The following is a 230,686-nucleotide window of genomic DNA, read 5'->3' as shown; positions in this document are numbered from 1 at the left end:
CGCTGCAACGGATTCAGTTGGCCAGGGAGACAGCGGCGGAGAACCTCGCCGAAACACGCAGGCTCATCGCGGAATTGGCACCGGCGGCGCTGGACGGCCAGTCGCTGGCGCAGGCACTGGAGCGAATCTGCCTGCGCGCCAACACCGCAACGCTCGCCACGCAACTGGTGGTCGAGGGCACGCCGGAGCGACTTCCGATGCCGGTGGAGGCGGCGCTGGTACGCATCGCGCAGGGCGCGGTCGCGAATGTGGTGCAGCACGCCGCGGCCGCCCGCATGCGGCTGACGCTGACCTACGCCGACGCCGAGGTCCTGCTCGACGTAGTGGACGACGGGATCGGTATCGCACCCGACGTGCTCGCCCACCCACCGTCCGGCTCATTCGGTCTGGCCGCCATGCGGTCGCGCGTCGAGCAGCAGGGCGGCACCATGGCGGTGGAGTCGGAGCCGGGCCACACCGCGGTCACCGTCGCCTTCCCACTCGAACCCGCCGCACCCGAACCGGATCCGGCCCGACCGGGGGAGCACGCATGATCCGCCTGCTGCTGGCCGACGACCACGCCATTGTCCGCGCGGGCCTGCGCGCACTGCTCGACGGCGGCGACGACATCACTGTTGTCGGCGACGTGCCCACGGGCGAGGCAGCCGTCGCGTTCTGCGCGACCACCCCGGTGGATCTGGTGTTGATGGACCTCAGCTTCGGCCCCGGCCGCTCCGGCGCGGACGCCACCGCCGAGCTGCGCGCGCTCCCGCAGCCACCGAATGTCTTGGTGGTCACCAACTACGACACCGATGCCGACATCCTCGGCGCCATCGAGGCCGGCGCCTGCGGCTACATCCTGAAGGACACCCCGCCTGCGGAACTGCTCGCCGCCGTCCGCGCGGCCGCTGCGGGGGAGAGCGTGCTGTCGCCCGCGGTCGCCTCGAAACTCATGACCCGGGTACGCCGCGCCGATACCACCCTGAGCACCCGCGAAATCGAGGTGCTCCGTTTGGTCGCCGACGGCCGCTCCAACCGCGAGATCGCCAAGCAACTGTTCCTCAGCGAGACCACCGTCAAGTCCCATCTGGTGCACATCTACGCGAAACTCGGTGTCCGCTCCCGCACCTCGGCCGTCGCCCGCGCCCGCGAGCAAGGCGCGATCTGAGATGTGCCTCCGGTGCTGTGCGCGGTGCGTAGGACTGCGCCGTCGCTATCGCCACAACGCCACCTCCCGCGCTCGCGACATGCGCCCGCCGGTGCGCCACCCAGCCCCTCGCCTGCCCCTAGGGTGAGGCAATGGCTTCCCTCTCGGATCCTCAGGTGCGCGAGTTCCTCTCCGCTGGCACGCGGACAGGCAAGGTGGCGTTCGTCGGCACCGACGGCCGCCCGATGGTGACGCCCGTCTGGTTCGTGCTCGACGGCGACGAGCTGGTGTTCAACACCGGCAAGGACACCGCCAAGGGCAAGGCGTTCGCGCGCGACGGGCGCATCGCGGTGATCGTCGATGTCGAGGCGGCGCCGTACCCCTCGGTGCAGTTGCAGGGCACCGTGACCCTGTCCGAGGATCCCGAAGAGCTGCTGCGCACCGCCACCGAGATCGGCGGCCGCTACATGGGCGCCGACCGGGCCGAGGAGTTCGGCAAGCGCAACGGCGTGCCCGGCGAACTCGTCGTCCGCTTGCGGCCGACCAAGGTGATCGCGCACTTCGACACGACGGCCTGACCCGACCCGCGCTGCATACACTCACCCGCATGACCGTGCATTTCATCGGGGCCGGGCCGGGTGCGGCCGATCTGCTGACCCTGCGCGCGGTCGCCCTGCTCCGAGACTCGCCGGTGTGCCTGTACGCGGGCACCTACCTCGACCCCGGGGTGCTCGGGCACTGCGCCCCCGACGCCGAACTGATCGATACCCAGCATCTGGACCTCGACCAGATCACCGAACATCTGGTGCGCGCCACCGAATCCGGCAAGGACGTGGCCCGGCTGTGTTCGGGTGATCCGTCGCTCTACTCCGCGCTCACCGAACAGACCCGCAGACTGGACGCGCACGGCGTCGCATGGGATGTCACCCCCGGCGTGCCCGCCTACGCCGCCGCGGCCGCGCTGCTCGGCACCGAACTCACTGTCCCCGAGGTGGTGCAGTCGGTTGTCCTGACCCGCACCCAGGCCCGCTCGACCGCGATGCCGGACACCGAGGCGCTGGCGAATTTCGCGGCGACCGGCGCCACCCTCGTGCTGCACCTGGCGATCACCCGCGTCCGCACGTTGGCCGCTGAGCTCGTCGCCGACTACGGCACGGACTGCCCGGTCGCCGTCGTGTACCGCGCCAGCCAGCCCGACCAGCGGATCCTGCGCGGTACCCTCACCGACATCGCCGATCAGGTCGAGGCCGCCGGGCTGCGCCAGGCCGCGATCATCCTGGTCGGCCGGGCGCTGGCAGACCCGGTGTCGTGTGCGCAATCCCACCTCTACGACCCGGCCCGCGTGCGTCATCGGTGACCCGCCGCATCTCCGGCGCAGCGCGTCGCGCAGGATGTGAGGTCTGCAACATGAGGACCGCAAAGTGTCGACACCTCAACTGCCTGTGCTGATGTCCATCGGCTATCGAGGTTGGTTGGTTCGGTGCCGCCGACGACGGTAGATTGGTTCGGTGATCTGTAGCGAGGTTCCCGGCATCGCCGGTCGGCGGGTAGTGGGCGCGGTCGCGCCTATGTAACAAGGTCACCCTGGCGGACAGATAGTGCCAATGAGCTTTTTTGCCTGATTGATTATGAGAATTGAACCCCGAGACGCGGGCGCCACGCTGGGATAGGTGAGCGTCCTGTCCGGGTGTCGTCGGGGAGCGCTTGCGTGGTGTTCCGGAAGCGAGGTTACGGTTGGACCGGCTGGATTTCGGCGGAAACGGCGAAGCTGGTGGCGAACGGGCGCACGCTGGTTCGGACTACTTCCCGCTGTCTCCTGCACAGCTGGGCATCTGGTACGCGCAGCATGTCGACCCGCAGGTGCCGGTCAACATCGCGCAGTACGTGGATCTGCACGGTGTGCTGGATGTCGAGATCCTGAAACAGGCGAGCATCGACACCTCGAACGAGCTGGGATCGGGCTTCCTGCGGATTGTCGAACGCGACGGCGAGCCGTTGCAGTTCATCGATCACAGCATCGCCGACTACGACGACGTCACCTATGTAGACCTGCGTGACGAGGCCGATCCGGCCGCGGCCGCGATGGCGTGGATGCGGGCCGAGTACAGCCGCCCGATCGACCTGACCACCGACCGGCTGATCACGATCGCGGCGCTGCAACTGGCCGACGACCACTGGTACTGGTACTCGCGGGCGCACCACATCGCGCTCGACGGCTTCGGCGCCATGACCAACCTGAACCGGATCGCCGAGCTCTACACCGCCGCCGTCAACGGCACCGAGCCCGCCGCGTCCAAGGCCACCGATCTGCGCACGCTCTATGAGCAGGAGATCGCCTACCGCGAGAGCAAGCGCTTCGGCACCGACAGGGAGTACTGGGCCGAGCGGGTCGCCGGGCTGGAGGAAGGCACCAGCCTGACCGGCCGGTCCGCCCCGCCCGCCGCGATCAACGGCATCGCGAGCGCCGCCCTGTCCGACGACCAGAACGCGCTGCTCGACGCGGCTGTGCGGCGCCATGATTCGTCGCCGGCCGGGCTGCTGCTCGCCGCGTTCGCCGGTTACCTGGCGCAGTGGAACGGCGTCGAGGACGTCATCCTGAGCCTGCCGGTGACCGCGCGTACCACCGCGGCGATGCGCCGCTCCGGCGGTGTCTCGTCGAACATTGTGCCGCTGCGGCTGCACGTCGGGCACGGCACGACCGTCGGCGAACTGCTCCAGCAGGTGACGGTGGCGGTGTCGGGTGCGCTGCGGCACCAGCGCTACCGGCACGAGGACATCCGCCGCGACGCGGCCGGTGACGGCGTGGTGACCACCGAGTTCTTCGGTCCGTGGGTCAACATCATGCTGTTCCACGACGAGCTGGTGATGGGCCCGATGGTCGGCCAGCTGCATGTGCTGTCCACCGGCAGCATCGAGGACCTCGGCGTCAACTTCTACCAGTCGGTCGCGGGCACCCGCTCGCACATCGACTTCGAGACCAACCCGAACCTCTACACCGAAGACGAAGCACGGCGGCATCATTCGCGCTTCCTCGAGTTCTTCGACCGGTTCCTCGCGGCCGACCAGGACGCCGCGATCTGGGCGCTTGACCTCACCACAGCGGCCGAGCGGGAGCGTTCGCTGCTGGAGTGGAACGACTCGGCCGAGGACGTGCCGGTCACCACGCTGTCCGCGCTGCTCGATGCGCAGATGCCGGTGGCGCCGGACAACATCGCTCTGGATTTCGAGGGCGCGACGCTGACGTACGCGGAGTTCGACGCGCGGGTCAACCGGCTGGCCCGGTACCTGATCGCCGACGGGGTCGGCCCGGAATCGCTGGTCGCCCTCGGTATGCGGCGGTCGTTGGAGCTGGTCGTCGGCATGCACGCGGTGCTGAAGGCCGGTGGCGCGTATGTGCCGATCGATCCGGATCATCCGGCCGATCGCACCGCCTACATCCTCGACAGCGCGGCACCGGTCTGTGTGCTGACGTTGTCCGCGGACGAGCTGGAGCTGCCGGAGTCGGTGCGGCAGGTGCGGATCGACACCCTGGACGTGTCGGGGTACTCGGCCGATCCGGTGACCGACGCGGATCGGCTCGCGCCGCTGCGTCCGGACAACACCGCCTACGTCATCTACACCTCGGGTTCGACCGGTCGCCCCAAGGGCGTTGCGGTGACCCATCACGCGATCGTCAATCAGCAGCTGTGGATGCTCGACGAGTACCGGCTGACCGCCGAGGACGTGTACCTGCAGAAGACCGCGACCACGTTCGACGTGTCGCTGTGGGGTTATTTCCTGCCGTTACTGGTCGGGGCGAAGCTGGTCATCGCCGCGCCCGACGGCCATCGCGACCCGCTCTACGTCGCGGACATGATCGAGCGGCACGGGGTCACCGTGACCGACTTCGTGCCGTCGATGCTGACGGTGTTCGTCGCGCACGCGACCCCGGCGCAATGTGCCACGCTGCGAGCGGTTTTCGTGATCGGCGAGGCGCTGCCGCCGGAGACCGCCGCCGGTTTCCGAGCGATTACCTCGGCCGGGCTGCACAACCTGTACGGCCCGACCGAGGCCGCGGTCTCGGTGACCTACTGGGAGGCGACCGCCGCCGACACGGTGACCGTGCCGATCGGCATCCCGGAGTGGAATGTCTCGGTCTACGTGCTGGATTCGCGGCTGCGCCCGGCCGCCATCGGCGCACCGGGTGAGCTGTACCTGGGTGGCCGTCAGCTGGCCCGTGGGTATCGTGGCCGCCCGGATCTGAGCGCGGACCGCTTCGTCGCGAACCCGTTGTCGGCCAACGGCGAACGCATGTACCGCACCGGTGACCTGGTGCGCTGGAACGACGCGGGCACGCTGGAGTACATCGGCCGTACCGACTTCCAGGTGAAGTTCCGTGGTCAGCGGATCGAGCTCGGGGAGATCGAGACCGATCTGCTGGCGCATCCGGCGGTCAGCCAGGCTGTGGTGCTGGTGATGGATACCGCCACCGGTCAGCAGTTGGTGGCGTATGTGGTTCCCGCGCCGGGGCATTCGGTCGATCCGACGGAGCTGACCAGGTTCGCGGCCGAGAAGCTGCCGAGCTACATGGTGCCCGCCTCGATCATGGTGCTGGACGCCTTCCCGCTCAACACCTCGGGCAAGCTGGACCGTAAAGCGCTGCCGGAGCCGGTGTTCAGCGTGGACGAGACCAGTTTCCGTGCCCCGCGTACCCAGGCCGAGCAGATCGTGGCGGGCATCTTCGCCGACGTGCTGAGCCAGGACCGCATCGGCATCGATGACAACTTCTTCGACCTCGGCGGTAACTCGCTGGTCGCGACCCAGGTGGTCTCGCGGATCGGGGCGGCGTTCGGTACCCAGATCGGGGTGCGGGCGCTGTTCGAGTCGCCGACCGTGGCCGGGATCGCCGCCCGCGCCGAGAACGCCTCTGCCACCGAGGGTGCGCGGCCGCCGCTGGTGGCCCAGCAGCTGCCCGAGCGGGTGCCGCTGTCGCTGTCCCAGCAGCGGATGTGGTTCATCAACCAGTTCGACTCGACGGTGCCCGCCTACAACCTCCCGTTCGTGGTGCGGTTGCGCGGCCAGGTCGATCTGGACGCGTTGCAGGCCGCGCTGACCGACGTGGTCGCGCGCCAGCAATCGCTGCGCACGATCTTCCCCGAGTCCGGTGACGGCGGCTACCAGCAGGTGCTGCCGATGGATCAGGTGGATCTGGGCATCACGGTCGAGCCGATCGCCGAGGCCGAGCTCCAAGGTGTGCTCACCGCGTTCGCGTCCACCGGATTCGACGTCTCCCGCGAGCTGCCCATCCGGGTCCGGGTCTACGCGGTGACCGGCGGCAACGGCAACGGTGCCGCCGATTACGCGGTCGCGTTCGTGGTGCATCACATTGCCGCGGACGGCTTCTCGTTCGGGCCGCTGGCCCGCGATGTGGCCGCGGCCTACCTCGCGCGCGCCGCGGGGCAGGCGCCGAGCTGGGCGCCGCTGCCGGTGCAGTACCAGGACTTCAGCGTCTGGCAGCGCGAGCTGCTCGGCGCCGAGTCCGACCCCGGTTCGATGGCGGCCCGCGAAATCGCCTACTGGCGCAGGGCATTGGCCGGGCTGCCCGATCAGCTCGACCTGCCCACCGACCGCCCCCGCCCGCCGGTGCAGAGCTTCAGCGGTGGCCGGGTCGGCTTCGACATCGACGCCGAACTGCACCAGCGGCTTTCGGGCTTGGCCCGCGCACAGGGCGTCAGCCTGTTCATGGTCATGCACGCCTGCTTGGCCGTGCTGCTGGCCCGCCTGTCCGGCACCGACGACATCGCCATCGGCACCCCGGTCGCCGGGCGTGGCGAGCAGGCCCTCGACGACCTGATCGGCATGTTCGTCAACACGCTGGTGCTGCGCTCGGAGGTCGACGGCAGCGAGCCGTTCACCGAGTTCCTCGCCCGCACCAGGGAAACCGACCTCGCCGCGTTCGCCTTCGCCGACGTGCCGTTCGAGCGCCTGGTCGAGGTGCTCAACCCGACCCGCTCCCAAGCCAGGCATCCGCTGTTCCAGGTGATGCTGTCGTTCCAGGAAATGTCGCACGCGACACTGGAACTGCCCGGCCTCTCGGTCACCGCCGACGAACTCGACGTCGACATCGCCAAGTTCGACCTGCAGTGGACCGTCACCGAAGAACGCGGCGCCCACGGCGAACCCGCGGGCATGGCGACCGTGGTCTCCTTCGCCACCGACCTGTTCGACGCCGCCACCGTTGCCGAGTTCGGCCGCCGCTACCTGCGCGTGCTCGAAGCAGCCGTCAGCACACCACACACCGCGGTCCGCGACATCGACATCCTCGACGACGCCGAACGCACCACCGTGCTCACCGGCTGGAACCAGACCGCACACCAACTGCCCGCGGCGACCGTGCTCGACCTGTTCCAGGAACAGGTCCGGTTACGGCCGGACGACATCGCGGTGCTGTTCGACGGCGGCACCCGCAGCGCGGGCGAGTTCGGCCCGCAGGTACAGCTGACGTATGCCGAGTTCTCGGCTCGGGTGAATCGCCTGGCGCGCAAGCTGATCGCCGAGGGCGTCGGCCCGGAAACCCTGGTGGCCGTCGGTATCCGCCGCTCGGTGGACATGCTGATCGCCATCTACGCCACCATGACCGCCGGCGGCGGCTACGTGCCGATCGACCCCGATCACCCGGCCGAGCGCACCGACTACGTGCTGGCCAGCTCCACGCCGGTGTGCGTGCTGACCACCCTGTCCGATGACGTCAAGTCGGCCGACTGCCCGGTACTCGCCCTCGACACCCTGGACTTGAGCGAGTTCGGCGACGAGCCGGTCACCGACGCCGAGCGTCGCGGCCCGCTGCGCCCCGCGAACACCGCCTACGTGCTCTACACCTCCGGCTCCACCGGCAGGCCCAAGGGTGTGGCGGTCAGCCACGCCAGCGTGCTCAACCAGATCGCCTGGATCACCGGCGAATACCGCATCGGCCCCGCCGATGTGATCCTGCAGAAGACACCGGTCACCTTCGACGTGTCGGTGTGGGAACTGTTCGGCACGTTGGCCGTCGGCGCCCGCATGCTCATCGCCGCGCCGGACGGGCACCGCGATCCGATGTACCTGTCGGAGATCATCGGCCGCCACCACGTCACCATGACCTCGTTCGTGCCGTCGATGCTCTCGGTGTTCGCCGGTGCCGCGTCGACCGCCGAATGTGCCTCGCTGCGCGCGGTTCTGGTCGCCGGTGAGGCGCTGCCGCCCGCCACCGTCACCGCGTTCCGGCAGTTCTCCACCGCCGCGATGCACAACCTGTACGGCCCGACCGAGTTCACCGTGCACGCCACCGCCTGGCACCTCAACGAGGTGGCCCCCAGCTCGGTGCCGATCGGCCGCCCGGTGTGGAACGCGCAGGCCTACGTGCTCGACGCGGGCCTGGCTCCGGTCCCGGTCGGTGTGCCGGGCGAGCTGTACCTGGGCGGCGTGCAGACCGCCCGCGGCTACCACGGCCGCCCCGACCTGAGCGCGGAACGCTTCGTCGCCGACCCGTTCGGCGCGCCGGGCGCCCGGCTCTACCGCACCGGTGACCTGGTGCGCTGGGTCGAGCCGCGCGACCCCGAGGTCGGCGCCGCGGGCGTACTGGAGTACATCGGCCGCACCGACTTCCAGGTGAAGTTCCGCGGCCAGCGCATCGAGCTCGGCGAGATCGAGGCCGCACTGCTCGACCACCCGGCCGTCACCCAGGCGGTCGTGCTCGTCATGGACACCGTCGCGGGCGACCAGCTCGTCGCGTATGTGGTCACTCCGGCGGGCCCGGTCGACATCGACAACATCAAGAACGCGCTGCATCGCACGCTGCCCGCCTACATGGTGCCGTCGGCGATCGTGGTGCTCGAGGCGTTCCCGCTCAACCCGTCCGGCAAGCTGGACCGCAAGGCGCTGCCCGCGCCGGTGTTCGAGGTGCGCGAATTCCGGGCGCCGACAACGCCGATCGAGGAGATCGTCGCGCAGATCTTCGGTGAGGTGCTCGGCATCAACCGGGTCGGCGTGGACGACGACTTCTTCGAGCTCGGCGGCAACTCGCTGATCGCGACGCAGGTCGCCTCGCGGCTCGGCATCGCGCTGGACACCCGTGTTCCGGTGCGCATGCTGTTCGAGGCGTCCACCGTGGCCGCGCTCGCGGCCAGGGTGGAGTCGCACGCCGGTGACGGCGCGCGCAAGGCGCTGGTGGCCCGCAACCGCCCGGAGGAGGTGCCGCTCTCGCTCGCCCAGCAGCGGATGTGGTTCCTCAACCGGTTCGATACCGCCTCGGCGGTCAACAACATCCCGGTCGCCATCCGGCTCTCCGGCGACCTCGACGTGGCCGCGCTGCAGGTCGCGGTCATCGACGTGATCGACAGGCACGAGTCGCTGCGCACCGTGTTCCCGGAGACCAAGACCGGGCCGGTGCAGGTGGTGCTGGACGCGGCACAGATCGTGCCCGACCTGACGCCGGTGCCGGTGACCGAGCACAACCTGATCGACCACCTGGTCCAGCTCGCCTCGATGGCGTTCGATGTGACCAACGAAGTGCCCTTGCACGCAAGGCTTTTCGAGATCAGCGAGACCGAGTACGTGCTCGGCATGGTGGTGCACCACATCTCCGCCGACGGCTGGTCGATGGGCCCGCTGGCCCGCGACGTGATGGTGGCCTACGCCGCGCGCACCTCGTGGGAGGCGCCGGCCTGGTCGGCGCTGCCCGTCCAGTACGCGGACTACGCGCTGTGGCAGCGCGAGGTCCTCGGCTCCGAGGACGACCCGAGTTCGCTGATCTCCAACCAGATTCGGTACTGGACCCGCGAACTCGCCGATCTGCCCGACGAATTGGTGCTGCCCTCGGATCGGCCGCGGCCCGCCACGGCGTCCTATCGCGGCGGCACCTACCCGTTCGTCATCTCCGGTGAAACCCAGCGCGCGCTGGTCGATCTGGGCCGCAGGCACAACGCCTCGTTGTTCATGGTGATGCACAGCGCGCTGGCCGTGCTGCTGGCCCGCGCCAGCGGCACCGCCGACATCGCCATCGGCACCCCGGTGGCCGGGCGCGGTGAGGCCGCGCTGGACGACCTGATCGGCATGTTCGTCAACACGCTCGTGCTGCGCACCGAGGTCGACGGCGCGGCCAGCTTCGCGGACCTGCTCGCGCAGGCCAGGGAGAAGGATCTGCACGCCTTCGCGCACGCGGACGTGCCGTTCGAGCGGCTGGTCGAGGTGCTCAACCCGGCCCGCTCGCAGGCGCGGCATCCGCTGTTCCAGGTGATGCTGACCTTCCAGAACACCAGGCAGGCCAGCCTGGAACTGCCCGGCCTCTCGGTCAACGGCATCGACTACGACGCGCGCCTCGCCAAGTTCGACCTGCAGCTGACCTTGCAGGAGACCCAGGACGAGCTGGGCGACGCGGCAGGCATGTCGGCCGAATTCTCCTACGCCGAAGACCTTTTCGACCAGGACACGGTGGCCGCGTTCGCGCGGCGCCTGGATCGCGTGCTCGCCGCGGTCACCGCCGACCCGACGGTGCCGATCGGCGACATCGATCTGCTCGCGCCCGCGGAGCAGGCGCGGGTGCTGGTCGACTGGAACGACACCGCGCACCAGGTGCCCGCCGAGACGCTGGTCTCGCTGTTCGACGCGCAGGCCGCGGCGACGCCGGACGCGGTGGCGCTGGTCTTCGACGAGGAACGGCTCACCTACCGGGAACTGCAGGTGCGGGCCAACCGCATCGCCAGGCAGCTGATCAAGGCCGGTGTCGGCCCGGAATCGCTTGTCGCACTGTCGATCCGCCGCTCCAACGAGCTGGTCATCGCGATGTACGCGGTGCTGCAGACCGGTGCGGCGTACGTGCCGCTGGACCCGGATCAGCCCGCCGACCGGATCAACCACATCGTGGACACCGCGCGCCCGCGGATGATCCTGTACCGGTCCGCCGACGGGTTCGGCATCGACCTGCAGCGCGAGGTCTCGGTCATCGCGATCGAGGGCATCGAGGGCGTGCCCGGCATGGCCGCCTCCAGCGGTGCGCCGATCACCGATGCCGAACGCACCCAGCCGCTTCGGCCGGACAACACCGCCTACGTCATCTTCACCTCGGGCTCGACCGGCCGCCCGAAGGGTGTGGCGGTCAGTCATGCCGCGATCGTCAACCGGCTGCTGTGGATGCAGCACGAGTACCCGATCGGGCCCGCCGACGCCGTGCTGCAGAAGACGCCCGCCACCTTCGACGTGTCGGTGTGGGAGTTCTTCTGGCCCTTGCAGACCGGCGCCCGCCTGGTCGTCGCGAAGCCGGACGGCCATCGCGACCCGGTGTACCTGGCGCAGCTCATCGCCGAGCAGGGCATCACCACGGCGCACTTCGTGCCGTCGATGCTTTCGGTGTTCGTGTCCACCCTCGGCACCGAGTCCGGCGACGCGGACGGCTACCCGTCCTCGCGGCTGCGGCAGGTGTTCGCCTCCGGTGAGGCGCTGCCCGCGCAGACCGCGCAGCGGCTGCGCGAGCTGACCGGCGCCAGGCTGCACAACCTGTACGGCCCGACCGAGGCCGCCGTCGACGTCACCTATCACGAAGCGACGGACGCGGATACGGTCTCGGTGCCGATCGGCAGGCCGGTGTGGAACACCCGCGTCTTCGTGCTCGACGCCAGGTTGCACCCCGTCGCACCGGGTGTCGCGGGTGAGCTCTATCTCGCGGGCGATCAGCTCGCCGTCGGCTATCTCGGCCGGGCGGACCTGACCTCGGATCGCTTCGTGGCCAACCCGTACGGTGCCCCGGGCGCGCGGATGTACCGGACCGGTGACCTCGTCACCTGGACCGCCGACGGCGAACTGGAGTACCTGGGCCGCACCGACTTCCAGGTGAAGCTGCGCGGTCTGCGGATCGAGCTCGGCGAGATCGAGGCCGCGCTGCTCGCGCAGCCCGGGGTCGCCCAGTCGGTCGTCGTGGTGCGGACCGACCCGCACGCGGGCGATCAGCTGGTGGGTTACGTTGTCGCCGAATCGGATTCGGTGATCGACCCGGACGCGGTCAAGGCCGCGCTCGCCGAATCGCTGCCCGGCTACATGATTCCGGCCGCGCTGGTCGTGCTCGACGCCTTCCCGGTCAACGCCAGCGGCAAGCTCGATCGCAAGGCGCTGCCCGCTCCGGTGTTCGAGGCCAAGCGGTTCCGCGCGCCCGCCACCCCGATCGAGGAGATCGTCGCCGAGGTCTTCGCCGAGCTGCTCGGGCTGCCGCGCGTCGGCGTGGACGACGACTTCTTCGAGCTCGGCGGCAACTCGCTGGTCGCCACCCAGGTGGTGGCGCGGCTGAGCGCTGCGCTGGACACCGAGGTCGGCGTGCGCGCGCTGTTCGAGGCGCCGACGGTGGCCGCGCTGGCCGCCCGGGTCGAGTCGCGGGCCGGAACCGGTGCGCGCCAGGCGCTCACGGCACAGGTGCGCCCTGAGCACCCGCCGCTCTCGCTCGCGCAGCAGCGGATGTGGTTCCTCAACCGCTTCGACGCCGACTCCGCCGCCAACAACATTCCGGCCGCGGTGCGGTTGGAAGGTGCGCTGGATCTGGACGCGCTGCGCGGCGCGGTCGCCGACGTGGTCGCGCGGCACGAATCGCTGCGCACCGTCTACCCGTCGCAGGACGGCCTGGCCTACCAGCGGGTGCTGCCCGCCACCAGGGCGATCCCCGATCTGGAGGTCTTCCCGGTCGCCGAGGGTCAATTGCTCGGCGCCATGTACGAATTCGTCGAGCGCGGCTTCGACGTGACGGCCGAGCCGCCGGTGCGGCTGCGCGCCTACCAGCTCGGCGACCAGGACTATGTCCTGGTGGTCGTGGTGCACCACATCGCGGCGGACGGCTTCTCGATGCGCCCGCTGGTCCGCGATCTGATGACCGCCTACGTGGCGCGCACCTCGGCGTCCGAGCCGGGCTGGCCGCCGCTCGCGGTCCAGTACGTGGACTTCGCGCTGTGGCAGCGCCAGACCCTGGGCTCCGAGGACGATCCGACCTCGCTGATCTCCGAGCAGCTCGACTACTGGCGCACCGCGCTCGCCGGCCTGCCCGACGAGCTGCGCCTGGCCGGGCGTCCCAGGCCCGCCGTCGCGTCGTATCAGGCTGGGACACACCGCTTCCGGGTGCCCGGCGAGCTGATCGACGAGCTGAACCGGGTCGCGCACGCGCACGGCACCACGCTGTTCATGGTGGTGCACAGCGCCTTCGCGGCCCTGCTCGCCCGGCTCAGCGGCTCCGACGACATCGCCATCGGCATTCCGGTGGCGGGCCGTGGCGAGCAGGCCCTCGACGACCTGGTCGGCATGTTCGTCAACACCCTGGTGCTGCGGGCACAGGTCGACACCGACGCGTCGTTCGCCGACCTGCTGGCGCAGGTGCGAGAGCGCGACCTGCAGGCCTTCGCGCACGCCGATGTGCCGTTCGAGCGGCTGGTCGAGGTGCTCAACCCGGCCCGGTCACAGGCGCGGCATCCGCTGTTCCAGGTGATGCTGTCGTTCCAGAACCTGGGCCGCGCGTCGCTCGAGCTCCCCGGCCTGACGGTGTCCGAGCTCGGCATCGACCAGCCGACCGCGAAGTTCGACCTGCAACTCACGCTGAGCGAGGTGCAGGGCACCGAAGCGGCGATGGACGCCGAACTGCTCTACGCCACCGACCTTTTCGATGTGGCCTTCGCGAACACCTTCGCCGAGCGCTTCCTGCGCGTGCTCGGCGGGGTCGCCGCCGCGCCCACGGCGGCGGTCGGCGATATCGAGCTGCTCGACCCGGCCGAGCGCGCGCTGGTCGTCGAGCAGTGGAACGACACCGAATTCCCGGTGGACGCGGCACTGACCTCGCCGGTCGGCGACGCCGCCGCGACCCTGGTCTCGCTGTTCGAAGCGCAGGCCGCGCGCACGCCCGACGCACACGCGGTGACCTTCGAGGGGACAAGTCTGTCCTACGCCGAGTTCGCCGCGCGGGTGCATCGCCTGGCGCGCTGGCTCAAGCAGAACGGCGTCGGCCCGGAATCGTATGTGGCGCTCGGCATGCGTCGCTCGATCGATCTCGTGGTCGGCATGTACGCGGTGAACGCCGCGGGCGGTGCCTACGTGCCGCTCGACCCGGATCACCCGGCCGAGCGCACCGACTACATCCTGGAGACCGCGCGCCCGGTGTGCGTGCTGACCTCCGGCACTGATCTGGAGTCGACGGGCTCGCGCCAGGTGCGCATCGATCAGCTCGACCTGTCCGAGTTCTCCGACGCGCCGCTGACCGACGCGGACCGGCACAAGCCGCTGCGCCCGGCCAACACCGCCTACGTGATCTTCACCTCCGGCTCGACCGGCCGCCCGAAGGGTGTCGCGGTCTCGCACGCGGCCATCGTCAACCGGCTGGTCTGGATGCACGCCGAGTACGGCCTCGCGGCCTACGACGTGGTGCTGCAGAAGACGCCTGCGACGTTCGACGTGTCGGTGTGGGAGTTCTTCTGGCCCTTGCAGGTCGGCGCGCGCCTGGTGGTCGCGAAGCCGGACGGCCACCGCGACCCCGCCTACCTGGCGCGCCTGATCATCGAGGAGCGCGTCACCACGGTGCACTTCGTGCCGTCGATGCTCTCGGTGTTCGTCGCCGAGGAGCGGGCGGCCGAATGCGGCACTCTGCGTAACGTTTTCGCCTCCGGTGAGGCGCTGCCCGCGGTCACCGCGCAGCGGTTGCGCGCGCTGACCGGCGCCAGGCTGCACAACCTGTACGGCCCGACCGAGGCCGCCGTCGACGTCACCTTCCACGAGGTGACCGAGGCCGACACCAGCTCGGTGCCGATCGGCGCCCCGGTGTTCAACACCCAGGTGTACGTGCTGGATTCGCGGCTGCGGCCGGTCCCGGTCGGCGTGCCCGGCGAGCTGTATCTGGCCGGTGCGCAGCTGGCACACGGCTACGTGGCCCGCCCGGACCTGACCACCGAGCGGTTCGTCGCGAACCCGTTCGGCGAGGCCGAGCGCATGTACCGCACCGGTGACCTGGTCTCCTGGACCCCCGACGGCGAGCTGGAGTACCTGGGCCGCACCGACTTCCAGGTGAAGCTGCGTGGTCTGCGGATCGAGCTCGGCGAGATCGAGAACGCGCTCACCGCATTGGAATCGGTGTCGCAGGCGGTGGTGCTGGTGCGCACCGACGAGCGGACCGGTGATCAGCTCGTCGCCTACGTGGTCGGTAACCCGGACCGCGCGTTGGACGTCGAGTCGGTCAAGGCCGCGCTCGGCGGGCAGCTGCCCGCGTACATGGTGCCCTCGGCCTACGTGGAGCTCGACGAGTTCCCGCTGAACCCCTCCGGCAAGCTGGACCGCAAGGCGCTGCCGGAACCGACGTTCGCGGCCAAGACCTTCCGCGCGCCCAGCACACCGGTGCAGGAGATCGTCGCCGACACCTTCGCCGCCGTGCTCGGTGTCGAGCGGGTCGGCCTGGACGACGACTTCTTCGAGCTGGGCGGCAACTCGCTGGTGGCCACCCAGGTGGCCGCGCGACTCGGCGAGGCGCTGGATACCCAGGTTCCGGTGCGCGTGCTGTTCGAGGCGTCCAGTGTCGCCGCGCTCGCCGCCAGGGTGGAGACGGCTGCGGGACAGGGCGGCCGGGCGCCGCTGGTGCCGCAGGAGCGCACCGATCTGGTGCCGCTCTCGCTCGCCCAGCAGCGGATGTGGTTCCTCAACCGGTTCGACAACCGCACCGCGGTCAACAACATCCCGGTCGCCATCCGGCTCACCGGCGACCTCGATGTCGCGGCGCTCAATGCCGCGCTCGGGGACGTGCTGGCCCGCCACGAGGCGCTGCGCACCGTCTACCCCGAGGTGGAAGGCACCGGCTACCAGCGCATCCTGCCCGTCTCGGAGGTGCCCGTCGCGGTCACCGCCGAGCCGGTCACCGCGGCCGAGCTGCCCGCGCGCATCGTCGAGCTGGCGAGCTACCACTTCGACGTCACCCGCGAGATCGCCTTCCGCGCAAGCCTGCTCCGCCTCGACGAGCGCGATCACGTGGTGGTGCTGGTGATGCACCACATCAGCGCCGACGGCTTCTCGCTGCGGCCGCTGCTGCGTGACGTGGTCGTCGCCTACAGCGAGCGCAGCCGGGGCGAGACCCCCGCCTGGGCGCCGCTCGAGGTGCAGTACGCCGACTACGCGCTGTGGCAGCGCGACGTGCTCGGCGTCGAGCACGATCCGGAGTCGGTGGCGGCCGAGCAGATCGCCTACTGGGTCGAGCAACTGCGCGATCTGCCCGATCAGATCGAGCTGCCCGCCGACCGCCCGCGCCCGGAGATCGCCTCCAATGCCGGTGGCACGCACGGCTTCTCCGTCGATGCCGAACTGCATGCCGCACTGGCCGAGCTGGCCCGCCGCCGCGGCGTCACGTTGTTCATGGTCGTGCACGCCGCGCTGGCCGCGTGGGCGGCCAGGCTGTCCAACAGCACCGATATCGCCATCGGCACCCCGATCGCCGGACGTGGCGAGCGGGCGCTCGACGACCTGGTCGGCATGTTCGTCAACACGCTGGTGCTGCGCAGTGAAGTGGACCCGGCCGCGCGGTTCAGCGACCTGCTCGAGCAGGTGCGCCGGACCGATCTGGCCGCCTTCGGCAACGCCGACGTGCCGTTCGAGCGACTGGTCGATGTGATCAGCCCGGCCCGCTCACAGGCGCATCACCCGCTGTTCCAGGTGGCGCTGACCTTCGAGGCGGCCTCGGCCGCCGAGATGGGCACCGTGCAGTTGCCCGGCCTCGACCTCGACGTCGTCGAGTTCGACCAGGGCACCGCCAAGTTCGATGTGCAGCTGACCGTCGGCGAGACCGCGGACGGCGCGCTGGCCATGTCCTGGAACTACGCCACCGAACTGTTCGACCCGGAGACGGTGGCCTCGTTCGCCGACCGCCTGGTGCGCGTGCTGCAGACCGTCGCCGAGGATCCCGAGATCGCCGTCGGCGATATCGATCTGCTCGGCGAGGCCGAACGCCTCGATGTCTCGCAGCGCTGGGTGTCGTCCGGGATGGACGGCGGCGCAGGCCTTTTCGAGCATTCCGAGACCACACTGGTTACCGTGTTCGATGCGGCGGTCGCCGCGCACCCGAACCGCATCGCGGCCCGCTTCGGCGTCGAGACGCTGACCTACGCCGAGTTGGACCGGCGCGCGAATGTGCTGGCGCGCAGGCTGATCGCGGACGGCGCCGGGCCGGAGTCGCTGGTCGCGGTGATCCTGCCGCGCTCGCTGGACCTGGTGGTCGCGCTGGTCGCGGTGGTGAAGACGGGCGCGGGCTACGTGCCGGTCGACCCGACCTACCCGGCCGAGCGCATCGCCTACGTGCTCGCCGATTCCCAGCCGACCAGCGTCATCCTGGACTCGACGGTCCAGGTGACGGTGCCGGTGGAACTGCCGAGCGTGGTGCTGGACGGCTTCGCCGTGGAGACCGGCAATATCGAGGACGCCGACGATGCGCCGATCACCGACGCCGACCGGAACGCGGCGCTCTCGCCCGACCACGTCGCGTACGTGATCTACACCTCCGGCTCGACCGGCCGGCCGAAGGGTGTCGCGGTCGCGCACCGGAATGTGGTGCGGCTGTTCGCGAATACCGATCGGGACTTCGGTTTCGGCCCTGACGACGTGTGGACGCTGTTCCACTCCTACGCCTTCGACTTCTCGGTGTGGGAGCTGTGGGGCCCGCTGCTGTTCGGCGGCACCCTCGTGGTGGTCGACTACTACACCTCGCGCTCGCCCGAGCAGTTCCTGGAACTGCTGCGCGCCGAACGGGTCACGGTGCTCAACCAGACCCCGTCCGCGTTCTACCAACTGGCCGAAGCCGATCGCAACGCCGCGCCGGACGCCGCGCCGCTCGCCCTGCGCTACGTGGTGTTCGGCGGTGAGGCCCTCGAGCTCCGCAGGCTCGCCGATTGGGTTGCCCGCCATGGCGATTCGGCGCCGCTGCTGGTCAACATGTACGGCATCACCGAGACCACGGTGCACGTGTCCTACCGCGCGCTGGACGCCGAGACCATCGCGGCCGCCTCCGGCAGCGTGGTCGGCCGGGCCATCGCAGGTCTGCGGGTGTACGTGCTCGACAACCGGCTGCGGCCGGTCCCGGTCGGCGTCGCGGGCGAAATGTACGTCGCGGGACCGCAATTGGCGCGTGGCTACCTCGGCCGTCCCGATCTGTCGGCCACCCGGTTCGTCGCCAACCCGCTCGGCGGCTCGGACGCGGCGGGCTCGCGCCTGTACCGCTCCGGCGACCTCGCGCGCTGGAACCGCTTCGGCGAGCTCGAATACCTCGGCCGCGCCGACGATCAGGTGAAGGTGCGCGGCTTCCGCATCGAGCTCGGCGAGATCGAGTCCGCGATCCTGGCCCAGCCCGGCATCGCCCAGGCGGCGGTCATCGTGCGCGAGGACCAGCCTGGTGATCAGCGCATCGTGGCCTACGTGGTGGCCGAGCCCGATGTGGTCCCGGTGCTCGACCAGGTCCGCGACGGCGCCGCCGAGCGGCTGCCGTCGTACATGGTGCCCTCCGCGCTGGTTCGGCTCGAGTGGATTCCGTTGACCGTCAACGGAAAGCTCGATCGGCGCGCGCTGCCCGCGCCCGCCGTGCAGGCCCGTGCGTTCCGCGCGCCCGTCACCCCGGTGCAGGAAACCGTGGCCGCGGTGTTCGCCGAGGTGCTCGACCTGCCGCGGGTCGGCGTCGACGACGACTTCTTCGAGCTCGGCGGCAACTCGCTCAACGCAACCAGGGTCGTCTCCCGCATCGGCGCCGCGCTCGGCACCACGGTCGCGGTGCGCGCGCTGTTCGAGGCACCCACCGTGGCGGCGCTGGCCGCCAGGGTCGAGTCGCACGCCGACGGTGCCGCCCGTGCTCGCCTCGTCGCCCGGCCTCGGCAGGCCGACGCGCTGGTGCCGCTGTCGTTCGCGCAGCAGCGCATGTGGTTCCTGAACAAGTACGACACCTCCTCGGCGGCCTACAACCTGCCGATCGCCATCCGGCTGACCGGGGCCCTCGACGTGGCCGCGCTGCGGCTCGCGGTGGCCGATGTGGTGCGCAGGCACGAATCGCTGCGCACCCGCTACCCGGAGCACGGTGGCACCCCCGTCCAGGTGATCGTGCCCGCCGAGAACATCGCGCTCGACCTGCATCCGGTGCAGGTGGATCCGGCCGATCTGACCGCCGTGGTGACCGACTTCGTCACCACCGGATTCGATGTGGCCGAACAGGTTCCGCTGCGCACCCGGCTCTACCGCGCGAGCGAGGACGAGCACGTGCTCGTCGTCGTGGTGCACCACATCGCGGCCGACGGCTTCTCCATGGGGCCGCTGACCCGCGACGTGATGCTCGCCTACTCGGCCCGCACCCAGGACAGCGCGCCCGGGTGGGCGCCGCTGGCCGTGCAGTACGCCGACTTCGCGGTCTGGCAGCGTGAGGTGCTCGGCACCGAGGACGATCCGGACTCGCTGATGGCGCGCCAGGTGGCGCACTGGCAGCGCGTGCTCGACGGTGTCCCGGACGAGCTGACCCTGCCCACGGACCGGCCGCGCCCGGCGATCGCCTCGCTGCGCGGCGCGACGCTGCACCGCGAGCTGCCCGCCGAACTGATCGCGGCGCTGGAAGACATTGCGCGCCAGCGCGGTGCGTCGCTGTTCATGGTGCTGCACGGCGCGCTCACCGTGCTGCTGTCGCGGCTGTCCGGCGCGGACGACATCGCGGTCGGCACACCGATCGCGGGCCGCGGCGAGCAGGCGCTCGACGACCTGGTCGGCATGTTCGTCAACACCCTGGTGCTGCGCACCGGAATCGATGCCGGTGAATCGTTCACCGAGCTGGTCGATCGGGTGCGGCGCACCGACCTCGACGCCTACGGCAATGCCGACGTGCCCTTCGAACGCCTGGTAGAGCTGCTCGCACCGGAACGCTCGCAGGCACGCAACCCGCTGTTCCAGGTGATGCTGGCCTTCCAGAACCTGGACCGCACCACCCTCGAACTGCCCGGCCTCTCGGTGTCGGCGCTCGATCTCGAAGAGAACGTGGCGCGCTTCGACCTGCAGTTCACCCTTTCGGAGCAGGGCGAACCCGGCACCGCCGGGATGGCGTTGGCGCTCACCTACGCCACCGACCTGTTCGACGAGTCGACCGCGGCCGAGATCGCGCAGCGCTGGCAGCGGGTGCTCGAGGCGATCGCCGCGAACCCGGCCGTCGCGGTCGGTCAGATCGACGTGCTCGACGCCGTCGAGCGGGCCGACCTGACCGCGCGCACCGGCGCGCAGGCCACGCCGCCGCGCACGCTGCCGCAGCTGCTTGCCGAGGCCGCCGCCATCGACCCGGCGGCCCCCGCCGTCGTGTTCCAGGGCAGGACCACGTCCTACGCCGAGCTCGACGAACGCTCGAACCGGTTGGCCCGCTTGCTGATCGAGCGTGGCCTCGGCACCGAGGATCTGGTCGCGGTCGCGGTGCCGCGCTCGGACGACTCCTACTTCGCCGAATGGGCGGTCGCCAAGTCCGGTGCGGCGTTCGTGCCGATCGACCCGACCTATCCGGCCGACCGCATCGCGCACATGGTCACCGATTCGGGCTCCCCGGTCGGCCTGACCGTCACCTCGGTGCGGGCCGACCTGCCGGACTCGGTCGAATGGCTGGTGCTCGACGAGCTCGACCTGTCCGGCTTCGACGCGGCCCCGATCACCGATGCCGATCGGGTGCGGCCGGTCAGCCCGGTGCACCCCGCCTACGTCATCTACACCTCCGGTTCCACCGGTGTGCCCAAGGGCGTCGTGGTCACCCACGCCGGTCTCGCCAACTTCCGGGACGAGCAGAACGCTCGTTACGACGTCGACTCATCCACGCGCGCACTGCATTTCGCGTCGCCGAGCTTCGACGCCTCGATCCTCGAGTTCCTGCTGGCGATCGGCCGCGGCGGCACCCTGGTGGTCTGCCCGCCCGGTGTGTACGGCGGCGAGGAACTGGCCGAGCTGATCCGCGCCGAGCGCGTCACGCACGCGTTCATCACGCCGTCGGTGCTCGCCTCGCTCGATCCGGCCGCCCTGGCCGACATGCGGGTGATCGTGGCCGGTGGTGAGGCGGTGCCCGCCGACCTGGTCACCAAGTGGGGTGGCGCGCCGGACGGTTCGGGCAGGCGCTTCCACAACGGCTACGGCCCCACCGAGACCACCATCATGACCAATATCAGCGACGCATTGACGCCGGGCGATCTGGTCACCATCGGTGGCCCGACCCGCGGCATGCAGTCGCTGATCCTGGACGCCCAGCTCCGGCCCGTTCCGGTGGGTGTCGCGGGTGAGCTCTATCTGTCGGGCATCCAGCTGGCCCGCGGTTACCACGCCCGGCCCGGCCTGACCGCCGACCGTTTCGTGGCGAACCCGGCGGTTCCCGGCGCGCGGATGTACCGCACCGGTGACGTGGTCCGCTGGACCCGCGGCGGCGAGGTCGAGTACGTCGGCCGGTCCGACTTCCAGGTCAAGGTGCGTGGTTTCCGCATCGAGCTCGGCGAGATCGACGCGGCACTGGCCGCGCACGAGAGCGTCGACTTCGCGGTCACCGTCGGCCACAAGGGCTCGGCCGGCGCCACCTCGCTGGTGTCGTATGTCGTTGCGGCGCCGGGCCGATCGATCGACGTCGCGACGCTGACCGCCTTCGTCGAGGAGCGGCTGCCCGCGTACATGGTGCCGTCCTCGATCATGGTGATCGATCGGGTACCGCTCACCCCGGTCGGCAAGCTGGACCGAAAGGCGCTGCCGGAGCCGGTGTTCGCGACCGAGGTCGTGTTCCGGGCGCCGCGCACGCCGGTCGAGCAGACCATCGCCGAGGTCTTCGCCGAGGTGCTCGGCGTGGAGCGGGTCGGCGTCGACGACTCGTTCTTCGCACTGGGCGGCGACAGCATCGTCTCCATCCAGCTGGTGTCGCGGGCCAAGGCGCGCGGGGTGGTCTTCAGCCCACGGCACGTCTTCGAGCAGCGCACCGTGGCCGGGTTGGCCGCGGTGGCCGAGACCGCCGACGCCGCAGCGGCTTCGGCCGTTGTGCTGGCCGAACTGCCCGGTGGCGGCGTCGGCCCGATGCCGCTGACCCCGGTGGTGCGGTTCATGGCGGAGCGGCGCGGTTCGTTCAACCGGTTCAACCAGACCCTCGCGCTGGAACTGCCGGTCGGCATCGACCGGGCAGGCATCGTCGCGACCGTCGGCGCGGTGATCGACCGGCACGACATGCTGCGGGCGAGCCTGCGGCAGGTCGAGGGGGAGTGGATCCTCGAAACCGCCGCCGCGGGCACCGTCGACGTGGACGCACTGGTCGACCACGTCACCTTCGACGCCGCCGCCGACGATGCCGAGCTGATCGAGATCGCCTCCGCCGCACTGGATTCCTCGCTGGATCGCCTCGATCCCGCTGCGGGCGTCGTCATTCGGTTCGTCTGGCTGGAGCCTTCCAGCGGCGAGCGCGCCGGACGACTGATCGTCGTCGGCCACCACCTGGTGGTCGACGGTGTCTCCTGGCGCATCCTGGTGCCGGACTTCGTCGCGGCCTGGGGCCAGCGCACCGCGGGCCAGCAGCCCGAGCTGGTCGCGCCTGCCACCTCGATGCGAGCCTGGGCGCACGCGCTCGAACGCGAGGCGCGCAGTGCCGAGCGGGTCGCCGAGCTCGACCACTGGCGCTCGGTGGTCGACGCGGCCGATCCGCTGCTGACCGAGCGTCCGATGGACCCGGCGATCGACACTTCGGGTGTCATCGAGAAGCTGCAGGTCGAGGTGTCCGCCGAGGTCACCAAGGCGCTGCTGACCAAGGTTCCCGCCCTGTTCCACGGCGGCGTGAACGACGGCCTGCTCACCGCGCTGGCTCTGGCGACCGCCAAGTGGCGGGCGCGCCGGGCCGGCACCCGCGGCGACGAGTCGCTGCTGATCCGCCTGGAGGGCCACGGCCGCGAAGAGGACATCGTGCCCGGCGCGGACCTCTCGCGCACGGTCGGCTGGTTCACCGCGATCTTCCCGGTCCGCTTCGAGCTGTCCGGCATCGACATCGATGCCGCGCTGGCCGGCGGACCCGCACTGGGTCAGGCGGTCAAGGCGGTCAAGGAGCAGCTGCTCGCGGTGCCGGACAAGGGTGTCGGTTACGGCCTGCTGCGCTACCTGAACCCGGAGACCGCCGCGGAACTGCCCGTCGAGCTGCCCGGCCAGGTGAGCTTCAACTACCTCGGCCGCGTCGCCGAGGGCGATGTGCCGGAGTCGCTGCGCGGCTTCGGCTGGATCCCGGCCGCCGAGCTCGGCGCGCTGGGCGGGGCCTACGACGCGGACATGCCCGCGATGGCGCCGCTGGACGTCAACGCGATCGTGGTCGGCGACAAGCTGACCGCGAACATCGGCTACCCGGCCACGCTGCTCGATGCCGCCGCCGTGCGCGAGTTCGGCGAACTCTGGACGACCGCGCTGGAAGCGGTTGCCCGGCACGCCAATTCGACCGGCGCGGGCGGGCACACGCCGTCGGACTTCGCGCTGGTGCGCAGCACGCAGGGCGATATCGACGGCTGGGAGCGGCGCTTCCCGAACCTCGCCGATATCTGGCCGCTGTCCGCGCTGCAAGCCGGTCTGCTGTTCCACGCCAGGCTCGCCGCCACCTCGGTGGACGTGTACACCGCGCAGGCGGTGCTCACCCTCACCGGGCGGGTGGACGCGGCCCGGTTGCGTTCGGCCGCACAGGCTTTGGTGGACCGCTACGAGAATCTGCGCACCGCGTTCGTCACCGATCGGGACGGCAGCCCGGTGCAGGTGGTTTTGGACAGCGTCCGGGTCGCCTGGTCCGAGCACGACCGGATCGAGCAGGGCGACGGCGACGACCTCATCGCCGCGGACCGGACGCAGCGCTTCGACCTGACCGAGCCGCCGCTGATCCGCTTCACGCTGATCCAGGTGGCGCGCGACCGCTGGCAGTTCGTGGTGGCCAACCACCACATCCTGCTCGACGGCTGGTCCATGCCGCTGCTCATGCAGGACCTGCTCGTGCTGTACGCGGCGCACGCGGACACCAGCGTGCTGCCCGCCGTGCGGTCCTACCGGCACTTCCTGGAATGGACCGCGCAGCAGGATCATTCGGCCTCGGTGGCCGCGTGGGCCGATGCGCTGCGCGGTGTCACCGAGCCGACGCTGCTGGCCCGCCCGGATGCCGGGCGCGAGATCACCTCGCTCTCCGGCGAGTACTTCTTCGAGCTCGACCAGGCCGCCACCGCGCGGCTCACCGCGCTGGCCGGCTCGCTCGGCGTCACGCCGAACACCGTGCTGCAGACCGCGTGGGGCATCCTCATCGGCCGGATGACTGGCCGGGACGACGTGCTGTTCGGCACCACGGTGTCCGGCAGGCCCGCGGACCTGTCCGGCGTGGAGTCGATGGTCGGCCTGTTCATCAACACCGTGCCGGTGCGGGTGCGCTTCGACCCGGCGGAGTCCGCCCAGCAGCTGCTGGCCCGTACCCAGGGCGAGCAGGCGGATCTGCTCGATCACCACTACGTCGGCCTCGCCGACATCCAGTCCGCCGCGGGCATCGGTGGTCTGTTCGACACGCTGGTGGTGTTCGAGTCCTACCCGGTGGACGCCGCCGGACTGCAGGAACAGGCGTCCGACATCGACGGTATGGCGGTGGTCGGCCTCGACGCGGCCGACGCCACGCACTACCCGTTGACCCTTATCGCACAGTTGGATTCGCGACTGCGGATCCGCGCGGGTTACCTGCGTGACCTGTTCGACGAGCAGACCGTGCGGCGCATCGCCGACCGGCTGATCCGCGTGCTGACCGCGATCACCGCCGAACCGACGGTGTCGGTGGGCGATATCGAGTTGCTCGACACCGCCGAGCGTGAGCTCGTGGTGTCCGGCTGGAACGACACCGCGCACGAGGTGGATTCGGCCGCGACGCTCGTCTCGAAGTTCTACGAGCAGGCCGCACGCACGCCCGAGGCGACCGCGCTGAGCTTCGAGGGGACACATCTGGCCCACCCGTCGCCCGACCACCACCCCTCATTGGGTCGCTACGCGACGCTGACATATGACGAGTTCGCCGGACGGGTGAACCAGCTGGCCCGCTGGCTGATCGCCCGCGGTGTCGGCGCGGAATCGTATGTGGCGCTGGGTATGCGGCGCTCGATCGATCTCGTCGTCGGCATGTACGCGGTCGCGGTGGCCGGTGGCGCCTACGTGCCGCTGGACCCGGATCACCCGGCCGAGCGCACGGAATACATTCTGGCCACGGCCGATCCGGTGTGTGTGCTGACCTCCGGCACCGATCTCGACATCGATACCGCGCAGGTGCGCATCGACCTGCTCGATCTGAGTGGGCTTTCCGAAGCGGCGATCACCGACGCGGATCGCCGGACACCGTTGCGCCCGTCGAACACCGCGTATGTGATCTTCACGTCCGGCTCCACCGGTCGACCCAAGGGCGTCGGTGTTTCGCACGCGGCGATCGTGAACCGCCTGGTGTGGATGCAGTCCGCGTACGGGCTGGACACCACCGACGCGGTGCTGCAGAAGACGCCTGCCACCTTCGACGTGTCGGTGTGGGAGTTCTTCTGGCCCTTGCAGATCGGTGCGCGCCTGGTCGTCGCGAAGCCGGACGGCCATCGCGATCCGGCGTACCTGGCCGAGGTGATCAGCACCGAGCGGATCACCGTCACCCACTTCGTGCCGTCGATGCTGGCCGTGTTCGTCGCCGATGCCGCTGCGGCGCAGTGTGATTCGCTGCGACTGGTGTTCGCCTCCGGTGAGGCGCTGCCGCCCAAGCCCGCGCACCGACTGCGTGAGCTGACCGGTGCGGCGCTGCACAACCTGTACGGGCCGACCGAGGCCGCGGTCGACGTCACCTTCCACGAGGTCGTCGATACCGATACCGACACGGTCCCGATCGGCGCGCCGGTCTACAACACCCAGGTGTACGTGTTGGATTCGCGACTGCGGCCGGTGCCGGTCGGTGTCGCGGGTGAGCTGTACCTCGCGGGCACTCAGCTGGCCCGCGGGTACGTCGCGCGGCCGGATCTCACCAGCGACCGCTTCGTGGCCAACCCCTACGGTGCCGCGGGCGAGCGCATGTACCGCACCGGTGACCTGGTCTCCTGGACACCGGACGGCGAGCTGGAGTACCTGGGCCGCACCGACTTCCAGGTGAAGCTGCGTGGTCTGCGGATCGAGCTCGGCGAGATCGAGACCGCGCTCACCGCGCTGGACGAGGTCGCCCAGTCGGTCGTGGTGGTCCGCGGTGACCAGCACACCGGCGACCAGCTCGTCGCCTACGTCATTGCCGCGCCGAACGTGCGGGTGGACACCGAGTTGCTGCGCGAGGACCTGGCGGAGCGGCTGCCCGCGTACATGGTGCCGTCGGTGGTGCTCGTGCTCGACGAGTTCCCGCTCAACGCCTCCGGCAAGCTCGACCGCAAGGCGCTGCCCGCGCCGGTGTTCGAGGCCGCGGTGTTCCGCGCGCCGACCACGCCGGTGGAGGAGATCGTCGCGGCCACTTTCGCCGAGGTGCTCGGCGTGGAACGGGTCGGCCTGGACGACGACTTCTTCGCCCTCGGCGGTAACTCGCTGTCCGCCACCCAGGTTGCCGCGCGGCTGTCCGCCGCGCTGGACACCGATCTCGGCGTCCGCGAGCTGTTCGAGGCGTCCACCGTGGTCGCGCTCGCGGCCCGCGCGGAGACCCACGCGGGCGCCGGGGCCAGGGCGGCCCTGGTGCCGCAGCAGCGGCCCGCGCTGGTGCCGCTGTCGCTGGCCCAGCAGCGCATGTGGTTCCTGAACCGCTTCGACCCGGACTCGGCCGTGGACAACATCCCGGCCGCGGTGCGGCTGTCCGGTCTGCTCGACCGGCAGGCACTGCAGATCGCCGTGGCCGACGTGCTGGCCAGGCACGAGTCGCTGCGCACCTTCTACCCGGAGGTGGACGGCACCGCGCATCAGCAGACCGTGCCCACCGGCAAGGTGATCCCCGACCTCGCGCCGTTCGAGGTCACCGAGGCCGAACTGCCGCAACGGCTCTCCGAGCTGGTGCTGACCGCCTTCGACGTCACCACCGAGGTGCCGTTCCGGGCCAGGCTGTTCGAGGTGAGCCCCACCGAGCATGTGCTGGCCCTGGTGGTGCACCACATCTCGGCCGACGGTTTCTCCATGGGCCCGCTGACCCGAGACGTGATGACCGCCTACGGTGCCCGCGTCGAAGGCGGCGAACCCGCCTGGCGGCCACTGGAAGTCCAGTACGCCGACTTCGCGCTGTGGCAGCGCGCCGTGCTCGGCGACGAGGACGATCCGGAATCGGTGATCGCCCAGCAGATCGCATACTGGTCGAACTCGCTGGCCGGGCTGCCCGATCAGCTCGACCTGCCCACCGATCGGCCGCGCCCCGCGGTCGCCTCCGGCCGCGGCGCGACGCACACCTTCGAGATCGACGCCGAAACCCACGGCAAGCTCACCGAACTCGCCCGCACCAGGGGCGCGACGCTGTTCATGGTCGCGCACACCGCGCTGGCCGTGCTGCTCGCCCGGCTGTCCGGCGAGCGCGACATCGCCATCGGCACCCCGGTCGCCGGCCGTGGCGAGCGGGCGCTCGACGACCTGATCGGCATGTTCGTCAACACCCTGGTGCTGCGGACGCCGATCGATAGCGCCGCGACGTTCACCGATCTGCTGCGCACGGTGCGCGCCACCGATATCGCCGCGTTCGGGCACGCGGACCTGCCGTTCGAGCGGCTGGTCGAGATCCTGAACCCGGCCCGCTCGCAGGCGCGGCACCCGTTGTTCCAGGTGCTGCTGTCGTTCCAGAACCTCGGTCAGAACAGCCTCGAGCTGCCGGGACTGACGGTCAGCGGGGTCGAGCTGCCGATCGATACGGCGAAGTTCGACCTGCAGTTGACGCTGTCGGAGAAGAACGCCACCCAGCCGATCAGCGTCGCGGAGCGACTCGATGAGGGGCGGCGGTCGGGTGACGGGCGGGCTAACGGCGTGGGTGCTGCCGCGGCCGGTATTAGTGCCGAATTCATCTACGCCACCGATCTTTTCGATCCGGAAACGATGGCCGAGCTCGGGCAGCGGTTCCACCGGCTGCTGAAAGCTCTTGCCGCCGAACCTGATCGGCCGATCGGCGATATCTCCCTGCTGGACGAGCAGGAGACCGAGCAGGCACTGCGCGGCTGGAACGCCACCGAGCGTGCTCTCGGCGCACCGACCACCCTGGTCGCCGAGTTCGCGGCACAGGCGCAGGCGACTCCGGACTCGGTCGCAGTCATCGACCCCGCAACGGGAGCCTCGCTGACGTACGCCGAGTTCGGCGCTCGAGTGCACCGATTGGCGCGCAAGCTGATCGAAGCCGGTGTCGGCCCGGAGACCCTGGTCGCCCTCGGTCTGCGCCGCTCGGTGGACCTGCTCGTCGCCGTGTACGCGGTGCAGGAGGCCGGCGGCGGCTATGTGCCGCTGGACCTCGACCAGCCCGCCGAACGGGTGAACTATGTGCTCGACTCGGCCGACCCGGTGTGTGTGCTGACCACCTCGCGCGACGCGTTCGACGCCGAGGGCCGCACCACCCACTCGATCGATGAGCTGGACCTGTCCGGTTACTCGGACGAGCCGGTCACCGACGCCGAACGGCTCGCGCCGCTGCGCCCGGAACACCCGGCGTACGTGATCTTCACCTCCGGCTCGACCGGTCGCCCGAAGGGCGTCGCGGTGCCGCACGCCGCCGTGGTGAACCAGATCCGCTGGATCACCGGCGAATACGGCATCGGCGCCGACGACGTGGTCTTGTTCAAGACGCCCGCGACCTTCGACGTGTCGGTGTGGGAGCTGTTCGGCCCGCTGACCACCGGCGGCCGCCTCGTGGTGGCCAGTGCGGACGGCCATCGCGATCCGCAGTACCTCGCGGACGTGATCGCCGCCGAGCGCGTCACCATGACCTCGTTCGTGCCGTCGATGCTGACCGTCTTCGCCGGAAACGTCGACGCGACCGGTGCCGGTGCCGCCCTCGCCTCGCTGCGGACGCTGTTCGTCGCCGGTGAGGCCTTCACCGCCGAGGCGGTCGAGGCCATCCGCAAGGTCAGCTCGGCCGAGCTGTACAACCTTTACGGCCCAACGGAATTCACCGTGCACGCCACGCACGGCCCGGTCGCCGACGAGGTGTCCGGCGCGGTGCCGATCGGCCTGCCGGTGTGGAACGCCCAGGCGTACGTGCTCGACGCGCGCCTGCAGCCGGTGCCGTCGGGTGTCGCGGGCGAGCTGTACCTCGCCGGTGCGCAGCTGGCGCGCGGCTACTTCGGCCGCACCGACTTGACCGCGGATCGCTTCGTGGCCAACCCGTTCGGCGCCGCGGGCGCGCGGATGTACCGCACCGGTGACCTCGTGAAATGGGTGCCTGCATCGCGCAGCGATTCGATGAGGGGCGGTGGCCGGGCGACGGGTGGGCATCACACGGGCGCCATCGAGTACATCGGCCGCACCGACTTCCAGGTGAAACTGCGCGGCCTGCGCATCGAGCTCGGTGAGATCGAAACCGCCCTGGCCGCACACGATTCGGTGGCCCAGTCCGTCGCGATGGTGCGCTCGGACGCGCACACCGGCGATCAGCTGGTCGGCTATGTGGTGCCGGTCGGCGACACGACCGTCGACGTCGACGACCTCAGGGCACACCTGTCCACCCGACTGCCGTCGTACATGGTGCCCGCCGCGATCGTGGTGCTCGACGCCATGCCGCTCAACCCGAACGGCAAGCTGGACCGGCGCGCACTGCCCGCACCGGCCTTCGAGGCACGGGAGTTCCGCGCACCGTCCACCCCGATCGAAGAGATCGTGGCCGACACCTTCGCCGAGGTGCTCGGTCTCACCAGCACCGACGGCGAACGCGCCGTCGGCCTCGACGACGACTTCTTCGACCTCGGCGGCAACTCGCTCATCGCCACCCAGGTGGTCGCCCGCCTCGGCGCGGCGCTGGACACCCGCGTCCCGGTGCGGATGCTGTTCGAGGCGCCGACCGTCGCCGCGCTGGCCGCGCGGATGGAGGCCCATCAGGGCACCGGCCGCCGCCGCGAACTCGTGGCAGGCAGGCGCCCGGCCCGCATCCCGTTGTCGCTCGCCCAGCAGCGGATGTGGTTCCTCAACCGGTTCGACAACCAGACCGCGGTGAACAACATCCCGCTCGCGGTCCGGCTCACCGGCTCGCTCGACACCGACGCGCTGCGCCGAGCCGTCGCCGACGTGGTCGACCGGCACGAGGTGCTGCGCACCGTCTACCCGGAAACCGCCGACGGCCAAGGTGTTCAGGTCGTGCTGCCCGCCGGGCAGGAGACCATCGAGCTGACCCCGATCGAGGTGTCGGAGACCGAGATCCAGGAGCGGGTCAGCGAATTGGTGCTGACCGGCTTCGACGTCACCACCGAGGTGCCGGTGCGGGCCAAGCTGTTCCGGGTCGCAGGCTCGATGGACGGCTCGCAGCCCGACACCCACGTGCTGGTCTTCGTAGTGCACCACATCTCCGGCGACGGCTGGTCGGTGCGCCCGCTGGCCCGCGACGTGATGATCGCCTACGCGGCGCGCTCGCGCGGCGAGGCACCCGCCTGGGCGCCGCTGCCGGTGCAGTACGCCGACTTCGCGCTGTGGCAGCGCGAAACCCTCGGCTCCGAAGACGATCCGGCCTCGCTGATCGCCCAGCAGGTCGCCTACTGGTCCGACAGCCTGGCCGGTCTGCCCGACCAGCTCGACCTGCCCGCGGACCGTTCGCGGCCCGCCGTGGCGTCCAATCGCGGTGGCGTGTACGAGTTCTCGCTCGACGCACAGCTGGTCCGTGAGCTGAACGCGCTCGCCAGGGCGCACGGCGCCAGCCTGTTCATGGTGGTGCACGCCGCGTTCGCCGCCCTGCTCGCCCGGTTGTCCGGCAGCGACGACATCGCCATCGGCACCGCGGTGGCCGGTCGCGGTGAGGCCGTGCTCGACGACGCCATCGGCATGTTCGTCAACACGCTCGTGCTGCGCAGCGCGGTCGACCCGGCGGACTCGTTCACGGACCTGGTCGCGCACACCAAGGACCGCGACCTGGCCGCCTTCGGCCACGCGGACCTGCCGTTCGAGCGGCTGGTCGAGATCCTCAATCCGGCCCGCTCGCAGGCGCGGCATCCGCTGTTCCAGGTGATGCTGTCGTTCCAGAACACCGGGGAGGCCTCGTTCGAGCTGCCCGGCCTGGAGGTCGCCGGGGTGCCGCTGGACGTGGTGACCGCCAAGTTCGATCTGCACCTGAGCCTGTCCGACCGGTTCGACGCCGAGGGCGCCGCCGACGGCATGACCGCCGAGTTCGCCTACGCGACCGACATGTTCGACGCGGGCACCATCGCGGGTGTCGCGGACCGGCTCGTCCGGCTGCTGACCGCGGTCGTCGCTGACCCGTCCGTGGCGATCGGCGATGTCGAGCTGCTGGACTCGGCCGAGCACGCTCAGGTGGTCGCGCGCTGGAACGACACCGCGCATGCGGTGGACGACACGGCGACGCTGGTATCGATGTTCGAGGCGCAGGTCGCCAGGACCCCCGATGCCGCGGCTTTGACGTTCGAGGGGACAACTCTGGCCCACCCGTCGCCCGACCACCACCCCTCATCGAGTGACTATGTCACGCTGACATATGCCGAGTTCGCGGCGCGGGTGAATCGCCTTGCCCGGCACCTGATCTCGCTGGGCGTCGGCCCCGATTCGATGGTGGCGCTCGGTATGCGCCGATCCATCGACCTGGTCGTCGGCATGTACGCGGTGAGTGTCGCGGGCGGCGCGTATGTGCCGCTGGATCCGGATCATCCGGCCGAGCGCACCCACTACGTGCTCGAGACCGCGCGGCCGGTGTGTGTCCTGACCACCGCGCGTGACGAGTTCGACGCCGGGCAGACCCCCGCCGTGCTGATCGATGGCCTGGAGCTGGCGGACTACTCCGACGCACCGGTGACCGATACGGATCGTCGTGCGCCGCTGCGCCCGTCGAACACCGCGTACGTCATCTTCACCTCCGGCTCCACCGGTCGGCCGAAGGGCGTGGCGGTCAGCCACGCGGCGATCGTCAACCGTCTGGTGTGGATGCAGGCCGAGTACGGCCTGGAAACCACCGATGTGGTGTTGCAGAAGACGCCTGCCACCTTCGACGTGTCGGTGTGGGAGTTCTTCTGGCCCTTGCAGGTCGGCGCCCGCCTGGTCGTGGCGAAGCCGGATGGCCACCGCGATCCCGGCTACCTGATCCAGGTGATCACCGACGAACAGGTCACCACCGCGCACTTCGTGCCGTCCATGCTCTCGGTGTTCGTCGCCGAGCAGCGGGCCGACGAATGCACCAGCCTGGTCAACGTTTTCGCCTCCGGTGAGGCGCTGCCCGCCGCCACCGCGCAGCGGATGCGGGAACTCACCGGTGCGCGCCTGCACAACCTGTACGGCCCGACCGAGGCCGCCGTCGACGTCACCTTCCACGAGGTGGACGAGGCCGACGCGGTGTCCGTGCCGATCGGCGCTCCGGTGTTCAACACCCAGGTGTACGTGCTGGATTCGCGGCTGCACCCGGTGCCGGTCGGCGTCGCGGGTGAGCTGTACCTCGCTGGCGTGCAACTGGCCCGCGGCTATGTCGCGCGCCCGGAGCTCACCGCGGATCGGTTCGTGGCCAACCCGTTCGGCGCGGACGGCGAGCGGATGTACCGCACCGGCGACCTCGTCACCTGGACACCGCGCGGCGAACTGGAGTACCTGGGCCGCACCGACTTCCAGGTGAAGCTGCGTGGTCTGCGGATCGAGCTCGGCGAGATCGAATCCGCGCTCACCGCACTGGATTCCATCGCGCAGGCCGTGGTGGTCGTGCGCTCGGACGATCGACTCGGCGATCAGCTGGTCGGCTACGTCGTGCCGACGGCAGGTCATGTGGTCGACATCGACGGTGTGCGCACCGAACTCGGCAGTGAGCTGCCCGCGTACATGGTGCCCTCGGCCTTCGTGGTGCTGGACGAGTTCCCGCTCAACGCCTCCGGCAAGCTGGACCGCAAGGCGCTGCCCGCGCCGGTGTTCGAGGCCAAGGTGTTCCGGGCGCCGTCCACCCCGATCGAGGAGATCGTCGCGGGCACCTTCGGCGACGTGCTCGGCGTCGCCAGGGTCGGCCTGGACGACGACTTCTTCGAGCTCGGCGGCAACTCGCTGCTGGCCACCCAGGTGACCGCGCGGCTCGGCGCCGCGCTGGATACCCAGCTGGCGGTCCGTGACCTGTTCGAGGCGTCCACGGTGTTCGCGCTGGCCACCCGGGTCGAGCGCAACGCGGGCTCCGGCAGGCACCGGCCCAAGCTGGAGACCGGGGAGCGTCCGGACCGGATCCCGCTCTCGCCCGCGCAGCAGCGCTACTGGTTCCTCAACCAGTTCGACACGGCCACTTCGGCGGTCGACAACATCCCGCTCGCGGTGCGGTTGTCGGGCACCCTCGATGTCGCCGCGCTGGAGCAGGCGATCGGCGACGTGTTCGCCCGCCACGAGGTGCTGCGCACCACATACCCGCGCTCCGCGGAGGGGCCGCACCAGGTGATCCGCCCGGCGGCCGAGTCCGCCGCCGCGCTCACCCCGGTCGACGTCACCGAGGACGAACTGCTCAACGCGGTGATCGCGTTCGCGATGACCACCTTCGACGTCACCGTAGAGGTACCCCTTGCGGTGGCGCTGTTCCGGATCGCGCCGGACGAGCACGTGCTCGCGTTCACCGTGCACCACGTGGCGGCGGACGGCTCGTCGATGGGCCCGCTGGCCCGCGACGTGATGGCCGCGTACGTGGCCCGCGCGCAAGGCGAAGTGCCGCAGTGGCTTCCGCTGCCGGTGCAGTACGCCGACTACGCGCTCTGGCAGCGTGCGGTGCTCGGTTCGGAGGACGATCCGGAATCCCTGGCCGCCCAGCAGGTCGGCTACTGGCAGACCGCGCTGGCCGGGCTGCCCGACCAGCTGGAGCTGCCCGCCGACCGGCCGCGCCCGCCCGCGCAGTCGTTCCACGGCAAGGCGATTCGCTTCGAGATCTCCCCGGAGCGGCACGCCCGCCTGCACGAGCTGGCGCGCGCCAACAACGCGTCGCTGTTCATGGTGGTGCACGCGGCGCTTGCCGTGCTGCTCTCGCGCCTGTCCGGCACCGACGACATCGCGGTCGGCACCCCGATCGCGGGCCGCGGTGAACGCGAACTCGACGACCTGATCGGCATGTTCGTCAACACCCTGGTGTTCCGCACCAGGGTGCAGCCGGGCGACCGGTTCGCCGATCTGCTCGCCGACGTCAAGGAGCGCGACCTCGAGGCGTTCGCCAACGCCGACGTGCCGTTCGAGCGGCTCGTCGAGGTGCTCAACCCGGTGCGCTCCACCGCGCGCAACCCGCTGTTCCAGGTGGGTCTGTCGTTCCAGAACCTGGCCGAGACCACCTTCGAACTGCCCGGCCTGTCGGTGAGCGCGGTCAACTTCGACTCGCAGCTGGCCAAGACCGACCTGCACGTCACGCTGTACGACCGGTACGCCGAGGACGGCACGCCCGCCGAGATCATCACCGAATTCGGTTACGCCATCGACCTGTTCGACGAGGACACGGTCCAGGGCTTCGCGGACCGCTTCGTGCGGGTGCTGGACGCGGTGGTCGCCGACGCCACCCTGCCGGTCGGCGAGATCGACCTGCTCGCGGCCGACGAGCACACCCGCATCCTGGGCACCTGGAACGACACCGCGCACGAGGTCGATCCGACCGCGACGCTGGTGTCGCTGCTGGACGCCTCGGTCGCGGCGGCACCGGATGCGGTCGCGCTCGTCGCGGACGATCCGACCGGTCAGCAGGCCCACCCGTCGCCCGACCACCACACCTCACGGATTCGCTACGCGAGCTTGTCTTACGCCGAGCTGGATAGCCGAGTGAATCGCCTGGCCCGCTACCTGATCCAGCGCGGCATCGGCCCGGAGGACCGGGTGGCGCTGGCCATCCGCCGGTCCACCGATCTGGTCGTCGCCATGTACGCGGTCGCGAAATCCGGTGCGGCGTATGTGCCCATCGATCCGGACCAGCCCGCCGAGCGGACCGACTACATCCTCGCTACCGCGGCACCGGTCTGCGTGCTGACCACCGGTCGCGACGGATTCCGTACCGCCGCAACCGAAGTCGTCCAGTTCGACGCGCTCGACCTGACCACGTTCGCGGCCGGTCCGGTGACCGGCGACGAGCGCCGCGGCACACTGACCCCGGCGAACACCGCGTACGTGATCTTCACGTCCGGCTCGACCGGCCAGCCCAAGGGCGTTGCGGTGCCGCACGCGGCGATCGTGAACCAGTTGCAGTGGGAGATCGCGACCTTCGGCCTCGGCGCGGACGACGCCATCCTGCTGAAGACCGCGGCGACGTTCGACCTGTCGGTGTGGGAGTTCTGGACCGCCGCCGCGTCCGGCGGCCGCCTGGTCATCTCGGCGCCCGACGGTCACCGTGATCCGGCGTACCTCAACGAGCTGATGCGCGGTACCGGCGTCACCACTCTGCATGTGGTGCCGTCGATGCTCGACTCGCTGCTCACCGAGGCCGCGGGCCGCCTGACGCCGTCGCTGCGCCGGGTGCTCGCCATCGGTGAGGCTTTGCCCGCGGCGACCGCACAGCGGTTCCGTCGCGACAACGCCGCCGAGCTTTTCAACCTGTACGGGCCTACCGAGGCCGCGGTGTCGATCACCAGCCACCTGGTCACCGACGCCGATCAGGTCTCGGTGTCGATCGGTGCCCCGGAGTGGAACAGCCGGGTGTACGTGCTCGACACCAGGCTGCGTCCGGTCCCGGCCGGCGTCTCCGGCGAGCTGTATCTGGCCGGTGCGCAGTTGGCGCGCGGCTACTTCGGCAAGCCCGAGCTGACCGCCGACCGGTTCGTCGCCGACCCGTTCGGCGCACCCGGCGAGCGGATGTACCGCACCGGCGACCTGGTGGCCTGGAACGCCTCCGGCGAGCTGGACTACCGCGGCCGCACCGACTTCCAGGTGAAGATCCGTGGCTTCCGCATCGAGCTCGGTGAGATCGAGGCCGCGCTGCTGCGCCAGCCCGCGATCACCGCGGCCGCCGTGCTGGCGCACACCGATCCGAACATCGGTGACCGGCTCGTCGCCTACGTCGTGCCGCGGACGGGTCAGCTCGACAAGCGCGGGTTGCAGTCCGCGCTCGCCGCGGAGCTGCCGTCGTACATGGTGCCGTCGGTGCTCATCGAGCTGCCCGCGCTGCCGTTGAACGCCAACGGCAAGCTGGACCGCAAGGCGTTGCCCGCGCCCACCTTCGAGAAGGCGGTGTTCCGCGCGCCGGTGACGCCGATCGAGCAGATCGTGGCGAACACCTTCGCCGACGTGCTGCGCATCTCGGATCGGGAGGGCGCGGAGTCCAAGCGGCTCGGCCTGGACGACGACTTCTTCGCCTGGGGCGGTAACTCGCTGCTGGCCACGCAGGTCGCCGCCCGCCTCGGTGAGGCGCTGAACACGCGGGTGCCGGTCCGGTTGCTGTTCGAGGCCTCGACCGTCGCCGCGCTGGCGGTCCGGGTGGAGCAGCATGCCGACGCAGGCGGCCGCAAGGCGCTGACGGCAGGCCCACGCCCGGAACACATTCCGCTCTCGCTCGCGCAGCAGCGCATGTGGTTCCTGAACCGGTTCGACACCCAGTCGGCGGCGTACAACGTGCCGATCGCGGTGCGGCTCACCGGCGCGCTCGATGTCGCCGCGCTGCGCGCCGCGATCGCGGACCTGGTGAGCAGGCACGAGATCCTGCGCACCATCTACCCGCAGACCGACGGCGGTCCGGTGCAGGTGATCCTGCCGCCCGCGCAGGCGGTGCCGCGCTTGGAAGTGCGCGTGGTCGCTCCCGCGCAGATCGAATCCGCCGTGGTGGCACTGACTTCGACGATGTTCGACGTCACCGCCGAGGTGCCGATGAAGGTCGCGCTGTTCCAGATCGCCGGAGAGTCGGCCGAAGCCACGGCCGAGTCGGCGGGTCGCTCCGCCGACTCCGCCCCGGAGGTCGAGTACGTCCTGGCGATGGTCGTGCACCACATCTCCGGTGACGGCTCCTCGGTCGGTCCGCTGACCCGCGACCTGATGATCGCCTACGCGGCGCGGTCGGCGGGCGAGGCCCCGAACTGGGCGCCGCTCGAGGTGCAGTACGCCGACTACAGCATCTGGCAGCGTGAGCTGCTCGGCAGCGAGGACGATCCGGAGTCGCTGGCGGCCAAGCAGGTCGCCTACTGGCGCCAGGCGTTGGCGGACCTGCCGGATCAGCTGGATCTGCCGTCGGATCGGCCGCGCCCCGCGGTGCAGTCCTTCGCCGGCGGCAAGGTCGAGCTGCACGTCGACGCCGCGACGCATCAGGCGCTGATCGAGCTGGCCAGGACCGAGGGCGCGACGCTGTTCATGGTCGTGCACACCGCGCTCGCGGTGCTGCTGGCCCGCCTGTCCGGCACCGACGACATCGCGATCGGCACGCCGATGGCGGGCCGTGGCGAGGCCGTGCTGGACGACCTGATCGGCATGTTCGTCAATACGCTGGTGTTCCGCACCAGGGTCGAGGCCGGGGAGCCGTTCACCGAACTGCTCGCCAGGCAACGCGAGATCGACATCCAGGCCTTCGCCAACGCCGATGTGCCGTTCGAGCGGCTGGTCGAGGTGCTCAACCCGGTCCGCTCCACCGCGCGGCATCCGCTGTTCCAGGTGGGTCTGTCGTTCCAGAACCTGGCGCAGGCCGGGCTGGAGCTGCCGGGCCTCACGGTGTCCGGGCTCGACATCGACACCGCGCTGTCCCAGTTCGATCTGCACCTGATCGCGACCGACCGGTACGGCGACTCGGGCGATCCCGAGGGCATCACCGGCTTCTTCACCTACGCCACCGACATGTTCGATCGGGATACGGTGCAGGGCTTCGTCGATCGATTCGCGCGTCTGCTCGGGGAGATCGTCGCCGCGCCGCGCACCGCGGTGGGCGACATCGAACTGCTCGACGCCGCGGAGCGCACCCAGCTGGTGAGCGGCCGCAATGCGACCGACTACGTGGTGGATTCGGCGGCGACGCTGGTGTCGCTGCTCGATGCCTCGGTGGCCGCAGGTCCGAAGGAAGTCGCGCTGGTCACCGCGGACGGTGCGTCGATCACCTACGCCGATCTCGATGCTCGGGTGAATCGTCTTGCGCGGCACCTGATCTCGATCGGTGTCGGTCCAGAGTCGCGGGTGGCGTTGGCATTCCGGCGCTCGGTCGATTTGATCGTGGCGATGTATGCGGTGGCGAAGTCCGGTGGTGCGTATGTGCCGGTGGATCCCGCGCAAGCGGCCGAGCGTACGAGCTACATCCTCGAGTCCGCGGCACCGGTGTGTGTGCTGACGAACGCGGCGGCTGAGTTCGATACCCCGGTCGCGCCTTTGGTGCGGATCGACGAGCTCGACCTCGAGGAGCTGGACTCTTCCCCGATCACCGACGCCGATCGGGTCGCGTCGTTGCGTGCGGCGAATACGGCGTATGTGATCTTTACGTCGGGTTCGACGGGTCGGCCCAAGGGTGTGGCGGTGTCGCATGCGGCTATTGCGAACCAGTTGCAGTGGAAGGTTACTGAGTTCGGGTTGGATGCGGCGGATGCGATTCTGCTGAAGACGGCTGCGACGTTCGATCTTTCGGTGTGGGAGTTCTGGTCGGCGGCGGTGTGTGGTGGTCGTTTGGTGATTGCCTCGCCTGATGGTCATCAGGATCCGGCGTATTTGAACGAGTTGATGGCTCGGGAGTGGGTCACCACGCTGCACGTCGTGCCGTCCATGCTCGACGCGCTCACCGCGGGTGATTTCCCGAACTCGCTGTGGCGGGTGCTGGCGATCGGTGAGGCGCTGCCGGGCGCGCTGGCGCAGCGGTTCGTGCGGGAGCACTCCCGGACCGAGCTGTTCAACCTCTACGGTCCGACCGAGGCCGCGGTGTCGATCACCAGCCATCGGGTGACCAGGGCGGACGAGACCTCGGTGTCCATCGGCCTGCCCGAGTGGAACAGCCAGGTCTACGTGCTGGATTCGCGACTGCAGCCGGTGCCGGACGGCGTCGCAGGCGAGCTGTACCTCGCCGGTGCGCAGCTGGCCCGTGGCTACTTCGGTCGGGCGGATCTGACGGCGGATCGGTTCGTGGCCAATCCGTTCCAGGCCGGTGCGCGGATGTATCGCACCGGCGACCTGGTGGCGTGGAATGCCTCCGGCGAGCTGGAGTATCGGGGTCGCACCGACTTCCAGGTGAAGATCCGTGGCTTCCGCATCGAGTTGGGCGAGATCGAGGCCGCGCTGCTCGCGCTGCCGGAGATCGCGCAGACCGCGGTGGTCGCCAAGTCCGATCCCAAGACCGGTGATCGCCTGGTCGCGTATGTTGTGCCGTCCGGCGGTGATGTCGATGTGGCGCAGGTGAAGTCGGCGCTCATCGATGGTTTGCCGTCGTACATGGTGCCGTCGGCGTTCGTGGTGCTGGATGCGTTGCCGCTCAATGTGAACGGCAAGTTGGATCGGAAGGCGTTGCCGGAGCCGGAGTTCGAGGCTCAGGTCTACCGCGCCCCATCCACCCCGACCGAGGAGATCGTGGCCTCGGTGTATGCCGAGGTGCTCGGTGTCGAGCGGGTCGGCGTCGATGACGACTTCTTCGGCCTCGGTGGTAACTCGCTGCTCGCCACCCAGGTCGCCGCTCGCATCGGTGCCGCGCTGGATGCTCGGGTGCCGGTGCGTGCGCTGTTCGAGGCGTCAACCGTGTCCGGTCTGGCCGTGAAGGTCGAACAGCATGCGGGTGCGGGTGGCCGTAAAGCCCTGGTCGCTGGGCAGCGTCCGGAGCAGATCCCGCTGTCGCTCGCGCAGCAGCGCATGTGGTTCCTGAACCAGTTCGACACCGCCTCCGCGGTCAACAACATCCCGGTCGCGGTGCGGCTCACCGGTGAGCTCGACGTCGCCGCGCTGCAAGCGGCCGTCGGGGACGTCATCGCCAGGCACGAGACGCTGCGCACGGTGTACCCGGAGCAGGGTCGCGCGGCCAACCAGGTGATCATGCCTGCCGAACAGTCGGTGCCGGATCTGACGCCGGAAAACGTTGCCGTCGAAGACATTCAGCAGCGGATCATCGACGTCATCACGGCCGGGTTCGACGTCACGGCGGAAATTCCGTTGCGGGCCAAGCTGTTCCGGATCCACGACGGTGCATACGTGCTGGTGTTCGTCGTGCACCACATCAGCGCCGACGGCTGGTCGATGGGCCCGCTGACCCGCGATGTGATGCTGGCCTACGCGGCCCGCTCGGCCGGCGTGCCGCCGGGCTGGGCGCCGCTGCCGGTGCAGTACGCCGACTTCAGCCTCTGGCAGCGCGATGTGCTCGGCTCGGAGACCGATCCGGAGAGCCTGATCTCGCAGCAGGCCGAGTACTGGCGCAGCACGCTGGCGGGGCTGCCCGACGAGCTCAACCTGCCCGCCGACCGGACCAGGCCGACGACCCAGTCGTTCGCCGGTGGCCGGGTGGTATTCCCGATCGACGGCGAGCTGCACCGACGGCTCACCGAGGTCGCCCGTGAGCAGAACGCGACGATGTTCATGCTGGTGCACGCCGCGCTCGCGCTGTTCCTTGCGCGGATGTCGGGCACCGACGACATCGCCATCGGTACGCCGGTGGCCGGTCGTGGCGAGGCCGAACTCGACGACGTGATCGGCATGTTCGTCAACACGCTGGTGCTGCGTTCACACGTGGAGGGCGACCTCACCTTCGGGCAGCTGCTCGCCAGGACGAAGGACGCGGACCTGCAGGCGTTCGCGCATGCCGACCTGCCGTTCGAGCGGCTGGTCGAGCTGCTCAACCCGGAGCGCTCGACCGCACGGCACCCGCTGTTCCAGGTGGCGCTGTCGTTCGAGAACCTGCCGGAGACCAGCTTCGAACTGCCCGGATTGCATGTGGGCGCCGTCGATTTCGACGTCGACACGGCGAAGTTCGATCTGTCGCTGACGATCCGGGAGGCGCCCGCCGCCGACAGCGCGGGCATGTACGCCGAGTTCTCCTTCGCCCGTGACCTGTTCGACGACGCGACCGTCGAGGTCTTCGCGCAGCGCTTCACCAGGCTGCTCGACGCGATCGCAGGCGACCGCGAGACGCCGGTCGGTGATCTGCCGCTGCTCGACGCGGCCGAGTACGACCTGCTGACGCACGTGCACGGCGAAGACGTGATGGCCACCGGGCTGCTGCCGGACCTGCTGCAGCGCGGCGCGCAGCTGAACCCGGACCAGATCGCGGTCCGCTACCAGGGTCGTTCGATCACCTACCGCGAGCTCGACGAGTACTCCTCGCGCCTGGCGCGGGTGCTGATCGATCGCGGTGTCGGTCCGGAACGCATTGTGGCGCTGTCGTTCCCGCGTTCCTACGAGATGGTCGCGGCGTTCTGGGCGGTGGCGAAGGCGGGCGGCGCGCACGTGCCGGTCGACCCGACCTACCCCGAAGACCGCATGCGGCACATGATCAACGACTCCGGCGCGGTGATCGGTATCACCGCGAGCGAGTACGTGGATCGACTGCCGCGCGACGTCGAATGGCTGCGGCTCGACGATGCCGCGCTGGACGAGCAGATCGAGGCGAAGTCGCCGGAGTCGGTGACCGACGCGGACCGGATCTCCTCGCTGGCGATGCGGCACCCCGTGTACGTGATCTACACGTCGGGTTCGACGGGTATGCCCAAGGGCGTCACCGTGACCCACGCGGGCATGGGCGGCCTGGTCGGTGTCGCCACCGACCTGTACCAGCTCGAGGCGCACCACCGCTTCCTGCACATCTGCTCGCCGAGCTTCGACCCGTCGGTGCTCGAATGGCTGTGTGCCGCTTACACCGGCGCCACCCTGGTGATCGTGCCGTCGACCATCATCGGCGGCCCGGATCTGGCGGAGCTGCTGCGCACCGAGCGGGTGACGCACACCATCATCACCCCCGCCGTGCTCGGCACGGTGGACCCGGCGGACCTGGACGCGCTCGAGGTGGTCTCCGTCGGTGGCGATGTCACCACGCCGGAGTTGCTGGCCAAGTGGTATCCGGGCCGGAAGTACTTCAACGCCTACGGCCCGACCGAGACGACGATCATCTCGTCCTACGCCAGCCTCACCCCGGGCAGGCACGTCACCATCGGTCTTCCGGTGCGTGGCATGTCCGCGCTGGTGCTCGACGCGCGCCTCAACCCGGTGCCGCCGGGTGTCGCCGGCGAGCTCTACCTCGCCGGTGGCGCGGTGGCGCGTGGCTACCACAACCGCCCCGACCTGACCGCGGAGCGGTTCGTCGCCAACCCGTGGAGCAACGAGGGCGCGCGGATGTACCGCACCGGTGACGTGGTGCGCTGGTTCGCCGAGCCGGGCGAGCGCGCGGGTAATGCCGCGGTGCCCGAGGTGCGCTGGGAGCTGGACTACGTCGGCCGCTCGGACTTCCAGGTGAAGATCCGCGGCTTCCGCATCGAGCTCGGCGAGATCGACACCGTGCTCGCCGCGCACGAGGACGTCGAGTTCTCGATCACGCTGGGCAAGCAGACCGCGGCGGGTGCCACGATTCTGGTGTCCTATGTGCTCGCGGTGCCCGGCCACGAGATCGACACGGCCCGGCTCAACGAGCACGCCGCGCGGAGTCTGCCGCCGCACATGGTGCCCTCGGCGATCATGGTGCTCGACGAGATCCCGCTGACCCCGGTCGGCAAGCTCGATCGCAAGGCGCTGCCCGAGCCGGTGCTCGCGCCGCGCGAGTTCCGGGCACCGGCCAGCGAGGTCGAGGCGATCATCGCCGAGGTGTTCGCCGAGGTGCTCGGGGTCGAGCAGATCGGCCTGGACGACTCGTTCTTCGCGCTCGGCGGCGACAGCATCCTGTCCATCCAGCTGGTGTCGCGGGCCAAGGCGCGCGGCGTGGTGTTCTCCCCGCGCGAGGTGTTCGAGCGGCGCAGCGTGGCCTCGCTCGCCGAAATCGCCACCCTCGGTGCGGGTTCGGAGCAGGTGAAGCTGGAGGAGCTGCCCGGCGGCGGCGTCGGCGAGATCCCGCTGACCCCGATCATGACGCAGATCCTCGCGAGTGGCTCGTCCTACGAACGCTTCTCGCAGACGATGGCGCTGCGACTGCCGGACGGCATCGACCGGACGACGCTCGTCGGGACCATCGCCGCGGTGTTCGACCACCACGACGTGCTGCGGACCCGGTTGCGCCGCACCGACGATCGGTGGGCGTTCGAGGCGCTGGCGCCCGGCGCGGTCGACGTGGATGCCATGGTGCATCGGGTCGATCTCGCCGCCGATGTCGACGACGCGGAGCTGAAGCGGGTCGGCAGTGCGGCGTTCGATGCCGCGCTCGGCCGGTTGGATCCGGCGAACGCGGTGATGGCGCAGTTCATCTGGTTCGCCTTCGAGGGCGAGCGGCGCGACGTGCTGCTCATCGTCGCCCACCACTTCGTGGTCGACGGGGTGTCCTGGCGCATCCTGATTCCGGACTTCGCGGTCGCGTGGTCGCAGCTGGCCGCAGGCCAGCAGGTCGCGCTGCCCGCCAACGGCACCTCGATGCGGCGCTGGGCGCACAGCCTGGTCGAGGCCGCGTCGTCGCCCGCGCGGGTCGCGGAACTGCCGTTCTGGCAGCAGGTTTCGACGACGCCGGATCCGCTGATCGGTGCGCGGCCGTTCGACCCTGCGGTCGATACGTTCGCCACGGTCGAACGGGTCGAGGTCACCCTGCCCGCCGAGGTCACCGACGCGGTGCTCACCGCGATCCCCGGCCTCTACCGCGGCGGCGTGAACGACGGACTGCTGTCCGCGCTGGCCATGGCGGTCGCGCGCTGGCGCGGCACGGGCTCGGCGGCCCTGGTAAAGCTCGAGGGCCACGGTCGTGAAGAGGAAGTCGTTCCCGGCGCGGATCTTTCGCGCACCGTCGGCTGGTTCACCACGGCCTACCCGGTCCGGCTCGACCTCGGCGACGCCGACCTGTCCGACGCCTTCGCCGGTGGCGCCGCGCTCGGCGAGATAGTGAAGTCGATCAAGGAGCAGCTGCTCGGGGTGCCGGACAAGGGCCTCGGCTACGGCCTGCTGCGCTACCTGAACCAGGCGACCGGTCAGCGGCTCGGTGCCGCGGGCCAGATCAGCTTCAACTATCTGGGCCGGATGTCGGCCGGGGAGATCCCGGAGCAGCTCGCCGAGATCGGCTGGGTGCCGGTGTCGGACCTGGGTCAGCTCGACGGCGACATGGATCTCGACATGCCCGCCAACGCGACGATCGACATCAACGCGATCGTCACCGACGGCGCGGACGGCCCGGAACTCGGTGCCGCGTTCGCCTTCCCGACCGGACTGCTGACCAGGGAACAGGTGCAGGAGTTCGCCGACCACTGGGTCGCCGCGCTCACCGCGCTGGCCACGCACGCGCGCAGGCCGGACGCGGGTGGCTTCACCCCGTCCGACATGTCGCTGGTGCGGGTCGGCCAGACCGATATCGAACTGTGGGAACGGAACTACCCGGCGCTGGCCGAGGTGTGGCCGCTCTCGCCGTTGCAGTCCGGTCTGCTGTTCCACGCGATGATGACCCAGGCGACAGTCGACGTGTACACCATGCAGGCCGTGGTCGACCTCGGCGGCGCGCTGGACGTCGAGCGGTTGCACGCGGCGGCGCAGGGCATCATCGACCGCTACCCGAACCTGCGCACCGCGTTCGTCACCGACTCCGACGGGCAGGCCGTGCAGGTGGTGCTGGATCGGATCGAAGCGCCGTGGCGCGAGGTGGATCTCACCGAACTGCCCGCCGAGCAGCGGACCGCGGAACTGCGCAGGCAGGTCGCGGCCGATCAGGCGACGCACTTCGACATGGCGGTGCCGCCGCTGCTGCGGTTCACCTTGTTCCGCAGCGCGGAGAGCCAGTGGCACTTGGCGATCACCACCCACCACATCCTGTTGGATGGCTGGTCGATGCCGCTGCTGATGCGGGATCTGCTGGTGCTCTACGCCGTTCGCGGTGACACGTCCGCGTTGCCGCGGGTGGCCTCGTACCGCAACTTCCTCGGCTGGCTGGCCGGGCGGGACCGCGAGGCCTCGCTGCGGGCGTGGGCGACCGCGCTCGACGGTGTCGCCGAGCCGACCCTGCTTGCGCCGCAACCGCGTTCGGTCGAGCAGTACGAGATCGGCAAGCAGATCACCGAGCTCGACGCCGACCGGACGCGCCGACTCACCAAGCACGCCGCCGAATTGGGCGTCACGGTGAACACACTGGTGCAGGCGGCCTGGGGCATCCTGCTCGGGCGGCTCACCGGCCGCGGCGACGTGGTGTTCGGCGCCACCGTCTCCGGGCGGCCCGCCGAACTGCCCGGCGTGGAGTCGATGGTCGGCCTGTTCATCAACACGCTGCCGGTGCGGCTGCGCATCGACGACCGCCAGACCATCGGCAAGCTGCTGGAGCGGTTGCAGCACGATCAAGCGGACCTGCTCGAGCACCACTACGTGGGGCTCACCGACATCCAGCGGGTGGCGGGCACCGGAGCGCTGTTCGACACGCTGCTGGTGTTCGAGTCGTATCCGATGGACAAGGAGGCCATCTCGGCCGCCAGCTCCATCGACGGCATGTCGGTGACCGGTGTCGGCGTCAACGACGCCACCCACTACCCGCTGACGCTGCTGGTGACCGCCGAGTCGACGATCGAACTGACGCTGAAGTACCTGGGCAGCCGGTTCACCGCGGACGAGGTGGAGATCATGTCCGCGCGGTTGGTCCGCGTGCTGGAGGCGCTGCTCGGCGATCCGGATGGGCTCGTCGGCGACATCGACATCCTCGATGCCGGGGAGCGGGCCCGCCTGCTCGCCGAATCCGGCATCACGGCAACGGCTACCACGCCGGAACCGGTGGGCCGGGTCGGCGCGCACACGGTCGCCAAGGTGCTCGCCGAGGTGGTCGAGGAGGATCCGGAGGCGCCCGCGCTGCTCGCCGACGGCGACGAAATCGCTTACCACGTCCTGGATCGACGCTCCTCGCAGTTGGCGCGGGTGCTCATCGATCGCGGTGCGGGGCCGGGCGACATCGTCGCGGTGGCGCTGCCGCGCTCGCTGGACGCGGTGATCGCGGCCTGGGCGGTGCAGAAGGCCGGTGCGGCGCTGCTGTTCGCCGGTGATCTGTCCGCCGACGAGATGTCGAGCGCCGGGGCCACCTTCGGCCTCACGCTGGACCCGGTGCCCGACAGCCCGATCCAGTGGCTGGTCCCGTCCGAGCCGCGGCTGCAGGCCGACCTGGTCGCGGCGCCGTCGCACCCGGTCTCCTACGCCGACCGGGTCCGCCCGCTCGGCGAGGACCACCCGGCCTTCGTCGTCCCGGCCGGGGACGGCGTGCTCGCGGTCACCCAGACCGAGGCGCTGGCGCAGGCCGAGCACGTCCGCGAGGAGTACGGCATCGACTACGAGTCGACCACGTACACCACGGCCCCCACCGGTCGTGCGGCCATGCTGGAGTTCCTGGCGTCGGCCACCGCGGGCGCCCTCTCGGTCCTGCCGACCGGCGACATCCCCGCCGACCTCGCCGACGGCGAGGTCAGCCACTGGTTCGTCACCCCGGGTGACGCGACCGACGCGGCGGACGCCGAGATCAAGATCGTCATCGCGGAGTAGCCACCGGCACAAGGCAATCCGCCGGTCCCGAGCCTCTGCTCAGGACCGGCGGATGCGGCCGGACCGAGTGGTCAGTGCGCGAGGTCCACCGCGTTGTCCTCGGCGAAGACCTTGCGGCAGACCGGGGCGCAGAAGGCGTAGTCGGTGCCGTTGTGGGTCAGGGTGATCCGGGCGGTGGCCAGTTCTACCGGCATGCCGCAGACGGGGTCGATGACGTGGCCTTCGGGGGCCTCGGCCGGGGTGGCGGTGGCTCGGTAGTCGTCGGTCATCAGTTTGGTGATGTCGGAGATGGTGGTCTTTCGGCCCAGAGTGCCGAGGCAGTGTTCGCGCAGGCCGATGATCTGGACCAGGCAGTGCGGGTCTCGGGTGAGGCGGGTGGGGTCGGGTTCGGTCTCGGCGATGGCGCGGGTGATGAGGGGGATGATGTGGTCGCCGAATTCGCCGGTGTTGCTCCATGCGCCGGGGACCGTGAGGCGCACCAGGTAGCGCGGTGCTTCGGCGATGCTCGGGCCGCCGGTAACCCAGGTGTCCGGTGTGCGTACTAGCACGTGGGTGAGTTCGCGGGCCTTGGCCAGCACCGAGTCCGGTGCCGCCGGTTCGGTGGTCAGGTCCCGCAGGATCCGTTCGGCGAGTTCGTGTTTCCGGTCCGCGGTCAGCTGTTCTTCGGCGACGAACAGTTCGATGGTCATCATGGAAGTGCTCTTTTCGCTGGGGCGAGGGTGAGGGTGACGATCAGGAGGAATGCCAGCAGGGCGCAGGCGGTGCGGGCGAAATGGAACGCCTCCCAGCGGGTGAGGATCTCGGCGTAGTCGGCAGGCGGTGCGCTCACCGCCCACACCTTGATGTGCTGGTTGATCGGTATGTTGCCGAGCCGGGTGATCACGAACGAGGAAACGGCCAGTGCCGCAGCGGATCCGGCGAGCAGGCGGTCGCGGCCGGTGGTCCGGAAGGCCAGCACCAGGCAGCTGAGGACGGTGAGGCCCATCAGCGACTGCATGACAAGGCCGTTCACCGACATCAGGGCGGTGTGGAAGGTGAAGCGGACATCGAGCGGGACCTCGCGGAAGGCGTAGAGGACGTTCACCGCGCCGTAGCCGAACGCGCCGGCCAGCAGGCCGCCGAAGCACAGAGCGGACGCCCGTGCCAGAGCGGGCTTGTGGACGATGGTCAACGGCCGTGCTCCGAGGTGGTTGCCAGCGCGAGGAGTTCGTCGACAGACCATTGGTCGTCGACGTGTACGCCGTATTTGGCCGCGAGGACGCGACCGTCCGGCGCGATGAGGAAGTCGGCGGGGAGGCCGAGGTTGCCACCCTCCGGCTTGGTCGGGGGAGCGGGCTGCTTCTTGCGGAGCGCGGCGAGAGCGGCGTGCGCGACGCCGCGCGCGATGGTGGGCCAGCCGCGCGGGTCGAGCAGCGCGCGCGGTGACGACTCGACGCCGAACTCGCGATACAGCTCGCGGGTGGGGTCGGCGATCAAATCGAGCGGGATGTCCTCGGTGTACTTACGTAATTCGGCTGCGCTGGAGTGGAATACGACCACCTCGCGGATGTTCGCCGCCGCGATCTCGGTGCGGCGCGCGACGATCGAGCGCAGGTGCAGATTGCAGACGGGGCAGCCGGCGAATCGGCGGAATTGCAGGTGGATCAGGCGATCAGGGGCGGGGACGGGCACGGGTGCGCCGGAGATGGTGGTCAGTACCCGATCGGAGACAGCAGTCGGCAGCGACATGAGAGATTCCTTTCGTAGGCGTACCTTGTACGCCTACGTCCAGTATGCGCGTAGCTTGTACGCTGTCAACCCATGCCACGTCCTCGTTCGCTGACGAAGTCCGATCTCGGCGTCGCGGCGCTCGCGGTCATCGACCGCGACGGGCTGTCCGCGCTCACCATGCGCGCCGTGGCCAAGGAACTGCGGATGGCCACCATGGCGCTGTACCGCTACGTCTCCGACCGGGAGGAGCTGGAAATCCTGGTCGTCGACGAGGTGCTCGCCGGGATCGACGTCTCGACCCCGGCCGAAGCGCACTGGCGCGACCGCCTGACCACCTTGCTCGAGCGGATGCGCGCGGCCATCTCCGCGCACCCCGCGACGGTGCCGCTGGTGCCACGGCATCGGAAGAACTCGACCGCAACCCTGCGCTGGATGGAGGCCATGCTTGCGGTGCTCGCCGAGGGCGGGTTCGCGGGGGCGGATCGAGTGATCGCGCAGCGCACGCTGGTCGCCTTTCTGCTCGGGTCCTTGGAGAACGAGCACTACGCGTCGATCAACGCCCCCGCGACCACGGCCATCGCGCAACTGTCGCCCGAGGAGTATCCGACGCTGACCGCGACCGCGGCGCAGGCCCGAAAGATGTCGGTGGACGACGAGTTTCGCGGCGGCCTCGCCATTGTGTTGCGCGGGTTGGCCGCCGGGCGTCCCGGCTAGATGAACGACGGTGCGTAGCGGTCCAGCCAGATCGTGAAGTCGAGCAGCTGCTCCAGGTCGAAGCGGTCGGGCTCGGTGAACTGGTCGGCGGGGCGGTCGACGGCCTTGGTGACGGCGTCGTGGTCGTAGAGCTGGAAGACCGGATGTTGCTGGGTGGCAAGGAGATCGCTCGCCTGGACGCGCACCGCCTCGGTGTATGCCACATCCTTGGTGATTGGATAGTGGCTCTTGACGCGCTCGACGACCGAGCGCGGCAGGATGTCGGCGCTGGCCGCGCGCAGCAGACTCTTCTCCCGTCCGTCGAAGGATTTCAGCGACCACGGCGTGTTGTAGACGTATTCGACCAACCGGTGATCGCAGTAGGGCACGCGGACTTCGAGGCCGACCGCCATGCTCATCCGGTCCTTGCGGTCGAGCAGGGTGCGCAGGAAGCGGGTGAGATGCAGGTGCGAGACCTGCCGCATCCGGAACTCCAGATCGCTTTCGTCGTTCAGCCGGGTGACCTCGGCGGTGGCGTCGGTGAAGCTGTCCGCGAGATAGGTGTCGAGATCGAGCGCCGCGGTCAGGTCGGGGTCGAGCAGTCTGGTGCGCTGTACGAAGGACTGTGGCAGCACAGACAGCCACGGGAACGTCGACATACCGTGCGAAGCGGCCTCGGCGAACCAGCGGTACCCGCCGAAGAGCTCGTCCGAGGATTCCCCGGACAGCGCGACGGTCGAGTGTTCGCGAATCGCCTTGAACAGCAGGTAGAGCGACATATCGCTGTCACCGAAGCCCGCGGGTACGTCGCGGGCGGTGACCACGGCGGCCCGGACCGCCGGATCGGACAGGGCGGCGCCGTCGAGCATGATGTCGCGATGCGCGGAGCCGACGTGCTCGGCGACGGCGCGGGCGAAGGGCGCGTCGAGGGTGGCCCGCCACTCGTCGGGCACGAAATCCTGCTGCTGGTTGTGGAACTCGACGCTGAAGCTGCGCAGCCGCTCGCCGGAGTCGCGCAGGTGCCGCGCGGCGCGGGCGGTGAGCGCGGAGGAGTCCAGTCCGCCGGACAGCAGGACGCACCGCGGGACGTCCGAAATCAGCTGGCGGGCAACGGTATCCTCCAGCAGTTCGCGGACGGTCTGCACGGTGGTCGCGCGATCGTCGCGGTGTTCCATGGTGCGTAGCGACCAGTAGGTGGTGCTGCGGATACCGTCGCGGCCGACGGTCAGCACCGAGCCCGGCGGCACCTGCCGCATTCCCGCCCAGAACGCCTGCTCCGGGCGGGCGATCGTGGTGAACAGCTCGCGCAGGCCGTCCAGCCCGATCCGCTTGTCTACCAACGGGTTCGCCAGGATCGCCTTGGGCTCGGAGCCGAACAGCAGGCCGTCGTCGGTGGGGTAGTAGTAGAAGGGCTTGATGCCCAGACGATCTCGCACCATCACCAGTTGCTCGGTGCGGGCGTCCCAGATAGCGAACGCGTACATGCCGTTCAGTCGCTCGGCGAAGGACGCACCCCATTCCAGATACGCCCGGAGCACGACCTCGGTGTCGGACTCGGTGGTGCACCGGTGGCCGCGGGCGCGCAGTTCGGACCGCAGTTCGCGGAAGTTGTAGGTCTCGCCCGAATAGACCATGGCGACAACGCCTTCCGGGGTGTCGATGGTCATCGGCTGGGTGCCGCCCGCCAAGTCGATGATGGCCAATCTGCGGTGGCCGAGGGCTGCGTGCGGCCCGATCCAGACGCCGCTGTCGTCGGGTCCGCGACACGCCATGGTGGCCGTCATCGCGTCGAGGGTGGTGGTGGTTGCTGTCGAGAAGTCTCGCTGAAAGGAGACCCATCCGGTGATTCCGCACATGCCACAAGGCTAGAGTGACTCTAAGAATAGAGCAACTGTAAGTTTGAGGTAGATATAGTAAGCTGCTGTCATGGGTGAACCGGGGTTGCGCGAGCGCAAGAAGCAGCGCACCAGAGTGGCCATTGCCGAAGCGGCGTACCGCCTGTTCGAGGCGAAGGGCTACGACGAGACCACGGTCACCGAAATCGCCGCTGCCGCGGATGTTTCGCCCGCCACGTTCTTCAACCACTTCCCGACCAAGGAGGCGGTGCTCTTCGCCGAGGGCGGCACCCTGCTCGACGTGGGACTCGCGACGATCGAGCACCGGGACGCCGACGCGAGCGTCGGCGAGGTGCTGGCCGCCGCCATGCGGGCGATCCTCGCGGAGATGGTGGGTGGACCGCGTGATCCGAGCGGTGAACTGGAGGCCGCGCGCCTGCGCCTGCTGATGTCGGTTCCCGCGCTGCGCGGGGCCACGCTGCAGCGCCTTTTCGAGGTCGAGGATCGGCTGGCTCGGGCACTGTGCGCGGCATTCCCCGGACAGCTGGATCCGGTACGGGCGGCGACGCTGGTTGGCGGGTTGTGCGGCGCGATGTTCGCAGGCGGTCGCGCCGCGCTGCGCGAGGGCCACGCGTTCCAATCCGCGATCGACGGTGCGATCGAGCAGACGCTCAGGGCTGCCACGGATCTGGCGCGCTGAAGGCGAGTCGCCGCACTGTGCGACGACTCGCCTCGGTGATTCAGCGGAACAGTGCCGCGACGTCGACGGTCTCGGCCATGGCGCGGTGGCCGGCATCGTTGAGGTGCATGCCGTCACCGCTGTCGTATGCCGGGAGGATGTAGTTCGGGCGTTCCGGGTCCTCTACCGCGCGAGCCACGTCGAACACGGAGTCGAAAACGTCGGTGCTGCGCAGCCATTCGTTGACCTGATGCCGGGTCGGCAGGGTCTGCTCGACCGGCATCCCCTCGTAGATGATGCCCGCGTAGGGACCGATGGTGGCGGCGTGCACGGTCAGACCGGCGTCGTGTGCGCGGCGCGCGATCTCGGTGAAGCCCGCGATCAGTTCTTCGGTGGTGGCGGGTGGTTCACCCGACATGCCGCCCAGGATGAGGTCGTTGATGCCGAAGTGGAGCAGCACGCTGGTGACGCCCGGGACGCTGAGGACGTCCCGGCTGAACCTGGCCGAGCCGGGCGCGCCGATTTCGTTGGTCAACAGCCGATTTCCGCCGATGCCCTGATTGACGACCCAGCCGCGGTCGAGTCGGTCGTTGAGGGCGTCCACCGAGCGGCGGTTCGCGCTCATGGTCGAGCCGACACCTTCGAACCACGAGTCGCCGAGCGCGACCGCGATGGGGGTGTTCGCCGGAGCGAGCACATCGACGCCGGTCACGTAGAAGCGCGCGGGAACCTCCTCTGCGGCACCGAGATCCGGTTGCGACGCGACGTTTCCGGCGGCCACGTAGGCGATTTCGCTCGGCTGATGCGAGCGGGTCGCGAGTCCGGTCTGCTCGGGCAGGTACAGGCTCAGCGCGAGATCGGTGCCCGCGGCGACGGTCAGCTCGACCGGGTCGCTGAGCGCCGCACCACCCGCGGGGATGGTGATGTGGTCCGCGCCGTCGAACCGCAGGGCGGTGTCGGTCTCGGTGATGATCTCGTTGCCGGTCTTGCGCAGCGCGACGCGGGCGGCGCCGATGACCAGCGGATCTCGACCGTAGAGGTTGGTCAGCCGGACGCGGAGTTGCTCGCCGCCACCGGCCAGGTGCAGCACCTGACGCACGGTCTGGTCGGCGAAGGTCCGTGATTCGCTGAGCTTGACCTGCTCGTACGGGCTGATGACCGCGGAACGGAAACCGGCGACCCAGGCGGTGGTGTCAGACATCGAATGCTCCAGTAGTTGTCACGAGGAATAATGCGTATGCATATTTCTAGTACAGAGTATTCCTCGTGTCAACTATCCGCGAAGCAATCAGTTCGGGGTAGGTTGGTGGCATGGATGCGGACCTGTTCGACGACCCCCGGCTGACCACCATGGGCCTGCTGTTCGAGGCGCACGAAGGGGTGGTCACCAAGTTGGCGCCGGTGTGGAAGACGCACGGCCTGTCGGGGCTGGATATGAATGCGCTGCTGCGCCTGAGTCGTTCGCCCGATCGGCGGCTGCGCATGACGGATCTGGCCGCCCAGACGGCGCTGTCCACCAGCGGCGTCACCCGGCTGGTCGATCGGCTGGCCCGGTCCGGGCTGGTCGAGCGGGCGCTCGACCCCGGCGACCGGCGCAGTGCGTATGCGGTGCTGACCGAATCCGGTGCGCAGCGGCTCGCGCAGGTGCTGCCGGACTATGTGGCCGCGGTCGAGCGCTGGTTCACCGGGCTGTTGACGCCCGCGCAACTCGACGGGCTGATCGGTGCGCTGCGCATTGTTCGCGATGCCACCAATCCCGAGGCGACACTGGGGGTCGAGTGACGTTCAGTCGGCGGTTTCGCCGAGGAGTCGTTCGAGGCCGTCCAGGATCAGGTTCAGTCCGAAGGTGAAATCGGCTGTACCCGAGTGTTTTCCGTCGATGACCAGCTGTGCCAACGCGTTCATGTACGGAAACTGATCCGCGGGTATCCGTGGCAGGAACTGTGCTGCGGCGGAGGCGTATTCGTCGGGTCGCAGCGGAAAGTTCACCTCCTGCAAGGTGAATCCGTAGATGTGACTGTCCAGCGCGTTCCAGGCGCGGTCGGCCTGCTGGTAGGAGAAGCCGGCCGAACGCAGGCAGCCGACGGTGGCGTCCACATAGCGCAGCATGGCCGGGCCGACATTGAGCCGCGAGCCGATCAGTCCGGTCGCCCACGGATGCCGCAGCAGTACCTCGTGCGCGCGCATGGCCCGCGCGCGCATGGCCGCTTTCCAGTCGCCGTCGACCTCGGGGGTGCCCATCTCGGCGACCACCAGATCGGCGACGCCGTCGAGCAGGTCGTCCTTGTTGGTCACGTGGTTGTACAGCGACATCGCCTCGACGCCGAGCGTCTGGGCGAGTTTGCGCATGGACAATGCCGCGAGGCCCTGCTCGTCGGCGAGTCGAACGGCGGTGTGCAGCACCTTCGCCCGGCTGAGCGGCGCACGCGAGGTGCCGTGGGTGGCGGTCTTGGGCATAGGCGCCTCTCTTGACGGACTTACGGTGTAAGCGTACCGTCCGTAGCGAGGGACTTACGCTGTAAGTAACCGTTTCACGCGAGGAAAATCCCATGTCCGAGGCGCAGAGCCCGCAGTCAACAGTCGATGCCCGCACGATGACGGCGATCGTCGCGCCGCGCTACGGAACCGGTGCGGTGCTCCGGACCGAGCTGGTGGATCGGCCGAACCCACGCGCTGACGAGGTCCTGGTCCGGGTGCGGGCCGCGTCGGTGAGCCAGGGCGACATCCATCTGCTCACCGGTACGCCCTATCTGCTGCGGCTCGGCTTCGGCCTGCGGCGGCCCAAGGATCCGATCATCGGCCACGACCTCGCCGGCGACGTGGTCGCGGTCGGGGCCGAGGTGACCGAATTCCGGCCCGGTGACACGGTATTCGGTGCGGCGGATGCGGGCGCCTTCGCGGAGTACGTGTGTGTCCCGGAGCAACGGCTCGCCCGGGTGCCCGATGGGCTTGCTATCGAAGCCGCTGCGGCGCTGCCCGATTCGGGTATGACGGCGCTGCAGGGGTTGCGCGATGCCGGTCGACTGCGAGCCGGACAGACGGTGCTCGTCAACGGGGCCTCGGGAGGGGTCGGCAGCTTCGCGATCCAGCTCGCCAAGGCGTTCGGCGCCGAGGTCACCGCCGTGTGTAGCACCCGGCATATCGGCGTGCTGCGCGCGCTGGGCGCCGACCACGTAATCGACTACACCACCGATGATTTCACGGTCGGTGAGCGGCGGTACGACGTACTGCTCGACCTCATCGGCAACCGATCCCTGCGGGACTGCCGCCGAGTACTGGCCCCGAAGGGAGTCTTCGTCTCCTCGGCGGGTGCACCCGGCGGAAACTGGGCGGGGCCGGTGCTGTGGATGGCAAAGGTGCTGCTGGCCAACCTGTTCGTGAGTCAGCGGATCGCACTGCTGCTGATGCGTCCGCGCCGCGCGGACCTCGAGTTCTTGGCGGAGTCGGCTGCCGACGGCACCCTCCGGCCGCTGATCGAGCAGAGCTTTCCCTTGGCGAAAGCGGCTGCGGCGGTGCAGCACGTGTGCGACGGGCACGCCCAGGGCAAGACGGTGATCGCCGTCTGAGCTAGCCGACCGAATCGGCGAGCCGGGCGCTGAGCTCGCGGATATGGGTGACCAGCTCCGGTGGCTCGTGCACGCGGAACGGGAATCCGAACGTGGCGACGTAGACGGCCAACTCGTCGAGCGAATTGGATCCGGTTCGAAGCAAGCAGGTTTCGGCATCCACCGCCTCGACTACGCCGACGGTGGGGGCGATCCGGTCGGCGGCGACCTCGACGGGCACGCCGAGGGTGATGCTCGCGGAGTAACGGTACGGCGCACTCGACACGCCTCGGGAGACATACCCGGACAGGTCGACGTCGGGTGCCGCGCGCGGGGCGAAGCGCGGCCCGGTCGGGGTGCGGGGACGCAGGCGGTCCGCGCGGTAGGTGCGCCAGTCGGCCCGGTCGACGTCCCAGCCGATGAGGTACCAGCGGCGGCCGGTGTGCGCCAGGCGATGTGGTTCGGTGGTACGCAACGAGGTGGTGCCGTCATGGCTTCGGTAGTCGAAGCGCAGGCGATGGCTGTCGCGGATGGCGCCCGCGATCGCCGTGAGCGTGTCCGGGTCGACGGTCGGCCCGCCGGCCGACACCGTGACGGTGACCGATTGCAGCAGGCTGACGCGGTGGCGCAGCCGGGACGGCAGCACCTGCTCGAGCTTGGTGAGCGCGCGCAACGAGCTGTCCTCGATGCCGGTGATGGTGCCGCCCGCGGCGGTGCGCAGACCGATGGCGACCGCCACCGCCTCGTCGTCGTCCAGGAGCAGCGGTGGCAGCTTCGCGCCCGCGCCGAGCCGGTACCCGGCGACGCCGGGGGTGGCGTCCACGGGGTAGCCGAGGTTGCGCAGCTTATCGATGTCGCGGCGCACCGTGCGCACGTCGACCTCGAGGCGTTCGGCCAGGTCGGTGCCGGTCCAGTCGCGGGGCGTCTGCAAGAGCGACAGCAGCCGGAGCAGTCGCGCGGAGGTTTCCAACATGTTTTTCAGTCTGCCGGAAAGCTAGGGCAGAAGCTGTCCTAGGTAGGTCATATCGTCTATTTCATGAGCAACGAGATCCACGAATTCCGCATCGACATTCCGCAGCAGCAGCTCGATGACCTGCGCACTCGGCTCGACGGCGCGCGCTGGCCCGCACCGCTGCCCGGCGACGGCTGGGACACCGGCGTGCCGACCACCTGGCTGCGCGAGCTGGTCGACTACTGGCGCACCGCATACGACTGGCGGGCAGCCGAGGCGCAGTTGAACTCCTACGCTCAGTTCACCACCGAGATCGACGGTCAGCGCATCCATTTCCTGCACGTTCGCTCGCCCGAAGCGGACGCGCTGCCGCTGCTGATGACGCACGGCTGGCCGGGCTCGGTGGTCGAGTTCCTCGACGTGATCGGGCCGCTGTCGGATCCGCGGGCGCACGGCGGCGATCCGAAAGACGCTTTCCACCTGGTGATTCCGTCGCTGCCGGGCTTCGGCTTCTCGGGACCGGTCACCGAGGCGGGCTGGACCGTCGAGAAGACCGCGCAGGCGTGGGCCGAGCTCATGCGCAGGCTCGGCTACGAGCGCTACGGCGTGCAGGGCGGTGACATCGGTGCCGCGGTGAGCCCCGAGGTCGGCCGGACCGCACCGGAGCACGTGGCGGGCGTGCATGTCAACGGCGGTCCCGGTCCGTTCCCGTCGCTGCCGCTGTCCGAGGCGGAGCTGGCGAGCCTGACCGCGGTGGAACAGGATCGGATCCGCCGGATCGAGGCCTTCATGCAGGAGGAGTACGGCTACATCGCCGTGCAGTCGACCCGCCCGCAGACGCTGGCGTACGGGCTGGTGGACTCGCCGGTCGGCCAGCTCGCCTGGATCATGGACAAGTTCCGTGAGTGGACGCATCCGCGAAATGTCGACCCGGACAAGGTCATTGATCGGGACCGGCTGCTGACCAACGCGATGCTGTACTGGCTCAACGGTACCGCCGGGTCGTCGGCGTACGTCGGTTACGCGCAGGAAGCACCCTGGGGCGCGACCAAGGTGAACTCGGGCGTGCCCACAGCCGCACTGGTTTTCGCGCACGATGTCGGCATCCGCCGGTACGCGGAGACCGAGAACACCATCACGCGCTGGAACGATGTCGACCGCGGCGGTCATTTCGCGGCCATGGAGGAGCCCGAGCTGCTCACCACCGATGTCCGCGAGTTCTTCCGCGAGCTGCGCTGAAATACGAAGTCGGTGGGCCTGTTCCGGCATGTCGTCGCCGGAGCGGGCCCACAATTGGGGCAGGACCGTCGGCGAGGTGCAGCCCATGGACAAACCCAGACCATTCACTCAGGAACACCGGGAAGACTTCTGGCGCCGCTGCGGGTGGTCGCCCGAGCTCCCGTCGGCCGAACGCGACGCGATCGAACGCGCGTGGGACGACGATGCGATCGACATGGCGGAGCTGTTCGGCTGGTGACCAGCGCTAACCCGCGGTGAGTTCCCCGGTCTGCCGCCACGAGTCGCGTTCGGCGGCAAAGGCCCGCGCCTGCACGGCACGGAAGCCGCTGATCGACTCGTGGTTGGCGGCGAGGAAGCGGCGGTAGTCGGCGAGACGGAACTCGCCGTCCTCGGCGGTCACCCGGACCTTGCCCGCGGCGAAATCGGCACGCAGGTCGAGTAATTCGTCGGCCTCGACCGGATACCAGCGGATTCGATCGAAATAGCGCAGCAGCCATGGTGTTTGCGCACCGGTCGGATGCCGGTCCGCGCCGGGGCGGCCGGGGAGCGGGCCCGCGTGGTGATTCCAGACCTGCGTGGTGCGACCGACGAATTGGTAGCCGCCGGGGCCCTCCATGCCGTAGATGCACAGGTAAGCACCGCCGATGCCGACCGCGTTCTGCGGGGTCCACGTGCGCGCGGGGTTGTATTTGGTGGTGACCAGCCGATGCCGTGGGTCGATCGGCGTGGCGACGGGGGCGCCGAGGTACACATCGCCGAGGCCCAGGACGAGGTACTCGGCGCCGAAGACGGTGTCGTAGACGTCGGCCACCGACGCCAATCCGTTCATGCGGCGGATGAACTCGATATTCCACGGACACCACGGGGCGTCGGCGCGGACACCGTGCATGTAGCGGGTGATGGCCTCGCGGGTGGCCGGGTCGTCCCAGGACAAGGGCAGGTGCACGGTGCGGCTCGGCACCACGAGCTGGTCGGCGGCGGGCAGGTGCCGTTCGGTTTCGGCCAGCAGGTCGAGCAGCGTCGGCACCGGCAGGATGTGCGGGTCCACGCGAATCTGCAGCGAGCGGATGCCCGGGGTCAGCTCGGTCACGCCGGGTACCCGCGCGGCGAGCAGGTGCTGATGCAGGGCGTGCACCCTGGCGCGCAGGCCGAGATCCAGTGTCATAGCGCCGTATTCGACGAGGACGGCGTCGTCACCCGCGCGGCGATAGGTCACGCCGGTCTCGTCGTCGACCTCGGTGCGGCGCAGTACTCCGTCGTCGCCGTCACCACCCGAGGACAGCACGGTCGGCCAGCAGGCGCGGCGCCCGACGCCGAGATCGCGCACCGACGCGGCGCGATCGCTGCGGATGGGCACGAAACGGACCGTGTCGCCGGGTGCGAGCTGACCGAGCTTCCACCGGTCGGCGGCCACCACGGTGACCGGGCAGACGAAACCGCCGAGGCTGGGGCCGTCCGGCCCGAGCAAAATGGGGGTGTCGCCGGTGAAGTCCAGTGCGCCGACCGAATACGGGGTGTCGTGGATGTTCGACGGGTGCAGTCCCGCTTCGCCGCCGTCGGTGCGGGCCCAGTCGGGTTTCGGGCCGACGAGCCGGACGCCGGTGCGGTCGGAGTTGAAGTGCACCGAGTAGTCGGTGCCGATGATGGTGTCGAAGTCGGCGCGGGTGAAGAATTCCGGTGCGCCGTGCGGGCCTTCGGTCACGGCCAGCTCCCAGCGCTTGGCGAGCACCGGCTGGTCGTCCATCGGGACGGCGGTCGCGAGCGGTGCGTGCGGTGGCCCGAGCGTCAACACCTCCCCGGCCCGCAGGGCGTTGCCCGCGCTGCCGCCGAACCGGCCGAGGGTGAACGTCGCAGTGCTGCCGAGATACTCGGGCAGCTCGATGCCGCCCGCGACCAACACGTAGCAGCGCATTCCCGGTCCGCGCACGGCACCGACCTCGAGTACGCCTCCTGCCGGAACCTGCGTGGTCCGCCACTGTTCGATCGGCACACCGTTCACCGTCACCTCGATCGGTGCGCCGGTGACGCATACCCAGGTGGCCGCCGAAAACCGCAGCACCGGACCGTCGAGGGTGCACTCCAGCCCGGCCGCGCCCTCGGCATTGCCGAGCACCCGATTACCGAGCCGGAACGACAGATCGTCCATCGGCCCCGACGGCGGGACGCCGACGTGCCAGTACCCGGTTCGTCCCGGCCAATCCTGCACGGTGGTCAGCATTCCGGGGCGGATGACCTCGACGGACGTCGGCACGGGTGCGGTGGCCGCCGCCGCGCACTCGGCACGGACCGGATGCACGGCGGCGCCGGATAGGTCGGTGACGGTCATTTCGACACCACCATCCGCACCGGGGTGGGGTCGAATCCGTTGCACGGATTGTTGATCTGCGGGCAGTTCGAGACGAGGACCAGCGTGTCGATCTCGGCCCGCAGCGTCACCTTCTTTCCGGGAGCGGACAATCCGTCGACGATGCCGAGGGTGCCGTCGGGTTCCACCGGGACGTTCATGAACCAGTTGATGTTGGACACCAGGTCGCGCTTACCCAGGCCCCATTGCAGCGCGGCGGTGAGGAAGTTCTCCACGCAGGCATGCTGATGGCGAGTGTGGTGACCGTAGCGGAGGGTGTTCGACTCCTGGGAGCAGGCGCCCGCGATGGTGTCGTGGTTGCCCACCTCGTCGGCGACCACCGTCATCAGGGCGGTGCCCGTGTCGGTCAGCAGCACACTGCCGGTGGTGAGGAAGATGTTGCGCTGCGCGGCGATGGTGGCCTGCGCGCTGTAGCGCTCGGTGTGGTCGGCCGCCGAGTACAGCAGGCAATCCACCGCCTGGTTGCCGTGCAGATCGATGATCTCCAGTTGCTCCCCTGCCTTGACGATCGCCGACCAGGGGGCGCGGGCCGGGACGGTCTCGTCGAGCACGATCTGCCTGGTCATTTCCCGACCTCCAGCGTGCGGGCGGCCGCCCAGGCCGTCTCGGTGTTCTGCACGGCCCGTTGATATTCCGGGTCGCTGTTGTGCGCGGCGGTGAGCTCGTCCGGTGCGGCCCACGCGACGACATCGAGATCCGTTGCGGCCCGGTCGTTCAGCGGATGCGCGGCATTGGCGACGAGCAGGATCACCGGTAGGTGCACAAGCAGGTCGACCGAGGCGCCCGGTGCGGCGCTGCCGGTGCCGGTCAGCGCGCCGTCGGCGGCCACCCGTACGCCACGGAAGAACGACACCGTCGGCCCGATATCGCGCGGCTGGAGACCATGTTTGGCGCCGGCCAGGCGCAGCAGCTGTCGTGCCTCGGCGGTCGGCCCGCACAGGGCGTCGTGCTTACCGGAGGTGTCGGCGAGCACGGTGGCCAGGATGCGGCCCTGGTCGGACAGCAGCGGATGGCCGTCGCCGAGGTAGGCCTGCCATGGCACCTTGACCGTGTCAGCGACATTCAGCCGTTCCCACGGCGCATCGGCCCGCACCAGCAGCAGATGCGCGCACGCGGCCCCGGCCGGATCGGACAGCCGGACCCGAGTACCGCGTCCCAGCACGATATTCGCGTATCCAGCTCGCGGAATGCGCTGGGCGAAAGTGATTCTCGTGGCCTCGACGCCGTCGGGCAGGTCGGGTGCCGTGGTGGCCGCCGCGGCGGCCAGCGAGCGCGCATGCGCTCGGGCGCCCGTGGTGGATGCGGTGTTCGTCATCGTCAGCTCCTTCGCAGGATCCGGGTCGAGCACTCGTGGCCTTTGCGGACTCGCCGGCGCTCGCACCGATTTCGGACTTCGCCGCCGCAAGCGCTCCGTTGCGCTACTCGGCGGGCAGCAAGTGCGCGGTGGTGGCCGGCACCACCACCGCGCCACCGTGTCAGGCGGATTCTGTTGCGGGTTCCGGGCTTTCGGCGGTGCCAGGCGTGCGTGCGACGAACCAGTGCACTACCACCCCGACGGCGACCACCAGCAGCACGAACAGCGGTGCGGCCCAGAGCATCCACCAGCCGCCGCCGTTGGGCGTGTACACCTCGGGCCGTGGCCAAGCCAGGTTCACCGCCATCGCGATACCCCACAGCACGGCCAGCGCGTTGATCGGAGTGCCGAAGCGGCCCAGGCTGAACAGTCCGGCCTCGCTCGCTTCGTCCGCGGGCATCCCTGTGCTCCGCCGCACCAGCAGCGGCACCGTGACCAGCAGATACGCCAGGTACAGCGTCACAATGCACACGCTGGCCAGGGTCGCGAAGATCGCGGCATTGCCGAGATTGAGCACCAGCAGCCCGATGCCGAGCACCCCGATGACCACCGCGGGCAGCACCGGGGTACCGAACCGTGGGTGCACCGTGGCGAGGCGCCGGGCGAACGGCAACTTCCCGTCCCTGGCCATCGAGAACATCAACCGCGAGCCAGCCGTCTGAATGGCCAAGGTACACACCGTGATCGCCACCGCGACACAGCCGAGCAGCACCGTGCCCGCCGGGCTGTCCAGCTTGGCGGTGAGCACGTAGGCCAGCCCCTCGGTGGCCAGCGCACCGTCGGACAGGCTCGGCGCGGCCATCAGCGCACCGAGCAGCAGAAGTCCGCCGCCGAGCGCGGAGACCGACAGCGCGGCCAGGATGGTGCGTGGCGCGACCCGGCGCGGATTCTTGGTCTCCTCGGAAAGCTCACCGGCGGAATCGAAGCCGACCATCACGTAGGCGGCCATCAGCCCGGACACCAGGAACGCCGCCCAGTACGCGCCGGGCACGGCCTGATCGGTCTGCCACACCACGCCGGGCCCGCGCTCGGTATGGGTGAAGAACAGCGCGATGATCGCGAGTACGCCGACGATCTCGACGGTGACGCCGATCGAGTTGATCCGCGACATCAGGTCGATGCCGAGCACGTTGATCGCTGTCGTGATCGTCAGCAGGATGCTGCCGAGCAGCACCGCGTTCGTCGCACCGGACGACGACGTGAGTGCCGTGTCCGCGCCGATGATCTGGAACCCGCTCCAGATCGACGGCAGCACGACTTGCAGCGCGATCGCCGCCGCAGCCGCGGTGACGATCTGCGCGATCACCATCATCCAGCCCGCGAACCAGCCGACGAGCTCGCCGCCCAGCCGACGCGACCACTGGTAGATACAGCCCGAAATCGGGTAGCGCGCAGCCAATTCGGCGAAATTCAGGGCGACGAGGAACTGTCCGGCGAACACGATCGGCCAGGTCCAGAAGAACGCGGCGCCGCCGAACGAATAGCCGAAGCCGAAGAACTGGAAGATGGTGGTGAGGATGGAGACGAACGAGAAGCCCGCGGCGAACGAGGCGTAGCGGCCGAGTTTGCGCCGCAGCACGGGCTGATAGCCGAATCGGGCGAGATCGGCGCCGTCGCGGCTGGTGTCGGGCGGAGGGGCGGGGGCGAACGTTGTGGCCATGAGGGTCCTTCGGCGAGCGGCCAATACCTATCAGATGACAGTTTTGCGGCGGCGATCGCGCTTTCGGTGACCCGCGTGTATCACTTGCGGTAACCCCGGTTACTTCTGCGTTGCCGAGATTTCTATCAAGTGACAGAAACCTCGCCGCGACCTACCGGGGAGCCGACCGTCGCGGATCGGTCCAGCGGATACCTGCCAGAATGGGCCTTGTGGCAAACCTCGGCCCCGGCCGTCCTCGTGTGGAGCAGCGACGCCGTCGCGGCCAGACGCCGCGCGCCGAGATCCTGGACGCTGCCGGGGAGCTGTTCACCACCAATGGCTACGCGAACACCTCCACCCGTGTGGTCGCCGACGCGGTCGGCATCCGTCAGGCATCGCTCTATCACCACTTCGCCGCCAAGGATGACATCCTCGATGCGCTGCTTGCCGAAACCATAGCTGCCCCACTGGAACTCGCCGAACGACTGGGGAGCGTGTCGGCGGCGGCGCCTGCCCGCCTTTACGCGCTGGCCTGGTTCGACGTCGGCCAGCTCTGCGCGGCACGCTGGAATCTCGGTGCGCTGTACCTGCTTCCGGAGCTGCGCACCGAGCGGTTCGCCACGTTCCGGCTGCGCCGAGACGAACTGCGCGGGCACTACGAGGCTTTGGCGGCCGAGGTGCTGGCCGAGGCCGGTGGGGCGGGTATCGCCGGCGCCGAGGCGCTGCCGTTCCGGCTGGTCGAGACGGTGATCAGCATCCGCTCCGACGAGGGTGCGGCGCCGGCCGCCGCGGCGCGGACCATCCCCGAGGCGGCGCTGCGGGTGCTCGGCTGGCCCGGTGATCTGGACGCGCTGCGTGACGAGGCGCGGCGGCTGCTCGAACAGCTCGACGCGGCCTGAGGTCTACTTCCCCGCGCTGCGTCCCCACTCGAGACCCCAGCGGTAAGCCTTGTCGACCTCCATCTTGCCCCACAGCGGGCGCCGCGCGGGCGGCCGGACGAACACGCCTTGCCGCTGAACAACGAACTCGCCGTTGACGTTCTCGATCAACGCGAGCACCATCTCCCGTGAATTGTCGGTGCACCCGCTCACCGACATCTCGATCGGCGGCGAACCGACCGGGTAGAGCGTGGCCGTCGCCTCGACACCGCGGAAATCATCGGTGCCCTCGTACAGCGAGGCGAACACCAGGATCCGGCGGAACTTCGCGGTGTGGTCCAGGTTGATGTCGAGGTTCTCGCCCGCCGCGACCGCGCCGGTCCGATCGTCCTTGTCGAGCTGGATGTAGGGCGCCTGGTGCAGCGAGCCGAAGCCGTCGAGCGGGCCGATGGAGCCCTTCGTCCCGTCGGTCAGCTCCCAGAAACAGCACAGGTCCAGGTCGAGGCCGGCCTTGCGCTTGCCGAAGCCACGCCGCGGGGCCGCGTTGCCGGACCAGTTCAGGTTGATCCGCATCACGCCGCCGGTCGCGCCTTGCTTGGTCAGCGAGATCGAGGGCGCGTCCTTGGTCAACGAGATCTTGCTGAGGTTGACGGGAGCCCCCGGGGCGGGTGGTTGCTGCGGATCGGGGTGCGACGAAAAGTTCGATGGTGCACCGGTATTCGGCGGCATACCGCCCTGCGGAGGTGCGCCGTAGGGGTTGGGCGGCGGCATGAACTGGGGTTGCGGCGGGGCGTACTGCGGTGTGGGCGCGGGCGGTGGTGGCGGCGCGGTGAACTGGTGCGGCGGCGCGGCGGGCGGTGGCGGCGGCGTGAACTGGTGCGGTGCGGCAGGCGGGGTGGCGGGGGCGGGGGCGTCGTCGACCGAGATCCCGAAATCGGTGGCCAGACCGGCCAATCCGGCGGCGTACCCCTGCCCGACCGCACGGAACTTCCACGCGCCCTGCCGCCGGTACAGCTCGCCGAGCACGAACGCGGTCTCGGTGGTCGCGCCGGTGCTGTCGAACCGTGCCACCTCCGCGCCGCCGGCCGGATCCACCAGACGGACGTAGAGGCCGTGGAATTGGCCGAAGGTGCCGCCGTCCGCCGAGGCCGCGATGACGATGGTGTCGATCTCCGGTTCGACCCGGCTCAGGTCGGCCGACAGCACATCGAGCACCGTCGGCCCCTGCTGCTTACCCTCGTGCCGGACCGCGCCGGAGGGATGCGCGGGCTGGTTGTAGAAGACGAAGTCGTTGTCGGTCCGCACCTTTCCGGCGACCAGCAGCAGCGCCGAGGCGTCGGCGTCGGGCACCCCTGGACCGCTCTGCCAGCCGAGCTCGATCCGGACGGCGGCCGTGGGCACCGGGACGTTCGAGCCCTTCGTCATCGACATACGTGCCAACGTATCCGAAACGGGCCGCGGGCGTTCCTGGTCAGCGGGTAGGCGGCGCGATCTGCCAGTGCTCCTGCAACGCGCCCGCGATCTCCGGAAGCACCGTCACCGGTATGCGCTTGCGCCGCAGCAACGCCCGGATCTCGTTCACCTGCTCGCGTTTGCGGAGGTCATAGGCGCCTGCCACCGGGCGCAGCACCGGCGGAATGGACAGCAGCACCAGCTCGCCGTGCTGCTCGTCGCCGCCGATCAGGTCGAGCGCCAGCGACCAGCGAGACCGCTCGTCGAGGGTGAAGCGCCCGGCGACCACGCGGTCCCAGTCGATGCTGGACTCGGTCCACGGGGTGCGCCGGTAGATCATCCGCTCGGTGAGTACGACGGCGTCCCTGGTGAACAGCGCCGCCACCACGGCGATGCCCGCGACGGCGCCGGCCAGTAAACCGGTGAACACGCGGTTCATCCCGAACAGGCCGATCACGGCCGTGCACAGTACGACGGTCACCAGGATCCCGAGGGAACTGTAGAGCGCCGCACGTTGCGTGGGCACCACACCAGCCCGCACCATCGTCATCTCACCTACCCACTTCCGGCGTGCTGCGGCACACGCTACCGCGCGTCGTGCCGCGGCACACCCGCAAGTCTCAGGCTTGCAAGGCGACCGCTGCCTCGGCGGTGTACACCAGGAAGGTCAGGCTCTGCTGGAAGTACAGCTGCACCGACTCGGTGTCGTGCGCGAGGTAGCCGATCGACAGGTCCTGGCCGATCCGCAGGTCGTAGTCGCCGCCGCGGGTGGTCAGCACGAACGCGCCGTCGATGGCGGGCGCCCAGATGATCTCGCCGTCCGGGATCAGCCGCTCGATGTGGGTGCGGATCGGGTGCCCGTGATCGGAGGTCTCGCTCACCGCCGTGAACAGGTCCGCGCTCAGCAGCACCGAGTACGGCCCGTCGACACCGGCCAGCCGCAACGCGGTGAGCGCCTGGGTGACCGACTCCGGCACCAGCCGGGGATCACTCGGCAGGGCGATCGCCTGATTGGTCGAACTCGCCCGGATACCGGTGATATTCGCGGCCGGATAGCCCTCGAAGATCGCCCGGTCCTCGGCGAACGCAATCTTCTTCGCGGCGTCCTTCACCGGATCCAGATCGGTGTCCATGGCGCCGCGTTCAACGTTGTCGAGCTCCTCGCGCGACAGCCGGAACGGCACCCGCAGCTCGACCAGCGGCGCGACCACCCGCTGCCTGGCCTGCACGCCCTCGTCGGGCGCGCTGATCGGGGTGGTGTGGCCGGTGCCGACCGCGGCGTAGTCGAGGCCGTGCGGTCCGGACAGGTCGACGACGCGGCGCCCGGCGATGTGCCGCTTGAAGGTGCGCGTCGCCTCTTCCTCGATCGCCGACCATGCCTCGGCGGTGATCGGCGCGAGTTCGCGATAGAGGTTGTTCATGCCTGCCTGCTCCTTTTCAACGTGCCGATACCGAGTGAGCCCGAGCCGATGTCGTTGGGCTGCACGTTTTCCGCCGTGTCGGCGGCTGCCGGTGGCGGGGGAAGCTCATCGAAGAAGTCGAGCGACGGTGCGAAGAACGACGTGCCGGTGACCGCGATGGAGAAATCGAGGATGCGGTCGTAGGCCGCCTCCTCGGTGCCGATGAACATCCGGGTGAGCATCAACTCGGTGACGCTCGGTGTCGCCGCGTAAGCGACGTAGTAGGTACCGAACTCGCCGTCCTTGACGCTGCCGAACGGCATGTTGGCGCGCAGTATCTCGCGCTCGGTGCCGTCGGCGTCCACGATGGTGTTCACCGCGACGTGCGAGTCGGCGGGCTTGTCGGCGTCGGACAGCTCGAAATCGTCGAGCTTGGTGCGCCCGATCACCTTCTCCTGCTCCTCGATCGACAGCGCCCGCCAGTCCGCCAGCGGATGCAGGTACTTCTGCACGATCACGTAACTGCCGTCCCGGAATTCGGGGTCCTCGTCGCCGACCAGCGCGGCCGCGTAGGCGGACTTGCCCTCCGGGTTCTCGGTGCCGTCGACGAAGCCGAGCAGGTCGCGCTGCTCGAAGTAGCGGAACCCGACGGTTTCGTCCACGATCGTGGCCGCGCCTGCCAGCCGGTCGCCGATGGTCATGGCCAGCTCGAAGCAGGCGTCCTGGTTCTCGGCCCGAATGTGGAACAGCAGATCGCCCGGCGTCGCCGGGGCGCGGTGGTGCTTGCCCACGTAACCGGGGAATTCGTGCAGTTCGGCGGGGCGTGGTCCGGCGAAGAGCCGGTCCCACGCCGCCGAGCCGATCGCGGCCACACAGGTCAGGCCCGCACCGGGGATCCGGAACCCGACCGAACGGCGCAAACCCTGCACGTCGGCCAGGGTATCGCGGACCACAGCCTCACCGCCCGCATCGATGGTGGCGACGAGGAAGATCGCAGCCGGGGTGAGCGGATCGAGGATCGGCTGCGGCTCGCTCATGATCATCAGCCTAGTGCCCGGCGGAGGACCGCCGTTCGGGTGGCACGGCCAACGGCGCGGCTACTTCGCGACGGTCATCAGGAACGCCACATCGTCCACGGCCATCACGCTGTGCCTGGCCTTGGGCACTACGAGCAGGTCGCCCGCCGAGCCCTTCCACTCGTTGCTGCCGCTGATCAGGGTCAGTGTGCCGCTGAGCACCAGGAGGGTGGCCTCGCCCGCGTTGTCGTGCTCGGCCAGGCTCTGGCCCGCGCTCAAGCCGACCACCGTCTGGCGCAGCGAATTCGCGTGACCACCGTAGATCGTTTGCGAACTACGCCCGCTGCTGGCGGTGCTCGCAATCTTGAGTTGTTGTCGAGCAACCGCAGTCAGCGATTTCTTGTCCATGGACCGCCTTTCGCAAATGACAACAGCCGGTGCGGGGGCTGATCGCACCGGCTCGGGGGTCCGGACGGACGAAGGCCGGCCCCGCTTATCCAGGAGTATGCCCGACCGGCTGCGGCCTCGGGACCTGTTTGCGCGGGCCGGGGGTTCTGTGATCGAACGGTGTTGTGCGGCCGCGACGGTCGATGCGGAGAGTTTGCCGACTAGTCGGATTCGCGGCGGGTGTAGCGGCGGATCCGGTAGCGCAGACCGGAGGTCGAGTCGTGCCACGGCGCGGTGTCGTCGGTGGTCCACTCGGGCCCGATGGCGGGGGCGTACGCGTCGCCGTCGACGGTGGTGTCCACCTCGGTGACGAGCAGGTCGGTCGCGAAATCCATAGCGACGCGGTAGATCTCGCCACCGCCGGCGATCCACACGGTGTCCGGTCCGCTCAGCGTGAGCGCCTCGGCCACCGATCCGGCTCGCTCGGCCCCCTCGGCCGCCCAGTCCGGCTGCCTGGTCACCACGATGTTGCGGCGGCCGGACAGCGGGCGGAATTTCGGCGGAAGCGAATCCCAGGTGCGCCTGCCCATCACCACGGGATGTCCCATGGTGACCGCTTTGAAATTCGCCATGTCCTCGGGCACGCGCCAGGGGATGGTGTTCTCGAAGCCGATCACGCCGTCGGGGGTTTGCGCCCAGATCAATCCGATGGTGCGGGTCACGCTGCGTCCGATGCGGTGTTCACTGTTCCTCCGTTACCCGAAGCTGCTTCCGTCGAGCCGGGCCGCTCACACCGCAACGGGTGCCTTGATGGCCGGATGATGCTGGTAGCCGACCACTTCCACGTCTTCGTAGGCGTAGTCGAACAGCGTCGGCGCGGGACGCAGGTGCAGGGCGGGGAACGGGAACGGCTCGCGGGTCAGCTGCTCGCCGACCTGGTCGAGGTGGTTGTCGTAGATGTGGCAGTCGCCGCCGGTCCAGATGAAATCGCCGAGCTCCAGCTCGGTCTGCTGCGCGACCATCTGAGTGAGCAGGGCGTAGCTGGCGATGTTGAACGGCACACCGAGGAACAGGTCGGCGCTGCGCTGATACAGCTGGCAGGACAGCCGACCCTCGGCCACATAGAACTGGAAGAACGCGTGGCACGGGGCCAGCGCCATCTTGTCCAGCTCGGAGACGTTCCAGGCGGAGACGAGCATGCGCCGGGAATCGGGGTTGGTGCGCAGGGTGTGCAGCACCTCGGAGATCTGGTCGATGTGCACGCCGTCCGGCGTCGGCCAGGACCGCCACTGCACGCCGTAGACCGGGCCGAGTTCGCCGTCGGCGTCGGCCCATTCGTCCCAGATGGAGACGCCGTGCTCCTGCAGCCATCGCACGTTGGATTCGCCGCGCAGGAACCAGAGCAACTCGTAGACGATCGACTTCAGATGCACCTTTTTGGTGGTGATCAGCGGGAAGCCCGCCGAGAGGTCGTAGCGCAGCTGATGGCCGAAAATGCTGCGCGTGCCGGTGCCGGTGCGGTCGGCTTTCTTCGTGCCGGACTCCAGCACCAGCCGGAGCAGATCCTCGTACTGGGTATCGGTCGCCACGGCTGCCAACTCTAGTCCGCGGGTCGCCTGGCAAGCTCGGCGCATGCGCAAGCTCTACGTGATCGGCATCGGCGCGGGCGATCCCGACCAGGTGACGGTGCAGGCCATCAAGGCCATGCGGCAGGTCGAGGTGTTCTTCGTCATCGGCAAGGGCGCGGAGAAACGCGAGCTGGTCGAGGTGCGGACCGCCATCCTGGCCGAGCACGTCGACCGGCCTTATCGGATCGTGGAGATCGCGGATCCGCCGCGGGACCGGGCACCGGCGGACTATCAGGGTGTTGTCGAGGACTGGCACGAGCGGCGCTCCGCCGTGTTGGGAGAGGCGTTCGCGCAGGTCGACGGGGTCGGCGGCATTCTGGTGTGGGGCGATCCGTCGCTGTACGACAGCACCCTGCGGATGATCGAGCGGGTGCTCGCGCGCGCCGCGGTGCCCTTCGATTACACGGTGATCCCGGGTGTCACCAGCGTGCAGGCCCTGGCCGCGCGGCATCGGATGGTGCTGCACGGCATCGGCGAGCCGGTGCACATCACCACCGGCAGGCGGCTGCGCGCGGAGGGGCTCGCCGATGCGGCGGTGGTGATGCTGGACGGCGACTGCTCGTTCACCGAGGTGCCCGGCGCGGACGTGCACATCTGGTGGGGTGCCTACCTCGGCCTGCCGGACGAAACCTTGATCGAAGGCCCGCTGCGCGAGGTGGAGCGGGAAATCGTGGACCGCCGCGCCGAGCTGCGGGCCGAGAAGGGCTGGATCATGGACATCTACCTGCTTCGTCGGACCTGACTGCCCTGCTCTTGTCGGTGCGGGCCGGTAGCCTTGGCGTGTGCCCGAACTACCTGAAGTGGAGGCGCTGGCGCAGTTTCTGCGGGAGCATGCGGTCGGCGCCGTGGTGGGGCGTGTGGATGTCGCGGCGTTGAGTGCCGTGAAGACCTTCGACCCGCCGGTGACCGCGCTGTCCGGCCGGGACGTGACCGGAGCGGGGCGCTGGGGCAAGTTTCTCGGGATGGACTGCGACGGGTTGTGGCTGATCACCCACCTGTCCCGCGGCGGTTGGCTGCGGTGGATCGACGAACCGAGCCAGACGCCGCCGAAGCCGGGCGGTAAGAGCCCGCTGGCGCTGCGGGTGCACTTCTTCACCCCCGAGGGCGCGACGCCCGCCATCGACCTCACCGAGGCGGGGACCAAGAAGCGACTCGCGGTCTACATCGTAGACAACCCGAAGCTGGTGCCCGGCATCGCGCGGCTCGGGCCCGACGCGCTCGAGGTGACCGAGGAACAGTTCACCGAGATCCTGCGCGGCACCTCGCAGCGGATCAAAACCGCGATCGTCGATCAGACCCTGCTGGCGGGCGTCGGCAACGCCTACTCCGACGAGATACTGCACACCGCACGGATCTCGCCGTTCGCCAACACCAAAACCCTTGCGGCGGACAAGGTCAGCGAGTTGTACGCGGCCATGCGCGCGGTGCTGACCGACGCCGTACAGCGCTCGGTCGGTCAGGCCGCCGCCCGCCTCAAGGGCGAGAAGCGCTCCGGCATGCAGGTACACGCGCGCACCGGCCTGCCGTGCCCGGTCTGCGGCGACACGGTGCGCGAGGTGTCCTACGCCGAGCGCTCGTTCCAGTACTGCCCGACCTGTCAGACCGGCGGCAAGATCCTCGCCGACCGGCGCATGTCGCGGCTGCTCAAGTAGCGACTCAGGTCAGCGTCGGTACCCGGACGCCCGCCCAGGCAAGGCGTTTGGCCTTGTCCGGGTCGTGCTCCAGGCGGGTGGGCGCGTCGATGATCAAGGTGGTGCGGCGGGCTTCGGTGTAGGGCGGCCACGAGGGCAGCGGCGCGCCGGAGCGGGCGAAGGTGAGCCAGTTGTCCTGGAATTGGTCGGTGACCGACTGCAGGCCACGGCGCCCGCCCGCCGCGGTGATGGCGCGCCCGAAGGGGGTGTCGCCGCCGCCGAAGACCGGGATCAGGTCGGCGGCGTGGGTGGCGCCGAGGCCCGCGAGTTGCAGTGAGCGCGGGGCGAAGTCGTAACGGTAGGCGTAGGTGGGGGCGTGTCGGCTGTGCCCGGCCATCACCGTGACCGAGGGGCGCCAGAAGACGAAGTCGCCGCCGGCGCGCACGGCGGCCTTGGCGTTCGGATAACCGGGATAGACGGCGGCGATGCGGGATTCGGCGGCCTCGTCGCCCAGTGCGGCGCGCAGCCGGTCCGGTGTGGTCGGCAGGGAATCCGCGAACTTCGCGAACAGGGTGCCTTCGTCCCGGTTGGTGCCGATGATCAGCGGGACGCGATGGGCGTTGCCGTCGGTGATCGCATCGATGGGCGCCTGCGGGAGAAAGACCCCGTCGACGGTCGGCGCGACGGGGAACAGGCCGCGGCGTTCGCGCAGCACCCGGTTGCTTGTCCGGTCGACGGCGCGCCGAATGTCGTTGGCACTGGCGGTGCGTAGCGCCTCGGCGGCCCGGTCCGGTGTCGCCCCCAGCGCTTCGACGCAGCGGCGGGCGAAGCGGCGGGCGTCGTCGGCGGTCATCGCCCAGTCGGCCGGCGGGCTCTGCGAGATCGCCTGGTGGAACAGGCCTTTCGCGGCAGGCGCGGCGAGCAGGCTGAGCACGGCGTGTGCGCCGGCGGATTCGCCGAAGATGGTCACGTTGCCGGGATCGCCGCCGAACGCGGCGATATTGGTGCGCACCCACTCCAGCGCGGCGACCTGATCGCGCAAGCCGAGGTTCGACTCGAAAGAATGCTCCGACGTGGCGAATTCGCCGAAATCGACGTAACCGAACGCGCCGAGCCGGTAGTTCAGCGAGACGAGCACGGCGTCGCCACGCACCGCGAGCCGCCCGCCGGAGTACAGACCGAGTGCCGAGGTGCCGGTGAGATAGCCGCCGCCGTGGATGAACACCAGCACCGGCCGCGGTCGCTCCGACGGCGTCGCGGGCACGGTGACATTCAGTGTCAGCGAGTCCTCGTTGGTCGGCTGGTATCGGCGCGGTCCGATCCGCGCGCCGGCCCGATGCTGCATCGCGGCGAACCCGAACTCGGTGCACTCGCGCACCCCGGTCCACGGCGTGACCGGCTGCGGTGCCCGAAATCGCAAGTCGCCCACCGGCGGGGCCGCGTAGGGGAGGGACCGCCAGCGCAGGACGCGGCGGCCACGACGACCGCGCACGACTCCGTCGGCGGTCTGGATATCTGTCGATGCCACCATTTGCTAATGGTACTTACGGCCGTCGTGTCTCCAACAGGCGTAGCCAGAACTCGCTCACCGCGGGGAAGGCGGGCACCGCGTGCCACAGGGTGGCCAGCGGCACCTTGCCGACCACCGCGATGGTGGCCGCGTGCAGCTGTTCGCCCATCTCGGGGCCGACGAAGGTAGCGCCGAGCAAGGTGTCGGTGCCGGTGTCGATGACCAGCTTGGCGCGGCCGGCGAAGTCGTTGCGCGCCAACGCCGATCCGGCCACCGAGATGTCGAGCTCCAGCGTCTCCACCGCATGGCCGGCCTTGCGGGCGGCCGCCTCGGTCAGTCCGACGGACGCGACCTCGGGCGCGGTGTACACCACCTGGGGGACCTGCCCGTGGTCGGCGCTCGCGGTGCACCGGGCATCATCCAGCGGCCTGCCCTCGGCGCGGGCCGCGATCACATCGCCGCACACCCTGGCCTGGTATTTGCCCATATGGGTCAGGGCGGCACGGTGGTTCAGATCGCCGACGCAGTAGAGCCAGTCACCGTCCGCCTCGCTTGCGGTCAGGTGATCGTCGACCTGCACATAGCCGTCCTTCAGCCCGACGGAGTCCAGGCCGAGGCCCTCGGTCGCCGGTGTGCGCCCGGCGGCCACGATGATCTCGTCGGCCTCGAGTTCGGTGTCGCCCGCCGCGCTGTGCAGCCGCACGGTGACCGGGCCGCCGTGGATGCGACCTTCGCCGGTGTCCTTCGCATCGGGCCGGTGCACGCTCGCCGGTTCGGTCTCCAGCAGGATGCGCACGCCGCGCTCGCGCAACGCCGCGATCACGCGCTCGCCGGCGAACGGTTCGGCCGACGCGAGCACCGTTGTGCCGCGCACGACCATGCTGACCTGCGCGCCGAGCGCGGCCAGCCAGGTCGCCGCCTCGCAGGCGACCACGCCGCCACCGATGATCACCACACGGTCGGGGACCTCATGCAGGTTGGTGGCATCGCGGGAGATCCACGGCAGCGCGTCGCGCAGGCCGGGCACGTCCGGGATGCTGGCCCTGGTGCCGGTGGCCAACACCACCGCGTGCCTGGCGCGCAGCACCTGCCCGTCGACCTCGACCTGCCGCACCCCGGCCAGTCGACCGGTGCCGCGGATGACCTCGATGCGGTGGTCCCGGGCCCAGTCGACCTGCGAGGTGTCGTCGAGGCCGCTGACGAAGGAGTCGCGCCGCCGCAGCACCGCCTCGACGTCGAGGCCGGACGCGGTGATGCCGTCCATGGCCTGCGCGGCCGCGAGCTGATGGCCGGGCCGCAGCAGGGCCTTGCTCGGAATACAGGCCCAGTAGGAACATTCGCCACCGACGAGTTCGCGTTCCACGATCGCGGCGGTGCGCTCGCTCCCGGCGATGGCGTAGGCGGCGGCGTTCTCGCCGGCCGGGCCACCACCGATCACGATGACGTCGTATTCGGCAGGTGTGCTCGGCATTGTTACTGCAGGTAACCCTCGACCTGGGCGGCAGAACTCTGTTCGGCGCCGTCGGGCGACTCGCCCTGGTCGATCCGCGCCCTGCGGTGCCGCAGCAGGTCCCACGCCTGATCCAGCATCACCTCGAGCTCGGCGAGCTGCCTGCGTTCGGCCTTGGGGTCCAACTCGCCCTTGGCGGCCTGCGCGCGCAGTTCGTGCTCCTGGTCGACCAGTGCCTTGATGCGGGCCAACACGTCCTGTTCGGTCATGCCGACCATGCTACGGCTGTGCCAGACACGCGGCGGCGATCGGCACGGCCCTGGCCAGGTCGGACCGGGACAGCGCGGTGTAGCCGAGGGTGATGCCGAACTGGTGCCGCTGTGCGCTCAGGTGATAACGGGACAGTGGATCGAGCGCGACACCGCGCGCCAGGGCCGCGGCCACGGCCCGCTGCTCCGCCTCGGCCGAGGCCAGCGGCACCACCACGTGCGAGCCCGCGTCGTCGCCGAGCACGTCGAGGCCGTGGCGACGCAGCTCGGTGACCATCAGCGCCCGGCGTGGCGGCAGTGCGCGGCGTAGTCGGCGCAAATGCCGAGCCAGGTCGCCGTGGGCGGCGAGCGCGACGAACACCTGCTGGCCCACCGGGCTCGGGCTGGTTCCGGTGCGATGCCGATGCGCGACAACGGCCTCGGCGATCCGCGGCGCGGCGACCAGCCAGCCGACGCCGAGACTGGGCGAGAGGATCTTGCTCGTGGTGCCGAGGTGCACCACCACGTCCGGCGCCATCGCCGCCAGCAACGGCAAAGGGGCGGTGTCGTAGCGCAGTTCGCCGTCGTAGTCGTCCTCGATGATCAGCAGCCCGTCGCGGCGGGCGTGCTCGACCAGCTCGACCCGGCGCGCGGCGGGCAGCCGGGCGCCGAGCGGAAACTGATGTGCCGGCGTGCAATACACGGCCTTGATGTGCGGCGGCAGCAGGTCGACCCGCAGCCCGTGCGCGTCCACCGGCACGGGCAGGACGCGGACCCCGGCCGCCGCGAAAGCGCCTGCGGCCCGGCTGTATCCGGGGTCCTCCATCGCGATGGCGTCGCCGGGCGAGAGCAGCGCGGCAGCGAGTTCGCCTACCGCGGAACTGGTTCCGGCCGTCGCGAGCACCGCCGTGTCGCTGCCCGCGCCGAGACCGCGGTGGCGCAGCAGGTGTTCGACGATCGTCGCGCGGAAATCCGGCTCGCCCGCGCGGTCCTTGCGGACCAGCGGGGAAAGATCGGCGGCGGCCCGCCAGGCGCGCCGCCAGGCCGGGCGGTCGATGGCGTCGGAGCACGGCGCGCCGGGTTGTAGATCCAGCAGCGCCGGATCGTCCCCTGTGCCGTCGGCGGGGAGCGCGCGCCGGGGTGCGGCGGGCGGCGCGGTGGTCAAGTAGGTGCCCGAACCGCGCTTGCCGCTGATCCATCCCTCGGCGTGCAGCTGGTCGAAGGCGGCGGCCACCACGGTGCGGCTCACGCCGAGCCGTTCGGCGAGCGACCGGGACGACGGCAACCGGTCGCCGCCGCGCAGCAGGCCATTGCTCGCCGCAGCCCGCAATCCGTCGGCGACCTGCACCGACAGCGGTTCCGGCAGCGCGCGGTCGAGGGGAAGGGGAAGTTCGTCGAGCACCGCACGCCTCTCGATTGGACTGCGCGAATTTCGTTGAATTGGCACTTTGATAATGCCACTTACCGCCCGATGCTGGTCATATGACCCGATCAGTCGACTCCCGAACCCCGCTCTCGCCGACGCCGCGCAGCACGCTCACCCGCTCGAAGGAACGAGCGCGCAGCGAACGCGCGGACCTGGACGCGGTCCTCGACGCCGGGCTGGTCTGCCACCTCGGCGTGCTGCTCGGCGCCGCGCCGGTGGTGCTCCCCACCATCTACGGACGCGACGGTGACACGCTGTATCTGCACGGTTCGACGGGTGCGGGCAATCTACGCGCTGCCCTCGCCGGCGACATCTCGGTCGCGGTCACCCTGGTCGACGGGATCGTCTACGCCCGTTCGGCGATGCACTTCTCGATGAACTTCCGCTCCGCGGTGGTGCACGGCCGCGCGGTGGAGCTCACCGACCCCGCCGAGCGACTGCACGCGCTCCAGGTGATCACCGAACACGCCGCGCCGGGCGCCTGGTCACGGGTGCGCTCGCCGAGCAAGAAGGAGCTGGCCGCCACCATGGTGCTCGCGCTGGATCTCACCGAAGCCTCGGTGAAGATCCGGGCCGGTGGTCCGAGCGACGACCCGGCCGACATCGAGAACGGCGGTGTCTGGGCGGGGGTACTGCCGGTTCGCCAGGTGTGGGGCGAGCCGGTCGATTCGGCCGATCTCGAGCCGGGCCTCCCGGTACCCGCCGACGTCCTCGACCGCACCGCACCGAGCCTCGTGCCGGTGCAGTGAGTACGGCGTCTGTCACCGTTCGGACGCCACGGAAATCGGCCCGCACTTTGTGCACCGGACGGGATCCGGTCTCGGCCCCGTGACCTGAAGATATTGTCCGGGGCCGGCTATTGTGCGGACCGGTTTGTCTGTGCAAACAATGTCCGGATGACCGCTGCCCCCGATTCCGCTGCGCTGGACGACTTGTCCGGCCGAGTACGCGATGTGCTGCCCGACGTCGCCCGGGATGTGCTCGCCGGGGTGCTCGGCGAGGTGCCCTCGTATCGGGAGTTGTCCGCCGAGATGATCGGGCGGGACCTGCCGCTCGCGGCCGAGGCGAATCTGCGGCTGTTCCTCCGCTCGCTGGCCGAACGGCGGGCACCGCGCACGGACGAACTGTCGGAGCTGATCGCTGTTGCGGTGCGCCGCGCCAGGGACGGGATCCCGCTCGACACCGTGCTTTCGGTGTATCACCATGGCGCGGTTGCCGCGTGGAACTCGGTGGCGGCCACGGCGACGACGCCGCAGCAGCGCGAACAACTACTGGCCGCGGTGCCCTATGTGCTCGGCTACCTCGGCGCCGTGACACCCGGGGTAGCGGGCGCCTATCTGCGGGAGCGTCAGGATCTGCATTGGGAGCAGCGTGAGGCCAAACGTGCTGTGGCGCAGGCCTTGGTGCACGGCACCCCCGCCGATCTGCTGGCCGAGCGGTTCGGGATATCGCTGGACGGCGGGTTCCAGGTGCTCGTGTTTCGGGTGGCCGAACCGGCGACGGGCGGGAACCGGCCGGTGCTGCGCATGGTGCAGAGTGAGATCGACGCGGTGTCCGATCGCGCGCTGAGCACCGTCGAGCGCGGCGGCGGTGTGCTGCTCGTGCCTGCGGCAGCGGGTGAAACAGCCACCGCGCTCGACACTTTCGTCGCCCGTGTCGCACAGGGCATCGGTGCGCGGGCGGTCGGCGGTCTCGCGCTCGCCGCAGGCGTCGACGGGATACCCGCCGCCGTCGAGGAGGCAGGCGAGATAGCCAGACTCGCGTTCCGACTCGGCCGTCCCGCCGCCGTGTACCGGATGGCCGATCTGGCATTGCAGTATCAACTCGCCCGACCTGGCCCGGCGCGGACCTGGCTGCTCACCCTGCTCGATCCACTGCGTGACCAGCCGCACTTGCTGGACGCACTGCGGGCGCTGCTCGCCAACGACTACAACCGGCAGCAGGCCGCGGCCGCGCTTGTCGTGCACCGCAATACGCTCAACTACCGCCTCAACCGGATCGCTACGGTCACCGGCTACGACCCCAATCGCCCCGATCACGCCCAACTGTTCGCCGCCGCGCTCACCGCGTGCGACCTCGCCGCGACGGAGTGAGGGTCGCTCACCAGCCGCGGGCGGGCAGCCCGAACGAGGACAGGGTCTGCCGCGCCAGATCGGCCAGCGCGGTAGCGGATTCGATGCGCGCCGGGTCGAGGCCGACCAGCGAGAGGACGTAGTCGTCGGCGCTGCGGCAGAGGTAGCCGGACAGGCGGGTCCTCGGCCAGTGTGCGGCCGTCAGGCCGGGGTGGATGGCGCGGGCGGCGACGCCGAGGCACTGGTGTGGTCCCAGCATGCGCAGACTGGTGGGGAGCGTGCCGATGTTGGAACACAAGATGTCTCGCTCGCCGGCACCTTTGGACAACGCGTACGCCCATGGGTCGGGGATCACCTGCAGTAGCTCCTCCGGCATGCCGCCGGGGCTGGTCATGCGGCGCTCGTAGGCGGCGCGAGATTTTTCGCGAATCGATGCCGGGGTATCGGTGCGGTCGACGGTGATGTCGGTCATCGCGAGGTCGTTGTCGACGCGTGGTTCGTCGCGGGTATCGACCGGGAGGCTCGCGGCGATCGTCTCTCGCGCGAACCCACTGGCCCACAGCATGTTCGCGACCACCGCGATGAACAGACTGTTAGCGGTGCCGCCCCGCGCGGTGGCGGCCAGCTCCCAGTCCGATACGGCGCACTGGAATATCGCGCCGGGTGTACGCGTGCCGGGCGGAATGCTGGTCTCGCTGTCCGGCGCACGACGCGGGCGTTCCGGAATTCCCTTGCGCAACGCCCGCGCCGTGCCGCGCAGCACGATCGACCACTGTCGGCGGGCATCGACCCAGTCCGATTCGGCGGCTGCGTACACGGTCAAGGCTGTGCCACCGAGGGCGTCGTCCACCGCGTGGACGAGCGCTCGCCCGTCGGCGAGTGCATGCGAACAAGTCAGGGAGACAAGGGAACCGCCGTCGTCCAAGGCGGCGGCGGACAATCGCCAGCCGGGTCCGTACTCCGGATCGAGCTCGGCGCCCTGCGCATCGGCCCACTCCAGCAGAGCGCTCCCGGCCAACGGTCGTTCGGTGAGTAGCAACGGATGCGCGCGCGTATTCGGCTGCCAGCCGCGGCGGGCGCCGGGCACGCGCGGCCGCATCACCCGCCGCCCCAACGGACCGGTGCGCAGCGCCGCGTGCACATCGCGCAGCAACTGGGGATCGATGCGGTCGGCGGTGCGCCACAAGCCTTGCAGCGCGATGGGAGTGCCGAGGCCGCGATGGGTGCGAAGGAAGATCTCGTCGACGACGCTCAACCGGCCCATCGGGCGCACCGCAACACCTCGCTCTCGAGTCGTGCCGGAAACCTACGCCTTCGCGCCGTGGCGCCCCGCACCGGCGGCGAAGCGCTTGGCCCCTTCGAGCGCGCCGTTGGTCAACGCGGTCATGCCGTGCCGGAACTCGTTGCGCAGCGCGGTCTGCTCGTCCATGCCGTCCTGCTCGAGCAGCGACATCCGGTCCGAGCGCAGGCAGGCCTGCGGCAGCGCGGCGAGCTCGGCGGCGAGTTGCTCTGCGGCGCTGCGGGACTCGCCGGTCGGGACCACCCGGTTCGCCAGGCCGATTCGCAGCGCCTCCGCCGCGTCGACGGGGCGGCCGGTGAGCACCATGTCCATGGCGGGCCCGGTGCCGATGATCCGCGGCAGGCGCAGGGTGCCGCCGTCGATCAGCGGCACGCCCCAGCGACGGCAGAACACGCCGAAGATGCTGTCCTGCTCGGCAACTCGCAGATCACACCACAGTGCGAGCTCGAGCCCGCCAGCAACGGCGTAACCGGAGACGGCGGCGATCACCGGTTTGGACAGCCGCATCCTGGTGGGTCCCATCGGTCCGTCGCCGTCCTCGGTGACCACGTTGGACCGTTCGGTGCCGAGTCCCTTGAGGTCGGCGCCCGCGCAGAACGTGCCGCCGTCGCCCCAGAGCACCGCCACCGCGGCGTCGGGATCGGCGTCGAACTCGCGGAACGCGGCGGCCAGCGCCGCGGCGGTCGGCCCGTCGACCGCGTTGCGTGCTTCGGGACGGTGCAGGATCACGGTGGTCACCGGACCCTTGCGTTCGATTCGTACAGTCACGCCGCCACCTCGTTGCTTCGTCCGGTCTGCTCGATCACGTCGACCATACGCCGTAAAACCCCCCTTGTGGCAAGAAATGAATCCATGGTTCACTTCTTGTGTGGCCTACCGCAGAACCCCCGCCGTGCAGGCCCGCCTGGACGCGCAGGCGGGGCTGATCGTGCAGGCCGCGACCAAGGTGCTGGCCGAGGCCGGCTACGCCGGGATGTCCATGGCCGCGGTCGCCGCGGAGGCGGGCGTCGCCACCGGCACCGTCTACAAGAGCTTCGCGGGCAAGGCTGAACTGGTCACCGCCGTCTTCCGCAAGGTGGTGGCCGGTGAGTTGGCCGCCGTGGTCGCGGCCAGCGCCACCGGCACGGCCGTGGAGCGGGTGAGCGCGGCGGTGGAGACGTTTGCCGGACGTGCGCTGAAGAATCCGAAGCTCGCCTACGTGCTGCTCGTCGAGCCCGTCGATACCGTGGTCGACACCGAGCGGCTGCACTTCCGCCGCGCCTTCGCCGAGGCCTTCGAATCGGCTGTCGCGCAAGGTGTCTCGCACGGTGAACTGCCCGCGCAGGATGCCAGGACCAGTGCGGCGGCGCTGGTCGGCGCCATCGGCGAGGTGCTGGTCGGCCCGCTCGCCGCCGCGCCACACGGGGAATCCGTTGTCCCCGAACTCATTACCTTCGCACTGCGCGCACTGGGAGTGCGCGCGACGCCGAGCGGTTCGCTCGCTCGGCAGGAATCAGGAGTGTCCGATGCAGACGCATGAAGTCTTCAACCAGGTGCCCGACATCGCGCCCTTCGATGTCTCACGGAATCCGGCGCTGCTCGAGGGCCTGCACCGCGAGGGCGCGGGCTGGGCCGAGGCCGAGGTACGCGAACTCGGCATGCTCGCGGGCGGCGTCGAGGCGCAGGAGTGGGGGCGACTGGCCAACGAGTACCCGCCGGTGCTGCACACGCACGACCGCTACGGCCACCGGGTCGACGAGGTGGAGTTCCACCCGCACTGGCACGACCTGATGAATGTCGCTGTGTCGCACGGCCTGCACGGCGCGCCGTGGCTGGATGAACGGCCCGGTGCGCACGTCGCTCGGGCGGCGAAGTTCTACACCTGGGGCGCCGCCGAAGCCGGGCACATGTGCCCGATCTCGATGACCTATGCCGTGGTGCCCGCGCTGCGACACAACAAGGAACTGTCGGCGAAATACGAACCGCTGCTCGGCTCCCGGGTCTACGACTTCGGCCTGCGGGAGCCGTCGGCCAAAGCCGGTCTCATCGCGGGCATGTCGATGACCGAGAAGCAGGGCGGCTCGGACGTGCGCGCCAACACCACCACGGCGACACCGCAACCCGACGGCTCCTATCGGATCGTCGGGCACAAGTGGTTCACCTCGGCCCCGATGTCGGACATGTTCCTCACGCTGGCCAAGGCGCCCGGTGGGCTGTCCTGTTTCCTGCTGACCAGGGTGCTGCCGGACGGCACGCGCAATCCCATTCGCATTCAACGGCTCAAGGACAAGCTCGGCAACAAGTCCAACGCGTCCTCGGAGATCGAGTACGAGAACGCCACCGGCTGGCTGGTCGGCGCGGAGGGCGCCGGGGTCAAGACCATCATCGAGATGGTGAACATGACCAGGCTGGACTGTGTGATCGGTTCGGCGACCGGCATGCGGACCGGGGCGGTATTCGCCGCGCACCACGCGAGGCATCGAGAAGCGTTCGGCGCCAAGCTGATCGATCAGCCCGCGATGCGGAATGTGCTGGCGGACTTGGTGATCGAGTCCGACGCGGCGACCACGGTGATGATGCGCCTCGCCGGCGCCACCGACCGGGCGACCAGCGACCCGGCCGAGGCCGCGCTGCGCCGGATCGCGTTGGCGGTCACCAAGTATTGGGTGTGCAAGCGGGCGCCCGCGCACGCCGCCGAGGCGCTGGAGTGCTTCGGCGGCAACGGCTATGCCGAGGAGTCCGGGATGCCGCGGCTCTACCGTGAGGCGCCGCTGATGTCCATCTGGGAAGGCTCCGGCAATGTCGCGGCACTGGATGCGTTGCGCGCCATGGGTCGTCAGCCGGAGACCGTCGAGGCATACTTCGCCGAGGTCTCGCTGGCGCGCGGTGCGAACCCGCGGCTCGACGATGCCATCAGCCGGGTCGGCAAGGAACTCGCCGATCTCAGCGACATCGAATATCGCGCCCGCCGCGTGGTCGAGCTGATGGCCCTCGTCTTGCAAGGCGCGCAGTTGGTGCGGCACGGACACCCGGCCGTCGCGGATGCCTTCTGTGCCAGTCGGCTCGGCGGCGATTGGGGCATTGCCTTCGGTACGCTGCCGACCGGTGTGGACACCGGGGCCATTCTGGAGCGCGCGTTGGTCTGAGCCGGTCCGGGCACCTCGGAACATCCGAAGAGATTGGGCAACAGCATTTCTGGCGCAACCAGGCGGGATGTTGTTGATCTTTAATCGGGGTACAGATTCGTACCGGGACTAGGGGGTGCGGTGAAACCTGTTCTCGCTGAGTGCTTTAGGTTTCGGCCTCGTATCTCGGGTTATCGGCTCGGGCAATTACCTGTCCCGGTATGGCGCCGCGGAATGGTGTTACACCGTCCAATATCAATAGCCGTCAAAGATATTCGCGCTTAACAATTGGCGGTCCTCGCTCGCCGATAGCCCGAAGATTCCCAGCCCAGCTATCCTTTTCCCCAGTCTCGTCTCCAGTCGAGTTGACCGCCGGTATGTGGTTCTACTTGGTCATGAAACCCACACATATACGGGCGGGACGAAATTCCGCCCTCGCGTTAATTGCTGTTGCGGCAATGATGTTCGCGCCCGGCCCGGCCGGTGGCGCGCCGCCGGTGAGTCCATCCGCGCCGGCGGGTTCCGATCTGTCCGCGGTCCCGAAAGAAGTAACGACCGATTCTGAAGGCGCCGTCCAGCAGGTGGTGCCCAAGGATCTCGTTCCGGCACCGTCGGGCACGCCCGCCGAAGCGCCCGCCGCCGCGCAGGCGCACGCGCCCGGTGTGCACAAGGCGCTCAGCGGAAATGGCGATACCGCTGGCGACCTGGTGGTCGAGTCCGTGTTCCAGGTTGGTGAGGGGTCCACGGTCCGGCTGCGTCAGGAGATCGACAAGGTACCGGTGTTCGGCGCATCGGCGGCGCAGTCGCTGACCGCCGACGGTGCCCTCATCTCGGTGACCGGCGCGCTGGCGAAGAAGTCGAAGGGCAAGTTCAGCACGACGACCCCGACCGCGCAGATCCAGGCCACCGCGCTGAAGAAGGTTGCCGAGCAGAGCAAGACGGCGCCGGACAAGCTGGCTGTGGACGACACGAAGGCCTTCTGGTACGACGCCAAGCTGGCCGCCAAGGGCGAGGCGCAGGGCACCGCGGTCCCGGCGTTCAAGGTCGAGATCAACGGCGCCAGCGACGACAAGAAGGGCGAGCCCGCCAAGTGGATCGTCTTCGTCGACGCCAACAGCACCAACAAGGTGCTCGACAGCTGGAGTGAGACCAAGCACCTCAACCGGGTGGTGTGCGACAACGCGAACCGGCGCATCGACCCCAACCGGGCAGGCTGCGGCACCGGAACGCTGCGTTCCACCAGGTCCGAGGGCCAGGCACCGGTCGGCATCAAGGATGTCGACGACATCTACACCTACCTGGGCAACACCGAGGCCTTCTACGCCAAGTACACCAAACTGGCGAACCTGACCAACCTGATCGGCTCCGACACCGGGGACGGCAAGGGTAAGGCGCTGCGCGCCACGGTCCGGCTCTGCACCACCACCGCGTGCCCGTACCAGAACGCCTTCTGGTCCGGCAGCTACATGGCCTACGGCTCGGGTCTCACCACCGAGGACATCACCGGCCATGAACTCACCCACGGCGTGACACAGCACACCAACGGTCTCGTCTACCGCAACGAGCCCGGTGCGATCAACGAGTCCATGTCCGACATCTTCGGCGAGCTCACCTTCCTGGTGAACACCAGCAACCCGTGCAACACCGCCGCCAACCGGTGGAAGCTCGGTGCCTGCAGCTCGATCGGCGTGATCCGCGACATGAAGAACCCGAACGCCTACCAGGATCCCGACACCTACCGTGGTCGCTACTGGTACACCGGCACCGGTGACAGTGGCGGTGTGCACATCAACAGCGGCGTCGGCAACAAGACCGCTCAGCTGATGGTCGACGGCGGCAGCCTCAACAGCGTCAACGTCACCGCGATCGGCCTGGAGAAGACCGCAGCGCTGTACTGGACCACCCAGACACTGCTCACGTCGAGCTCCAACTACGCGGCACTGTCCACCGCGCTGAAGAACGCGTGCAACACCAACGTTCGCAACGGAACTGCCGGCACCACGGCTGCTGATTGTGTCCAGGTGGCAAACGCCACCAAGGCCACCAAGCTGCCGCAGCAGCAGGCGCGTACCTAGGAACAACTCTCGGTAGAAAACCGACATCTCACCGGGCCCGGCAAGGGCTCGGTGAGATGTCTTTTTGTTTTGCCCGTGCCGGGCGGCGGATTTCCCTCGGTAGGGTGACTGTGATGGACAGGGCGTATGCCGAAACATCGTTGAGCGCGCTCGTACAGCGGGTGCGCGAGCACGCGGGCGGGCGCGGCGGCCGGTATCTGCTCGGCATCGTCGGGCCGCCGGGAGCGGGCAAGTCCACCCTTTCCGTCCGGCTGCGCAAGGCGTTGAACGCCGAGTCGCCGGTGGCGGAGATCGCGCCGATGGACGGCTACCACCTGACCGACGAGGTATTGCGGGCCGCGGGAAACCTTGCGCGGAAAGGTGAACCGGACACTTTCGATACCGCGGCATTCGTGGCGAATCTGCGCAGGCTCCGCGATGCGCCGCTCGGTGAGCCGGTGCCGTGGCCGGTCTTCGATCGCACGGTGGGCGATCCGATCCCGGCGGGCATCGTTTTCCAGCGGCAGACGATCGTGCTCACCGAGGGGAATTACCTGTTGCTCGACGATGTCGGGGACCGGGAATGGTCGGCGGTGCGCAAGCTGCTCGACGAATGCTGGTACCTCGACGCACCGCGGCCCCTACTGGAGCAGCGGTTGCTGCGCCGCCATATTCGCGGCGGCCGCACCGCCGCGGCCGCCGAAACCAAGGTGCACGACAGCGACCTGCGCAACGCCGACCTGATCGACACCACCAAGTTCCGCGCCGACCTGGTGCTGCGCCAACGCGGCGGACGGTACGAGGTCTGGCGCTGAGCGCCCGGCCTACTTCTTGGCGCGATACCAGCGGATGAGCGCGTCGGTGGACGAATCACCTTGCGGCTCGGGCTCTTCCGCGGACGTCAGCAACGGCGCCAACGCCAGCGCCTGCTGCTTGCCGAGCTCGACGCCCCACTGGTCGAAGCTGTCGACGCCCCAGATGGTGCCTTCGACGAACACCTGATGCTCGTAGAGGGCGATCAACTGGCCGACGACCGACGGGGTGAGCTGCGGCGCGAGGATGGTGGTGCTCGGCCGGTTGCCCGGCATCACCTTGTGCGGCACCACCTTCGGGTCGGTGCCCTCGGCGGCGATCTCCGCCGCGGTCTTGCCGAACGCGAGCACCTTGGTCTGCGCGAACAGGTTGCTCATCAGCAGATCGTGCATGCTGCCGGTGCCGTCGCGGGTGGGCAGATCGTCGGTGGGGCGGGCGAATCCGATGAAGTCCGCGGGGATCAGCCGCGTACCCTGGTGCAGCAGTTGATAAAACGCGTGCTGGCCGTTGGTTCCCGGCTCGCCCCAGAAGATTTCGCCGGTGGAGGTGCTGACCGGGCTGCCGTCGGCGCGCACCGACTTGCCGTTCGACTCCATCGTCAGCTGCTGCAGATAGGCCGGGAAGCGGGCCAGATCGTTCGAATAGGGCAGCACCGCACGGGATTCCGCGCCGAAGAAGTTCGAGTACCAGACACCGAGCAGGCCGAGCAGCACCGGCGCGTTCGCCTCCAGCGGCGCGTTCGCGAAATGCTCGTCCACCGCGTGCATGCCCGCCAGGAACTCCGCGAAACGCTCCTTACCGATGGTCGCCATCACCGCGAGACCGATCGCGGAATCCACCGAGTAGCGCCCGCCCACCCAGTCCCAGAAGCCGAACATGTTGGCGGTATCGATGCCGAACTCGGCCACCTTCTCGGCATTGGTCGAGACGGCGACGAAATGCTTGGCGACGGCGTCCTCGCCGAGCGCGTCGACCAGCCAGCGCCGGGCGGCGGTCGCGTTCGTCAGCGTCTCCAGCGTGGAGAAGGTTTTGGAGGCGACGATGAACAGGGTTGTCGCAGGGTCGAGTCCGTCGAGTTTCGCCACCAGATCGGCCGGATCCACATTGGAGACGAACCGGGCGCCGAGGCCAGCGTCGGCGTAGTGGCGCAGGGCCTGGCACACCATCACCGGCCCGAGATCGGAGCCGCCGATGCCGATGTTCACCACGGTGCTGATGCGCGCGCCGGTGGCGCCGCGCCAGTCGCCCGCGCGCAGCGCGTCGGTGAACTCGCCCATCCGCCGCAGCACCTCGTGCACCTGCGCGCCCGCGTCGGCGCCGTCCACGATCAGCGATGCCCCTTCGGGCAGGCGCAGCGCGACGTGCGCGACCGCGCGGTCCTCCGAGGTGTTGATGTGCTCGCCGCGGTACATCGCGTCCCTGCGCTCCGGCACCCCGGCCTCGCGCGCCAATTCGACGAGCAGGTGCAGGGTTTCCCGGTTGACGCGGTGCTTGCTGAAGTCGATGTGCAGGTCCGCCACGTCGATTGTCATGGCACGACCACGGGAAGGATCGTCGGCGAAGAGCTCCCTGAGGTGGCGCCCCCCGAGCCCGTCGAAGTGCTCGTGCAGTTTCCGCCAGGCCGCCGTCGCGGTGATGTCGCTGCTCACGTCCGCCGAGGTTACTCACCGCCCCACCGGCGCGCACGGCAAACACCCCGGGGAGACTCGGTGAGAACCGTCGCGGCTCGGCCTACGCTGGCCTCATGGTGTCCGAACGCGAAGTTCTCGAATCCGTCCCGACGCAGCTGTGGATCGGCGGGCCGGTGCCCGCCACCGGCGGCGGCACCTTCCCGGTGCACAATCCGGCAACGGGGGAGGTGCTGACCCAGGTCGCCGACGCCACCCCCGAGGACGCGGTGCGCGCGCTGGACGCGGCCGTCGCGGTGCAGGCCGAGTGGGCCGCGCGGCCCTCGCGCGAGCGCGGTGAGATCCTGCGCACGGTCTTCGAGCAGATCACCGCGCGCGCCGAGGAATTCGCGCTGCTGATGACCCTGGAGATGGGCAAGGCGCTGCCGGAGAGCCGCAACGAGGTGAAGTACGGCGCGGAGTTCTTCCGCTGGTTCAGCGAGGAAGCGGTCCGGGTGCACGGGCGCTACCTGCACGCGCCGTCGGGCACCGGCCGGATCATGGTGCACAAGCAGCCGGTGGGTCCGTGCCTGGCGATCACGCCGTGGAACTTCCCGCTGGCCATGGGCACCCGCAAGATCGGCCCCGCGCTGGCGGCGGGCTGCACGATGATCGTCAAACCCGCCTCCGCGACACCGCTGACCATGCTGCTGCTCGCCAAGCTGTGCAGCGAGGCCGGGCTGCCGGACGGGGTGCTCTCGGTGATCACGTCGAGCCGTTCCGGCGCCGTGACCCAGCCGCTGCTCGACGACCCCCGGCTGCGCAAGCTCACCTTCACCGGATCCACCGAGGTGGGCAAGAAGCTGGTGGAGAAGTCGGCGAACGGGCTGCTGCGCACGTCGATGGAGCTCGGCGGCAACGCGCCGTTCGTGGTGTTCGACGACGCCGATATCGACGCGGCCGTGCAGGGCGCCATGCTGGCCAAACTGCGCAACGGCGGCGAGGCGTGCACCGCGGCGAATCGCTTCCACGTGCAGAACGGTGTGCTGGAGGAGTTCACCAGCAAGTTCGTCGAGGCGATGGCCGAAGGCGTGACCCTCGGCCCCGGCACCGACCCGAACACCACCCTCGGCCCGCTGATCAACGAGGAGCAGCTCGACACGGTCAGCGAACTGGTCGAGGACGCGGTCGCGGTGGGCGCCAAGGTGCGGCTCGGCGGCAAGGCGCCCGGCGGTCCCGGCTGGTTCTACCCCGCCACCATTCTCAGCGAGGTGCCGCCGCAGGCCAGGATCCTGCGCGAGGAGGTCTTCGGGCCGGTCGCTCCGATCGTCGGTTTCGCCACCGAGGAGGAAGGCATCGCCGCGGCAAACGACACCGAGTTCGGCCTGGTCAGCTACGTCTACACCCGAGATCTGGACCGTGCGTTGCGCGTCGCCGAGGGCCTGGAATCCGGCATGGTCGGGGTGAATCGCGGCGTGATCTCCGATCCCGCAGCGCCTTTCGGCGGCGTCAAGGCGTCCGGCTTCGGCCGCGAGGGCGGCACCGAGGGCATCGAGGAATACCTCTCCACCAAGTACATCGCCCTCAGCTGAGCGGGGCCGCAGAGGAAACGACCGCCCCGGGGTGATGAACACCCGGGGCGGCCTGGGGAATGCGGTTGTCTAGCTTTTTGCCGCATGGGTCGATGGCCGCGTCGAGCGGCCTGAGGAAAAAGGGGTCAGTGACCGAGCCGGCCGCGGCCGAGGCGCAGCAGCAGCATCGCGAGGGTGTGGCCTTCCTGGCCGAGCTCGCTGAAGCGCTCCAGCACCTTCATTTCGCGGTTGTGCACGAGGCGGGGCCCGCCGGAGGCCATCCTGGTCCGGCCGATGATCCGGGAGATCTCCGTGCGACGTTTGATGGCCGCGAGGATCTCGGCATCGAGACGATCGATCTCCTTACGGAGCTTGTCGATCTCCGCGTCGCTCTGCGGCAGCGCCGAATCGGACCCGGTCGTCGTGGCGGGGGTACTCATCATTCATCTCCTCGTGTCAGAACATGGATCGGCGGGTGAGCCCGGCTCGTTACCGATCGGTTCTTTCACCGTGAAACAGACCTGGTAGGGCCTTCGAATTGGCTACCAAGGACGGTGCGCTCAGATACAGGTGCCGCGATGACGATATCCGGTCGGTAACCGAAACGGATGTATCGCGTGGGCACTCATCATGTCGCCAGTCTGCCACGGGTGGGTAGGTATGCAAAACGTTTGGTTTTGTGAATCTGCTGAGAAGGCGGGCACGGATTCGCCGCGGCGGCTGCCTGGGGAGTTCATCCGCCGTTCGCGTACGCGGTACCGATCCGTCACCGAGACGGCCCGGGGCTTCATCTCTGTCGGTGTCCGCCGGTAGCGTGGATGGGCGATGGACATCACGGTGGCTCCCAAGACGCAGGCCGGTCGCGCCCTGCAGCCGGATTCGACCCACAAACCGCAGTTCACCGGTGGAAACACCGAAGATGCGGTCAGGCATGGCGAGGAGGTAGGTGCGGTGCGGGAAACGCAGCGAGCCGCTGTCCCCGAGCCGCCGCCGTCGGCCAGCGAATTGGAGCAACGGCGTGTCGAGCGGGAGCGTCGGCGCGCCGAGGAGGCCGTGCACCTGCTCGACGGTCTCAATCCGCAGCAACGCGCCGCCGTTGTGCACAGTGGCGCGCCGCTGCTCATCGTGGCCGGCGCGGGTTCCGGCAAGACCGCCGTGCTCACCCGGCGCATCGCCTACCTGCTCGCCGCTCGCGGGGTGACCCCCGGCCAGGTGCTCGCGATCACCTTCACCAACAAGGCCGCCGCGGAGATGCGGGAGCGAGTAATAGGACTGGTCGGTCCGCGCGCGAACAACATGTGGGTTTCGACATTCCACTCCAGCTGTGTCCGAATTCTGCGGATGCAAGCCGCGCTGCTGCCCGGCTTGAATTCGAATTTCTCCATCTACGACGCCGATGATTCGCGGCGACTGCTCACCATGATCAGCCGCGACTTCGACATCGACACCAAGAAATACACCGCCCGGTTGCTGTCGACCGCGATCTCGAATCTGAAGAACGAGCTGATCGGGCCGCAGCAGGCGAGCGCGGACGCCGAGTCGGACGAGACCGAGCTTCCCGCCCTGGTGGCGCGTGTCTACACCGAGTATCAACGGCGGTTGCGCGCGGCGAACGCACTGGATTTCGACGATCTGATCGGCGAGACGGTGGCGCTGCTGCAGCACCACCCGCAGGTCGCCGAGTATTACCGGCGCCGGTTCCGGCACGTGCTGGTCGACGAGTACCAGGACACCAACCACGCCCAGTACATCCTGGTGCGTGAGCTGGTCGGGCATCACCGGGAAGACCGCAGCGAGGACCAGGCGCCGCCCAGCGAGCTGTGTGTGGTTGGCGACGCGGATCAGTCCATCTACGCCTTCCGCGGCGCGACCATCCGCAATATCGAGGAGTTCGAGCGTGACTTCCCGGACGCGGAAACCATTCTGCTGGAACAGAACTATCGCTCCACCCAGCACATCCTGTCCGCCGCCAACGCGGTGATCTCGCGCAACGAGAACCGGCGCGACAAGAAGCTGTGGACCGATTCCGGCGAGGGCGACCTGATCACCGGTTACGTCGCCGACAACGAGCACGACGAGGCCGCGTTCGTGGCGCGCGAGATCGACAAACTCGTCGATCAGGGCGAGGCCAACTACGGCGACGTCGCGGTGTTCTACCGCACCAACAACAACTCCCGCGCGCTGGAAGAGATCTTCATCCGGATGGGCCTGCCGTACAAGGTGGTCGGCGGCGTCCGGTTCTACGAGCGCAAAGAGGTCCGCGACATCGTCGCCTACCTGCGCGTGCTGGAGAACCCCGAAGACGCGGTGAGCGTCCGCCGGATCCTGAACACCCCGCGCCGTGGCATCGGCGATCGGGCCGAGGCCTGTGTGGCGGTGCACGCCGACCAGCGCGGGATCGGTTTCGCCGCGGCGCTGCGCGACGCGGCCGACGGCAAGGTCGCGCTGCTCAACACCCGGGCCCAGCGCGCGATCGCCGGCTTCCTCGAGCTGCTGGAGGAGATCAGGGCGGCGGGCGTACAGGAGAATCTCGACTTCCCCGACGTCGGCAATGTCGTCGACGCGGTGCTGGAACGCACCGGCTACCGGGCCGAACTGGAGGCGTCCGACGATCCGCAGGACGGCGCCCGGCTCGACAACCTCAACGAACTGGTCAGCGTCGCACGGGAGTTCAGCTCCGAGGCGCACAACAACGCGGAGGCGGCCCGGCAGGAGGGGCTGTTGCCGGAGGTGGCCGAGGGCGAACCGGATCCGGGGTCGCTCGCCGCCTTCCTGGAGCGGGTCTCGCTGGTCGCCGACACCGACCAGATCCCGGACGAGGGCACCGGCGTCGTCACGATGATGACGTTGCACACCGCCAAGGGGCTGGAGTTCCCGGTGGTGTTCGTGACCGGCTGGGAGGACGGTCAGTTCCCGCACATGCGGGCGCTCGGCGACCCCACCGAGCTGGCCGAGGAACGCAGGCTCGCCTACGTCGGTATCACGCGGGCCAGGAAGCGGTTGTATCTCACCCGTGCGGTGGTGCGTTCGGGGTGGGGCCAGCCCGTCTCCAATCCGGAATCCCGTTTCCTCCAGGAGATTCCGGACCATCTGATCGACTGGCGTCGATTGGAGCCGACCGGTTCCGCGGCGACCCGTGGTATCCGTCGCCGGGGTGACGACGATCGGATGGAGCGCGACTGGACCCGCGGCGACGGGTGGTCCGAGCAGCGTCCCGGTGTTCGGGGCGATCGTGGACCGCGTCGTCCCGCACCCGGTGGCGCGACCCGCAACAACACCAATCTCGTTCTCGCTGTTGGTGATCGGGTGAGCGATGACAAGTACGGGCTCGGCAAGGTGATCGCCGCGGAGGGCTTCGGGCCGCTGGCCACGGTCACCATCGACTTCGGCACCGCGGGCAAGATCCGGCTCATCCCGCAGTACAGCAGGACGCTGGTGAAACTGTGACAGCGACTGTGCCGCAGCGGTTCCTGTCCGGCCTTCGGTCCCGCCGCGTGCTTCGGTAAGGTTCGGCCATGGACACGGTCGCGCAGCACGTGCTCTGGTTGCTCCCGATGCTGTGGCTGGGCATGGTGCTGGCCATCTCGTTCCTCGAAGCACCGCTGAAGTTCCGTGCGCCAGGGATCACCCTCGCGCTCGGTCTCGGCATCGGGCGGCTGGTGTTCCGCGCCTTGAACATCGTCGAGGCGGTCCTGGCCGTCGCACTGGTACTGGCGACGCTGGTGGCCGCACCCGGCCCGAGTATCTGGGTATGGCTCGCCGTCGCCGTGGCCCTGCTCGCCGTGCAAACCCTCGCGGTGCGCCCCCCGCTGAGCCGGCGAACCGATCGAGTACTGGCCGGAGAGGAATTGCCGCGATCGCACGCCCACTTCTGGTACATCGGTCTGGAAGTGACCAAAGTTGTTGCGCTGCTGGGATTAGCGATCGCGGCAGCTCCGTAGCGGGCGGGCGGCGGGTCTGGTCGAGAGTCGCGCAGTCTGGTGGGGCTCAAGCCGTGTGGCCGGGGCTCGCGCCGTGTGGCTGGGGCTCGTGCCGTGTGGCCGGGGTGCCGTGTGGCTGGGGCTCGTGCCGTGTGGCCGGGGTGCCGTGTGGCTGGGGCTTGCGCCGTGTGGGCCGGGAGCGCGAGTGTGGGTGGGCTGGCGCCGCGTAGCTGGGCTGGCGCCCGTGTGGCTGGGCTGGCGCCCGTGTGGCTGGGCTGGCGCCCGTGTGGCTGGGCTGGCGCCCGTGTGGCTGGGCTGGCGCCCGTGTGGCTGGGCTCGCGCCGCCTGGCCCGGGAGTCGGACCGTGTGGCCGGAGTCGCGCTGTGTGGCCGGGAGTCGCGCCGTGTCGCTGGTGCTCGGGCCGTGGGGCTGGGGCTCGCGCCGTGTGGGCAGGGAGTCGCGCCGTGTGGCTGGGGCTCGCGCAGAACGGCGGTTTCGTAGCAGGCTTGGCGGCGGGCCGGCGGGGACTTGCTCACCGTCGTAGCCCTGTAGTTCTGCGGCGAGTGGTGGTCCGTTCAGCGCGGGAGCAGATCGGTCAGGGCTTCGTCCAGGGTTGGGTAGCGGAAGGTGAAGCCTTGTTGCCGTAGGACTTTCGAGGTGGCGTGGCGGCCGGTGAGGCCGAGGGCCGCGTCGCTGCGTAGGAGTACCGCGCCGATTTTCAGTAGTGCCGTCGGGGTGGGGGGTGCCGGTGGGCGGCGCAGGTGCCTGCGCAGCGCGGCCATCAACTCGCGGTTGCGGACCGGGAAGTCGGTGGCGGCCAACAGGATTCCGTCCGGCAGCGTGACCTGAGGGTCGAGGCCGAGGGTGGCGCGCACGATGGCCAGCCAGTCCTCGATGTGAATCCAGCTGAACCACTGGTCGCCCGATCCGACACGCCCACCGAGACCCGCCTTGGTCAATTGGCTCAGGCGCTTCAGCGCGGGAGCTTGCGGGTCGAGCACGATCGAGGTGCGCAGGATGGTCGAGTGGGCGGCGTTGGCGCCGTCGAACGCCCGCTCCCACGGCTCCGCCACACCCGTCATCTGTGGCAGGCCCACCGGCACCGGAGTCGTTTCCGTACAACGAGTTTCGCCCGCATCCGACCAGATCGCGGTGGTGCTGGCCTGCACCCAGTAGTCGATGGGCGCGTCGAGCGTGGCGGCCGCGTCGACCAGTGCGCGCGTGGAAGCCACTCGGCTGTTCCGCAATTCATCGATATTGCGAGCAGTCGGTCGGACGTCGACCAGCTTGCCAGCCAGATTGATGATCGCGGTAGGCCCTGGATTACGCAGTGCCGCAACCCAATCGCCCACGGTGTGGCCGTCCCACTCCACCTGATCGAATGGCAGCGCAGGATCTCGTCGCCGGGTGAGTACGGTTACCCGATGGCCACGGCAGGTGAGATCGGCAGCCACATGTTTGCCCAATGCGCCGGTGCCACCGGCGATTACCACCGTCAGCGCCGTCGCGGCGGGCTGCACCCCTGCCAGCCGCGCCAGTCGCGCGAAGGTGACTCTTGTATCGGATTCCAGCATCGGCCCCACGATCATCCGCGCGACCGGCGCCGATGGTCCGCTGAAGGTGAGTCGCTGGGTGAGCTCGGTGCCACTGTCACGCGGCGTCAGCGTCCACGTCAGCCGCATCCGCCCGGCCGGCTCCGGCTGTTCGATGCTCAGCTCCCGCCCCGGGACCAGTGTGCTGATGACGAACGGCGGAGCAGTCCGCCCGTGCAGTGCCCCGACAACCCGTCCCTGAGGCAGATAGTCACCGGTGGTGCCCACCGCAACCGGACCGTGCAGCCGAACCGAGGTGACCCCGGGATTCCACTCCGGCAACCGCGTCGGATCCGCCACCACCGCCCACACGAGTTCCGGTGAAACCGCAATGAACTGGGTGTACGTCGTTGTACGTGCCATACCCCGACGCTAGCCCTCAGTCGCCCCGATCAGTACGTGCGCATCATCACGCACCGTCAAAACCGGGGTCAACGGGAAACCTGGCGTCAGGCGTCCTGCCCTCAGCTCGTCTTCAGCCAAACCTTCGGTCAGAACCCGGAACCCTCAGTCCCGCTGAGGCCCCAAGCTGATTCCTCGTGTAGCCAACCACGGCACCGGGTCGACCTTGTCGGTCCCGTTCAACCACACCTCGAAGTGGCAATGCGGCCCGGTCGAGAACCCACGGTTACCGATGGTGGCGATCTGATCACCGGCCATCACCCGCTGCCCCTGCGACACGGTGGCGGTGTCGATGTGTCCGTAGATGGTTACGGTGCCGTCGTCGTGCAGCAACCGAACCCACATGCCGAACCCGGCGGCAGGCCCCGCTTCGATCACGGTGCCGTCGGCGACCGCGACGATCGGCGTGCCGATCGGCCCGGCGATGTCGATGCCGAGATGCTGTACGCCCCAACGGGCACCGAAGCCGGAGGTGAAGTTGCCTGCCGCGAACTTGGTGAACAGAGGACGCAGCTTCGCGGCTTCGGCCGCGGCCAGGTCTTCGGCGTACTTCTGGCCTTTTTGCAGAATGTCGTTGAAATCGCCGAGGTGCGTGGGCCCCGACACGTTGAGCAGTTGGGGCGACTCCGGCGAGGTGCTCGGGTCCGCCAAGCTGACGGACTGTGCGGCGATCTCGTGGATCTGCCCGCCTGCCTCGTAGTCGACGGACTGGGAGGGCTGGTCGGGCGAGGCGAGCGCGGCCTGTCCGGCGGCGACGACCGCACCGGCGGCGACCGCGGCGACCGCGGCGCGTCCCTTGAGTGCGGCGGGCGGCGCGGGCAGCCGGTGTGCGCCACCGCGCTTGGCGGCGCGTCGGCCGGGGATGACGGTGGGGGTGGCCGGGTTCTCCGGCTCGGCCTCGGGCGCCCAGGACTCTTCCGGAGCCCAGCTGCTGTCCTCGGGGGCCTGATAGGGCTCTTCGCCCCAGGCCTCGCCCGCGTTCCAGGCTTCACCGGCGTTCCAGGCGGCGCCGTCGCCCCAGGCTTCCTGCGGTGACCACGAATCCTGCTGCGACCACGAGTCGTTCGCGGTCCAGGAGTTCTCGCGGTATCCGTCGTCCTGCGTGCCTGCGGCGTGGAAGTTGTAGTCGCCCTGCGGTGCTGCGTTGTAGGGCGGTGCCGCGTTATAGGGCGTCGCGGGTGCGGCGTTGTAATCCGCCTGCGCCGCGGCGCTCCCGTAGGGCGCCCGCGACGTGGCGTGGTAGTCGTCCCGAGCCGGTGCCGCGTGGAACAAGGAGTTCCGCTGGCGGTCCACCGAGGGCCGGGCGTGGGAAGCCTGCGCCCCGAACGGTTCGTCATCGTTGCGATAACGATGTCCGTACTGAGCGCGATCTTCAGGTTTGAGGGTGGAGCGATGGTTCATCGGCGGTGCCACATCGTGGTGAGGCGGGAGATGTTCGCGAGGCCGAGGTGCCTGCTGATCAGCGGCGTCGACGAGTCGTTTGCGGAACGGCTCTCCATCTGCGGAGTGCTGTGCTGCATCAAGCTTGCCGTCCTCCTAGTCGTGACCGTGCTGTGACATCGACCGCAATGACGGTAACGAAACGATTGCAGGGTCCGCAAGCGCTGCGGCCCTTCTGTCCGAACATGTGAGATTGATCACGGTAACACCACGGAATATCTATCTGTGCATTGGGCACGCGAGTGAGCTCGCTCGACGACGTTTTGTAGTAGACCACGCCGTCGGCCCGGGTTCGGCGGTTCTACCTGGCGTGGTGTCAACTACCTACTCGCGAGTAGCGTTGGCCAGGGGTTTTCCCGCCGCGCTTATCGGCCCGTGACCTGCGCCACTTAGGATGAACGTGGCCGATTGGCCGTCCATGTGACTGATTAGAGTCCGACCCGACCCGCTTCCGACGTCGGGCCGCCAACAAAGACGTTGTCATCACAACGCAGACGAGACGGTGAGTACATGGATCTCTTCGAATATCAGGCGAAGGAGCTCTTCGTTAAGCACGGAGTGCCTTCGTCCGAGGGCCGCGTCACGGACACGGCCGAGGACGCCCGCGCCATCGCGGCTGAAATCGGCAAGCCGGTGATGGTCAAGGCTCAGGTGAAGGCCGGTGGCCGCGGCAAGGCGGGTGGCGTCAAGTACGCCGCCACCCCGGACGACGCGTTCACGCATGCGCAGAACATCCTCGGCCTGGATATCAAGGGCCACATCACCAAGAAGATCCTTGTCGCCGAAGCCAAGGACATCGCGGAGGAGTACTACATCTCCTTCCTGCTCGACCGGTCCAACCGCACCTACCTGGCCATGTGCTCGGTGGAAGGCGGTATGGAGATCGAAGAGGTCGCCGCGACCAAGCCGGAGCGCCTCGCCAAGGTCGCCGTCGACGCCGTCAAGGGTGTCGACCTCGCTTTCGCCCGCTCGATCGCCGAGCAGGGCCACCTGCCCGCCGAGGTGCTCGACGCCGCGGCCGTGACCATTCAGAAGCTGTGGGAGGTGTTCGTCAAGGAGGACGCCACCCTGGTGGAGGTCAACCCGCTGGTGCGCACCCCGCAGGACGAGATCCTCGCGCTGGACGGCAAGGTCACCCTGGACGAGAACGCCGAGTTCCGGCACGCGGATCACGAGGCCTTCGCCGACAAGGACGCGACCGATCCCTTGGAGCTCAAGGCCAAGGAGAACGACCTCAACTACGTCAAGCTCGACGGTGAGGTCGGCATCATCGGCAACGGCGCCGGTCTGGTCATGTCCACCCTCGACGTGGTCGCCTACGCGGGCGAGCACCACGGCGGCGTCAAGCCCGCCAACTTCCTCGACATCGGTGGCGGCGCCTCGGCCGAGGTAATGGCCGCCGGTCTGGATGTCATCCTGGGCGACTCCCAGGTCAAGAGCGTGTTCGTGAACGTCTTCGGTGGCATCACCGCCTGTGACGCGGTCGCCAACGGCATCGTCAAAGCGCTGGAGATCCTCGGCGCCGAGGCGAACAAGCCGCTGGTCGTCCGTCTCGACGGCAACAAGGTGGAGGAGGGTCGGCAGATCCTCGCCGACGCCGCGCACCCGCTGATCACGCTCGCGCAGACAATGGACGAAGGCGCCGACAAGGCCGCCGAACTGGCAGCGGCCAAGTAAGGAACCCGGAAATGTCTATCTTCCTCAACAAGGATTCGAAGGTCATCGTCCAGGGCATCACCGGCGGCGAGGGCACCAAGCACACCGCACTGATGCTGAAGGCGGGCACCCAGGTCGTAGGCGGTGTCAACGCGCGCAAGGCGGGCACCACCGTCGCGCACACCGACTCCGACGGCAACGCGGTCGAGCTGCCGGTGTACGGCACCGTCGCCGAGGCCATCAAGGAGACCGGCGCCGACGTCTCCATCGCGTTCGTGCCGCCGAAGTTCGCCAAGGACGCCATCATCGAGGCCATCGACGCGGAGATCCCGCTGCTCGTGGTCATCACCGAGGGCATCCCGGTGCAGGACACCGCTTTCGCGTGGGCCTACAACGTCGAGAAGGGCAACAAGACCCGGATCATCGGCCCGAACTGCCCCGGCATCATCACCCCCGGCGAGGCGCTGGTCGGCATCACCCCGGCCAACATCACCGGCAAGGGCCCGGTCGGCCTGGTCTCCAAGTCGGGCACCCTGACCTACCAGATGATGTACGAACTGCGTGACTTCGGCTTCTCCACCGCCATCGGCATCGGCGGCGACCCGGTCATCGGCACCACCCACATCGACGCCATCGAGGCGTTCGAGAAGGACCCCGAGACCAAGCTGATCGTGATGATCGGCGAGATCGGTGGCGACGCCGAGGAGCGGGCCGCGGCCTACATCAAGGCCAACGTCACCAAGCCGGTCGTCGGCTACGTCGCGGGCTTCACCGCCCCCGAGGGCAAGACCATGGGCCACGCGGGCGCCATCGTCTCCGGCTCCGCGGGCACCGCCCAGGCGAAGAAGGACGCGCTGGAGGCGGCGGGCGTCAAGGTCGGCAAGACGCCGTCCGAGACCGCCGCGCTGGCTCGCGAAATTCTGGAAAAGGCGAGCGTTACCGCCTGAACTAGAGTATGACCTAGGCCGCCTCTCCGAATCGGAGGGCGGCCTTCGTCATGCGCGGGGTATGCGGGAGACACGGGCATACCGGACGGTGCATGCTGGTCGGCGTGGATGTGCTGGTGTTGGGTCCAGTGCAGGTGTGGGCCGACGGTGTCGCGGTGACCGTCGATCGACCGCTGGAGCGGGCGGTGCTGGTGCGGTTGGCGTTGGCGAACCGTGTCCCGGTGCCGGATGGGCGACTGGCCGAGGATTTGTGGGGTGCCGAGGTCGAGCGGCCGGTGCAGCGGCTGCGGGTGGTCGTGTCGCGGCTGCGCGCCGCGCTCGGGCCGTCGGCGGAGGTCATCGAGCGCACGCCCGCGGGGTATCAGGCGACGGTCTGCGCGACGGACCTGCTCGCGGCCGAGGCGGCGGCGCAGCGGCTGCATTCCGCGCGGCGCACCGGCGATTACGCCGCCGTCGCGGCGGCGGCCGAGGCGGCACTCGGATTGTGGCGGGGGCCCGCGCTGGCCGATCTGCGCACGGTGCCGTTCGCGGCCGCCGAAGGGGAGCGGCTCGATGATTGGCGGCTTTCGCTGACCGTCGCGAAGTTGGAGGCGAACCTCGAACTCGGCGCGGCAGGCGAGGTGGTGACCGAGTTGACCGGTCTGGTCGGCCGGCATCCGCTGCACGAGCCGCTGCTGTGCCTGTTGGCGTTGGCCTTGTATCGGACGGGGCGGCAGGCCGACGCGCTGGACCGGCTGGCACGGCTGCGGCGGGCGTTGTCCGAGGAACTGGGTGTCGACCCTTCGCCGGATACGACCGCGCTGGAACTCCGCATTCTGGAACATGATCCGGCCTTGCGTGTGTCGGCGGCCGTGTCGAGCGGTGAGTTGTCCTCGGCTGGTCAAGTGGCTTCCGCGCCGGGCAGAACGGCCGCAGGCGCGGGCGAGTCCGCGACGGAACCACGACCGAGGCGCGGCACCGGGCCGGCGCCGATGACGAGCTTCGTCGGCCGCGGTCGTGAATTCGACACGCTCACAAAGCGTCTGGCAGCGCCCGGCCTGACGACGGTGGTCGGTGTCGCGGGCAGCGGAAAGACGCGCCTCGCCGCCGAACTCGCGCGCTCGATCGATCGGTCCGGCCGGCCGGTCGTCCTGGTCGAGTTGGCACCGCTGGACCGCGCCGAGGATGTGTTGCCTGCGGTGGCAGCGGCATTGGCGGAGGGCGGTCTGGCCGCCGACGGGTCGATCGATCCGAGTGCCCCACTGCCCGGCATCATCGACGCGCTTGCCAGGGTGCACGCGCTGCTTGTTCTCGACAATGCGGAGCACGTACTCGGATCGGTGACCGAATTAGCCAAGACAGCAACGGGTTTCAGCATCCTGGTGACCTCGCAGCGGCCGTTGGCGGTACCCGGGGAGTCGGTATATCCGCTTGGCCCGCTGGACCGCGGTGTCGCCGTGGCGCTGCTCATCGAGCGGGCCGGACTGCACGGGCTGGTGACGGCGGCGGAGCGGGACAGCCTGGTAGCCATCTGCGCGGCGGTGGACTGGCTGCCGCTCGGCATCGAACTGGCCGCCGGCCTCACCAGGACGCTGACGATTTCCCAACTGGCCCAACGGATCGACGATCGGGTCCGGCTGCTGGTCGGCGGCGCGGGCGGTCGGCACACCAGCCTGCGGGTGGCGCTGGACTGGAGCTACGAGCTGCTCGCCGACCGGGAGCGGAAGGTACTGCGCAGGCTCGGCGTCTTCGCGGGCGGCTGCACTCTGGAGGCCGCCGAGGCGGTGGTACCGGCCGGCGATCTCGAGCGAGGCGACATCGCACCGGCCATGGTGGATCTGGTGAATCGGAATCTCGTCACCGTCCAGACGGACGGTGCGGCAAGACGTTTCCTGCTGCTGGAGACCGTCCGTGACTACGCGCTGGCCCGGCTGACGGAGGCGGGGGAGATCGAGCGGCTGCGCGCCGAGCACCTGCGCTGGTGCCTGAACCTGGTGCGCACGATCGGCGCGCCGGACGGGTTCGCCGCCGCGGAGTCGGTCGCCGCGGTGTTCGCGGAGTGGCCGAACATCCTGGCCGCGCTGGAGCGCGCGCCGGTAACGCCGAGGGCCACAGATGGTTTGCGGCTCGCGGTGGAGATGCATGTGCCCTGGCTCACCAGAGCCTGGTTCCACGAGGCACGGCGCCACTACGCCGCGCTGACCGAGTCGGCCGAGGTCACTCCGCACGAACTGGCACAGGCCTTGAGCCACTATGGTTTTCATACCTTGATGACCGGCGACCTGGAGGCCGCAGCGGTACAGCTGGCCAAGGCGGGCGAGCTGGCCGCGCCACTCTACGATGCCGAACTCGCTCAAACCGTCCGTTACTACCAGGGCATCGTCGATATCGAACGGTGCAGGCTGCCCGAGGCCGTCGCCCGGCTGAGCGAGGGGGAGCGGCTCGCGGTGCGCGACACCCAGGGCGCTTCGTTCGCCGACGCGCTCGGCACCGCGCTGCTGTACTCGGGGCAACCCGCCGAGGCGCTCGCGGCCTACACCCGATCCAGCGAGGTCGACGCGGCTCACCAGGACGAGCACGGACTCTCCCGCGGCCTGAGCAACCGGGCCAAGGCGCTGCTCGGTCTCGGGCGACTGGACGAGGCGCTGGCCGCCGCGGCGGAGTCCGACCGCTACGCCCGCCGGCTGGACGACCGGCAGATCCTGCCGCTCAATGACCTGACCCGCGCCGCCGCCGCGCTGGCGACGGGCAATCTCGACGCGGCCGAGTCGTATTGCCGCGCCGCGCTCGGGCACGAGGCGGACGCGACCGGCCTGGCCCGCGTCGACCTGGCCGATGTGCTGCTCGCCAAGGGCGAATTCAGCGCGGTCAGAACGCTGCTCGACGAGGTCTTCGCGGCCGCGCCCGGTGGGGTGCCGTTGCTGGCCGCCCGCGCCGTCGCGGTCTCGCTGCTGTTCGCCGAGGGCGACGACGCGGGCGCGTGGTCGCTGCTCGCGGAGGTTCGGGGCGAATGCGCCGCGGCGGGCTTCGGCTGGCAGCGCTATACGGACCGGCTGTTCCCACCCGGCTGTACCGGTGCGACGCGGCGGAAACCGCGCTGAGATGGGCTGAGGGCGGTGCTAGCGGTCGGCAAACGGCCTGCGACCTGGCCGAACCGGGCTGATCAGGTCATCCGCCCGGTCTGTTGAGGGTGACCCGGACGGGCGAGTGCAGTAGCGTCAGGTGCAGATCCAGCAGTTGAAGACCACGTATGACTCGACCTAGGAGACGACGACATGTCATACCCGTCCGGGGGCTCCGGGTACAACACACCCGCGCCCTCCACCCCACCCAGCTCCGGTTCGACGGCGACCGGCGCCACTTCCGCCGCGACTGCGTCCGGTGCCGAGGCCAAGGGGCTGCCGTTCTTCCTGGTGGTCGGTGTCGCAGCGCTCGGCGTGCTGAACTTCCTGCTCGGTTTCCTGCCCTTCGTCGGCACCAAGGCGGTCGATTTCGGCGGCGCCCGGGTGGCGAACAGTGAGACCGCGAGCCTGTTCGAGGCGGGTGGCGCGGCCCTGCTCGGCCTGCTGCTGCTCGGCGGACTGCTCGCCGCGCTGTCGGTGCTGCCCAAGCAGAGCTGGACCGGTGCGGCCGCGGCGGCGTCCGTCACGGGCTTCCTCGCGCTGGCGCTGCACTCGTTCACCCTCTCCGATGGCATCGAGCTGAAGTGGGGCGCGTTCGCTCTGCTGGTGCTCGCCTTCGTGCAGGCCGCGCTCGCAGTCGGCGCGGTGCTGTTCGAGTCGGGCATCGTCAAGGCGCCCGCACCGCGGCCGGCCGGCCAGCCGGGCTTCAATCAGGGCGGCTACGGCCAGCAGCAACAGTCGTCGTTCTCCGCGTTCGGGCAGAATCAGCCCGGCTATGGCCAGGGTCAGCCGGGGCAGCCCTACGGCCAGCAGTCGCCCTACGGCCAGCAGCCCGGTTACGGTGCGGGGCAGCAGGCTTCGCCGTACGGCCAGAGCCAGCCGAGCCAGCCGACCTACGGTCAGCAGGGCCAGGCCTACGGCCAGCCAGGGTACGGTCAGCAGCCGCCGACCACGGCTTTCGGTGGGCCGCAGCAGGGTTCGCCGTACGGTTCGCCGAGCCAGGCGCAGCCGCGCCCGGACGAGAACGCCACCCAGCACTTCGGCTCCGCGCCGCAGCCTGCCCAGCAGTCGCCGTACGGTTCGTCGAACTACGCGCAGCCGGGCCAGCAGAGCGCGCAGCAGCAGCCGGGCCAGCCGTTCGGCGGCGAGCAGGGCGGCGACCCGTCCGCCGACGCCACCCAGGCGTTCCGCCCGTCCGACGACAACAAGTAGCAGCGGTTCCCCGGCGCGGGCCATCCGGCGCGCCTGACCCGCTCGTGCCGGGGGAGCTGCCACGCTGAATTGTCATGAGTGAGCGTCAGCGAGTGAATCAGGGATGCAGCGCGCCTGAGCGCACGATGGAGCCGAGCGGTCCCGGGGCGGCCTCGTGAGTTCGTCCAGAAACTCGCTGGTCCGCCGAGCCGGTGGGGCGCGCCAGGCGCCCGAGCCGCCCGAGCCCGACGAGGCCGGGTTTCTGTCGCTGACCCCGGAGCGCGCCAGGGTGCTCGTGCTGGTCGCCGGGCGTCCGACGGCCTACGCGCTGGCCGCCATCATCGTGCTCGTCCTGGCCACCTTGCTGACCTCGGGCAGCAACCTCGCCGGCACCTCGGGCGCGATCGCCGCGGGATGGCTCGGCGTGCACCAGGTTCCGCTGGTGATCGGCAAGACCTCGCTCGGCCTGCTGCCGCTGTTGCCGACCGCGCTGGTGCTCTGGCTGGCCGGGCGGGAATGTGCCCGCGCCGTCGAACCCGGGTGCACGCGTGCCGATCTCGGCTGGATAGTCGGCGCGGCACTGGGCGGACCGCTCTTGATCACCGCCATCTGTCTCGCGGTCGCCGAGGACGCGTCCGGTGTCGTGGCGCTGCAACCGCCGAACACTCTTGCCGCGTTCGCCTGGGTATTCGGGTTGTATCTGATCGCGGCGGCGAGTGGGATCGCCACCAGGAACCGGCATGAGCTGTTCGCCCTGCTTCGCCTGCCCGAATGGGCCATCTCGGGCTTGTACGGCGCGGGCCGGGCGATGCTGCGCCTGCTCGGCTGCGCGGCCGCGTTGGTCGTCCTCTCGTTTCTCGTGCACATTCCGCGAGTCGGCGACACCTATCAGGGAGCGGGAAACTTTGCCGGAGTGCTCGGACTGACCCTGCTCTCGCTGGCCTACCTGCCGAATCTGGTGGTGCAGACCGTCGGCGTGCTCGTCGGATCCAGCGCGCAGATCGGTGCGGCCTCGTTCGGCGTGTTTTCCATTGTCGGCGGGCCGATTCCGGCCGTGCCGTTGATGGCGGCCGTGCCGACCGGACCGGCCGCGGGCTGGTGGCCGGTGCTCCTGCTGATCCCGGCCGCGGTCGGCGTGCTCGGCGGACTCGACCTGGCCCGCAGTTCTACCGACCGGATCGACGCGCCCTGGGCGACTCTGTGCTCGGCGGCGCTGGCCACCCTCGGATTGCTCTTGCTGGGCGTCGTCGCAGGCGGTGAGCTCGGCACCTTCGGCCGGATCGGCCTCGATCCGCCCATCTTCGCCGTGGTCACCTTCGCCTGGCTGGCCATCCCCGGCTACCTCGGTCTGGCGTTCGCGCGCTGGTTCCTCGTCCCGGTCGGTACCGCACCCGACGGCTACGCCGACCCGTACGACGAGGACGACGACTACTACGCCGACGATAATTACGCCGACGACAATTACGCGGACGATTACTACACCGACGACGAGTACACCGACCACCACGACTACTTCGAAGACGACTACGCCGACTACGACGGCGCGGACCTGGAAGTCGAACTGGAGGGCGAACTCGTCGAGGAACAAACCTCGATCGATACCGTGCGCGCGCCCGGTGCGAATACCACACCGGACATCGTCGATGCCGAGGTGGTCGAGGCGGACCTGCCGGAAAGTGGCCGGGTCGAGGGTCGTTAGGCTCTACCGCGGCGGAGCTCTTCCGTCCGCCATCCGGATCGACTCGCAGGAGTAGAGCCCTGAGCTCACCCACCCCGCCGGCCTCGCCGGCCGCCGACCCCAGCCCGTCGCCGCACGCCGCGTGGGCGCCCGCCGCGGCCCCGGCGACCGTGGTCGTGCTCGCCTCGGGCACCGGTTCGCTGTTGCGCGCGCTGCTCGAGGCGGCCGCCGCCGCGGACTTTCCGGCGAAGATCGTCGCGGTCGGCGTCGACCGCGGGTGCGCGGCCACCGAGCACGCCGACGCCGCCGGTGTGCCGCACTTCAAGGTGGCACTGCAGGACTTTCCCGATCGCGCCGCCTGGGATGCCGCGCTGACCGACGCGGTCGCGAGTTACACACCCGACCTGGTGGTCTCCGCCGGGTTCATGAAGATCCTCGGCCCGGCCTTTCTCGATCGGTTCGGCGGCCGGATCATCAACACCCATCCCGCGCTGCTGCCCGCCTTCCCCGGCGCGCACGGGGTGCGTGACGCACTCGCCTACGGGGTGCGGGTCACCGGCTCGACCGTGCACCTGGTCGACGCGGGCGTCGACACCGGACCCATCCTCGCCCAGGAGGCGGTGCCGGTGCTGCCCGAGGACGACGAGGCGAGCTTGCACGAGCGCATCAAGGTTGTCGAAAGACGGTTGCTGGCGCAGGTCGTCGCCGCCGTCGCGACGCGGGGCATTGTTTCCGACGGACGAAAGGCAGTTATCCCGAATGAGCGAGTTCTCCGGTGAGTGAGCGTAAGGCGATCAAAAGGGCGCTGGTGAGCGTCTACGACAAGACGGGCCTCATCGAGCTGGCGACCGGTCTGCACGCCGCGGGCATCGAGCTGGTGTCCACCGGCTCGACCGCGGGCAAGATCGCCGACGCGGGCATCCCGGTGACCAAAGTCGAGGAGCTCACCGGCTTCCCGGAGACCCTCGACGGCCGGGTGAAGACGCTGCACCCCAGGGTGCACGCGGGCATCCTCGCCGACACCCGCAAGCCGGAGCACGTCGAGCAGCTGGTGGAGCTCGGCGTCGAGGCGTTCCAGCTGGTGGTGGTGAACCTGTACCCGTTCACCGAGACCGTGGCCGGCGGCGCGAGCCCGGACGAGTGCGTCGAGCAGATCGACATCGGCGGTCCGTCGATGGTGCGCGCCGCGGCGAAGAACCATCCCTCGGTGGCCGTGGTCGTCGATAGCGGTGACTACGATGAGGTGCTCGGCGCGGTGAAGTCCGGCGGTTTCACGCTGGCGGAGCGGACCACGTTGGCGGCCAAGGCATTTCAGCACACCGCGAGCTACGACGTCGCGGTCGCGAGCTGGCTGACGAACACGCTGGTGCCCGGGGTGAACGAGCGCGAGCAGGCGGCCGACGAGCTGTTCCCGGCCTGGCTCGGTGGCACCTGGGAGCGCGCCGCGGTGCTGCGCTACGGCGAGAACCCGCATCAGGCGGCGGCGCTGTACACCAACAACGACGGTGGCCTCGGCCTCGCGCAGGCCGAGCAGTTGCACGGCAAGGAGATGTCGTACAACAACTACACCGATGCCGACGCGGCCTGGCGGGCCGCCTACGACCACACCGTGCCGACGGTGGCGATCATCAAGCACGCCAACCCCTGTGGCATCGCGATCGGCGCCGACATCGCCGAGGCGCACCGCAAGGCGCACGCCTGCGATCCGGTGAGCGCGTTCGGCGGCGTGATCGCGGCCAACCGGACGGTCACCGTGGAGATGGCCGAGCAGGTCGCGGAGATCTTCACCGAGGTGATCGTGGCCCCGGCCTACGCCGACGGCGCGGTGGAAGTGTTGCAGCGCAAGAAGAATGTGCGCATCCTGATCGCCGAGCCGCCGCGGCGCGCGGGCGCCGAGCTGCGCCCGATCAGCGGCGGCGCACTGTTGCAGCAGCGCGACATCCTCGACGCCGCGGGCGACGATCCGGCCAACTGGACGCTGGCCGCGGGCGAGGCGGCCGATGCGCAGACCCTCGCCGACCTCGAATTCGCTTGGCGCGCTTGCCGTGCCGTGAAGTCCAACGCGATCCTGCTCGCGCACGACGGTGCCTCGGTCGGCGTCGGCATGGGCCAGGTCAACCGCGTCGACGCGGTGCAGCTTGCCGTGCAGCGCGCCGGTGATCGCGCCAAGGGCTCGGTCGCGGCCTCCGACGCGTTCTTCCCGTTCCCGGACGGCCCGCAGCAGTTGGTGCAGGCGGGTGTCCGCGCGATCGTGCAGCCGGGCGGCTCGGTCCGTGATCAGGAAACCATCGATCTGGCTCGGGAGGCTGGAGTGACGCTGTACCTGACCGGGTCTCGCCACTTCGCGCACTGAGCCGAGCGACCTCGAACGCCACGTCGGTGCGCCGACGTGGCGTTCGGCGTTTGCGGGCCGCACGCCCGATTCCCGCATACGACTACCGCACTGGTTGTCAGGGACTCGATTTCGGCGGCAGCGCCATGATGTGGACGCCGGTATGGCGGCGGGCGAGTGCCGAACCTCCCGAGGTTGTCCGCACGGTTTCGTACAGTGGCCGCATGTCGATTCGTGCGGTGGCTGCGGGTGTGGTCGTGATCGTTGCTGCCGTAGCGGTGTCGCTCGGTGGCCGGCCTCCGGCTGGGGCGGAGCCGGGGGCGCCGCAGACGTTGCCGACGCTGAAGGCGTGGGAGCCCGGCAGGGGAGCGTTCTCCCTCGGCGCGCAGACACGGGTGGTATATGCGCACGATGCTCTGCGCGACACCGCAACAGACTTCGCGGCTGGACTGCGATCGCTCACCGGCAATGCCATTGTCGCGCAGTCAGGTTCAACCGGCCGCGCCGGTGACATCGTGCTGAGCACAGGGCCCGTAGCGGGCGCACCGGAAACTCCTGAGGCATACCGTATTTCGATCGGCGAAACCCTCGAACTGCGCGGTGCCGGTCTCGCCGGCGCGTACTACGCCACCAGCTCGACCCTGCAACTACTGCGGCAGCGCAACGAGCTGCCCGGTGGCACCGTGACGGATTGGCCGCAATACCGCGAACGCAGCCTGATGCTGGACGTCGGCCGCGAGTTCATGCCGGTAGACCTGCTGCGCGCGCAGATCCGTCGTATGGGCTATCTCAGAATGAACCTGCTGCACCTGCACCTCTCGGACACCTTCGGCTTTCGCTTGGAAAGCGAGGTGCATCCGGAAATAACAGCGGCGCAGCACTATTCGAAGCAAGATGTCCGCGAGCTGATCGAGTACGCGGCGCGGCATCAGGTCGAGGTCGTGCCGGAGGTCGACTTCCCCGGCCACATGAACGGCATCCTGGCCGCGCACCCCGACTTGAAACTGCGCAGCGCGAACGGGCGGGTCTCCGACGCGGCCATCGACATAGCGAATCCGCGCGCCTACGACCTGATGCGCGACATCCTCGAGGAGTTCCTGCCGCTGTTCCCCGGCCGCTACTGGCATTTGGGTGCGGACGAGTTCCTGCTCGACGGCGCCCGGGTCGCGAGTTACGACGAATACCCGCAGCTCGGTGCGTATGCGCGCGCCACCTACGGTCCGCAGGCGCAGCCCGTGGACGCCTTCCTCGGCCTGATCAACTGGGGCGCGGATATCGTCCGCGCACACGGCAAGCGGCCGCGCGTATGGAACGACGGATTGCACACCGGCGCCGGCACCCTCGCCATCGGCTCCGACATCGTCGTGGACTACTGGAGCCGGGCGGGCATCCCGCAGCTGCCCCTGCCGTACTTCGGAAATGCCCGCAGCCCGGCTGATCTCATCGCCGCGGGCCACGAGATCAGGAACGCCGCGTTCACGCCGACCTACTACGTGACCGGCGGACCGACGGCGGTGGGCAACGTGCCGCCGCCCGTCGCCTACCAGTTATGGGATCCCACCTTGTTCGTGGACGGCACTCGGCTGACGCCGGAACAAAACGCCCGCAATCTCGGCTCGGGTCTGTTCGTCTGGTGCGACGACCCGACCGTGCAGACACCGGACCGGATCGCCGCGGCCGTCACGATGCCGCTTCGGGTGACGGCGCAGCAGACCTGGGGTCCCCCGCAAGCGATCAGCTATCCCGAATTCGCCGCATTGGCCGATGCCGTAGGCGAACCCGCGTCGTAGCGCACCCGCCGCCTATGCCGCGCTCAGGACTTGCCGGTTGCCCAAAGGTGCCTTCAGCGGCAGCTCGAGCGTGCCGAACACGGCGTTCATGGTGCACATCCGGCCGACCGCGTCGGCGCGGGTGCCGGAGCGCAGCTCGACGGTGACCGTCGAATCAGTCTCGCGCACAGTGGCGTCCACGCCGTAGCACTCCGGCGTGCCGGTCTGGAAGTTGACCGCGATCCGGTCGTCTGCCAGCCGCGTCCATGAGTCGAACGCGATCGGGCGCGCGTTCACGATGGTCGGGTCGGCCGTGAACGGGCGGCCGCTGTTGCCGCCGGTGTCCTGGGCGGGGGTGCTCGGCGCGGCACTGGTCGTCGTGGGTGTTTTCGGTTGTGGCGCAGCGTCGTTCGAACCGCCACACCCCGCTGCGGCGAGGCACCCGAGCACAACGGCAACAGCTGCGGCGGCGCGCCCGCCCGACATCCGAGTCATGCCGACAACACTAGTGGGCGCGCCGCCGCCATCTCACACAGAACATGACACGGCAATAGGACACACCCCACAGTGAACTTTCGGCGAACCGTGCGCGTAATCCCTACGTAACCCGCGCCGGAGCAGTATCTTCGGCCTAGATGCCCGCCTGTGTTTGCGGCGCGCGTCGATTGTCGGATGCTCTTCAGAATCTTCGAAAGGAAGTACCGTGGGCGACACACTGCGCGTAGGCGAAGAACTCGGACTGGGGCAGTCCCTGCAGGGTGGTGCTTACACCCTTACGCTGCAGGACGACGGCAACCTCGTGCTCGCCGAGCCGGGGGGAAATGTGGTGTGGTCCACCCTGACTCACAACCAGGGTGTCGAGCGCGCGACCCTGCAGGACGACGGCAACTTCGTGCTGTACAAGGGCGAGGGTGCGGCCTGGTCCACCGAGACCAATGGCAAGGACGCGGACCGGCTGGTCGTGCAGGCCGACCGCAATGTGGTGCTGTACGGCAAGGACGGCAGCGCGCTGTGGGCCTCCGACACCAAGACCGACAACCCGCTGCAGGCCCCGGAGCCGGAGCCGGTCGCCGAGGCCCCTGCCGCCGAAGAGGTTCCGCCGCCGCCCGCGGCCCCCGCGGCGCAGACCTACACGGTCGAGCCGGGTGACACCCTGTGGGCGATCGCCGAGCGCTTCTACGGTGACGGCAACCGCTACCAGGAGATCGCTGACGCCAGCGGCATCGACAACCCGGACGCGATCAACCCGGGCCAGGTGCTGACCATCCCGTAAATCATTGCGGCGCAAGGCAAAAGTGGGACCCCGAGCGATCGGGGTCCCACTTTTCGTGCGGCGGTGATCACCGACTGGTGAAGGGCAGAAGCGCCATTTCGCGGGCGTTCTTCACCGCGACGGCGACCTGCCGCTGCTGCTGTGGGGTGAGCCCGGTGACCCGGCGGCTGCGAATCTTGCCGCGATCGGAGATGAACGTCCGCAGCAGGTTGACGTCCTTGTAGTCGACCTTCTCGATGCCTGCGGCAATGAGCGGGTTCTTCTTCGGACGGCGGGCCTGTTCGGCGCGAACCTTCTTCGACGGTGCTCGCTTGACTGCCATATACGGATCCTTCGTACGAGAACGGTGGTTGTCTACCAGCTCGATTTGCGCACACCGGGCAACTCGCCCCGGTGGGCCATCTCGCGCACACGCACACGGGACAATCCGAACTTCCGGAGGTGACCGCGCGGTCGTCCGTCGGCGGCGTCCCGATTGCGCAATCGTACCGGACTGGCGTCCCGCGGCTGTCGTTGCAGCTCAGCGAGGGCTTCGGCCCGGTCGGTCGCCGATGTGGCCGGCTTGCGGATGAGCTCCTTCAGCTCGGCCCTGCGGGCGGCGTAGCGCGCGACGACGGCGGCGCGCTGCTCGTTGCGGGCGATCTTCGACTTCTTCGCCATCTCAGCGTTCCTTCGGAAAGATGGTGTGCGGCATCGTGTTCACCGCTCCTCACGGAAATCGACGTGCTTGCGCACGACGGGGTCGTATTTGCGCAGCACCATCCTGTCCGGATCGTTGCGGCGGTTCTTCCTGGTCACATACGTGTAGCCGGTGCCCGCGGTGGACTTCAGCTTGACGATCGGCCTTAGCTCGGTCGATTTGGACGCCATCGGTTTCTCCTCGTCAGATCTTGTCGCCGCGGGCTCGGATCCGGGCCACCACGGCCTCGATCCCGTCCCGGTCGATGGTCTTGATGCCCTTCGCCGAGACGGTCAGGGTGACGCGCCTGCCCTCGCTGGGCAGGAAGTAGGTCTTGCGCTGGATATTGGGGTTCCAGCGGCGGTTGGTCCGCCTGTGTGAGTGCGATACGGACTTGCCGAACCCGGGCTTGCGCCCGGTGACCTGGCAGTGGGCCGACATACGGGCTCCCTCCGGTAGATGACAATCATTTTCGACAACGGTCGATCGACAATGTACCGTTGCTCTGACGCAAATGAAAATCGTTATCGAAAGGGGTGCCGTCCGTGGTCCCATCGGAGACCGACCGGCGAATACCGGTCGTGGTGCTCGCGGGATTCGCCGGGCCCGCCGCGGCGGGCGCCGAGTACGCGGCGACCGTGCTGTGCCAGGAAGCGCCCGGCACCGTGGTCGTCCATCACGACCTGAAACAACTGAACGAGGGCATCGTGCACCGCACGGTGCGCAGCGCGACCTACGAGACCTCCGACGTGCTCGAACTCGCGCACGGCTGTGTCTCCTGCACCCTGCGGATCGACCTGCTGCCGCTGCTGCGCACCCTGGCCGCACGGGATTCGGTCGACCGCATCGTGCTGGCACTCGATCCGGCCTTCGAGGCCGAGGCGGTCTGCCACGCCATCGAACACGTTGTGGTGGAGGGCATTCTGGGCCGGGTCGACGGACCGGCCGGACGCGACGTGCGCATCGACGCGGTGCTGACCTTCCTGGACGCGGGCGCGTGGCTGGCCGACGCCACCGGTGAGGACACGCTCGCCGAGCGCGGCCTCGCCCGCGCCGACGACGAGCGGACGGTGGCGCAGCTGGCCGTCGGTCAGGTCGAGTTCGCCGACGCGGTCATCGCAGTGGGGCCTGCCGTGCCGGGTGCCGAGGTCGAGCGCGGCAAGCTCGGCGCGGTGCTGGCCAGGCTGGTCCCGGAGGCGCCGGTGGCCTGGGTGGACGATCCGCGGACGCTCACGGCGGCCAGGATCGAGGAGCTGCTGGCGCGCGTTCCCGCGCACTCGCGCCGCGGCCAAGTGTTCGACGCACACGCTCCGCTGCTGCGCGGACAGCCGCCGCTCACCAGCGATTACGGGGTGGCCCTTCTGGAATTCGCGGCCGCGAGGCCGTTCCACCCCGGCCGCCTGCACGAAGCGCTCGACGTGCTGTTCGACGGTGTGGTGACCGCTCGCGGCCGCATGTGGCTGGCCACCCAGCCCGACGAGGTGGCTTGGCTGGAGTCCGCGGGCGGCGGCCTGCGCGTCGGCAGTGCGGGTCGCTGGCTGGCGGCGATGTCGGAAGCCGAACTCGCGCAGGCGGATCCGGACCGGCGGGCGATGGCCGCGCTGCGCTGGGACGACCAGTTCGGCGACCGGGACATCTCGCTGGTGATCCTGGTGCACGACGCCGACCCCAACGAGATCCGCGAGGCACTGCACTGGGCGCTGGTGGAGGACGACGAGCTGCGCCTGGTCGAACGCGCGCCCGAACGAGTCGCGCTGTGGGAGGACCCGTTCGGCGCCTGGCACGCCGACCCGTGCGAGAGCGCGGAGGCGACGCTGCCGATCGAAGACGTGAAAAGCCCGAGAGGAGAGGCGAAATGAAATCAGGAATCCATCCGGACTACCACCCGGTGGTGTTCGAGGACGCGGGCACCGGCAAGCAGTTCCTCACCCGGTCGACCGCGACCAGCACGCGCACCGTGCAGTGGTCGGACGGCAACACCTATCCGCTGCTGATGGTCGATGTGACATCGGACTCCCACCCGTTCTGGACCGGCGCGCACCGCGTGCTGGACAGCCAGGGCCGGGTGGAGAAGTTCGAGCGCAAGTACGGCAAGCGCGCGCGGCGCGGGGAGGGCTGAGATGGCGGTCCCGAAGCGGAAGATGTCGCGGTCCAATACCCGCAGCAGGCGCGCGCAGTGGAAGGCGACGCCGCCGGATCTGGTGCCGGTGACCGTCGCAGGCGTGGTGCACAAGGTGCCGCGCCGACTGGTCGCGGCGGTGCGTAGGGGACTGATCGATCTCGATCGGTGCTGAACGCGGAACGACAGCGGGCCCCGCAGGAGATCCTGCGGGGCCCGCTGGGTACGGCTGAGCTCGCTCAGCCTTCCTTGTCGGCGAGATCCGCGAGGGTCGCGGCGAGCCGGAAGTACTTGTTGTTGGCCAGATCGGCGATCGTCTTGATCTTGAGCGCCTCCAGCAGCTGCTTGTCGTGCGCTTCGGTGAGACCGGCGAGGGCCGAAGGAGGAGCGGAGAGGATTTCGTTCAGCGACTTGTTCTCGTACGCCTTGTCGAGAGCCTTGTCGAGCACCACGTTGACGGCCATGCGAACTCCTTCGAACGAACCTGGATGTGCGGCGCTCGATGAGCGCCATGTGCCAGCCGACGATAACTCGGACGGTGCTGTCGTGGGTGACGAACGCGCCGGGCGGGGTCGAACGGCCGATCGGGCCGTCGCGCCGGGTTGATGGCCAACTTTCGTTAGGTACCCTGAACAAATGGCAATCCGGCAGCTACCGGCACGTTCGGGCCTACGTTGCAACCTCGTGGACGATCAGATTGCGACCCGATAGCTGCCAGGTGAAATACGTACTGTTGGTTGGTTTTTGAGCGGCGGAAAAGTCTCCCGGAAGTGATGCGCTCGTGTCCTGGCCCCGGTACCCTCGTGCACGAGGGCGGGTTCTCCCGGTTTCCGAGAGAACCCGCTCATCGCCAACATCCCGGCCGCGGAACCGTCGCTCCGCCACTGCGGAACAACAGCCCGCACGAGCCGACTCACCGCTTGGCCCGCGAATCCGACTCATCACTACTGGATGTGTGCTGCGTACCCCCGCCCTGCCCCGGCAAACCGGGCAGATCGGGCAATATCGACTCCAATCGCGCCAACTGCTCACCCACCACATTCGCGGGACCCTCGACCAACGACAGCGGCCACGGCCACCGCCTGCCGCACGAGCGTTCCACCTGCTCGGTCAACTCGGCGGTAGTCGCCTCCAATTCGCTGATCTCGGTGCGCAATTCACCGAGCTCGCCCTCCAGCTCGCTGATCCGGGCCAACGCGGCGGCCACACCGTCCACCAGCGTGCGATTACGGCCCTGCTCGTCGGTGCCCAACTGCGGCCAGCCCGACAACCCCGGCCCGCGCAACTGAATCTGGATATCGCGCAGCACTGCTTCTTGCTCCGGCGTCACGTCCGCCTCCTCGGCAAAATCCCACTGACCGAAATCGGTTGTCTCGGCCACGTTCACATCGCAGACCACGCCGCCGACCACCTGCTGGCGCAACGTCTGATGAATATTGCGCCGCGTCTCCACATTGCCGCCCGACCAGGCATCGGTCTGCCAAGCCCAGGTAGCGCTCCCCGAATCCAGCGCGCGGCTCACCGACCAATACCCGCCGTAGATACCGACATTCGCGCGACCGAGCACGGTCGCGGCGCCGTCGAGGTAGGCGTTGATCCGCTGCTGATCCTGCGGCGTCGCATCGAAATCGGCGGAGAAGTAAATGGGGCGATCCTGCCTGCCGCCGCAGCGCAGCACCTGCGCCAAGCCTGCCCGCGCATCGACGACACCGGCACCGTAGCCGTCCAGCATCCTGGCTGCGGTGGTCTCCCAGTTCGACGCGATCGACACACCATGGGCGCGCAGGTCATCCGCCTCGGCCGGGGTCAGCAATTTGCCTGGCAGGGTAGGGCCGCCGTCGGACAGATACCGGACCACGAAGTCGAAACCCGCCGCGCGGATCGCCGCACCCCCCGGCCGGCCCCCGGCGTAGTCGAGACCGAAACGCATATCTCTCACTGTAAATCGGGTCGACAGGGAATTCGGCGGCATTGCCGAACCCTGGCCACCCGAATCAACTCAGAACGCGGAACTCGGCGCGGGCGCCCGCACGGGAATCGAGGTACGCCGATCCGGCGCGATCAGGATCGCACTGATCGGGACGGCCAGTGACAGCATGCCGACCACGAACGCGGGAACGAAGAACCCGAACAGATCCTCACCGGGCGGCGTCGCGCTGGTCGTCGCGAGATCGACCTCCAGCCCGAGCAGATCGGTGTAGTGCATGCCGGTGATCCCGGCCGCGAACACCACCGCCGCGCCGATCAGCAGCGACAACGGCCGCCTCGGCTGGGTGAACCACAGGGTGGCCGCCGACACCGCGACCGCGATCGCCACCGCGCCTGCGAACAGCAGCGGAGCCAGCGTGGTCGATCCCTGAATGTGCATGGAGTCCAAGGCCAAGAAGTGCATCAGGCCGAAACCACCGCCCATGATCGCCGCGGCGCCGATCAGGCGCGCGACGTTCAGCGTCCGCCCCATGATGGCCAGCGCGGCCCACACCGCGAGCACCGAGATCGCCGCGCCCGCGGCGACACTCCACACGTCGTAGCGGACCAGGCTGCCCGGCACCGTGACACCGAGCATCGAGACGAACACCGGAAGCCAGACCCCGACCCCGCCGATCGAGATCGCCGCCGAGGCCTGCCACACCACCCGGAACTTCGAGGTCACCGAGCGCGTCGACTGCCGGATACAACTGAAGCCGACCAGCGCACCGACCACGGAAACCGCAACGGACAGACCGATGATCCAGTAACCCATACTGAAATAGGTCACGACGGCACCTCGCTCACAGCACCGCCTGTTCCTGTTCCCGCTCCTGCGCGGCGAGGCGTTGGATGGCGTACTCGGTCACCGCGGCCAGCGACTGGCGCACCTCGTTGGCGTTGCGGGCGTCGATGTCCACGATCGGCACACTCTCGCGCACCGCGAGCGCCTCACGCAGCTCGGCGATCGGGAAGCGGGGAGCGTTCGGAAAACGGTTGACCGCGACCAGGAACGGCAGCTGACGCGCCTCGAAGAAGTCGACCGCCGCGAAGCTGTCCTCCAGCCTGCGGGTATCGATCAGCACCACGGCGCCGATCGCACCGCGGATCAGGTCGTCCCACATGAACCAGAAGCGCCGCTGGCCCGGCGTGCCGAACAGATACAGCGCCAGGTTGCCCGGCAGGATGATCCGGCCGAAATCCATGGCCACCGTGGTGGTTTCCTTCTCCGGCGTCTCGGCGAGGTCGTCGATACCGTCGGAGAACCGGGTCACCATGGCCTCGGTGCGTAGCGGAACGATCTCGGACACCGCGCCGACAAATGTTGTCTTACCTACCCCGAAACCACCCGCCACCACGATCTTCGTGGACGCGGTCCGGTTGTCCCCGTCGGCCTGGCCGGGGTTGGTGTCGGGCCCGATTTTCTTATAGGGCACGGAGTCCACGCAAAGTCCTCTCCATCAAAGAACGGCGCTCGTCGAAACTCGCCTCGTCAGTCAGTGTCGAATGCAGACGCACAATGCCGTCTACCACGAGGTCACCGATCATCACCCGGATCATGCCGAGCGGACGATCCAAGTGAGCGGCGATCTCGGCGACGGAAAGCCGGTGTGTGCCGAGCCGAAGGATATCCGTGCGGACGTCACCGGTGGGCCAGTCGAGATGCGCAGTGTAGGACAGGGTCTCGATGACCGCTTCCAGCGGTAGGTCGACCGCGGGCTCGGTACGCCCGGAGGTCAGGGCATACGGTCGGACACGCGTGGTCGGTCGGGGTCCAGGTCCGTAGGGATTGGACATCTCCTGCTCAAACCGCGGTACGCGCGGTGGCGGTGACCACCGTGCCGACGCGGTCGACCAGCAGCGCCATCTCGTAGCCGATCCGCCCGATATCGTGCGACTTGTTGGCGAGCACGGCCAGATGCGAGCCGTTGCCCACGCTCATCACCAGCAGGTAGCCGCGCTGCATCTCGACGATCGACTGCATCACCTTGCCGCCGTCGAACAGCGACGCCGCGCCCATCGACAAGCTGGCCAGACCGGCGGTGACGGCCGCGAGCTGCTCGGCCCGATCCGAGGGCAGGTGCGGGCTGGTCGCCTGCAGCAGGCCATCGGCCGACACCAGCACCGCGTGGGACACGCCGGGTACGTCCCGGGTGAATCTGGCGACCAGCCAGTTCAGGTTCTCATCCGTGGTGCTGTTCGCGTTGGTCATGCAAGCCCTCCGTCGTCGTACTGCGCATTGGCCCGCCCACTGCGGACCCCACTGAGATGCCTGGTCAGGTTGTTCCGAATCTCCTCGGGATCACGGGCTCCCGATTCGTCTGCCTGGGCCAGACCGCCGGGGACGAGCTGCGCGCCCGGCGTTCGGATAGGAAGTCCACCGCTGGTGCGGCCGGTAGGTGTCGGGTGTGTCGCCTCTTCGGCCGCGGTCCAACCGACGTCGGCGGGCGAGGTCCAGGTGCTCTCGGCGGACTGCGACGTCGCGGGCTCGACCAGCCACTCCGACACCATGCGCTGGTAGATCGGGGTCGGCGAGGCGCCGGCCACCGGCTGCAACCGGGATGAGGTCACCGTCGCGGGCTCGGGGGTGCGCTCGGGTGCCGGGGTAGGCGTCGGCTCGGGTGCGGGTACCGCGGCCGGGCGACGCATGGGCAGGCCCGAGCGCGAGGTGGTGCGGGTCGGCTCCCGCTCGGCGTTCGGCCCCGTCGCCTGGTGCTGTTCGGGCCCGCGCTGCTGCGGCTCCCGTAACACTCGTTGCTGGGGCACCGTAAGTTCCGGCTCCGGCTCACGCTGGGACGACTCGCGCTGGGACGGCTCCCGCTGGGGCGACTCGGATTCCGGCTCGGCCCACAAACCGGCCGGCCGCTCCGGCTCGGCGTCGGCCGCCCGGATCGGTGCGCTCACGCCCACCGTCGGCGGACCGAAGGGAGAACGATCGTCGGTCGGGGTGTTGATCGACCACGGCTGCGTCGGCGGCTGCGCGTCGGAATCGGTGTCGGGGGTGTTGGTCCGCGTCGGCACCGAGACGGCGGGCTGGCCGGGCGGCTCGGCGACCCGGATGGCCGGCCTGCGCTGCGGCAGACCGGAGCTGCTCAGCTCGAAGCGCGGCGAGGTGTGCTGCGGCAGGCTCGGCACCGGCACCAGGGTGCGCGGCTGCGCGGGCAGGTCGTAGTCGCCGGTCAGCTCCAGCGGCTTGCCGGTCGGGTCGGTGGCATCCAGCGGCGGTGCGACCAGCGCGCCGGGCAGGTGCACGCTCGCGGTGACGCCGGGCTGCTGCGCCGTGGTGGAGGTCCGCCGCAGGCTCGCGGTGATGGTGTGCCGTTTCGCCAGCCTGCCCACCACGAAAAGACCCATCCGGCGGGCGGTTTCGACGGTGACCTCACCACCGGAGCTCAGCCGGTCGTTGATGGCGCGCAGATCCTCGGTCGACATGCCGAGGCCGCGGTCGATGATCTCGATCAGGTAGCCCCCGTCGACGGCGCGCGACACCGACAGCGTGACCGGTGTGGTCGGCGGGGAGTAGCGCAGCGCGTTGTCGATCAGTTCGGCGAGCAGGTGCTCGATGTCGATGGCGGGCTCGCCCGCCACGATGCCGTCGGGGACGGCGCCGATCTCGACGCGCTGATAGTCCTCGACCTGCGAGACCGCGCTCCACAGCATGTCGGAGAGCTGGACCGGGTGCAGCTGGCCACGGCGCAGGGCAGTACCGGCCAGCACGAGCAGGTTGTCGCCGTTGCGGCGCATCCGGGTGGCCAGGTGGTCGAGGCGGAACAGGCTCTGCAGTCGCTCGGTGTTGTCCTCGTCGTGCTCGAGATCCTCGATCAGCGCCAGCTGCTGCTCGACCAGCGATTGGCTGCGCCGCGACAGGGTTTCGAACATGCTGCCGATCTGCACCCGCAGGCGCGCCTGCTCGGCGGCCAGGTGCAGCGAGGCCTGGTGGATATCGTCGACCGCGCGGGCCAGCTGGCCGATCTCCTCGGTGGTGCGGATGTCGACCGGCGTGATCTTCGGCGTCGCGCCGCCGGTGCGCACCACCTCGATCTCCTTCGGCAGGTCGACGTGCGCGACCTGCAACGCGTCGTGGCGCAGGCGGCGAATCGGTACGACCAGCGAGCGGGCCACCGCCAGGGCGAGGGCGAGACCGGCGAGCAGGGTGGTGATCACGATCGCCACGTCGCGCAGCACCGCGCTGCGCAGCTCGATGGTCCGGTCGGCCAGCTTCGAGTCGATTGTGCCGAGCAGCGCCGTGGTGGCCTGGCGGTAGGCGTCGGAGCTGGTGCGCAACGAATCGGTGATCACCGGGTTGTTGCCGAGGCTGTTCGGGTTCTGGCTGAGCGCGCCGATGCGGGTCTGCACCGCGTCGGTCAGCACCTGCGCGTTGGTCGCGGACGACGGACTCATCTGCGGATAGGAGTACGTCAGCATCATCTCGGCGCCGAGCGTGGTCAGCATGCCCGCGAGGGCGGCCGGGTTACCGCCGCCCGCGGTCGCCGACATGATCTGCTCCTGGGTGAGCAGGCGGGAGGCGTTGGCGATCAAGCCCAGCTGCAGGAAGTAGCGCTGGATGACGATCTCCTCGATCGACGAGGACACCGAGATCGCCGTGATGATTCGGGTGCCGACCTCGTCGACCTGTGCGCCGATGGTCGCGGGGGAGGAGGTGCGCAGGCCGTTGCGCATGGTGCGCGCCACCGCGATGGCCGCGGGCAGTTCCTTGGTGGTGCCGTCGTCGGATTTCTTGGTTCGCAGCGCGGTTTCCAGATCGATGGCCGCCTGATCGAACTTGGCGGCGACCGAGTCGATCGGGTCCTCGGGCCTGGCGTTGACCGCGGCGATCGCGAGTTGTTCGGTGGCTTCGCCGAATTCGAGCATCGGGCGCAGGATGCGGGCCTGCTCGGTAGCCGCGTCGAGCTTCGAGATCACCCCGAGCTCGTCCTTGATGCGCAGTCCGGCGAAGGCGGAGGCGAGCAGCACCGGCAGCAGCAGGACGATGCCGACCTTGCGCGTGACCGACATGTTGGACAGGCTGAATTGCCAGGAACGCGGTGCAGCTTCCATTCCGCTTCCGTCGCCTCCACTCCGCGCATGGTCCCCGAATGGTGGCTGTCTAGGAGCAGTCTGGATCAACCCGCCGAGAACCAACTCAAGGTCTTCTTTTTACCGCACGGAACATACCGTGCTCTCTGGCCGTCGGCAATCCGTAGGGACTGGGTCTGCCGATGGCCGAATATGGCTACGCGGAACAGGTTTCGCGCTGTTTGAGTTAGTGAGTCTACATACTTCCTGGACGATTGATCTATTCGGCGTGCGAACGTTGATAGCTGACCGGCTGCTGGTGTCCGTGCCCCGGGCCGAGCCCGGCGCGGCGTGTCGAGCGTCCCCTCTCAGTCACCTCTCAGTCGATACGGTCAAACTGGTCGCATGCGCATTCTGGTAGTCGACGACGATCGCGCCGTTCGGGAGTCGCTGCGCCGGTCACTGACCTTCAACGGCTACTCCGTCGACCTGGCCGTGGACGGTGTCGACGCGCTCGACAAGGCGACGAGTCAGCGGCCGGACGCCCTGGTGCTGGACGTGATGATGCCCCGGATGGACGGTCTCGAGGTCTGCAGGCGCTTGCGCAGCACCGGTGACGATCTTCCGATTTTGGTTTTGACGGCACGGGATTCGGTGTCCGAGCGAGTTGCCGGACTCGATGCCGGGGCCGACGATTATTTGCCGAAACCGTTCGCGTTGGAAGAATTGCTCGCGCGTTTGCGCGCGCTGCTGCGCCGCACGACCGCCGATCCCGGCGAGGTTTCCGAGGCAATGACGTTCGCGGATTTGTCGCTGGATCCGGTGACCCGCGAGGTTTCCCGCGGCGAGCGCGGGATCAGTCTCACCCGCACCGAGTTCTCCCTGCTGGAAATGCTGATGGCGAATCCGCGCCGGGTGCTGACCCGCAGTCGCATCCTGGAGGAGGTCTGGGGTTACGACTTCCCGACCTCAGGCAACGCGCTCGAGGTCTACATCGGCTATTTGCGCCGCAAGACCGAGGCCGAGGGTGAGACGCGCCTGATCCACACCGTGCGCGGCGTCGGTTACGTGCTGCGGGAGACGCCCCCGTAGGGGGAAGGCCATGGCACGAACTGTTCCCAAGCGGCCGGTGGTCGCCGGGCTCGGACAGCGTCCGCCCGATCCGGCGGAGATGCGCCCGCCGATCCCGCTCACCCGCTCCGTCTCGCTGCGCTGGCGGGTGACGCTGCTCGCCGCCTCGGTGGTGGCGATCGCGGTCGCGGTGACCTCGATCGCGGCGTACGCGCTGGTCGCGCGCGCCCTGTACGCGAACGTGGACACCGAACTGCGCAGCAGGGCGAACGCGGTGACCGCCATCGACCCGTACGGCTTCAATCTGCAGAATCTGGCGCTGGCGACCGCGTTCTACCCCGACACCGGCATCGTGCTGATCTACCCCGACATCGGCCCCTACTCGGTACCGCAGGCGACCATTCCACCGGTCGGGCCGCCGGAGTGGGCGGTGTTCCACGGTCAGGTGAGTTCGTCGCTGCGCACCGCCGGTAGCCAGCGTGTCCTCGCGGTGCGCACGAACGAGGGCGCGACGCTGGTCATTTCGCAACGACTGGAGCCGACCCGCAACGTGCTCGATCGACTCGCGTGGCTGCTGTTCGTCGTCGGCGGCTGCGGCGTCGTGCTGGCCGCCGCGGCCGGAACCGCGGTCGGGCGCACCGGATTGCGGCCGATCGGACGACTGACCGCCGCGACCGAGCGGATCGCCCGCACCGACGACCTGACGCCCATCCCGGTGACCGGCGACGACGAACTCGCCAGGCTCACCGAGAGTTTCAACGCCATGCTGCGCGCGCTGGCCGAGTCACGGGACCGGCAGCGCAGGCTGGTGGCCGACGCGGGGCACGAATTGCGCACCCCGCTCACGTCGTTGCGCACCAACACCGAGCTGCTGATGGCGTCGAGTCGCCCCGGCGCCCCGCGCATTCCGGACGAGGACATGGCCGAGCTGCGTTCGGATGTGATGGCGCAGATCGAGGAGTTGTCGAACCTGGTCGGCGACCTGGTCGACCTGGCGCGCGAGGACGCCCCCGAAACCGTGTACGAGCGAGTCGATCTCGGCGAGGTGGCCGAGCGGGCGCTGGAACGGGCGCGGCGGCGGCGTGGCTCGGTCGAGTTCGTCTCGGCGTTGCGGCCCTGGTTCGTCTACGGCCACGAGGCTGGCCTGGAGCGCGCGATTCTCAATGTGCTCGACAATGCCGCGAAGTGGAGTCCGGCCGGCGCTCAGGTGTACGTCGAGATGCGCGAAACCGGGCGCGGACTGCTCGAGCTGACCGTCGACGACGCCGGGCCGGGTATCCCGCCCGGCGAACGTGAGCTGGTGTTCGAGCGCTTCTACCGGACCACCGCCTCGCGTTCCATGCCCGGCTCGGGGCTCGGCCTGGCGATCGTCAAGCAGGTCGTCACCAAACACGGCGGCACGATCAGCATCGAGACCTCCGGCCGGGGCGGCGCGCGAATCCGGATCGTCCTGCCCGGTGAAGCGGGACGGCCGGTGGACGCCTGAAACGCGTCGGTTGAATACGGGATCCACATAACAGGTGTTCCAGGGACTGGGATCCGGTGAATTCGACGGCGCGCGAAGCGTGCGCCGGAGCCGTATCGTATGGCGGGGGTAGCGGCCTTACTACCGCGCACAGTGGGTACACAGTCTCGGACAATTGAAAGCACGGTCTCAGTCCGCTCTCAGTAGTCGCCGTCAAGCTGGTCGGCAGACGCTGAGGAGAAACGAGGAGTCCATGACCGAGGATTCGAAGGACCGGCGGGACGAGCCGGCGCACACCGCACCGGATCAGCCCAACCCGACCGATCAGATCCCGGCCGCACCGGCAAGCCACGGCGGCGCGCCGTACGGGTCAGACGCCGGCTACTCGCCGCACGGGTCCGGGTACGGGCCGTATGAGGCCCCGCCGTCGCCGTACCAGGCGCAGCAGTCGATGGGCCAGTATCCGCCGCACCAGCACACCCAGCCGTTCCCCGGCCCGGAGTACGGCGGGCAGCCGTTCGATCAGCAGGCGGCCCAGGGCGCGCCGTTCGACCAGCAGGGTGCGCCGTTCGGGGCGCAGGCCCAGCCCGCCAAGCGTCCGTTCCGGACCGGCCTTGTGCTCGGCGCGGTCGCCCTGGCCTTGGTCAGCGGTGGCGTCGGCGGCGCGGTCGGCGCCCTGGCCACCCACTCCGACGACGGCCGCTCGACGATCACCAACGCGCTCGATCAGCCGAAGCCCAACGTCAACAACGTCTCCAATGCCCCGGCGGGCTCGACCCAGGCGGTCGCGCAGAAGGTGCTGCCCAGCGTGGTGATGATCAAGGTGGCCAGCAGCCGTGCCGAGGGCGAGGGCTCCGGCGTTGTGCTGTCCTCCGACGGCCTGATCCTGACCAACAACCACGTGGCGGCGGGCGGTGGCCCCGGCGCCAAGATGGAGGTGCTGTTCTCCGACGGCAGCTCCGCGCCCGCGACCATCGTCGGCGCCGATCCGGTCTCCGACCTCGCGGTCATCAAGGTGGCGGGCAAGACCGGACTGACCCCGATCGAGCTCGGCACCTCGGAGAATCTTCAGGTCGGCCAGTCGGTCGTGGCGATCGGCTCGCCGCTCGGCCTGGCGGGCACCGTGACCACCGGCATCGTCTCCGCGCTGAACCGCCCGGTGTCGACGCAGGGCGAGGGCCCGCAGAATCCGGCGGGCGTCAATCCGGTGATCGACGCCATCCAGACCGACGCCGCCATCAACCCCGGCAACTCCGGTGGTGCGCTGGTCGACGGCAACGGCAAGCTCATCGGCATCAACACCGCGATCGCCAGCCTCGGCGCGGGCGAGCCCGGCGTCGGCCAGCAGAGCGGTTCGATCGGACTCGGGTTCGCCATCCCGGTCGACCAGGCCCGCCGGGTGGCCGACGAGCTCATCAAGACCGGCCACGCCACCTACGCGCAGATCGGCGTCAAGATCCAGGCGCAGGATTCGATCAACGGGGCGCGCGTGCTGGAGTCGACCCCGGACGGTCCGGCCGCGAAGGCGGGGATCCCCGCAGGCGTGATCATCACCAAGCTCAACGATCGCAGCATCAACACCGGCGACGCGCTCGTCGCCGCGGTTCGCTCGCACCAACCAGGAGACAAGGTGAAAGTCACCTATACCGATGAACGAGGCAGCAACTCCAAGACCGTCGAGGTGACCCTCACCGGTGCGCCCGCGGACGGCGGTCGATGATGCGGGTGCTGCAGGGTGGCTGGACGCCGCTGCTCGACACGGCCGCAGAGGTTCTCAGCACAAGCGCTACGGTGAGCACCATGGAAATCGATGCTCCGGTGGCGGGGCGTGCTCTGGTGGTGGTCGTCGATGATCGAACGGCGCATGGAGGTGTTGACTCGCTCGGCCCGCTGGTCACCGAGCTGCTCACCGAGGCTGGCTTCCTCGTCGACGCGTCGGTGTCGGTGCAGGCCGACGAGGTCGAGATCCGCAACGCGCTGAACACCGCGGTGATCGGCGGTGTCGACCTGGTCATCTCGGTCGGTGGCACCGGCATGTCGCCGCGTGACGTCACGCCCGAGGCCACCTCGCAGGTGCTCGATCGCGAGTTGACCGGCATCAGCGAGGCGCTGCGCGCGTCCGGCCGGGTGGCCGGTTCGCTCGACGCGGGCCTCTCCCGCGGTGTGGCAGGCATCTCCGGCAGCACACTGGTGGTCAACCTGCCCGGTACTCGGGCCGCGGTGCGCGACGGAATGGCGACGCTCGGCCCGCTCGCCAGCAAGGTGATCGGCGAACTGTCCGGATTGGTCGAATAATTCCGGCCTCCGGTTCCTCCGACGACATCCCTCGCCCGGCCGCTCGCCGGGCGAGGGATGCGGCGCGTCTCGCCGAAATCTTCGGCGACACCCTCCCAGACACTACGAGCGACGAACGCGGCGACGACTCAGGCAACGAGTCCTCGTCCGATGATTGGCTGCGTGCGCAGAAGCCGCCGCACCACGGTTGATTGCCCAAATCTACGTAGTAGCTACGTATCGAGAAGTTGGCTCGCCGTAATTTACTTGTGATTATTTCACATTGCCGTTATTCGGCCGATATATGTACTGCTCTGTCCCGTATTCAGCGCTTGGCGCTTTAGTGACTTCGTCAGCACCGTCCGGTCGGTCCTGACTGTCTCCGTCACCAATAAATGCACGTCAAACGATATTCGCATGTTAACGAATGTGATCTACATCACATTGATCTTTACGAAAGCTTGCGTTGCAGCGCCGTTACCTAGCGTTTAATGTTCGCACGAGCCACCCACACTGGACTTCCTGGGCCCGGGTGCGGCACGTACGTGTCGATCCGGCGGAACCTGGCTCGGTTCCGGTCGCCAGCCGGAGCGTCGCGCCGAACTAAATTGTCGGTTACACACTGGCAACAAAGGCGCGACAAACTGAGCTGGGCCTGCGAGGACCACCTGTCCAACCTCGATGGTCGAGGTTGACTGTTTTAACCTGATGAGGGGAAGTATGAGCGAGAACCGCACCAACGGTCTGCGCCGCGGTGCCCGCGTAGCGGGCGTCGGCGCTGCCGCTGCCGTGGCCATGGGCCTGCTTTCGACCGGCGCCGCCAGCGCCGATGTTTTTGTGCCGTTGCCGGACGGCCAGAAGAGTGGCCCGGGTGTGACCATTACCCGGACCGGAGAGCATGCCGTCGTGTCGCCGTCGCTCGCGGCCAACGGCGCGGGCCGCGTTGTCTGGGTCTCCGGCAACGCGTCGGCGGATGTCACCGAAACCCCGGAAGGCAAGGTCGGCCCCTGGAACGGCGCGACCAACAACCCCGGCACCAACAACTCCTCGACGCACGGTACGTCGCAGCTGAACACCGGCTACATCATCGGATGTCAGGTCAGCATCGCCGATGACGCGATCAGCCTCGGCATGTCGGCCAGCGCCAATCTCACCAGCGGCGGCCTCGGTGGTTCGTTCGGCATCAACCTCGGCCCGGGCGACGTCAAGTTCGTGCAGATCGAACTGAAGGACATCACCAAGCCGGGTTCCTACTCCGTGGAGTACCAGGACGTCGAGATGGAGATCCAGGGCTGCGCGGGCTACGCCCAGGCCCGCTCCTACACCGTGGTCGAGATCATCGGTGACCACTACTCGAAGACCACCCTCTACGGGATGCCGTTCAGCATTGGCTGACGACTGTCGACTGTCGAAAACTCTTCTCGCTGAAACGAACTCAACCCCTGAGGGAATTACACATGATCAACCGTAAGAACGTGGCGCGGGCAGCCGGTGTCTGTGCCGCCGCAACCATCGCCCTGGGCCTGTTCTCCGCCGGTGCCGCGAACGCGGACACCTTCGTGGCGCTGCCCGGTGGCGAAATCACCAAGACCCTGTCCGACGGCACCGTGGTGACGGTCCGTCTGGTCAACGAGTCCGCCAACATCAACCCGTCCCTCGGCTCGACCCCGGTGCACCGCAACGCGTGGGTGTCCGGTTCGGCGCGGGTCGAGGTGTCCGGCGCGGGCGCCACCGGCGGCAAGATCCGTCCGGGCTACGTGGTCGGCTGCCAGGTCAACATCGACGGCGGCGGCGCTTCGGCCGGCGTCGAAGGCAGCGGCAAGTGGGACGGTAGCGACGGCGACATCGGCGTCAACGGTGGCGGCAACCTGAGCCTCGGCCCCGGCCAGGCGAAGGCCTTCTACCTGCTCGATCGTGAAGTGGCCGATGACTTCGGCAACGAGGATCACTCCAGCCAGATCACGTTCAAGGGCACCAACGGCTCGGTCACCTGGGCCGACTCCACCATCGGCCTGTCCGGCTGTGGCGGATACGCGCAGGCTCGCGCGTTCGTCAAGGTCAAGGTCGAGACCGACAACGTCATGTCGTACGTGACGCTGTGGGGCCAGCCCTTCAGCATCGGCTGACGCCGAACACCCAACTCGCACAAGCCAAGCGGGCCCGTCGCTACCGCGACGGGTCCGCTTGCTGTCGTGCGCACAGCTCTACTCGCTGCCTGAGAATTCGTTCCGCTAGGGGTCGACAACCATGATCAACCGTAAGAAACTGACGTCCCGCGTCGGGCTCGGGGTCGCCGCCACCGTCGCGTTGGGCCTGTTCTCCACCGGCGCGGCCAGCGCGGAGATCTTCATCCCGCTGCCCGGTGGCGAGACCACCAAGACGTTGGCCGACGGCACCGAGGTGCGGCTCGCGCTGGTGGACGAGTCGGTCGCGATCACGCCGACCATGGACGCCGTGCCGGGGCACCGCACCGCGCGGGTATCGGGGAAGGCGGAGGTCGAGTTGGCCGGAGTGCCCGGCGGCAAGGCCGGTTCCATCTTCCCCGGGTACACCGTCGGTTGCGAGGTGGACGTCGCGAGCGGTGGTGTCGCCGGTGATCTGGACTGGACCGGGGACGCCATCGATTCGGACGCCGGCGTGGCTACCGGTGCCAAGCTGGTGCTCGGCCGTGGGCAGGCGAAGTCGTTCTACGTGCTCGATCTGCAGCAGGACGAGTACTTCGGCAGCGTGGCGTACCCGACGCGTAATCAGTTCGAAGGCGACATCGGGGCGGTGAGCTGGGCCGACGAGGTCATCGATTTGTCCGGGTGCGACGGTTACGCGCAGGCGCGGGCGTTCGTCAGTCTCAGTGTGGAGACCGACTCCGTCGTCACCTGGATGACGTTGTGGGGTAAGCCGTTCATCCTCGGCTGACGTCGAATATCAACTCGCGCAAGATAAACGGGTCTGTCGCAGTGTGCCGGGCCCGTTTCTCATTACCGCGCAAGCAATTCAGGATTCGTGTTTACCGCCGGCGCTGCGTTGGCCTTCGGCGAGCAGATCACGGATCTGGATGAGCACCTCCGCGTCGCTGAGTTCGACCGCTTCCGGACTGAACTTTCGTTTCACGTGCATGGCGGGGAGCACGAGCACGAAGTACAGCACCGCGGCGATGATCGCGAAATTGATCGCAGCGGTGATGATCGGACCGACCTGGACGAAGGTCGCGGGTTTGTCGGCAACGAGCTGGAAACCGAGCCCCAGTTCGTCACTGCCGCCGAAGACGGCCAGGATCGGGTTGACGATGCCATTGGTGAACGCGGTGACGATCGCGACGAACGCGGTGCCGATGACCACCGCTACCGCCAGGTCGACCACGTTTCCGCGGAATAGAAAATCCTTGAAACCCTTGAGCATTGCCGATATCTCCTCTACGTGTGGAGCTGACAAAGTCGTGCTCGGCGGTCGACGCCTGTGGTATCGCCGATGCTAGTTGACCTTGATGGCAAATGTGTGGACAACTCAATGGAAGACAACGGTGAGCGCGGTATGCAGGGATGCGGCTGCGACCATGGTCGCGTGTTCGGAGTCCATCGCGACCAACACCACGCGTTCCTTCGCGGCCCGTCCGTCGCCGGGGCCGGACACCAGCACGACGGCGGCATCGGTCGCCAGGGTGCGGGCGGGACGCGAGCCTTGTTCCTCGCCGCCGACCACGTCGACCCGGTCACCGGCGCGCAGGATCTCGGCGACGGCGGTGTCGGCCAACCGGATCGGCACGATCCGTGCGTCACGCGCACCGGTCGCGACGCCGGCCAGGCGTGGGCCGACGACGCGGAGGTCGGTGAATATCTCGCCGCCGCGCATTGCTCCGGTCAGGGTGGCGCCGATCACGTCGGACGGGGTGCGTACGACTCCGGCGGGCAGGGCGGCGGCCTCGCGGGGAGCCGACTGAAGATCGTCGGCAGCGAGCACATGTCCCGGGGCGAGATCGCGTCCGGCGACCACGACAGAAGTCTGTTCCGCGCCGGGATCGCCGCGCAGGAACAAGGCAACCGCTAGAACGATCAGGACCGCGGCACCGAGCCGCCGGGCGAGCAAGCTGTCGGCCCAAGGCGGTCGACGCCAAACTCCGAAGCTGTGGCGACCGAGCTCGGCGGGTGATCGAGTCATGGCGGAAGCCTATGACCGTGCGCGCACCCGCCAGGCCGGGAAAGGGGCTAGCTGTGGATAACTATGTGGCTGGGGATAACTCGACGAATCAGCTGGCCACAGCCGTGCTGGTGGTCGCGCTGCTGCCGTTGGACGAGCTGGAAGCCGAACTCGTGGAACTCGACGAGCTAGAGTCCTTCGAGCCGTTGGAGCCGCTGTCGGACTTCGCGGGCTCGCTCGCGGTGGACGCGCCGCTGCGGCTGTCGGTGCGGTAGAAGCCGCTGCCCTTGAACACGATGCCGACGGAATTGAACAGCTTGCGCAGCTTTCCGGAGCACTCCGGGCACACGCTCAGCGCATCGTCGGAAAAGGACTGAACGATGTCGAAGCGGTTGTCACACTGGGTGCACGCATACGAGTAAGTTGGCACAGCATCCTCCGCAGGTTTCGTCATCTGGCACTCTACAGCCGACAGTGCCAACGTTGCCAATCTACCGTTCATTCCGCCGCGTGATCTTCGACAAGCCGGTGCAGCCCGCCACGCGGCGTCAGCGCCCAGCCCATTCGCACATCGTGTGGCTGCTCGGGCAGCCGGTCGACCAGCTCGTCGTCCCGAACCACCGCGACCAGTCGCGCCCGCGGTGCCGCCGCGGCCAGCGTCCGGTCGTAATAACCCGCCCCGCGGCCCAGCCGGACACCGCGCCGGTCCACCGCGAGGGCCGGTACCAGGACCAGGTCCGCACGGTCGATCGCGTCGGTCGGCAGCACCTCGCCGGTCGGCTCGAGCAGGCCGAATCTGGCGCGCCGCAGGCTGTCCAGGCCGGTGTACTCGGCCCAGTTCAACGGTCCCGGCGTGCCGGTGACCGGCACCAGCACCCTCGCACCGGCCGCCCGCAGTGTGTCGAGCATCTCGGTCGAGCCCGGTTCGCCGCGTACCGGCACGTACGCGCAGACCCATTCGCCCACGTCGAGCCGCTCCACGGCCGTGACCAGGGCCGCGACCTCCGCGGCGTGCTCCTCGGCGGGCATCGCCGCCCGTCGAGCAAGAATTTCGGTGCGCCATGCATGTTTTTCGCGCTCACCGGGCATCTCCATGTCGATCACCATAGGCTGGCCGGAATACCGGTCGGCTCGACGTCGAGTCAGGGGCTGTGACGATGGATAGGGTATGCGCATGACAGCAAAGGCCGGACAATCCGGCGATGCCACGCTGGCTTCGTGCTTCCGCACGGCCGTAGTGCCCGCCGCCGGGCTGGGAACGCGGTTCCTGCCCGCGACCAAAACGGTGCCGAAGGAACTCCTCCCGGTGGTCGACACCCCCGGCATCGAACTGGTCGCCGCCGAGGCCGCCGAGTCCGGCGCCGAGCGTTTGGTGATCGTCACCTCGCCGGGCAAAGACGGTGTGGTCGCGCACTTCGTGGAAGACCTGGTGCTGGAGAGCACCCTCGCCGAGCGCGGCAAATTCCAGCTCCTCGAAAAGGTGCGCAAGGCGCCCGGGCTACTCGACGTGACCTCGGTGGTGCAGGAGGAGCCGCTCGGCCTCGGCCACGCGGTCGCCCAGGCCGAGGCCGCCCTCGACGACGACGAAGACGCCATCGCCGTGCTGCTCCCCGACGATCTGGTGCTGCCTTCCGGTGTGCTCGACGTGATGTGCCGGGTGCGCCGCAAGCGTGGCGGCACCGTGCTCTGCGCCATCGACGTGCCCAAGGACGAGGTCAGCGCGTACGGCGTGTTCGATGTGGCGACCGTGCCGGACGCGGTGAATCCGAATGTGCTGCGCGTCAAGGGCATGGTGGAGAAGCCCGCGCTCGCCGACGCGCCGTCCACCTTCGCCGCCGCCGGTCGATACCTGTTGGACCGCGCCATCTTCGACGCGCTGCGCCGAATCGAGCCGGGCGCGGGCGGCGAATTGCAACTCACCGACGCCATCGCGCTGCTCATCGCCGAAGATCATCCGGTTCATGTCGTGGTGCACCGTGGGTCGCGCCACGATTTGGGCAACCCGGGCGGCTATCTTCGTGCTGCGGTCGATTTCGCTTTGGAACGTGACGAATACGGCCCTGCCCTTCGGGAGTGGCTGGAGCATCGGCTCGGTCCCGACTGGGATCCGCAGCTGACCACCTACGACTGAGGCGTGGGTTTCGTCGACAGTGGACCGTCGGGTACGAATGATGGTTCACCGTCACGTGCGCTAATTGGTTCGTGCCGAAGCGTTATCGCGCGGTGCGATCGTTGGTGTGCGAAGAGATCAGGAAGGGCTGGATGCGCTCGGTTGAGGATCAGCAGATCAAGGTGACCGCCGCGGCGGTCGCGCCTCGGCCGGTCCGGGTCGCGATTTCCGAGGCCCAGGGCCTGCTGTGTGCCGAGGACGTCGTCACCGAACGACCGCTGCCCGGATTCGATCAGGCGGCGATCGACGGCTACGCGGTGCGCAGCGTCGACGTGGCCGCCGCGGGCACCGACATTCGCAACGAGGACGACGAACTGGTCGATCTCACGCTGCCGGTGGTCGGCGAGGTGATCGCCGGATCGCGTCAGCCGATCCGGCTGCAGCCGCGCCAGACCGTCCGCGTCGACACCGGTGCGCCGCTGCCGACGCTCGCGGATGCCGTGCTGCCCTTGGACTTCACCGACGGCGGCCGCGCCAAGATCAAGATCTACGAACCGGTTCGCTCCGGCGACTACGTGCGGCGCATCGGCGACGATGTGCAGCCCGGCGACGTCGCGGTGCGCGCGGGCACCATCATCGGCGCGGCCCAGGTGGGACTACTAGCGGCCGTCGGACAGGACAAGGTGCTCGTGCATCCGCGGCCGCGGTTGTCGGTGATCTCGGTCGGCGGTGAACTCATCGACATCGATCGGACACCAGGCCCCGGCCAGGTCTACGACGTGAACTCCTACGCCCTCGCCGCCGCGGCCAGGGACGCGGGCGCGGACGTCAACCGGGTCGGCATCGTGAGCACGGATCCCCGGCGGTTGCGTGACGTGGTCGAGGGGCAGCTGGTGCGCTCCGAGGTCGTCGTCATCGCGGGCGCGGTGGGCGGCTGGGCCTCGGAACAGGTGCGCGAGGCGCTGGAAGGGCTCGGTGAGCTCGAAATAGCCCGCGTCGCCATGCATCCCGGTTCGGTGCAGGGCTTCGGCAGGCTCGGCCGCGACGAGGTGCCCACGTTCCTGCTGCCGTCCAACCCGGTCGGCGCGCTGGTCGTCTTCGAGGTGATGGTCCGCCCGCTGATCCGAATCGCCTTGGGGCGCAGGCATCCCATGCGGCGGATCATCATGGCCAGGACCATCACCCCGATCAGTTCGATGGCCGGTCGCAAGGGTTATCTACGCGCGCAACTCATGCGCGACGAGGCCACCGGCGACTACCTCGTGCAACCGCTCGGCGGCGGCGCGGGCGCCTCGTCACACCTGCTCGCCACGTTGGCCGAGGCGAACAGCTTGATCGTGATCGACCCCGACGACACCGAGATCCGCACCGGTGACGAAGTCAGGGTCGCTTTCCTCGCACAGCGCGGCTGAGGCGTGGAGGCGATGAATGTGTTCCGGGTCGCGCAGCATCCGGGCTGGCCCGCACGGCTCGGCCCGGTGCGCGTCGGGGCCGGACAGGTGACGCTGCGCCCGGTGCGGCTGCGCGACGCCGCCGCGTGGAGCCGAATCCGATTGCGGGACAGGGCTCATCTGGAGCCGTGGGAACCCACCGGTCGTGGTGCCTGGGAGGCGCGCAACCATGCGTCCAACTGGCCGTCGCTGTGGTCGAGCCTGAAGGCCGAAGCGCGGCGTGGCGCGATGATTCCGTTGGTGATCGAGGTGGACGGTGCGTTCAGCGGACAGTTGACCGTCGGCAATATCGTGCGCGGCGCACTGCGTTCCGGCTGGATCGGTTACTGGGTGGCCAAGGATCTCAGCGGCCAGGGCGTGGCGACCGCTGCGCTGGCGCTCGGCCTCGATCACTGCTTCGGGCCGGTCGGCCTGCATCGGGTCGAGGCGACGGTGCGGCCGGAAAACCTGGCCAGTCAAGCGGTCCTGCGCAATGTCGGTTTCCGGGAGGAAGGGCTGCTGCGCCGGTACCTCGATGTGGACGGTGCCTGGCGCGATCACCTGCTGGTCGGCATCACCGTGGAAGAGATCATGGGCACGGTCGTCGACCGGCTCGTCCGCGAGGGCCGGGCCGTTCTGCCCTGAGAATCGTGCAATACGGACACGCCCGGCGCATCCGACGCGCGGAAGAATTGGTGGCTTTGTGACAGGTGTGGCGTATGTGCACGGCGCGCCTGCCGGATCTCGACGCGTCACGGAATTAACCTACGGACGTCGGAGGTGCGTCCTGCACCCCCGGCACGGAGCCTGCGAGGCGACCGGCGACCACGCCGCAGCGACGGATGGAAACCGGGCGGACGCGGGGCGTGCTGCGCACCGCTCGCCGGCCGAACGGACCACACCAGGCCGGGACGGAGGTGCTGACGGCAATGCCGAATTCGATCCTGTGGATCGGCCTGGTAGTGCTCTGGGTCTTCGTCCTGTTCCCCATCCTCGCCGACCGGCACCCCAGGATTCGGCGGACCACCGACGCCGCACTCGCCACCCGGGTGCTCGTCCGCGGAGATTCCAAGCGGCGCACCAAGAGTGGACCCGCCGCAGGCCACAAAACCGACCCCAATTGGCGGCCACGCCGCGCACAGAGAAAGCATCCCCACAGCGATGATGCGGAGGACCGGATGACAACACCGGCCGACGAACCCGTCACCGAAGGTGACCTGCCCGCGATCACCGAAGCCGCGGTGCCCCACCCCGATCCCGACATCGCTGACGCCGAGCTGGACGACGCCGAGCTCGCCGACACCGAGCTGGACAACCCCGAACTCGCCGATGCCGAGCAGGACGACGCCGAACTCGCGCCGACCGAAGCCGCCGACACCGAAACGGTCACTGCCGACACCGAATCCGCCGACCTGGACGAACCGGCTGCGCCGCACGACGACCCGGTCGATGATGACGTAGTGGGCGAAGAGCGCACCGAACCCGCCGCGGCCCGGATACCCCCCGCGTGCTCCACCGCGCCCGCCCGCATCACCGACGACGACTACCGCACCGACGACGAAGCCGACGATTACGCCCGCCGCGACTACGAAACCGACTCCGACGACCTCGATTACGTGCCGACCAGGCGCGGCCGCGGCGGCTACGACCCCGAAGCCGACGCCATCGCCCGCGCCGCCCGCTACACCTTCCGCCAGCGCGCCGTCCTCGGCCTCGTCCTGGCCGGACTGCTATGCGGCGGACTCGCGGTCGCGGTGAGCCCACACTTCTGGTGGGGCTGCGGCCTGTCCTCCTTCGTCCTCATCGGCTACCTCACCTACCTGCGCAAGCAAGTCCGCATCGAAGAAGACATCCGCCGCCGCCGCGCCGCCCGCCTCAGCCGCGCCGAACAACTCGGCGAACACCGCGCAGGCCCCCGACACACCCAAGCCGCCCGCGCCGCCATGGACCGCGACACCGCCCGCGCCCTGCGCCGCCGCTCCGCCCTCCTCGAAACCGACGACGAAGACCCCATGTTCGACCACCTCGACCCCTTCGACCCCGCCACCGCCCGCGCCCTGCGCGACCGCACCGGCGGCGGCGACATGCGCCGCGCCGCTGGCGAATGACACCAGCGTGACTCCGCATCATCCCAGGTCAACCGCCCGATTCGGAGTCTCGCAACAACCTTTGCTAGAGTGACACAGCGCGGTTCCCCGGAGCCGCACGGGGCTATAGCGCAGTTGGTAGCGCGTCTCGTTCGCATCGAGAAGGTCAGGGGTTCGATTCCCCTTAGCTCCACTCCATTCGCTGGGTGAGCCCTGCACGCGGAATGCGCGTGCAGGGCTCATTTCGTCTGTTTTGTGGGGGCGCAGCCCCCACGCCCCGCCCGGCGGGGCTTCGCCCCCCGGACCCCCTGCTCAGGTTCGCGTCCCGAGACCGTTTGCCCCCGTACCCCATCCCCGGTCTGACCTAGGGGGGATAGGTGTCTCGGAACGCTTCGCGGACAGCATTGCGTCGGCTACGTCCCGGTCCTCGGTCCGGGAGACGACTTCGAACACACGCCCAGTCGTTCGATGGAACCAGTCGGCCTGATGCGACGGCCGCGAGGGCAACATTCGCGGCTCCGAAGATGTGGGCCGAGCCCGATCCGAAGGAACGAACCGGGCTCGTCGTCACTGCGCCCTAGCGATCGGCGGCGTCAGTCTGCGTGCATGCAGACCTCCTCTTCGGCATCCCACATGAACTCTGGGTTGGCTTCGCATTCTTCCTGTGTCTTGGCCTCGGCAGGATCACCCACTGGTGCAGCTATTCCATCTTTTTGAGCCTTCTTGTAGCAGTCCTTGAACGCTTTGTAGTCCGCCGACTCCGTGAGGCATGTTTCTACATCCTTCTGAAAATCGGCGGACGCCGTTGGAGCGGCAACCATCCAACCAGCCGCCGTCAAGGCGAGCGCAGCGAGAAGAGGGGTTACCCGAGCACGATCAAGACGCATAGCGGTTCCTAATCCGTAGAGGTGGACCAGCCGATTCGGTCCACCGTGCTTCCACGTATTCGGTCCTGCGACGGTTCCGGATGGGAGTGCCGAACCTCCGTCGACCGTTGCGACCGTCGCATCGCGAGCGTGCAGACGCATGATCGGATTCGCGAAGGTGTTGTTCCGCAGGGTCAGGGGTTCGATTCTTCTTAGCCCCACTCCACCGGCGACTGCTGGGGTCGTAACCTGTCGATGTTTCGGGCTGCCAGTTCCGCCGTCTTCGTCTGTCGTCGCACGCCGAGAAACCAGAACAGTGGTTCGGCGGGCGCGAGCTCGGATGCTCGGGGTCGTGTTCGATTACTACCTTCGTTGCGGCACAGCGCATAGACGTTCACAGCGCGGTGGCCGCCGGCCATGCGTCGGCGACCGTCTCCGCAGCCGTCACCGCGGTGTAGAGGTCGATGATCCGCCATCCCCCCGTTAGTTTCGCGATGCCGTAACCGACCGCCCAGCGCTCGATTTCGACCTCGTCTTCGCGTAACCGGCTCACCACGATCTCCAAGTTGACGCGCTTGCTGTTCAGCACCCGGACAACACGATCCAGGATCTTCGCGTGGTGGTACCCCCGATCGGCCAGATCCTTTTCATTGGCCAGCAGAAAGTCGCGTATGTCTGAATCGGTCTCTAGCCAGCGACTCCGGCCGGGTCCAGACCCACCACTATCCGCGGGCTCGGCTTCGCCGATGTACATCGGGACCGAATAGTATTTTCGGTAGAAGTATTCATCGCCGTCCGGATCGCCGGTCATGGCCGCCACGTACGCTGCGGCGTAGTTGGCGTAGAACGTCCCGATTTCTCGGCTGAGAGCAGCACTGTCGACCATGTCATCCTCCACTATGTCGCGCACGATCAGTTGTGCACTCGAGACAGATGGGGTTCAAGAAACAAGGGTGGGCGCCATGTTTGTTCATCGTGATATCGACGCTTGAACTGAGGTTTCCAGCCGCATCCGATAAGACACCTCGTTACTCGCAAGGGTGCTTCTATTTTCCGATTCTGGACGAGGATGCGACCGCTTGGCAAAGAAGAAGAGATGAGAATCACCTGCCACTTGACGCAGTACCCCAGCTCACGGCTCATGCGGATCGCGGCATCATCTCACTAATTTCCGACAGTCCCGGGGGCGCCTTCGGCGACTCGCGTTGCTGTGAACTAGGTCCAGGCGTCGTTCCAGAGTTTGACAGTCGCCGGTGCTGGATTGGTCAGTCAGTGCACTGTCCGCACTGCCCGATTGGGACCCACGCACGCGACTAGACACTGTATTCGACCGCGCCGAGCATTAGCTCGGTGTCGCAACGATCAGAGATCTTCCCGTCCACAATCCGGTTGGAGAATTACCGCACTTTAGGATTGGGTGAGGAGCGCATCGTGCTCAGCCTGTGACGGATTCCGCGTCTGCGGGTAACTGTGCTGTTCAGGCAGGGTTTTCTGGATGCGATTGGGCTGCTTGGCGCGCGAAAGTTCGAGTAGCCGGACATATGGTCCACCGATCGTGGCATTGCACGAACCGATTCCATTGGGGCTGGTATCGCAGAAGCGGTACCAGCCCCAATGTCGTTTCCGGGTTGGGGATGCGGAAAGTGGGTGCCAAGCGGTCAGGGCTCATTTCGTCTGTTTTGGGAGGCGCAGTCCCCATGCCCCAGCCGGCGGGGCTTCGCCCCCGGGCCCCTTCTCGAGTTCGCCTACCCGAGGCCCTTCGCCCCCCGTACCCCACCCCCGGTTCGCCTGTCCCGAGGTCACGTCCCTCGGACCTCTTCTCAGGTTGGCCCACCCGAGGCCGTCCGCCCCCCGGACCCTCGTGAGGGCCGACCGCGGGTCAGTGGCTCGGCAGGATGTCGGCGAGGAATTCGGCCGTATCGTGGCGGGCTTGCGGCAAGAGGGTGAAGTGGTTTGCCGCGGGGTAGAGCATCAGGCGGCTGTTTACGTTGCCCTGTTGAAGTTGTTGCTGGAGCAGGATTGTGGTCGGTATCGGCTGCACGTTGTCCGCGCCGCCTTGCAGGATGAGCAGGGGCCGGTGGTAGCCGGTGGTGGGTGCGGCCATGTAATCGCGTAGGGCGGCGGTGAGTGTCGGGTCGGACAGGGGTTTGGTGAACAGCTGGCCGAAGGGACGACCTGCGAGGGCTTCTTCCGCCGATTTCAGGCAGCCTTCGCCGGACTCCGCGATGGCGAGCACCTGTTTGCCTCGTTCGCTCAGGTAGTCGGTGACCGCTAGTTCCGGGCGCGCGTGGTCGAGTCCGGCCAGGACCATCAGTACCCTGACCTGCAGCCCCGCGGGAAGTGACACAGCCAGGTCCGGTCCGGTAAGCGCGGAGATCAACTGCTCGTAGTTGCTTGTCGGGGCGAAGGCGGCGGTGCCGCGCAGATCGAGTTCCGGCGCGTAGCTCGACGACAGTTGCGCTGCGTGCAGCACCGCGTGCCCGCCGATCGAATGTCCGGCCAGCGCATAGGAATCCGATATCTCAGAGTCGACGAGGCGGCCTGCTCGGACGATATCGAGCACCGCGTGCCCTTCGGCGGGTCCGGCCAGGTACTCGTAGTGACCCGAGGCGCCGAGTCCGATGTAGTCCGTGGCCGCCACCGCGTAGCCCTGGGCCAGATAGTCGGCCAGCTGCGGTGTTTCGTCGTGCGTATCCGCTATGCCACCCATGAGATTGGGTGCACAGCCTTGTGCCATCCCGCTCGTGCCGTGCGCCCAGGACACCACCCGCCACCCGCCCGGCGGGGGAGTCCCTTTGGGCAGGTAAACATTTCCGCCACTGATCTCCGGGGTGCCGTCCCGACCGGTGGTCCGGTAGACGAGCCGATACCCCTCGGCCGCCGCGGGTATCAGCTCCGCCGCGTCCAGCGACCGGGACGACACGATGGTCCCCGGTCCGGTCGACGACGCTGGTTCTGCCGCTGCCACTCCGGTGGCCGCTACCGACGATCCGGCGACGAACAGTGCCACCACCGTGCGCCGCATGGGGAACTTCCCGCGTCGATCGGTTGTCGTATTGCGCATGGAACACCTCTCACGTAATGAATTGGGAAAGAAGGAAATAGTGGCGGCTCGCTGGTCAGCGACCGGTCGCGTAGCCCTGCATCGCACGGGGATCGGCGGCCGCCGACAGCACGCCTGACTCGGGATCGCGAGCGACGGCACACATGCGACCCTCGGACCAGGGATCTCCAACCGTGATCCGGTGGCCGCGCTTGCGCAGCTCGGTCAGAACTCCGGCGTCGATCCGTGACTCCATGGTCACCGCACCCGGATTCATCGAACGTGGGTAGAACGAACCGGGGAAGCTGTCCTGGTGCCAGTTCGGCGCGTCGATCGCGCCCTGCAGATCCATGCCGCCACGGACGTTCTCGCGCAGGGCGACTTCCAGGAAGAAGTGCAGGCTCCACTGGTCCTGCTGGTCCCCGCCCGGGGTGCCGAACGCCAGGACGGGCTCGCCGTCGCGCAACGCAAGGGACGGGCTGAGTGTGGTCCGGGGGCGGCGGCCCGGCGCGAGGGAGTTCGGCAGGCCCGGTTCCAGCCACGCCATCTGTAACCGAGTGCCGAGCGGGAAACCCAATTCGGGCACCACGGGGTTCGACTGCAGCCATCCGCCGCTGGGAGTTGCGGAGATCATGTTGCCCCAGCGGTCCACGACGTCGAGGTGGCATGTGTCGCCTCGGGTGGCGCCCGTCGCGGCCACCGTGGGCTCGCCGACCCCCGCCGGAAGCTGTTCCGGCACAGTCGAAACCGCATGCGTGCTCACCCGCGGCGAGCGGCCGTCCGGGCTGCCGGGGCGCAACAGCCGGGATGCGTCCTGGCCGATCAGGGCACGGCGCGCCGCGTTGTACGAGGGTGACAGCAACGCCTCCGCTGTCATATCGGTGCCGTCGCCGTACCACGCCTCCCGGTCCGCCATCGCGAGCTTCGAACCTTCGATCAGCGTGTGGTAATAGTCGGCCGTACCGTGGTCTAGGTGTTGCGGCAGCATGGCGAGCTGCTGAAGGAATACCGCCCCCTGGCTCCAGAGGCCGGGTTTCGCGATCGTCCAGCCGTTCCAGGTGTAGGTGGTCGGATTCTCGTATGCCGCAGTGTAATTCGCCAAATCGTCACCGGTCAGGGTGCCGATGTGGCGTTCACCCGAGGTGTCCATCGTGGGCCGTGCCGCCGCGGCGGTGAGCGCTTCGGCGATGAATCCCTCTCGCCATACGCGTCGCGCGACATCGATCTGAGTCTCGCGGTCCGCGCTCGCGACCTCGGCTTCGGAGATCAGTCGCCGCCACGTCTGTGCCAGTACCGGATTCTTCAGCAATTGTCCTGGCGCAGGGGGCTTTCCGCCTGGTAGATACAGCGCAGCCGAGGTGGTCCACTCGGTTTCGAAGAGGTGCTGCATCCAGGACAAGGTGCTCTGGACATCCTCTAGCACCGGATGTCCGTGCTCGGCATACCAAATGGCGTGGGCCAGCACGTCGGACAGCCGCTTCGTGCCGTGGTCGCGGAGCAGCAGCATCCAGGCATCGAAGGCGCCGGGCACCGCCGCGGCCAGCGGGCCGGTGCCGGGTACCAGTTCCAGGCCGAGACCGGTGTAGTGCTCGATCGTCGCGCCCGCCGGTGCGGGCCCTTGACCGCACAGCACCTGCGGGGCCTTTCCCGCGGGCGCGAGAATAATCGGTACTTCCCCCGCAGGTCCGTTCAAGTGCGGCTCGACCACATGCAAGGCGAAGGCCGCGGATACGGCCGCGTCGAATGCGTTGCCGCCGTCCTCGAGTATCGCCATCGCGGCCGACGAGGCGAGCCAGTGCGTGGAGGAGACCATGCCGAAAGTGCCCTGCAGGGTGGGACGTGTAGTGAATCTGCCCATCGTTGTTCCTCGAGGAGTTGTTGGTATCGATTTGTCGGTGAAACCGACTGGCTCATAGGCGAATTGCCGCGACCGTTCCATCGGCCGGGTGCTCACAGTTGGGTCGTGGTGAGAATTTCGCGCGCGGCGCGTTGCCCGGACTCGATCGCGCCATCGACGTACCCGGCCCAGCGGGTCGCCGTCTCGGTGCCGGCCCAGTGCAGTGCACCGGTCGGGCGGCGCAACTCCGGCCCGAAGCGTGTCAAAGTCGATGGAGTCGCGAAAGCGCCGTAACAGCCGCGACTGTAAGTTTCGGTGGCCCAGTCCTGTTCGACGTAGTAGACCGGGTTGCGCGCTTTTGGACCGAAATATGCGGCAAGGTCGTCGAGAACCGCGTCGCGGCGTTCCTTCGGCGCCAGGCGAGATGCGGCTTGGGCGTGGGTGGCTTCGAAGAAGCCGACCAGGACTGCGGGTTCGGCGTCGGGGGGACCGGCATCGAAAACCGTGCCGAGCGCGCGGCGGTCGCTATTGGCCTGCCCGGACAGACCCTGTCCGCGCCAGAACGGCTCGTCGTAGACCGCGTTGACCTTGATCGTCCAGCCCATCGGTAGACGTTGGAGGAGTTGGGCGCGTTCGGCGGGTAGGTCTGGGGTGAATCGGACTGTGCCCACCAGCGGAGGCGGGATCGCGATGATCGCGTGGCGTGCCCGCCACTGCCGCCGCCCGGCCCGCACCCGAACCTCGTTGTCGCTCCACTCGACCTCGGTCACCGCGGCGCCGAGGACGACCCGATCGCCCAACTCCGCAGCCATGGCGATCGACAGTCGCTGCATACCGCCGACGACTCGGTCCTGCTGTGCACCGCCTGTCGTATTGATCAAGGAGTCGATGCCACCGCCCGAATGGATGTAGAACTGCGCCCACAGGGCCGACATCTCGTCCGGTTCGGCGCACCACACCGCCTGGGTGACCAGCTGGAAGAAGGCGCGTCCGGTGGGGGTGTGCGAGTGCTTGCGCAGCCACGTGCCGAAGGTCTGACCGTCGAGTTCTCGCGCGTCGGGCGCGGTCCACGGTGCGTGCAGCGGTACTCGGCGAGCCGAGCGATCGAGCCGCAGTTGTGTGAGGCCGATATCGGCAAGCACAAGCGGGTTCAGCCGGGGTATACGGCCGCGGAATCGACTGACGCGGCCGCCGAAGTCGCCGATATTCGCACCCTGATCGTAGGTCCGGAACGTGGAGAACCCGAGTTCGGTCAGCAACGCCGACACTCGGTCCTGGCCGGGACCGACCCACATGCCGCCCACTTCCACGTACGTGTCGCTGCCCGGTACCTCGACGTTGCGGGTTCGCCCGCCTACCCGCTCCCTGGCCTCCAGTACCAGGACATCGCGACCGGCTGCGGTGAGCGCGCGGGCTGCCGCGAGTCCGGCCGCGCCGGCGCCCACCACGATCACATCCACGAGATCCGACATTCACATACACCTAACATCTCAAATACACGGTGTATGTGAATGTAGTCTTGTTGCTGTGACTGTCAAGGGACGACGTGCGGAATACGCCGAAGCCACCCGTGCCGCCCTACTGGAGGCGGGCCGTCGGCTGTTCATCGAGCGGCGGTACTCGGAACTGTCCGCCGACGAGATCGCTCGGTCCGCCCGCCTGACGCGCGGGGCCGTGTACCACCACTTCGGCGGTAAGCAAGGGCTGTTCGAGGCCGTATTCGAGCAGGTCGAACAGGAGTTGACCGAGCAGTTGGCGAGCGTGCGTGGTGAGCCGGGCAGCCCCTGGGAAACCGCGGTCCGCGCGTTGGATGTGTTCCTCGACGAATGCACCGACGTGGCCTATCAACGCATCGTGCTGCAGGAAGGGCCGGTCGCGCTGGGCTGGGACCGGTGGCGCGAACTCGACGAGCGGTACATGGTCGGTCTGGTCCGCGATCTGGTCGATGAGCTCATCCGAGCCGGTGAATTTCGCCCCCGATCGCCCGAGCTCACGGTCCGCGCGATCTACGGGCTGCTCACCGAGCTCGCCTGGAGCCTCGCCGACACCGTCGACGACCAAGTGCGGCGCGACGCGGGCCAGATCGCGCTCGACATGATCAGCTCGCTACGCCGCGAAGCCGAATGATGCTGAACCTCAACCTGCTCCGCACCAGCAGCCATGCCCGCACAACCGGGGCGAGCGCCGTCGCTGGACCAGGGCCTCGCCGGTTGAGGGCGATAGCCTATGTCGCGCGTGGCGGATCGTTTCCGTGTTCCCGCCGAAGCTCTCCTCGATCAGGGAGCCTGGACGCCTGTGTTGCCGAGGTTGCGGACTACCGTGGCGACCGATCCCTTTGGCGTCCTTGAATACCTCGGGCTCGGTGGCACCGGTGGTGGCACGGCAGCGGTCTGCGGATCGTGCTCCGCGAGAACGCCGCCGTCGTCTGTGACCGCGACATGTCCACCTGGTGTCCAACCGGAGAGCTCCGAGTCGCGTTGGGTATTCATGAACGCACTGAAATTCTCTACTGGACTTGAGGATTCGACCTATCGCGGGTCGGGAGCGCCTGCACCCGCGATAGGTACGGGGTTCATTTGGCGCCGGACTCGATCCGGTGTTGCTCCACCACGTCGTCGTATTCTTCCCGGCGTTCTGCGGTCATGTCTTGCTCAGCGTCGATGCTGATGCTCCACGGGATCGGGCACGGGGGAGCGTGGTCCGGGTCTGGGCACAGCAACCGCTCGATCTGATCAACGACTGCACGTGCCTCGGCTTCGGACGCAATGACACCCACGCGGATTTCCCATAGCCGCTTCTCATCCGACATCTATCAGATCTCCTTGCAATGGCGCTTGTAGTGACCCTGCGGGACGTTCCGGTCAGCATCCTTCTTGGCATCGGCGACCGCTGCGGGCTTGGTCTTGCCGGACCCGTTGCCGGTGATGTAGCCCAGCGCCTCCCCTCCCGGCCCGATCAGTTGACACTTGACGGTAGCGGTGTGCCGCGCGATCGGATCCACTTGGCCGACCGTCGTCACGGTATCCGTCGGCGCCGGTGCAGCATTGGCCGGGCCGGCCATCGCCACGCCGATGGCCAGCGGTAGTGCGAGGGTGGCGATCAGTTTCCGCATACTCATAGGTGTTCCGTGTCCCTCCCCTGTGGGCTGAAGCATCGTGCTTCTGCCTTCAATTGAGTAGGACGTGCGCCAACATGATTCGGTTCCAACGAATTTCGGGCTAACGCGACCAGCTGCGGAGGAGGCCGACTTGGCGTCCCGGAGCGATCACGGTATCCAACTTCGCCGACGCGACTAACCAGTTGGCGCGCATACGCGCGAACCCCTGTTCGGAAAGGACCGTCTACCGAACACGGACGAGATCAACCAGTCGCGCTGTGACTTGCAACAGTTGGTGCGGCGTCAGTGGGTGCATCGAACACAGTGACCGGGGCGGGCAAGGTTTCGGTACTTCATCCCGTCCTCATGACGGGAAGGCGGCGGATTCGCGGAGGCGGTGTAGGCGTAGGGCGAGTTGGATTTCGAGGGCTCGGTCGGGGTGCTGCCAGCCTTCGCCGAGGAGGGCGGTGATGCGGTCGAGGCGTTGGGTGACCGTGTTGACGTGGATGTGTAGGAGTTTGGCGCTGTTGCTGAGGCTGCAGCTGGTGGCGAAGTAGGTTTCCAGGGTGTTGATCAGGGGGGTGCCGCGGCGTAGGTCGTAGTCGATGATCGGGCCCAGGGTGGTGTTCAGGAACGCCAGCACGTTGTCGCCGTTGTTGATGAGTAAGCCGATGAATCCGAGATCCGCTGCGCTGGCGGAGGAACCGTGTTTGCCGAGTGCGTTCATCAGCTGGATGCATTGGCGGGCCTCGCGGTAGGCGGCGGGCACCCGGTTCGGTAGGTCGACTGGTCCGGAGCCGGCGACGGTTGCTGAAAGGCCCAGTGCCGCACGGAGTTCCTTGGCGACGCAGTGTGCGACGGTGGAGGCGTCGCTGCCGGGGAGCAGTACGACGGTGTGTCTGCCGCGAGTCGCCGCTAAACCGTGGCGGGACATCACGTAGTGGGTTGTCCATGCCGCGGCGCGGTGGTGGCCGCCGTGTTCGGCGACGACGAGAATGTGCGGCCGGGTCAGGTCGATGCCGAGCAGTGTGGCTCGGCTGTGTAAGGCCTTGTCGTCGATGACGCGACCGTCGAGCAGGTCGTCGAGGAGTTCGCCGCGCACTCGGCCTTCGGCCTCGGCGATGCTGCGCTGGAACAGCAGCAGCAGTGCGGTGACGAGTGCGGCGCGCTCCAGGATGCGCTGATCGGCGGGCGACAGTTCGTCGGGATGATGCAGGACCAGCGTGCACAGCGGCCTACTGCCTGCGCCGCCCGGTGCCGCCCACAGTTGCTTCGCGACTACGGCTCTGCCGAGTTGTGCTGCGGTAGCGGCTATTTCGCCGATGGCCTGTTCGTCGCCGAGTTGCTCATGCGCGTCGGCGTCCGATAGTCCTATCTCGGTGAGTCTGCGCCCGTCGGCGTCGAGTACCAGCAGCGCGCCGCCGAGGATGTCGGCGGCCACGGTCGCGACGTCGGCTACGCCACCGCCCCGAACGACCAGATCGGTCATCCTGTCGTGTGCCTGCGCGGCGCGTTCGACGGTGTTGTAGTGCGCGTGCATGGCCGCGCTGGCTGCACTGAGTTCGGCTAGGGCGGTGCGTGTTTCGGTGAGCAGCCGCGCGGAATCCACGGCGATCGTCGCGTGCGCGGCGAGAGAGACCAGCAGTGCTATCTCTTCGGGAGCGTAGGGGCGGAAGTCGCGATGCGAGGCGAACAGGACACCGATGACCTGGTCGCCGAGCTTCATCGGCACTCCGAGGATGGCGACGAGACCCTCCTCCCGTACGGCGCTGTCGATCTCCGCGGTGTGGCGGAACCGTCGGTCGGCAAAGTAATCCGCGGTGCTGTAGGGCATTCCGGTCTGGGCGACCAGTCCGCCGAGACCGTCGCCCATCGCCAGCCGGGTGGATCGGAAGGCCTGTGAGCCGGACCCGTCGGTGACCCGCATGAAGGTGTCGCCACGCTGGGGATCGGGCAGTGTCAGATAGGCGACGTCGGCGTGCAGCAGCCGCCGCGCGCGGTGCACGATGGCTTGCAGGACCGCGTCCACATCGCGTAGTCCGGCGAGATCTCCGGCGGTGTCGAACAGTGCCGCCAATTCGGCCTCCCGGCGAGCGCGGCGCTCCAGCAGAGCGCGGACTCGCAAGGCGGCGCACTTGGCGCTGTCCAGGTCGGCCAGTTCAGCGGCGGAAGCACCGGCGGTGCGCGCTTCGAGCAGTGGGGCTTCGAATTCGACGGCAGGAGCTTCCCGCTCGAGCATTTCCAGGAAGATCTCGCAGGTCACGGCCGTCATTGTGTAGCGCCTCCGCTCGGGGCGACGGCGGCAGTGCTGGCCGCGATCCGGTCGCCGGTCGTTGGTCGCCGGTCGCCGAAGCCTGCCGGTCGGGGCTGTCGGTAGGTCGGGGCCGGCGCCCCGGTCGCCGTGGACCACCCATGGTGCCTCCACACCTCGAGATGTGCTGCCGAAAACGATATGTGCGGTCCGGCGGCCTGACGATGTGGGCGGCCGACATATTTGCCGCGGTGGATGTCCATGCCGCCCATACATCGAGCGGCGAACCGCTTCCCGTATCGGAGCTGTCCCCGCGCACGTGGGTAGTGACCGCCGCCATGATCGGCGGCGGAAAAGTGGGTGACGCGCACCTGTCGAAGCGGCCGACCGGCGAACACACTTTCTGACATCGCCGCTCGAAAAGGAACAACATGCCGCTGTTTCGCCGTCTCTCCGCCACCGCAACGGCCGTCGTTGCGCTCGCCGGATCCCTTGTCGCCGTTGGCTTTCATACGCGGGAGGCGGTGGACGCCCGACACCCCGCGGTGCGGTCCCTGGCATGCACGGCTCCGCTCGTGGTGGGTGCGCAGCGGCAGGACGCCGCCTGCCTCGCCGACTTGACCACGGCAGGTACCGTCGCTTCCGGCCACACGGTGGCTGCGGATTGGGCGGGGCTGCACCCTCCGGGTGCCCGCAATCCGACAGGTGTGCCGGGCATGCAGATCGACGGGTACTTCCCCGACAACTCCACCACGAACACCAACCACGGGTGGAATCACGACAGCCAGTTCGTGATTCGCCTGCCGGAACGCTGGAGCGGTGGCCTGGTGGTCGCGGGGACGCCGGGTAATCGCCGCCAGTACGCCAACGACTTCATCATCTCCGACTGGGTGCTGGCCCAGGGCTACGCCTACGCCGCGATCGACAAGGGCAACACCGGGCCGGAGTTCTATCGTGACGGCGACGCTCCCGGCGATGCGATGGTCGAATGGCACAACCGGGTCACTCAATTGACGGTCGCGGCGCAGGCCGTCGTCGCTCAGCGCTATGCCCGCCCGGCCAACCGCACACTACTGGCCGGAATCTCCAACGGCGGCTACCTCGTTCGCTGGCAGTTGGAGAATCGGCCGTGGCTCTACGACGGTGGGGTGGACTGGGAGGGGCCGACCTGGCAGGCGAATGGCCCGAACCCGCTGAGCTATTTGCCGACGGCCTCGCGCGGCTACCAGGATTACCGTGCGAATCCGGCCGCCATCGACGGTGTTGTCGCCGCGGGATTCCCCGCCGAGTCGGAGCCGCTGTGGGAGTACCACGACAGGTCGTATTGGGGGCCCATCCAACGGGGCTACCGTCAGGAAATCGATCCCGGCTATACCGGTGCCGAGGCCGACTACATCTTTGCCGACCGTCCGGCCGCCGTCCGGGACGCCATGGGCCGAGTTTCGCTCACGGGACGAATTCAACGCCCGCTCATCACGATTCACGGCACCCTCGACGCGTTGCTGCCGATCGGCGAGGAGTCGGACCGCTATGCCGAGCAGATCAGCGGTCAGGGCCGTGCTGCGCTGCATCGGTATTACCGGATCGAGGGCGGCAATCATGTCGATGGGTTGTACGACCAGCATCCCAATCTGGTGCGGCCCATGCTGCCGTGCTTCCGCAGCGCCTTCACCGCGCTCGAAACCTGGTCCGGCACAGGTGTAGTGCCGCCGCCGAACGCGACGATACCGCGTCCGACCGCCGACGATCCGGCTGAAACGTGCGAACTGAGCGGCTGAATCGATCGGGTACGTCGCGCCCGTACCCGCAGGCGGAAATTTCCCCAAAGATGAGGAAACGCAATGAGAATCAAAGAATTGGTGGCGGCTCTGTCCGTCACCGCCGGATTGGTGGTCGCCACCATGAGTTCGGTGACCGCCGCCGTCCCGAGCCCGACGCAGGAGGCCCTGCGCGGTTACAACATCAGCGCTAGTTACGTTTCGGGCGTCTCGTCCGGCGGGTATTTGGCGAATCAGCTACATGTCGCCTACTCCGATGTCTTCTCGGGCGCGGGAATATTCGCCGCAGGCCCGTACCGATGTGCGGGGGATTTCGACTACGCGGTCAGAGCCCAGACCGGTTGCATGCAGAACGGAACACGCAAGACACCCGCGCAATTGGCGGAGGAGACCAGAACCCTGGCGGCGTCCGGCAAGGTCGACGCCGTCGGCAACCTGGCCGGTGACGCGGTATACCTCTACCACGGCACGAACGACACGACCGTCCACCGAGCCGTGAACGACGATCTCGCGACCTACTATTCGGATTTCGGCGCGCGCGTCACCTACCGGAAGAACACTGCGGCCGGTCACGCCTGGGTCAGCCCGCTGGGGCCGGTGGCCTGTTCCAGCACAGCATCCCCGTTCATCAACGACTGCGGCGACGACCCGGTGGGTGAGCTGCTGGGCGCTCTGCTGGGGGCCGTGCACCGCCCGGCTGGCACGCTCAGCGGAAAGCTCATCCAATTCGATCAGAACGTGTTCGCGCCCGGCGGCAATGCGAATGCGATAAGTATGGACGCCAAGGGTTTTGCTTACGTCCCGCCGTCCTGCTCCCAAGACGCTTCGTGTCGTCTGATGGTCGCCCTGCACGGATGTAAACAGGGCTTCAGCTATCAGTCGTTCGGCGACACCTTCATGAAGAACGCCTATCTCAACGAGTACGCCGACACCAACAATATGATCGTTCTTTACCCCCAGGCGATTCCGCTCAGCACCGCGGGAACAACCAATCCGAACGGTTGCTGGAACTGGTGGGGATACGGTGGTGACGCGGCATACGCCTGGCGCGGCGGTAAACAGCTGGACGCCATACTGGCCATGGTCCGCAAGCTCTCGAGTGGATCGACCCCGACCACGCCGCCGACCACGCCGCCGACCACGCCGCCGACCACGCCGCCGACCACGACGACGCCGACTACGACGATTCCGCCGACCACCACCGCCCCCGCACCCGCCTGCGTGACCGATACCAATTACGCACACACCACCGCAGGCCGCGCTCATCAATCGAGTGGCTATGCCTATGCCAACGGCTCGAAGCAGAAGCTCGGCCTCTGGAATAGCTACAGCAAGAGCACGATCAAGGAGACCAGCCCGGCGTACTGGGAGCTGTGCTGACTCGGCGCGCTGAGGTCCGGCCCGTGCTCGCCTCGTCTCCGGATCCCGACGATCCCACGCGGCGGCTGTCGAAGCCTGCGACTGGGCGGGATTTAGTCTTGCGTCGTTAATATTAACCATGCAAGACTGAGGGCATGGACACCCCCTCTTGCCTCGCCCAGGCCGCTTTCCCTCTTATCTGGCTGCTGATAGCGGTCGCCGGCGCACTGGTCCGCACTCGGCACAGCCCCTCCCGCGAAGCCGCGCTGGAAATCTGGCAGCGGTGGTGGGCGGTGGCAGCACTCGGCTGCGGCAGCCTGTGGATGACCATCGCTTTCCTGACGGTTCCGGACGAGATGGCCACCGTGATCGGCTTCACTGCGAGCCCGTTCCAGTTCGAGATCGCATTCGCCAACCTCGGGCTCGCCGTCCTGGGGTTCCGCGCCGCCGCGCCATCGGCCACGGCACGCGAACGCATCACCATCGGCCTCGGCGCCGGAATGTTCTTGTGGGGCGCGCTGATCGGGCATCTCTACCAGTGGTTCGCCAATGGCGACCACGCTCCAGGCAACACCGGTGGGGTCCTGGTCTACGACCTGCTCTTGCCCGCCGTCATGATCTTCCTCGCCTACCGTTCGCAACGACTGTCCGGGACTGGGCGGCCGGAGACCGCGGCCGCGTTGCCCAACGGCATCGATGACTCATCCGTTAAGGCTGGGTTGTGAACATGACAATCAGGGAAACGCGCAGTGGCACAGTCGTTCCCGAGGATGGTTGGCCGCCGCATCGAATCGGTGCCTTTGTCGATGCGGTACTCGCCATCGCGGTAACACTGTTGGTCGTCGAGCTGGAGCGGCCGGGGCGCGAGGACACAGGCAGTGTCAACGCGCTGGCCGAATTCCTCTGGCACGAGCGGTCGTCGTTCGTGGCGCTGGTGTTGGCGTTCTTCCTGCTGTGGTCGGTGTGGCGGCGCCACCATGTGCTGATCTACCAGGTGGAACGTGTCGATCGGTACACGCTGGCCGCCCATGCGCCGATGCTGCTGTTCGCCGCGGTACTGCCGTTCGTCACCGCCGTATTCGGCAGTGCTTCCGGCAACCCGCTCGCCGTCTGCTTGTTCGCCGGGGTGGCTGCAATGCTGTTCGCGAGCGAGGCGGTGATCAAGGAGACCGCAGCTCGCCGGTCCGTGCTGGCGGCTCGGGTCACGCCCGCCGATCTGCGCTCGAACGCCAATGGATCGTACGCGGTAGCAACAGTTTTCGCGGCGACCGCCGCCCTGGCCTGGCTCACCTCTTACGTATGGCTGGTCTGGCTTTTCGCTCCACTCGGCGCGACCTTGGGTGGCCTTGTGATCTGCCGAGTCCGCACCGTTCCGGCGGGCGAAGTGAGGGACGCGATCGTTGCGAAGCCGCGCCGGCGCCGCATTCGGCCCAATGATTAATCTTAACCGGGTAAGACTCGGATATGCTCGACGTGTGGACGATGGACTCGGAGACTTGCTGCATCGCGTGGTGTTCCTGCTCGGCGAAGCGACACGGCGGCGGGTGGACAACTCCCGCGGGCTGAGTTACAGCCAGATCCGGCTGCTTGGGACGTTGGAAGACATCGAACCGGTGACCCAGCATCGCCTCGCACAGGCGCTGGCGGTCTCCGATCCGGCCATCAGCCGCGCATTGCGTCCGCTGGAAGAAGCCGGCCTCGTGCAGGTCGAGATCGACCCTGAGCACGCACGACGACGACTCGTCCGCACCACCGAAGCGGGCCGCAACGCTTTTCACGCCACCGGCAAACCGCTTGCCGACGAGCTACGCACCGCCCTGCTCGCAGCCGGCTTCCCCTACGAGCGGTATTTGCACGACACCACCGTGCTGGCCGAGCTCCTCGAGTCGGCCCGATAGCTGCCTGCCTCGGCGGCCAACGTCTGGCTCGGGGCCTCTCGATATTCCTGCGAGACAGCCTCGACCACACTGCCCGCCCGCGGGTCGGCGAGTGCACGGGCCACGTCGGCTTGCACGATGCCGCCGCCCAGCTGGCCGTTCTCCAGCACGGGCACTCGGCGCGTCTCCAGCACGGGCACTCGGCGCGCTGATTACCACGGCGTACCGTCGGCCGAGTGGATTATCACCCCGTCATAGATTCGTCTGAGCCGCTGACCAGCCGAGCCGAGCGGTTTATTGCGACGAACTGTGTTCGCTGCGAGGCTGTCTCGCTCGAACAGTATCGGGATCAATTGCTCGAAATGGGTATCTCCGCAACGCATATCGATCGTGCCGTTGATTTTCAGCGGCGATGGGGTGGGCTGGTTCTGCCGCCGTCACTGGAGTACGAGGGCGGGCCCAAAATGTTGTTGGCCGAGATACCGGTGGATGCGCTCGAGCGGGCTGGGTGGTTCGACGCGGGTGCGGAGCGGGTGTCGATGGCTTACGGGTTCATGATCGGTCCAACAGGGGAATTCGGCATCGACGGCACTCGGTGGGTACCACTGCACGCGAGCGTCGAAGGATGGATCGAATCGGTTGCGCTGGCTCACCATGCGTCCAACCGGGCCGCGCAGATCACCACGATCAAGGGTGACGCGATCGACGGGCTGGCGTTGCACGACTTCGAGCCCGTGACCGAGGTTCGCGGACTGGCCGACACCTGGTGGCGCGGACCGGATTCGCTGGTGGCGATCTATACCGGAGAGGCCGAATGCTTTGGCGCGCAGAAATTCCGAGTCGCCCGCGTCTACACCGGTCTCGACTGAGGCGATGACGGCGGCGACCAGTCCGCCGACTGAAATAGGCACGGACACTTGGCCGACTGCCTCGTTCCAGCTCGGCTGGCAGCTACTGGACCAGGTTCGCTGGAGGCGGCGTCGGGCTGGGGCCGCCGCCCTGGACGGTTTGTGTGGTGCAGCAGGAAAGGGTGATGGCGGGGCCGACACCGAGTAGGGCATCGAGGGTGCAGGCGTCGGTCGGGTGAGCCTGAGTTGCTATGGCGCCGTTGGGGTATGGCGGTTTGCGTGCCGACGGCCAGCCGAGGTCCTGCCAAGCGGTTTCGGCGTCGGCCGAGGTGGAGCGGGGGTGTCGCTCGGTATGCGGTGGCTGAGGGAGTAGTACTCGGGGCGGGCGAAGAAGGCGCTGCCGGTTCGCCACGGTGGAGGCAGGCGCCTCCACCGTGGCGGCATCGGCGTCATTCGCCGTCGGTCCACCAATCGTCGAACCACCATTCGCCGTCGGACCATTCGTCCTCCGGCCATTCGCCGTCGGACCATTCATCTTCCGGCGCACTGTCTTCCGGTGCTTCGTTGTCTTCCGCTTCGCCATCCGTCCCGGTATGCGGGTAGCTGGGTGCGGGCGGTCCGGACTCTTGGCAGGCGGGTGCTACCGGTCCGTTGCTTCCGGTCTCCAGGAAGCCGTCACTGATCCATTTGCCGTTGTCGAGTTTGTTCCACAGGTCGGTGCTGCCCCATTTGCCGTTGAGTCGGCCGCCGCGGGCGGTGCAGGCGATGTGCAGGACCTCACCATCGCGGACCCCGCCGACGACCGAATGCTGGGTGCCGGGACCGGAACGCAGGTTCACCTTGCGATTTCGATCGGGATGGGGGCGCACGACGCCCTTGGCCAGGGTGGGATCGGGCTTCGGTGGCTTGGGGTCGGTCGGTTTGGGCGGTGTCGTGGGCTTCGGCGGTGTCGTCGGTTTGGGGTCGGTCGGCTTCGGTGGCTTGGGATCGGTCGGCTTCGGTGGCGTTGTCGGTTTGGGGTCGGTCGGCTTCGGCGGAGTCGGCGGAGTCGAGTTGTCGCCCCCGCCGTAGTTGACCAGCCTGCCGCCGGCCCGCACCCGCTGACCTTCGTGCTCGGCGTAACCGCCGTAGGCATCGGGGCCTTCCCGGAACGTCCAGCCGCCGAGGGTGACTCCGTTGACGGGCACCGGTTGCGAACCCTTGTACAGCGACATGTGCACATGCGCGCCGCTGGCGAAGCCGCCGCACGGCAGCTGGGTGCCGGTGCGGCCGAGGTAGGTGCCTGCGGTGATCTCGGTGCCGTCGGCGGCGCCGATGATGTCGGTCATGTGGTAGTAGGAGGTGGTAAAGCCGTTGTTGTGAACGATTTTCACCTCGGCGCTGCCGTTGCGGACACACGTCTTGTAGATACGACCCGACGCCGGAGCGGTGACGCGACCGTCACCACCGTTGAAGTCCAGCGAGTTGTACGGTCGGCTGCTGCCGCTGATGCCGTGCGGGCCGCCGCCCATGTACCAGCTCTGACCCTGCTGCCACGGTAGCGAGAGCGAGGAGTTCGCCGAACGTGGTTGGGCGGTAGCGGCGGCGGTCAAGGTCGCCTTCTCGCCACCGCTCACCACCGATTCCGGTGCGGCACTGACCATGCTGCCGAATTCCGGGGTGCCTTCGAGGGCGACTTCCCAATCCCCATCTTCGTGTTTGGCCACATACAGCGTCGACTTCGGCGGGTCCTCGCTCTCGCTGTCCTGGGGGACGGTCGCGGCGCCGAAGACCCATTCGCCGTCGCTGCGCATGCGGTCGACGACGGGTGGCTTCTCGGTGGCGTCTTCCACCTGCTGTGTGACGAGAGTGTCGCTGATCGCGTCGTCCAGGCCGTCGGGACCATCGGTGGCCGGTTGCGCGCTGACCGGGCCGATGGTCATCGCCAAGCCGACGACGGTTGCGATGACGAGTGTGGTGACTGCACCGGGGAATATCCAACCTCTGCGGAGGCGTGGATCAATCGATCTCAATGTAAGGCAACTTTCTTCGTCGGTCGTGTCATCGATCGATAGGCCGAAAAACGGCCGTCTGGGAATATGGGGTCGCGTATTTTCGACACGCGAAATGAGATGTCTTAGCTCCGTATCGGAAAAAGGCGACGCGACCGCTGAGCCGCCGCGCGGCGCTCAGCAGTGCTCGGCAGGCGCTCGACCGTGTCGATAACGGATCGGTCTCACTTGCCTGCTCGCATTCCCACTTCCCAGCCGAAAGTGTAGGTTAATTGATCGGCGACAGGGGGAAGGGTTAGCCATTCTATAAATAGATTTAAGCCTGGATTTAATAAACACGCATCCGTATCTTTGATGGCTTATGCGCATAATTGATAATTGTGCGTTGATGCATATGCGGGCCGCGGGTTCGAACGCGTCGGCGTTCGTCAAGGGTCGGCCTGGCAGCTGAACCCGCGGCGGGCTCGACGCCCCCGGCCCCGGTGCTATCGGTCCTCGAACCCCTTGCCCTCTAACCCGCGCCGGCTCGAGTCGAAGGTCTCGCCCAAGCCCTCTGGGCTCCCGTTCGAGCTGTGACCCCGCTCGCTCAGTAACGGCGGAGGGCGAAAATCGATATCCACGTAGTTGCCTACGTATCGTTATGCACGCTCCCGTGCCAATCTCGCCGTGCGCAATGCGCGAGCACACCACCATCGTGGAAGGTTGCAGGAATGCCATTCAAACAATTCGGCAAGCTATCGGCCGTTGCCGTCGTCGCCGTCGCTGCGCTCATCGGAGCGAGTGCCCCCGCCTCTGCGTCGAATTATATCGTGGTGAATTTGCCGATGACATCCACCGGCGCCGACGGAATCGGCTGCGCGGGCGATGTATGGGCTACGGGTAATGTATATCCGGACGGCGATGTGCCGGGAACGGTCGACCTGCAATTGAAGGGTTGGCTGAAGGTATTCGGTGTTCCGGCACCGTGGTGTTCGGTCACCGCGTTCGTCGACTGGCGAAATCTCGATACCGGAGCCAGTGGCTCGGGATCGGTATTCCTCGGCCGCGGTAATGGCACGCCGTTCTTCTGGATGTCCCCGCAAATCGCCAACCTCCGCTTGGTGACGGGCCGCGGCCAGGTGGCGTTCACGATCAACACCAATTTCCCGCACACCCCCAGTGAAACAACCTTCGCCGTGTACTGAGTCACCGGTGGTCCACCGAGAACGGCGAATGCGCACGCTGCGCGGTCGCCGTTCTCGCGTCGGCCGGGTCGATCCGGCGACTCTCGACGGATCGCCGATGTCGTCGCGCGGCTCGGGGCGGACGGTCCGCGCAGCGGCACGCCGGCGAACGACCCGCCCGCCGCGCCGAACAAAATCCGCCGCCCGAACGGTCCTGCACCGATAGCCAACAGCGGGTGCGGGTCGACGACGGGCATTCGTCTTTTCCCGGCCCCACGCGTTAACTTGATCGGGTGATCAGGAATTCGGTACCCACAACGGCGGGAGCATGGCGGGCGGGTGACGGCACCGCGGTGTCGTTGCGTGAGGCGACAGTGGCGTGGGCGCTGGCCGCGCACGCGGAGCTGGCCGAGATCGCCACCGGGTACGGGCATTTCATCACCGTCGCGGAACTGGCCGAACGGGTGCAGGAGGTGTCCGGCGTGCACACCGGCGCGCCGACCCGCACCTGGATGGACGCGATTCTGCGCAAGATCGCCCGCCGCTGCCACGGTGCGGGGGAGCCGCCGCTCACCGCGCTCTGCGTGCGGCAGAACCACACGGTCGGCGACACCTACAAGTATGTGCTCGAGCTGGCCGGCCTGCCGATTCCCGACGATATGGAACTGCACGCCGCTTACGCGCGCTGGCAGTGCTATCAGTTCTACGGCGCCGCGATGCCCGCCGACATGGCAGTTCCGCCGCTCACCCCCAAGGTGGCGGGCCGGCGCGCGCCGAGCAGCGCCGCGCAGGTGGAGACCAAGCCGCAGCCGACCCGCGCGGCGGTGTGTGCACAGTGCTTCATCCAGCTTCCGGCCAACGGCACCTGCGAGTACTGCGGGTAATCGGCTCTCTCGGAACAACAAAAGGCCCGCGCTCGAGGTGTGCGCGGGCCTTTCGTTTCCTGGTTTCTCGTCGGGTGCGTCACCCTTCGTGATAGGGCAGTATCACGAAACGGCGCCGATGAATCCGCCGATGGCGGCACCGACCGCACAACCGATGATGGCACCGACCAGGAAGAACCAGATCCCGATCACGATGCCGACCAGGCAGCCGACGAAAGCGCCCGCGAGGATGGCGCCGCCGCCGCCGACCGTGTGTACGAAGGGCAGATCCTGCGAACTGACCGCGGCGGCCGTCGGGCCACCCACCGGGGTGAGGGTCAGTTCGGTTGCGCTGTTCAAAGCGGGCGTTACAGCCAGGGATCGGCCCGCCTCGGTGCGCAGCGTCGTCGGAATCGCGCCGACGACCGCGCCGTCGTCCGCGACGACCTGAACCGCGTCCGGCGTCAGCACGAACTTGCCGGACGCCAGGGTGACCAGGGCGTGCGAATGATCGGCCGCCAAGGTCGTCGTGTAGCCGACGGGGCCGTCCACGGCGTGGATAGTGACATCGGCCAATTGCGCTTCCCCGTGCGCCGTCGCCATGGTGATTCCGGTGGCCGCTATGGCGAGTATCGCGGTCGACACCAACTTCTCGATAAACATGGTCTTTCCAATCCGTGCGGGTTTCCTTTGACGTTCCCCCGACGAACGGCACCGGACGTAAAGATCATGATGCGCTGGCCGGTCCTGGCCTGTCTATGAGACATTTCCCCTGATCAAAGCATATTTCTGGTTTGGTTTTGACACCCATGAGCTTGGGGGTCGGGCGCAACGCCCGCGCACGGCACGGTCGCTATTCCCGCAGGGCTACTGATTCAGCGCGTCGGGCGCGGGGCAGGGATCGCCGGTGTAGGACAAGCCGAGCGCCCGGTGCACCAGAAAAGCGACGGCGGGGGAGTCGGGGAGGATGCCGTGGTGGAAAGTGTCGGTGGGGCACACGTCTTGGACCCAGAAATTCTCGACGGTCGCATTCCGGCCCGCGCGCAGGAAAGTCAGTTCCGGCGGGGTGACCACGCGATCCACGCGGCTCGCGATCGCCGTGTACCGCACGCCGGGTTCGGTGTCGCCCGCGGCATTGAGCGTGCGGATGAATTCGCTGCCCGTCAACTGTTGCGCCGCAGCGGTACCGAGCACCCTGGCGATCAGCGCGTCCGCGATACCGGCCGCGCTGCCCGAGGGAAGGAGATGGCCGAGCCCGTCGGCCGTGGTGCCGTGATGCGTGGCGGCGATGGTGACCAGGTGATCGACCTTGTTGCGCGCCGGGTCGGCGCGCGACGCACCGCCGTCGAACCGTAGGTACTGCCGGGTCAGCGGGCCACCCTGCGAATGCGCGACGACATCGACTTTCGCCGCACCGGTGGCCGCGCGCACCCGATCGATGAACCCGCCGAGTTCCTTGGCCGAAGCGCGAATATCCGCGGTGCCGAAAACGCCGGGCGCCGCCCCGCGAACACTGAACGGGGCGTGTCCGTAGTTGAGCGAAAACACGCACACACCACGGGCTTTCAACTGCGGCGCCAGGGTGTCCCAGGAGTTCTGATTTCCCCACGTGCCGTGCACGAGTACCACCGGCTCGGGGTGGGTTGCCTTCGGCACGCAGGCCCAATCGTTCGCCCCTGTCGGTGCGATGCTCCCGTCCTGGATGACATCGGCGAAAGCCGGAGTAGCCGCTACCATTCCCGCGATCGTGAGCGCCACGGTGAAACCGATTCCTCGGCAGTATCGACCTGAATCGCGCGTACGCATCGCGGGACTGCTCCTTTCGCCAGCACAATTGAGCTATGCGGCAAATCGACTGCCAATCCCGCCACCAGGTTCAGACGCCTCATGGAACCATTGCGGCGAATGAGTGGCAAACACGTTGGCGGAGTGGCGTGAAAACGTTTCGAACTCGACCCGCCGGATTTCGGCACATGCGCGCCCACGGCTGCATAGGCTCACGGCGTTTGTAGTTCGACCGCCTGGAGTTTTCGCGATGACGCAGCCCCCACCCACCGCACACCATCGGGCCGTGTCCGCCCCGCCCGGTTCGCCGATCGACACCGATGGGCCGCGGGTGTCGTTGCACGCGCCGGAGTTCGCGGCGGATCCACACGGCGCTTACCGGAAGATGCGTGCCGAGTACGGGTCTCTGGTGCCGGTGGAATTGGCGGCCGGGGTGCCTGCCACGCTGGTGATCGGCTATTACACCGCCGTGCGGATATTCAATGATCCCGACCATTTTCCGGCAGACCCGCGCACCTGGCAGCAGAGCGTGCCTGCCGATTGCCCGGTGCTGCCGATGATGCAGTGGCGGCCCAACGCACTACGCAGCGCGGGTGCCGAGCATGCCCGCTATCGGCAGACCAATACCGCGGGCCTCGACAAGGTCGATCAGTACCGCCTGCACGACACCGTGGCCGAAGTCGCGATACCGCTGATCAATGCGTTCTGCGCGGACGGATCGGCGGATCTGGTCCGCCAGTACGCTTTTCCGCTCGCCTTCGCGGTGCTGAACGCCATGCTCGGCTGTCCGGCCGAGATCGCGCAGCAGGCCGCGACCGGCATGGCGGCGATCTTCGAAGGCGTCGACGCCGAACAGGGCAACAAGATGCTCATCGGCGCGTTGCTGGAACTGACCAAGCTCAAACGGGCCGAGCCGGGCGACGACATCACCACGCGCATGCTGCAACACCCCACCGGGCTCAGCGACACCGAAATGGTGCACCAGTTGGCCACGCTCTACGGCGCGGGCATCGAGCCGCAACAGAACCTGATCGTCAACACCCTGCTGTTGATCCTGACCGACGAGCGCTTCGGCGGCAGTGTGCTCGGCGGCAGTCTGTCCACCCGCGACGCCCTCGACGAGGTGCTGTTCAACGACCCGCCGATGGCGAACTTCTGCATCAGCTTCCCGCGGCAGCCGATCCTCATCGACGGCGTCTGGTTGCCCGCGCACCAGCCGGTGGTGATCAGCATGGCCGCCTGCAACACCGACCCGGAGATCAGCGCGAACCAGTACGCGGGCAACCGTTCTCATCTCGCGTTCGGCACCGGGCCGCACGTCTGCCCCGCCAGCTCGCTGGCCTACCTGATCGCCCAGGACGCCATCGACCAGCTACTCGACGCCCTCCCCGAGATCCGGCTCGCGGTACCACCCGGCGACCTGACCTGGCGTCCTGGCCCGTTCCATCGAGCGCTGACCGCCCTCCCGGTCACCTTCCCGGAGTCCGCGCCGATACCGCAGCCGTAGCCTGGAATGCGCGCGGCGACACCCTGATTCGGGAACCAGGGTTTTCCTGGAGGTCATGCCCGGCCCGGCGCTGCCAAGCTTGGATCGTGAAATCCTTTGGAGTGCTGCTGTTCGCGGCACCACTGTTCTTCGCCGGATACGGCGTGATCCGGCTGTTCGGCCGGGCGGACGGCAGGTACGGCCCGGGTCTCGATTGGCAGGCCGCGCATATCGTCGGGCTGATCGGCATGGCGCTGTTCGTGCCCGCGGTGCTGGGTATGGGTCGGCTGCTTCCGTCGAATGCCTTGCGTAACAGCGCGATAGCCGTCACCCTGATCGGCTTGGCGACGACGATTGTGCAGTTCGTCGCGGACGTCGTGTTCGCGGCGCAGGCCGCGGACAAGGCCGAGATGTCCAGGCTGAGCAACGCGTTCTCGGACATCCCCGGAGTGCGTCCGGCGTTCTACCTCGTGGGTCCGCCGCTGTTCTTCCTCGGCCTGATCGTGCTGACCGTCCTGCTCGTTCGGGCCGGGCGACTGCGGTGGTGGAGTCCGGTGCTGATGGCGCTCAGCACCTCGGCGCCGATGATCACACTGGATCTGATTCCGCTGGCGGGCGTCGGCATGCTCGTGTCGGTGCTCCCGCTCGTCGGCACCGCGGACAAATTCGCCGCGTCACCGCCCAGGCTCCGCGCCGCCGGTTGAGCTAAAGCAGTGTCGCCTGGATCGTTCCTCCTGGTAGGAATGCAGCCATGTCGACCGAACTGAGCCTGTTTGCGGGAACGGACCTGGCAGCGCGCGTCGAGCGCGCCGATCGATCCTTGATGGCCGAGGGCGCCCGTGCCGCCGCGCGGCGCGACCCACAGGAAAACGTGCTGCTGCTGCCGATCGGCAGCGGGCTCGCGGTGTGGGCAGGCGCGGCCTCGCCCCTGGACAAGGTCGTCGGCGTCGGCATGGGGGACGACTTCGACGACAGCACGCTGGCGGCGGTGGAGCAGGCCTACGCCGAGCGCGACGCACCGGTCCAGTTCGAGGTGTCGACGCTGGCCGATCCCAGCGTCGTGGAGCGCCTGACCCGTCGCGGTTACCTGCTGACCGGCTTCGAGAACGTGCTCGGCCTGCGCCTCGAAGCGGATAGGCAAGCGAATATCGCTGCGGGGGTCGAAGTCTCGGCGGTCGGCACCGAAGACTTCGAGACCTGGCTCGATGTCATGATCGACGGCTTCGCCACTCCCGACACCCAGGGTGTCGCGTCGAACGAGGACTTCCCGCGCGAGATACTCGACGACGCCATGCGCGACATGGCCGCAGCCGAGGGCTTCACCGGTTCGCTCGCGCGCATCGATGGCGTGCCCGTCGGTGGCGGCAGTCTGCGCCTCGCCGAGGGCGTCGCCCAACTCTGCGGCGCGGCAACCCTGCCTGCCTTCCGCCGCCGCGGCGTGCAAGCCACGCTCCTGTCGACCCGCCTCGCCACCGCCGCCGCGGCGGGCTGCGACCTCGCCGTGGTCAGCACGCTGCCCGGCTCGAAGTCGCAGCAGAACGTCCAGCGGATCGGCTTCCAACTCCTCTACGCCCGAGCGATTCTCGTGCGCCCGGCGCCTACCGCGTAGTCGGTCGCCGACGCACATCCCCGGTCCGGCCGCATGTCAGCTGACCAGCACCGTGTGTATTCGATTGTACGGGTCCACCTTTCGGCGAAGCTCCGCGAGCCGCGGGTAGTTGTGCGCGTAGTACCGCCGCATCGGATCGCCGTCTTCGAGATAGTTGACGTAGCCGCCCGCGGAGAAGGGCGCGACGAGACGGTGCGCCTCGGCGATCCACCCGGCGGCTTTCTCGTGCGGGATCTGTTGGTAGTTGCCCCATTCCACCAGCGCGGCATGCTCGCGCCACGGGAACGCGGTCTCGTCGGGGCCGGTGTCGCGGACGGCGCCGTCGAGGGTGTTGATCTGGACCCATCCGGTGCCGCCCGCGCGGGAATGCGCGGTAATCGCCTCGATGATCGCGCCGATGGCATCCGCGGAGAGCGCGGTGAGAACATCGGAGCCGCAGGTGAACTGGGCGCGCGGCTGGGTGGCCGCGCCGCCGGCGAGGTGCAGTACCGCGTCCATGTGGCGCAGGCTCTTGTAGTCCACCGTCAGGGGTTTCGCGGTGGCAGCCATTACGCTGACCGTGGCCCGAAGGCCTGCATTGGCGGGGCATACCAGCTGTATCCAACAGTTCAATCCGCCGCGTCCGTCCGCGTCCACGCTGACGCAGGCCCACTCGGCGGGGTCGGCGGTGTTGAGCCAGGCCGACCACCCGGCGATCACCTGCGCCGCATGTGAACCGGGAAAGGTAAGGTGCACAATGTCTTTCGGTGTCGCCGGGCAGGTGCGATACGTCAGCGAGGTGACCACGCCGAGCGGGGCTCCGCCACCTCTGAGGGCCCAGAACAGGTCGGGCCGAGAGGTCGGCGACACCTCGGCCACGCGGCCGTTCGGTAGCACCATCGACGCCGCGACGAGCCGGTCGCAGGTCAGCCCGTAGCGGCGGGATTCGAACCCGATGCCGCCGCCGAGCGTGAGCCCGGCCGCGCCGACCGCCGGGCACATCCCGGTCGGAATGCTCTGCCCGAAACGGTCCAGCTCGCGGTACACCCCGTGCAGCGTCATACCAGGCGCGACAACGGCCTCGCCGTCGCGGAAACTCACCCCCGTCAGTCGGCGCAGATCGATGATCATCGCGCCCGTCGCCGCCGAGGCGCCCACATACGAGTGCCCGCCCGCGCGGGCGGCGAGCACGAGGTCGTGCTCGGCCGCGAAGGTGACCGCGGCCGCGACGTCGTCGACCGTGCCGACCTGCACGACGGCGGTCGGCTTCGCACCGTCGAACCGGGTGTTGAACAGCCGCTTGGCCGTCGCGTACTCCGCGTCGCTCGCCAGCAGGACCCGGCCGCTCACCCGCTTGTCGAGCTTGCTCCAATCCACGCCCGCCGCAGTGCGGCTGGACGTTAGCGGCATCGGTTCGGCGCGAGCGCGCGACGCACCGGGCAGACCTGCCGATGCCCAGCCGGCTATGCCGATGCCGAGTGCGCTCCGCAAAAAGGCGCTGCGCGAGAAGTTGGTGTCGATCCTTCTAGCCTATGGTCGTGACCACGGAAAACAGTGGCACGACACCTGGAGTCGACGCCTGGGCGGCCCTGCGAATCAACGTCACCGCTGCGCGGAACCGATCATCCGAGGCGACGGCGGGCCCGAGTACACGGACGACCGCCACGCGCTGGACGGCGATCGTTGCGGTAGCCGCTGGTTCACCGGACCGCGGAACAGGTAGGCCTGCACACTGTTCGGCTGGCCGCGAATGGGCCGGTTGTACTCCTCACGGGTGAGCAATTCGGCCGGAAGATACCTCCTTCGGAGGACGCCGGGGGGTCGACTGGGCGATGTGCGACACCGCTGCCCGGCAAGACAATTCCAGGAGTGTTCGGCATTCGAACCGGGGAGGTGTTCGTCACGACGAACGTACTGCGCAGTGGCACCTATATCGCCGCGACCGTGGACGAGCTGCGCAGGCACAGCGCGGCGGATCGGGCGGCCGGGATCGTCAGCCAGCGCGCGCTGTTCCCGCGGCGCGGGCGGATCGAGCTCGGTCAACGCGGCCTGGTGCTGACCGACTGGAGCGACACCGGCGACCTGGTCCTCTCGCGGGAGGCGATCATCTCGCTGCGCCGCCAATTCACCGTCCTCTACGGCAGATTGCTGGGCGGGCTGCTCGACGCGGGTAAGCCGCTGATCCTGCGGACGACCACGGTGGGGGAGATCTACATCCTGATCAACCGTCGGGAGATCTCCGAGTTCGCCGACAATCGTCGCTGGGCCGCCGCGATCACGGCGTGGCGGCAGTCGTGATAGGCAGGTGACCAGGCCCGATCGGCGTGCCAGCCGGTCTGGTGCCTGCTGTCATGGGTTAATGAGCGAATGGTCATTCGCTGGCTGATCGCGGCAATGGCGGCTGTGCTGGCCGTGCTGATGATGCTGTTCGTCTACGTGATCATCGCGGTGCGCATCCCCGCGCCTTTCGTGGTGCTGACGCATGTGGTGAGCGACTACGGCCTCTACCTGATCCCGCTCGGTCTGACCGGATTCGTGTTGTCGCTCCTCGCCTTCGGGCGCAAGGGCCGGGTCGGGGTGCGGCGAGTGGCGGCGGTGACCGGGCTGGTCTGCCTGCTCGGCACGGTCGCCTGCGGTTTTCCGTTGGCCGCGGCATGGGGGACGGCGGTGCGGCACGACGCGAAGCTGTCCTTCGACGACTACCTGTCCGGAGGCACGAACACCGGTGCGCCGGTCGAGGCGTTGAGCACCGTGTACAACACCGTCGACGGTCAGGACCTGAAGCTCGACGTGAAGCTGCCCGCCGGCACCTCGGATCGACCGCGTCCCGCCGTGGTCTGGGTGCATGGTGGCGGCTGGCGCAACGGCGATCGCGGCGAAGTGCCGCTGTGGCACACCTGGCTGAACGACAAGGGATACGCCGTCTTCGCCATCGAATACCGGATGACCCCGCCCGCGCGCTGGAACCAAGCGCCCGCGGATGTGAAATGCGCCGTGGGATGGGTCAAGTCACAGGCCGCGAAGTACGGCATCGATCCGGATCGGGTGATGATCGCGGGTGGCTCGGCGGGCGGCAATCTCGCGCTGATGGGTGCCTACGCCGACGACCGGGTGCCGCCGAGTTGCGCGGTCACCGACACGGCGGTCAAGGCGGTCGCGGCGTTCTACCCGGTGCCCGACCTCGCCGAAGCGTGGCGCGACACCGGCCTGCCCGCGCGGATGCGCTCCTTCCTCGTCGACTACACCGGCGGCACCCCGGAGGAGGTGCCCGAGCGGTACAAGGCGGCCTCCCCGGTCACCTATGTCCGGCCGAATGTGCCGCCGACCCTGCTCATGCACGGCAATCGGGATCACGTCGCGCCCTACCGCGGCTCGGCCGAACTGGCCGAACGGCTGCGCCGGGTCGGCGTCGAAAATCAGCTGCTCGCAGTGCCTTACGGCGAACACATCTACGACTTCACCTGGGCCGGGTGGGGCACCCAGCTCTCACGGCATGTCTTCGGCACGTTTCTCGCCGAGCACTTCCCGGCGCCCTGATCGAGCGGTGTGCGCGTTCTCGGTGCTGCGCCCGCCGGGATGGCGGTTGCGCCAGATCCAGAACACCGCACACGCGACCAGCGCCCATCCGGCGAGCACCAGGAACGGGAAAATATGTTGGTGCGCACCGAAATACACCGCGGTGTGCTGTGCGTTGACCGACGCGCCCGGCGGCAGCCAGCGGCCGATATGGCCGAGCAGCGAGGGGAGCAGCGGCCAGGACACCGCCCCACCGGAGGACGGGTTGCCGAGCAGCACCATCAGGCCCCAGGTCGGCAGGATCGCCCATCGTCCGACCAAGGTGTTGAACATGGTGAATACCATGCCGGAGGTGAACATGGTCAGCGACAGGATGCTCCACGACTCCAGAAACGGTAGGCGCAGTGCGCCGAGTATCCAATCCGCCACTGCCGCAATGGCGAAGCCGCCCACGGCCGCGGACAGCGCGGTGAAGGCGATCCGCTCGACCGGGTTCAGCGCCGACGCGTGCACGCTGAATTGGGTCGCGCCGACGAAGCCGATGATCACCGCGGCCAACGAGATGTAGAAGATCGCGAGCCCACGCGGATCGCCACGCTGCAACGGCACGACATCGACGACCTCCGCCGGAATTCCGACCGCGGGGCCAGCTTTCGCGGCGGCCTGGGTGAGCAGTTGAGCGACCGATTGTCCGGACGCGCTCGACACGTCGAGACGCACGCCGGGCGGCTGTGCGGTGACAATGGCGAACACCTGCTGCTCCTCGACCGCCGACCGCGCCGCCGCCGCGGCGCGGTAGTCGCGCACCGCCAGCGAACCGTCCAGCGAGCGTTGCATCTCCGTCAGGAACCGCTGGACCGACTCCTCCTGCTGCGGTCCGACCACGGCGATCGGAATCAGCCGCGGCGTCGGATTCGCCAGCGCATAGGTGTACGACCCGGCGAACAACCCCGCCGCGGCAGCCACCAGCAGCACCAGCACCGTGGCGGGCAGATACGGCGAAGCCCGCACCATCGCCCACCACTCGGCCCGCGTCCGCCGCCGCCCATGCTGACCATGCAGGTTAGCCATCCCCGCACCCTAAGTCCCGCCACCGCCACCACCTGCGAACCCACCCGGCCTGTCGCCCACCCACGCCCTCGCGGTGCGTTGCGGGTGCACCTGGTGGCAGGCTTCCCGTGCTGAGCCGGTTCGGGTGGCGGCGGTGGTTGCCAAAGTGCATAAGTGATTTAAATAAATCGGTGATATATTCGCGGCATGGCTGCACGCCGGGAACTGGATGCCGACGAACTGGCTCGGGTGATGGGAGCGTTCACGCGGGCCTCCATTCGGTTGCCGGGCGCGGAGAAGCACACCTTCACAACGCTTTCGGTGCTGCACACCTTGTTGCACCGAGGGCCGATGCGGATCACCGCGTTGAAGGTGACCGAGCAGATCACCCAACCCGCCATCACTCAGCTGGTCGGTCGGCTCGAACGGGACGGGTTGGTGGAGCGACGACCGGACCCCGGGGACGGTCGAGCGGTACTCGTGCGGATCACGGAGGCGGGGGCGCGGATCGTGCAGACCCGGCATCGGGAGCGGGTTCGGCGGATCACGGAGCTGGCCGAGGCGTTGACTCCTGCGGAGCATCGGGCAATCAGTGCGGCACTGCCCGCGCTGGAGCGGCTGGCCGTGCTGATGGACGTCGACTTGCCCGCCGCCGATTCGGTTGAAGTGGAAGGACATTCATGACATCGCAGTTTCCCCTGGAAGCGTCGCCCATCCATGTTTCCGACGACGTACTCGACGATCTCGCGACGCGGCTCCGGCTCACCAGGTGGCCCGACGACGTCGACAACGACGACTGGCACTACGGCGTCCGCCGTGCGTACCTGCAAGAGCTCGTCGAGTACTGGCGCGACGAATACGACTGGCGCAAAGCCGAATCCGCGATCAACGCCTACGCGCACTACCGGGTGACCATCGATGATGTCCCGATCCACTTCCTGCGTAAACCGGGCGTCGGGCCCGACCCGACCCCGCTGATCCTCACGCACGGCTGGCCATGGACGTTCTGGCACTGGGCCAAGGTGATCGACCCGCTCGCCGACCCCGCGGCCTTCGGTGGCGACCCGGCGGACGCGTTCGACGTCATCGTCCCCTCGCTGCCCGGGTTCGGCTTCTCCACGCCGCTGCCGAAGCACCCGGACATGAACTTCTGGAAGGTCGCCGACCTCTGGCACACCTTGATGACCGAGACCCTCGGGCACCGGAAGTACGCCGCGGCGGGGTGTGACGTCGGCGCGCTCGTCACCGGCGAACTCGGCCACCGATACGCCGCCGAACTGCACGGCATCCACATCGGCTCCGGCCAGAAGCTGACCCTGTTCAGCGGCGACCGCGCCTGGGATCTCAGTGGCGGGCAACCGATTCCGCCGGACCTGCCCGAGCAGGCCTACCGGCAGTTGCTCTCACTGGAGCGCCGGTTCGCCGTGCACCTAGCCGCGCACGTGCTCCAGCCGAGCACCCTCGCCTACGGTCTCACCGACTCACCCGTCGGCTTGCTCGCCTGGATTCTGCAGCGCTGGGTCACCTGGAGCGACAGCCACGGCGACGTGGAGACGGTCTTCAGCAAGGACGACCTGCTGACCCACACCATGATCTACTGGGTCAACAACGCCATCGGCACCTCGATCCGCTACTATGCCAACGCGAACCGCTACCCGTGGACGCCCGCACACGATCGCATCCCGGTGATCGAGGCGCCCACCGGCATCACCTTCGTCGGCCACGAAAACCCGCCGGGCGTCACCACTCCCGAGCAACGCGTGCAGAGCTGGCTCGCCAGCGATCGCGCCGAGTGGTACAACCACGTCAACCTGACCGCCCACGAGGCGGGCGGTCATTTCATTCCGTGGGAACTCCCCGACGCCTGGATCGACGACCTGCGCCGCACCTTCCGCACCCGACGGTGAACAACGAAGCGCCCGAACCTGTTTCAACCCGCTCGCGTGCCGTCCGTGGCTGCGCTGTCGCCGGATCGGCAAGGTCGGTTCCAGAGCGACGGGTGACCATACGGCAACCCTGTTGCGGCACAACAGTTCCGGCACGTCCGCTTCGGCGACCACTTCCTAGGGCGACCGCGGGCTCGGTGCGCCCGGGCGCGTACACGCCCGGGTTACCGAGGCCCAACGAGCGGTGACGACAATCATTTCGCGGTCGGACTACTGTTGGCCGTCCCGCTCGCCACATTGCGTCCTGACCGGCACGAAGGTGGCGGTGGCCGCGTCGTCACCACCCGCCAGGAAGCCGAACTAGTTGCCGCCGCGTCCGGACCTGGGCTGCTCATTCTTCCGCGGGGGTATCCGCTCGTACGTGCAGGCTCCTCCCGCATTCGGGGGGCAGCTCAGGCACCGGTAACCGGGAATGTCCCGGCCTGCGCAGGAGGCGGCGAGATACATCGATGCGCTTTGAACTCGATCAGTCGCTGGTGCTGCCGCCGATGCTTCGCCTACGCCGAGACCGATACCGGCGGCACAGACCGCGATCGCAGCGCTGACGGCAATACGTTTGAACATAGTTCTTCCCCTCCAAGGCGACAACTCCCTCGCCGCCGGCCGTGCTGTAGATCGTCGACAAATCCTGTTGTTGCCGACCATCTTTCGGTTGATACGACGCAAAGCATATGCATAGGGACTTTCAAGATCCTTAACGAGCTGCGGCGTGTCCGGTGGCGTGGGTGGTTCGAACCGGCTTCACCCCTGCTCCCGCACCATCCGCGGCTCCACCGTCGCCGGGAGCGGCAAGCGTCCGAGTTCGGGTGTCACCCCGAGCAACCGCAGTAACGGTGACGTCATCGCCGTGGTCACCAACGCCATCACCACCAGAATCGAATACAGCTGCACGCCGATGAGTCCCGTGGTCAGTCCGACGTTCAGGATGATGAGCTCGGTAAGCCCCCGGGTGTTCATCAGGCTCGCCAGCGCACCGGCCTCGCGCGGCTCGATACCGTTGGCGCGCGCGGCGAAATAGGTGCCTGCGAGCTTTCCGGCCAGCGCGGTCACCAGGATCGCGATCATCTCGGCGACGCCCGCACGGTCGAGCGAGCCGAGATCCACCTGGAGTCCCGCGATCACGAAGAAGGCGGGCAGGAACACCGAGCTCAGCAGTTGCGCACCGGTTTCCACCACCGGTCGGTGGGTGCGCGGGAAGATGACGCCGAACAGGAACGCGCCGAAGATCAGGTGCAGGCCGATCCATTCGGTGGCCGCGCCCGAGATCAGGGCACCGCAGACGGCGAGGAAGATCATCGTGTTGTCGTTGGTCGCCGCGGTGGATCGGGAGGCACGCACGAGCAGGGGCCGCACCAGCCACCACATGACCGGCACCAGCGGCACGAACAGCAGCAGCCGCCACTGGTCGCCCGCGCCAGGGCGGGCCAGTCCGATGACGAAGGCCAGCACGATCCACGCCAAGATGTCGTCGATGGCCGCGCTTGCCATGCTGAGCTGCCCGATCCTGGTGCCCATCAGGTCGCGCTCGATCAGGATGCGGGCCAGCACCGGGAACGCGGTGACGGCGAGCGCGCAACCGATGAACAGCGCGAAGGTCAGCCGATTGTCCTGGTGATAGCGCGAGAGGACCAGCAGCGCGACACCGCAGCCGAGCAGGAAAGGCACAAAGTAGGCGGACAGTGAAACCGTGGCCACGGCCCGGCGATTGCCGTTGAACGAGCCGCGGTCGATCTCCAGCCCGGCAAGGAACATGAAGATCATCACGCCGACATTCGCGAACGCGCTCAGATAGGAACGCACGTCCTGCGGAAAAACTATGCCGGATAAATGCGCCCCCAGAATTGTGGGCCCCGCGATAATTCCCGCCGCGATTTCTCCGATTACCGCGGGCTGACCCAGTCGCTCGGCCAGCTTGCCGAGTAACCGCGCCGCCACCGCGATAAGCACGAGATCCAGTAGCAGGAACACCATTTGGTTACTGGGCAACGTTCGCTCCGTTTCGACATGGGCACGCCGCAACCGCCCAGCTCCTCAGTCGGAACCGCGCCGAAAATCCTATGGATAGCGGTTTTCCGGCTGGGCTCCCGACTCCCCGGCTACCACGATAACGTGCCGCGGGGGCGTGCGAAGTTGTACGGAACTAGCCGGCCGGCGGCCCGGCGACCTCGAGTCCCGCGGCCTGCGCTGCCGTGCTCAGCACCGCCTCGACCATCGCGGGGGTGAGCCGGCCGGTGAATGTGTTCTGCTGGCTCACGTGATAGCAGCCGAACAGGTGTAGCGGTGCGCGGTCGGATTCGGCCGGGGCCAGCTGCACGTGCACACCGTGCCCGAACTTCGGTCGCGGACGCGGAATGACCCAGCCCGCCTCCGCCAGCACGGGCAGCAGTGCCTGCCAGCCGAACCCGCCGAGCACCACGACGGCGCGGACCGTCGGTGCCAGCAAAGCGAACTCGGTGGCCAGCCAGTGTTTGCAGCGGTCGCGCTCGGCGGGTGTCGGCTTGTTGTCCGGCGGTGCGCAGTGCACCGGTGAGGTCACTCGGACGCCGTGCAGGCGCAGGCCGTCGTCGCGATGGGTCGCCGTGGGCTGGTTGGCCAGCCCGACCGCGTGCATGGCGGCGTAGAGCACGTCGCCGCTGCGGTCGCCGGTGAACATGCGGCCGGTTCTGTTTCCGCCGTGCGCGGCCGGTGCCAGCCCGACGACGAACAGCCGGGCATCGTCGGGCCCGTAACCGGGAACCGGGCGGCCCCAATAGGTTTCGTGCTGGAACGCGGCCCGCTTCTCCCGCGCGACCTGTTCGCGCCAGGCCACCAGGCGCGGGCAGGCGAAGCAGTCGGCGACCGCGGCGTCCAGCTCGGCGATGGTGTGGCACACGGGAATCACTCTAGATCCGGGATCAGCGCGCCGGTCAGGTGGTCGATGGCCACGTGGGCGTGCAACCGGACACCGGTGACGAGGGTCTCGTCGTCGGCGTAGAAGTGCGGGCTGTGGTTCATGAACAGCCCGCGGCCGCCGGGCGCGGGCACCGGCATCCCGTTGTCGGCGAGCTCGGCGTCCTGCACGCCGAGCGTCACATACAGCCCGCCGTATTCGTTGACGAACTCCGAGACGTCGTCGTAGCCGAGAGTCGCCGGGGTCTGTACGACGCGGTCGACGCCCGCGACCCGGCAGAACGTCGGCAGCGCGGCGTCGATCCACTCCTTCCTGTTGTGTACCGCGGGCACGTCTTGCAGAAAGTCGACCGTCGCGGTGGTGTGGAAGGCCTGCGCGGTGTGCTCGGCGAGCGTGCCGAGCCGCCGCTGCACCTCGGCCATGTCGGCTTCCACGGCGCAGCGGATGGTGCCCCACAGGGTGACGGTGCGGCCGATGATGTTGAACCGCCCGACATCCTCGATGTGCCCGATCGACACGGTGATCGGCTCGAACGCGTTCACCTGCCGGTACAGCTGGCCGATTCCGGTGAGCACGGCGCCGACCGCGGGCATCGGATCGATGCCGAGCCACGGTGTCGAGCCGTGCACCTGCTGCCCCGTGATGATGATCCGCACCAGGCACGAGGCGCCGAACTGATTCCCGACGCGATACCCGAGGTAGCCCTTGGGAAATGGCGTGACGTGGAAACCGAAGGCCATTGTCGGCACCGGATCGGCGAACACGCCTTGCGCGAGCATCTCTCGGGCGCCGCCCTTTTCGTCGACCGGCGGACCCTCCTCCGCGGGCTGGAAGACGAACAGCACCGTGCCGGGCAGCCGATCGCGCACGCCGGCAAGCACACTCGCGGCACCGAGCAGCATCGCGGTGTGGCAATCGTGGCCGCAGGCGTGCGACACCGGGAACGGGCCGCCCGGGTATTCGTGGTCGACCACGTGTGCGGCGAAGTCCACGCCGCACTCGTCCGGCACCGGCAGCGCGTCGATGTCGGCGCGCAGCGCGATCACCTTGTCGCCGGGTTGCCCGCCGCGCAGTACCCCGACCACGCCGTACCCGGCGATGCCGGTGCGCACCTCGTCGAGGGGCAGCGAGCGCAGGTGGTCGGCGATGAGCGCGGCGGTGCCGACCTCCCGGTTGGACAGCTCGGGGTGTTGATGCAACCGCCTGCGCCAGGAGATCACCTGGTCGGCCAGCGCCGCGGCACGCTCGTCGAGTTCGTCGTGGATCGGGCCGGCGTTCATCAGGTCTCCGTTCGAGGTCGACGGTTGGCCAGTTGATCGGCAAGCGAAACGATCATGTCAACTATGCATGAGTGACTTTCCGGCAGTGTCGCTTTACCCGGCACAGGTCATTTGTCCAGTTCGGGGCGGTCGTGACCGTGGATAACAAGCCGGACATGTGATCGTGACCACGCGGTCTGTGTTGATAGCATGGCCTTTCTAGCCGACCGGATGCGGGCATCGCCCCCGGATTCATCTCGAAAGAGTCTTTCCATGCAGTTTGAAATCGTCGAGCGGGACGAAACGTGGGTTGCCGGGTTGCCGGTGCGCAGCCCTAAACGTGCGCTCGGAGAGCTGCGTGATCACGACCTCGAGGCCGCCTGGGCGACCGTGCTGCACCAGGAGCTCGGCGGCCCGCTCGCCAGCGCCTACACCGACTACACCGGTGAGCTCGGCACCTACAACACCCAGATCGTCGGCTACGAGTGCGCGTCCTTCGGCGATGTCACCCGCGGCCATCTGGTGGCCAGGCTGCCGCGCGGCACCTATGCGCGATTCTCCTCGGTCGGTAACTTTCCGCAGGTGATGACCGACCTCTGGACTCAGATCGCGTACGCCGAGGAACACAACCAGATCAAACGGACCTACACCGGTGACTTCGAGTGTTATCCGCATGCCTACAAGATCGAGCTGTATCTGGCGGTAGACGCCCGATGAGCGAGCGCAGCGAGCGAGTCAGGTGCCGGCGTGCCGCGCACATGACGGAGGCCAAGTCATGAGTTATGCGATCGCCGTGCGTGGCGAGGCCATTTACGGCGGCCTGGTGGTGCCGCGGGTGCGCCCGAGCTTCAAGGTCAGCAACAGCGACCTGATCGAGTTCCTGAAGGATCGCCTGCGCGACCGTAAGGGCGAGGATCGGCCGATGTACACCGTGTACGTGCCGGACCCGGCCGGAAATTACAACGCCGTCGTCTGCTTCGAGTACCGCGAACCCGAGTCGGTGCCGATCGGCGATGTCCTGGTGCGCGTGCCGAAGGGCGTTTACGCGCGCTTCGCGCCGAACGGGGATTACCACGATCCGGTGGAGGATGTGTGGGCTCAGGTCGATGACGCGACAGCATCGGCCGAGATCACCCGCGCCTATCGGGAAGAGATCGAGATCTGGCAGGGGCCGGACTCGGTCGAGCTGTTCATCTCCATCCTCGTCTAGCTTGCTACTGGTTAGCTGCACTAGAACCGACCAGTCACTCTGGTATCTTGCTCCACCCCGAGATGGGTTCTGACCAGGGGGAATTTACGGGGACGCGTCCAGTTTTCGGAAGATTAACCAGACGTCTGGTCAATTCTTGCCGGATGACGGATACTGCCCTAGGCAAACCCGTCCGGAAAGCAGGATTCGGGTGGAGATGTCGGCCCCGGTTCGACCACCGCGTGAGGATGCGGACCAACGGAGTAGGAACAGTATGGCTGTCGAGGCGAGCACCGCCGCCGCGCCGATCCGGGTTGCTGGCGGCTTCGGTTGGACGGTAGCAGGTCATTTTCCGCCGAGCCCGGATTCGGTTGGTCGCTATCGGGCCGATCCGATCTGGTGGGATAATCGGGGATGTCGGGCAATTGCCGATGAATTGCGCGGCTCGCCGATTCGAGTCGAACAGCCCGGCTGCCGTGCCTCGGATACCGACCCCGGAATGGTGGGGTGACGGATGTGTGCGGACCGCAGCCGAAAAGCGCGACTCCCTGGCGCACCGGCCACGATTTTCCCGGATTTCGTGGATACACTGGCGTCGCTTCGATTCTCGGACCTACTCGGAGTACCTGAGCATGAGACCATGGCGTTGGTGCTATGCCTGAGCGAATCGGCTGCTGCCCGGGGTCCTGACGGGCAGCTCCGGATGCGGCGGCGGCCGATGCCGGGCGTGGACACCCGTGGATAGCGTGATCGGAGACAAGGTGCCTCGGCGGACGCTCGACTCATTGGTGACTCAGGTCGCCTCCGAGCTGATGGGTGTCGACGCCACGACCATGGCCGAGGCGACCGAGCGGGTGCTGGCCCAGCTGGTCGAGTATTTCGATGTCGACTTCAGCTACGTGCGCCATACCGACCGTGAGCGTCGGGCTTCGGTACTGATCGCGGAGTGGCCGCACCGGCCGCAGGTGCCCGATCCGGATCCGCTGGAGGTGGTCTACTTCGAGGGCGCCGATCCGGTGTTCCGCGCGTTCGAGCACGGGACCGAACCGATGATCGCCCGCCCGACACCGGAGTTCGCCGACTATCAGGAGACGATGCGCCGGGCCTCCGGCATCCCCGTCGTCACCACGGCCGCGGTGCCGCTGCTCTCGCGCGGCGAGTCGACCGGCGTGCTCGGCTTCATCAAGACCGGCGACCGGGAGTGGAGCACCCGCGAACTCAACGTGCTCAAGGCGATCGCCGCGCTGTTCGCGCAGTTGCAGGCGCGGGTCGTCGCCGAGGAGCGCCTGCGCTACATCGCCCTGCACGACGACCTGACCGGACTGGCCAATCGCCGCGCGTTGCTCGAGCACATGGACGAGCGGCTGAAACCGGGCAGCCCGGGGCCGGTGGCGGCGTTCTTCCTCGACCTGGATCGGCTCAAGGCGCTCAACGACTTCCTCGGGCACACCGCGGGCGACAACTTCATCCGCACGCTTTCTTCGCGGCTGCGCGAGCACCTCGACCCGGACGACATGATCGCGCGGCTCGGCGGCGACGAGTTCGTCATCGTGCCCGCCAAGCCGATGGACGCGGTCGCGGCGGAGGAGGAAGGCACCCGGATCCAGCAGCTCATCGGCCGCCGGGTCACCGTCGGCGGGGAATCGGTCAGTCGCGCGGCGAGTATCGGGGTGGCCGTCGGCATCCCCGGCGAGACCACCGTCGCCGACGTGTTGCGCCGCGCCGACCATGCGCTGCTTTCGGCGAAATCGGGTGGTGGCAATGGTGTTGCCGTGTTCACCGATGCCATGCGGGCCCAGTTCGAGCTGCAGGACGACGTGGAGCTCAACCTGCGCGGCGCCGTGTCCGACGGCTCGCTGCTGCTGCACTATCAGCCCGAGGTGGATCTGCGGACCGGGCGCATCGTCGCACTGGAGGCGCTGGTTCGCTGGCTGCATCCGACCAGAGGTCTGCTGCCGCCCGCCGCGTTCGTCACGGTGGCCGAGGCGACCAACCTGGCCGGTGAGCTCGGGCGCTGGGTGATCAGATCGGCCTGCGCCCAGTTCGCCGAGTGGCGCAGGCGCGGCCTGGCGGCGAATGTCGTGATGCGCATCAATGTTTCGCCGGTGCAGCTGGTCAGCCTGGACTTCGTGGAGCGGATCGAGGACATCCTGCGGCTGTTCGGCATCGACGGCAGCTCGATCTGCCTGGAGATCACCGAGCACGTCGTGGTGCAGGATCTGGCGCGCACCCAGGTCACCCTGCGCGGACTCAAGCGGATGGGCGTGCAGATCGCCATCGACGATTTCGGCACCGGCTACAGCTCGCTGTCGCATCTGAAGGCGCTGCCGGTCGACGCGGTGAAGATCGACCGCGGCTTCGTGCAGCGCCTCGGCGCCAGCACCGACGATCTGGCGATCGTGAAATCCATTATCGGACTTGCCGGTTCGTTCGGCCTCGGCGTGGTCGGTGAAGGCGTCGAGACGGCGGTGGCCGCGCGCACCTTGGTCGGGCTCGGTTGCTATCGGGCACAAGGCTTTTTGATCGCCCGGCCGATGCCCGCCGACGAGGTGGAGGCGCATCTGGCGGTCGGCCGCATCCCCCTCGATCTCGACCTGCCGAGGGCGAGTCGCGGCACCGCGGGGATATGACCTACGAACGCTCGTCCGAACATCAACTGTCCGAACATGATTGGCTACTGATCGAAACGTTGGGCCGCACTCGGGACGGACAGTGCGAGGTGCCGACGCTGGTGTCCGACGGGACCAAAGTGAAGGACTGGGCCCGCTTGCTGCGGGTCCGCCGGGAACTGCATGCCGCCGCGCCGCAACGCATCGTCGAGGTGGTGCAACGCTGCGTCGAGACCGCCGAGCCTGTGACCCATTGTGAAACAGGGCTTGTCGTGCTCGGCGAGCCCATCGTGTGCGCGTTCGATGAGGTGCACGGCGTGCAGGTGTGGGCCGGGACCGACGCGCAACAGCCGCCGCCGCGGTTGCGGGTCGCCGCATGGGACTGGGCGGCCGACACCGAATTGGCGCACCACGGACCGGGTTTGGAGGAGCTGGTCTTCGCCAGAGCGCCCGAGGACGTCCGGGTGATCCGCACGCCGCCCGAGGCGTTCGGCCGGATGGTGCGCTTCGACGGCCGGATCGACTATTTCGAGATGGTCGGCACGCTCGACGGCAGGCACCAGAGCGAGGTCGACATGCTCGGCGACGACGGTGTGGTGCGCAGTTTCCAGATGGTGACCAGGGCCGATCCGGTGGCCCGGCGGATCAGGGCGGTGATGCACGAGTTCGCCGACGCCGCGCCCGCCCAGCCCCATGTCGACATGACCATGCTGCGCGCGGTGTCGCAGCGGACCGACGACGGCGTCGGCTTCGTCGGGCTGAGCTCCTGCCTCATCTACGAGTGGACCAGGACCCCGGCTCCGCCGCTGGACCGCTGGGCGGTCGAACGCCCGACGGTGCACCCCGACGACCTCGTCGGCTTCCGCGCCGCCTGCGCCGAGCTGGCCGGCGAACCCGGCGCACCGCAGGTCAAGCACCTGCTACTCCGTGTGCGATTCACCGACACCGAGTGGATTCCGGTGCGCGCCGAGCTCTCACCCGTGCTGCCCGCCGCGAGCGGCCACGGACTGATCAGGGTGTGGCCGGAGTAGCCGTGGCAAGCCGGTTCGCCGGGTCTTCCACGGCTGTTCACGCCGCGTTGGGCGCATCGGTCCCGAGGATCACCCGATGGGCTGCACCATCGGCGAGGTGCGCATAGTTCAGCTTGCGAACTTCTACGGCCCGCGGTCGGGTGGGTTGCGCACTGCCTTGCATCACCTCGGCGAGGGCTACGTGACGGCGGGCCACGAGGTGGTGCTCATCGTGCCTGGCGCCCGCCGCTCCGAAGAGCTGCTGCCGACCGGCGTGCTGCGAATAACCCTGCCCGCCTTGGCCATTCCGTGGACCGGCGGTTACCGCGCGGCCGATCCGCGGCGGGTGGCCGACGTGCTCACCGGTCTGCGCCCGGACGTGCTGGAGGTGTCGGACCGGCTGACCCTGCGCGGCTTCGGTCGCTGGGCCCGCAGGCGCGATGTGACCGGGGTGATGATCTCGCACGAACGACTGGACCGGCTGCTCGGCCAGTTCATGCCGCGCCGGGCCGCGCGCCGCTGCGCCGACGTGGCCAACGGCCGCACCGCCGCCGACTATGACATCGTGGTCTGCACCACCGAGTTCGCCCGCGAAGAGTTCCTGCGGATCGACGCGCCGAATGTCGAGCTGGTGCCGCTCGGGGTGGATCTCGAGCTGTTCAGCCCGCGCAGGCGCGATGGCAGACTGCGCGCCGATCTCGGGGTGCCCGGTCATCCGCTACTCGTGCACTGCGGCAGGTTGTCGGTGGAGAAACGGGTGGAGCGCAGCATCGAGGCCGTCGCGGCCTTGCGCGCGGCAGGCACCGAGGTCCGGCTGGTCGTCGCGGGTGACGGGCCGCGCCGCGAGGCACTGGAGCGCAGGGCGCGCGCACTGCCCGCACTGGCCGGGGGACTGCCTGCCGTGCACTTCACCGGCTTCATCTCCGAACGCGCGATGGTGGCGAAACTGCTTGCCACCGCCGATGTTTCGCTGGCCCCCGGCCCGCACGAGACGTTCGGCCTCGCCGCACTGGAGGCGCTGGCGGCGGGCACGCCGGTGGTGGCGAGCCGGTCCTCGGCGCTCAAGGACATCGTGACCGCCGAGTGCGGCGCGGTCGCCGACGACCGCGGCTCGGCGTTCGCGCAGGCGGTCACCGACGTGCTCGCGCTGCCGACGGTGGGTCGCAGGCGCGCGGCCCGCAGCCGGGCCGAGCAGTACACCTGGCCGAGGGCGGTGGCCGGAATGCTCGCCGTACTGGGCCGCTGAGCCGCGCTCGATTACCCTGCGGTGAGCCGATTCGAGAAATCGAGATGAGGATGCGCAGTGCGAGGTAATGGGCGACCGGGCCGCAGGACAGTGCGGGGTGCGAAGGTGCTGATCACGGGCGCCGCCAGCGGGATAGGCCGGGCCACCGCGCAGGCTGCCGCCGCGGCAGGCGCCGAGCTGGTGCTCACCGACATCGACGCCGCCGGGCTCGACGATACGGTGACGGGCATCCGGGGCGACGGTGGCGTCGTGCTCGCCGCGCAGGCCTTCGACATCACCGACTTCGACGCCGTCACCGCCTTCGCCGAGCGGGTGCACGGCGCGCACGGCAGCCTCGACATCGTGATGAACGTCGCGGGCACCTCGGCCTGGGGCACCGTGGAGAACCTGGAGCACAAGCACTGGCGGCGCATGGTCGACGTCAACCTGATGGGCCCGATCCACGTGATCGAGAACTTCGTGCCGCCGATGGTGCGTGCGGGCAAGGGCGGCTCGCTGGTGAACGTCTCGTCGGCGGCCGGCCTGCTCGCGCTGCCCTGGCACGCGGCCTACAGCGCGAGCAAGTACGGCATCCGCGGCGTCTCGGAGGTGCTGCGGTTCGACCTCGACCAGCACAACATCTCGGTGCACCTGGTGGTGCCCGGCGCGGTGGACACGCCGCTGGTGCACAGCGTCGAGCTGGTCGGCGTCGACCGGGAGTCACCGAAGATCCGCAGGCTCACCGAGTCGTTCACCAAGCACGCGGTGTCGCCCGAGCATGTGGCGGCCTCGATCCTGCGCGGTATCGCGCGTAACCGGTTCCTGATCTACACGTCCTTCGACATCCGCTTCGGCTACTGGTGGGCGCGAAAGTTCGCGCTGCCCTACGAGTTCGTGATGCGGCGCGCCAGCGCCAGGTTCAGCCGGTTGCTGGCCGCGCAGCACAATTGAGCTGGACATCCAGCACGCGCGCGCCGGGACCTTCGGTGCCGAGCCGGTCGTGCTCGTTGACCAGTTTGCAACTGCCGAGTGACAGGCAGCCGCAGCCGATGCAGCCGGTGAGGTTGTCGCGCAACCGAATCAGCTGGGTGATGCGGTCGTCGAGGTCGGCGCGCCAGGTGGTCGACAGTGTCTCCCAGTCGCGGCGGGTGGGGTTGCGACCTTCCGGCAGCTGATCGAGGGCGTCGCGAATTTCGCTGAGCGGGATGCCGACTCGCTGGGAGATGCGGATGAAGGCGACCCGCCGCAGCGTCTCGCGCGCGTATCTGCGTTGATTCCCGCTGGTCCGACGACTGCTGATGAGCCCTTCGCGTTCGTAGAAGTGCAACGCGGAAACTGCTACTCCGCTACGCTCGGAAAGCTGCCCGGGGGTCAGCTCCTTTGCTCGCCAATCGGCTGTCGACATGCACGCTCCTCCATTCCCCTCAACAATACTTGAGGTTGACGGGAGCCCGGGGAGGAATCGCCCGTATCGGCAAGTCGGCCAGGATCCGCGGGCAGCGGGGCGGCACACGCCGCAAGACCACAACGAAGACCCGAATAACGTGCTCTCGAGGCCGCGGCGAACTACGGTCTGAGCATGGGAGCAGATGCTGTGCCCGCGCGGCACGGAGAGGACACGGACGCGGACGGGCTGGGCCCCGACAGTCCGGGCACGCGGTTGACGGTGACCTCCGAGGTCGGCACGCTGCGCACGGTGCTGCTGCACCGGCCCGGCGACGAGCTGCGCAGGCTCACCCCGCGCAACAACGATCAGCTGCTTTTCGACGGCATTCCCTGGGTGGAGCGGGCCCAACAGGAGCACGACGCGTTCACCGGCGTGCTGCGCGAGCGCGGCGTCGAGGTATTGCTGCTCTCCGACCTGCTCGCCGAGACGCTCGCGGTCAGCGGCGCCGCGCGGATCCAGGGCATCTCCGCCGCCGTGGACGCGCGCAGGCTCGGGCACACGCTGGCCGACCAGCTCGCCGCCTTCCTGCGCGGCGTGCGGGCCAGGGACCTGGCCAACATCCTGATGGCCGGGATGACCTTCGACGAACTGCCGTTCGGACCCGACGCCACCTCGCTGGTGCGCCGGATGCACCACGGCGCCGACTTCGTCATCGATCCGCTGCCCAACCTGCTGTTCACCAGGGACTCCTCGTTCTGGATCGGGCCGCGCGTCGCGATCACCTCGCTCGCGCTGCCCGCTCGGATCAGGGAAACCTCGCTCACCGACCTGATCTACGCCTTCCATCCGCGATTCCTCGGGGTGCGCCGCGCCTACGAGTCGCACACCGCGCCCATCGAGGGCGGCGATGTGCTGCTGCTCGCGCCCGGCGTGGTCGCGGTCGGCGTCGGTGAACGTACCTCACCGGCCGGCGCGGAAGCGTTGGCGCGCAGCCTGTTCGACGACGACCTGGCACACACCGTGCTGGTCGTCCCGATCGCGCAGAACCGGGCGACCATGCACCTGGACACCGTCTGCACGATGGTCGACAGCGACGCGCTGGTGATGTACCCGGCGGTGCGTGACTCGCTGTGCGCGTTCACGATTCAACGCGAAGACGATTACGGCGGGCGCAACGGCGGCGGCCGGGTGGCGATGAGCGGCCCCGATCCGTTCCTGGTCGCCGCGGCCAAGGCGATGGGCATCGACAAGCTGCGGGTGATCGACACCGGCCTCGACGGCGTCACCGCCGAGCGCGAACAGTGGGACGACGGCAACAACACGCTGGCCATCGCGCCGGGCGTGGTGGCCGCCTACGAGCGCAACGAGATGACGAATGCTCGCCTGGAAGACGCGGGCATCGAGGTGCTGCGCATTCCTGGCTCCGAGTTGGGTTCCGGTAGAGGCGGGCCCCGCTGTCTGTCCTGTCCACTATCCCGGGATGAGTTGTGATCCAACCATGTTCAACATCACCGTGTCGCATGAGTCGGCCGTCCCGCCCTACGAGCAGCTACGCATGGGGATCATCGCCAAGGTGCGCTCCGGCGAGCTGACCGCGGGCACGAAGATCCCCACCGTGCGGGCGCTGGCCGCGCAACTCGGCCTTGCGCCCAACACGGTGGCGCGGGCCTACCGCGAGTTGGAGGCCGACGGCGTGGTCGAAACCCGGGGCAGGCAAGGCTCTTTCATCGCCTCCTCCGGCGACCCGACCCGCGACGTGGCCGGCCGCGCCGCCACGGCTTACGTCGCTACCGTTCGCCGCCTAGGGCTCGACGACGCCGCCGCGCTCCGCTATGTCAAGGCGGCGCTGGAGGGTTGAGCCACGCCCGCCGGGCGGCTCGTGGGGCACGCTGCGGTCAGCGCCAGCTCGGCAGCCAGAGGTGGTCGTGCCAGTTGCCCGGTGTGATCGGCAGTGCGGTGAGGATCGGCCAGAGCCAGATGAAATTCGCGATCACCAGGCCGAGGTAGAGACAGACGGCGAGCAGTCCGAGGGCGTGCCGTTCGTCGGGCGCGACCGGTAGATAGGTGCCGACCGGACTGCGCGGCACGGGTATTCGCCGGGACGGGCCGAGGATGTCGCCGAGCACCAGCGCCATGCCCATCACCAGGAACGGTGCGAGCGCCACGGCGTAGAAGTAGTACATCTGCCGGTCGAGGGTGAGGAACCAGGGCAGCAGCGCCGCGCTGTAGCCGACGAGCACCGCGGCGTAGCGCCAGTCGCGCCGCACCACGATGCGCCACACCATCCAGGCGATCACCGGGAAGGCCAGCCACCAGATGGCCGGGGTGCCGATCAGCATGACGGCCTTGACGCACTGGGTCTGCCCGCAGCCGCTGACGCCGTTGTCGGCGTAGTAGTAGAGCATCGGCCGCAGGCCCATCGGCCAGGTCCACGGCTTGGATTCCCAGGGGTGGTGATTGCCCGCCGAGTTCGTCAGGCCTTCATGGAATTTGAGCGCCTCGCCGCTGTAGAACCAGAGCGAGCGCAGGGCGTCGGGGATCCAGCTGAACGGCCCGCCGGTACCGACCTGATTGCCGACCGCCCACCGATTGACGCCGGTCTCGCTGGCGAACCAGGCCCAGTAGGTGCCGAGGTACACCCCGAGCGGCACCAGCACCAGCGCGTACAGCGCGGGGCCGATATCGCGGATCGCCGTGCCCGACCATGGACTGCGCACGCCGTAGGCGCGCCGGGCCGCCAGGTCGAAGCCGACGCTGAGCAGGCCGAAGGCGATGATGAAGTAGACGCCGGACCATTTTGTCCCGCAGGCCAATCCGAGCAGCACCCCGGCGCCGAAGCGCCACCAGCGCACCCCGAGGCGCGGTCCCCACGGCGTCGCGTCGATCCGGCCTTCCGCGTCGGCCTTGGCGAACCGGGCGCGCACCTCGTCCCGGTCGACGATCAGACAGCCGAAGGCGGCCGTGACGAACATCGCCAGGAAGATGTCGAGCATGCCGATGCGCGAGGAGACGAACGTGGTGCCGTCGGCGATCAGCAGAATGCCCGCGATCGCGCCGATCAGGGTGGACCTGGCCAGCCGCCGCACGATGCGGATCACCAGCAGGACGAGCAAGGTGCCTGCCACCGCGGCGGCGAAGCGCCAGCCCCAGCCGTTGTAGCCGAAGATCGCCTCGCCGATCGCGATGAGCTGCTTGCCGACCGGCGGATGCACCACCAGCCCGTAGCCGGGGTTGTCCTCCACCCAGCCGCCGTTGAGCATCTGCCAGCCCTGCGGCGCGTAATGCTTCTCGTCGAACACCGGGGTGCCCGCGTCGGTCGGGTAGTTGAGCATGGTGAACCGCGTTACCGCCGCGATCGCCGTGAGAAACGCGGTGACGAGCCAGCCGCGCAGCGTGTCGGTCGGCCCGAAATCGGGCGAGGGTCGCCGCGGCGCGGGGCTCGACCAGGAGGGCACGGACCCGAACGGAGCGGTCGCGCGCTGGTCGGTCACCTGTGTCACGCTCCGATCGTATGCTGTGCGCGCCACGAGGTCCCGCAGCGGTGAGCCCGACACCGTGTGAAATCCATAGCACGCGTCTACCCGCCGAGTGGTCACGATCACATACCGAGTACCCGGCCCCACCAGCGTCGCGCTCCGAACGCCCGAACCGCTGGCGGAAACGGGCGCATGGCGCAATTGCCGCGCATGCCCGAGTAGGGCTGCGCGTGCGGGGTGGGCGGGTCGATAGGCTGCGAAGGTCCGGTGGGTGCCGGGCGTGGTCGAGACGGGAGTGCGGTGGCGGACGAGGCGACAGGGCCGGGCAGGCTGGTGCTTGCGGCGACACCGATGGGCGACATCGGTGATGCCTCGCAGCGGCTGCGCGACGCGCTCGGGACCGCCGACATCGTCGCGGCGGAGGACACCCGGCGGACCAAATCGCTCGCCAAGGCGCTCGCGGTGGAGATCACCGGACGGGTGGTCAGCTTCTACGACCACGTGGAGATCGCGAAAATACCGGCGCTGCTCGCCGATATCGAGGCCGGGCGCACCGTGCTGCTGGTCACCGACGCGGGTATGCCGTCGGTGAGCGACCCCGGCTACCGGCTGGTCGCGGCGTGCGCGGAGCGCGCTCTTCCGGTGACCTGTCTGCCGGGCCCGTCGGCAGTCACCACGGCGCTCGCGCTGTCCGCGCTTCCGGTGGAACGGTTCTGCTTCGACGGCTTCGCCCCGCGCAAGGGCGGACAGCGCCGAGAGTGGTTGCGCACCTTGGCCACCGAGCCGCGGGCCTGCGTGTTCTTCGAGGCGCCCCATCGTCTGGCCGACTGCCTGGCCGACGCCGTCGCCGTGCTCGGCCCCGACCGGCGCGTCGCGGTCTGCCGTGAACTGACCAAAACCTACGAGGAGGTCATCCGCGGCACCCTCGCCGAGGTCGCCGCCTGGGCCGTCGACGGCGCCCGCGGCGAGATCACCGTCGTCCTCGAGGGCGCGCAACCCAAATCCGCCGACCCCGTCGACCTGGTCGACGAGGTCGAAGCGCTCACCGCCGAAGGCATCCGCCTCAAGGACGCCTGCGCCCAGATCGCCGGCGAAAACGGCGTCTCCCGCAACGAGCTCTACGACGCGGTGCTGGTCGCCCGCCGCGACGGCGCGGACTGACCGGCGTTTGTGCGGTGGGACAGCGGTCAGGTGACGAAACCGGCAGGTTCACAAAGAGCCGAAATTCCGCGGATTTCGCGCTGACCGCTGGTTAGTTTGAGGGGCGGCACCGAATGTGGTGCGAGGGGAGATCATTCGAATGGCGATGCACCGTGCGGTAGGCAAAGCCGTACTGGCCGTGAGTGTTGCGCTCGCGACGGTCGCGGCCCCGGGGACGAGCGGTGCCGAGCCCGCGACCGTCGAAACGTGTGAACGCTGGGCAGCGACCACCGTGGCCGCTGGCTACGGCATTCTGGAGAATCTAGCGTTCGACGGCCGGGGCGGCATGCTGCTGTCCGAGGTGCCTGCCTCCGGCCCGGGGGGTGCGTTGCGGCGGCACGGCGCGGACGGATCGCGAGAAGTGCTGGCACGGGCCAGTTCGCCCGGCGCCATCGTGGTCGCGGGGAATACCGCCTACTTCACCACCGGGAACGCGCTGAGCAGCGGCTTCGCCGGTCGGACCGACGGGACGATCGAGGCCTTGGAGCTAGCCCGGGGCACCGTCTCGACCGTGGCCGCCGGCCTGACCGCGCCGAACGGCCTGGCGCAACTGCCCGACGGTGACTTCGTGGTGAGCCGGGACCTCGGCGAGCCGACCACGCTGACCAGGATCGCCGGGGACGGCTCCGGCGCCCGCCCCTACGTCACCGAACTGACCTCGACCAACGGCCTCGCCTACGACCCGAACCGGCGAAAACTGTTCGTATCCACCACCTTCGACCCGACCACCACCGTGGCCGCGATCGACCTCGACCGTGCCGACGCCGCACCCGCCCGCATCACCCTGCCGGGTTTCGGCCCGCTCAACTCGGCCGACGATCTCACCGTCGGCGCCGACGGAAACGTGTACCTCGCGCTGAACGCCGCGGGCCGCGTGGTCCGCGGCGACCGCGATACCGGCAGGTCGTGCGTCGTCGCCGAGGGCATCCCGTTCGCCACCTCGCCGCGCTTCGGCGCAGGTCCGGGCTGGGATCCGCGATCGCTGTACGTCACAAGTTTCGCGGGCACCGTCACCCGGCTCACGCCACCCGCCTGACGCGCCATGGTGCGCGCCGCGCCGACGCGGCATGATCGTCCTATGTCTTCTCTGGAAAGCAAGGCCAAGGCCTTCCTCGCACTGCACCGTCCCGGTGATCCCGCCGTACTGCCCACTGTGTGGGACGCGTGGTCGGCGAAGGTGGCGGTGGACGCCGGGTTCGCCGCGCTCACCGTCGGCAGTCATCCGGTCGCCGACTCGATCGGCCGCGCCGACGGCGAGGGGATGACCTTCGCGGAGTTGCTCACCAGGGTCCGCCAGATCACCGAGGCCGTCGACGTGCCGGTGTCGGTGGATATCGAGTCGGGCTACGGCCTCGAACCGGCTCAGCTGATCGACGGTCTGCTCCAGGCGGGTGCCGTCGGGCTCAATATCGAGGACACCGTGCACAGCGAGGGCCAGCGGCTGCGGGCGCCGCAGGAGCACGCCGATCTCGTGCACGGCCTGCGTCAGTTCGCCGACGCGGCCGGGGTGCACGTGGTGGTCAACGCGAGGACCGATCTGTTCCTGCGCCAGGACGGTGACGAGGCGGACCGGGTCGACCGCGCCATCGAGCGGCTGCGGCTGGCCGCCGCGGCGGGTGCCGACGTGCTCTTCCCGGCGGGTGCGTCCGGCGACGCCGCCGTGCGCAGGCTCACCGGTGAGCTGCCCCTGCCGATCAGCATGGTCGGCCTGCCCGACAAGTCCGACAAGGCGGTGCTCGCCGACCAGGGCGTGGCCAGGATCAGCTTCGGCCCCTTCTTGCAGCGGGCGCTCACCGCGGAAATCGAGCGGCTCCTCGCGCGCTGGAAGTAGCCGCTCGACGCTGAAAAGCTAAGCGGGCGTACCGCTTACAGGCCGAGGGTGGCGTTGACGAATTGCACGAACAGTGGAGCGAGGTCGGGGACGCGAGCGGGGCCGTCGGACACGATGACGCGGCGGGTCCGTTCCCCGATCGCGTCCGGAACCAGGGCGATCAGCTCGTCCGACACCTCCGGTAATGCCGGATCGGCTTGGCGCGCTTGGTCGTAGAAGATCCGGTACAGCTCGGCGAAGCGGTCGACGGCCAGGTCGCGGAAGTCGACGGCGGCCTGGTTCACCTTGAACGACTCGACGAGAATCAGCCGCGCGAAATCCGGTTCGGCGGCGACGGTTTCGCAGAAGGTGGCGACGATGGACTCGATCCTGGCGTGCGCGTCGGCCGTCGGCGAAAGCTGCGCCAGTTCCTCGGCGATTCGGGTGGCCACGATGTCAACGCCGGTGTGCACCGCCTCGACGAAGCACTCTTCCTTGTTCGCGAAGTGCTCGTAGAAGGTGCTGCGCGAGACGCGCGCTCGGGCAACGATATCGGTGAGTGTGGTGCCGGAATACCCCAGGCTGTCGACGCATTCGACCATCGCCTCGATGAGCCGACCACGCTGCGAGACCAGGACGGCGTCTCGTGCCGCGCGATGCCGATCGGCGAAGCTGTTCTGCGGCATGGGTGTCGATCCTGTCGCCTGTTGTCGGCGCATCGGTGCCCTCCCTGTTTCAGCGAACATATGCATTCGTAACCAAGCATTATGCGACTGTGCGCCAGGGGATTACGCGGCGGTGGGCAACGATGGCGGTTTCGGTCCGGGTTCGGGCCGCGTGCGGTACCTTCCGGTAGGTGTTCAGTACGCGGTGGTACACGGGGCGGAGAATCGAACGGGGCATCCGAGAGTTGTTGCGCACCGCGGTGCGAGCGCTACTCGACTCGATCGGCCGTAGTCGTCGCCCGGTTGCCGACCCGCCCCACACTGCGCTCAGCCGGGCCGTGCCCCGGGCGGGTCACTCGACCGTCAGGCAGTGTGTGCCCGCGCGCAGCAGCATGGTGCGGCGTCGCCAACGCGGCACGGGCGCAGCCTGATTCGACGCACGCGACCTAATAGGCCGCGTGCGGTTCACTCCTTCGGCTCGGTGTACTTGGGGTACACCGGTTCCGGCGCGGGCAGCGGCACGCCCGGCACGATCGGCGTCGCGATGTCGGCGAAGCTGCGACCCTGCTGGCCGAGCTGATCGAGGATCTTGCCCGCCGAGCCCGGCATCACCGGCTGCACCAGGATCGCGACGATGCGCAACACCTCGAGCGTCACATACAGCACCGTCGCCTCGCGGGCCAGATCCTCCGGGGTGCCGGACTTCGCCAACGCCCACGGCGCCTGCGCGGAGAAGTACTTGTTCGTCTCGCCGAGCGTCAACCAGATCGCTTCCAGCGCGAGATGCATTTGCTGGGCATCGAATTCGGCGCGGCAGCGGTCGAGCAGTCCGTTGGTCAGCGCCAGCAGCGCCTGGTCGGCCTCGGTGAACTCACCCGGCGTCGGCACCACGCCGCCGCAGTCGCGCGCCACCAGCTTGGTGCTGCGCTGCACCAGGTTGCCGAACTCGTTGGCCAGGTCCGAGTTGATCCGGCCGACGATCGCCTCGTGGCTGTAGCTGCCGTCCTGCCCGTAGGAGATCTCACGCAGCAGGAAGAAGCGCACCGCGTCCAGACCGTAGGTGTCCACCAGCTCCAGGGGGTCGACCACGTTGCCGACCGACTTGGACATCTTCTCGCCCTTGTTGTACAGGAACCCGTGCACGAAAACGCGTTTCGGCAACTCGATCCCCGCCGACAGCAGGAACGCAGGCCAGTAGACCGTGTGGAACCGGGTGATGTCCTTGCCGATGATGTGCACGTCGGCGGGCCAGAACCGCTGGAAGGCAGGCGATTCGGTATCCGGGAAACCGACACCGGTGATGTAGTTGGTGAGCGCGTCCACCCAGACGTACATCACGTGATCGGGGTGGCCGGGCACCGGCACACCCCAGTCGAAGGTGGTGCGCGAGATGGACAGATCCTTCAGCCCCGCCTTGACGTAGCTGACGATCTCGTTGCGCCGGGTGGCGGGCGCGATGAACTCGGGATGCTCCTCGTAGAGCGCGAGCAGTTTGTCCTGGTAAGCCGAGAGCCGGAAGAAGAAGTTCGACTCCTCGGTCCAGGTGACCGGCGTCTTCGTCTCGGTGGAGATCCGGGTGCCGTCGTCGAGCAGCGTGGTCTCTTCCTCGGTGTAGAACGCCTCGTCGCGCACCGAGTACCAGCCCGAGTAGTTGCCGAGGTAGATATCGCCGTTGGCGAGCATCCGCTCCCAGATGGCGACGCTGGCCGCCTGATGGTCCTCGTCGGTGGTGCGGATGAAGCGGTCGAAGGTGACGTCGAGCGTCTTGTCCAGCGCCTCGAACACGTCGGAGTTGCGCGCCGCGAGCTCCTGCACCGGGATGCCCTCGGCGACGGCCGTCTGCTGCATCTTCTGACCGTGCTCGTCGGTGCCGGTCATGAAGAAGACGTCGTACCCGTCGAGCCGCTTGAACCGGGCGATGGCGTCGGCCGAGATGTACTCGTACGCATGCCCGATGTGCGGCGCACCGTTCGGGTACGCGATGGCCGTAGTGATATAGAAGGCGGGGCGGTCGGCTTCTCTCATGGTGTGTCTACTGTAATGCGCGTGCTTTCCAACCCTCGCGCGAATATCCGCTGCGCCGATTCGCCGGCTACCGCGGCCCGGTCTGCCGATGCCGCTGAGCACGGCGGTGTCCGATGAGTAACAAGCGCCCCGCGCCGGACCTGCCGGAGCCGCTCGCCCCCATCGTCGACGCGCACACTCACCTCGATGCCTGCGGCGCCACCGACGCGGCGTCCACCGCGGTTATCGTGGACCGGGCCGCCTCGGTCGGGGTGGGCCAGGTGGTCACCGTCGCCGACGATCTCGCCGCCGCGCAGTGGGCGGTGCGGGCCGCGCACTGGGATTCCCGCGTCTACGCCGCCGTCGCGTTGCACCCGACCCGCGCCAACGCGCTCGACGAGGCCGCGAAGGCCGAACTCGAGCGTCTCGCCGAGGACCCCCGCGTGGTCGCGATCGGCGAGACCGGCCTGGACTACTACTGGCCGGGCAAGCTCGACGGCTGCGCCGACATCGAGACGCAGATCGAGGGTTTCCGCTGGCACATCGACCTGGCGAAGCGGCTGCGCAAACCGCTGATGATCCACAATCGCGAGGCCGACCACGATTTGCTGACGGTACTGCTGGACGAGGGCGCGCCGAATACCGTTATCTTCCATTGCTTCTCGTCGGACACCGCGATGGCGCTGGCTTGCGTGGCCGAGGGGTATGTGCTGAGTTTCTCCGGCACGGTGAGTTTCAAGAATGCGCATGAGTTGCGCGAAGCCGCCAAAGTGGTGCCGGATGAGCTCATTCTGGTCGAAACGGACGCGCCCTATTTGACCCCGCATCCATTCCGTGGTGCGCCCAATGAACCGTATTGCTTGCCGTACACGGTGCGCGCGCTGGCGGAACTACGCGAACAGGACCCCGCCGAATTGGCGAAGATCAGCACGGCGAACGCGCGGCGCGTCTACGGCATCTAGTCGAACCGCTATTTTTCGGCTTTTGGAGTACCCGTAAGGGGACTGGATATGTCGAGTGTGGCCTAGATCACTATGTAGGTCACATTTCGTGATCAACCTGCGGCGTCGATATCTTTTCGTGATATTGATAGCTCCAGCTGAAGCCAGTGAAGGTTGTCTACCCCCAAACCCCTCGTTATCGTACTGTGACCATGTCCCCATTCACGAGGATCAACCAGTCTCGCTCCCCGCTGCTGTACGTAGCGGTCGGCGCGTTGCTGATGACGCTGATCGTCGGCGCCGGGCTCGCGATCGTGAACCGCAAGACGGTGACGGTCGTCGTCGACGGCGAGAAGCGGATCGAGACGACCATGTCGCTCGATGTGCGCGGGGTGCTGCGAGCCGCCGGTTTCGCGGTGACCGAGCGCGACCGGGTCGCCCCCGGGCTGGCCGCGCGGATCGGCGACGGCGCCACCATCACGCTCAACCGGGCGCGCGAGGTCCAGCTGATGGTCGACGGCCAGGCCCGCAAGGTGTGGACCACCGGCCTCACCGCGGGCGAGGCGCTCGAGCAGCTGAGCCTGCCGAGCGAGGTGTACGTCTCGCCTGCGCGCACCGAGAAACTGCCGCTGGAGGGTGCCGCGCTGAAAGTCGCGACGCCGCGGGCGGTCTCGCTGATCGACGGCGGCGGCGCGCCGGTCGACCTCCGGTTGGCCGCGCCGACCGTTGGCGAATTGCTCACGGTCGCGGGCATTCCGCTGATCGAGCAGGACACCGTCGAGCCCGCCGCGTCCACCCCGCTCACCGACGGCACCCGCATCACGGTGACGCGCAAGCGGATCGAGCAACGAACGGAGACGCTGCCGCTCGACCCGCCGGAGAACGTGATCGAAGACCCGACCATGAACATGAGCCGCTCGGTGGTGGAGACCCAGGGCGCGCCGGGCGTGCAGGACGTCACGTTCGCGGTCACCATGGTCAACGGCGCCGAGGTGGAGCGTAAGCCGATCGCCTCGACGGTGACGGTGACCGCGCAGCCGAAGACCATCCGCAAGGGCGCCAAGCCGGGCACCGAGGTGCCGCCGGTGCGCGACGGAGCGATCTGGGACGCGCTGGCCCGGTGCGAGTCCACCGGTAACTGGAGCATCAACAACGGCAACGGTTACTACGGCGGCATCCAGTTCGACCAGAGCACCTGGGAACGTCAGGGCGGCCTGAAGTACGCTCCCCGCGCCGACCTCGCGACCCGCGAAGAGCAGATCGCCATCGCGGAGGTCACCCGCGCCCGGCAGGGTTGGGGTGCCTGGCCCGCCTGCACCAGCCGCCTCGGCCTCAGCTGAACCGCCCTTGCCGCATAACATTTGATTCCCCGCATGGAGATCGGCTCCGATTCTCTGTGCGGGGAATCTGTGCGTCCGGGGTGATGGCGGTTACTCGACGGAGCCCCTTCGTGTTGCCTTCGATTCGCTGAGCGGCCACGGCGAACTGGCAATATTCCGCTGATCTGTACACTCGTCCAGGTTTGTGACGGTGTGGGTCGGGTCAGTGAGGTGTGGTCGATGAGGGTTGTTCAGGTGTGCCGGCGTGCGGTGGTGGTAGCCACGTTGTCGGCCAGCGTCGCGTTGTGCGTGAATGTCGCTCCGGCACACGCGGAGACGCCGGGGACGCTGATCTCGGTCGCCGCCCAGCCGGACGGCTGGCACGGGGTGTCGGGCGGCTCGGTGGTCGAATACTGGATGCGCGGATCGGATGGATCGCCGCGCCAGGCCAGCGGCGCGCTGTTCGTTCCGCAAGGCACGCCGCCTGCGGCGGGCTGGCCGGTCGTCGCCTACGACCACGGCACCAGCGGTCTCGGCGCAGGCTGCGGCGGGCAGTCCGATCCGGCGGGCCATCCCTATCAGCAGATCCGGTCCAAGGAGGACCAGCTGATCCAGCGCCTGCTCGACCAGGGCTTCGCCGTCGTCGCGCCGGACTACCTCGGACTCGGCCGCTTCGACACCGGCCCGCACCCGTACCTGGAGATCGCCTCCGAGGCCACCGCCACCATCGACCTGCTGCGCGCCGCCCGCACCATCCACCCCGAACTGTCCCGGACCTGGGCCGTGCTCGGGGTGTCGCAGGGCGGGCAGGCCGCGCTCGGCACCGGCCATCTGCAAGCCACCTACGCGCCCGACCTGGACTTCCGCGGCACCATCGCGATAGACCCCGAATCCGATGTGGAGAAGGTGCTGCCGCTGGCAGGCCCGGACATCCCCACGGTCCGCGGCGGTGACGGCGCGATGAGCTTCTTCGTCAGCATCCTGGCCGGTCTGCGTGCCGCCCGCCCCGACGTGGATGTCGACCAGTACCTCACCCCGCAGGGCCGCGAGGTCCTGGACAGTATCGGCACCCTGTGTCTGGACGGCATCACCGAGCGCGTGCGCGGACTGGGCGTCGGCGACCTGCTCGCGAAGCCGCTCGCCGACGAGCCCATCCGCTCCGCCCTCGACCGCTACCTAACCGTGCCGACCTCCGGCTACGACGCCCCGATCCTGTTGCTGCTCAACATCACCGATACCGTCGTGCCCTCCCCGCTGCACGCCGCACTCGCCGCCCAGTTCGCCGCCAACGGCGTCGATTTCCAGACCGTCACCGGCACCGGCAAGCACACCCAGCTCAACCCGCCGATGTGGGCGGCCATCGATTCCTTCCTCGGCCGCATGAAGGCATCGGCACCGCAGCGGTAGTGCCACGGCCTGCGGCGCACGCCTGCCCCCGCGACGAGGCCAGGTTTGCGCAGGGGCGATCCCGGAGGTTGATAGGTTCTTCAGGTGTCCGAACCTGAAGTTGCCGCTCGTGGGAGTGCCGCGCTGCTGGGACCCGCCGAAGTGCGGGTGCTGGCCGAGCGGCTCGGCGTGCGGCCGACCAAGCAGCTCGGGCAGAACTTCGTGCACGATGCGAACACGGTGCGCCGGATCGTCACGGCGGCCGGGGTCGGGCGCGACGATGTGGTGCTCGAGGTCGGGCCCGGTCTCGGCTCGCTGACGTTGGCGCTGCTCGACGTGGTGGATTCGGTCGTGGCCGTCGAGATCGATCCGGTGCTCGCCGAGTATCTCCCGGTGACCGTCGCGGACCGGGCACCCGAACTGGCCGACCGGTTGACGGTCGTCGAAGCGGACGCGCTGCGGGTCGCCGCCGCCGACCTCCCTGCGTCGCCGACTGCGCTGGTGGCGAACCTTCCGTACAACGTGGCGGTTCCGGTGCTGCTGCACCTGCTGGCCGAACTGCCGAGCATCGCAGTGTCTTTGGTGATGGTGCAGGCCGAGGTGGCGGACCGGCTCGCGGCCGCGCCGGGCAGCCGCATCTACGGCGTGCCCAGTGTGAAGGCTGGCTTCTTCGGCACCGTCCGGCGCGCGGGCGCCGTCGGCACCCAGGTCTTCTGGCCGGTCCCGCGCGTCGATTCCGGCTTGGTCCGCGTCGACCGCTACGCCGAGCCGCCGTGGTCGATGGACGAGGACCATCGCCGCCGCGTCTGGGAGGTCGTCGACGCGGCCTTCGCGCAACGCCGTAAAACCTTGCGCGCGGCGTTGGCCGGTTGGGCCGGGTCACCCGCCGAAGCGGAGCGTCGCCTCGTCGCCGCCGGTATCGCCCCTACGGCGCGCGGTGAAACGCTCGACACCGCCGCGTTCGTTCGCCTCGCTGCCCAAGCCTGAGAACATCGTCCGCGGGGAGCGCCACGAGATAGGCGTACTGGTCGGTTTGTGTTGCGGCCGAGGCGAATACGAGCGCGGCGATTTTGCATCGGCAACGCGTTCCATCGGCCATTCCTAGTGATGCAGATTGTGGATAACGGCATTTTGCCTTTGCGCCGCGCTGTTGATCCCCGCGATGGCGCCGTCGATCCGATTGTGCTTCTTCACGATTCGCGCGGCGCGGTAAGCGCAGGTCACACCATCTATCGACGGTTCGGTCGATGGTAGACCTGTGAGTGTGGACCGCAGTGCCCGTCACCCTGACATGGTGTGGCATCGGATGTGGATGGGGCTGTGGATGATTCGACCATGGTGTCGTCCATGGTGAACGCCGCGGTGTGCACTGCGCCGCCGGGGGAGAAGTCTAGATCGGGCTGATATGCGCTCGCACTCGGGGGTCTACGCATGGGACGCGACCTCGAGTGCGACCGATCTCGCCTACTTGCTGACCTGCGTCGTGTCGATCGTTTCGGCTTCCTGTTGTGCTGGATGCGAGGCCGGACGGCCGGTGTGCCGTCCGACCTCGCTATCCGAAAGTGCAGGGCTTCGGCCGGATTCGGCGCACGAGGCTGCGAACTTCCGCCTGCCCTGTATCAGACGGCGACCTGGTAACCCGCCTCGTCCACGGCGGCGACGATCTCGGAATCGGCGATCGGTGCCGCGCTGTCGACGGTGACCGCACCGCTGGCGAGATCGACATCGACACTGGTGACGCCGTCGATCTTGCCGATCTCCGTCTTGACGGAGCTCACGCAGTGCCCGCAGGTCATCCCCGTGACGGTGTAGGTGGAACTGGGCATCTCCGACTCCTTCGCTCATTTTCCATCATACGGGCCGGGGGTACCCCGACATGAACGAACATACCCCCCAAGGGTATCTGACGCAAGCGTTGATACGACGGTTCAGCGGGCCCGCCACGACCGTACTGCCAGGGTCGCCGCGGTCGCGACAACAGCACCCACCGCTATGAACACGACCTGTGGACTGCCGAGCGTGTCGTCCCCCGCGGTCAGATAGATCCCGACATTGATCAGCCAGTGCCCCACCGCCGCAACCAGAATCCGCTGCAAGCAGCTACCGGTGCCGAAGCTGCCGAGCAGTACCGCGAACGCCATCGCCGAGACGAAGAACGACACGGCGACCACCGGACCGGCACCGAATGCCTGCACGTGCCACAGCGCCCATGCCGCACCGGTCACCGCGATGGCCACGAACCGGTGCACCCGCAATTCCAGCAGCGGTTGCAGCACGCCGCGCCACCCGATCTCCTCACTGGTCGCGCCGACGAGCTGTATCGCGAAGAACGCCGCGAAGGGCACACCCCCGACGCCGACGGGCCCGATCGGATCGTGTCCCGCGAATGTCATTGCCCCGGCGATCAATAACCCGCACAGCAGGCAGGCAGCCAGAACATATCCGAGATTCACCCGCACTTGCCCGGCAGGCACGGGCGCCGGAAGCAGTGGTCCCACGACCTTGCCGCCTGCGAGCCAGGTGGCCAGCGCACCGAGCACCGGACCGAATTGAACCAGTGCGAGCGCCGCCGGGTCGATGCCCGAAATCGGTTGTAGCGCAAGCATCGCCGCGGAGCCGAGCAGGGTGGCCAGGACGTATAGCCCGATCAATGCCGCGAAGATCCGGCCTGCCGGTGCGGAAGCCTGCCGCTGCGGCCGCGTGCCGATGGCCGGTCCTACGGGTATTTCGGGCTGATCTATCACCGGTTGATCGTCACACGGTGCCGGTGCTCTTCCTTTCATACTTCAGGGCCATTTATCGCGCCGCGACCTCATCCTTCCGGTGTCGTCGCTGCCCAGCCGTGCATCGCCAACTCGGCAACCTTCTCCAGTTCCGCTCGGCTCGCCCCGTCCCGCGCGGCTTGCGACATCCCCTGCATGACCGTGCCGATGTAGCGCGCCAGCGTCGCCGCGTCGACGTCGGTGACGAGCGCGCCCGCATCGATATCGGCCTGAATCCGTTCCTTGATCAAGCCGAGGTTCCGCTCGCGCAATCCGCGCAGCATGTCGGCGATCTCGCCGCTCGTCGTGTTCACGCCCGCGCTCATCACCAGGCAGCCGTGCGGGCAGTCGGGCCGGGTGTACTCCGCCGCTCCTTCGCGCAGGAACCGCCGCACCGCCGCCTCGGCTGTCGGCTCCTGAGCCAACGCGCGGGCGATGAATTGGCCGTATTGCGCGCCGAAGGTCTGCACGGCCTCGTTGAACAGCGTCGCCTTGTCGCCGAAGGCCGCATAGAGACTCGGCGCGCCGATACCCATCGCGGCGGTGAGATCGCCGATCGAGGTGGCCTCGTAGCCGCGCGCCCAGAACAGCCGGGTGGCCTTGTCCAGTGCGGCCGCTCTATCGAAGGAGCGTGGCCTGCCTCGGGTGGAGGTGCTCATGAAAACATTCTATAGCGATCGCTAGATAATGTGCTAGCGTCTCATTCTGTAGTGATCGCTAGAGAAAGGGCCGCATCATGGGCGCACTGACAGGCAAGACCGCACTGGTAACCGGGGCCAGCCGGGGCATCGGCCGCGGCATCGCCGAACGACTCGGCCGGGACGGCGCGCGGGTGGCGGTTCACTACAACGGCAACGAGGAGGCGGCCAAGGAAACCGTCGCCGCGATCGAGGCCGCGGGCGGCTCGGCCTTCGCCATCCGCGCCGAACTCGGCCTACCCGACGACGCCGCGGCACTGTGGGCCGCCTTCGACGCGCACGCGGACGGGGTGGACATCCTGGTCAACAACGCCGGCATCGACGGCATCCGTGAGCCGATCGCCGGCACCGACGAGGCCGCGTTCGATCGCGTCTTCGCGGTCAACACCAAGGCGCCGTTCTTCGTGACCAAGCTCGGCCTGGACCGGATGCGCGACGGCGGCCGGATCATCAACATCTCCACCGGCCTCACCCACGGGGCGCACATGCCTGCGCTGATCGCCTACACGATGACCAAGGGCGCGATCGACGCCATGACCAGCGTGCTGGCCAAGGAGGTCGGGGCCCGCGGGATCACCGTGAACGCTGTCGCACCCGGTGTGATCGACACCGACATGAACGCGCACTTCTTGAACGATGCCGAGACCGTGGCGACGGTGTCGCGCATGTCGCCGCTGAACCGGCTCGGCCAGCCCGCCGACGTGGCCGATGTGGTCGGCTTCCTCGCCTCCGCCGACGGGCGCTGGGTCACCGGGCAGTGGCTCGACGCCACCGGCGGTGCGCTGCTGTAACCATCCGATTCAGCTCGGGTGAAAGCCCGATATCGGGGGGCGCGACGGCCGGAACCACCCGTTAGGCTTGGGCACCGTGCTGTCAGTTGTGCCGAAACCCATCACCGTGCGCGCCCCGTCGAAGGTGAACCTCCATCTCGGAGTCGGTGACCTGCGCGCCGATGGGTTCCACGACCTGACAACCGTGTTCCAGGCGCTGTCGCTGAGCGACGACGTGGAGATCGCCCCCGCGGGGTCGCTGGCTGTGCGGGTCTCCGGCGAAGGCGCCGCCGAGGTGCCCACCGACCGCAGCAATCTGGTGTGGCAGGCGGCGGTCCGGCTGGCGCATCTGGCCGGCCGGGCGCCGCTGGTGGAGTTCGCCATCGTCAAGGGCATTCCGGTGGCGGGCGGAATGGCGGGCGGCAGCGCGGACGGCGCCGCGGCGCTGGTCGGACTCAACGAACTGTGGGATCTGGGGCTCACCCGCGACGAGCTCGCCGCCGTGGCCGCCGAGCTCGGCAGCGACGTGCCGTTCGCGCTGCACGGCGGCACCGCGCTCGGCACGGGGCGCGGCGAACGACTGCTTCCGGTGTTGTCCCGCAATAGTTTTCACTGGGTGCTCGCGCTGGCCAAGGGCGGATTGTCCACCCCGGCGGTCTTCGCCGAACTCGACCGGCTGCGCGAGCACGGCACGCCGCCTCGGCTCGGCGAACCACAACAGCTGATGCAGGCCTTGGCCTTCGGCGACCCGAAACAGCTGGCCCCGCTGCTCGGTAACGACCTGCAGGCGGCCGCCTTGTCACTGAAGCCGGAGTTGCGCCGGACCTTGCGCGCCGGCGTCACCGCGGGGGCACTGGCCGGTCTGGTCTCCGGCTCCGGCCCCACCTGCGCGTTCCTGTGCGAAAGCGAGGAGTCCGCGGTCGCGGTGGCGGCGGAGCTCGCGGGCGCCGGCGTCTGCCGCAGCGTCCGGACCGCGAGCGGCCCCGTCCCCGGCGCCCGCGTCCTCGGCGGCGAGGCCCCGGGTAAGCGCTGACGAGTGGTGCGCTCCGGCTACTACTGATTTCGTGAGTACATGGGTAACTCGCCGGGTACGCCCAAAGCTTGATCACGTACTCGGCCGCAGGCCCGCGACGGGAGTTGAGTAGGCTCCTACGGCCGGCAAAAGACGCGGAGAGGCGGGCTAGCAGGATTCATGTCCAACCTGATCAACCTCGAGCAGGTCTCCAAGAGTTTTGGGATCACGCCGCTGCTGGACAACGTATCGATGGGCGTCCACGCGGGCGAGCGCATCGGAGTCGTCGGTCTGAACGGTGGCGGTAAGACCACACTGCTCGAGGTACTCACCGGGCTGGAGCCGCCGGACAGCGGGCGCGTCAGCCGAGTCGGCGGGCTGCGGATCGCCACGGTGACGCAGCGCGGCGTGCTGCCGCCCGGCTCGACGGTGGGCGACGTGGTGCTGGCCGGTCTGGCCGATGACGCGATGACCGACGATGTCGCCGAGCACGAGTGGGCGGCCAATCCGCGCATCCGGTCGGTGATGGAGGGTATCGGCATCGCCGGGCTCGGCCTGGAAACCTCCATCGACAATCTCTCCGGCGGCGAGCGGCGCCGGGTTGCCCTGGCCGCCGCGCTGGTCCGCGAGCTCGATCTGCTCGTGCTCGACGAGCCGACCAACCACCTCGACGTCGAAGGCGTGCAGTGGCTGGCCAAGCATCTGCTCAACCGGCGTAGCGCGCTGGTGGTTGTCACCCACGATCGCTGGTTCCTCGACACCGTGGCCACCAACACCTGGGAGGTGGTCGGCGGCAAGGTGGAAACCTACGAGGGTGGCTACGGCGACTGGATCTTCGCCCGGGCCGAGCGCGCCAGGCAGGCCGACGCCTCCGAGGCCCGCCGGGCGAACCTGGCCCGCAAGGAGCTGGCCTGGCTGCGCCGCGGGGCCAAGGCCCGCACCTCCAAGCCGCGCTACCGGGTGGAGGCCGCCGAGGCGCTGATCGCCGATGTGCCCGCGCCGCGCGACAGTGTGTCGCTGGCCGCGTTCGCGCGAAAGCGCCTGGGGCGCGTGGTCATCGAGCTCGAGGACACCACCCTCACCACGCCGGACGGCCGGGAGCTGGTGCGCGACTTGACCTGGCGGCTCGCGCCGGGGGAGCGGGTCGGCCTGGTCGGGGTGAACGGCTCCGGCAAGACCACCCTGCTGCGCACGCTGGCCGGTGAAACGGAACCGGCGGCGGGCAAACGCATTCAAGGCCAGACGGTGCAGATCGGCTGGCTGCGTCAGGAACTCGACGATCTGCCGACCGATATGCGCGTGCTGGAGGCGGTGCAGCAGGTCGCGCAGCGAATCATGCTGGGCGACAAGGAGATCTCGGCGGGTCAGCTCGCCGAGCGGCTCGGCTTCACCCCGGCCAGGCAGCGCACCCCGGTCGGCGATCTGTCCGGTGGCGAGCGGCGCAGGCTGCAGCTGACCCGCATCCTGATGGCCGAGCCGAACGTGCTGCTGCTCGACGAGCCCACCAACGACCTGGACATCGACACCCTGCAGCAGTTGGAGGATCTGCTCGACAACTGGGCAGGCACCCTGGTCGTCATCAGCCACGACCGCTACCTGATCGAGCGCATCTGTGACTCCACCTGGGCGCTGTTCGGCGACGGCAAGCTCACCAACCTGCCCGGCGGAATCGACGAGTACTTGAAGAAGCGTGCCGCGCAGGGTGACGCCGTGGCACGGTCGGGTGCCGCCGACACCAAGTCCGCGCCGGTGACCGACGCCGCGACCCAGCGGGCCGCCCGCAAGGAACTGTCGAAGCTGGAACGGTCCATCGAGAAGTTCGACGAACGCGAGCGGCAACTGCACGCCGCGCTGGCCGAGGCCGCGACGGACCCGGACAAGCTGGTCGAGCTCGGGGCCGAGCTCAAGCAGGTCATCGCGGAAAAGGAAGCCGCAGAAGAACGTTGGATGGAACTGGCCGAGGACCACTGACCCGCTGATCGCTCGGGTCCGGCGGATGGCACCAGTGCCGCGGAGCCTTCGTGTGGCCGGCAGGCAACGGGGCGGTCAGTGCCCGGCGGCGCGATCGTCCTCGATCGCGACCGGCAGGCAGGTCCGCACGAAATCGCCACCGAACCCGGTGAGCGCCACGCTGCGGTAGACGACCTTCGTGCCGAACCCGGACCGCTTCAGCAGCTCACGCACCGGCCCCTGCGCCTCCAGCAACTGGTATCGGTGCGGATTGCCGACCGGTTCCCGCGTGTGCTCGACCAGTCCGAGCCTGCGCAGGTTGGTCAGGTACTGCTGAATCCGGTTCGGAAAGCGCAGTCCGGCCTGCTCGCCGACCAGCGTCAGCATCGACCCGACGCGTTCGGCGCCGAGCGCGCGCGGGCGGCCGGTCCGGATGTCGATCGAGGGCTGCGGGCCGTCCAGGCGCAGGAAGCGCAGGATCCTGGCCTCGTCGGGAGTCAGCTCGGCCAGCATGCCCGCGAACGCCGGATGGTTCTCGTCGTCGCCGTGCGTGCTCGCCGACAGTCGCAGCAGCGCCGCACCTTGCTCGCGCAGCGTGGGAACCGCTTGCGCGGCAGTCTCGTTCGGCGCTTCGGGAAAGCCGAGCGCCCGGCGCACCCGGTCGCGCACCTCGGATTCGGCCTCGGCCAGTACTTCTCGCGGCGGCACGCCCTGGATGCTGCGTTGCACGACCGTCGAGGTGACCCCGACCGCCGTGCCGACACCCCAGGCGGTCGCACCGGTCACCGCGGACCAGGCCACCCTGGCCACGCCGGTCGCCGCGCGTACCCCGGCGATGGGATAGGCCACCCGCGAAGGTGATTCGTCGTGGCGTAAGACTTCGCTGTCCGGCCGTCGCGCCAGCTCGGTCGACGGCACGGCGGCCGTGGCGGAGTGCTCGACGGCCCCGGCATCGTCGCCGGGGTCGGATTTCGCTACAGCCATGTGGTCGCCACTCCTGTTCCGAATATCAGAATATGAGCGTATCCGGCGAACAGGCCCAGCACGCCGCCATGGAGAAAAAGCAGCCACTCGTCTTGCTTGATGGCCGATCTCAGCATGTCGACGAAGTCCGGCGGCCGCAGCGCCGCCATCTGCTTGGCGATGTAGGAGTTGATCTGCCTGCCCTGGCGGATGTTGAAGTCCGGGTCGGCGAAGGCGATCGGGGCGATGGCCATGGCCTCGGCGGTGAAGGTGTCCTGCAGCGAGTCGTAGTCGCGGCTGCCGAGCATGAACTTGACGGCGGGCCTGGCCGGGCCGAGCGCACGGTCGGCGGCGGGGCGCAGGGTGTCCTCGAGCATCTGGATGGTGCGGTCCGAGCGTGGGCCGTTGAGCAGCTCGTCGCCGATGTTGGCCACCGTTAGTACTTGACTGGATACCAATTCGGCGTAGCCGTCGGTGATTTCGGACTGGCGCTTGATCAGCAGACCCTGCCGCCACGGGCACCACCACTTCGGGTAGGCGGGCGCGAAGATCATATTGATGCCAACCCAGTTGACCACCCAGCCGATGATCACACCGCCGATCGGCAGCACGATCAGCGACGACAATCCGGTGAAATGCAGCACGGCAACCAGCACGACGCCCATCGGCGCGCCGAAGTAGAAGCCGAAGTTGACCATGAAGCGCAACTCTTTCGCACCGAGTACTTGAAACAGGGTGTTGAGCAGTTGCGGCCTGCCCTGGAAGTAGCGAATCACCATCTGCTTCACATCGAGCAGTTGATCAATATTCGCGCCTAATTCATCGGTCAGTTCGCGCAGAATATCCGGCAGTTGTTGCCGGACTCTGGCTTGGACCATGTCGCGTACTTGGCTCGGCAGGTTGTACCAGAGCTGTGGATGCTCCCGTTTGAGAATATCTTCGACGATCGTCTGGATCTGTTCGTCGGCGATGCTCGCGAGATGCTCGGCGAGCTTGTCCGGCTCCAACTCGCGATAGAAATCCGCGACACTTCCCAGTTTGGCCAGGCCCTTGTCGACCGCGATGCTCGCCATCTTGTCCGCGCGGGACGGGACGATGCCCTGCCAGCCGAATCTGCCGTCGTAACTCAGGAGCGGAAGTACCTGAATTCTTTTGGGCAGGAAGGGATACAGCGCGCGAAGACCGGGTAGTCGGACGCCATGGAAGGCAAGCGGTCGGAACAGCATGAGTACGCCGGTCCAGTTGGTGATGTAGCCGATGATTCCCGTGAAAAGTGGGATAGTCAGAAGCTCTAGGAGGATTGTCGGGTGGACACCGAACACACTCTCCAACACGACACCCTCCTGCCGACACACCGGTGACTGCCGCCTCACCGGAACATCAAGTTAGCACCATGTCGGCACCGGGACCTTATATGTGAGGGAGCGTAGCGAGCGAACCATGAACACAGCGTGTTCATCGCGCAACGGAGCCGAGCGCCAGCGAGGCGGAGTTGTGAGATGACCAGCGGGGTCCACCTCCAGTGCGCGGTGCCACAGTGTCGCACGCCGAGACATCGGTCACAGTGTTTGTGCGCAATGCCGCATCGGCCGGGTCCGACCGCGACAATGACCAGCGACACAGGGGGCAGTAATCTGTGGGGCGGGATTCGTTCACCTGGCGATATCGGAGTATGACGTGGCAAACGACAGGACCGGACAGGACATCGCCCGAGCCGGTTCCCGCGCCGTTGAGCGCAGCTCGGATGTCGAACAGCGGCAGATCAGCAACGAGGCGCGGCTGATTCGCGGCGTATTCCGTGCGGCCGGCGTCGCGGCGGGCAGTGTGGTGCGCGGCGGGCAGTGGGCGGTCGGCACCACCTACGAGGTCACCAAGGAGATCACCCAGGCCGCGCTGGACGGTGAGTCGTCCGCCGATATCGCCGAGCGAACCGGAAATGCGTTGCGCTCCATAGCCCGTAGCGCACTCGGCGTCACCGAGGGCTCGGTGCGCGAGATCGTCAGCTATGTGCCGACGCCGAACGGGCCAGGTAACAACAGCACCGCGCAGCAGCAGGCGCTGGCCGTCGGCTCGTATCTGCGTTCGGCGAGCATCGACGAACTACGCCGGCGCGGCGACGCACTGCTCGCTCGATCCGCCGACGTCTATTTCACCGAAGACGTGCACCCCGCCTACGACCGCATCCTCGACGAACTGGCCCCCGACGAGGCGCGCATTCTGCGCTTCATGGCGCAGAACGGCCCGCAGCCCTCGGTCGATGTGCGCACCAACCGCCCGCTCGGTATCGGCTCCGAACTCGTGCAGGGGGATCTGACCTCGGTGCCCGAGCAGGCCGGCGTCCGCTACCCGGACCGGTCCCGGCTCTACCTCATCAACCTCAACCGGCTCGGGCTGACCATGGTCTCCGACGACCCGGTGGTACTCAGCCGATACATGGTGCTCGAGGTGCAGCCGGTAGTCGAGGCGGCGCTGAAGAAGGCGGGCCGGGCACCGAAGATCGTGCGCAAGAGTCTGCGCCTGACCGAGTTCGGCGAGGACTTCTGCCGCACCTGCTTCACCATCGGGAACTGACGCGGGAATTCCCCGCATACCGCCGACATACCAGCTGAGAGCGGGTGTCGACGTCCGGCGTGGCGCGGTGGGCAACCGCGAACCACCGCCACGACGGGGGCGGTAGGCGGCGTGCGCCGAACAAGCGGACGCAGATGGTACAAATCTCCCAAATCATGAAGCTGCGGGGCTTCGGATGGGATTGTTAAGTATGGATCAGGGAACCGGCGGGCAGGGCCGCGGCGACCCGAGCGCGGGTGGTGGCGGGCAGGAACGGAACAACTCGGGGCGCGGCGCACAGCAGCGCGGCGACCCGACGATCGGCGTCGGCGGCCGGGTCACCGGGGTGAACGCAGGCGAGCAGCAGCGCCGCGAGGGCGAACGGCGCGTCGACGATCGCACACTGGACGACGTCACCGCGATCAGCCGGCTGAAGTTCCGCTACCTACGCACCCTCGACACGAAATCTTGGGATGACTTCGCCGACACCATGATTCCCGAGGCCACCGCCACCTACAGCGAATACCTGCAGTTCGAATCGCGCGACGCGTTTCTCGCGTTCATGCGCAACACCCTGGGTCCGCACGTCATCACCGAGCACCGCTGCGACCACCCCGAGATCGACATCGACGGTGACGCCGCGACCGGTACCTGGTACCTCGCCGACACCGTGCTCATCCCCGGCCACAACATGCTGCTCCGCGGCGCGGCCTTCTACTCCGACAAATATGTCCGCTGCGACGACGGCCGCTGGCGCATTTCGCATACCGGATACGAACGCACCTATGAGGTGGTGCTCTCGCTCAGCGACCTGCCGAGCCTGCGCCTGACGTCGAGCCGCTGGGGCCTCATCTCCCGCGAAGACGGCGTCATCTCCGCCGTCGAACGCGACCCGGGCGCGCCGCCCGTGCGGCGCGAACCGGAAGCCGGGTGATCAGTCCGCCGTCGCGACCAGTGGCTCCAGGGTCAGGCTCGGGAACTCCTTCTCGATGTACTGCAACCGCCACTTGTCGCTGAACAGCGCGAGCAACGCACCATCGCTGCGGGTGAACACCTCGACGCCGCGCTGCTTGCCGAGATCCTCCGCCGACGCCGCATCGGTGCGCCTGGCCAGCGTGTAGGGCAGGTTGTCCAGCTTGGTCTCGACATTGAACTCGGTCAGCATGCGCGCGGTGACCACCTCGAACTGCATCGGCCCGACGGCCGCGAGCACGGGGGACGCGTCGCCGCGAATGTCGTTGCGCAGCACCTGCACAACGCCCTCGGAGTCGAGCTGATCGATGGCCTTGCGGAACTGCTTGTACTTGCCCGCGCTCTCGGCGCGCAGCACCGCGAAGTGCTCCGGCGCGAACGACGGGATCGGCGGGAACTCCACCTTCTTGTCCACGAACAGCGTGTGGCCCGGCGCCAGCGCCGTCGCGTTCACCAGGCCGACCACGTCGCCCGGGTAGGCGGTGTCGACGGTGTTGCGCTCCCGGCCGAACACGGTCAGCGCGTATTTCGTCGCGAACGGCCTCCCGGTCTGCGCGTGCGTGACCACCATGCCGCGCTCGAACTCACCGGACACGATCCGCATGAACGCCAGCCGGTCCCGGTGCGCGGCGTCCATGCCCGCCTGCACCTTGAACACCACCGCGCTGAACGGCTCGGTGACCTCGCGCGCGCCGCCGTGCACGTCCGGGCGCGGACCCGGCGCGGGTGCCAGCGACACCAGCGTCTCCAGCAGCTGCCGCACCCCGAAATTCAGCATCGCGGAGGCGTAGATGACCGGTGAGGTCTGCCCGGCGAGGAACATCTCCTGGTCGTGGTCCTGCCCGGTGGCCGAGAGCAGCTCGCTCTCCTCGACGGCGGTGGTCCACGCCTCGCCCTCGCGCGCCTCGGCCTGCGCCGGGGTCAGCGACTCCTCCGGTGCGATGGTCGCGCCACCGGCGGTGCGAGTGAAGTGGACGTATTCGAGCGGGGCGCCCTCCGCGCCGCGGCGCAGCAATCCGCGGAAGTCGCCCGCGATGCCGACCGGCAGGAACAGTGGCGTGGGGGTGAGCCCGATCCGCTCGCTGATCTCGTCGAGCAGCTCCAGTGGCGCCTGGCCCGGCCGGTCCCACTTGTTGATCACGGTAATGACCGGGATGCCGCGATGGCGGCACACCTGGAACAGCTTGAGCGTCTGCGGCTCCAAGCCCTTCGCGGCGTCGATCAGCATCACCGCGGCGTCGACGGCGGTGAGCACCCGGTAGGTGTCCTCGGAGAAATCGGAGTGACCCGGCGTATCGACCAGGTTGATCACGCTGTCGATATCGGAGCCCTCGGCGCGGTAGTTGAACTGCAGCGCGGTCGAACTGACCGAGATGCCGCGCGCCTTCTCCATCTCCATCCAGTCCGAGACGGTGGAGCGGCGGCCGGCCTTACCGTGGATCGCGCCTGCCTCGGAGATCATCCTGGCGTGCAGCGCGAGCGCCTCGGTGAGCGTCGACTTGCCCGCGTCGGGGTGCGAGATCACCGCGAATGTGCGCCGTCGGGAAACCTCGGCGGGCAATCCCTCAGGGGAGGCGGTCAACGGAACAACCTTTCACAGACGACCGATCGGCAACCGCTCTAATCTACGTGATCCCCCTGTCCCGACACGACCCGTGCCTGACCACCCGATTCAATCTGCGCATAACCATTGCGGTATGGTGTTCGGGTTGTCTCGGCGAGGGTGACCGCAGACTTGATTTTGCGTTCACCGTGATCGACGCGGCTCGGCTTCCGGCCGTCCCCGTTCGTTCTTCGTCGGACGAGTAGACCAATCAGCCAGGGCGGAAACAGACCCTGGCGCACTGTTGACAGCCCGGAACAGCCGTAGGGAGTAGATCCAGTCATGTCCGACGCCAACCTTCTCGAAGCCGCCGTACGCACCGAGTTCGGTAAGGGTGCCGCCCGCCGTACCCGTCGCGCGGGCAACGTTCCCGCCGTGCTGTACGGCCACCAGGCCGACCCGCAGCACCTCTCGCTCGACGCCCGCGCCTTCTCCGCCATTCTGCGCGAGCACGGCACCAACGCGGTGCTCAGCCTCGTCATCGACGGCAAGAAGCAGCTCGCGCTCACCAAGTCCGTTGTCGTGCACCCGATTCGCCGCTACATCGAGCACGCCGACCTGCTCATCATCAAGAAGGGCGAGAAGGTCACCGCCGATGTGAACGTCATCGTCACCGGCGACGCCGCGCCCGGCACCCTGGTCACCCAGGACGCCACCACCATCTCCATCGAGTCCGACGCGATGAACATTCCCGAGTCCATCGAGGTCTCGGTCGAGGGCGTCGAGGCGGGCACCCAGATCAACGCGGGCTCGCTCGAGCTGCCCAAGGGCGTCACGCTGAACGTCGACCCCGAGACGCTGATCGTCAACGTCATCACCGCGCCGCAGTCCGAGGCCGAGGTCGAGGAAGCCGCCGAGGCTGCCGAGGCCGCCGCCGAAGCCGCGAGCGCCGAGTAAGTACTCCGGTATCGGTTCTTCGATGACCGACGCCGCGACCGGGCCCGCGCTCGTTGTCGGACTGGGTAACCCAGGACCCGAGTACGAGCGCACCCGGCACAACGTGGGGTTTCTGGTCGCCGACGTGCTCGCGCAGCGCGTCGGCGGCCGTTTTGCCGTGCACAAGAAGTCCGGCGCCGACCTGCTGCAGGCCCGCCTCGACGGCCGCCAGGTGCTGATCGCCAAGCCGCGCTCGTTCATGAATCTGTCCGGGCGCCCGGTCGCCGCGCTGGCGAAATTCTTCTCCGTGCCGCCCACCGAGGTGATCGTCGTGCACGACGAACTCGACCTGCCCTTCGGTGAGATCCGGCTCAAGCGCGGCGGCGGCGAGGGCGGGCACAACGGCCTTCGTTCGGTGTCGAGCGCGCTGACCACCAAGGACTATCTGCGCACCAGGATCGGTATCGGCCGTCCGCCCGGCCGGCAGGATCCGGCCGACTATGTGCTCAAGCCGTTCACGGCGGCCGAGCGCAAGGAGATCCCGGTGATCGTGGAGCAGGCCGCCGACGCCGTCGAGCTGTTGCTGCGCGTCGGGCTGGAAACCGCGCAGAACCAAGTGCATTGAGCGCAGGCGCCCGTACCACCGACTCGGCGGTACGGGCGCAGTGCTGTTCAGCGCAGGTGCGCGGCGGTGGCGGCGCGGCGTAGCTTGCCCGAGGACGTCTTGGGCAGGGCACCGGGGCCGAGCACGGCGACGGTGCGCGGCCGGGAACCCACCTCGGAGAACACCGCGTGCACGATCTCGCGCTCGATCCGCTTGACCGCCTCGGGATTCTGGTAGTCGTTGCTCTCCACCACCACCGCGAAACTCTCCCGCTTCTGCCCGGCGTCCAGGCGCACGGCGACCGCGTTACCCGGCCGCACGCCGCTCACCCGGGTGGCGGCGCGCTCGATGTCGGTGGGGTAGATATTGCGGCCGCCCATGATGATGACGTCCTTGATCCGGCCGCACACCACGATCAAGCCCTCTTCGGTGAAGTAACCGATGTCGCCGGTGTCGAGCCAACCCGCGGCGTCCTGTGCCGGACGGAAACCCTCGACCGTGACGTAGCCGGAAGTGACCGCGGGCCCGCGTAACTCGATGACGCCGACCGAGCGCGGCGGCAGCGGCTGCCGCTCCGCGTCGACCACCCGACCCTCCAGATGGTCGACCAGGTAGCCCAGCGTGGGCAGCCTGCGGATATTGCCGGGATGCCCGTGCTCGTCGGGCACCGGAACGGCCTTGCCGAGCGCCTCGAGCAGGTCGGCGTCGATGACGTCGAGCACCTGACCGAGGCCGGGATCCGGAATCGACACGGCCAGCGTCGTTTCCGCCATGCCGTACACGGGGGTGAGTGCCATCGGGCTGAGCCCGAAGCGCTTTCCGGCGGCGGCCAGTGTCTCCATGGTATCCGGGTCGACCGGCTCGGCGCCGTTCCACATGTAGCGGACGCTGCTCAGATCGAATGCGTCGTCGTCGGCCTGCTTCAGCCTGCGGGCCAGCAGCGAGTACGCGAAGTTCGGTGCGGCGGTGACGGTTCCGCGATACTTGGTGATCAGCTCGGCCCACAGCAACGGGCGCATCAGGAAGTCCAGCGGCGTCACGCACACCACCTCGGCGCCTATTTGCATAGGGACGCTGAGGAATCCGACCATGCCCATGTCGTGGAACAGCGGCAGCCAGCTGATCATCACGTCGTCGTCGAGCTGGAATTTGACCCGATCGAACATGGCGTAGGCGTTGACGAAGAAGTTGCCGTGCGTGATCCGCACCGCCTTGGGCGACCCGGTCGATCCGGAGGTCAACTGCTGCAAGGCGATATCGTCCTCGGCGGTCGGCACCGGATCGGTGTCGGTGCCGTCGCGCAGCTGATCGATGCGCACCACCGTGATGCCGCGCTCGCGCAGCAGCGGTTCGGCCGCCTCGAACGGGGCGCCGAGCACCACCGCGCGCGCCTCGATCATGGTCAGCACGGTCTCGGTGTCGCGCGCCCAGACGACCAGATCGGTGCGCGGGGTCGGCTGGTGCAGCATGGTGATCGACGCGCCGCGCATCCAGATGGCCTGGCAGGCCGGTGCGATGTCGACCGGCATCCCCGCGAGCACACCGACCGCGTCACCGTGTCCGATGCCCGCGGCCGCGAGTCCACCGGCCATCCGCCGGGCGATCCGATGGATCTCGCCCCAGCTCTGGCGCAGCGGTGCGTTCGGTTCGCCGGTCACCAGCCCCCGGGTAGACGCCTGCGCCGTCGCATACATCTCGTCGGTGAACCTGCTCAACGTCAACTCCCTCATCACCAGCTTCGGGTCGCCTGCCGACCTCCATCAACTATCCCGCCATTCCGGCGTGGCGTTAACCCTTTTCCAGCGTGTCTGCGTTTGCTGGAGTGTCGCGGGTAACCCCGGGTGTGCGGTTCCGGACCCGTATCCGCGTGGCTGGGTCCGGAGCGCGCGTGGCTGTCCCCGCATGTTGTTTTAGGCTCGAGTGGCCCACCGATCGTCGGTGGGTAACCGACTGCGCCGTGGCAAGGTCAGCGAAAAGTGGTGGCGTACTGGTCGACGTAGTGGCGGCCCGCGCGGGTGGCGAGATCGCGCATCAGTTCGTCGGTCGCGGTGCGTGCGGTGTGGTGTTGCTCGGCGGGCAGGTAGTAGCGAGGGGTGCCGAAACTGATTCGTACCTTGCCGAAGCGGGGCAGTCGGCGGCCGCGGGGGTTGACGCGATCGGTGCCGGCGAGCACCACCGGGATCACCGGTGCGCCGGTCGCCATCGCCACTCGCAGCGTGCCGGTGCGGCCGCGGTACACCCGGCCGTCCGGTGAGCGGGTGCCCTCGGGGTGGATGGCCCACACGCCGCCCGCCTCGAGAATGCGGGTGGCGGCGGCGAGCGCGTCGGCCGCGGCGGTACCGCCGGTTCGGTCGACCGGCACCTGGCCCGTCGCCGAGAAGAACCAGCGCTGGAATCGGCCGCGCAGGCCGGTGCCGGTGAAGTACTCCTGCTTGGCCAGGAACGTGACGCGGCGGGGCAGCACCAGCGCCAGGTACAGCGAGTCGATCACCGCCAGGTGGTTGGCCGCGACGATCACCGGCCCGGTGCGCGGAACATGATTCAGCCCTTCGACTTCGGGTCTGCCGAGCACCCGCAGCACGGGGCCGAGCAAGACATGTTTGAAGAGCCAGTACCACACGGAGAACCTCCCGATCGGAATGTGTAGACACTGTCTACCGCATGGGTGTAGACAGTGTCTATACCCGGATGTGGAGGTCGTGTGGTTGCCGTAGACAATGTCTGCATGGTCGAGCGTGAAACCCTGCGGGACAGGCTGGTCGGGACGGGCGTCGACCTGCTGGAAGAGGTCGGCGCGGCGCAATTGGGACTTCGGGCGATCACGCGCGCCGCCGGTGTCTCACATGGGGCACCGCGCCGGTACTTTCCGACACATCGCGCGCTCCTCGCGGCCATCGCGGCGCGCGGGTTCGCCGATCTGATCGACCGGTTCGCCGCGGCCGACCCCGGTGGGTCCGCCCGAGATCGGCTGGCGCGCATGAGCGTCGAGTACGTCGAGTTCGCCGGTGCGCGGCCGGAGATGTTCACCCTGATGTTCCGGCACGACCTGCTCGAAGGGTCCGGTGAGAACCTCCGCGCGACCACGTTGCCGTTGTTCCAGGGGTTCGTGGTGCTCGTCACCGAGGCCGCCGACGCTGGATCCGCGGATGCGGCGGAGCGTGCGATCGCCCTGTGGACGAACCTGCACGGCATCGCCGCACTCCAGGCGAATCGGAGCCTGCGCCTGGTCGCGCCCACCGCCGACCTCCGCGCGCTGGTCGACCGTGCGCTCGAATTACATCTGGCCTGAACGCGATTCCGCCGCCACACGCAATCGAGCAGAGTCATCCGGTTGTCGGCCAAGGCCGCTCGTCGACCAGATGACCCTGCTCGACGAGCGCCTTTGTCCGGCAGGTGTTTACAGTGCGGCGACGGCGGCCACGAAACGGTCCAGCTCGTCGAAGCTCACGAAGCAGTGCGGGGAGGCGCGGACCACGGAGCGCAGCCCACGACCGGTCATGTCCAGCAGCGTCGAGCCCGCGCGGCTGACGGTCACCGTGACGTGCTGCTCGGCGAGCCGATCGCGCACCGCGAGGGAGTCGACGCCGTCGACGGTGAACGACACGATGCCGCTGTGCTGAACGCCGATGTCGCGCACCGTCACTCCGGGAATCTCCGGTAGCGCCTTGCGCAGGTGCTCGGCGCGGGCCGAGATGGCCTCGTACACATTCGCGGGGCCGAGCTCGAGCAGGTACCGCACGGCCGCGCCGAGACCGAGGCGGGCGGCCACATCGCATTCCCAAAACTCGAAGCGGCTCGCGTCGGGGGCGAGGCGGTACTCGTCCGGGGCGGTCCACTCCGCACTGTGCAGGTCGAGCCGCCCCGGCTCGATCGTTGCCGCCAATTCCGGTCGCACGTAGAGGAATCCGGTTCCGCGCGGCCCGCGCAGCCACTTGCGGCCGGTCGCGGAGAGCGCGTCGACGTCGAGTTCGGCCACATCGATCGGGAGCTGCCCGGTCGACTGGCAGGCGTCGAGCAGCACCAGCGCGCCGACCGAACGCGCGATCCTGGTGGCCTCGGCGGCCGGGTTCACCAGCCCGCCGTTGGTGGGCGCGTGCAGCACCGAGACCAGCTTGACCCGCTCGTCGACCAGCGTCGACAGCGCGTCGAGGTCGATCTGCCCGGTGCTGTCGCTCGGGATCTGCTCCACGGTGGCGCCGGTGGCCCTGGCGCGCTGCAAGGCCGCGATGGCGTTGCTGGCGTAGTCGGCCTCGGAGACCAGGATGCGGTCACCCTCGGCGAGCGGAATCGAGTAGAAGAAGTCGGCCCACGCGCGAGTCGCGCTGTCGCTCAACGCGATACTGGACGGTGCCGCGTTGATGAGCGTGCCGATCGCGGTCTTCACCGCGACGAGATCGTCGAGGCGCTCGTTCGCGGCGCGATAGCCACCGACCTCCGCTTCACGGCGCAGATGGTCGATGACGGTGTCCAGGACCACGCGCGGGGGCAGCGACGATCCGGCGCTGTCGAGGAACACCGGACCCGGCTCGGCACCGGACGCGCAACCAGGGGTGTCGGCTCGGACACGATCTTCAGCCAGCATGATTTCGACCTTAACCGGCGCCGCCGGGCGGGGTCTGTCCGTGCCTGGTCGGTCGCCAGTTCGGTTTCTTGTCGGTTTCTTGTCAGTGCCGCTCGCTACTCTGAATGGATGTCGCGAGCGGAATACACATCGGCCACGCGGCGATAACACATCGACGGCGGACACGAAACCACAGCGAATCGGACCCACAGTGGAGGTTGGTATGGCGGTCACGCTGGAGCATTCGGAGCTGGTCAGCCGGGTAATCCACGATGGTGAGCTCGGCTCGCGAGCCGCCGCCGAGGCGTATATCGGCGGTGTCTGCTTCAAGCAGGGGCCGCCGACGCTGATCGGCGCCGAGCTCGAATGGCTCACCGTGCAGGGTGAGTGTTCGGCGTCAGGCCCCTCGGCCGCCCCGCGTCCCCAGTTGACCGCTCTGGCGGACGCCCTCGGACCGTATGCACCGCGGTCCATCGCCCCCGATTCCCCGGAGTCGGCCTTACCAGGGGGCAGCCGGGTCACCATCGAACCCGGTGGCCAGATCGAACTATCCAGCGCACCGTTCGCTGATGCCGCGCAGCTGAATTCCTCGCTTCGCGACGATGCCCGCCTCCTGCGGGAACTTCTCGAATCTCGTTCCATCCGGACCGTTTCCGTCGCCGCCGACGCGGACCGCCGCCCCAAGCGGCTGCTCCAGCTCCCGCGCTACCGCGCCATGGAGCAGACCTTCGCCGGTATCGGCCCGTTCGGCAAACTCATGATGTGCAATACCGCGGCGACCCAGGTCAGCGTGGACGCGGGTGCCGATCGCGCCGATATCGCCGCCCGCTGGACCGCGCTCTACGCCATCGGCCCGGCATTGCTCGCCGCCTTCGCCTGCTCGCCCGCGCTGCGCGGCGCCCCGGCGGGGGAGTGGGCGTCGCAACGCATGCGGGCCTGGCTGCGGCTGGACAACGCCAGGACCCGGCCGCCGCTGATGGACTGGGCGGATCCGATCCACGGCTACAGCAGGTGGGCACTCGACGTACCGCTGCTGTGCGTTCGACGACCCGACAGTGATTCCCGCGCACCGGGTGACGGCGATACGGGGTGGTCGCCACCGCCGGGAGCGACCTTCGCGGACTGGCTCTGCGGCGCCCTCGACGACGAGGTCGGCCGCCGCCCCGACCGCAACGACCTCGACTATCACCTGACCACGCTGTTCCCGCCGGTGCGTGCGTCCGGGTACCTCGAGGTGCGATATATCGACGCACAGCCCGGCGACAGCTGGACCGTGCCGATCCACGTGCTCGACGCGCTAATGTCCAGCCGTGCCGTCGTCGCCGAGGCGACCGCCATCGCCGCACCGCTCGCGGGCCACTGGCTCGACGCCGCCCGCTACGGCCTGGCCGATCTGGACATCCGCGCGGTGGCGGTGCAGCTGCTCACGCTGGCCGCGGCCAGCGCGACGACGGACGAGGCGGTCCGCGAGATCGAAGCCGCCGCCGAACGATGTCGCAGCGGCCGGGGACCCGCGGCGGCCGGTGCCGGGGCGGACGGTCGCGGAGTCGTCTCGTGAATCGAGCGGCAGCGCGCCGACCGCGGCCGCCGCACGGCAGCGCCGAGCTGTCATCGGGTTCAGTCGTGCGAAGAGCCTGTCTGCATTGCCGATCCGGCCCGGCGCATCCCGCCCTGCCGAAGCCGACGCCGAACCAGCCACGGAGACCATCGTGACCATTCACCATCCGCCTGCCTCCGACGTTTCCGACACCGAGCGACTGCGTGACCGGATCGCCGAGGTACTGACCCGTGCCAGGCAGCGCACCCTCACCCTCACCGACTGCATCGACGAAGCCGAACTGGTGGCACAGCACTCGCGACTGATGAGCCCGCTGGTCTGGGATCTGGCCCACATCGGCAACCAGGAAGAACTATGGCTGGTCCGCGATGTCGGCGGCCGTGAGCCGGTGCGCGCCGACATCGACGAGTTGTACGACGCGTTCAAGCACGCGCGCTCGAACCGTCCCGCGCTGCCGCTGCTCGACCCCACCCAGGCCAGGGGATATGTCGGTACCGTCCGCGACAAAGTGTGGGATGTGCTCGACCACAGCGATTTACGTGGTGCGCCGCTGATCGAAGGTGGTTTCGCCTTCGGCATGATCGCCCAGCACGAGCAGCAGCACGACGAGACCATGCTGGCCACCCACCAATTACGCACCGGCCCAGCGGTATTGACCGCGCCCGCGGTGCCGATCGCGGCCACGCCCGTCACCGGCGAAGTCGTCGTTCCCGCAGGCGAATTCACCATGGGCACGTCCACCGAACCGTGGGCGCTGGACAACGAGCGGCCCGCGCACCGAGTTCGACTGCCCGGCTTCGCCATCGACGCCGCGCCGGTGACCAACGAGCAGTACCTCGCCTTCGTCGACGACGGCGGCTACGAGCGTCCCGAGTTGTGGTCCGAGCGCGGGTGGGCGCACCGGCAGGAGGCCGGCCTGGTCGCGCCGCAATTCTGGGAGCGCGACCCGGCCGGCCACTGGTGGCGTCGCGTCTTCGGCGTGCTGACGCCGCTGCGCCCGCATCAGCCGGTGGTGCACGTGTGCTGGTTCGAGGCCGAGGCCTACGCGAACTGGGCGGGCAAGCGGCTGCCCACCGAGGCCGAGTGGGAGAAGGCTGCACGGCACGACCCGGCCACCGGCGCCGACCGCCGATTCCCCTGGGGCGACGCCGAACCCGACGCGGCCACCGCCAATCTCGGCCAGCGCCACCTGGAACCCGCCGACGTCGGCGCCTATCCGGCGGGCGCGACCCCCGCCGGCGTGCACCAGCTCATCGGCGACGTCTGGGAGTGGACCGCATCAGGTTTCGATCCTTACCCGGGCTTCCACGCCTTCCCCTATCGGGAGTACTCGGAGGTGTTCTTCGGCGGCGACTACCGGGTGCTGCGCGGCGGCTCGTTCGGCACCGATCCGGTCGCCTGCCGTAGCACCTTCCGCAACTGGGACCACCCGATCCGACGGCAGATCTTCGCGGGCTTCCGGCTCGCTCGCGACCTGCGACCCGGGGAGGGCGAGTGAACGGCCGATCGACGAGAGGTGGTTACTGATGTGCCGACATCTCGGTTACCTCGGCCCCGCGGTGAGTGTCGGTGAGATGCTCACGGCCGGTACGCATTCCCTGCGCACCCAGGCCTGGGCGCCGCGGGACATGCGCGGCGGCGGCACGGTCAACGCCGACGGGTTCGGTGTCGCGTGGTGGCGGGCCGCGCAGGTCGAGGGCACCCGAAATCCCTTGGCGACCAGTGCTTTGCCCGGCGACGGCGCGCCGAACAGCACGTTGATCGCCAGCCGGTATCGCAATGCCGCGCCCATCTGGACCGACCCGGCGGTGGAAGAGGTGCTGGCGCAGCTGCATTCGACCGCCGTGCTCGGGTCGATCCGGTCGGCCACCGTTGGCATGCCCATCGAGCGGACCGCGTGTGCGCCGTTCACCAGCGGCCGCTGGGCCTTCAGCCACAACGGTGCGGTGCCGAATTGGCGTCCGGTAGTCACCGCGGTGTCCTCCGACCTGGATATGGCCGCCACCCAGGTCGGCGCGACCAGGCTCTTCGAGACGATTCAGCTGCTCGAAGCCGAAGCGCCGACCGACGCCGCGACGCTGTGGGTGCTGCTGCGGCAGATGCTCACCGCGATGGAGCCGGGCGGTTTCGTCGACTCCCCGGGCACGGCCCTCGGTCTGCTCGTGTCCGGCGTGCTGCGCCACGCACCCAACGCGCGGCTCAATTTCCTGCTCGGCGACGGCGAAACCCTCTGGGCCACCACGGTGCACCACTCCCTGTCCGCGCTGATCACCGACACCGTCGCGGTGCTCGCCTCCGAACCCTACGACGACGACCCGAATTGGCAGTCGATCCCCGACCGCAGCCTGGTGATCGCCCGGCCAGGCCAGCTCACCATCGACCCATTGCCCGACGGCACGAAAGGCGCACGATGACCGCACCGACGCTGGAGATCCACCTATCCGATGACGACCTCACCTCGGCTTTGCGGGCCGATGCCCGGCTCGGCCTGACCGCCGACCCGAAGTGGCTGCCGCCCAAGTGGTTCTACGACGCGCGCGGCAGTGAATTGTTCGAGCAGATCACCGAGCTCCCCGAGTACTACCCGACGCGCACCGAGCGCGCGCTGCTCGAGCGGGTGGTCGGCGAGATCGCCCGGGTCGCGCAGGCCGAGGTGCTGGTCGAGCTCGGCGCGGGCTCGGCGGCCAAGACGCGGCTGCTGTTGTCCGCGCTGACCGCCGAGGGTCCGTTGAAGACCTATGTCCCGCAGGATGTCTCGGCCACGGCGCTGCGGGCCGCGGCGGACGAGATCGCGGACGAGTTTCCCGGGCTCGCCGTGCACGGTGTGGTCAGCGACTTCACCGACACCCTGCACAACCTGCCCGGCGGCGGCCGCCGGATGATCGCGTTCCTCGGCGGCACCATCGGCAATCTGGTCCCCGCCGAGCGCGCCGAGTTCCTGGCGAGCATCTACGAGGTGCTCGAGCCGGGCGAGCAGCTGCTGCTCGGTGCGGGCCTGGTGATCGATCCGGCCGTGCTGGTCCCCGCCTATGACGACGCCGCAGGGGTCACCGCTGAGTTCAACCGGAATGTGCTGCACGTGTTGAACTCTCGACTCGACGCCGATTTCGCGCCGGACAAGTTCGAGCACCTCGCGCTGTGGGACGCGGCCAACGAGTGGATCGAGATGCGCTTGGCGGCCACCGAAGACATGACCGTCACGGTCCGCGACCTGGACCTCACGGTGCGCTTCGCCCGCGGCGAGCAGCTGCGGACCGAGATCTCGGCGAAGTTCCGGCTCGACGGTCTCGCCGCGGAGCTGAGCACCGCGGGGTTCAGCACCGAGCAGGTGTGGACCGACCCGGACGACCGCTTCGCGCTCGTCCTCGCCGCCCGCGACTAGGCCAGCAGGGGCGACCTGGTGGTCGCCCCGCTGACCACGGCGCCGAGCCAATCGATGAGGGGCCGCATCGTCTCCCAGGCGGTGCGGATCTCCTTGGCTGCCCGCGGCTTGTCCAGCCACGGCGGCGCCCCGAACTCCTTGTTGCAGACCAGGGCCTTGCGCCGGAGCAGGTCGATGCGCGGGTGGTCGGCGTCGTAGCCTTTCGGCTTGGTCTTGAGCTGTTCACCGCCGATCGTGTACCCGGCTTTTGTCAACTTCGCCAGGATCTTTTCCAACTCCGGCCCGCGCACCTCGTGGTCGATGGTGGCGCGCAGCTGGGCGATCTGTTCCGACGAACCGCCGTAGAAGCCGCCCGCCACGTAGAGTCCCGCCGCGCCGATCTGCACATACCAGCCGGTGCTCGGCGCCACCGACACGTACGCGCCCTGATGGTCCTTGTACGGCGTCTTGTCCTTGGCGAAACGCACGTCACGATACGGCCGGAAGATCTTGGCCGGACCGAAATCCGGCTCCAGCTCGGCGGTGAGGGCGAGCATCGGCGCCTTCACCGCCGTCTCGTACACGTCTTTGTGCGCGGTCCAGAACGTCTTCGAGTTGTCCGCCTCGAGATCCTCGTAGAAATCCAGCCCCGCCAGCGGAAAGCCGCTGAACTTGGTCATGACTGTGCCTCGCTCATACCGAGCAATCTACGTTCTCAGGTCTCCGTTGAAGATGAGGAACCCCACCAGGAAGCCGATGATCATGGTAACGCCCGAGGCGATCGCGGCCCACTTACCGAGGGATTCGCCCTTGCTGTGGCCGATCAGACCCAGGACGATGCCCGCGGGGCCGAACAGGATGGGGCAGAACAACACCGCGACCGCGGCGCAGACGAATCCGATGATGGAGAACACCTGGGTGCCTGCGGTACGCGGGGTGGCATACGGCTCGTAGGACTGCTGTGGGTAAGCGCCGTAGCCTTGCTGCGGACTCTGCTCGCCGTAGCCGCCGCTCGGCGGGTAGTTGTACATTCCGCCCTGCGGATACTGCGCCGGGCCGCTCGCCTCGTGGAGTCGGCCGCCGCCCGGGTACTGCGGCGGGCTCGCATCTTGCGGCTGACCACCCCAAGCCTGCTGTCCACCCGACGGATCCGCACCGGCGTACGGCTGCGCGTCGGATGGCCCGGAGCCCCACGATGGCTGACTGCTCTGCGGCCCGGCAGGCCCGGCGTCCCCGGAGGGTTGGCTACTCGACGGTCCCGCAGGTCCCGTACCCCACGGCTGCGGGTGCCCGCCGAGCGGTCCGCTCGGCGCGTCGGTGGGCTGCCACCACTCACCGGGCGCGGGCGGCGGCGGGGTGTACGGCTGGCTCGAAGGTTCCGCGGCGCCAACGTCTTTCGACAGCGAGGGCGGAGTGCTCGCATCCGCGGATTTCGCCGACGTACCGGAGTCGCGCGAGGCAGGTGCGGCACCGGCGTCCGCCGACGGATCTCCCGACCCGGTCTCACTCGCCGCCGACGCGGACTCCGCGCCCGCCGACCCCGGCGCACCGCTGGGACGTTCCGGATGCTGCGGCGTACTCATCGCGCCTCCTCGTGTGGTCCGGTCGCCATCGCCGCGTTCCACCGCCGTCGACCACCGACAGCGGACGGATCGCGTCCGGCATGTCCGTCATGCGTACCACGGCGGCCGAGTTGTCATAGCCGATTGCGCTAGAGGTCGGAATCGTCGACGAGCTCCATGGCGATCACCTCGGCGGGCCGCTCGTCGTCCTGGGCCTTCTCGGCACGCTGTTCGCGCGGGGTCGACTCCTGCGCCAGCGCGTCGGCGATGCCGAGCCTGCCGTCGTCCTCGTTCTCGTGATAGCGAAACCGCAGTTCGGCCGGCGGATCCTCGATATTGCGCCGGTAGGCGCGGATCTCGTCGGCTTGGTCGTCGTCTCCCATGTCTGTGTCCAACGGTTCACGGTCCATACCTCCCAGTATCCCCGTGCAAAGCCATAGCAACCGGATCCGGCGCAAAAGAAAAGGCGGCCCGGACCGAAGCCCGAGCCGCCGTTTCGCGGTGCGTACCTATGCGTTGCCGTTGAAAAGACCCGTGACCGAGCCGTTCTCGAAGACCTCGCGGATGGTGCGGGCCAGCAGCGGGGCGATGGACAGCACCGTCAGCTGCGGGAACTTCTTCTCTTCGGTGATCGGCAGCGTGTTGGTGACCACAACTTCCTTGGCGCCGCAGGCGGCGAGCCGCTCCGCGGCCGGGTCGCTCAGCACGCCGTGCGTGGCCGCGATGACGACGTCGCCGGCGCCCGCGTCCTTGAGCACCTTGACCGCGCCCGCGATGGTGCCACCGGTGTCGATCATGTCGTCGATCAGGATGCAGGTGCGGCCCTCGACGTCACCGACCACGCGGTTGGCCTTGATCTGGTTGGGCACCAGCGGGTCACGGGTCTTGTGGATGAACGCCAACGGCGAGCCACCGAGCGAGTCGGCCCACTTCTCGGCGACGCGCACGCGGCCGGAGTCAGGGGAGACCACGGTGATGTGATCGAGGGTGTAGTTCGTCCGGATGTACTCGGCGAGCTGCAGCTGCGCGTGCATGTGATCGACGGGGCCGTCGAAGAAGCCCTGGATCTGGTCGGTGTGCAGGTCGACGGTGATGATGCGGTCCGCGCCCGCGGTCTTCAGCAGGTCGGCGACCAGGCGAGCCGAGATCGGTTCGCGGCCGCGGTGCTTCTTGTCCTGGCGGGCGTAGGGGTAGAACGGCAGCACGGCGGTGATCCGCTTGGCCGAACCGCGCTTGAGCGCGTCGATCATGATGAGCTGCTCCATCAACCACTGGTTCAGCGGCGCGGGGAAGCTCTGCAGCACGAACGCATCGGAGCCGCGGACCGACTCCTCGAACCGGACGAAGATCTCGCCGTTGGCGAAGTCGCGTGCCGTCTGCGGCGTGACGTGGACGTCGAGTTCCTTGGCGACCTGCTCGGCCAGCTCAGGATGAGCGCGTCCCGAGAAGAGCATGAGGTTCTTCTGGTTGTCGATCCATGACGCGGTCACTGCTGTTTGCCATCCTTTTGCTCGATTGCCTGACCGGAGTTGTCTGTGGCGGCGTTGGCTTCTGCCGCCGCGCGCGCCGCGGCCGTTCCAGGACGGTGCCGCTGCACCCAGCCCTCGATGTTCTTCTGCGGTCCGCCGGAGATCGCGAGTGCGCCGGGCGGAACGCTTCTGCGCAGTACAGTACCCGCCGCCGTATACGCTCCGTCACCCACCGTTACCGGGGCGACAAACATCGTGTCGCTTCCCGTTCGCACATGCGATCCCACAGTGGTGTGATGCTTGGTCACTCCGTCGTAGTTCACGAAAACGCTCGAAGCGCCGATGTTGCTGTGCTCGCCGATGGTCGCGTCACCGACGTAGGTCAGGTGCGGCACCTTGGAGTGCGCGCCGATCGAGGCATTCTTGGTCTCCACGAACGCGCCCAGTTTGCCGGAGTTGCCGACCACCGTGCCCGGACGGAGATAGCTGAACGGGCCGATGGTCGCGCCGGGGCCGATCATCGCGCCCTCGCCGTGCGTGCGGATGACTCGGGCGCCCTCGCCGACCACCACGTCGTGCAGCGTGCTGTCCGGCCCGATCTCGGCGTCCTCGCCGATCACGGTGTCGCCGAGCAGCTGCACGCCGGGGCGCAGGATCGCGTCCCTGCCGATGCGCACGCTGGCGTCCACCCAGGTGGAGGCCGGGTCGATGATGGTGACGCCGGCCCGCATGTGCCGTTCCAGGATGTAGCGGTTGAGGGTGCTCGTCGCGCTGGCCAGCTGGACCCGGTCGTTCACGCCGGTGACCTTGGCCGCGTCGACCAGGCGGGCGCCGTGCACCGGATGCCCGGCCTCGCGGGCCAGTCGCAGCACGTCGGTCAGGTACAGCTCGTGCTGGGCATTCGCGGTAGACAACCGGCTGATCATGGTGCGCAGCACGTTCACGTCGAACGCGTAGACACCCGAGTTGACCTCGGTGATCGCGGCCTGCTCCGGGGTGGCGTCGGCGTGCTCGACGATCTCGAACACCCGGCCGTTCGCGTCACGGACGATGCGGCCGTAGCCGTTCGGGTCGTCCGGCACGAAGGTCAGCACCGTCACCGCGGAACGCTCGGTGTAGCTGCGGTGCTCGTCGAGCAGCGCGGACAGCGTGTGCCCGTCGAGCAGCGGGACATCGGCGGAGGTGACGAGCAGGTCACCGGTGAAGCCGACGGGCAGCGCGGCGAGTGCGCACTGCACGGCATGCCCGGTACCGAGCTGCTGTTCCTGAATGGCGGGGGTGATCTCCCGGCCGAGGTCGGTGGCCACCGCGTTGACGGCCGCGCCGACCTGCTCGCGGTCGTGGCCGATCACGGTGATCAGATATGCGGGGTCGATCTCGTTCGCCGCATGCAGCGCGTGTGCGAGCATGCTCCGACCGGCCAGCGAATGCAGCACCTTGGGGGTCTTCGACCGCATTCGCGTCCCGGCACCGGCTGCGAGAACGACGACGGCGGTCTGCTGTGGCATGGATCTCCCTCGGCTGCCTGTCATCGTGCTTGGCTCTGCTCATCGTGCGGGGGTCTGCTGTGCTGGGCGCCGATGTGCGGGCCAACGATAGTCATCGTGCTGCCGAGCTCCGCCGCCAGGACTCGAACCTGAACTATCTGAACCAAAATCAGAGGTGCTGCCATTACACCACGGCGGATTGTCACATCGGCGGATCGGGAACACCCGCCGCTGTGCCACGGCACGGGAAAGATCCTCGCATACACCCGTGCCTCTCCGCGATTCTTGCCGGTAGTTGGAGCGTCGACAGCGTCGCGGCGAGAGTTCATCGGGGGCGCGCCCGGGGTTGACGGCGCGATCTGCGGTGCTGTCTGGAACAGTTAAGGCACCGGACGGTCTTTGGCGAAGGGAGGCGGGAGCGATGTCTACCAGTGAACCGCCCAAGGTGTCGCGGCCGCGGATGACGGGTACCCAGCGACGCCAGCAACTGATCGAGATCGGTCGCGCGCTGTTCGCCGAGCGCGGTTACGACGCTACCTCGATCGAGGAGATCGCGCAGCGGGCCCAGGTCTCCAAACCCGTGGTGTACGAGCATTTCGGTGGCAAAGAGGGGCTGTACGCGGTCGTCGTCGACCGGGAGATGTCGATGTTGCTCGACATGATCGTCTCCTCGCTCACCCAGAATCGTTCCAGGGTGCGGCTCGAGCAGGTCGCGCTCGCGCTGCTCACCTACATCGAGGAGCGCACCGACGGCTTCCGCATCCTGGTGCGTGATCAGCCGACCGGCAACGCCGAGGGCCGATACTCCAGCCTGCTCAACGAGGCCGTGAATCAGGTGGCGCACATCCTGGCCGGCGACTTCGATCGCCGCGGCTTCGACACCAGCCTGGCCACCCTGTACGCCCAGGCGTTGGTCGGGCAGGTGGCCACCGCCGCCACCTGGTGGCTGGACGAACGCAAGCCGTCGAAAGAGGTTGTCGCCGTGCATTTGGTGAATCTGTGCTGGAACGGGCTGAGCCATCTGGAGGCCGACCCGCACCTCAGCTCGGAGTGGCGCGCCGGTATCGAGGAGTGAGCTCGGGTTGTTAACCAGCGAATTGCGAAGCGGGTCCAGTCGAATGCTCGAATTGACTGCCGAGGGCCCGCCTGGTGGTACGGTTCACCCATCCTTTGGGTGCTGTTCGGGCGGTAAGTCGGTCTACTTCGTGATGTCGGTCTACTTCAGGATGGCTGGTTTTTAGGATGACAGGCGGATCTGATGGCTAGGCAAGCGCGCGCGGAGATCACCCGCGACTCCGTTCTTGCGGGCGCTGCCGATGTCTTTCTGCGCTTGGGTTACGCGAACGCGAGTCTGAGCGAGATCATCGCGCAGTCCAATGTGACCAAGGGCGCCTTGTACTTTCACTTCGGCTCGAAGGAAGAGCTGGCGCGCGCGGTGGTCGACCAGGGCAACGAGCGGCTGGTCAGCTCGTGTCAGGGCTTCTTCGATCCCCGGGTGCCCGCACTCGAGGCGTGCATCGGCATCACCTACGTCGTTGCCGACCTATCGATGAACGATCCGATGGTCGGCGCGATGCTCAAGCTGACCCATCAGATCGGTGACTACCGCGGCGCGCAGGGCGACAACATCGCCAAGACGTGGGGCGACACCTACCGCGTACTCTCCGAAAGAGCCATCGCCCAAGGGGATTTGCAGCCCGAGCTCGATGCCGAGGTGATCGGCATGCTGCTGCAGGAGATGACCGCGGGCGTGCACATCATCGCCGTCGGCACCGAGTCGATCGACCAGATGGCGACCAGGATGGAGCGCGTCTGGTACTTCCTGCTCCCGTCGATCGTCCCCGCCGAGAAGCTGGCCTACTTCCGCGAGTTCGCGGCGCGGCGCCTGCGTCGCTATGTGCCCTGAGCCCTATCGCCGTCTCGACGCTACTTGTCGGTGACGACTGATTTCGTGAGCACATGGGTAACTCACCGGGTACGGGCTGACCCAGCTCGCTCCGTTCCCGGCGGCCGCCAACGCTACGGACGTGGCACCTAGGTCTGGCCTGAATACGCGGAGAGGCGGGACCGCTAGACTCGGCTCGCTGCTGGAATTACCCGGCTCGAGCTCAGGAGTTGTGATGCCGACCCAACGCCCACCACTGGCGGGACTCGCGGCGGCCGCCGGTGCCGACACCGCGTTGCGGACCGTCACCGAGCTGGTCGGCAAGTCGTCGGTCGAGCTGGTCGGGCCGTCCGGGGTGCGTCCGTTCGTGGCCGCGACGATCGCGGCGAAACGGCCGCTGGTGGTGGTCACCGCGACCGGGCGCGAGGCCGACGATCTGACCGTCGAACTCGAGGAGATGCTCGGGCCGACGGTCGCGCAGTTCCCGTCCTGGGAAACCCTGCCGCACGAGCGGCTCTCACCCGGTGCCGACACCGTCGGGCGCAGGCTCGAGGTGCTGCGCAGGCTGGCCCACCCCGAGGACCCGGCCTTCCCCGCGCCGCTGCGCGTGGTGGTGACCACCGTGCGGTCGCTGATGCAGCCGATGGCCGGTGGGCTCGGCGACATCGAGCCGATCGTGCTGTGCGTGGGCGCCGAGCTCGACTTCGACGAACTCCTCACGCGCCTGGTCGAATTCGCTTACAGCCGGGTCGACATGGTCGGCAAGCGCGGCGAGTTCGCGGTGCGCGGCGGCATCCTCGACCTCTTCCCGCCGACCGCCGATCATCCGGTGCGCGTGGAGTTCTGGGGCGACGAGGTCACCGAGCTGCGCCCGTTCGCCGTCGCCGACCAGCGCTCGCTACCCGAGGTGTCCGTCGAGGTCGTCGTCGCGCCGCCCTGTCGCGAACTGCTGCTCACCGCCGCGGTGCGCGCGCGGGCCGCCGAGGTCGCCGCCGCCAACGCGGCCGACGCCGCGCTGGTCGAGATGCTGGAGAAGCTGGCCAACGGCGTTCCGGTGGACGGCATGGAGGCGCTGCTTCCGGTGTTGCAGCCCGGCGAACTGCGCCTGCTCACCGAGGTGTTGCCCGAGCACACTCATCTACTGCTCTGCGATCCGGAGAAGATCCGCACCCGCGCCGCCGACCTGGTGCGCACCGGTGAGGAGTTCCTGGAGGCGTCCTGGACCGCGGCCTCCTTCGGCGCCGCCGCCCCGCTCGGCGCACACGGGCTCGACCTGGCCGCGTCCGGCTATCGGGCGCTGCCGGTCGTGCACGAGAGCGCCGACCAGCACGGCCTGCCCTGGTGGACGCTGAGCCCGCTCACCGCGGGCGTCCCCGAAGAAGTGGTGCTTCCGGTGCTGGCCGGGCCGACCGCCCGCGGCTCCGACGAACTCGTGGCGACCATCTTCGCCTCGCTGCGCGCGCACGTGGCCACCGGCGGCCGCGCCGTGGTCGTCGTCGCCGGACACGGTACGGCGCAACGCATTCTGGAACGCCTCGCCGAGGCCGACGTGCCTGCCGCCGCGCTTGATCCCGGCGCCGAGCCGAGCAACGGCGTGGTCGGCGTGCTGTGCGGTTCGCTGCACGACGGACTGGTCTTCGACGACGCCGGGCTGGTCGTCGTCGCCGAGTCCGATCTCACCGGCAACCGGATGACCGCCCCCGGCGACGGCAAGCGACTGCCCGCCAAGCGCCGCAACCAGGTCGACCCGCTGGCGTTGAACGCGGGCGACATGGTGGTGCACGACCAGCACGGCATCGGGCGATTCGTCGAGATGATCGAGCGCACTGTCGGCGGCGCCCGCCGGGAGTACCTCGTCATCGAGTACGCGCCGGGCAAGCGCGGCCAGCCGGGCGACCGGTTGTTCGTGCCGATGGAGTCGCTGGATCAGCTGTCGCGCTACGTCGGCGGCGAGCTGCCGAGCCTGTCCAAGCTCGGCGGGTCGGACTGGGCCAACACGAAACGCAAGGCGCGCAAGGCGGTTCGCGAGATCGCCGGTGAGCTGGTGCAGCTGTACGCCGCGCGCCAGGCGGCGCCGGGGCATGCGTTCGGTCCCGATACCCCGTGGCAGCAGGAGATGGAGGACGCGTTCGCGTTCACCGAGACCGTCGACCAGATGACCGCCATCGCCGAGGTGAAGTCGGACATGGAGAAGCCGGTCCCGATGGACCGGGTGGTGTGCGGCGACGTCGGCTACGGCAAGACCGAGATCGCCGTGCGGGCCGCGTTCAAGGCGGTGCAGGACGGTAAGCAGGTCGTCGTGCTGGTGCCGACAACGCTACTGGCGCAACAACATCTGCAGACGTTCGCCGAACGGGTCGCCGGCTTCCCGGTCACCGTGAAGGGCCTGTCCCGGTTCACCGATCCGGCCGACGCCCGCGCCGTGCTGGAGGGCATGGCCGACGGCAGTGTCGACATCGTGGTCGGCACGCACCGCCTGCTGCAGACCGGCGTGCGCTGGAAGGACCTCGGGCTCGTCGTGGTCGACGAGGAGCAGCGCTTCGGTGTCGAACACAAGGAGCACATCAAGGCGCTGCGCACCCACGTCGACGTGCTGACCATGTCCGCAACGCCGATCCCGCGCACCCTGGAGATGAGCCTGGCAGGCATCCGCGAGATGTCGACCATCCTCACCCCGCCGGAGGAGCGGCATCCGGTGCTCACCTATGTCGGCGCCTACAACGACAAGCAGGTCACCGCCGCGATCCGGCGCGAGCTGCTGCGCGACGGCCAGGTCTTCTACGTGCACAACCGGGTGTCCTCGATCGACAAGGCCGCCAAGCGGATCCGCGATCTGGTGCCCGAGGCCAGGGTGGCCGTCGCGCACGGTCAGATGAACGAGGACGCCCTCGAATCCACCGTGGCGGGCTTCTGGGAGCGCGAGTTCGACGTGCTCGTCTGCACCACCATCATCGAGACCGGCCTCGACATCTCCAACGCCAACACGCTGCTGGTGGAACGCGCCGACACCCTCGGCCTCTCGCAGCTGCACCAGCTGCGTGGCCGGGTCGGGCGCAGCCGGGAGCGCGGGTACGCCTACTTCCTGTACCCGCCGGAGAAGCCGCTCACCGAGACCGCCTACGACCGCCTCGCCACCATCGCGCAGAACTCCGATCTCGGTGCGGGCATGGCCGTGGCGATGAAGGACCTCGAGATCCGCGGCGCGGGTAACGTGCTCGGCGCCGAACAGTCCGGGCACGTCGCGGGCGTCGGCTTCGACCTCTACGTCCGGCTGGTCGGCGAGGCCGTCGAGGCGTACCGGGCCGCCGCCGACGGCAGGCCGATCACCACCGAGGAACCCAAGGAGATGCGCATCGACCTGCCCGTCGACGCGCACATACCGCCCGACTACATCGGCAGCGACCGGCTCCGGCTGGAGGGGTACCGCAAACTGGCCTCCGCGCAGGACGATTCGACCCTGGCCTCGGTGGTCGAGGAGCTCGTCGACCGGTACGGCCCGCTGCCGGTCGAGGTCGGCCGCCTGGTCTCGGTGGCCAAGCTCCGGTTGCTGGCCCGCGAGTACGGCGTCACCGAAATCGCGGTCACCGGAACAACACTCAAGGTCTCGCCACTGCAACTGCCGGACTCGAAGCAGATGCGGCTGAAACGGATCTACCCCAGCGCCAGTTATCGCGCGGCCAGCGGGGTGATCTCGCTGCCGCTGCCGCGCGTCGAAGACAGCGTCGGGGCGGACCGGGTCCGCGACGTCGTGCTCCTGCAATTCGTCGCCGACCTGCTGCTCGCCCTGGACGGAAAAGCGCAGGGTGCGGTAGATCTCACCACCGCGACCGAGGTCTCGGCCGCGCGATGAGTACCGACCGGGACGAGGCGGTGCTGCGGGCCGCTCGCCACGCTGCCGCCAGCAGGCCGAACGAGGCGCCCTCCGACACCGCGGTGGTGGCGGCCGGTCTCACCGGTGCCGTGGAGGTCATGGACCGCCTGTGGAACTTCGGCGGCTGGGAGGTCACCCAGACCCACGACTCCCTGCGCCCGTACCTGCTCGAGGAGACCTACGAACTCCTCGACGCCATCCAGCACAACGACGCCGAGACCATCAAGGAAGAACTGGGCGACCTGCTGCTCCAGGTGCTCTTCCACTCCCGGATCGCCCAGGAGGCAGGCGAGTTCACCGTCGACGACGTGGCGGCCGCGCTGGTGGCCAAGCTGGTCAACCGCAGCCCCTACCTGCGCGACGCCGACTTCGCCGCCGACACCTCGCTCGCGGAGAAGATCGCGGCACAGGAAAGTGCCTGGGAAGAACGCAAGTCCGCGGAGAAGGCCCGCCGCTCCTGCCTCGACGGTATCGCCATGGCCCAACCCGCGCTGGCCCTCGCCGAGAAGATCCGCGACCGCAGCACCAAGGCGGGCCTCCCCGCCGAGCTGATCCCGGAGGACCTGCGGGTCGTGCACCTCGGCGGCCCCGACAGCGCCGAGGAACGCCTCCGCAAAGCCACCCTCACCTTCGCCGCCGCCATCCACGCCGCCGAAGACGCCGCGGAGACCGCCCGCGGTGAACGCCGTCCACTCACCAGCGACGACTGGTACCGGTACTGGGTGCAGTGACGCCGCTGAGCCGATCGCCACGACGTGGACCGCTGACCGCGTAGCGTTGGCACGAACGTCGGCGATCGGGCCGCGGTGTGCACCGGATTCGGCACCGCCCGGCCCGGGATCGGGAGGTTTCGGATGTTGAGTGTGTTCTCCGCACCGGGGCACTACGTGCAGGGGCGCGCGGCCACCGAACAACTCGGCGCGGAGATGACGCGTCTCGGGATCGAGGGGCCGGTCACGATCGTGGCGGGGCGTAGCGCGCAGCGGCTGTTGGCCGACGCGTGGGAGCGTTCGTTGACCGACGCGAAAATCGCTTACACCGTGCATCTTTCGAGCGGCGAGTGCACCAGGGCGGAGATCGCGACGATCACCGCGGCGGTGCGGGACAGCGGCAGCACCGCGGTGCTCGGCGCGGGCGGTGGGAAGGTGCTCGATTCGGCGCGTGCGGTCGCCGACGACCTGGCGCTGCCGATGATCAGCTGTCCGACCACCGCGTCGAGTGACGCGCCGTGTAGCGCGCTGTCGGTGATCTACACGGCGGCAGGCGAAGTCGAGACCTACCAGCTGGTCCGCCGCAACCCGGCGCTGGTGCTGGTGGACACCTCCGCCATCGTCCAGGCACCCGCCAGGCTGCTCGCCTCGGGCATGGGCGACGCGCTCGCCACCTGGTTCGAGGCGCGCACCTGCACGGCCGCGCGGGTACGCAATATGCGCGGCGGCGCGTCCACCCGCAGCGCCACCGCCCTCGCCGAACTCTGCTACCACACGCTGCTGGCCGACGGGACGCAGGCCTTGGCGGCGGTGCGCGAGCACGCCGTCACCCCGGCGCTGGAGCGCATCGTCGAGGCCAACACCCTGCTGTCCGGTCTCGGCTTCGAATCCTCCGGGCTGGCCGCCGCCCACGCCGTGCACAACGGATTGACCGCCGCTCCGCAGACGCACGCGTTTCTGCACGGCGAGAAGGTCGCCTTCGGCGTCCTCACCCAATTGGTGCTGGAAGGCGCCGCGGCCACCGAGATCGATACCGTGCTCGACTTCTGTACCGCGGTGGGCCTGCCCACCACCCTCGCCGCGCTCGGGCTCGCCGACGCCGACGAAAACACCCTGTCCGCCATCGCGACTCGGGCCACCGCACCCGGCGAGACGATCCACAACGAGCCGTTCACCGTCGACGCCGCGATGACCCTCGACGCGCTCCGCGCCGCCGACGCCCTCGGCCGCCGCTGACCCGCACGCCGGCCGACCCCCCACATCGACTCAAACCCCTATTCGGCTATGAGACGCGTCACTGATCAATTCGGCGCGCGGTGACGTCGGCCCACCTCGGCGGGATTTCGACATCCAAACCTCACCTTCCCGCAAGCATGTCGTCACCGACTGGCGGGAAACCTGTCAGTAGTCCTTCGCTATTCTGGCGGTGGAATCCGAAGCCAATGGCGGGCAAACCGCCGGGGAGGACGTTCGGTCCGGTGCACATCAGCAGAGTCGCGGAGCACCCGCGACCGGATCATGTGTTGTTCCACTTCAGCGACACCCACGTGATCGCCGGCGACGGGGATTTATACGGTGACGTAGACGCGGACCAGCGATTACGCCAGTTACTCGCGCAGGCCGCGGCCAGTCGGATCCAGCCGACCGCGATCGTGTTCACCGGTGACCTCACCGACAAGGGTGAACCCGCGGCGTACGACAAGCTCAAAGCTTTGATCGAGCCATTTGCAAGAAGTTTGCCAGCGCCCATTGTATGGGTCGCGGGGAACCACGACGACCGCAGTCTCCTGCGCCGCAAGCTGCTCGGCGAACGAGGATCGACCGCGCCGGTGGACCGCGTCCACCTGATCGACGGCCTGCGCATCATCGCCCTGGACACCTCGGTCCCCGGCCACCACTACGGCGAGATCTCCGACGAACAGCTGGATTGGCTGCGCTCGGTGCTCGCCGAGCCCGCCCCGTTCGGCACCATCCTGGCCATGCATCACCCGCCGGTCCCGTGCGTGCTCGACCTCGCCGTCACCGTCGAACTGCGCGATCAGCGCAGGCTGGCCGACGTGCTCGACGGCAGCGACGTTCGTGCCATCCTGGCCGGTCACCTGCACTTCTCCACCAACGCCACCTTCGCGGGCATCCCGGTATCGGTGGCCTCGGCGACCTGCTACAGCCAAGATCTCGGCGTCGAGCAGGGCGGCCTGCGCGGCCGGGACGGCGCGCAGGCCTTCAACTACGTGCACATCTACCCGGACACCGTGGTGCACTCGGTGGTGCCGATCGACCGTGGCCCGACGGTCGGCTCGCCCGCGACGGCCGAAGAGGCTGCTCGGACGCTCGCGGCGGAGGGCATTGTCATCCCGCCCGCCGCGCGCATCCCCCATGTCATGCGGCGCCGGGCGACGACTCCGGAATCGGATGACGAGACGGTGCGCTGAGCCGCTCCCACGGCGCCGGATCCGGGAAGTAGCCGGACAGGAACTCCGAAACCGCCTGTACCCGTTCGGTCTCGGTGATCTCCGGGAAACTCCCGTCGTTCAGGCAGAAGAAATCGACGTCCCGCCGTTCGGCGATGCCGTCCAGCAGCGCAAGCCCTTTGCGGCTGGTCGTGTCGACGTAGCGCATCTTCGCCTTCTCCTGCGGCACCGCGCGCCCGGTGAGCAGCGCGTAGTAGTGGTACAGCGAGTTGGTGACCGAAATGTCGGTGGCCGAGCGGAACCGGCTGGCCCTTGTGCGCGCGAAGTCGGCGCCGAACTCGGCCTCCATCTCCAGTAATACGCTGCGCCGCAAGGGAACCGGCGTGTGCTCCAGGTGCCGGGTGATGATGTGGCCGAACCGCTCGGCGAGCAGCTCACGGTTCACCCGCGCGGCGTTCTCGAAACCGCTGCGCCGCTCGTTGTTTCCGCCGGGGCCGATCCTGGTGTCGGCCTCGATGAATCGGCTGACCCCGGCGGCGGTGAAGAACATCGACGGGCGCACCGGGCGGGCGAAGAACATGTCGTCGTTGGAGTACAGGAAGTGCTCGCTGAGCCCCTCGATGTGCTGCAACTGGCATTCCACCGCATGGGAATTGAACGTCGGCAGTCCGCTGGTGTCCGAAAAGTGGTCCAGCGCACGGACAACCGTCACCCGAGGATGCTCGGCCAGCCAGGCGGGCACCGCCGAGTCGGTGGCGATGAAGATCCGCCGGATCCACGGCGCGTTCTTGTCCACCGACCGCAGTGCGTATTTCAGCTCGTCGATCTGGCGGATGCGCGCGTCGGCGTCGTCACCCTCGCCGACCACCACCTGCGCCAGCATTCCGGCCCGGCGGGCCCGGAACTCCGGGTCGGAGCCGTCCACCCAGGAGAACACCAGGTCGATGTCGAAGTTCACGTCGGTGGTCTGCGGCGCGAACATGTCGACCAAGGTCGGCCACGCACGGTCGAACAGCAGCACATGTGTGTGCTCGACATCGGCCAGGTCGAATACGTTGCGGGTGAGGGCGTTCGGGCGTGGGCACTCCACCGTGTCGCCGTGGTACTCCCACAGTTCCAGCTCGACGTGGTGGGCCGGGTCGCTGTCGCGGCCGATCCGGAACACGTTGTGCTGCAGTTCAGTACACGCGAAGCCTGCGGTTGCCGCGGCGGCCGTCACCCGGCGCACCATCAGCTGATGCTTGGCGTCCGTCGCGAGCATGAGTCGTGCCCCGCTGTCGCGGATCAGCAGAAACGGCACCTCGGCGGCCGCGAGTTCGCTACGCAGCCAGCCCAAATCCTCGATCATCGCAGCCGATACGGCGAGGTTGCCCGCCATCGGGCGGGTCACCATCGCTACTGCCGTCGGGTTCACAGCCCCCATGTCCATCATCAGTTTCTTCTCCACATCCGTTCGTGCACCGTTGGGTCCCATCTCCGAGGCACCGCGCCGGGGCCGAGCGGCGCTGCCGCCGGCGTCGTGACGCCGGCTGGGCAGCACCGCGCCCGGCGCGGTCGGATTCAGAAGTGGGGCACGATGCCGTAGCGCGGGAACGAATTGATCACGCGGATTCCAGACGATCGGTTAACCATTCGTTTTCACCTCACTCACGGCAGGACGCAACAGCGTCGGGATGGGTGTGCTGGATCCGTGCGCGCGGCTGAAGAACGACCGAGCGTGCGCACGGGAGACAGCACGCTGGCCGGACAATCATCGGCCGGCAGAAGAGAGATGTCCCAGACAACAATGGGGACTGTACGAATGATGCATCTACGGTGACATTTCGTCAATCGGGACACTCCGTCCCACCCGCTGCCGTTCCGCTGCCTCTGGCGCGGCACTTTCCCGTGCCGAACGCATAGCGCCCGGTCGCGGAACGCATCACGGGCCGGGTGAGCAGGGCGTACTCCGGATGGCGCGTTCGCGCACCGTGATTGTCATCATGACCGGCCGATCGGTGCACGGCGAAGGGTAGCGCGACCTCGACAGGTTAATTAGGATAGCCTCACCAACATTTGTCGGAGAAGGGAGCGCAACGCTGTGCGCGTCGTCATTCTGTTCGGATCCGAGATGGGCACCGCCGAGACCGTCGCAGACAGCGTCGCGGACGCGCTCTCCGCCTATGACGTATCGGTCTACGACATGAGCGACTTCGCCGTCGACGACCTCGACGCGCACGACTTCCACGTCATCGTGTGCTCCACCTACGGCGACGGCGATCTGCCGACCGGCGCCGAGCCGTTCTTCGGCGAACTCGCCGCCGCGTCCCCCGACCTGACCGGCCTGCGTTTCGCCGTGTTCGGCCTCGGCGACAGCATCTACGGCGACACCTTCAACCGCGGCGGTGAGATCGCGG

Annotated in this window: 177 protein-coding genes and 2 tRNA genes (2 of these 179 only partly in view); 99 read left to right on the top strand and 80 right to left on the bottom strand. The window is 68.5% G+C overall.

The window, feature by feature from the left end; genetic code table 11:
• From ACIHA7_RS04865 to ACIHA7_RS04845, 5 genes are all read left to right on the top strand, one after another.
• Positions 1-533: the end of a sensor histidine kinase gene (locus tag ACIHA7_RS04865; protein ID WP_397285606.1), read on the top strand. It extends 664 nt beyond the left edge of the window; only the last 533 of its 1,197 coding nucleotides appear in the window; its start codon lies off the left edge, out of view; its stop codon occupies positions 531-533.
• Positions 530-1,147: a response regulator transcription factor gene (locus tag ACIHA7_RS04860; RefSeq protein WP_397285604.1), complete on the top strand. Its 618-nt coding sequence runs from the start codon at positions 530-532 to the stop codon at positions 1,145-1,147. Before ACIHA7_RS04865 ends, ACIHA7_RS04860 begins: the two co-directional genes overlap by 4 nt.
• Before the next feature lie 131 nt (positions 1,148-1,278).
• Positions 1,279-1,704 (top strand): PPOX class F420-dependent oxidoreductase, encoded by a 426-nt coding sequence (locus ACIHA7_RS04855; RefSeq protein ID WP_397285602.1) that lies wholly within the window; start codon positions 1,279-1,281, stop codon positions 1,702-1,704.
• 29 nt (positions 1,705-1,733) lie between these two features.
• Entirely contained in the window at positions 1,734-2,483 is a 750-nt protein-coding gene (cobM, locus tag ACIHA7_RS04850) for a precorrin-4 C(11)-methyltransferase (protein ID WP_397285600.1), read from the top strand.
• 377 nt (positions 2,484-2,860) lie between these two features.
• The gene (locus tag ACIHA7_RS04845; protein WP_397285598.1) at positions 2,861-46,732 is read left to right on the top strand and encodes a non-ribosomal peptide synthase/polyketide synthase; all 43,872 of its coding nucleotides are present in this window, start codon (positions 2,861-2,863) and stop codon (positions 46,730-46,732) included.
• Between the two features lie 71 nt (positions 46,733-46,803).
• Here ACIHA7_RS04845 and ACIHA7_RS04840 read toward each other — a convergent pair whose 3' ends face one another.
• From ACIHA7_RS04840 to ACIHA7_RS04830, 3 genes are read right to left on the bottom strand one after another with little or no spacing between them, the layout of a single operon-like run.
• Complete coding sequence (locus ACIHA7_RS04840) at positions 46,804-47,424, bottom strand: ATPase (protein ID WP_397285596.1); 621 nt, start codon at positions 47,422-47,424, stop codon at positions 46,804-46,806.
• Positions 47,421-47,903: an anthrone oxygenase family protein gene (locus ACIHA7_RS04835; RefSeq protein ID WP_397285594.1), complete on the bottom strand. Its 483-nt coding sequence runs from the start codon at positions 47,901-47,903 to the stop codon at positions 47,421-47,423. Before ACIHA7_RS04835 ends, ACIHA7_RS04840 begins: the two co-directional genes overlap by 4 nt.
• Positions 47,900-48,460: a peroxiredoxin-like family protein gene (locus ACIHA7_RS04830; RefSeq protein ID WP_397285592.1), complete on the bottom strand. Its 561-nt coding sequence runs from the start codon at positions 48,458-48,460 to the stop codon at positions 47,900-47,902. The genes ACIHA7_RS04835 and ACIHA7_RS04830 overlap by 4 nt, the downstream gene beginning before the upstream one ends.
• Positions 48,461-48,532: 72 nt before the next feature.
• On the opposite strand from ACIHA7_RS04830, the gene ACIHA7_RS04825 reads away from it, so the two are divergent.
• Positions 48,533-49,156: a TetR/AcrR family transcriptional regulator gene (locus ACIHA7_RS04825; RefSeq protein WP_397285590.1), complete on the top strand. Its 624-nt coding sequence runs from the start codon at positions 48,533-48,535 to the stop codon at positions 49,154-49,156.
• Here the strand turns inward: ACIHA7_RS04825 and asnB are convergent.
• Positions 49,153-50,991 carry an asparagine synthase (glutamine-hydrolyzing) gene (gene asnB / locus ACIHA7_RS04820; RefSeq protein WP_397285588.1) on the bottom strand — a complete coding sequence of 613 codons (1,839 nt, stop codon included), beginning with the start codon at positions 50,989-50,991 and terminating at the stop codon, positions 49,153-49,155. The two genes, ACIHA7_RS04825 and asnB, sit on opposite strands and share 4 nt — an antisense overlap.
• A 70-nt stretch (positions 50,992-51,061) precedes the next feature.
• Here asnB and ACIHA7_RS04815 point away from each other — a divergent pair, with 70 nt between their 5' ends.
• The gene (locus ACIHA7_RS04815; RefSeq protein ID WP_397285586.1) at positions 51,062-51,670 is read left to right on the top strand and encodes a TetR/AcrR family transcriptional regulator; all 609 of its coding nucleotides are present in this window, start codon (positions 51,062-51,064) and stop codon (positions 51,668-51,670) included.
• 40 nt (positions 51,671-51,710) lie between these two features.
• On the opposite strand, the gene ACIHA7_RS04810 is transcribed toward ACIHA7_RS04815, so the two are convergent.
• Entirely contained in the window at positions 51,711-52,850 is a 1,140-nt protein-coding gene (locus ACIHA7_RS04810; protein WP_397285584.1) for a GDSL-type esterase/lipase family protein, read from the bottom strand.
• A gap of 110 nt (positions 52,851-52,960) precedes the next feature.
• On the opposite strand from ACIHA7_RS04810, the gene ACIHA7_RS04805 reads away from it, so the two are divergent.
• Entirely contained in the window at positions 52,961-53,431 is a 471-nt protein-coding gene (locus tag ACIHA7_RS04805) for a MarR family winged helix-turn-helix transcriptional regulator (protein WP_397285582.1), read from the top strand.
• A 3-nt stretch (positions 53,432-53,434) separates the two neighbouring features.
• Here the strand turns inward: ACIHA7_RS04805 and ACIHA7_RS04800 are convergent, their stop codons facing one another.
• Complete coding sequence (locus ACIHA7_RS04800) at positions 53,435-54,106, bottom strand: TetR/AcrR family transcriptional regulator C-terminal domain-containing protein (protein ID WP_397285580.1); 672 nt, start codon at positions 54,104-54,106, stop codon at positions 53,435-53,437.
• Between the two features lie 92 nt (positions 54,107-54,198).
• Between ACIHA7_RS04800 and ACIHA7_RS04795 the strand changes: the two genes are divergently transcribed.
• The gene (locus ACIHA7_RS04795; protein WP_397285577.1) at positions 54,199-55,215 is read left to right on the top strand and encodes an NAD(P)-dependent alcohol dehydrogenase; all 1,017 of its coding nucleotides are present in this window, start codon (positions 54,199-54,201) and stop codon (positions 55,213-55,215) included.
• 1 nt (position 55,216) lies between these two features.
• Here the strand turns inward: ACIHA7_RS04795 and ACIHA7_RS04790 are convergent, their stop codons facing one another.
• A complete protein-coding gene (locus ACIHA7_RS04790; protein ID WP_397285575.1) occupies positions 55,217-56,167 on the bottom strand; it encodes a helix-turn-helix transcriptional regulator in 951 nt (316 codons plus the stop codon).
• A 63-nt stretch (positions 56,168-56,230) separates the two neighbouring features.
• On the opposite strand from ACIHA7_RS04790, the gene ACIHA7_RS04785 reads away from it, so the two are divergent.
• Both ACIHA7_RS04785 and ACIHA7_RS04780 read left to right on the top strand, forming a co-directional pair.
• On the top strand, positions 56,231-57,385 hold the full coding sequence (locus tag ACIHA7_RS04785) for an epoxide hydrolase family protein (protein ID WP_397285573.1): 1,155 nt from the start codon (positions 56,231-56,233) through the stop codon (positions 57,383-57,385).
• An 85-nt stretch (positions 57,386-57,470) separates the two neighbouring features.
• Positions 57,471-57,623 (top strand): hypothetical protein, encoded by a 153-nt coding sequence (locus ACIHA7_RS04780; RefSeq protein ID WP_397285571.1) that lies wholly within the window; start codon positions 57,471-57,473, stop codon positions 57,621-57,623.
• Positions 57,624-57,629: 6 nt separating this feature from the next.
• Here the strand turns inward: ACIHA7_RS04780 and ACIHA7_RS04775 are convergent, their stop codons facing one another.
• The 4 genes from ACIHA7_RS04775 to ACIHA7_RS04760 form a co-directional block, all read right to left on the bottom strand.
• Entirely contained in the window at positions 57,630-59,636 is a 2,007-nt protein-coding gene (locus ACIHA7_RS04775) for a 5-oxoprolinase/urea amidolyase family protein (protein ID WP_397286514.1), read from the bottom strand.
• Between the two features lie 71 nt (positions 59,637-59,707).
• Complete coding sequence (locus tag ACIHA7_RS04770) at positions 59,708-60,316, bottom strand: urea amidolyase associated protein UAAP2 (protein WP_397285568.1); 609 nt, start codon at positions 60,314-60,316, stop codon at positions 59,708-59,710.
• Positions 60,313-61,065, bottom strand: coding sequence for a DUF1989 domain-containing protein (locus ACIHA7_RS04765; protein ID WP_397285566.1), 753 nt, complete (start codon positions 61,063-61,065; stop codon positions 60,313-60,315). Before ACIHA7_RS04765 ends, ACIHA7_RS04770 begins: the two co-directional genes overlap by 4 nt.
• A gap of 160 nt (positions 61,066-61,225) precedes the next feature.
• Complete coding sequence (locus ACIHA7_RS04760; RefSeq protein ID WP_397285563.1) at positions 61,226-62,764, bottom strand: amino acid permease; 1,539 nt, start codon at positions 62,762-62,764, stop codon at positions 61,226-61,228.
• A gap of 209 nt (positions 62,765-62,973) precedes the next feature.
• Between ACIHA7_RS04760 and ACIHA7_RS04755 the strand changes: the two genes are divergently transcribed.
• Positions 62,974-63,642: a TetR/AcrR family transcriptional regulator gene (locus ACIHA7_RS04755; RefSeq protein WP_397285561.1), complete on the top strand. Its 669-nt coding sequence runs from the start codon at positions 62,974-62,976 to the stop codon at positions 63,640-63,642.
• A gap of 3 nt (positions 63,643-63,645) precedes the next feature.
• On the opposite strand, the gene ACIHA7_RS04750 is transcribed toward ACIHA7_RS04755, so the two are convergent.
• From ACIHA7_RS04750 to ACIHA7_RS04720, 7 genes are all read right to left on the bottom strand, one after another.
• A complete protein-coding gene (locus ACIHA7_RS04750; RefSeq protein WP_397285559.1) occupies positions 63,646-65,052 on the bottom strand; it encodes a TerD family protein in 1,407 nt (468 codons plus the stop codon).
• Positions 65,053-65,092: 40 nt separating this feature from the next.
• Entirely contained in the window at positions 65,093-65,617 is a 525-nt protein-coding gene (locus ACIHA7_RS04745; RefSeq protein ID WP_397285557.1) for a hypothetical protein, read from the bottom strand.
• A gap of 76 nt (positions 65,618-65,693) precedes the next feature.
• The gene (locus ACIHA7_RS04740) at positions 65,694-66,494 is read right to left on the bottom strand and encodes a family 1 encapsulin nanocompartment shell protein (protein ID WP_397285555.1); all 801 of its coding nucleotides are present in this window, start codon (positions 66,492-66,494) and stop codon (positions 65,694-65,696) included.
• The gene (locus ACIHA7_RS04735) at positions 66,491-67,510 is read right to left on the bottom strand and encodes a Dyp-type peroxidase (RefSeq protein WP_397285553.1); all 1,020 of its coding nucleotides are present in this window, start codon (positions 67,508-67,510) and stop codon (positions 66,491-66,493) included. The genes ACIHA7_RS04740 and ACIHA7_RS04735 overlap by 4 nt, the downstream gene beginning before the upstream one ends.
• Before the next feature lie 60 nt (positions 67,511-67,570).
• Positions 67,571-67,897, bottom strand: coding sequence for a cupin domain-containing protein (locus ACIHA7_RS04730; RefSeq protein ID WP_107659390.1), 327 nt, complete (start codon positions 67,895-67,897; stop codon positions 67,571-67,573).
• A 200-nt stretch (positions 67,898-68,097) separates the two neighbouring features.
• On the bottom strand, positions 68,098-68,598 hold the full coding sequence (locus ACIHA7_RS04725) for a dihydrofolate reductase (RefSeq protein ID WP_397285551.1): 501 nt from the start codon (positions 68,596-68,598) through the stop codon (positions 68,098-68,100).
• Positions 68,599-68,664: 66 nt separating this feature from the next.
• Positions 68,665-69,465: a thymidylate synthase gene (locus tag ACIHA7_RS04720; RefSeq protein WP_397285549.1), complete on the bottom strand. Its 801-nt coding sequence runs from the start codon at positions 69,463-69,465 to the stop codon at positions 68,665-68,667.
• A gap of 43 nt (positions 69,466-69,508) precedes the next feature.
• On the opposite strand from ACIHA7_RS04720, the gene cobF reads away from it, so the two are divergent.
• A complete protein-coding gene (gene cobF, locus ACIHA7_RS04715; protein WP_397285547.1) occupies positions 69,509-70,246 on the top strand; it encodes a precorrin-6A synthase (deacetylating) in 738 nt (245 codons plus the stop codon).
• A gap of 40 nt (positions 70,247-70,286) precedes the next feature.
• A complete protein-coding gene (locus tag ACIHA7_RS04710; RefSeq protein ID WP_397285545.1) occupies positions 70,287-71,156 on the top strand; it encodes an Fpg/Nei family DNA glycosylase in 870 nt (289 codons plus the stop codon).
• A 4-nt stretch (positions 71,157-71,160) separates the two neighbouring features.
• Here ACIHA7_RS04710 and ACIHA7_RS04705 read toward each other — a convergent pair whose 3' ends face one another.
• From ACIHA7_RS04705 to ACIHA7_RS04690, 4 genes are read right to left on the bottom strand one after another with little or no spacing between them, the layout of a single operon-like run.
• A complete protein-coding gene (locus ACIHA7_RS04705; protein ID WP_397285543.1) occupies positions 71,161-72,666 on the bottom strand; it encodes a carboxylesterase/lipase family protein in 1,506 nt (501 codons plus the stop codon).
• A gap of 13 nt (positions 72,667-72,679) precedes the next feature.
• Positions 72,680-74,116, bottom strand: a complete 1,437-nt coding sequence (locus tag ACIHA7_RS04700; RefSeq protein ID WP_397285541.1) for a dihydrolipoyl dehydrogenase family protein — start codon at positions 74,114-74,116, stop codon at positions 72,680-72,682.
• Positions 74,117-74,118: 2 nt separating this feature from the next.
• A complete protein-coding gene (locus tag ACIHA7_RS04695; RefSeq protein WP_397285539.1) occupies positions 74,119-74,364 on the bottom strand; it encodes a DUF2630 family protein in 246 nt (81 codons plus the stop codon).
• A gap of 10 nt (positions 74,365-74,374) precedes the next feature.
• Positions 74,375-75,745: a PLP-dependent aminotransferase family protein gene (locus tag ACIHA7_RS04690; protein ID WP_397285537.1), complete on the bottom strand. Its 1,371-nt coding sequence runs from the start codon at positions 75,743-75,745 to the stop codon at positions 74,375-74,377.
• 80 nt (positions 75,746-75,825) lie between these two features.
• Here ACIHA7_RS04690 and ACIHA7_RS04685 point away from each other — a divergent pair, with 80 nt between their 5' ends.
• Both ACIHA7_RS04685 and ACIHA7_RS04680 read left to right on the top strand, forming a co-directional pair.
• A complete protein-coding gene (locus tag ACIHA7_RS04685; protein ID WP_397285535.1) occupies positions 75,826-76,518 on the top strand; it encodes a pyridoxamine 5'-phosphate oxidase family protein in 693 nt (230 codons plus the stop codon).
• Between the two features lie 147 nt (positions 76,519-76,665).
• Positions 76,666-77,862 carry a PucR family transcriptional regulator gene (locus ACIHA7_RS04680; RefSeq protein ID WP_397285533.1) on the top strand — a complete coding sequence of 399 codons (1,197 nt, stop codon included), beginning with the start codon at positions 76,666-76,668 and terminating at the stop codon, positions 77,860-77,862.
• Positions 77,863-77,869: 7 nt separating this feature from the next.
• On the opposite strand, the gene ACIHA7_RS04675 is transcribed toward ACIHA7_RS04680, so the two are convergent.
• Both ACIHA7_RS04675 and ACIHA7_RS04670 read right to left on the bottom strand, forming a co-directional pair.
• Positions 77,870-79,105: a hypothetical protein gene (locus ACIHA7_RS04675; RefSeq protein ID WP_397285531.1), complete on the bottom strand. Its 1,236-nt coding sequence runs from the start codon at positions 79,103-79,105 to the stop codon at positions 77,870-77,872.
• 42 nt (positions 79,106-79,147) lie between these two features.
• Positions 79,148-79,909 (bottom strand): crotonase/enoyl-CoA hydratase family protein, encoded by a 762-nt coding sequence (locus ACIHA7_RS04670; protein WP_397285529.1) that lies wholly within the window; start codon positions 79,907-79,909, stop codon positions 79,148-79,150.
• 100 nt (positions 79,910-80,009) lie between these two features.
• On the opposite strand from ACIHA7_RS04670, the gene ACIHA7_RS04665 reads away from it, so the two are divergent.
• The 4 genes from ACIHA7_RS04665 to ACIHA7_RS04650 all read left to right on the top strand — a co-directional run bounded on the left by ACIHA7_RS04665 (position 80,010) and on the right by ACIHA7_RS04650 (position 85,114).
• Positions 80,010-80,660, top strand: a complete 651-nt coding sequence (locus tag ACIHA7_RS04665; RefSeq protein WP_397285527.1) for a TetR/AcrR family transcriptional regulator — start codon at positions 80,010-80,012, stop codon at positions 80,658-80,660.
• Positions 80,647-82,266, top strand: a complete 1,620-nt coding sequence (locus ACIHA7_RS04660; protein WP_397285525.1) for an acyl-CoA dehydrogenase family protein — start codon at positions 80,647-80,649, stop codon at positions 82,264-82,266. Before ACIHA7_RS04665 ends, ACIHA7_RS04660 begins: the two co-directional genes overlap by 14 nt.
• 437 nt (positions 82,267-82,703) lie before the next feature.
• Positions 82,704-84,320 (top strand): M4 family metallopeptidase, encoded by a 1,617-nt coding sequence (locus ACIHA7_RS04655; RefSeq protein ID WP_397285523.1) that lies wholly within the window; start codon positions 82,704-82,706, stop codon positions 84,318-84,320.
• Positions 84,321-84,433: 113 nt separating this feature from the next.
• A complete protein-coding gene (locus ACIHA7_RS04650) occupies positions 84,434-85,114 on the top strand; it encodes a nucleoside/nucleotide kinase family protein (RefSeq protein ID WP_397285521.1) in 681 nt (226 codons plus the stop codon).
• 9 nt (positions 85,115-85,123) lie between these two features.
• On the opposite strand, the gene pgi is transcribed toward ACIHA7_RS04650, so the two are convergent.
• Complete coding sequence (gene pgi / locus ACIHA7_RS04645) at positions 85,124-86,761, bottom strand: glucose-6-phosphate isomerase (RefSeq protein ID WP_397285519.1); 1,638 nt, start codon at positions 86,759-86,761, stop codon at positions 85,124-85,126.
• Positions 86,762-86,856: 95 nt separating this feature from the next.
• Here pgi and ACIHA7_RS04640 point away from each other — a divergent pair, with 95 nt between their 5' ends.
• Positions 86,857-88,311, top strand: a complete 1,455-nt coding sequence (locus ACIHA7_RS04640) for an NAD-dependent succinate-semialdehyde dehydrogenase (RefSeq protein ID WP_397285517.1) — start codon at positions 86,857-86,859, stop codon at positions 88,309-88,311.
• Positions 88,312-88,436: 125 nt separating this feature from the next.
• Here the strand turns inward: ACIHA7_RS04640 and ACIHA7_RS04635 are convergent, their stop codons facing one another.
• Positions 88,437-88,730, bottom strand: coding sequence for a chorismate mutase (locus ACIHA7_RS04635; RefSeq protein ID WP_014988338.1), 294 nt, complete (start codon positions 88,728-88,730; stop codon positions 88,437-88,439).
• Positions 88,731-89,115: 385 nt separating this feature from the next.
• On the opposite strand from ACIHA7_RS04635, the gene pcrA reads away from it, so the two are divergent.
• Both pcrA and ACIHA7_RS04625 read left to right on the top strand, forming a co-directional pair.
• The gene (gene pcrA / locus ACIHA7_RS04630; RefSeq protein ID WP_397285515.1) at positions 89,116-91,737 is read left to right on the top strand and encodes a DNA helicase PcrA; all 2,622 of its coding nucleotides are present in this window, start codon (positions 89,116-89,118) and stop codon (positions 91,735-91,737) included.
• Positions 91,738-91,805: 68 nt separating this feature from the next.
• A complete protein-coding gene (locus ACIHA7_RS04625; RefSeq protein ID WP_397285513.1) occupies positions 91,806-92,231 on the top strand; it encodes a hypothetical protein in 426 nt (141 codons plus the stop codon).
• A gap of 554 nt (positions 92,232-92,785) precedes the next feature.
• On the opposite strand, the gene ACIHA7_RS04620 is transcribed toward ACIHA7_RS04625, so the two are convergent.
• Positions 92,786-94,165, bottom strand: a complete 1,380-nt coding sequence (locus ACIHA7_RS04620; protein WP_397285511.1) for a DUF1731 domain-containing protein — start codon at positions 94,163-94,165, stop codon at positions 92,786-92,788.
• Between the two features lie 144 nt (positions 94,166-94,309).
• Complete coding sequence (locus ACIHA7_RS04615; RefSeq protein ID WP_397285509.1) at positions 94,310-95,497, bottom strand: M23 family metallopeptidase; 1,188 nt, start codon at positions 95,495-95,497, stop codon at positions 94,310-94,312.
• 12 nt (positions 95,498-95,509) lie between these two features.
• On the opposite strand from ACIHA7_RS04615, the gene ACIHA7_RS04610 reads away from it, so the two are divergent.
• The 9 genes from ACIHA7_RS04610 (at position 95,510) to ACIHA7_RS04570 (ending at position 108,339) form a co-directional block, all read left to right on the top strand.
• Positions 95,510-95,761, top strand: a complete 252-nt coding sequence (locus ACIHA7_RS04610) for a hypothetical protein (protein ID WP_397285507.1) — start codon at positions 95,510-95,512, stop codon at positions 95,759-95,761.
• A gap of 393 nt (positions 95,762-96,154) precedes the next feature.
• Positions 96,155-97,321: an ADP-forming succinate--CoA ligase subunit beta gene (sucC, locus tag ACIHA7_RS04605; protein WP_397285505.1), complete on the top strand. Its 1,167-nt coding sequence runs from the start codon at positions 96,155-96,157 to the stop codon at positions 97,319-97,321.
• A gap of 11 nt (positions 97,322-97,332) precedes the next feature.
• Complete coding sequence (gene sucD / locus ACIHA7_RS04600) at positions 97,333-98,247, top strand: succinate--CoA ligase subunit alpha (protein WP_397285503.1); 915 nt, start codon at positions 97,333-97,335, stop codon at positions 98,245-98,247.
• A 104-nt stretch (positions 98,248-98,351) separates the two neighbouring features.
• Entirely contained in the window at positions 98,352-101,327 is a 2,976-nt protein-coding gene (locus ACIHA7_RS04595; protein ID WP_397285501.1) for an AfsR/SARP family transcriptional regulator, read from the top strand.
• A 174-nt stretch (positions 101,328-101,501) separates the two neighbouring features.
• Positions 101,502-102,560, top strand: a complete 1,059-nt coding sequence (locus tag ACIHA7_RS04590; protein ID WP_397285499.1) for a DUF5336 domain-containing protein — start codon at positions 101,502-101,504, stop codon at positions 102,558-102,560.
• Positions 102,561-102,714: 154 nt separating this feature from the next.
• Complete coding sequence (locus ACIHA7_RS04585; protein WP_397285497.1) at positions 102,715-104,238, top strand: DUF6350 family protein; 1,524 nt, start codon at positions 102,715-102,717, stop codon at positions 104,236-104,238.
• Positions 104,239-104,297: 59 nt separating this feature from the next.
• Positions 104,298-104,996, top strand: a complete 699-nt coding sequence (gene purN, locus ACIHA7_RS04580; protein WP_397286512.1) for a phosphoribosylglycinamide formyltransferase — start codon at positions 104,298-104,300, stop codon at positions 104,994-104,996.
• Positions 104,993-106,570, top strand: coding sequence for a bifunctional phosphoribosylaminoimidazolecarboxamide formyltransferase/IMP cyclohydrolase (purH, locus tag ACIHA7_RS04575; RefSeq protein ID WP_397285495.1), 1,578 nt, complete (start codon positions 104,993-104,995; stop codon positions 106,568-106,570). The genes purN and purH overlap by 4 nt, the downstream gene beginning before the upstream one ends.
• Before the next feature lie 203 nt (positions 106,571-106,773).
• Positions 106,774-108,339 (top strand): family 20 glycosylhydrolase, encoded by a 1,566-nt coding sequence (locus ACIHA7_RS04570; RefSeq protein WP_397285493.1) that lies wholly within the window; start codon positions 106,774-106,776, stop codon positions 108,337-108,339.
• Positions 108,340-108,351: 12 nt separating this feature from the next.
• Here ACIHA7_RS04570 and ACIHA7_RS04565 read toward each other — a convergent pair whose 3' ends face one another.
• A complete protein-coding gene (locus tag ACIHA7_RS04565) occupies positions 108,352-108,813 on the bottom strand; it encodes a hypothetical protein (RefSeq protein WP_397285491.1) in 462 nt (153 codons plus the stop codon).
• A gap of 208 nt (positions 108,814-109,021) precedes the next feature.
• Here ACIHA7_RS04565 and ACIHA7_RS04560 point away from each other — a divergent pair, with 208 nt between their 5' ends.
• Positions 109,022-109,591, top strand: coding sequence for a LysM peptidoglycan-binding domain-containing protein (locus ACIHA7_RS04560; protein ID WP_397285489.1), 570 nt, complete (start codon positions 109,022-109,024; stop codon positions 109,589-109,591).
• Between the two features lie 67 nt (positions 109,592-109,658).
• Here the strand turns inward: ACIHA7_RS04560 and rpsR are convergent, their stop codons facing one another.
• The 4 genes from rpsR to rpmB are packed head-to-tail and all read right to left on the bottom strand — an operon-like array spanning position 109,659 to position 110,711.
• Positions 109,659-109,913 carry a 30S ribosomal protein S18 gene (gene rpsR, locus ACIHA7_RS04555; RefSeq protein ID WP_040738992.1) on the bottom strand — a complete coding sequence of 85 codons (255 nt, stop codon included), beginning with the start codon at positions 109,911-109,913 and terminating at the stop codon, positions 109,659-109,661.
• Positions 109,914-109,945: 32 nt separating this feature from the next.
• Entirely contained in the window at positions 109,946-110,251 is a 306-nt protein-coding gene (gene rpsN / locus ACIHA7_RS04550) for a 30S ribosomal protein S14 (protein WP_397285487.1), read from the bottom strand.
• Between the two features lie 39 nt (positions 110,252-110,290).
• A complete protein-coding gene (gene rpmG, locus ACIHA7_RS04545) occupies positions 110,291-110,461 on the bottom strand; it encodes a 50S ribosomal protein L33 (RefSeq protein WP_011211511.1) in 171 nt (56 codons plus the stop codon).
• Positions 110,462-110,474: 13 nt separating this feature from the next.
• Positions 110,475-110,711, bottom strand: a complete 237-nt coding sequence (gene rpmB, locus ACIHA7_RS04540) for a 50S ribosomal protein L28 (RefSeq protein ID WP_107659362.1) — start codon at positions 110,709-110,711, stop codon at positions 110,475-110,477.
• Positions 110,712-110,815: 104 nt separating this feature from the next.
• On the opposite strand from rpmB, the gene mrf reads away from it, so the two are divergent.
• The 3 genes from mrf to rpmF are packed head-to-tail and all read left to right on the top strand — an operon-like array spanning position 110,816 to position 112,564.
• The gene (gene mrf, locus ACIHA7_RS04535) at positions 110,816-112,129 is read left to right on the top strand and encodes a ribosome hibernation factor-recruiting GTPase MRF (RefSeq protein ID WP_397285485.1); all 1,314 of its coding nucleotides are present in this window, start codon (positions 110,816-110,818) and stop codon (positions 112,127-112,129) included.
• Positions 112,126-112,389, top strand: coding sequence for a type B 50S ribosomal protein L31 (locus tag ACIHA7_RS04530; RefSeq protein WP_107659360.1), 264 nt, complete (start codon positions 112,126-112,128; stop codon positions 112,387-112,389). The genes mrf and ACIHA7_RS04530 overlap by 4 nt, the downstream gene beginning before the upstream one ends.
• A gap of 1 nt (position 112,390) precedes the next feature.
• Positions 112,391-112,564, top strand: a complete 174-nt coding sequence (gene rpmF, locus ACIHA7_RS04525; protein ID WP_397285482.1) for a 50S ribosomal protein L32 — start codon at positions 112,391-112,393, stop codon at positions 112,562-112,564.
• Positions 112,565-112,628: 64 nt separating this feature from the next.
• Here rpmF and ACIHA7_RS04520 read toward each other — a convergent pair whose 3' ends face one another.
• The 7 genes from ACIHA7_RS04520 to ACIHA7_RS04490 form a co-directional block, all read right to left on the bottom strand.
• On the bottom strand, positions 112,629-112,853 hold the full coding sequence (locus ACIHA7_RS04520; protein WP_107659358.1) for a hypothetical protein: 225 nt from the start codon (positions 112,851-112,853) through the stop codon (positions 112,629-112,631).
• Between the two features lie 449 nt (positions 112,854-113,302).
• A complete protein-coding gene (locus tag ACIHA7_RS04515) occupies positions 113,303-114,319 on the bottom strand; it encodes a glycoside hydrolase domain-containing protein (RefSeq protein ID WP_397285479.1) in 1,017 nt (338 codons plus the stop codon).
• A gap of 69 nt (positions 114,320-114,388) precedes the next feature.
• Positions 114,389-115,147, bottom strand: coding sequence for an MHYT domain-containing protein (locus ACIHA7_RS04510; RefSeq protein WP_397285477.1), 759 nt, complete (start codon positions 115,145-115,147; stop codon positions 114,389-114,391).
• A gap of 13 nt (positions 115,148-115,160) precedes the next feature.
• A complete protein-coding gene (locus tag ACIHA7_RS04505) occupies positions 115,161-115,793 on the bottom strand; it encodes a GTP-binding protein (protein ID WP_397285475.1) in 633 nt (210 codons plus the stop codon).
• On the bottom strand, positions 115,783-116,154 hold the full coding sequence (locus ACIHA7_RS04500; protein WP_107659355.1) for a DUF742 domain-containing protein: 372 nt from the start codon (positions 116,152-116,154) through the stop codon (positions 115,783-115,785). Before ACIHA7_RS04500 ends, ACIHA7_RS04505 begins: the two co-directional genes overlap by 11 nt.
• Before the next feature lie 7 nt (positions 116,155-116,161).
• Positions 116,162-116,569 (bottom strand): roadblock/LC7 domain-containing protein, encoded by a 408-nt coding sequence (locus ACIHA7_RS04495; RefSeq protein ID WP_107659354.1) that lies wholly within the window; start codon positions 116,567-116,569, stop codon positions 116,162-116,164.
• Positions 116,566-119,415 carry an ATP-binding protein gene (locus tag ACIHA7_RS04490; RefSeq protein WP_397285472.1) on the bottom strand — a complete coding sequence of 950 codons (2,850 nt, stop codon included), beginning with the start codon at positions 119,413-119,415 and terminating at the stop codon, positions 116,566-116,568. The genes ACIHA7_RS04495 and ACIHA7_RS04490 overlap by 4 nt, the downstream gene beginning before the upstream one ends.
• A 363-nt stretch (positions 119,416-119,778) precedes the next feature.
• On the opposite strand from ACIHA7_RS04490, the gene ACIHA7_RS04485 reads away from it, so the two are divergent.
• The 7 genes from ACIHA7_RS04485 (at position 119,779) to ACIHA7_RS04455 (ending at position 127,096) form a co-directional block, all read left to right on the top strand.
• On the top strand, positions 119,779-120,465 hold the full coding sequence (locus ACIHA7_RS04485) for a response regulator transcription factor (protein ID WP_135233448.1): 687 nt from the start codon (positions 119,779-119,781) through the stop codon (positions 120,463-120,465).
• A 10-nt stretch (positions 120,466-120,475) separates the two neighbouring features.
• A complete protein-coding gene (locus ACIHA7_RS04480) occupies positions 120,476-121,930 on the top strand; it encodes an ATP-binding protein (protein WP_397285470.1) in 1,455 nt (484 codons plus the stop codon).
• A gap of 232 nt (positions 121,931-122,162) precedes the next feature.
• Positions 122,163-123,629 carry a trypsin-like peptidase domain-containing protein gene (locus tag ACIHA7_RS04475; protein ID WP_397285468.1) on the top strand — a complete coding sequence of 489 codons (1,467 nt, stop codon included), beginning with the start codon at positions 122,163-122,165 and terminating at the stop codon, positions 123,627-123,629.
• Positions 123,630-123,709: 80 nt separating this feature from the next.
• Positions 123,710-124,204: a molybdenum cofactor biosynthesis protein B gene (locus ACIHA7_RS04470; RefSeq protein ID WP_040739017.1), complete on the top strand. Its 495-nt coding sequence runs from the start codon at positions 123,710-123,712 to the stop codon at positions 124,202-124,204.
• Positions 124,205-124,903: 699 nt separating this feature from the next.
• Positions 124,904-125,578 carry an MspA family porin gene (locus ACIHA7_RS04465; RefSeq protein ID WP_397286510.1) on the top strand — a complete coding sequence of 225 codons (675 nt, stop codon included), beginning with the start codon at positions 124,904-124,906 and terminating at the stop codon, positions 125,576-125,578.
• A 62-nt stretch (positions 125,579-125,640) separates the two neighbouring features.
• Entirely contained in the window at positions 125,641-126,309 is a 669-nt protein-coding gene (locus ACIHA7_RS04460; protein WP_397285466.1) for an MspA family porin, read from the top strand.
• A 121-nt stretch (positions 126,310-126,430) separates the two neighbouring features.
• Positions 126,431-127,096 (top strand): MspA family porin, encoded by a 666-nt coding sequence (locus ACIHA7_RS04455; protein ID WP_397285464.1) that lies wholly within the window; start codon positions 126,431-126,433, stop codon positions 127,094-127,096.
• 78 nt (positions 127,097-127,174) lie between these two features.
• On the opposite strand, the gene mscL is transcribed toward ACIHA7_RS04455, so the two are convergent.
• The 4 genes from mscL to ACIHA7_RS04435 all read right to left on the bottom strand — a co-directional run bounded on the left by mscL (position 127,175) and on the right by ACIHA7_RS04435 (position 129,409).
• Positions 127,175-127,579 carry a large conductance mechanosensitive channel protein MscL gene (mscL, locus tag ACIHA7_RS04450; RefSeq protein WP_107659346.1) on the bottom strand — a complete coding sequence of 135 codons (405 nt, stop codon included), beginning with the start codon at positions 127,577-127,579 and terminating at the stop codon, positions 127,175-127,177.
• Between the two features lie 105 nt (positions 127,580-127,684).
• Positions 127,685-128,335, bottom strand: a complete 651-nt coding sequence (locus ACIHA7_RS04445) for an SAF domain-containing protein (protein WP_397285461.1) — start codon at positions 128,333-128,335, stop codon at positions 127,685-127,687.
• 88 nt (positions 128,336-128,423) lie between these two features.
• A complete protein-coding gene (locus ACIHA7_RS04440) occupies positions 128,424-128,744 on the bottom strand; it encodes an FmdB family zinc ribbon protein (protein WP_397286508.1) in 321 nt (106 codons plus the stop codon).
• Between the two features lie 68 nt (positions 128,745-128,812).
• Positions 128,813-129,409: a 5-formyltetrahydrofolate cyclo-ligase gene (locus ACIHA7_RS04435; RefSeq protein WP_397285459.1), complete on the bottom strand. Its 597-nt coding sequence runs from the start codon at positions 129,407-129,409 to the stop codon at positions 128,813-128,815.
• A 79-nt stretch (positions 129,410-129,488) separates the two neighbouring features.
• Here ACIHA7_RS04435 and ACIHA7_RS04430 point away from each other — a divergent pair, with 79 nt between their 5' ends.
• From ACIHA7_RS04430 to ACIHA7_RS04410, 5 genes are all read left to right on the top strand, one after another.
• A complete protein-coding gene (locus ACIHA7_RS04430) occupies positions 129,489-130,445 on the top strand; it encodes a UTP--glucose-1-phosphate uridylyltransferase (RefSeq protein WP_107660953.1) in 957 nt (318 codons plus the stop codon).
• Between the two features lie 131 nt (positions 130,446-130,576).
• Entirely contained in the window at positions 130,577-131,836 is a 1,260-nt protein-coding gene (gene glp / locus ACIHA7_RS04425) for a gephyrin-like molybdotransferase Glp (protein ID WP_397285457.1), read from the top strand.
• Positions 131,837-131,848: 12 nt separating this feature from the next.
• A complete protein-coding gene (locus ACIHA7_RS04420) occupies positions 131,849-132,499 on the top strand; it encodes a GNAT family N-acetyltransferase (RefSeq protein WP_397285455.1) in 651 nt (216 codons plus the stop codon).
• Between the two features lie 284 nt (positions 132,500-132,783).
• Complete coding sequence (gene glpR / locus ACIHA7_RS04415) at positions 132,784-133,962, top strand: gephyrin-like molybdotransferase receptor GlpR (RefSeq protein ID WP_397285453.1); 1,179 nt, start codon at positions 132,784-132,786, stop codon at positions 133,960-133,962.
• Between the two features lie 99 nt (positions 133,963-134,061).
• Positions 134,062-134,134 (top strand) — tRNA-Ala (locus ACIHA7_RS04410).
• Positions 134,135-134,534: 400 nt separating this feature from the next.
• Here the strand turns inward: ACIHA7_RS04410 and ACIHA7_RS04405 are convergent.
• From ACIHA7_RS04405 to ACIHA7_RS04385, 5 genes are all read right to left on the bottom strand, one after another.
• A complete protein-coding gene (locus ACIHA7_RS04405; protein ID WP_397285451.1) occupies positions 134,535-134,828 on the bottom strand; it encodes a hypothetical protein in 294 nt (97 codons plus the stop codon).
• A 373-nt stretch (positions 134,829-135,201) separates the two neighbouring features.
• The gene (locus tag ACIHA7_RS04400; RefSeq protein ID WP_397285449.1) at positions 135,202-135,693 is read right to left on the bottom strand and encodes a hypothetical protein; all 492 of its coding nucleotides are present in this window, start codon (positions 135,691-135,693) and stop codon (positions 135,202-135,204) included.
• Positions 135,694-136,686: 993 nt separating this feature from the next.
• Positions 136,687-137,871, bottom strand: a complete 1,185-nt coding sequence (locus ACIHA7_RS04395) for an alpha/beta fold hydrolase (protein WP_397285447.1) — start codon at positions 137,869-137,871, stop codon at positions 136,687-136,689.
• Positions 137,872-137,926: 55 nt separating this feature from the next.
• Positions 137,927-139,708, bottom strand: a complete 1,782-nt coding sequence (locus ACIHA7_RS04390) for a gamma-glutamyltransferase family protein (protein WP_397285445.1) — start codon at positions 139,706-139,708, stop codon at positions 137,927-137,929.
• 92 nt (positions 139,709-139,800) lie between these two features.
• Positions 139,801-141,159 carry a flavin monoamine oxidase family protein gene (locus ACIHA7_RS04385; protein WP_397285443.1) on the bottom strand — a complete coding sequence of 453 codons (1,359 nt, stop codon included), beginning with the start codon at positions 141,157-141,159 and terminating at the stop codon, positions 139,801-139,803.
• A 55-nt stretch (positions 141,160-141,214) separates the two neighbouring features.
• Here ACIHA7_RS04385 and ACIHA7_RS04380 point away from each other — a divergent pair, with 55 nt between their 5' ends.
• The gene (locus ACIHA7_RS04380; protein WP_397285441.1) at positions 141,215-141,814 is read left to right on the top strand and encodes a TetR/AcrR family transcriptional regulator; all 600 of its coding nucleotides are present in this window, start codon (positions 141,215-141,217) and stop codon (positions 141,812-141,814) included.
• A 445-nt stretch (positions 141,815-142,259) separates the two neighbouring features.
• Here the strand turns inward: ACIHA7_RS04380 and ACIHA7_RS04375 are convergent, their stop codons facing one another.
• From ACIHA7_RS04375 to ACIHA7_RS04365, 3 genes are all read right to left on the bottom strand, one after another.
• Complete coding sequence (locus tag ACIHA7_RS04375; RefSeq protein WP_397285439.1) at positions 142,260-142,496, bottom strand: hypothetical protein; 237 nt, start codon at positions 142,494-142,496, stop codon at positions 142,260-142,262.
• Positions 142,497-142,499: 3 nt separating this feature from the next.
• Positions 142,500-142,799 (bottom strand): hypothetical protein, encoded by a 300-nt coding sequence (locus ACIHA7_RS04370; RefSeq protein ID WP_397285437.1) that lies wholly within the window; start codon positions 142,797-142,799, stop codon positions 142,500-142,502.
• Between the two features lie 349 nt (positions 142,800-143,148).
• The gene (locus tag ACIHA7_RS04365; protein WP_397285435.1) at positions 143,149-145,056 is read right to left on the bottom strand and encodes a helix-turn-helix domain-containing protein; all 1,908 of its coding nucleotides are present in this window, start codon (positions 145,054-145,056) and stop codon (positions 143,149-143,151) included.
• 410 nt (positions 145,057-145,466) lie between these two features.
• On the opposite strand from ACIHA7_RS04365, the gene ACIHA7_RS04360 reads away from it, so the two are divergent.
• The 6 genes from ACIHA7_RS04360 to ACIHA7_RS04335 all read left to right on the top strand — a co-directional run bounded on the left by ACIHA7_RS04360 (position 145,467) and on the right by ACIHA7_RS04335 (position 150,918).
• On the top strand, positions 145,467-146,813 hold the full coding sequence (locus ACIHA7_RS04360) for an alpha/beta hydrolase family protein (protein ID WP_397285432.1): 1,347 nt from the start codon (positions 145,467-145,469) through the stop codon (positions 146,811-146,813).
• 63 nt (positions 146,814-146,876) lie between these two features.
• The gene (locus ACIHA7_RS04355) at positions 146,877-148,193 is read left to right on the top strand and encodes a hypothetical protein (RefSeq protein ID WP_397285430.1); all 1,317 of its coding nucleotides are present in this window, start codon (positions 146,877-146,879) and stop codon (positions 148,191-148,193) included.
• 134 nt (positions 148,194-148,327) lie between these two features.
• Positions 148,328-148,897, top strand: a complete 570-nt coding sequence (locus ACIHA7_RS04350; RefSeq protein ID WP_397285427.1) for a DUF6790 family protein — start codon at positions 148,328-148,330, stop codon at positions 148,895-148,897.
• Between the two features lie 2 nt (positions 148,898-148,899).
• Complete coding sequence (locus ACIHA7_RS04345; RefSeq protein ID WP_397285425.1) at positions 148,900-149,613, top strand: TMEM175 family protein; 714 nt, start codon at positions 148,900-148,902, stop codon at positions 149,611-149,613.
• Positions 149,614-149,647: 34 nt separating this feature from the next.
• Entirely contained in the window at positions 149,648-150,070 is a 423-nt protein-coding gene (locus ACIHA7_RS04340; RefSeq protein WP_397285423.1) for a MarR family winged helix-turn-helix transcriptional regulator, read from the top strand.
• 215 nt (positions 150,071-150,285) lie between these two features.
• Positions 150,286-150,918 carry a hypothetical protein gene (locus tag ACIHA7_RS04335; protein ID WP_397285421.1) on the top strand — a complete coding sequence of 211 codons (633 nt, stop codon included), beginning with the start codon at positions 150,286-150,288 and terminating at the stop codon, positions 150,916-150,918.
• Between the two features lie 428 nt (positions 150,919-151,346).
• On the opposite strand, the gene ACIHA7_RS04330 is transcribed toward ACIHA7_RS04335, so the two are convergent.
• Positions 151,347-152,819 carry a peptidoglycan DD-metalloendopeptidase family protein gene (locus ACIHA7_RS04330; protein WP_397286506.1) on the bottom strand — a complete coding sequence of 491 codons (1,473 nt, stop codon included), beginning with the start codon at positions 152,817-152,819 and terminating at the stop codon, positions 151,347-151,349.
• A gap of 779 nt (positions 152,820-153,598) precedes the next feature.
• Between ACIHA7_RS04330 and ACIHA7_RS04325 the strand changes: the two genes are divergently transcribed.
• Together ACIHA7_RS04325 and ACIHA7_RS04320 are read left to right on the top strand one after the other, a co-directional pair.
• Positions 153,599-154,072, top strand: coding sequence for a hypothetical protein (locus ACIHA7_RS04325; RefSeq protein WP_397285419.1), 474 nt, complete (start codon positions 153,599-153,601; stop codon positions 154,070-154,072).
• A 272-nt stretch (positions 154,073-154,344) separates the two neighbouring features.
• The gene (locus ACIHA7_RS04320) at positions 154,345-154,935 is read left to right on the top strand and encodes a hypothetical protein (protein WP_397285417.1); all 591 of its coding nucleotides are present in this window, start codon (positions 154,345-154,347) and stop codon (positions 154,933-154,935) included.
• Between the two features lie 102 nt (positions 154,936-155,037).
• Here ACIHA7_RS04320 and ACIHA7_RS04315 read toward each other — a convergent pair whose 3' ends face one another.
• A complete protein-coding gene (locus ACIHA7_RS04315) occupies positions 155,038-155,577 on the bottom strand; it encodes a hypothetical protein (RefSeq protein WP_397285415.1) in 540 nt (179 codons plus the stop codon).
• Positions 155,578-155,781: 204 nt separating this feature from the next.
• Entirely contained in the window at positions 155,782-156,651 is an 870-nt protein-coding gene (locus tag ACIHA7_RS04310; RefSeq protein WP_397285413.1) for an esterase/lipase family protein, read from the bottom strand.
• A gap of 298 nt (positions 156,652-156,949) precedes the next feature.
• Between ACIHA7_RS04310 and ACIHA7_RS04305 the strand changes: the two genes are divergently transcribed.
• The 3 genes from ACIHA7_RS04305 (at position 156,950) to ACIHA7_RS04295 (ending at position 159,794) form a co-directional block, all read left to right on the top strand.
• Positions 156,950-158,206 (top strand): cytochrome P450, encoded by a 1,257-nt coding sequence (locus tag ACIHA7_RS04305; RefSeq protein ID WP_397285411.1) that lies wholly within the window; start codon positions 156,950-156,952, stop codon positions 158,204-158,206.
• A gap of 86 nt (positions 158,207-158,292) precedes the next feature.
• The gene (locus ACIHA7_RS04300; protein ID WP_397285409.1) at positions 158,293-158,889 is read left to right on the top strand and encodes a hypothetical protein; all 597 of its coding nucleotides are present in this window, start codon (positions 158,293-158,295) and stop codon (positions 158,887-158,889) included.
• A gap of 65 nt (positions 158,890-158,954) precedes the next feature.
• Complete coding sequence (locus ACIHA7_RS04295; RefSeq protein WP_397286504.1) at positions 158,955-159,794, top strand: GNAT family N-acetyltransferase; 840 nt, start codon at positions 158,955-158,957, stop codon at positions 159,792-159,794.
• A 36-nt stretch (positions 159,795-159,830) separates the two neighbouring features.
• Here the strand turns inward: ACIHA7_RS04295 and ACIHA7_RS04290 are convergent, their stop codons facing one another.
• Positions 159,831-161,150 carry an FAD-binding oxidoreductase gene (locus ACIHA7_RS04290; protein ID WP_397285407.1) on the bottom strand — a complete coding sequence of 440 codons (1,320 nt, stop codon included), beginning with the start codon at positions 161,148-161,150 and terminating at the stop codon, positions 159,831-159,833.
• A 492-nt stretch (positions 161,151-161,642) separates the two neighbouring features.
• Here ACIHA7_RS04290 and ACIHA7_RS04285 point away from each other — a divergent pair, with 492 nt between their 5' ends.
• A complete protein-coding gene (locus ACIHA7_RS04285; protein WP_397285405.1) occupies positions 161,643-162,071 on the top strand; it encodes a hypothetical protein in 429 nt (142 codons plus the stop codon).
• A gap of 69 nt (positions 162,072-162,140) precedes the next feature.
• Positions 162,141-163,310, top strand: coding sequence for an alpha/beta hydrolase fold domain-containing protein (locus ACIHA7_RS04280; RefSeq protein ID WP_397285403.1), 1,170 nt, complete (start codon positions 162,141-162,143; stop codon positions 163,308-163,310).
• On the opposite strand, the gene ACIHA7_RS04275 is transcribed toward ACIHA7_RS04280, so the two are convergent.
• Complete coding sequence (locus ACIHA7_RS04275) at positions 163,260-164,360, bottom strand: ABC transporter permease (protein WP_397285401.1); 1,101 nt, start codon at positions 164,358-164,360, stop codon at positions 163,260-163,262. The genes ACIHA7_RS04280 and ACIHA7_RS04275 overlap by 51 nt on opposite strands.
• 186 nt (positions 164,361-164,546) lie before the next feature.
• Between ACIHA7_RS04275 and ACIHA7_RS04270 the strand changes: the two genes are divergently transcribed.
• Positions 164,547-165,023 (top strand): MarR family winged helix-turn-helix transcriptional regulator, encoded by a 477-nt coding sequence (locus ACIHA7_RS04270; RefSeq protein WP_397285399.1) that lies wholly within the window; start codon positions 164,547-164,549, stop codon positions 165,021-165,023.
• A complete protein-coding gene (locus ACIHA7_RS04265) occupies positions 165,020-166,246 on the top strand; it encodes an epoxide hydrolase family protein (RefSeq protein WP_397285397.1) in 1,227 nt (408 codons plus the stop codon). The genes ACIHA7_RS04270 and ACIHA7_RS04265 overlap by 4 nt, the downstream gene beginning before the upstream one ends.
• Positions 166,247-167,026: 780 nt before the next feature.
• Here the strand turns inward: ACIHA7_RS04265 and ACIHA7_RS04260 are convergent.
• The 3 genes from ACIHA7_RS04260 to ACIHA7_RS04250 all read right to left on the bottom strand — a co-directional run bounded on the left by ACIHA7_RS04260 (position 167,027) and on the right by ACIHA7_RS04250 (position 170,455).
• Positions 167,027-168,271, bottom strand: a complete 1,245-nt coding sequence (locus tag ACIHA7_RS04260; RefSeq protein WP_397285395.1) for a cation:proton antiporter — start codon at positions 168,269-168,271, stop codon at positions 167,027-167,029.
• Positions 168,272-168,425: 154 nt separating this feature from the next.
• Positions 168,426-169,157, bottom strand: coding sequence for a uracil-DNA glycosylase (locus tag ACIHA7_RS04255; protein ID WP_397285393.1), 732 nt, complete (start codon positions 169,155-169,157; stop codon positions 168,426-168,428).
• Between the two features lie 5 nt (positions 169,158-169,162).
• Positions 169,163-170,455 carry a M20 family metallopeptidase gene (locus tag ACIHA7_RS04250; RefSeq protein WP_397285391.1) on the bottom strand — a complete coding sequence of 431 codons (1,293 nt, stop codon included), beginning with the start codon at positions 170,453-170,455 and terminating at the stop codon, positions 169,163-169,165.
• Between the two features lie 252 nt (positions 170,456-170,707).
• On the opposite strand from ACIHA7_RS04250, the gene ACIHA7_RS04245 reads away from it, so the two are divergent.
• The 7 genes from ACIHA7_RS04245 to ACIHA7_RS04215 all read left to right on the top strand — a co-directional run bounded on the left by ACIHA7_RS04245 (position 170,708) and on the right by ACIHA7_RS04215 (position 177,418).
• The gene (locus ACIHA7_RS04245; protein ID WP_040738955.1) at positions 170,708-171,151 is read left to right on the top strand and encodes a GyrI-like domain-containing protein; all 444 of its coding nucleotides are present in this window, start codon (positions 170,708-170,710) and stop codon (positions 171,149-171,151) included.
• A gap of 58 nt (positions 171,152-171,209) precedes the next feature.
• Positions 171,210-171,644: an effector binding domain-containing protein gene (locus tag ACIHA7_RS04240; RefSeq protein WP_397285389.1), complete on the top strand. Its 435-nt coding sequence runs from the start codon at positions 171,210-171,212 to the stop codon at positions 171,642-171,644.
• 253 nt (positions 171,645-171,897) lie between these two features.
• A complete protein-coding gene (locus ACIHA7_RS04235) occupies positions 171,898-172,134 on the top strand; it encodes a hypothetical protein (protein ID WP_397285387.1) in 237 nt (78 codons plus the stop codon).
• Positions 172,135-172,435: 301 nt separating this feature from the next.
• The gene (locus ACIHA7_RS04230; protein WP_135237606.1) at positions 172,436-174,253 is read left to right on the top strand and encodes a bifunctional diguanylate cyclase/phosphodiesterase; all 1,818 of its coding nucleotides are present in this window, start codon (positions 172,436-172,438) and stop codon (positions 174,251-174,253) included.
• Positions 174,250-175,263, top strand: a complete 1,014-nt coding sequence (locus tag ACIHA7_RS04225; protein ID WP_397285385.1) for a GAF domain-containing protein — start codon at positions 174,250-174,252, stop codon at positions 175,261-175,263. The genes ACIHA7_RS04230 and ACIHA7_RS04225 overlap by 4 nt, the downstream gene beginning before the upstream one ends.
• Positions 175,264-175,360: 97 nt before the next feature.
• Positions 175,361-176,488 carry a glycosyltransferase gene (locus ACIHA7_RS04220; RefSeq protein ID WP_397286502.1) on the top strand — a complete coding sequence of 376 codons (1,128 nt, stop codon included), beginning with the start codon at positions 175,361-175,363 and terminating at the stop codon, positions 176,486-176,488.
• 105 nt (positions 176,489-176,593) lie between these two features.
• Positions 176,594-177,418 (top strand): SDR family oxidoreductase, encoded by an 825-nt coding sequence (locus ACIHA7_RS04215; protein WP_397285383.1) that lies wholly within the window; start codon positions 176,594-176,596, stop codon positions 177,416-177,418.
• Here ACIHA7_RS04215 and soxR read toward each other — a convergent pair.
• Entirely contained in the window at positions 177,387-177,872 is a 486-nt protein-coding gene (soxR, locus tag ACIHA7_RS04210) for a redox-sensitive transcriptional activator SoxR (RefSeq protein ID WP_107659310.1), read from the bottom strand. The two genes, ACIHA7_RS04215 and soxR, sit on opposite strands and share 32 nt — an antisense overlap.
• Positions 177,873-178,046: 174 nt before the next feature.
• Here soxR and arcA point away from each other — a divergent pair, with 174 nt between their 5' ends.
• A complete protein-coding gene (gene arcA / locus ACIHA7_RS04205; RefSeq protein WP_397285380.1) occupies positions 178,047-179,345 on the top strand; it encodes an arginine deiminase in 1,299 nt (432 codons plus the stop codon).
• 7 nt (positions 179,346-179,352) lie between these two features.
• Positions 179,353-179,712: a GntR family transcriptional regulator gene (locus ACIHA7_RS04200; protein ID WP_135237604.1), complete on the top strand. Its 360-nt coding sequence runs from the start codon at positions 179,353-179,355 to the stop codon at positions 179,710-179,712.
• 37 nt (positions 179,713-179,749) lie between these two features.
• On the opposite strand, the gene ACIHA7_RS04195 is transcribed toward ACIHA7_RS04200, so the two are convergent.
• Positions 179,750-181,354, bottom strand: coding sequence for a dolichyl-phosphate-mannose--protein mannosyltransferase (locus ACIHA7_RS04195; protein ID WP_397285378.1), 1,605 nt, complete (start codon positions 181,352-181,354; stop codon positions 179,750-179,752).
• 276 nt (positions 181,355-181,630) lie between these two features.
• On the opposite strand from ACIHA7_RS04195, the gene rsmI reads away from it, so the two are divergent.
• From rsmI to ACIHA7_RS04180, 3 genes are all read left to right on the top strand, one after another.
• Positions 181,631-182,491 carry a 16S rRNA (cytidine(1402)-2'-O)-methyltransferase gene (rsmI, locus tag ACIHA7_RS04190; RefSeq protein WP_397285376.1) on the top strand — a complete coding sequence of 287 codons (861 nt, stop codon included), beginning with the start codon at positions 181,631-181,633 and terminating at the stop codon, positions 182,489-182,491.
• A 139-nt stretch (positions 182,492-182,630) separates the two neighbouring features.
• A complete protein-coding gene (locus ACIHA7_RS04185; RefSeq protein ID WP_397285374.1) occupies positions 182,631-183,566 on the top strand; it encodes an SMP-30/gluconolactonase/LRE family protein in 936 nt (311 codons plus the stop codon).
• Between the two features lie 42 nt (positions 183,567-183,608).
• Positions 183,609-184,361: an isocitrate lyase/phosphoenolpyruvate mutase family protein gene (locus tag ACIHA7_RS04180; RefSeq protein WP_135233412.1), complete on the top strand. Its 753-nt coding sequence runs from the start codon at positions 183,609-183,611 to the stop codon at positions 184,359-184,361.
• A 35-nt stretch (positions 184,362-184,396) separates the two neighbouring features.
• Here ACIHA7_RS04180 and ACIHA7_RS04175 read toward each other — a convergent pair whose 3' ends face one another.
• Together ACIHA7_RS04175 and metG are read right to left on the bottom strand one after the other, a co-directional pair.
• Positions 184,397-185,026: a TetR/AcrR family transcriptional regulator gene (locus ACIHA7_RS04175; protein WP_397285371.1), complete on the bottom strand. Its 630-nt coding sequence runs from the start codon at positions 185,024-185,026 to the stop codon at positions 184,397-184,399.
• Positions 185,027-185,470: 444 nt separating this feature from the next.
• The gene (gene metG, locus ACIHA7_RS04170) at positions 185,471-187,075 is read right to left on the bottom strand and encodes a methionine--tRNA ligase (protein WP_397286500.1); all 1,605 of its coding nucleotides are present in this window, start codon (positions 187,073-187,075) and stop codon (positions 185,471-185,473) included.
• A gap of 68 nt (positions 187,076-187,143) precedes the next feature.
• On the opposite strand from metG, the gene ACIHA7_RS04165 reads away from it, so the two are divergent.
• From ACIHA7_RS04165 to rsmA, 4 genes are all read left to right on the top strand, one after another.
• The gene (locus ACIHA7_RS04165) at positions 187,144-187,971 is read left to right on the top strand and encodes a TatD family hydrolase (RefSeq protein ID WP_397285369.1); all 828 of its coding nucleotides are present in this window, start codon (positions 187,144-187,146) and stop codon (positions 187,969-187,971) included.
• A 191-nt stretch (positions 187,972-188,162) separates the two neighbouring features.
• Positions 188,163-189,290, top strand: a complete 1,128-nt coding sequence (locus ACIHA7_RS04160) for a transglycosylase family protein (protein ID WP_397285367.1) — start codon at positions 188,163-188,165, stop codon at positions 189,288-189,290.
• Between the two features lie 219 nt (positions 189,291-189,509).
• Positions 189,510-190,676, top strand: a complete 1,167-nt coding sequence (locus ACIHA7_RS04155) for an alpha/beta fold hydrolase (RefSeq protein ID WP_397285365.1) — start codon at positions 189,510-189,512, stop codon at positions 190,674-190,676.
• 84 nt (positions 190,677-190,760) lie between these two features.
• On the top strand, positions 190,761-191,642 hold the full coding sequence (rsmA, locus tag ACIHA7_RS04150) for a 16S rRNA (adenine(1518)-N(6)/adenine(1519)-N(6))-dimethyltransferase RsmA (RefSeq protein ID WP_397285363.1): 882 nt from the start codon (positions 190,761-190,763) through the stop codon (positions 191,640-191,642).
• A 632-nt stretch (positions 191,643-192,274) separates the two neighbouring features.
• Here the strand turns inward: rsmA and ACIHA7_RS04145 are convergent.
• The 3 genes from ACIHA7_RS04145 to ACIHA7_RS04135 form a co-directional block, all read right to left on the bottom strand.
• Positions 192,275-192,481 carry a heavy-metal-associated domain-containing protein gene (locus tag ACIHA7_RS04145; protein ID WP_397285361.1) on the bottom strand — a complete coding sequence of 69 codons (207 nt, stop codon included), beginning with the start codon at positions 192,479-192,481 and terminating at the stop codon, positions 192,275-192,277.
• A gap of 102 nt (positions 192,482-192,583) precedes the next feature.
• Complete coding sequence (locus ACIHA7_RS04140; protein ID WP_397285358.1) at positions 192,584-193,399, bottom strand: CPBP family intramembrane glutamic endopeptidase; 816 nt, start codon at positions 193,397-193,399, stop codon at positions 192,584-192,586.
• Positions 193,400-193,467: 68 nt separating this feature from the next.
• Complete coding sequence (locus ACIHA7_RS04135; RefSeq protein ID WP_397285356.1) at positions 193,468-194,076, bottom strand: TetR/AcrR family transcriptional regulator; 609 nt, start codon at positions 194,074-194,076, stop codon at positions 193,468-193,470.
• A 77-nt stretch (positions 194,077-194,153) separates the two neighbouring features.
• Here ACIHA7_RS04135 and ACIHA7_RS04130 point away from each other — a divergent pair, with 77 nt between their 5' ends.
• The 3 genes from ACIHA7_RS04130 to ACIHA7_RS04120 all read left to right on the top strand — a co-directional run bounded on the left by ACIHA7_RS04130 (position 194,154) and on the right by ACIHA7_RS04120 (position 197,868).
• Positions 194,154-194,906, top strand: coding sequence for an SDR family oxidoreductase (locus ACIHA7_RS04130; RefSeq protein ID WP_397285354.1), 753 nt, complete (start codon positions 194,154-194,156; stop codon positions 194,904-194,906).
• 76 nt (positions 194,907-194,982) lie between these two features.
• Complete coding sequence (locus ACIHA7_RS04125; RefSeq protein ID WP_397285352.1) at positions 194,983-195,918, top strand: 4-(cytidine 5'-diphospho)-2-C-methyl-D-erythritol kinase; 936 nt, start codon at positions 194,983-194,985, stop codon at positions 195,916-195,918.
• A gap of 159 nt (positions 195,919-196,077) precedes the next feature.
• Positions 196,078-197,868 carry an ABC-F family ATP-binding cassette domain-containing protein gene (locus ACIHA7_RS04120; protein ID WP_397285350.1) on the top strand — a complete coding sequence of 597 codons (1,791 nt, stop codon included), beginning with the start codon at positions 196,078-196,080 and terminating at the stop codon, positions 197,866-197,868.
• Positions 197,869-197,943: 75 nt separating this feature from the next.
• Here the strand turns inward: ACIHA7_RS04120 and ACIHA7_RS04115 are convergent, their stop codons facing one another.
• Positions 197,944-198,831 carry an Abi-alpha family protein gene (locus tag ACIHA7_RS04115; protein WP_397285346.1) on the bottom strand — a complete coding sequence of 296 codons (888 nt, stop codon included), beginning with the start codon at positions 198,829-198,831 and terminating at the stop codon, positions 197,944-197,946.
• Positions 198,822-200,144 carry a hypothetical protein gene (locus ACIHA7_RS04110; RefSeq protein WP_397285344.1) on the bottom strand — a complete coding sequence of 441 codons (1,323 nt, stop codon included), beginning with the start codon at positions 200,142-200,144 and terminating at the stop codon, positions 198,822-198,824. The genes ACIHA7_RS04115 and ACIHA7_RS04110 overlap by 10 nt, the downstream gene beginning before the upstream one ends.
• Before the next feature lie 343 nt (positions 200,145-200,487).
• Between ACIHA7_RS04110 and ACIHA7_RS04105 the strand changes: the two genes are divergently transcribed.
• Together ACIHA7_RS04105 and ACIHA7_RS04100 are read left to right on the top strand one after the other, a co-directional pair.
• Positions 200,488-201,381, top strand: coding sequence for an Abi-alpha family protein (locus ACIHA7_RS04105; protein ID WP_397285342.1), 894 nt, complete (start codon positions 200,488-200,490; stop codon positions 201,379-201,381).
• A gap of 382 nt (positions 201,382-201,763) precedes the next feature.
• The gene (locus ACIHA7_RS04100) at positions 201,764-202,294 is read left to right on the top strand and encodes a nuclear transport factor 2 family protein (RefSeq protein WP_397286498.1); all 531 of its coding nucleotides are present in this window, start codon (positions 201,764-201,766) and stop codon (positions 202,292-202,294) included.
• On the opposite strand, the gene ACIHA7_RS04095 is transcribed toward ACIHA7_RS04100, so the two are convergent.
• Positions 202,295-203,914, bottom strand: coding sequence for a peptide chain release factor 3 (locus tag ACIHA7_RS04095; protein WP_397285340.1), 1,620 nt, complete (start codon positions 203,912-203,914; stop codon positions 202,295-202,297).
• Between the two features lie 303 nt (positions 203,915-204,217).
• Between ACIHA7_RS04095 and ACIHA7_RS04090 the strand changes: the two genes are divergently transcribed.
• Together ACIHA7_RS04090 and pth are read left to right on the top strand one after the other, a co-directional pair.
• Complete coding sequence (locus ACIHA7_RS04090) at positions 204,218-204,832, top strand: 50S ribosomal protein L25/general stress protein Ctc (RefSeq protein WP_397285338.1); 615 nt, start codon at positions 204,218-204,220, stop codon at positions 204,830-204,832.
• A 22-nt stretch (positions 204,833-204,854) separates the two neighbouring features.
• Positions 204,855-205,436 carry an aminoacyl-tRNA hydrolase gene (pth, locus tag ACIHA7_RS04085; protein ID WP_397285336.1) on the top strand — a complete coding sequence of 194 codons (582 nt, stop codon included), beginning with the start codon at positions 204,855-204,857 and terminating at the stop codon, positions 205,434-205,436.
• 47 nt (positions 205,437-205,483) lie between these two features.
• Here the strand turns inward: pth and ACIHA7_RS04080 are convergent, their stop codons facing one another.
• Together ACIHA7_RS04080 and ACIHA7_RS04075 are read right to left on the bottom strand one after the other, a co-directional pair.
• Positions 205,484-207,130: a fatty acyl-AMP ligase gene (locus ACIHA7_RS04080; protein ID WP_397285334.1), complete on the bottom strand. Its 1,647-nt coding sequence runs from the start codon at positions 207,128-207,130 to the stop codon at positions 205,484-205,486.
• Positions 207,131-207,381: 251 nt separating this feature from the next.
• Entirely contained in the window at positions 207,382-208,035 is a 654-nt protein-coding gene (locus tag ACIHA7_RS04075; protein WP_397285332.1) for a lysophospholipid acyltransferase family protein, read from the bottom strand.
• A gap of 105 nt (positions 208,036-208,140) precedes the next feature.
• Between ACIHA7_RS04075 and ACIHA7_RS04070 the strand changes: the two genes are divergently transcribed.
• On the top strand, positions 208,141-208,704 hold the full coding sequence (locus tag ACIHA7_RS04070) for a TetR/AcrR family transcriptional regulator (RefSeq protein WP_397285330.1): 564 nt from the start codon (positions 208,141-208,143) through the stop codon (positions 208,702-208,704).
• A 108-nt stretch (positions 208,705-208,812) separates the two neighbouring features.
• Here ACIHA7_RS04070 and ACIHA7_RS04065 read toward each other — a convergent pair whose 3' ends face one another.
• The gene (locus ACIHA7_RS04065) at positions 208,813-209,997 is read right to left on the bottom strand and encodes an aminotransferase class V-fold PLP-dependent enzyme (protein WP_397285327.1); all 1,185 of its coding nucleotides are present in this window, start codon (positions 209,995-209,997) and stop codon (positions 208,813-208,815) included.
• Between the two features lie 202 nt (positions 209,998-210,199).
• Between ACIHA7_RS04065 and egtA the strand changes: the two genes are divergently transcribed.
• The 4 genes from egtA (at position 210,200) to egtD (ending at position 214,916) form a co-directional block, all read left to right on the top strand.
• Entirely contained in the window at positions 210,200-211,534 is a 1,335-nt protein-coding gene (egtA, locus tag ACIHA7_RS04060) for an ergothioneine biosynthesis glutamate--cysteine ligase EgtA (RefSeq protein ID WP_397285325.1), read from the top strand.
• A 151-nt stretch (positions 211,535-211,685) separates the two neighbouring features.
• Entirely contained in the window at positions 211,686-213,032 is a 1,347-nt protein-coding gene (gene egtB, locus ACIHA7_RS04055) for an ergothioneine biosynthesis protein EgtB (protein ID WP_397285323.1), read from the top strand.
• Between the two features lie 28 nt (positions 213,033-213,060).
• The gene (locus ACIHA7_RS04050) at positions 213,061-213,948 is read left to right on the top strand and encodes a class II glutamine amidotransferase (protein ID WP_397285321.1); all 888 of its coding nucleotides are present in this window, start codon (positions 213,061-213,063) and stop codon (positions 213,946-213,948) included.
• Positions 213,945-214,916 (top strand): L-histidine N(alpha)-methyltransferase, encoded by a 972-nt coding sequence (gene egtD, locus ACIHA7_RS04045; protein WP_397285319.1) that lies wholly within the window; start codon positions 213,945-213,947, stop codon positions 214,914-214,916. The genes ACIHA7_RS04050 and egtD overlap by 4 nt, the downstream gene beginning before the upstream one ends.
• On the opposite strand, the gene ACIHA7_RS04040 is transcribed toward egtD, so the two are convergent.
• From ACIHA7_RS04040 to ACIHA7_RS04015, 6 genes are all read right to left on the bottom strand, one after another.
• Positions 214,913-215,575, bottom strand: a complete 663-nt coding sequence (locus ACIHA7_RS04040; protein WP_397285317.1) for a DUF2461 domain-containing protein — start codon at positions 215,573-215,575, stop codon at positions 214,913-214,915. The two genes, egtD and ACIHA7_RS04040, sit on opposite strands and share 4 nt — an antisense overlap.
• Before the next feature lie 27 nt (positions 215,576-215,602).
• Positions 215,603-216,478: a hypothetical protein gene (locus ACIHA7_RS04035; RefSeq protein ID WP_397285315.1), complete on the bottom strand. Its 876-nt coding sequence runs from the start codon at positions 216,476-216,478 to the stop codon at positions 215,603-215,605.
• Between the two features lie 128 nt (positions 216,479-216,606).
• Complete coding sequence (locus ACIHA7_RS04030; RefSeq protein WP_397285313.1) at positions 216,607-216,867, bottom strand: hypothetical protein; 261 nt, start codon at positions 216,865-216,867, stop codon at positions 216,607-216,609.
• A gap of 99 nt (positions 216,868-216,966) precedes the next feature.
• Positions 216,967-217,947, bottom strand: coding sequence for a ribose-phosphate diphosphokinase (locus tag ACIHA7_RS04025; RefSeq protein ID WP_107659278.1), 981 nt, complete (start codon positions 217,945-217,947; stop codon positions 216,967-216,969).
• Positions 217,944-219,434 carry a bifunctional UDP-N-acetylglucosamine diphosphorylase/glucosamine-1-phosphate N-acetyltransferase GlmU gene (gene glmU, locus ACIHA7_RS04020; protein WP_397285311.1) on the bottom strand — a complete coding sequence of 497 codons (1,491 nt, stop codon included), beginning with the start codon at positions 219,432-219,434 and terminating at the stop codon, positions 217,944-217,946. The genes ACIHA7_RS04025 and glmU overlap by 4 nt, the downstream gene beginning before the upstream one ends.
• 107 nt (positions 219,435-219,541) lie before the next feature.
• Positions 219,542-219,612 (bottom strand) — tRNA-Gln (locus tag ACIHA7_RS04015).
• A gap of 222 nt (positions 219,613-219,834) precedes the next feature.
• Here ACIHA7_RS04015 and ACIHA7_RS04010 point away from each other — a divergent pair.
• The 6 genes from ACIHA7_RS04010 (at position 219,835) to ACIHA7_RS03985 (ending at position 228,311) form a co-directional block, all read left to right on the top strand.
• Positions 219,835-220,488, top strand: coding sequence for a TetR/AcrR family transcriptional regulator (locus ACIHA7_RS04010; protein WP_135233382.1), 654 nt, complete (start codon positions 219,835-219,837; stop codon positions 220,486-220,488).
• 183 nt (positions 220,489-220,671) lie between these two features.
• The gene (locus ACIHA7_RS04005; protein ID WP_014988187.1) at positions 220,672-221,319 is read left to right on the top strand and encodes a TetR/AcrR family transcriptional regulator; all 648 of its coding nucleotides are present in this window, start codon (positions 220,672-220,674) and stop codon (positions 221,317-221,319) included.
• Between the two features lie 214 nt (positions 221,320-221,533).
• Positions 221,534-225,148 (top strand): transcription-repair coupling factor, encoded by a 3,615-nt coding sequence (mfd, locus tag ACIHA7_RS04000; RefSeq protein WP_397285308.1) that lies wholly within the window; start codon positions 221,534-221,536, stop codon positions 225,146-225,148.
• Positions 225,145-225,900 carry a MazG family protein gene (locus ACIHA7_RS03995; protein WP_397285306.1) on the top strand — a complete coding sequence of 252 codons (756 nt, stop codon included), beginning with the start codon at positions 225,145-225,147 and terminating at the stop codon, positions 225,898-225,900. Before mfd ends, ACIHA7_RS03995 begins: the two co-directional genes overlap by 4 nt.
• 123 nt (positions 225,901-226,023) lie before the next feature.
• Positions 226,024-227,115 carry a glycerol dehydrogenase gene (locus ACIHA7_RS03990; RefSeq protein WP_397285304.1) on the top strand — a complete coding sequence of 364 codons (1,092 nt, stop codon included), beginning with the start codon at positions 226,024-226,026 and terminating at the stop codon, positions 227,113-227,115.
• Positions 227,116-227,357: 242 nt separating this feature from the next.
• On the top strand, positions 227,358-228,311 hold the full coding sequence (locus tag ACIHA7_RS03985) for a phosphodiesterase (protein WP_397285302.1): 954 nt from the start codon (positions 227,358-227,360) through the stop codon (positions 228,309-228,311).
• Here ACIHA7_RS03985 and ACIHA7_RS03980 read toward each other — a convergent pair.
• On the bottom strand, positions 228,259-229,722 hold the full coding sequence (locus tag ACIHA7_RS03980) for a stealth family protein (protein ID WP_397286496.1): 1,464 nt from the start codon (positions 229,720-229,722) through the stop codon (positions 228,259-228,261). The genes ACIHA7_RS03985 and ACIHA7_RS03980 overlap by 53 nt on opposite strands.
• 648 nt (positions 229,723-230,370) lie before the next feature.
• Here ACIHA7_RS03980 and ACIHA7_RS03975 point away from each other — a divergent pair.
• A protein-coding gene (locus ACIHA7_RS03975) for a flavodoxin domain-containing protein (protein ID WP_397285300.1) crosses the window boundary here: on the top strand, positions 230,371-230,686 show its 5' portion. Its footprint extends 137 nt past the window's final position; only the first 316 of its 453 coding nucleotides appear in the window; its start codon is at positions 230,371-230,373; its stop codon lies beyond the right edge, outside the window.

This window comes from Nocardia sp. NPDC052316, from assembly GCF_044547795.1.
Lineage (GTDB): Bacteria > Actinomycetota > Actinomycetes > Mycobacteriales > Mycobacteriaceae > Nocardia.
This window is presented reverse-complemented; position numbering and strand designations above follow the sequence as displayed.

What these genes read in the sequence shown, in the direction of transcription:
- ACIHA7_RS04005 (WP_014988187.1), top strand. Translation starts at nt 220,672, where the DNA reads ATGGCTAGGCAAGCGCGCGCGGAGATCACCCGCGACTCCGTTCTTGCG.
- ACIHA7_RS04070 (WP_397285330.1), top strand. Translation starts at nt 208,141, where the DNA reads ATGGTCGAGCGTGAAACCCTGCGGGACAGGCTGGTCGGGACGGGCGTC.
- ACIHA7_RS03995 (WP_397285306.1), top strand. Translation starts at nt 225,145, where the DNA reads ATGAGTACCGACCGGGACGAGGCGGTGCTGCGGGCCGCTCGCCACGCT.
- ACIHA7_RS04365 (WP_397285435.1), bottom strand. Translation starts at nt 145,056, where the DNA reads ATGACGGCCGTGACCTGCGAGATCTTCCTGGAAATGCTCGAGCGGGAA.
- ACIHA7_RS04130 (WP_397285354.1), top strand. Translation starts at nt 194,154, where the DNA reads ATGGGCGCACTGACAGGCAAGACCGCACTGGTAACCGGGGCCAGCCGG.
- ACIHA7_RS04375 (WP_397285439.1), bottom strand. Translation starts at nt 142,496, where the DNA reads ATGTCGGATGAGAAGCGGCTATGGGAAATCCGCGTGGGTGTCATTGCG.
- ACIHA7_RS04315 (WP_397285415.1), bottom strand. Translation starts at nt 155,577, where the DNA reads ATGTTTATCGAGAAGTTGGTGTCGACCGCGATACTCGCCATAGCGGCC.
- pcrA (WP_397285515.1), top strand. Translation starts at nt 89,116, where the DNA reads ATGGACATCACGGTGGCTCCCAAGACGCAGGCCGGTCGCGCCCTGCAG.
- ACIHA7_RS04310 (WP_397285413.1), bottom strand. Translation starts at nt 156,651, where the DNA reads ATGGTAGCGGCTACTCCGGCTTTCGCCGATGTCATCCAGGACGGGAGC.
- ACIHA7_RS04635 (WP_014988338.1), bottom strand. Translation starts at nt 88,730, where the DNA reads ATGAGTACCCCCGCCACGACGACCGGGTCCGATTCGGCGCTGCCGCAG.
- ACIHA7_RS04240 (WP_397285389.1), top strand. Translation starts at nt 171,210, where the DNA reads ATGAGTTATGCGATCGCCGTGCGTGGCGAGGCCATTTACGGCGGCCTG.
- ACIHA7_RS04480 (WP_397285470.1), top strand. Translation starts at nt 120,476, where the DNA reads ATGGCACGAACTGTTCCCAAGCGGCCGGTGGTCGCCGGGCTCGGACAG.
- ACIHA7_RS04590 (WP_397285499.1), top strand. Translation starts at nt 101,502, where the DNA reads ATGTCATACCCGTCCGGGGGCTCCGGGTACAACACACCCGCGCCCTCC.
- ACIHA7_RS04515 (WP_397285479.1), bottom strand. Translation starts at nt 114,319, where the DNA reads ATGCGTTTCGGTCTCGACTACGCCGGGGGCCGGCCGGGGGGTGCGGCG.
- ACIHA7_RS04370 (WP_397285437.1), bottom strand. Translation starts at nt 142,799, where the DNA reads ATGCGGAAACTGATCGCCACCCTCGCACTACCGCTGGCCATCGGCGTG.
- ACIHA7_RS04470 (WP_040739017.1), top strand. Translation starts at nt 123,710, where the DNA reads ATGGAAATCGATGCTCCGGTGGCGGGGCGTGCTCTGGTGGTGGTCGTC.
- sucC (WP_397285505.1), top strand. Translation starts at nt 96,155, where the DNA reads ATGGATCTCTTCGAATATCAGGCGAAGGAGCTCTTCGTTAAGCACGGA.
- ACIHA7_RS04325 (WP_397285419.1), top strand. Translation starts at nt 153,599, where the DNA reads ATGCCATTCAAACAATTCGGCAAGCTATCGGCCGTTGCCGTCGTCGCC.
- ACIHA7_RS04280 (WP_397285403.1), top strand. Translation starts at nt 162,141, where the DNA reads ATGGTCATTCGCTGGCTGATCGCGGCAATGGCGGCTGTGCTGGCCGTG.
- ACIHA7_RS04640 (WP_397285517.1), top strand. Translation starts at nt 86,857, where the DNA reads ATGGTGTCCGAACGCGAAGTTCTCGAATCCGTCCCGACGCAGCTGTGG.
- rpmB (WP_107659362.1), bottom strand. Translation starts at nt 110,711, where the DNA reads ATGTCGGCCCACTGCCAGGTCACCGGGCGCAAGCCCGGGTTCGGCAAG.
- ACIHA7_RS04405 (WP_397285451.1), bottom strand. Translation starts at nt 134,828, where the DNA reads ATGCGTCTTGATCGTGCTCGGGTAACCCCTCTTCTCGCTGCGCTCGCC.
- mscL (WP_107659346.1), bottom strand. Translation starts at nt 127,579, where the DNA reads ATGCTCAAGGGTTTCAAGGATTTTCTATTCCGCGGAAACGTGGTCGAC.
- ACIHA7_RS04860 (WP_397285604.1), top strand. Translation starts at nt 530, where the DNA reads ATGATCCGCCTGCTGCTGGCCGACGACCACGCCATTGTCCGCGCGGGC.
- ACIHA7_RS04165 (WP_397285369.1), top strand. Translation starts at nt 187,144, where the DNA reads ATGAGTAACAAGCGCCCCGCGCCGGACCTGCCGGAGCCGCTCGCCCCC.
- ACIHA7_RS04730 (WP_107659390.1), bottom strand. Translation starts at nt 67,897, where the DNA reads ATGGACAAGAAATCGCTGACTGCGGTTGCTCGACAACAACTCAAGATT.
- cobF (WP_397285547.1), top strand. Translation starts at nt 69,509, where the DNA reads ATGCGCAAGCTCTACGTGATCGGCATCGGCGCGGGCGATCCCGACCAG.
- ACIHA7_RS04090 (WP_397285338.1), top strand. Translation starts at nt 204,218, where the DNA reads ATGTCCGACGCCAACCTTCTCGAAGCCGCCGTACGCACCGAGTTCGGT.
- ACIHA7_RS04500 (WP_107659355.1), bottom strand. Translation starts at nt 116,154, where the DNA reads ATGTCCAATCCCTACGGACCTGGACCCCGACCGACCACGCGTGTCCGA.
- ACIHA7_RS04040 (WP_397285317.1), bottom strand. Translation starts at nt 215,575, where the DNA reads ATGACCAAGTTCAGCGGCTTTCCGCTGGCGGGGCTGGATTTCTACGAG.
- ACIHA7_RS04750 (WP_397285559.1), bottom strand. Translation starts at nt 65,052, where the DNA reads ATGTCGATGACGAAGGGCTCGAACGTCCCGGTGCCCACGGCCGCCGTC.
- ACIHA7_RS04520 (WP_107659358.1), bottom strand. Translation starts at nt 112,853, where the DNA reads ATGGCCGTCAACGTGGTGCTCGACAAGGCTCTCGACAAGGCGTACGAG.
- ACIHA7_RS04350 (WP_397285427.1), top strand. Translation starts at nt 148,328, where the DNA reads ATGGACACCCCCTCTTGCCTCGCCCAGGCCGCTTTCCCTCTTATCTGG.
- asnB (WP_397285588.1), bottom strand. Translation starts at nt 50,991, where the DNA reads ATGTGCGGAATCACCGGATGGGTCTCCTTTCAGCGAGACTTCTCGACA.
- ACIHA7_RS04810 (WP_397285584.1), bottom strand. Translation starts at nt 52,850, where the DNA reads ATGTCTGACACCACCGCCTGGGTCGCCGGTTTCCGTTCCGCGGTCATC.
- ACIHA7_RS04745 (WP_397285557.1), bottom strand. Translation starts at nt 65,617, where the DNA reads ATGGTGCGGGCTGGTGTGGTGCCCACGCAACGTGCGGCGCTCTACAGT.
- cobM (WP_397285600.1), top strand. Translation starts at nt 1,734, where the DNA reads ATGACCGTGCATTTCATCGGGGCCGGGCCGGGTGCGGCCGATCTGCTG.
- rpmG (WP_011211511.1), bottom strand. Translation starts at nt 110,461, where the DNA reads ATGGCGTCCAAATCGACCGAGCTAAGGCCGATCGTCAAGCTGAAGTCC.
- ACIHA7_RS04360 (WP_397285432.1), top strand. Translation starts at nt 145,467, where the DNA reads ATGCCGCTGTTTCGCCGTCTCTCCGCCACCGCAACGGCCGTCGTTGCG.
- ACIHA7_RS04145 (WP_397285361.1), bottom strand. Translation starts at nt 192,481, where the DNA reads ATGCCCAGTTCCACCTACACCGTCACGGGGATGACCTGCGGGCACTGC.
- ACIHA7_RS04035 (WP_397285315.1), bottom strand. Translation starts at nt 216,478, where the DNA reads ATGAGTACGCCGCAGCATCCGGAACGTCCCAGCGGTGCGCCGGGGTCG.
- ACIHA7_RS04650 (WP_397285521.1), top strand. Translation starts at nt 84,434, where the DNA reads ATGGACAGGGCGTATGCCGAAACATCGTTGAGCGCGCTCGTACAGCGG.
- ACIHA7_RS04740 (WP_397285555.1), bottom strand. Translation starts at nt 66,494, where the DNA reads ATGAACAACCTCTATCGCGAACTCGCGCCGATCACCGCCGAGGCATGG.
- ACIHA7_RS04250 (WP_397285391.1), bottom strand. Translation starts at nt 170,455, where the DNA reads ATGAACGCCGGCCCGATCCACGACGAACTCGACGAGCGTGCCGCGGCG.
- ACIHA7_RS04050 (WP_397285321.1), top strand. Translation starts at nt 213,061, where the DNA reads ATGTGCCGACATCTCGGTTACCTCGGCCCCGCGGTGAGTGTCGGTGAG.
- ACIHA7_RS04475 (WP_397285468.1), top strand. Translation starts at nt 122,163, where the DNA reads ATGACCGAGGATTCGAAGGACCGGCGGGACGAGCCGGCGCACACCGCA.
- ACIHA7_RS04765 (WP_397285566.1), bottom strand. Translation starts at nt 61,065, where the DNA reads ATGACGAACACCGCATCCACCACGGGCGCCCGAGCGCATGCGCGCTCG.
- ACIHA7_RS04780 (WP_397285571.1), top strand. Translation starts at nt 57,471, where the DNA reads ATGGACAAACCCAGACCATTCACTCAGGAACACCGGGAAGACTTCTGG.
- ACIHA7_RS04135 (WP_397285356.1), bottom strand. Translation starts at nt 194,076, where the DNA reads ATGAGCACCTCCACCCGAGGCAGGCCACGCTCCTTCGATAGAGCGGCC.
- egtA (WP_397285325.1), top strand. Translation starts at nt 210,200, where the DNA reads ATGGCGGTCACGCTGGAGCATTCGGAGCTGGTCAGCCGGGTAATCCAC.
- ACIHA7_RS04655 (WP_397285523.1), top strand. Translation starts at nt 82,704, where the DNA reads ATGATGTTCGCGCCCGGCCCGGCCGGTGGCGCGCCGCCGGTGAGTCCA.
- ACIHA7_RS04620 (WP_397285511.1), bottom strand. Translation starts at nt 94,165, where the DNA reads ATGGCACGTACAACGACGTACACCCAGTTCATTGCGGTTTCACCGGAA.
- pth (WP_397285336.1), top strand. Translation starts at nt 204,855, where the DNA reads ATGACCGACGCCGCGACCGGGCCCGCGCTCGTTGTCGGACTGGGTAAC.
- ACIHA7_RS04700 (WP_397285541.1), bottom strand. Translation starts at nt 74,116, where the DNA reads ATGCCGAGCACACCTGCCGAATACGACGTCATCGTGATCGGTGGTGGC.
- ACIHA7_RS04275 (WP_397285401.1), bottom strand. Translation starts at nt 164,360, where the DNA reads ATGGCTAACCTGCATGGTCAGCATGGGCGGCGGCGGACGCGGGCCGAG.
- ACIHA7_RS04230 (WP_135237606.1), top strand. Translation starts at nt 172,436, where the DNA reads ATGGGTGTCGACGCCACGACCATGGCCGAGGCGACCGAGCGGGTGCTG.
- ACIHA7_RS04705 (WP_397285543.1), bottom strand. Translation starts at nt 72,666, where the DNA reads ATGGTGGCATCGACAGATATCCAGACCGCCGACGGAGTCGTGCGCGGT.
- ACIHA7_RS04660 (WP_397285525.1), top strand. Translation starts at nt 80,647, where the DNA reads ATGCAGACGCATGAAGTCTTCAACCAGGTGCCCGACATCGCGCCCTTC.
- ACIHA7_RS04355 (WP_397285430.1), top strand. Translation starts at nt 146,877, where the DNA reads ATGAGAATCAAAGAATTGGTGGCGGCTCTGTCCGTCACCGCCGGATTG.
- ACIHA7_RS04385 (WP_397285443.1), bottom strand. Translation starts at nt 141,159, where the DNA reads ATGTCGGATCTCGTGGATGTGATCGTGGTGGGCGCCGGCGCGGCCGGA.
- ACIHA7_RS04685 (WP_397285535.1), top strand. Translation starts at nt 75,826, where the DNA reads ATGACCCGATCAGTCGACTCCCGAACCCCGCTCTCGCCGACGCCGCGC.
- ACIHA7_RS04800 (WP_397285580.1), bottom strand. Translation starts at nt 54,106, where the DNA reads ATGCCCAAGACCGCCACCCACGGCACCTCGCGTGCGCCGCTCAGCCGG.
- ACIHA7_RS04160 (WP_397285367.1), top strand. Translation starts at nt 188,163, where the DNA reads ATGTCCCCATTCACGAGGATCAACCAGTCTCGCTCCCCGCTGCTGTAC.
- ACIHA7_RS04785 (WP_397285573.1), top strand. Translation starts at nt 56,231, where the DNA reads ATGAGCAACGAGATCCACGAATTCCGCATCGACATTCCGCAGCAGCAG.
- ACIHA7_RS04390 (WP_397285445.1), bottom strand. Translation starts at nt 139,708, where the DNA reads ATGGGCAGATTCACTACACGTCCCACCCTGCAGGGCACTTTCGGCATG.
- arcA (WP_397285380.1), top strand. Translation starts at nt 178,047, where the DNA reads ATGGGAGCAGATGCTGTGCCCGCGCGGCACGGAGAGGACACGGACGCG.
- ACIHA7_RS03990 (WP_397285304.1), top strand. Translation starts at nt 226,024, where the DNA reads ATGTTGAGTGTGTTCTCCGCACCGGGGCACTACGTGCAGGGGCGCGCG.
- ACIHA7_RS04245 (WP_040738955.1), top strand. Translation starts at nt 170,708, where the DNA reads ATGCAGTTTGAAATCGTCGAGCGGGACGAAACGTGGGTTGCCGGGTTG.
- ACIHA7_RS04625 (WP_397285513.1), top strand. Translation starts at nt 91,806, where the DNA reads ATGGACACGGTCGCGCAGCACGTGCTCTGGTTGCTCCCGATGCTGTGG.
- ACIHA7_RS04180 (WP_135233412.1), top strand. Translation starts at nt 183,609, where the DNA reads ATGTCTTCTCTGGAAAGCAAGGCCAAGGCCTTCCTCGCACTGCACCGT.
- ACIHA7_RS04010 (WP_135233382.1), top strand. Translation starts at nt 219,835, where the DNA reads ATGTCTACCAGTGAACCGCCCAAGGTGTCGCGGCCGCGGATGACGGGT.
- ACIHA7_RS04395 (WP_397285447.1), bottom strand. Translation starts at nt 137,871, where the DNA reads ATGCGCAATACGACAACCGATCGACGCGGGAAGTTCCCCATGCGGCGC.
- ACIHA7_RS04270 (WP_397285399.1), top strand. Translation starts at nt 164,547, where the DNA reads ATGGCTGCACGCCGGGAACTGGATGCCGACGAACTGGCTCGGGTGATG.
- mfd (WP_397285308.1), top strand. Translation starts at nt 221,534, where the DNA reads ATGCCGACCCAACGCCCACCACTGGCGGGACTCGCGGCGGCCGCCGGT.
- ACIHA7_RS04115 (WP_397285346.1), bottom strand. Translation starts at nt 198,831, where the DNA reads ATGGCTGTAGCGAAATCCGACCCCGGCGACGATGCCGGGGCCGTCGAG.
- glp (WP_397285457.1), top strand. Translation starts at nt 130,577, where the DNA reads ATGCGCTCGGTTGAGGATCAGCAGATCAAGGTGACCGCCGCGGCGGTC.
- ACIHA7_RS04490 (WP_397285472.1), bottom strand. Translation starts at nt 119,415, where the DNA reads ATGGAAGCTGCACCGCGTTCCTGGCAATTCAGCCTGTCCAACATGTCG.
- ACIHA7_RS04200 (WP_135237604.1), top strand. Translation starts at nt 179,353, where the DNA reads ATGTTCAACATCACCGTGTCGCATGAGTCGGCCGTCCCGCCCTACGAG.
- ACIHA7_RS04760 (WP_397285563.1), bottom strand. Translation starts at nt 62,764, where the DNA reads ATGGCCACAACGTTCGCCCCCGCCCCTCCGCCCGACACCAGCCGCGAC.
- ACIHA7_RS04030 (WP_397285313.1), bottom strand. Translation starts at nt 216,867, where the DNA reads ATGGACCGTGAACCGTTGGACACAGACATGGGAGACGACGACCAAGCC.
- ACIHA7_RS04420 (WP_397285455.1), top strand. Translation starts at nt 131,849, where the DNA reads ATGAATGTGTTCCGGGTCGCGCAGCATCCGGGCTGGCCCGCACGGCTC.
- sucD (WP_397285503.1), top strand. Translation starts at nt 97,333, where the DNA reads ATGTCTATCTTCCTCAACAAGGATTCGAAGGTCATCGTCCAGGGCATC.
- ACIHA7_RS04400 (WP_397285449.1), bottom strand. Translation starts at nt 135,693, where the DNA reads ATGGTCGACAGTGCTGCTCTCAGCCGAGAAATCGGGACGTTCTACGCC.
- ACIHA7_RS04465 (WP_397286510.1), top strand. Translation starts at nt 124,904, where the DNA reads ATGAGCGAGAACCGCACCAACGGTCTGCGCCGCGGTGCCCGCGTAGCG.
- ACIHA7_RS04305 (WP_397285411.1), top strand. Translation starts at nt 156,950, where the DNA reads ATGACGCAGCCCCCACCCACCGCACACCATCGGGCCGTGTCCGCCCCG.
- ACIHA7_RS04815 (WP_397285586.1), top strand. Translation starts at nt 51,062, where the DNA reads ATGGGTGAACCGGGGTTGCGCGAGCGCAAGAAGCAGCGCACCAGAGTG.
- ACIHA7_RS04235 (WP_397285387.1), top strand. Translation starts at nt 171,898, where the DNA reads ATGGCTGTCGAGGCGAGCACCGCCGCCGCGCCGATCCGGGTTGCTGGC.
- rpmF (WP_397285482.1), top strand. Translation starts at nt 112,391, where the DNA reads ATGGCGGTCCCGAAGCGGAAGATGTCGCGGTCCAATACCCGCAGCAGG.
- ACIHA7_RS04155 (WP_397285365.1), top strand. Translation starts at nt 189,510, where the DNA reads ATGAGGGTTGTTCAGGTGTGCCGGCGTGCGGTGGTGGTAGCCACGTTG.
- ACIHA7_RS04345 (WP_397285425.1), top strand. Translation starts at nt 148,900, where the DNA reads ATGACAATCAGGGAAACGCGCAGTGGCACAGTCGTTCCCGAGGATGGT.
- ACIHA7_RS04225 (WP_397285385.1), top strand. Translation starts at nt 174,250, where the DNA reads ATGACCTACGAACGCTCGTCCGAACATCAACTGTCCGAACATGATTGG.
- rpsN (WP_397285487.1), bottom strand. Translation starts at nt 110,251, where the DNA reads ATGGCGAAGAAGTCGAAGATCGCCCGCAACGAGCAGCGCGCCGCCGTC.
- ACIHA7_RS04680 (WP_397285533.1), top strand. Translation starts at nt 76,666, where the DNA reads ATGACCGCTGCCCCCGATTCCGCTGCGCTGGACGACTTGTCCGGCCGA.
- ACIHA7_RS04855 (WP_397285602.1), top strand. Translation starts at nt 1,279, where the DNA reads ATGGCTTCCCTCTCGGATCCTCAGGTGCGCGAGTTCCTCTCCGCTGGC.
- ACIHA7_RS04675 (WP_397285531.1), bottom strand. Translation starts at nt 79,105, where the DNA reads ATGGGCCGGTTGAGCGTCGTCGACGAGATCTTCCTTCGCACCCATCGC.
- ACIHA7_RS04445 (WP_397285461.1), bottom strand. Translation starts at nt 128,335, where the DNA reads ATGACTCGATCACCCGCCGAGCTCGGTCGCCACAGCTTCGGAGTTTGG.
- ACIHA7_RS04840 (WP_397285596.1), bottom strand. Translation starts at nt 47,424, where the DNA reads ATGATGACCATCGAACTGTTCGTCGCCGAAGAACAGCTGACCGCGGAC.
- egtD (WP_397285319.1), top strand. Translation starts at nt 213,945, where the DNA reads ATGACCGCACCGACGCTGGAGATCCACCTATCCGATGACGACCTCACC.
- ACIHA7_RS04065 (WP_397285327.1), bottom strand. Translation starts at nt 209,997, where the DNA reads ATGCTGGCTGAAGATCGTGTCCGAGCCGACACCCCTGGTTGCGCGTCC.
- ACIHA7_RS04175 (WP_397285371.1), bottom strand. Translation starts at nt 185,026, where the DNA reads ATGCCGCAGAACAGCTTCGCCGATCGGCATCGCGCGGCACGAGACGCC.
- ACIHA7_RS04805 (WP_397285582.1), top strand. Translation starts at nt 52,961, where the DNA reads ATGGATGCGGACCTGTTCGACGACCCCCGGCTGACCACCATGGGCCTG.
- ACIHA7_RS04770 (WP_397285568.1), bottom strand. Translation starts at nt 60,316, where the DNA reads ATGACCAGGCAGATCGTGCTCGACGAGACCGTCCCGGCCCGCGCCCCC.
- ACIHA7_RS04735 (WP_397285553.1), bottom strand. Translation starts at nt 67,510, where the DNA reads ATGAGCGAGCCGCAGCCGATCCTCGATCCGCTCACCCCGGCTGCGATC.
- ACIHA7_RS04830 (WP_397285592.1), bottom strand. Translation starts at nt 48,460, where the DNA reads ATGTCGCTGCCGACTGCTGTCTCCGATCGGGTACTGACCACCATCTCC.
- ACIHA7_RS03980 (WP_397286496.1), bottom strand. Translation starts at nt 229,722, where the DNA reads ATGATGGACATGGGGGCTGTGAACCCGACGGCAGTAGCGATGGTGACC.
- ACIHA7_RS04565 (WP_397285491.1), bottom strand. Translation starts at nt 108,813, where the DNA reads ATGACTCGGATGTCGGGCGGGCGCGCCGCCGCAGCTGTTGCCGTTGTG.
- ACIHA7_RS04435 (WP_397285459.1), bottom strand. Translation starts at nt 129,409, where the DNA reads ATGGAGATGCCCGGTGAGCGCGAAAAACATGCATGGCGCACCGAAATT.
- ACIHA7_RS04185 (WP_397285374.1), top strand. Translation starts at nt 182,631, where the DNA reads ATGGCGATGCACCGTGCGGTAGGCAAAGCCGTACTGGCCGTGAGTGTT.
- glpR (WP_397285453.1), top strand. Translation starts at nt 132,784, where the DNA reads ATGCCGAATTCGATCCTGTGGATCGGCCTGGTAGTGCTCTGGGTCTTC.
- ACIHA7_RS04825 (WP_397285590.1), top strand. Translation starts at nt 48,533, where the DNA reads ATGCCACGTCCTCGTTCGCTGACGAAGTCCGATCTCGGCGTCGCGGCG.
- ACIHA7_RS04455 (WP_397285464.1), top strand. Translation starts at nt 126,431, where the DNA reads ATGATCAACCGTAAGAAACTGACGTCCCGCGTCGGGCTCGGGGTCGCC.
- ACIHA7_RS04485 (WP_135233448.1), top strand. Translation starts at nt 119,779, where the DNA reads ATGCGCATTCTGGTAGTCGACGACGATCGCGCCGTTCGGGAGTCGCTG.
- soxR (WP_107659310.1), bottom strand. Translation starts at nt 177,872, where the DNA reads ATGTCGACAGCCGATTGGCGAGCAAAGGAGCTGACCCCCGGGCAGCTT.
- ACIHA7_RS04695 (WP_397285539.1), bottom strand. Translation starts at nt 74,364, where the DNA reads ATGACCGAACAGGACGTGTTGGCCCGCATCAAGGCACTGGTCGACCAG.
- glmU (WP_397285311.1), bottom strand. Translation starts at nt 219,434, where the DNA reads ATGCCACAGCAGACCGCCGTCGTCGTTCTCGCAGCCGGTGCCGGGACG.
- ACIHA7_RS04265 (WP_397285397.1), top strand. Translation starts at nt 165,020, where the DNA reads ATGACATCGCAGTTTCCCCTGGAAGCGTCGCCCATCCATGTTTCCGAC.
- ACIHA7_RS04570 (WP_397285493.1), top strand. Translation starts at nt 106,774, where the DNA reads ATGTCGATTCGTGCGGTGGCTGCGGGTGTGGTCGTGATCGTTGCTGCC.
- ACIHA7_RS04460 (WP_397285466.1), top strand. Translation starts at nt 125,641, where the DNA reads ATGATCAACCGTAAGAACGTGGCGCGGGCAGCCGGTGTCTGTGCCGCC.
- ACIHA7_RS04120 (WP_397285350.1), top strand. Translation starts at nt 196,078, where the DNA reads ATGTCCAACCTGATCAACCTCGAGCAGGTCTCCAAGAGTTTTGGGATC.
- ACIHA7_RS04330 (WP_397286506.1), bottom strand. Translation starts at nt 152,819, where the DNA reads ATGACCATCGGCCCGGTCAGCGCGCAACCGGCCACCGATGGTCCCGAC.
- ACIHA7_RS04530 (WP_107659360.1), top strand. Translation starts at nt 112,126, where the DNA reads ATGAAATCAGGAATCCATCCGGACTACCACCCGGTGGTGTTCGAGGAC.
- ACIHA7_RS04795 (WP_397285577.1), top strand. Translation starts at nt 54,199, where the DNA reads ATGTCCGAGGCGCAGAGCCCGCAGTCAACAGTCGATGCCCGCACGATG.
- ACIHA7_RS04430 (WP_107660953.1), top strand. Translation starts at nt 129,489, where the DNA reads ATGACAGCAAAGGCCGGACAATCCGGCGATGCCACGCTGGCTTCGTGC.
- ACIHA7_RS04495 (WP_107659354.1), bottom strand. Translation starts at nt 116,569, where the DNA reads ATGACCAACGCGAACAGCACCACGGATGAGAACCTGAACTGGCTGGTC.
- rpsR (WP_040738992.1), bottom strand. Translation starts at nt 109,913, where the DNA reads ATGGCAGTCAAGCGAGCACCGTCGAAGAAGGTTCGCGCCGAACAGGCC.
- ACIHA7_RS04790 (WP_397285575.1), bottom strand. Translation starts at nt 56,167, where the DNA reads ATGTTGGAAACCTCCGCGCGACTGCTCCGGCTGCTGTCGCTCTTGCAG.